At 71.9% G+C, this 223499-nt stretch carries 210 protein-coding genes, 4 tRNA genes, 5 pseudogenes and 1 riboswitch (2 of these 220 running past the window's edge); of the genes and pseudogenes, 85 read left to right on the top strand and 134 right to left on the bottom strand.

Going from position 1 to position 223499, the window contains the following annotated elements; all coding sequences use genetic code 11:
* Positions 1-185 carry the start of a TetR/AcrR family transcriptional regulator gene (locus tag ACNF49_RS13020; RefSeq protein WP_482943791.1) on the bottom strand. 388 nt of this gene lie to the left of the window's left edge, so only the first 185 of its 573 coding nucleotides appear in the window; its start codon is at positions 183-185; the stop codon falls past the left edge of the window.
* A gap of 82 nt (positions 186-267) precedes the next feature.
* Here ACNF49_RS13020 and ACNF49_RS13015 point away from each other — a divergent pair, with 82 nt between their 5' ends.
* Positions 268-1428: an FAD-dependent monooxygenase gene (locus ACNF49_RS13015; RefSeq protein WP_482943790.1), complete on the top strand. Its 1161-nt coding sequence runs from the start codon at positions 268-270 to the stop codon at positions 1426-1428.
* Here ACNF49_RS13015 and ACNF49_RS13010 read toward each other — a convergent pair.
* The 5 genes from ACNF49_RS13010 to ACNF49_RS12990 all read right to left on the bottom strand — a co-directional run bounded on the left by ACNF49_RS13010 (position 1397) and on the right by ACNF49_RS12990 (position 7151).
* Positions 1397-2329, bottom strand: coding sequence for a DMT family transporter (locus tag ACNF49_RS13010; RefSeq protein ID WP_357978652.1), 933 nt, complete (start codon positions 2327-2329; stop codon positions 1397-1399). The two genes, ACNF49_RS13015 and ACNF49_RS13010, sit on opposite strands and share 32 nt — an antisense overlap.
* Before the next feature lie 164 nt (positions 2330-2493).
* Positions 2494-2868: a VOC family protein gene (locus tag ACNF49_RS13005; protein WP_357978654.1), complete on the bottom strand. Its 375-nt coding sequence runs from the start codon at positions 2866-2868 to the stop codon at positions 2494-2496.
* A 53-nt stretch (positions 2869-2921) separates the two neighbouring features.
* Positions 2922-5072: an accessory Sec system translocase SecA2 gene (secA2, locus tag ACNF49_RS13000; protein WP_482943789.1), complete on the bottom strand. Its 2151-nt coding sequence runs from the start codon at positions 5070-5072 to the stop codon at positions 2922-2924.
* Positions 5073-5239: 167 nt separating this feature from the next.
* Entirely contained in the window at positions 5240-6145 is a 906-nt protein-coding gene (locus tag ACNF49_RS12995) for a DMT family transporter (RefSeq protein WP_482943788.1), read from the bottom strand.
* 190 nt (positions 6146-6335) lie between these two features.
* Complete coding sequence (locus ACNF49_RS12990; protein WP_482943787.1) at positions 6336-7151, bottom strand: SAM-dependent methyltransferase; 816 nt, start codon at positions 7149-7151, stop codon at positions 6336-6338.
* 190 nt (positions 7152-7341) lie between these two features.
* Here ACNF49_RS12990 and ACNF49_RS12985 point away from each other — a divergent pair, with 190 nt between their 5' ends.
* On the top strand, positions 7342-7629 hold the full coding sequence (locus tag ACNF49_RS12985; RefSeq protein WP_352352063.1) for a PRC-barrel domain containing protein: 288 nt from the start codon (positions 7342-7344) through the stop codon (positions 7627-7629).
* A 102-nt stretch (positions 7630-7731) separates the two neighbouring features.
* Here ACNF49_RS12985 and ACNF49_RS12980 read toward each other — a convergent pair whose 3' ends face one another.
* Positions 7732-8283: a nucleotidyltransferase gene (locus ACNF49_RS12980; protein WP_357978661.1), complete on the bottom strand. Its 552-nt coding sequence runs from the start codon at positions 8281-8283 to the stop codon at positions 7732-7734.
* A 149-nt stretch (positions 8284-8432) separates the two neighbouring features.
* Between ACNF49_RS12980 and ACNF49_RS12975 the strand changes: the two genes are divergently transcribed.
* Positions 8433-8918 (top strand): DUF1360 domain-containing protein, encoded by a 486-nt coding sequence (locus tag ACNF49_RS12975; RefSeq protein ID WP_357978663.1) that lies wholly within the window; start codon positions 8433-8435, stop codon positions 8916-8918.
* A 38-nt stretch (positions 8919-8956) separates the two neighbouring features.
* Here the strand turns inward: ACNF49_RS12975 and ACNF49_RS12970 are convergent, their stop codons facing one another.
* Positions 8957-9910, bottom strand: a complete 954-nt coding sequence (locus ACNF49_RS12970; RefSeq protein ID WP_357978665.1) for a TIGR03557 family F420-dependent LLM class oxidoreductase — start codon at positions 9908-9910, stop codon at positions 8957-8959.
* A 71-nt stretch (positions 9911-9981) separates the two neighbouring features.
* On the opposite strand from ACNF49_RS12970, the gene ACNF49_RS12965 reads away from it, so the two are divergent.
* Both ACNF49_RS12965 and ACNF49_RS12960 read left to right on the top strand, forming a co-directional pair.
* On the top strand, positions 9982-10131 hold the full coding sequence (locus ACNF49_RS12965; RefSeq protein ID WP_165959640.1) for a GPGG-motif small membrane protein: 150 nt from the start codon (positions 9982-9984) through the stop codon (positions 10129-10131).
* A gap of 136 nt (positions 10132-10267) precedes the next feature.
* Positions 10268-12049 carry a PP2C family protein-serine/threonine phosphatase gene (locus tag ACNF49_RS12960; protein ID WP_357978667.1) on the top strand — a complete coding sequence of 594 codons (1782 nt, stop codon included), beginning with the start codon at positions 10268-10270 and terminating at the stop codon, positions 12047-12049.
* A 16-nt stretch (positions 12050-12065) separates the two neighbouring features.
* Here ACNF49_RS12960 and ACNF49_RS12955 read toward each other — a convergent pair whose 3' ends face one another.
* From ACNF49_RS12955 to ACNF49_RS12945, 3 genes are read right to left on the bottom strand one after another with little or no spacing between them, the layout of a single operon-like run.
* Entirely contained in the window at positions 12066-12806 is a 741-nt protein-coding gene (locus tag ACNF49_RS12955; RefSeq protein WP_357972829.1) for a metallophosphoesterase family protein, read from the bottom strand.
* Positions 12799-13047: a BON domain-containing protein gene (locus tag ACNF49_RS12950; protein WP_357972832.1), complete on the bottom strand. Its 249-nt coding sequence runs from the start codon at positions 13045-13047 to the stop codon at positions 12799-12801. Before ACNF49_RS12950 ends, ACNF49_RS12955 begins: the two co-directional genes overlap by 8 nt.
* Before the next feature lie 45 nt (positions 13048-13092).
* Entirely contained in the window at positions 13093-14100 is a 1008-nt protein-coding gene (locus tag ACNF49_RS12945) for a DNA topoisomerase IB (RefSeq protein WP_357972835.1), read from the bottom strand.
* A gap of 54 nt (positions 14101-14154) precedes the next feature.
* Between ACNF49_RS12945 and ACNF49_RS12940 the strand changes: the two genes are divergently transcribed.
* On the top strand, positions 14155-14421 hold the full coding sequence (locus ACNF49_RS12940) for a hypothetical protein (RefSeq protein ID WP_357972838.1): 267 nt from the start codon (positions 14155-14157) through the stop codon (positions 14419-14421).
* Between the two features lie 8 nt (positions 14422-14429).
* Positions 14430-15434 (top strand): SDR family oxidoreductase, encoded by a 1005-nt coding sequence (locus ACNF49_RS12935; protein WP_498702358.1) that lies wholly within the window; start codon positions 14430-14432, stop codon positions 15432-15434.
* 341 nt (positions 15435-15775) lie between these two features.
* Here ACNF49_RS12935 and ACNF49_RS12930 read toward each other — a convergent pair whose 3' ends face one another.
* The 3 genes from ACNF49_RS12930 to ACNF49_RS12920 all read right to left on the bottom strand — a co-directional run bounded on the left by ACNF49_RS12930 (position 15776) and on the right by ACNF49_RS12920 (position 18654).
* Complete coding sequence (locus tag ACNF49_RS12930) at positions 15776-16291, bottom strand: GNAT family N-acetyltransferase (RefSeq protein ID WP_357972843.1); 516 nt, start codon at positions 16289-16291, stop codon at positions 15776-15778.
* Between the two features lie 168 nt (positions 16292-16459).
* On the bottom strand, positions 16460-18172 hold the full coding sequence (locus ACNF49_RS12925; RefSeq protein WP_482945524.1) for an RNA/DNA-binding domain-containing protein: 1713 nt from the start codon (positions 18170-18172) through the stop codon (positions 16460-16462).
* A 74-nt stretch (positions 18173-18246) separates the two neighbouring features.
* Complete coding sequence (locus tag ACNF49_RS12920) at positions 18247-18654, bottom strand: RidA family protein (RefSeq protein WP_357996670.1); 408 nt, start codon at positions 18652-18654, stop codon at positions 18247-18249.
* A gap of 131 nt (positions 18655-18785) precedes the next feature.
* Here ACNF49_RS12920 and ACNF49_RS12915 point away from each other — a divergent pair, with 131 nt between their 5' ends.
* From ACNF49_RS12915 to ACNF49_RS12905, 3 genes and pseudogenes are all read left to right on the top strand, one after another.
* On the top strand, positions 18786-19166 hold the full coding sequence (locus ACNF49_RS12915; RefSeq protein WP_357972849.1) for a winged helix-turn-helix transcriptional regulator: 381 nt from the start codon (positions 18786-18788) through the stop codon (positions 19164-19166).
* 49 nt (positions 19167-19215) lie between these two features.
* Positions 19216-19452, top strand: a pseudogene (locus ACNF49_RS12910) (hypothetical protein); the annotation flags it as partial.
* On the top strand, positions 19434-21119 hold the full coding sequence (locus ACNF49_RS12905) for a transketolase (protein WP_482945523.1): 1686 nt from the start codon (positions 19434-19436) through the stop codon (positions 21117-21119). The pseudogene ACNF49_RS12910 and the gene ACNF49_RS12905, both read left to right, overlap by 19 nt.
* 5 nt (positions 21120-21124) lie before the next feature.
* On the opposite strand, the gene ACNF49_RS12900 is transcribed toward ACNF49_RS12905, so the two are convergent.
* Positions 21125-21508, bottom strand: coding sequence for a ChaB family protein (locus ACNF49_RS12900; protein ID WP_357972855.1), 384 nt, complete (start codon positions 21506-21508; stop codon positions 21125-21127).
* Positions 21509-21521: 13 nt separating this feature from the next.
* Positions 21522-21803, bottom strand: a complete 282-nt coding sequence (locus ACNF49_RS12895; RefSeq protein WP_352319513.1) for a hypothetical protein — start codon at positions 21801-21803, stop codon at positions 21522-21524.
* Positions 21804-21841: 38 nt separating this feature from the next.
* On the opposite strand from ACNF49_RS12895, the gene ACNF49_RS12890 reads away from it, so the two are divergent.
* The 3 genes from ACNF49_RS12890 (at position 21842) to ACNF49_RS12880 (ending at position 26272) form a co-directional block, all read left to right on the top strand.
* Positions 21842-22351, top strand: a complete 510-nt coding sequence (locus ACNF49_RS12890; protein ID WP_498702357.1) for a shikimate kinase — start codon at positions 21842-21844, stop codon at positions 22349-22351.
* A 12-nt stretch (positions 22352-22363) separates the two neighbouring features.
* Positions 22364-22918, top strand: a complete 555-nt coding sequence (locus ACNF49_RS12885; protein ID WP_482943784.1) for a GNAT family N-acetyltransferase — start codon at positions 22364-22366, stop codon at positions 22916-22918.
* Between the two features lie 96 nt (positions 22919-23014).
* The gene (locus ACNF49_RS12880; RefSeq protein ID WP_482943783.1) at positions 23015-26272 is read left to right on the top strand and encodes a protein kinase domain-containing protein; all 3258 of its coding nucleotides are present in this window, start codon (positions 23015-23017) and stop codon (positions 26270-26272) included.
* Between the two features lie 13 nt (positions 26273-26285).
* On the opposite strand, the gene ACNF49_RS12875 is transcribed toward ACNF49_RS12880, so the two are convergent.
* Positions 26286-28019, bottom strand: coding sequence for a serine/threonine-protein kinase (locus ACNF49_RS12875; protein ID WP_482943782.1), 1734 nt, complete (start codon positions 28017-28019; stop codon positions 26286-26288).
* 82 nt (positions 28020-28101) lie between these two features.
* Here ACNF49_RS12875 and ACNF49_RS12870 point away from each other — a divergent pair, with 82 nt between their 5' ends.
* Both ACNF49_RS12870 and ACNF49_RS12865 read left to right on the top strand, forming a co-directional pair.
* The gene (locus tag ACNF49_RS12870; protein WP_482943781.1) at positions 28102-29232 is read left to right on the top strand and encodes an alpha-hydroxy-acid oxidizing protein; all 1131 of its coding nucleotides are present in this window, start codon (positions 28102-28104) and stop codon (positions 29230-29232) included.
* Positions 29233-29282: 50 nt separating this feature from the next.
* The gene (locus tag ACNF49_RS12865; protein ID WP_482943780.1) at positions 29283-30389 is read left to right on the top strand and encodes a winged helix DNA-binding domain-containing protein; all 1107 of its coding nucleotides are present in this window, start codon (positions 29283-29285) and stop codon (positions 30387-30389) included.
* Here ACNF49_RS12865 and ACNF49_RS12860 read toward each other — a convergent pair.
* Genes ACNF49_RS12860 through ACNF49_RS12850 form a run of 3 tightly spaced genes read right to left on the bottom strand, consistent with a single transcriptional unit; the run spans position 30360 to position 33315 of the window.
* Positions 30360-31181, bottom strand: coding sequence for a carbohydrate ABC transporter permease (locus ACNF49_RS12860; protein WP_482943779.1), 822 nt, complete (start codon positions 31179-31181; stop codon positions 30360-30362). The two genes, ACNF49_RS12865 and ACNF49_RS12860, sit on opposite strands and share 30 nt — an antisense overlap.
* Positions 31178-32068, bottom strand: a complete 891-nt coding sequence (locus tag ACNF49_RS12855) for a carbohydrate ABC transporter permease (RefSeq protein ID WP_357972879.1) — start codon at positions 32066-32068, stop codon at positions 31178-31180. Before ACNF49_RS12855 ends, ACNF49_RS12860 begins: the two co-directional genes overlap by 4 nt.
* Positions 32065-33315: an extracellular solute-binding protein gene (locus tag ACNF49_RS12850; RefSeq protein WP_482943778.1), complete on the bottom strand. Its 1251-nt coding sequence runs from the start codon at positions 33313-33315 to the stop codon at positions 32065-32067. Before ACNF49_RS12850 ends, ACNF49_RS12855 begins: the two co-directional genes overlap by 4 nt.
* 122 nt (positions 33316-33437) lie before the next feature.
* Between ACNF49_RS12850 and ACNF49_RS12845 the strand changes: the two genes are divergently transcribed.
* From ACNF49_RS12845 to ACNF49_RS12835, 3 genes are all read left to right on the top strand, one after another.
* Positions 33438-34193: an IclR family transcriptional regulator gene (locus tag ACNF49_RS12845; RefSeq protein WP_357972885.1), complete on the top strand. Its 756-nt coding sequence runs from the start codon at positions 33438-33440 to the stop codon at positions 34191-34193.
* Positions 34190-35134: a sugar kinase gene (locus ACNF49_RS12840; protein WP_357972888.1), complete on the top strand. Its 945-nt coding sequence runs from the start codon at positions 34190-34192 to the stop codon at positions 35132-35134. The genes ACNF49_RS12845 and ACNF49_RS12840 overlap by 4 nt, the downstream gene beginning before the upstream one ends.
* An 86-nt stretch (positions 35135-35220) precedes the next feature.
* Positions 35221-36885 carry a catalase gene (locus tag ACNF49_RS12835; protein ID WP_357972891.1) on the top strand — a complete coding sequence of 555 codons (1665 nt, stop codon included), beginning with the start codon at positions 35221-35223 and terminating at the stop codon, positions 36883-36885.
* A 7-nt stretch (positions 36886-36892) separates the two neighbouring features.
* Here the strand turns inward: ACNF49_RS12835 and ACNF49_RS12830 are convergent, their stop codons facing one another.
* Genes ACNF49_RS12830 through ACNF49_RS12810 form a run of 5 tightly spaced genes read right to left on the bottom strand, consistent with a single transcriptional unit; the run spans position 36893 to position 43298 of the window.
* Positions 36893-37825: a dihydrodipicolinate synthase family protein gene (locus tag ACNF49_RS12830; RefSeq protein ID WP_357972894.1), complete on the bottom strand. Its 933-nt coding sequence runs from the start codon at positions 37823-37825 to the stop codon at positions 36893-36895.
* Entirely contained in the window at positions 37822-38814 is a 993-nt protein-coding gene (locus ACNF49_RS12825; RefSeq protein WP_482943777.1) for an oligopeptide/dipeptide ABC transporter ATP-binding protein, read from the bottom strand. Before ACNF49_RS12825 ends, ACNF49_RS12830 begins: the two co-directional genes overlap by 4 nt.
* Positions 38807-40738 carry a dipeptide/oligopeptide/nickel ABC transporter permease/ATP-binding protein gene (locus tag ACNF49_RS12820; protein ID WP_482943776.1) on the bottom strand — a complete coding sequence of 644 codons (1932 nt, stop codon included), beginning with the start codon at positions 40736-40738 and terminating at the stop codon, positions 38807-38809. Before ACNF49_RS12820 ends, ACNF49_RS12825 begins: the two co-directional genes overlap by 8 nt.
* Positions 40738-41697 carry an ABC transporter permease gene (locus tag ACNF49_RS12815; protein ID WP_482943775.1) on the bottom strand — a complete coding sequence of 320 codons (960 nt, stop codon included), beginning with the start codon at positions 41695-41697 and terminating at the stop codon, positions 40738-40740. The genes ACNF49_RS12820 and ACNF49_RS12815 overlap by 1 nt, the downstream gene beginning before the upstream one ends.
* A complete protein-coding gene (locus ACNF49_RS12810; RefSeq protein ID WP_357972905.1) occupies positions 41694-43298 on the bottom strand; it encodes an ABC transporter substrate-binding protein in 1605 nt (534 codons plus the stop codon). The genes ACNF49_RS12815 and ACNF49_RS12810 overlap by 4 nt, the downstream gene beginning before the upstream one ends.
* Before the next feature lie 138 nt (positions 43299-43436).
* Here ACNF49_RS12810 and ACNF49_RS12805 point away from each other — a divergent pair, with 138 nt between their 5' ends.
* Complete coding sequence (locus ACNF49_RS12805; RefSeq protein ID WP_357972908.1) at positions 43437-44156, top strand: FadR/GntR family transcriptional regulator; 720 nt, start codon at positions 43437-43439, stop codon at positions 44154-44156.
* On the opposite strand, the gene ACNF49_RS12800 is transcribed toward ACNF49_RS12805, so the two are convergent.
* A complete protein-coding gene (locus tag ACNF49_RS12800; protein WP_357972911.1) occupies positions 44144-44728 on the bottom strand; it encodes an HD domain-containing protein in 585 nt (194 codons plus the stop codon). The genes ACNF49_RS12805 and ACNF49_RS12800 overlap by 13 nt on opposite strands.
* Positions 44729-44759: 31 nt before the next feature.
* Here ACNF49_RS12800 and ACNF49_RS12795 point away from each other — a divergent pair, with 31 nt between their 5' ends.
* Positions 44760-45608 carry a DUF4429 domain-containing protein gene (locus ACNF49_RS12795; protein WP_482943774.1) on the top strand — a complete coding sequence of 283 codons (849 nt, stop codon included), beginning with the start codon at positions 44760-44762 and terminating at the stop codon, positions 45606-45608.
* A gap of 50 nt (positions 45609-45658) precedes the next feature.
* Here ACNF49_RS12795 and ACNF49_RS12790 read toward each other — a convergent pair whose 3' ends face one another.
* On the bottom strand, positions 45659-45919 hold the full coding sequence (locus tag ACNF49_RS12790; protein ID WP_357972917.1) for a hypothetical protein: 261 nt from the start codon (positions 45917-45919) through the stop codon (positions 45659-45661).
* A gap of 220 nt (positions 45920-46139) precedes the next feature.
* On the opposite strand from ACNF49_RS12790, the gene ybiA reads away from it, so the two are divergent.
* Positions 46140-46700, top strand: coding sequence for a riboflavin biosynthesis intermediates N-glycosidase (ybiA, locus tag ACNF49_RS12785; protein WP_482943773.1), 561 nt, complete (start codon positions 46140-46142; stop codon positions 46698-46700).
* On the opposite strand, the gene ACNF49_RS12780 is transcribed toward ybiA, so the two are convergent.
* From ACNF49_RS12780 to ACNF49_RS12760, 5 genes are all read right to left on the bottom strand, one after another.
* Entirely contained in the window at positions 46701-47561 is an 861-nt protein-coding gene (locus tag ACNF49_RS12780) for a helicase-associated domain-containing protein (RefSeq protein WP_482943772.1), read from the bottom strand.
* A gap of 19 nt (positions 47562-47580) precedes the next feature.
* A complete protein-coding gene (locus ACNF49_RS12775) occupies positions 47581-49062 on the bottom strand; it encodes a hypothetical protein (RefSeq protein ID WP_482943771.1) in 1482 nt (493 codons plus the stop codon).
* Positions 49063-49142: 80 nt separating this feature from the next.
* A tRNA-Lys gene (locus ACNF49_RS12770) sits at positions 49143-49219 on the bottom strand.
* A gap of 41 nt (positions 49220-49260) precedes the next feature.
* Positions 49261-50184 (bottom strand): nucleoside hydrolase, encoded by a 924-nt coding sequence (locus ACNF49_RS12765; RefSeq protein WP_357972926.1) that lies wholly within the window; start codon positions 50182-50184, stop codon positions 49261-49263.
* Between the two features lie 322 nt (positions 50185-50506).
* Positions 50507-50899 carry an OsmC family protein gene (locus tag ACNF49_RS12760; RefSeq protein ID WP_352319472.1) on the bottom strand — a complete coding sequence of 131 codons (393 nt, stop codon included), beginning with the start codon at positions 50897-50899 and terminating at the stop codon, positions 50507-50509.
* Positions 50900-50951: 52 nt separating this feature from the next.
* Here ACNF49_RS12760 and ACNF49_RS12755 point away from each other — a divergent pair, with 52 nt between their 5' ends.
* Positions 50952-51659, top strand: coding sequence for a ferredoxin reductase domain-containing protein (locus tag ACNF49_RS12755; protein ID WP_482943770.1), 708 nt, complete (start codon positions 50952-50954; stop codon positions 51657-51659).
* 181 nt (positions 51660-51840) lie between these two features.
* Positions 51841-52482 carry an FAD:protein FMN transferase gene (locus tag ACNF49_RS12750; protein ID WP_482943769.1) on the top strand — a complete coding sequence of 214 codons (642 nt, stop codon included), beginning with the start codon at positions 51841-51843 and terminating at the stop codon, positions 52480-52482.
* Between the two features lie 7 nt (positions 52483-52489).
* Here ACNF49_RS12750 and ACNF49_RS12745 read toward each other — a convergent pair whose 3' ends face one another.
* On the bottom strand, positions 52490-52765 hold the full coding sequence (locus ACNF49_RS12745; RefSeq protein WP_352319467.1) for a hypothetical protein: 276 nt from the start codon (positions 52763-52765) through the stop codon (positions 52490-52492).
* 115 nt (positions 52766-52880) lie between these two features.
* Between ACNF49_RS12745 and ACNF49_RS12740 the strand changes: the two genes are divergently transcribed.
* Complete coding sequence (locus ACNF49_RS12740; protein WP_357972936.1) at positions 52881-53261, top strand: phage holin family protein; 381 nt, start codon at positions 52881-52883, stop codon at positions 53259-53261.
* Positions 53262-53270: 9 nt separating this feature from the next.
* On the top strand, positions 53271-54602 hold the full coding sequence (locus ACNF49_RS12735; protein ID WP_482943768.1) for an aromatic amino acid lyase: 1332 nt from the start codon (positions 53271-53273) through the stop codon (positions 54600-54602).
* Here the strand turns inward: ACNF49_RS12735 and ACNF49_RS12730 are convergent.
* Positions 54544-55527, bottom strand: a complete 984-nt coding sequence (locus ACNF49_RS12730) for a LacI family DNA-binding transcriptional regulator (RefSeq protein WP_352352106.1) — start codon at positions 55525-55527, stop codon at positions 54544-54546. The genes ACNF49_RS12735 and ACNF49_RS12730 overlap by 59 nt on opposite strands.
* Before the next feature lie 239 nt (positions 55528-55766).
* On the opposite strand from ACNF49_RS12730, the gene ACNF49_RS12725 reads away from it, so the two are divergent.
* Positions 55767-56627, top strand: coding sequence for an amidohydrolase family protein (locus ACNF49_RS12725; protein ID WP_482943767.1), 861 nt, complete (start codon positions 55767-55769; stop codon positions 56625-56627).
* A 277-nt stretch (positions 56628-56904) separates the two neighbouring features.
* Entirely contained in the window at positions 56905-57441 is a 537-nt protein-coding gene (locus ACNF49_RS12720) for a cysteine dioxygenase (protein WP_357972945.1), read from the top strand.
* Here ACNF49_RS12720 and ACNF49_RS12715 read toward each other — a convergent pair.
* Together ACNF49_RS12715 and ACNF49_RS12710 are read right to left on the bottom strand one after the other, a co-directional pair.
* A complete protein-coding gene (locus tag ACNF49_RS12715; protein ID WP_357972948.1) occupies positions 57413-58078 on the bottom strand; it encodes a hypothetical protein in 666 nt (221 codons plus the stop codon). The genes ACNF49_RS12720 and ACNF49_RS12715 overlap by 29 nt on opposite strands.
* A gap of 13 nt (positions 58079-58091) precedes the next feature.
* On the bottom strand, positions 58092-59258 hold the full coding sequence (locus ACNF49_RS12710) for a CynX/NimT family MFS transporter (RefSeq protein WP_482943766.1): 1167 nt from the start codon (positions 59256-59258) through the stop codon (positions 58092-58094).
* 75 nt (positions 59259-59333) lie between these two features.
* On the opposite strand from ACNF49_RS12710, the gene ACNF49_RS12705 reads away from it, so the two are divergent.
* The gene (locus ACNF49_RS12705; protein WP_482943765.1) at positions 59334-60317 is read left to right on the top strand and encodes a LacI family DNA-binding transcriptional regulator; all 984 of its coding nucleotides are present in this window, start codon (positions 59334-59336) and stop codon (positions 60315-60317) included.
* Here ACNF49_RS12705 and ACNF49_RS12700 read toward each other — a convergent pair.
* The gene (locus ACNF49_RS12700; protein ID WP_482943764.1) at positions 60280-61602 is read right to left on the bottom strand and encodes an MFS transporter; all 1323 of its coding nucleotides are present in this window, start codon (positions 61600-61602) and stop codon (positions 60280-60282) included. The two genes, ACNF49_RS12705 and ACNF49_RS12700, sit on opposite strands and share 38 nt — an antisense overlap.
* Positions 61603-61661: 59 nt before the next feature.
* On the opposite strand from ACNF49_RS12700, the gene ACNF49_RS12695 reads away from it, so the two are divergent.
* Positions 61662-62648, top strand: a complete 987-nt coding sequence (locus ACNF49_RS12695) for an ArsR/SmtB family transcription factor (RefSeq protein ID WP_482943763.1) — start codon at positions 61662-61664, stop codon at positions 62646-62648.
* A 14-nt stretch (positions 62649-62662) separates the two neighbouring features.
* Here ACNF49_RS12695 and ACNF49_RS12690 read toward each other — a convergent pair whose 3' ends face one another.
* The 7 genes from ACNF49_RS12690 to ACNF49_RS12660 all read right to left on the bottom strand — a co-directional run bounded on the left by ACNF49_RS12690 (position 62663) and on the right by ACNF49_RS12660 (position 71248).
* Positions 62663-63523: a carbohydrate ABC transporter permease gene (locus ACNF49_RS12690; RefSeq protein ID WP_482943762.1), complete on the bottom strand. Its 861-nt coding sequence runs from the start codon at positions 63521-63523 to the stop codon at positions 62663-62665.
* Entirely contained in the window at positions 63520-64401 is an 882-nt protein-coding gene (locus ACNF49_RS12685; RefSeq protein WP_357972963.1) for a carbohydrate ABC transporter permease, read from the bottom strand. Before ACNF49_RS12685 ends, ACNF49_RS12690 begins: the two co-directional genes overlap by 4 nt.
* A gap of 54 nt (positions 64402-64455) precedes the next feature.
* Positions 64456-65748 (bottom strand): ABC transporter substrate-binding protein, encoded by a 1293-nt coding sequence (locus ACNF49_RS12680; protein WP_482943761.1) that lies wholly within the window; start codon positions 65746-65748, stop codon positions 64456-64458.
* A gap of 123 nt (positions 65749-65871) precedes the next feature.
* Positions 65872-66681, bottom strand: a complete 810-nt coding sequence (locus tag ACNF49_RS12675; protein WP_498702348.1) for an AMP-binding protein — start codon at positions 66679-66681, stop codon at positions 65872-65874.
* Between the two features lie 321 nt (positions 66682-67002).
* Positions 67003-69357: an ATP-binding protein gene (locus tag ACNF49_RS12670; protein ID WP_482943759.1), complete on the bottom strand. Its 2355-nt coding sequence runs from the start codon at positions 69355-69357 to the stop codon at positions 67003-67005.
* A gap of 70 nt (positions 69358-69427) precedes the next feature.
* On the bottom strand, positions 69428-70852 hold the full coding sequence (locus ACNF49_RS12665) for a penicillin-binding transpeptidase domain-containing protein (RefSeq protein WP_482943758.1): 1425 nt from the start codon (positions 70850-70852) through the stop codon (positions 69428-69430).
* Positions 70853-70888: 36 nt separating this feature from the next.
* Entirely contained in the window at positions 70889-71248 is a 360-nt protein-coding gene (locus tag ACNF49_RS12660) for a MerR family transcriptional regulator (protein WP_352352118.1), read from the bottom strand.
* Between the two features lie 80 nt (positions 71249-71328).
* Here ACNF49_RS12660 and ACNF49_RS12655 point away from each other — a divergent pair, with 80 nt between their 5' ends.
* Positions 71329-72252 carry an aldo/keto reductase gene (locus ACNF49_RS12655; protein ID WP_482943757.1) on the top strand — a complete coding sequence of 308 codons (924 nt, stop codon included), beginning with the start codon at positions 71329-71331 and terminating at the stop codon, positions 72250-72252.
* A gap of 5 nt (positions 72253-72257) precedes the next feature.
* Here the strand turns inward: ACNF49_RS12655 and ACNF49_RS12650 are convergent, their stop codons facing one another.
* Positions 72258-72896, bottom strand: a complete 639-nt coding sequence (locus ACNF49_RS12650; RefSeq protein WP_357972982.1) for a TetR/AcrR family transcriptional regulator — start codon at positions 72894-72896, stop codon at positions 72258-72260.
* Positions 72897-72984: 88 nt separating this feature from the next.
* On the opposite strand from ACNF49_RS12650, the pseudogene ACNF49_RS12645 reads away from it, so the two are divergent.
* Positions 72985-74297, top strand: a pseudogene (locus tag ACNF49_RS12645) (GH1 family beta-glucosidase).
* Here ACNF49_RS12645 and ACNF49_RS12640 read toward each other — a convergent pair.
* The gene (locus ACNF49_RS12640; RefSeq protein ID WP_357972988.1) at positions 74279-75175 is read right to left on the bottom strand and encodes a coiled-coil domain-containing protein; all 897 of its coding nucleotides are present in this window, start codon (positions 75173-75175) and stop codon (positions 74279-74281) included. The pseudogene ACNF49_RS12645 and the gene ACNF49_RS12640 overlap by 19 nt on opposite strands.
* A gap of 203 nt (positions 75176-75378) precedes the next feature.
* On the opposite strand from ACNF49_RS12640, the gene ACNF49_RS12635 reads away from it, so the two are divergent.
* Positions 75379-78402 carry a M14 family metallopeptidase gene (locus ACNF49_RS12635; RefSeq protein WP_482943756.1) on the top strand — a complete coding sequence of 1008 codons (3024 nt, stop codon included), beginning with the start codon at positions 75379-75381 and terminating at the stop codon, positions 78400-78402.
* 126 nt (positions 78403-78528) lie between these two features.
* A complete protein-coding gene (locus ACNF49_RS12630) occupies positions 78529-79962 on the top strand; it encodes an aldehyde dehydrogenase (RefSeq protein ID WP_482943755.1) in 1434 nt (477 codons plus the stop codon).
* Positions 79963-80182: 220 nt separating this feature from the next.
* Here ACNF49_RS12630 and ACNF49_RS12625 read toward each other — a convergent pair whose 3' ends face one another.
* Genes ACNF49_RS12625 through ACNF49_RS12585 form a run of 9 tightly spaced genes read right to left on the bottom strand, consistent with a single transcriptional unit; the run spans position 80183 to position 89569 of the window.
* Entirely contained in the window at positions 80183-80935 is a 753-nt protein-coding gene (locus ACNF49_RS12625; protein WP_357972997.1) for an alpha/beta hydrolase, read from the bottom strand.
* 10 nt (positions 80936-80945) lie between these two features.
* Positions 80946-83369, bottom strand: a complete 2424-nt coding sequence (locus ACNF49_RS12620) for a LuxR C-terminal-related transcriptional regulator (protein ID WP_357973000.1) — start codon at positions 83367-83369, stop codon at positions 80946-80948.
* A gap of 37 nt (positions 83370-83406) precedes the next feature.
* On the bottom strand, positions 83407-83835 hold the full coding sequence (locus tag ACNF49_RS12615) for an AMP-binding protein (protein WP_357973003.1): 429 nt from the start codon (positions 83833-83835) through the stop codon (positions 83407-83409).
* A 56-nt stretch (positions 83836-83891) separates the two neighbouring features.
* Entirely contained in the window at positions 83892-84113 is a 222-nt protein-coding gene (locus ACNF49_RS12610; protein WP_482943754.1) for a response regulator transcription factor, read from the bottom strand.
* Positions 84080-86305 (bottom strand): ATP-binding protein, encoded by a 2226-nt coding sequence (locus tag ACNF49_RS12605; RefSeq protein WP_498702344.1) that lies wholly within the window; start codon positions 86303-86305, stop codon positions 84080-84082. Before ACNF49_RS12605 ends, ACNF49_RS12610 begins: the two co-directional genes overlap by 34 nt.
* A gap of 52 nt (positions 86306-86357) precedes the next feature.
* Positions 86358-87104: an AMP-binding protein gene (locus tag ACNF49_RS12600; RefSeq protein WP_357973009.1), complete on the bottom strand. Its 747-nt coding sequence runs from the start codon at positions 87102-87104 to the stop codon at positions 86358-86360.
* 55 nt (positions 87105-87159) lie between these two features.
* A complete protein-coding gene (locus ACNF49_RS12595) occupies positions 87160-87954 on the bottom strand; it encodes a hypothetical protein (RefSeq protein WP_357973012.1) in 795 nt (264 codons plus the stop codon).
* Positions 87951-89174, bottom strand: a complete 1224-nt coding sequence (locus ACNF49_RS12590) for an NRAMP family divalent metal transporter (RefSeq protein ID WP_482943752.1) — start codon at positions 89172-89174, stop codon at positions 87951-87953. The genes ACNF49_RS12595 and ACNF49_RS12590 overlap by 4 nt, the downstream gene beginning before the upstream one ends.
* Positions 89171-89569 carry a hypothetical protein gene (locus ACNF49_RS12585; RefSeq protein WP_482943751.1) on the bottom strand — a complete coding sequence of 133 codons (399 nt, stop codon included), beginning with the start codon at positions 89567-89569 and terminating at the stop codon, positions 89171-89173. The genes ACNF49_RS12590 and ACNF49_RS12585 overlap by 4 nt, the downstream gene beginning before the upstream one ends.
* 277 nt (positions 89570-89846) lie before the next feature.
* Here ACNF49_RS12585 and typA point away from each other — a divergent pair, with 277 nt between their 5' ends.
* Both typA and ACNF49_RS12575 read left to right on the top strand, forming a co-directional pair.
* Positions 89847-91697 carry a translational GTPase TypA gene (gene typA, locus ACNF49_RS12580; protein WP_357973020.1) on the top strand — a complete coding sequence of 617 codons (1851 nt, stop codon included), beginning with the start codon at positions 89847-89849 and terminating at the stop codon, positions 91695-91697.
* Positions 91698-91924: 227 nt separating this feature from the next.
* The gene (locus tag ACNF49_RS12575; protein WP_482943750.1) at positions 91925-94435 is read left to right on the top strand and encodes a hypothetical protein; all 2511 of its coding nucleotides are present in this window, start codon (positions 91925-91927) and stop codon (positions 94433-94435) included.
* Between the two features lie 4 nt (positions 94436-94439).
* Here ACNF49_RS12575 and ACNF49_RS12570 read toward each other — a convergent pair whose 3' ends face one another.
* The 3 genes from ACNF49_RS12570 to ACNF49_RS12560 form a co-directional block, all read right to left on the bottom strand.
* Positions 94440-95090, bottom strand: coding sequence for a DUF2461 domain-containing protein (locus ACNF49_RS12570; protein ID WP_482943749.1), 651 nt, complete (start codon positions 95088-95090; stop codon positions 94440-94442).
* Between the two features lie 21 nt (positions 95091-95111).
* A complete protein-coding gene (locus tag ACNF49_RS12565; protein WP_482943748.1) occupies positions 95112-95804 on the bottom strand; it encodes a polysaccharide deacetylase family protein in 693 nt (230 codons plus the stop codon).
* A 112-nt stretch (positions 95805-95916) separates the two neighbouring features.
* Positions 95917-96222: a hypothetical protein gene (locus ACNF49_RS12560; RefSeq protein ID WP_352324847.1), complete on the bottom strand. Its 306-nt coding sequence runs from the start codon at positions 96220-96222 to the stop codon at positions 95917-95919.
* A gap of 172 nt (positions 96223-96394) precedes the next feature.
* Here ACNF49_RS12560 and ACNF49_RS12555 point away from each other — a divergent pair, with 172 nt between their 5' ends.
* Positions 96395-97330 (top strand): anti-sigma factor RsbA family regulatory protein, encoded by a 936-nt coding sequence (locus tag ACNF49_RS12555; protein WP_357973028.1) that lies wholly within the window; start codon positions 96395-96397, stop codon positions 97328-97330.
* Here the strand turns inward: ACNF49_RS12555 and ACNF49_RS12550 are convergent.
* On the bottom strand, positions 97242-97913 hold the full coding sequence (locus ACNF49_RS12550) for a sigma-70 family RNA polymerase sigma factor (protein ID WP_482943747.1): 672 nt from the start codon (positions 97911-97913) through the stop codon (positions 97242-97244). The two genes, ACNF49_RS12555 and ACNF49_RS12550, sit on opposite strands and share 89 nt — an antisense overlap.
* Before the next feature lie 248 nt (positions 97914-98161).
* On the opposite strand from ACNF49_RS12550, the gene ACNF49_RS12545 reads away from it, so the two are divergent.
* Positions 98162-99235, top strand: coding sequence for a PLP-dependent cysteine synthase family protein (locus tag ACNF49_RS12545; RefSeq protein WP_482943746.1), 1074 nt, complete (start codon positions 98162-98164; stop codon positions 99233-99235).
* 10 nt (positions 99236-99245) lie between these two features.
* Here the strand turns inward: ACNF49_RS12545 and ACNF49_RS12540 are convergent, their stop codons facing one another.
* The gene (locus ACNF49_RS12540) at positions 99246-100217 is read right to left on the bottom strand and encodes an ABC transporter substrate-binding protein (protein WP_482943745.1); all 972 of its coding nucleotides are present in this window, start codon (positions 100215-100217) and stop codon (positions 99246-99248) included.
* A 97-nt stretch (positions 100218-100314) separates the two neighbouring features.
* On the opposite strand from ACNF49_RS12540, the gene ACNF49_RS12535 reads away from it, so the two are divergent.
* From ACNF49_RS12535 to ACNF49_RS12525, 3 genes are read left to right on the top strand one after another with little or no spacing between them, the layout of a single operon-like run.
* The gene (locus ACNF49_RS12535) at positions 100315-101343 is read left to right on the top strand and encodes a FecCD family ABC transporter permease (RefSeq protein ID WP_482943744.1); all 1029 of its coding nucleotides are present in this window, start codon (positions 100315-100317) and stop codon (positions 101341-101343) included.
* The gene (locus ACNF49_RS12530) at positions 101340-102383 is read left to right on the top strand and encodes a FecCD family ABC transporter permease (protein ID WP_482943743.1); all 1044 of its coding nucleotides are present in this window, start codon (positions 101340-101342) and stop codon (positions 102381-102383) included. The genes ACNF49_RS12535 and ACNF49_RS12530 overlap by 4 nt, the downstream gene beginning before the upstream one ends.
* Positions 102380-103174 carry an ABC transporter ATP-binding protein gene (locus ACNF49_RS12525; protein ID WP_357973038.1) on the top strand — a complete coding sequence of 265 codons (795 nt, stop codon included), beginning with the start codon at positions 102380-102382 and terminating at the stop codon, positions 103172-103174. The genes ACNF49_RS12530 and ACNF49_RS12525 overlap by 4 nt, the downstream gene beginning before the upstream one ends.
* Positions 103175-103195: 21 nt before the next feature.
* Here the strand turns inward: ACNF49_RS12525 and ACNF49_RS12520 are convergent, their stop codons facing one another.
* The 6 genes and pseudogenes from ACNF49_RS12520 to ACNF49_RS12495 all read right to left on the bottom strand — a co-directional run bounded on the left by ACNF49_RS12520 (position 103196) and on the right by ACNF49_RS12495 (position 111823).
* Positions 103196-104872 (bottom strand): tetratricopeptide repeat protein, encoded by a 1677-nt coding sequence (locus ACNF49_RS12520; RefSeq protein ID WP_482943742.1) that lies wholly within the window; start codon positions 104870-104872, stop codon positions 103196-103198.
* A 253-nt stretch (positions 104873-105125) separates the two neighbouring features.
* Positions 105126-106301, bottom strand: a complete 1176-nt coding sequence (ftsY, locus tag ACNF49_RS12515) for a signal recognition particle-docking protein FtsY (protein WP_357973043.1) — start codon at positions 106299-106301, stop codon at positions 105126-105128.
* A gap of 67 nt (positions 106302-106368) precedes the next feature.
* Complete coding sequence (gene smc / locus ACNF49_RS12510; protein ID WP_482943741.1) at positions 106369-110070, bottom strand: chromosome segregation protein SMC; 3702 nt, start codon at positions 110068-110070, stop codon at positions 106369-106371.
* A gap of 161 nt (positions 110071-110231) precedes the next feature.
* Positions 110232-110426: a hypothetical protein gene (locus ACNF49_RS12505; RefSeq protein ID WP_026214481.1), complete on the bottom strand. Its 195-nt coding sequence runs from the start codon at positions 110424-110426 to the stop codon at positions 110232-110234.
* A 190-nt stretch (positions 110427-110616) separates the two neighbouring features.
* A pseudogene (locus tag ACNF49_RS12500) lies at positions 110617-110924 on the bottom strand (acylphosphatase).
* Positions 110921-111823: a LysR family transcriptional regulator gene (locus tag ACNF49_RS12495; protein WP_357973050.1), complete on the bottom strand. Its 903-nt coding sequence runs from the start codon at positions 111821-111823 to the stop codon at positions 110921-110923. The pseudogene ACNF49_RS12500 and the gene ACNF49_RS12495 overlap by 4 nt, the downstream one beginning before the upstream one ends.
* Positions 111824-111916: 93 nt before the next feature.
* On the opposite strand from ACNF49_RS12495, the gene ACNF49_RS12490 reads away from it, so the two are divergent.
* Entirely contained in the window at positions 111917-113071 is a 1155-nt protein-coding gene (locus tag ACNF49_RS12490; protein ID WP_357973053.1) for an MFS transporter, read from the top strand.
* On the opposite strand, the gene mutM is transcribed toward ACNF49_RS12490, so the two are convergent.
* The 8 genes and pseudogenes from mutM to ACNF49_RS12450 all read right to left on the bottom strand — a co-directional run bounded on the left by mutM (position 113019) and on the right by ACNF49_RS12450 (position 121040).
* A complete protein-coding gene (mutM, locus tag ACNF49_RS12485) occupies positions 113019-113864 on the bottom strand; it encodes a bifunctional DNA-formamidopyrimidine glycosylase/DNA-(apurinic or apyrimidinic site) lyase (RefSeq protein ID WP_357973056.1) in 846 nt (281 codons plus the stop codon). The two genes, ACNF49_RS12490 and mutM, sit on opposite strands and share 53 nt — an antisense overlap.
* A 108-nt stretch (positions 113865-113972) precedes the next feature.
* A complete protein-coding gene (gene rnc / locus ACNF49_RS12480; protein ID WP_482945522.1) occupies positions 113973-114692 on the bottom strand; it encodes a ribonuclease III in 720 nt (239 codons plus the stop codon).
* A 255-nt stretch (positions 114693-114947) separates the two neighbouring features.
* The gene (gene rpmF / locus ACNF49_RS12475) at positions 114948-115127 is read right to left on the bottom strand and encodes a 50S ribosomal protein L32 (protein ID WP_033409409.1); all 180 of its coding nucleotides are present in this window, start codon (positions 115125-115127) and stop codon (positions 114948-114950) included.
* 1 nt (position 115128) lies between these two features.
* Complete coding sequence (locus tag ACNF49_RS12470; protein WP_357973059.1) at positions 115129-115680, bottom strand: YceD family protein; 552 nt, start codon at positions 115678-115680, stop codon at positions 115129-115131.
* A gap of 71 nt (positions 115681-115751) precedes the next feature.
* Positions 115752-116228 (bottom strand): pantetheine-phosphate adenylyltransferase, encoded by a 477-nt coding sequence (gene coaD, locus ACNF49_RS12465; protein ID WP_352324821.1) that lies wholly within the window; start codon positions 116226-116228, stop codon positions 115752-115754.
* Between the two features lie 14 nt (positions 116229-116242).
* A complete protein-coding gene (rsmD, locus tag ACNF49_RS12460; RefSeq protein ID WP_352352150.1) occupies positions 116243-116809 on the bottom strand; it encodes a 16S rRNA (guanine(966)-N(2))-methyltransferase RsmD in 567 nt (188 codons plus the stop codon).
* 395 nt (positions 116810-117204) lie between these two features.
* Positions 117205-119381: pseudogene (gene recG / locus ACNF49_RS12455) on the bottom strand (ATP-dependent DNA helicase RecG).
* Between the two features lie 114 nt (positions 119382-119495).
* On the bottom strand, positions 119496-121040 hold the full coding sequence (locus ACNF49_RS12450) for a DAK2 domain-containing protein (protein WP_357973065.1): 1545 nt from the start codon (positions 121038-121040) through the stop codon (positions 119496-119498).
* 199 nt (positions 121041-121239) lie between these two features.
* Between ACNF49_RS12450 and rpmB the strand changes: the two genes are divergently transcribed.
* Positions 121240-121425 (top strand): 50S ribosomal protein L28, encoded by a 186-nt coding sequence (gene rpmB, locus ACNF49_RS12445; protein WP_043618345.1) that lies wholly within the window; start codon positions 121240-121242, stop codon positions 121423-121425.
* 172 nt (positions 121426-121597) lie between these two features.
* On the opposite strand, the gene thiD is transcribed toward rpmB, so the two are convergent.
* The 3 genes from thiD to ACNF49_RS12430 all read right to left on the bottom strand — a co-directional run bounded on the left by thiD (position 121598) and on the right by ACNF49_RS12430 (position 125262).
* On the bottom strand, positions 121598-122395 hold the full coding sequence (gene thiD / locus ACNF49_RS12440) for a bifunctional hydroxymethylpyrimidine kinase/phosphomethylpyrimidine kinase (protein WP_357973068.1): 798 nt from the start codon (positions 122393-122395) through the stop codon (positions 121598-121600).
* Positions 122396-122425: 30 nt separating this feature from the next.
* Positions 122426-124045 (bottom strand): hypothetical protein, encoded by a 1620-nt coding sequence (locus ACNF49_RS12435; RefSeq protein ID WP_482943740.1) that lies wholly within the window; start codon positions 124043-124045, stop codon positions 122426-122428.
* A gap of 248 nt (positions 124046-124293) precedes the next feature.
* Positions 124294-125262 carry a thiamine-phosphate kinase gene (locus ACNF49_RS12430; protein WP_498702335.1) on the bottom strand — a complete coding sequence of 323 codons (969 nt, stop codon included), beginning with the start codon at positions 125260-125262 and terminating at the stop codon, positions 124294-124296.
* 47 nt (positions 125263-125309) lie between these two features.
* On the opposite strand from ACNF49_RS12430, the gene ACNF49_RS12425 reads away from it, so the two are divergent.
* Complete coding sequence (locus ACNF49_RS12425; RefSeq protein ID WP_125637145.1) at positions 125310-125543, top strand: Lrp/AsnC family transcriptional regulator; 234 nt, start codon at positions 125310-125312, stop codon at positions 125541-125543.
* 21 nt (positions 125544-125564) lie between these two features.
* A complete protein-coding gene (locus tag ACNF49_RS12420; protein ID WP_357973077.1) occupies positions 125565-125999 on the top strand; it encodes a DUF3515 domain-containing protein in 435 nt (144 codons plus the stop codon).
* Here ACNF49_RS12420 and ACNF49_RS12415 read toward each other — a convergent pair.
* The 3 genes from ACNF49_RS12415 to ACNF49_RS12405 all read right to left on the bottom strand — a co-directional run bounded on the left by ACNF49_RS12415 (position 125982) and on the right by ACNF49_RS12405 (position 128864).
* Entirely contained in the window at positions 125982-127076 is a 1095-nt protein-coding gene (locus ACNF49_RS12415) for a D-alanine--D-alanine ligase family protein (RefSeq protein ID WP_357973079.1), read from the bottom strand. The two genes, ACNF49_RS12420 and ACNF49_RS12415, sit on opposite strands and share 18 nt — an antisense overlap.
* Before the next feature lie 62 nt (positions 127077-127138).
* Positions 127139-128149, bottom strand: a complete 1011-nt coding sequence (locus ACNF49_RS12410; protein ID WP_357973082.1) for an NAD(P)H-dependent glycerol-3-phosphate dehydrogenase — start codon at positions 128147-128149, stop codon at positions 127139-127141.
* Positions 128150-128153: 4 nt separating this feature from the next.
* On the bottom strand, positions 128154-128864 hold the full coding sequence (locus ACNF49_RS12405; RefSeq protein WP_482943739.1) for a lysophospholipid acyltransferase family protein: 711 nt from the start codon (positions 128862-128864) through the stop codon (positions 128154-128156).
* An 80-nt stretch (positions 128865-128944) separates the two neighbouring features.
* Here ACNF49_RS12405 and cofC point away from each other — a divergent pair, with 80 nt between their 5' ends.
* Complete coding sequence (gene cofC, locus ACNF49_RS12400; RefSeq protein ID WP_352324832.1) at positions 128945-129580, top strand: 2-phospho-L-lactate guanylyltransferase; 636 nt, start codon at positions 128945-128947, stop codon at positions 129578-129580.
* 53 nt (positions 129581-129633) lie between these two features.
* Entirely contained in the window at positions 129634-129843 is a 210-nt protein-coding gene (locus tag ACNF49_RS12395) for a hypothetical protein (RefSeq protein ID WP_352324833.1), read from the top strand.
* 65 nt (positions 129844-129908) lie between these two features.
* On the opposite strand, the gene ACNF49_RS12390 is transcribed toward ACNF49_RS12395, so the two are convergent.
* The 4 genes from ACNF49_RS12390 to leuC all read right to left on the bottom strand — a co-directional run bounded on the left by ACNF49_RS12390 (position 129909) and on the right by leuC (position 132501).
* Positions 129909-130208 carry an HU family DNA-binding protein gene (locus tag ACNF49_RS12390; RefSeq protein ID WP_352352161.1) on the bottom strand — a complete coding sequence of 100 codons (300 nt, stop codon included), beginning with the start codon at positions 130206-130208 and terminating at the stop codon, positions 129909-129911.
* 99 nt (positions 130209-130307) lie between these two features.
* Positions 130308-130535, bottom strand: a complete 228-nt coding sequence (locus ACNF49_RS12385; protein WP_352352162.1) for an SCO5555 family protein — start codon at positions 130533-130535, stop codon at positions 130308-130310.
* Positions 130514-131101, bottom strand: a complete 588-nt coding sequence (gene leuD / locus ACNF49_RS12380) for a 3-isopropylmalate dehydratase small subunit (RefSeq protein WP_352352163.1) — start codon at positions 131099-131101, stop codon at positions 130514-130516. The genes ACNF49_RS12385 and leuD overlap by 22 nt, the downstream gene beginning before the upstream one ends.
* Before the next feature lie 14 nt (positions 131102-131115).
* Positions 131116-132501: a 3-isopropylmalate dehydratase large subunit gene (gene leuC / locus ACNF49_RS12375; RefSeq protein WP_357973094.1), complete on the bottom strand. Its 1386-nt coding sequence runs from the start codon at positions 132499-132501 to the stop codon at positions 131116-131118.
* 63 nt (positions 132502-132564) lie between these two features.
* Here leuC and ACNF49_RS12370 point away from each other — a divergent pair, with 63 nt between their 5' ends.
* Positions 132565-133281 (top strand): IclR family transcriptional regulator, encoded by a 717-nt coding sequence (locus tag ACNF49_RS12370; RefSeq protein WP_352319070.1) that lies wholly within the window; start codon positions 132565-132567, stop codon positions 133279-133281.
* A gap of 58 nt (positions 133282-133339) precedes the next feature.
* Entirely contained in the window at positions 133340-135052 is a 1713-nt protein-coding gene (locus ACNF49_RS12365) for a hypothetical protein (protein WP_482943738.1), read from the top strand.
* 178 nt (positions 135053-135230) lie between these two features.
* Here ACNF49_RS12365 and ACNF49_RS12360 read toward each other — a convergent pair.
* From ACNF49_RS12360 to ACNF49_RS12340, 5 genes are all read right to left on the bottom strand, one after another.
* Positions 135231-135303 (bottom strand) — tRNA-Glu (locus ACNF49_RS12360).
* 19 nt (positions 135304-135322) lie between these two features.
* Positions 135323-135398: transfer RNA gene (locus ACNF49_RS12355), tRNA-Glu, on the bottom strand.
* Positions 135384-135935 (bottom strand): hypothetical protein, encoded by a 552-nt coding sequence (locus tag ACNF49_RS12350; RefSeq protein ID WP_482943737.1) that lies wholly within the window; start codon positions 135933-135935, stop codon positions 135384-135386. Before ACNF49_RS12350 ends, ACNF49_RS12355 begins: the two co-directional genes overlap by 15 nt.
* Positions 135936-135948: 13 nt before the next feature.
* Complete coding sequence (locus ACNF49_RS12345; RefSeq protein WP_482943736.1) at positions 135949-136557, bottom strand: response regulator; 609 nt, start codon at positions 136555-136557, stop codon at positions 135949-135951.
* On the bottom strand, positions 136554-137765 hold the full coding sequence (locus ACNF49_RS12340) for a sensor histidine kinase (RefSeq protein WP_482943735.1): 1212 nt from the start codon (positions 137763-137765) through the stop codon (positions 136554-136556). Before ACNF49_RS12340 ends, ACNF49_RS12345 begins: the two co-directional genes overlap by 4 nt.
* 114 nt (positions 137766-137879) lie before the next feature.
* Here ACNF49_RS12340 and ACNF49_RS12335 point away from each other — a divergent pair, with 114 nt between their 5' ends.
* Positions 137880-138749, top strand: a complete 870-nt coding sequence (locus ACNF49_RS12335) for an alpha/beta fold hydrolase (protein ID WP_482943734.1) — start codon at positions 137880-137882, stop codon at positions 138747-138749.
* A 59-nt stretch (positions 138750-138808) separates the two neighbouring features.
* Here ACNF49_RS12335 and ACNF49_RS12330 read toward each other — a convergent pair.
* Positions 138809-138880: transfer RNA gene (locus tag ACNF49_RS12330), tRNA-Gln, on the bottom strand.
* A 166-nt stretch (positions 138881-139046) separates the two neighbouring features.
* Between ACNF49_RS12330 and ACNF49_RS12325 the strand changes: the two genes are divergently transcribed.
* The gene (locus ACNF49_RS12325; protein ID WP_357973112.1) at positions 139047-141017 is read left to right on the top strand and encodes a M3 family metallopeptidase; all 1971 of its coding nucleotides are present in this window, start codon (positions 139047-139049) and stop codon (positions 141015-141017) included.
* Positions 141018-141051: 34 nt separating this feature from the next.
* Here the strand turns inward: ACNF49_RS12325 and ACNF49_RS12320 are convergent, their stop codons facing one another.
* Entirely contained in the window at positions 141052-141594 is a 543-nt protein-coding gene (locus ACNF49_RS12320; protein WP_357973115.1) for a PadR family transcriptional regulator, read from the bottom strand.
* Between the two features lie 54 nt (positions 141595-141648).
* Here ACNF49_RS12320 and ACNF49_RS12315 point away from each other — a divergent pair, with 54 nt between their 5' ends.
* Complete coding sequence (locus ACNF49_RS12315; RefSeq protein WP_482943733.1) at positions 141649-142899, top strand: MATE family efflux transporter; 1251 nt, start codon at positions 141649-141651, stop codon at positions 142897-142899.
* On the opposite strand, the gene gltX is transcribed toward ACNF49_RS12315, so the two are convergent.
* Positions 142793-144124, bottom strand: coding sequence for a glutamate--tRNA ligase (gene gltX / locus ACNF49_RS12310; RefSeq protein WP_482945520.1), 1332 nt, complete (start codon positions 144122-144124; stop codon positions 142793-142795). The two genes, ACNF49_RS12315 and gltX, sit on opposite strands and share 107 nt — an antisense overlap.
* 34 nt (positions 144125-144158) lie before the next feature.
* Entirely contained in the window at positions 144159-144935 is a 777-nt protein-coding gene (locus ACNF49_RS12305) for a fumarylacetoacetate hydrolase family protein (protein ID WP_352319059.1), read from the bottom strand.
* Positions 144936-145100: 165 nt separating this feature from the next.
* On the opposite strand from ACNF49_RS12305, the gene ACNF49_RS12300 reads away from it, so the two are divergent.
* Genes ACNF49_RS12300 through ACNF49_RS12270 form a run of 7 tightly spaced genes read left to right on the top strand, consistent with a single transcriptional unit; the run spans position 145101 to position 148047 of the window.
* Positions 145101-145580 (top strand): Asp23/Gls24 family envelope stress response protein, encoded by a 480-nt coding sequence (locus ACNF49_RS12300; RefSeq protein WP_482945519.1) that lies wholly within the window; start codon positions 145101-145103, stop codon positions 145578-145580.
* Positions 145577-145915 (top strand): hypothetical protein, encoded by a 339-nt coding sequence (locus ACNF49_RS12295; RefSeq protein WP_482943732.1) that lies wholly within the window; start codon positions 145577-145579, stop codon positions 145913-145915. The genes ACNF49_RS12300 and ACNF49_RS12295 overlap by 4 nt, the downstream gene beginning before the upstream one ends.
* Positions 145912-146100 carry a hypothetical protein gene (locus ACNF49_RS12290; protein WP_352319054.1) on the top strand — a complete coding sequence of 63 codons (189 nt, stop codon included), beginning with the start codon at positions 145912-145914 and terminating at the stop codon, positions 146098-146100. Before ACNF49_RS12295 ends, ACNF49_RS12290 begins: the two co-directional genes overlap by 4 nt.
* A complete protein-coding gene (locus ACNF49_RS12285) occupies positions 146097-146492 on the top strand; it encodes an Asp23/Gls24 family envelope stress response protein (RefSeq protein ID WP_482943731.1) in 396 nt (131 codons plus the stop codon). The genes ACNF49_RS12290 and ACNF49_RS12285 overlap by 4 nt, the downstream gene beginning before the upstream one ends.
* Positions 146489-147106, top strand: coding sequence for a DUF6286 domain-containing protein (locus tag ACNF49_RS12280; RefSeq protein ID WP_357973134.1), 618 nt, complete (start codon positions 146489-146491; stop codon positions 147104-147106). Before ACNF49_RS12285 ends, ACNF49_RS12280 begins: the two co-directional genes overlap by 4 nt.
* Complete coding sequence (locus ACNF49_RS12275) at positions 147103-147669, top strand: alkaline shock response membrane anchor protein AmaP (RefSeq protein ID WP_357973137.1); 567 nt, start codon at positions 147103-147105, stop codon at positions 147667-147669. The genes ACNF49_RS12280 and ACNF49_RS12275 overlap by 4 nt, the downstream gene beginning before the upstream one ends.
* Before the next feature lie 24 nt (positions 147670-147693).
* The gene (locus tag ACNF49_RS12270; RefSeq protein WP_482943730.1) at positions 147694-148047 is read left to right on the top strand and encodes an antibiotic biosynthesis monooxygenase family protein; all 354 of its coding nucleotides are present in this window, start codon (positions 147694-147696) and stop codon (positions 148045-148047) included.
* Here the strand turns inward: ACNF49_RS12270 and ACNF49_RS12265 are convergent.
* Positions 148044-148640 (bottom strand): HD domain-containing protein, encoded by a 597-nt coding sequence (locus ACNF49_RS12265; RefSeq protein WP_357973144.1) that lies wholly within the window; start codon positions 148638-148640, stop codon positions 148044-148046. The two genes, ACNF49_RS12270 and ACNF49_RS12265, sit on opposite strands and share 4 nt — an antisense overlap.
* Before the next feature lie 139 nt (positions 148641-148779).
* On the opposite strand from ACNF49_RS12265, the gene ACNF49_RS12260 reads away from it, so the two are divergent.
* Entirely contained in the window at positions 148780-150411 is a 1632-nt protein-coding gene (locus tag ACNF49_RS12260; protein WP_482943729.1) for a heparinase II/III family protein, read from the top strand.
* A gap of 5 nt (positions 150412-150416) precedes the next feature.
* Here the strand turns inward: ACNF49_RS12260 and ACNF49_RS12255 are convergent, their stop codons facing one another.
* Positions 150417-151148 (bottom strand): PIG-L family deacetylase, encoded by a 732-nt coding sequence (locus ACNF49_RS12255; protein ID WP_357973150.1) that lies wholly within the window; start codon positions 151146-151148, stop codon positions 150417-150419.
* A gap of 85 nt (positions 151149-151233) precedes the next feature.
* Between ACNF49_RS12255 and ACNF49_RS12250 the strand changes: the two genes are divergently transcribed.
* A complete protein-coding gene (locus ACNF49_RS12250; RefSeq protein ID WP_482943728.1) occupies positions 151234-152091 on the top strand; it encodes a phosphotransferase in 858 nt (285 codons plus the stop codon).
* Here the strand turns inward: ACNF49_RS12250 and ACNF49_RS12245 are convergent.
* Positions 152088-152738, bottom strand: coding sequence for a hypothetical protein (locus ACNF49_RS12245; RefSeq protein ID WP_482943727.1), 651 nt, complete (start codon positions 152736-152738; stop codon positions 152088-152090). The two genes, ACNF49_RS12250 and ACNF49_RS12245, sit on opposite strands and share 4 nt — an antisense overlap.
* A 119-nt stretch (positions 152739-152857) precedes the next feature.
* Here ACNF49_RS12245 and ACNF49_RS12240 point away from each other — a divergent pair, with 119 nt between their 5' ends.
* Together ACNF49_RS12240 and ACNF49_RS12235 are read left to right on the top strand one after the other, a co-directional pair.
* Complete coding sequence (locus tag ACNF49_RS12240; RefSeq protein WP_482943726.1) at positions 152858-153988, top strand: sensor histidine kinase; 1131 nt, start codon at positions 152858-152860, stop codon at positions 153986-153988.
* Positions 153985-154758, top strand: a complete 774-nt coding sequence (locus ACNF49_RS12235) for a response regulator (protein WP_482943725.1) — start codon at positions 153985-153987, stop codon at positions 154756-154758. Before ACNF49_RS12240 ends, ACNF49_RS12235 begins: the two co-directional genes overlap by 4 nt.
* Positions 154759-155135: 377 nt before the next feature.
* Here the strand turns inward: ACNF49_RS12235 and cimA are convergent.
* Together cimA and ACNF49_RS12225 are read right to left on the bottom strand one after the other, a co-directional pair.
* A pseudogene (gene cimA, locus ACNF49_RS12230) lies at positions 155136-156712 on the bottom strand (citramalate synthase).
* A gap of 196 nt (positions 156713-156908) precedes the next feature.
* Positions 156909-157550, bottom strand: coding sequence for a DsbA family protein (locus ACNF49_RS12225; RefSeq protein WP_498702325.1), 642 nt, complete (start codon positions 157548-157550; stop codon positions 156909-156911).
* A 161-nt stretch (positions 157551-157711) separates the two neighbouring features.
* On the opposite strand from ACNF49_RS12225, the gene ACNF49_RS12220 reads away from it, so the two are divergent.
* Together ACNF49_RS12220 and ACNF49_RS12215 are read left to right on the top strand one after the other, a co-directional pair.
* Entirely contained in the window at positions 157712-158359 is a 648-nt protein-coding gene (locus tag ACNF49_RS12220) for an O-methyltransferase (RefSeq protein ID WP_364330460.1), read from the top strand.
* A gap of 71 nt (positions 158360-158430) precedes the next feature.
* Entirely contained in the window at positions 158431-158982 is a 552-nt protein-coding gene (locus ACNF49_RS12215) for a Uma2 family endonuclease (RefSeq protein ID WP_357973173.1), read from the top strand.
* 21 nt (positions 158983-159003) lie between these two features.
* On the opposite strand, the gene ACNF49_RS12210 is transcribed toward ACNF49_RS12215, so the two are convergent.
* Both ACNF49_RS12210 and ACNF49_RS12205 read right to left on the bottom strand, forming a co-directional pair.
* A complete protein-coding gene (locus ACNF49_RS12210; protein WP_357973176.1) occupies positions 159004-160101 on the bottom strand; it encodes a branched-chain amino acid aminotransferase in 1098 nt (365 codons plus the stop codon).
* Positions 160102-160300: 199 nt separating this feature from the next.
* Positions 160301-161347 (bottom strand): 3-isopropylmalate dehydrogenase, encoded by a 1047-nt coding sequence (locus tag ACNF49_RS12205; RefSeq protein WP_482943723.1) that lies wholly within the window; start codon positions 161345-161347, stop codon positions 160301-160303.
* 99 nt (positions 161348-161446) lie between these two features.
* Positions 161447-161606: riboswitch (cyclic di-AMP (ydaO/yuaA leader) on the top strand.
* Between the two features lie 30 nt (positions 161607-161636).
* Between ACNF49_RS12205 and ACNF49_RS12200 the strand changes: the two genes are divergently transcribed.
* The gene (locus ACNF49_RS12200) at positions 161637-162200 is read left to right on the top strand and encodes a C40 family peptidase (protein WP_357973182.1); all 564 of its coding nucleotides are present in this window, start codon (positions 161637-161639) and stop codon (positions 162198-162200) included.
* On the opposite strand, the gene ACNF49_RS12195 is transcribed toward ACNF49_RS12200, so the two are convergent.
* Positions 162184-163176 carry an NAD(P)-dependent alcohol dehydrogenase gene (locus ACNF49_RS12195; protein WP_482943722.1) on the bottom strand — a complete coding sequence of 331 codons (993 nt, stop codon included), beginning with the start codon at positions 163174-163176 and terminating at the stop codon, positions 162184-162186. The two genes, ACNF49_RS12200 and ACNF49_RS12195, sit on opposite strands and share 17 nt — an antisense overlap.
* Before the next feature lie 182 nt (positions 163177-163358).
* Between ACNF49_RS12195 and ACNF49_RS12190 the strand changes: the two genes are divergently transcribed.
* Positions 163359-164003: a DUF2306 domain-containing protein gene (locus tag ACNF49_RS12190; protein WP_482943721.1), complete on the top strand. Its 645-nt coding sequence runs from the start codon at positions 163359-163361 to the stop codon at positions 164001-164003.
* Here the strand turns inward: ACNF49_RS12190 and ACNF49_RS12185 are convergent.
* From ACNF49_RS12185 to ACNF49_RS12175, 3 genes are all read right to left on the bottom strand, one after another.
* Entirely contained in the window at positions 163976-164677 is a 702-nt protein-coding gene (locus tag ACNF49_RS12185; protein ID WP_357973191.1) for a response regulator, read from the bottom strand. The two genes, ACNF49_RS12190 and ACNF49_RS12185, sit on opposite strands and share 28 nt — an antisense overlap.
* A 43-nt stretch (positions 164678-164720) precedes the next feature.
* The gene (locus tag ACNF49_RS12180) at positions 164721-165848 is read right to left on the bottom strand and encodes a sensor histidine kinase (RefSeq protein ID WP_482943720.1); all 1128 of its coding nucleotides are present in this window, start codon (positions 165846-165848) and stop codon (positions 164721-164723) included.
* A 238-nt stretch (positions 165849-166086) separates the two neighbouring features.
* Complete coding sequence (locus ACNF49_RS12175) at positions 166087-167283, bottom strand: ROK family transcriptional regulator (protein WP_482943719.1); 1197 nt, start codon at positions 167281-167283, stop codon at positions 166087-166089.
* 100 nt (positions 167284-167383) lie between these two features.
* Between ACNF49_RS12175 and ACNF49_RS12170 the strand changes: the two genes are divergently transcribed.
* Genes ACNF49_RS12170 through ACNF49_RS12155 form a run of 4 tightly spaced genes read left to right on the top strand, consistent with a single transcriptional unit; the run spans position 167384 to position 171215 of the window.
* Positions 167384-168478 carry a sugar ABC transporter substrate-binding protein gene (locus ACNF49_RS12170; RefSeq protein ID WP_482945517.1) on the top strand — a complete coding sequence of 365 codons (1095 nt, stop codon included), beginning with the start codon at positions 167384-167386 and terminating at the stop codon, positions 168476-168478.
* Entirely contained in the window at positions 168479-169198 is a 720-nt protein-coding gene (locus ACNF49_RS12165) for an ATP-binding cassette domain-containing protein (RefSeq protein ID WP_482943718.1), read from the top strand. It abuts the gene before it with no gap.
* Complete coding sequence (locus tag ACNF49_RS12160) at positions 169195-170358, top strand: sugar ABC transporter permease (RefSeq protein WP_482943717.1); 1164 nt, start codon at positions 169195-169197, stop codon at positions 170356-170358. The genes ACNF49_RS12165 and ACNF49_RS12160 overlap by 4 nt, the downstream gene beginning before the upstream one ends.
* Positions 170355-171215 carry an ROK family protein gene (locus ACNF49_RS12155; RefSeq protein ID WP_482943716.1) on the top strand — a complete coding sequence of 287 codons (861 nt, stop codon included), beginning with the start codon at positions 170355-170357 and terminating at the stop codon, positions 171213-171215. Before ACNF49_RS12160 ends, ACNF49_RS12155 begins: the two co-directional genes overlap by 4 nt.
* An 8-nt stretch (positions 171216-171223) precedes the next feature.
* Here ACNF49_RS12155 and ACNF49_RS12150 read toward each other — a convergent pair whose 3' ends face one another.
* Both ACNF49_RS12150 and serA read right to left on the bottom strand, forming a co-directional pair.
* The gene (locus ACNF49_RS12150) at positions 171224-171352 is read right to left on the bottom strand and encodes a hypothetical protein (protein ID WP_352318996.1); all 129 of its coding nucleotides are present in this window, start codon (positions 171350-171352) and stop codon (positions 171224-171226) included.
* Positions 171353-171704: 352 nt separating this feature from the next.
* Positions 171705-173294: a phosphoglycerate dehydrogenase gene (serA, locus tag ACNF49_RS12145; protein ID WP_357973210.1), complete on the bottom strand. Its 1590-nt coding sequence runs from the start codon at positions 173292-173294 to the stop codon at positions 171705-171707.
* A 297-nt stretch (positions 173295-173591) separates the two neighbouring features.
* Here serA and ACNF49_RS12140 point away from each other — a divergent pair, with 297 nt between their 5' ends.
* Both ACNF49_RS12140 and ACNF49_RS12135 read left to right on the top strand, forming a co-directional pair.
* Positions 173592-174416, top strand: a complete 825-nt coding sequence (locus ACNF49_RS12140; protein ID WP_357973213.1) for a hypothetical protein — start codon at positions 173592-173594, stop codon at positions 174414-174416.
* Positions 174417-174496: 80 nt separating this feature from the next.
* On the top strand, positions 174497-175858 hold the full coding sequence (locus tag ACNF49_RS12135; protein ID WP_357973216.1) for an MFS transporter: 1362 nt from the start codon (positions 174497-174499) through the stop codon (positions 175856-175858).
* Here ACNF49_RS12135 and ACNF49_RS12130 read toward each other — a convergent pair.
* The 3 genes from ACNF49_RS12130 to ACNF49_RS12120 are packed head-to-tail and all read right to left on the bottom strand — an operon-like array spanning position 175818 to position 179555.
* Entirely contained in the window at positions 175818-178370 is a 2553-nt protein-coding gene (locus ACNF49_RS12130) for an ABC transporter permease (protein ID WP_482943715.1), read from the bottom strand. The two genes, ACNF49_RS12135 and ACNF49_RS12130, sit on opposite strands and share 41 nt — an antisense overlap.
* Positions 178367-178984, bottom strand: a complete 618-nt coding sequence (locus tag ACNF49_RS12125; RefSeq protein ID WP_482943714.1) for an ABC transporter ATP-binding protein — start codon at positions 178982-178984, stop codon at positions 178367-178369. The genes ACNF49_RS12130 and ACNF49_RS12125 overlap by 4 nt, the downstream gene beginning before the upstream one ends.
* A 58-nt stretch (positions 178985-179042) precedes the next feature.
* Entirely contained in the window at positions 179043-179555 is a 513-nt protein-coding gene (locus tag ACNF49_RS12120; protein ID WP_352318985.1) for a PadR family transcriptional regulator, read from the bottom strand.
* An 88-nt stretch (positions 179556-179643) separates the two neighbouring features.
* Here ACNF49_RS12120 and ACNF49_RS12115 point away from each other — a divergent pair, with 88 nt between their 5' ends.
* Both ACNF49_RS12115 and dacB read left to right on the top strand, forming a co-directional pair.
* Positions 179644-180195, top strand: a complete 552-nt coding sequence (locus ACNF49_RS12115) for an FHA domain-containing protein (RefSeq protein WP_482943713.1) — start codon at positions 179644-179646, stop codon at positions 180193-180195.
* A 130-nt stretch (positions 180196-180325) separates the two neighbouring features.
* A complete protein-coding gene (dacB, locus tag ACNF49_RS12110) occupies positions 180326-181870 on the top strand; it encodes a D-alanyl-D-alanine carboxypeptidase/D-alanyl-D-alanine endopeptidase (RefSeq protein WP_482943712.1) in 1545 nt (514 codons plus the stop codon).
* Positions 181871-182307: 437 nt separating this feature from the next.
* On the opposite strand, the gene ACNF49_RS12105 is transcribed toward dacB, so the two are convergent.
* Both ACNF49_RS12105 and map read right to left on the bottom strand, forming a co-directional pair.
* Positions 182308-182577: a hypothetical protein gene (locus ACNF49_RS12105; protein ID WP_352318980.1), complete on the bottom strand. Its 270-nt coding sequence runs from the start codon at positions 182575-182577 to the stop codon at positions 182308-182310.
* A 214-nt stretch (positions 182578-182791) separates the two neighbouring features.
* On the bottom strand, positions 182792-183559 hold the full coding sequence (gene map / locus ACNF49_RS12100; RefSeq protein ID WP_482943711.1) for a type I methionyl aminopeptidase: 768 nt from the start codon (positions 183557-183559) through the stop codon (positions 182792-182794).
* A 124-nt stretch (positions 183560-183683) separates the two neighbouring features.
* On the opposite strand from map, the gene ACNF49_RS12095 reads away from it, so the two are divergent.
* Positions 183684-184106, top strand: coding sequence for a YoaK family protein (locus ACNF49_RS12095; protein ID WP_482943710.1), 423 nt, complete (start codon positions 183684-183686; stop codon positions 184104-184106).
* A complete protein-coding gene (locus ACNF49_RS12090; RefSeq protein WP_482943709.1) occupies positions 184094-184510 on the top strand; it encodes a DUF1275 family protein in 417 nt (138 codons plus the stop codon). The genes ACNF49_RS12095 and ACNF49_RS12090 overlap by 13 nt, the downstream gene beginning before the upstream one ends.
* A gap of 123 nt (positions 184511-184633) precedes the next feature.
* Here the strand turns inward: ACNF49_RS12090 and ACNF49_RS12085 are convergent, their stop codons facing one another.
* The 6 genes from ACNF49_RS12085 to ACNF49_RS12060 form a co-directional block, all read right to left on the bottom strand.
* A complete protein-coding gene (locus tag ACNF49_RS12085) occupies positions 184634-185257 on the bottom strand; it encodes a class I SAM-dependent methyltransferase (RefSeq protein WP_482943708.1) in 624 nt (207 codons plus the stop codon).
* A gap of 103 nt (positions 185258-185360) precedes the next feature.
* A complete protein-coding gene (gene ilvC, locus ACNF49_RS12080; protein ID WP_357973514.1) occupies positions 185361-186344 on the bottom strand; it encodes a ketol-acid reductoisomerase in 984 nt (327 codons plus the stop codon).
* Positions 186345-186367: 23 nt separating this feature from the next.
* Positions 186368-186892 (bottom strand): acetolactate synthase small subunit, encoded by a 525-nt coding sequence (gene ilvN, locus ACNF49_RS12075; protein WP_482943707.1) that lies wholly within the window; start codon positions 186890-186892, stop codon positions 186368-186370.
* The gene (locus ACNF49_RS12070; protein WP_357973239.1) at positions 186885-188624 is read right to left on the bottom strand and encodes an acetolactate synthase large subunit; all 1740 of its coding nucleotides are present in this window, start codon (positions 188622-188624) and stop codon (positions 186885-186887) included. The genes ilvN and ACNF49_RS12070 overlap by 8 nt, the downstream gene beginning before the upstream one ends.
* A gap of 207 nt (positions 188625-188831) precedes the next feature.
* Positions 188832-191447, bottom strand: coding sequence for a putative bifunctional diguanylate cyclase/phosphodiesterase (locus tag ACNF49_RS12065; RefSeq protein ID WP_482943706.1), 2616 nt, complete (start codon positions 191445-191447; stop codon positions 188832-188834).
* Between the two features lie 235 nt (positions 191448-191682).
* Positions 191683-192501, bottom strand: coding sequence for a 2-hydroxyacid dehydrogenase (locus ACNF49_RS12060; protein WP_482943705.1), 819 nt, complete (start codon positions 192499-192501; stop codon positions 191683-191685).
* Positions 192502-192626: 125 nt separating this feature from the next.
* On the opposite strand from ACNF49_RS12060, the gene ACNF49_RS12055 reads away from it, so the two are divergent.
* Entirely contained in the window at positions 192627-193718 is a 1092-nt protein-coding gene (locus ACNF49_RS12055; RefSeq protein ID WP_482943704.1) for a PQQ-dependent sugar dehydrogenase, read from the top strand.
* Here ACNF49_RS12055 and ACNF49_RS12050 read toward each other — a convergent pair.
* From ACNF49_RS12050 to ACNF49_RS12040, 3 genes are all read right to left on the bottom strand, one after another.
* Positions 193715-195598 carry a VanW family protein gene (locus ACNF49_RS12050; protein WP_482943703.1) on the bottom strand — a complete coding sequence of 628 codons (1884 nt, stop codon included), beginning with the start codon at positions 195596-195598 and terminating at the stop codon, positions 193715-193717. The genes ACNF49_RS12055 and ACNF49_RS12050 overlap by 4 nt on opposite strands.
* A 200-nt stretch (positions 195599-195798) precedes the next feature.
* Entirely contained in the window at positions 195799-196461 is a 663-nt protein-coding gene (locus ACNF49_RS12045) for a response regulator (RefSeq protein ID WP_482943702.1), read from the bottom strand.
* The gene (locus ACNF49_RS12040) at positions 196458-198023 is read right to left on the bottom strand and encodes an ATP-binding protein (protein WP_482943701.1); all 1566 of its coding nucleotides are present in this window, start codon (positions 198021-198023) and stop codon (positions 196458-196460) included. The genes ACNF49_RS12045 and ACNF49_RS12040 overlap by 4 nt, the downstream gene beginning before the upstream one ends.
* 145 nt (positions 198024-198168) lie before the next feature.
* On the opposite strand from ACNF49_RS12040, the gene ACNF49_RS12035 reads away from it, so the two are divergent.
* Genes ACNF49_RS12035 through ACNF49_RS12025 form a run of 3 tightly spaced genes read left to right on the top strand, consistent with a single transcriptional unit; the run spans position 198169 to position 201162 of the window.
* Complete coding sequence (locus ACNF49_RS12035) at positions 198169-199140, top strand: tripartite tricarboxylate transporter substrate binding protein (RefSeq protein WP_357973258.1); 972 nt, start codon at positions 198169-198171, stop codon at positions 199138-199140.
* Entirely contained in the window at positions 199140-199625 is a 486-nt protein-coding gene (locus ACNF49_RS12030) for a tripartite tricarboxylate transporter TctB family protein (RefSeq protein ID WP_357973260.1), read from the top strand. Before ACNF49_RS12035 ends, ACNF49_RS12030 begins: the two co-directional genes overlap by 1 nt.
* Position 199626: 1 nt before the next feature.
* Positions 199627-201162, top strand: a complete 1536-nt coding sequence (locus ACNF49_RS12025) for a tripartite tricarboxylate transporter permease (protein WP_357996273.1) — start codon at positions 199627-199629, stop codon at positions 201160-201162.
* A 198-nt stretch (positions 201163-201360) separates the two neighbouring features.
* Here the strand turns inward: ACNF49_RS12025 and gatB are convergent, their stop codons facing one another.
* The 8 genes from gatB to ACNF49_RS11985 all read right to left on the bottom strand — a co-directional run bounded on the left by gatB (position 201361) and on the right by ACNF49_RS11985 (position 212244).
* Positions 201361-202848, bottom strand: a complete 1488-nt coding sequence (gatB, locus tag ACNF49_RS12020) for an Asp-tRNA(Asn)/Glu-tRNA(Gln) amidotransferase subunit GatB (protein ID WP_357973517.1) — start codon at positions 202846-202848, stop codon at positions 201361-201363.
* Between the two features lie 2 nt (positions 202849-202850).
* Positions 202851-204341, bottom strand: coding sequence for an Asp-tRNA(Asn)/Glu-tRNA(Gln) amidotransferase subunit GatA (gatA, locus tag ACNF49_RS12015; protein ID WP_357973265.1), 1491 nt, complete (start codon positions 204339-204341; stop codon positions 202851-202853).
* Entirely contained in the window at positions 204338-204637 is a 300-nt protein-coding gene (gene gatC, locus ACNF49_RS12010; RefSeq protein WP_101787882.1) for an Asp-tRNA(Asn)/Glu-tRNA(Gln) amidotransferase subunit GatC, read from the bottom strand. Before gatC ends, gatA begins: the two co-directional genes overlap by 4 nt.
* Before the next feature lie 97 nt (positions 204638-204734).
* Positions 204735-206180 carry an ATP-binding protein gene (locus ACNF49_RS12005; protein ID WP_482943700.1) on the bottom strand — a complete coding sequence of 482 codons (1446 nt, stop codon included), beginning with the start codon at positions 206178-206180 and terminating at the stop codon, positions 204735-204737.
* Positions 206181-206249: 69 nt separating this feature from the next.
* Positions 206250-208322 (bottom strand): putative bifunctional diguanylate cyclase/phosphodiesterase, encoded by a 2073-nt coding sequence (locus tag ACNF49_RS12000; RefSeq protein ID WP_482943699.1) that lies wholly within the window; start codon positions 208320-208322, stop codon positions 206250-206252.
* Positions 208323-208551: 229 nt separating this feature from the next.
* Positions 208552-210744: an NAD-dependent DNA ligase LigA gene (gene ligA, locus ACNF49_RS11995; protein ID WP_357973274.1), complete on the bottom strand. Its 2193-nt coding sequence runs from the start codon at positions 210742-210744 to the stop codon at positions 208552-208554.
* 73 nt (positions 210745-210817) lie between these two features.
* Positions 210818-211237 carry a hypothetical protein gene (locus ACNF49_RS11990; protein WP_357973277.1) on the bottom strand — a complete coding sequence of 140 codons (420 nt, stop codon included), beginning with the start codon at positions 211235-211237 and terminating at the stop codon, positions 210818-210820.
* Positions 211238-211251: 14 nt separating this feature from the next.
* Positions 211252-212244 (bottom strand): methionine synthase, encoded by a 993-nt coding sequence (locus ACNF49_RS11985; protein WP_357973280.1) that lies wholly within the window; start codon positions 212242-212244, stop codon positions 211252-211254.
* A 24-nt stretch (positions 212245-212268) separates the two neighbouring features.
* On the opposite strand from ACNF49_RS11985, the gene ACNF49_RS11980 reads away from it, so the two are divergent.
* Positions 212269-212901: an MBL fold metallo-hydrolase gene (locus tag ACNF49_RS11980; RefSeq protein ID WP_357973283.1), complete on the top strand. Its 633-nt coding sequence runs from the start codon at positions 212269-212271 to the stop codon at positions 212899-212901.
* Here the strand turns inward: ACNF49_RS11980 and mnmA are convergent.
* Entirely contained in the window at positions 212898-213956 is a 1059-nt protein-coding gene (mnmA, locus tag ACNF49_RS11975) for a tRNA 2-thiouridine(34) synthase MnmA (protein ID WP_357973286.1), read from the bottom strand. The genes ACNF49_RS11980 and mnmA overlap by 4 nt on opposite strands.
* Positions 213957-214023: 67 nt before the next feature.
* Here mnmA and ACNF49_RS11970 point away from each other — a divergent pair, with 67 nt between their 5' ends.
* Complete coding sequence (locus tag ACNF49_RS11970) at positions 214024-215076, top strand: DUF695 domain-containing protein (protein ID WP_357973289.1); 1053 nt, start codon at positions 214024-214026, stop codon at positions 215074-215076.
* Here the strand turns inward: ACNF49_RS11970 and ACNF49_RS11965 are convergent.
* Positions 215069-216232 (bottom strand): cysteine desulfurase family protein, encoded by a 1164-nt coding sequence (locus ACNF49_RS11965; protein ID WP_498702312.1) that lies wholly within the window; start codon positions 216230-216232, stop codon positions 215069-215071. The genes ACNF49_RS11970 and ACNF49_RS11965 overlap by 8 nt on opposite strands.
* A gap of 53 nt (positions 216233-216285) precedes the next feature.
* Between ACNF49_RS11965 and ACNF49_RS11960 the strand changes: the two genes are divergently transcribed.
* From ACNF49_RS11960 to ACNF49_RS11950, 3 genes are all read left to right on the top strand, one after another.
* A complete protein-coding gene (locus ACNF49_RS11960) occupies positions 216286-216795 on the top strand; it encodes a TetR/AcrR family transcriptional regulator (protein ID WP_357973295.1) in 510 nt (169 codons plus the stop codon).
* A 1069-nt stretch (positions 216796-217864) separates the two neighbouring features.
* Positions 217865-219052 (top strand): MFS transporter, encoded by a 1188-nt coding sequence (locus ACNF49_RS11955; protein WP_357973298.1) that lies wholly within the window; start codon positions 217865-217867, stop codon positions 219050-219052.
* A gap of 70 nt (positions 219053-219122) precedes the next feature.
* A complete protein-coding gene (locus tag ACNF49_RS11950; RefSeq protein ID WP_482943698.1) occupies positions 219123-219791 on the top strand; it encodes a rhomboid family intramembrane serine protease in 669 nt (222 codons plus the stop codon).
* A 75-nt stretch (positions 219792-219866) separates the two neighbouring features.
* On the opposite strand, the gene ACNF49_RS11945 is transcribed toward ACNF49_RS11950, so the two are convergent.
* From ACNF49_RS11945 to ACNF49_RS11930, 4 genes are all read right to left on the bottom strand, one after another.
* Entirely contained in the window at positions 219867-220820 is a 954-nt protein-coding gene (locus ACNF49_RS11945; RefSeq protein ID WP_357973305.1) for an electron transfer flavoprotein subunit alpha/FixB family protein, read from the bottom strand.
* Between the two features lie 19 nt (positions 220821-220839).
* On the bottom strand, positions 220840-221619 hold the full coding sequence (locus tag ACNF49_RS11940) for an electron transfer flavoprotein subunit beta/FixA family protein (RefSeq protein ID WP_352329623.1): 780 nt from the start codon (positions 221617-221619) through the stop codon (positions 220840-220842).
* Between the two features lie 252 nt (positions 221620-221871).
* On the bottom strand, positions 221872-223092 hold the full coding sequence (locus ACNF49_RS11935) for a serine/threonine-protein kinase (RefSeq protein WP_482943697.1): 1221 nt from the start codon (positions 223090-223092) through the stop codon (positions 221872-221874).
* A 35-nt stretch (positions 223093-223127) separates the two neighbouring features.
* Positions 223128-223499: the 3' portion of a serine/threonine-protein kinase gene (locus ACNF49_RS11930; RefSeq protein ID WP_482943696.1), read on the bottom strand. It continues 1392 nt past the right edge of the window; only the last 372 of its 1764 coding nucleotides appear in the window; its start codon lies beyond the right edge, outside the window; its stop codon occupies positions 223128-223130.

Here is a 223499-nt window from a genome sequence, read left to right as displayed (position 1 = left end):
ATCTCCAGCTCGGTGAGCCGGGACAGGGTCAGCTCCAGCAGGGCGGCCCGGGTGCGGGCCAGGTTGGACGTCGACCCGGGCGGCAGCCCGGCCGCCTCGTCCACGGCGCGGTGGGTGAGGCCGCGCATGCCCCGCTCGGCCAGCAGGGTGATGGCCGTGTCGGCGACGGCGTCCGCTCGTTTCACGGACCGAATACTACAGGGGTAGTGCGAGTGAACTACAGGCGTAGTACGCTGACACTACAGACGTAGTAACCAAGGAGGCGTCATGCCCAAGGCTGTGGTGATCGGTGGCGGAATCGGAGGGCTGGCCTGCGGCGTGGCCCTGCGCCGCAAGGGGTGGGAGGTGAGCGTCCTGGAGCGGGCGGCCGCCGTCGAGCCCGTCGGCTCGGGGCTCGCGGTCGCCGCCAACGCCCTCAAGGCGCTCGACACGCTGGGGCTGGGCGACCGGGTGCGCGAGCTGTCCACGGTGGAGGGGCCGCTCGGCGTGCGGCGGGCGGACGGCCGCTGGCTGACGCGCACCACCACCGACCACGCCGACGCCCGGTACGGGGACTCGGTGGTCGTCATGCTGCGGGCGACCCTCATGGACGTGCTCGCCGACGCCCTGGAACCGGGCGTCCTGCGGCTGGGCACCACCGTGACGGGCGTGGACGCCGAGCGCGGGATCGTGCGCACGGAGGCGGGCGAGATCGAGGCCGACCTCGTCGTGGGCGCCGACGGCATCCGCTCGGCGACCCGGCGGGCGCTGTTCCCCGGCCATCCGGGGCCGGTGTACTCGGGGGTGACGGCGTGGCGGGCGCTCGTCCCGCGGAACGGGCTGGACATCCCCCGGTCGGAGAGCTGGGGCAGGGGGCTGGTGTTCGGCGTCCACCAGCTCACCGACGACCTGGTCTACCTGTACGCCACCGACCTGTCACCCGCCGGCGCCACCCACGGGGACGAGCGGGAGGAGCTGCTGCGCAGGTTCGGTGGCTGGCACGAGCCGATCCCGGCGCTGCTGCGGGCCGCCGACCCCGCCCGGATCATCCGCAACGACGTCCACTACCTGAAGACGCCGCTGCCCGCCCTGCATCGGGGCAAGGCGGCGCTGGTGGGCGACGCGGCCCATCCGATGACCCCGAACCTGGGCCAGGGCGCCTGCCAGGCGCTGGAGGACGCCGTGGTGCTCGCGCACGTGGCGGACGGCGACCTGGCCGCCTACACCGCCGCCCGGCTGGCGCGCACGTCGGGCGTCGTGCGGCAGTCGATGACGATCTGCCGGGTCACCAAGCTGCGCAACCCGCTCGCGGTACGGCTGCGCGACCTCGCGGTGACCCTGGCGGGCCGGCTCAGCCCGGAGCTGATGCTGCGTTCGATGGACGACGTGTTGTCCTGGCGTCCGCCGGTGGAGGCGGTCACTGACCGGACGCGGGCCGCTGACCGGTGACCGCGCCCTCGGACGCCGCCTCGGCGGCCACCGTCGCGGAGGTGAGCACCGGGGGCACGGGAGCGGGGGCCGGGGCCGGCTTGGAGTGGTCGGGGGTGAGGCGGCCGAGGGTGATCGTGCCGCCGATGGTCAGCGCCCCGGCCAGCAGCGCGGGGATCGCCGTGGACGGGCTGGTGGGCAGCGGCTCGCCGAGCAGGATCGCCCCCGCCAGCACCGAGGTGATCGGGTCGATGACCTGGACGCCGGCGTAGGCGATGCCGAAGTAGCCGACCGCGTACGAGCGCTGGAGCAGCACCACCGCGCAGACCAGCAGCACCGGCACGGCCAGCGTGAACCAGTGGATCAGCCGTCCCCAGTCACCCTCCAGCCCGCCGCCGACCACCCGGACGAACGTCGAGACGCTCGCCGTCACCACACCGGCGCCCACCGAGAGCAGCAGCGCCCGCGCGGGCCCGTGGAAGCGCCGCGCGAGCACCTGCGAGACCAGCGCGATCGCCGCGATGACGCCCAGGAAGGCGAGCGCGGCGCCGTTGCTCAGCCGGGGCGTGACGTTGTGCTGCGGCACCAGCAGCATGAGCCAGAGCAGGCCCACGGCGACGGCGATCGAGCCGAGGATCTCCGCCCGGTACGGCCTGCGCCCGTACATGAAGGCGGCCAGCGGCACCGCGAACACCAGGGTGGCCACGCTGATCGGCTGCACGGCCACCAGCGGCGCGAAGCTGAGCGCCACGGCGTGCAGGCACGCCCCGGTGAAACCGATGACGCCGCCGATCCACCAGCGGGGGCGCCGGACCAGCTTGAGCGAGGCGCCCGCGGCCACGGCCTCGTACTGTTGGAGGGCGGCGCCGAGCGCGTATCCCAGCGCTCCGGCCAGCGCGATGAGCAGCCCGATCCAGGTCATCGGCGCCCACGCAGGGGCAGGGGTCCGTGCAGGAGCATTGCTCCAGCTTAAGAGCCAAGCGGAGCACTACCATCATTCTTTAGGCTGATAAATCGCCCAATTGCGGCTGCCACCTGCACGAACTTGTGGCTGATCCTTGAGCCCCCGCGGGGGCGTCGCGGCCCCTACGATTGCTCGGGAACCACGCAGAACAGGTGGCCCTCCGGGTCCTGCAGCACGATCCAGCGCGTCCCCTCGTCGGTGACGCCCGGCTGGAACTCCGGCTTGACCGCCCCGAGCGCGGTGTACTCCTCGACCGCCTTGTCCAGGTCGGGCACGCGGAAGTCGAGATGGAACTTCTTGTCCGCGCTGGGCCAGACGCCCGGCTTGTAACCGGGCACCCGGCCGAAGTAGATGCTCGTGGTGCCGTCGCCGATCGCCGCGTACTCCTCCTCCGAATACTGGATCTCGAAGCCGGTCACCTCGTGGTAGAAGGCCGCCAGCTTCCGGGGGTCGTCGCAGTCGATGGTGAAGGCAATGAGCTTGGCTTTCGTCGTCATGCCTCCATGCTGGCAGGCGTACCTGTCATCTTCTGTCAGGTACGCCCGGCGGGTCAGCCGCGACGCGTGGCGGCGGTCACCCGCTTGAGGATCCGGTCCCATTCCGTGCCGAACGGGTTGTCCTGCACCAGGTACGTCCAGGTGGCCGACGGGCGCTTGAGGTCGGGCTCGGGCGCCTCGAACGACTCCAGCGAGCGGCGTTCGACCTCGGCCTGCAGCGCCTTGTACTCGGCCACGGCCTCCCGCTGGAACTCGTCGACCGGGCTCATCCGGCCCAGCGCGCGCAGGTGGATGCCCTCGCGCAGGTCGTTGAGGAAGGCCAGGTGCTCGGTCCAGCAGGTGTCGATGGCGTGCAGGACGATCTGGCGGGCCGTCTCGTCCCTGGTGTCCTCGGGCAGCTCGGCCCAGCGCCCGGGGTCGGCCTCGGCCAGCGCCTTGGCGGCGGCGTCGCCGTGGAGGACCTTGTCGCGCCATTCGAGGATCAGCTCACGCTGGTGTTCGAGCAGGCGGGTGTAGCGCCAGGTGTTGCGGTGGATCTCCAGGTTGACGCCCTCGGCCACCCGCTGGGCGTGGCCCACGATGTACGCGCCGCGCCGGTGGCGCACCAGGCCGTCGGGGTCGGCGGCGGGCGGCCGCTCGTCGGGGACGAACTGGGTGATCAGGTCGTCGGTCATGCTGACGAAGAAGACCGAGCCGCCCGGGTCGCCCTGGCGGCCGGCCCGGCCGCGGAGCTGGTCGTCGAGGCGGCTGCTGGCGTGGCGGCCGGAGCCGATCACGTAGAGGCCGCCGAGCTCGGCCACGCCCTCGCCGAGCCGGATGTCGGTGCCGCGACCGGCCATCTGGGTGGAGACGGTGATCGCGCCGCGCTCGCCCGCCCTGGCGATGATCGTGGCCTCTTCCGCGTCGTTCTTGGCGTTGAGTACGACCGGCTCCATGCCGCGGCGCTGCAGGAGCTTGGCGAGGTTCTCCGACTCGGCCACGTCGAGGGTGCCGATGAGAATCGGCCGGCCCGTCTCGTGCACCTCCTGGATCTCCTCGACCAGCGCGGCGTCCTTGTCGGGCACGGTCGGGTAGATGCGGTCGGGTTCGTCCTGCCGCACGCACGGCCGGTTGGACGGGATGACCGCGACCTTGAGGCCGTAGAACTCGCCGAGCTGCTCGTTGACCGCGACGGCGGTGCCCGTCATGCCGCAGATCTGCGGGTAGCGGCGGATCAGCCCCTGGACGGTGATCGAGTCGAGGATCTCGCCCTTCTCGCTCGGCGGCAGCGCCTCCTTGGCCTCCACGGCCGCCTGGAGCCCGTCGGGCCAGCGCTGCAGCAGCGCCACCCGGCCGCGCGAGGGGTTGATCAGCTGGACCCTGCCGTCGCGCACGATGTAGTCGACGTCGCGGGCGAGCAGCGCGTGGGCGTGCAGGGCGAGGTTGAGCTCGATGAGGGTGCCGGGCTCGTGCTCGTCGTAGAGCTCGACGCCGAGGATGTTCTCGACGCTGTCGGCGCCCTTGGGGGTGAGGTAGACGTTGCGCGCCTGCTCGTCGATCTCGTAGTGGTAGCCGCGGACGAGCGTGCGCACCAGCGCCGCCATCTCCGGCACCGCGCTGCCGGGGTCGGCCGCGCCGGCCATCACCAGCGGCACCCTGGCCTCGTCGACCAGCACGGAGTCGGCCTCGTCGATCAGCGCCACCTCGGGCGCGGGCACGATGATCTCGGCCGGGTCGGTGCGCAGCCGGTCGCGCAGCACGTCGAACCCGATCTCGCTGACCGGCCCGTACGTGACGTCCTTGGCGTAGGCGGCGCGGCGCTCCTCCGGGGTGGAGTTCTGGTCGATCCAGCCCACGCTGACGCCGAGCGCCTCGTAGAGCGGGCCCATCCACTCGGCGTCGCGCCTGGCCAGGTAGTCGTTGACGGACATCACGTGGACGCGCTTGCCCTGCAACGCGTAGCCGGCGGCGGCCATGGCGCCCGACAGGGTCTTGCCCTCGCCGGTCGCCATCTCGGCCACCTTGCCGTCGAGCAGGGCGAGTGTGCCCAGCAACTGCACGTCGTACGGCCGGAGCCCAAGGGTGCGGTCGGCGGCCTCCCGCACGACGGCGCAGAACTCGGCCAGATCGTCCATGCCAGGCGTCGGCAGCTCCTCGAGCTTCCCGACACGGCCGGCGCGCTCGTCGGCCGCCTTGACGATCTTCAGATAGGGGCTCAGGTTCACGCCGCCTGGACGATCCAGGAGGTTTCTGAATATTCCCTTTATCGAGGCCACAGTTCCTCCAACGCACGTTTCGCCGGCGCCGTTCCGTTATGCCGAAATGAGAGAACGGAGCGACGATACGGCAAGCGTCGCCGTACCGGACCTTAACTCATCACGGGCCCTGGACCTCACATCTCCGTTTCCGCTTTCAGCGCGAGAACGGCGACCGCGGCGAGCAGGAGCGCGCACCCGCCCCAGGCGAGCGGGGTCAGCCGCTCGCCGAACAGCAGGACGCCGATCAGCGCCGCCCCGGCCGCCTCGCCCAGCGAGATGATCGAGACCGTGGTGGCCGGCAACGCGGTGAGCGCGCGGAAGAACAGGCCGTAGGCCAGGGCGGTGGGCACCGCGCCCAGGTAGACCAGCAGCGCCACCGACGACACGCTGAGCTCGGGCAACACGCCCGCCGGCAGGGCGAAGGGCGCCAGGCAGGCCGCCCCGACCGCGAACCCGCCGACCGCGGTGCCCTGCGGGTCGCCTTCCCGGTGGTACCGGGAGAAGAGCGTCACGCCGGCGTACCCGGCGGCCGAGAGCAGGGCGTACCCGATACCGGCCCCGATGCCGGCCCCGATGCCGGCCCCGATGCCGGACGGAGAGTCGGCCCGGACGACGGACTCCCAGGTGAGCAGGACGAGCCCGACCGGCGCGGCGGCCAGCGCGGCACGGGCGACCGGGCCGAGCGGCTCGCGCAGCAGCAGGCGCCCGCCGAGGGCGGTGATGATCGGCGTGGCGCCCATGGTCACGACCGTCGCGACGGCGACGCCGGACCCGGCGATGGCCGCGAAGTACGCGGTCTGGTAGACGGCCATGCCGACCCCGATCGGCAGCACGTGCCAGGTGAGCCGGCGCGGACGCGCCGCGCGGCGGGTGAGCGCGAGCAGGAAGGCGGCGCCGAGCAGGTAGCGCCAGAGCGAGACGCCGACGGGGCCGAGATGGCCCGACTCGAACAGCAGCGCGCCGGCGGCGCCGCCGGTGCCCCAGGCCGTGGCGGCCACGGAGACGTAGACGGCGCCACGGCGGGCGGAGACAGGGGTCATGACAGGAGTTCTCCGGGTGGAGTGGTCGGAATGGGCCCGTATGCGGGCAGCAACCACCCCCGGATCAGTCAGACCCGGAGAATCCTGGAACGCCGCCGCCCGCTAGCGGGCCGGCGGCGGGGAGCAGACGAGGAAACGACGCGGCATGGGCGTCACCCTAGCCGCCGTCCGCCGCGAAAGCAGCCGGGTTTCACGGCTTGCGGGCCACGCCTCCCAGCAGCAGCTCCTCCCAGGGGGCCAGCGGGCCGGGCAGCCGCTCGTCGGGGTGCCATTCGGGGAAGTGCACCACCCCGGGCTCGACCAGCACGAGCCCGTCGAAGTACGCCTCGATCGCCGTGCGGTCGCGGAAGTGGCCGGTGCCCATGGTGGCCTGGAGCAGCGCCTCCAGGGCCTTGGCCTTGGGGTTGCCGGAGGCGAACATGTTGGAGACGGCCAGGTGGCTGCCGGGGGCGAGTTCGGCGACGTACCGCCGGACCAGGCCGTGGGGGTCGTCGGCGTCGGGGAACAGGTGCAGCAGGCCGATGGCCAGCAGGGCGGTGGGCTGGTCGAGGTCGATCAGGCGGCCCAGCTCGGGGTGGCCGAGCACGGCGTCGACGTCGCGGGCGTCGGCGGTGATCGCGGTGGCGTTGGGGTTGCCGCTCATGATGGCGCGGGCGTGCGGCTCGACCATGGGGTCGATGTCCACGTAGACGACCCTGGTACGGGGGTCGGCGAACTGGGCGACCTCGTGCGTGTTCTCGATCGTCGGCAGCCCGGCGCCGAGGTCGATGATCTGCCTGATGCCCGCCTCGCGGACGAGGAAGTCGACGATCCGGCCGATGAAGGCCCGGTTGCACCAGACGAGGTCGACCACCTCGGGCACGGCGTCCTTGAGCCGGCGCGCCACCGAGCGGTCGACGGAGAAGTTCTCCACGCCGCCGAGCAGGCAGTCGTGCACGCGGGCCACGCTGGGACGCGTGACGTCGACGCCCGGAGGGGCCCACTCCTGCGCCTCGCCGACGGTCATCCGGCCCCCTTTCCAGTCCGTGACGCGGATCGTATCCGCCGCCACCGACGCTTTGTTGGGGGTTTACCGGAGTCTGTCCGGGTAGCGGGAGTCTTGCCCGAGAAAAGACGGAAGAAGAGAGGAAGAGAGCCCGATGGAGCTCTGGAACTATCGTCCTGACGTCTATGACCGTGGTCAGAGTCTGGATCTCGTGGGGTACCACGTCCAGGCGACCGACGGGAAGATCGGGTCCGTCGACGAGGCGACGTACGAGGTCGGCGAGAGCTACATCATCGTCGACACCGGTCCCTGGATCTTCGGCAAGAAGGTCATGCTGCCGGCGCAGGTCGTCACGCGCATCGACCCTCAGGAGCGCAACGTGCACGTCGCGCGCACCAAGGCCGAGATCAAGGACGCGCCCGAGTTCGACGAGGGCAGGTACAAGGAGCCCGAGTACCGCACGCGGCTGGGTGACTACTACGGCCGCTACGGCGGGTGACCCTCGCAGTCTGTCCTAGAGGGAGGGCCGCGTCCGTTCAGGGCGCGGCCCTCCGCCCGTTCCGGGCCGCCCCATCAGGGCCACCGGGTCAGGGCCGTCGGGTCAGGGCCACCGGCTCTCGCCGCTGGCCACCACCGGCTCGCTCAGCACGCCCAGCCGCTCCAGCAGCGTCACGAACGTCGTCGCGTACGGCGAGTCCGCCGTCACCGCCACCACCCGCGGCCAGTCCACCTGCTCGCGCAGCGCCCGGACCTGGGCCAGCAGGGACCCGTAGTCGCAGGCGTGCTCCGACAGCGGCAGCAGCCACGAGATGACCAGGTCGGTGGCCTCCAGCACGGGCACGATCACCGCCGACGCCTTCAGCGGCTCGGCCCGGTCCAGCAGCTCCTCGGTGATCTCGTGGTCGGAGACCCGGAAGATCAGATCGACCAGCCGGCCCTCGTCGTACGCCTTGACCAGCCAGTCCTCCGGCGGTTTGGCGGTCTCGAAGCCCAGCCCGCGCAGGGCCTCCAGGGCGGCGGGCACGTCGTGCTCGGTGAGGACGAAGTCCACGTCGTGCAGGGAGGGGGCGGCGCCTCTGGCGTAGGCCGCGCAGCCGCCGGCCAGCGCGAACTTCACCCCGGCGTCCTTCAGCCCGGAGCTCGCGCGCTTCAACGTGTCAAGGATGGCGTCAGTGACCGCATGACCATGGCTGCTCATGGTTCCGGGCTACCCTCACGATCGTCATGTAGACGTTGCGAACAGCCCAAGAGACAGCCCGGGACGGCGCGTAGAGGCAGGGGTTGAGGGTAGCGCCACACCCTATGACCGAGATGCTGGAGAAGACGGAACGGGCCTACGGCAACGGGCATGATCGTCCGCTGGGCGGCTACCTGGGCATCCTCGCCACGTACGGGGCGGGCGTGGCCGGTGCGGCGGCGGCCGCCGTGCTCACCAAGAGGAAGCTGCCCGAACGGGTCGGCGTCCTCGACATCGCGCTCATGGCGGCCTGCACGCACAAGGTCTCCCGGCGCCTGGCCAAGGACCCGGTCATGAGCCCCCTGCGGGCGCCCTTCACCAGGTACGAGGGCCAGGGCGGCCCGTCCGAGGTCCAGGAGGAGCCGCGCGGGCCGATGGGCGAGCTGCTGGCCTGCCCGTTCTGCCTGGCCCAGTGGGCGGCCACCGCGTACGCCGTCGGCCTGGTCTTCGCCCCCAGGGTGACCAGGCTCGTCGGCGCCACGATGACCGCGGTGGCCATCTCCGACTGGCTGCAGCTCGGGTACGCCAAGCTGATGAAGTCGGCCGACTAGCGCACTTTCGGGTACGCAGAGCTGATGAAGTCGGCCGGTCAGCGCACCCTCGGGAGCACCTCGCGCTCGTAGAAGTCGAAGAACGCGTCCTGCTCCGTGCCGATCTGGTTGACGTACACCTCGTCGAACCCCGCGTCCACGTACTCCTTGAGCGCCCGCGCGTGGACCTCGGGGTCGGGGCCGACCGGGCTGCCGCCCACGGCCTCGTCCTCGGTGACCGACTCGGCGAGCTGCTCGAAGTGGCGCGGCAGCGGCAGGATCTGTGACGCCTCCCCCTTGATCCCCTGCGTGGGCCACAGGCGGTGGACGGTCTTGCGCGCGGTGGCCTCGTCGGCGGCGTAGCAGACCTTGAGCCCGCCGAGCGCCGGTTTGCCCGCGCCGCCCGCCTCGCGGAACCGCGTGACCGACTCGGCGTCCGGCGCGGTGGAGATGTAGCCGTCGGCCAGCCGGCCGGCCAGCGTCGTCGACTTCTCCCCGAACCCCGACATCAGGATGGGCACCGGCTCGTCGGGCAGCGTGTAGAGCCGGGCCGTGTCCACGCGGTAGTGGGCGCCCCGGTGGGTCACCAGCTTGCCGGTGAACAGCTCGCGCATCAGCCCGACGGCCTCTTCGAGCATCTCCAGGCGTTCGCTGAGCGGGGGCCAGCGCGACTCGACGACGTGCTCGTTCAGCGCCTCGCCGGTGCCCACGCCCAGCCGGAAACGGCCGCCGGTGAGCGCCCCGGTGGTGGCGGCGGCCTGCGCGACGACGACCGGGTGGGTACGGATGAGGGGGCAGGTGACGGCTGTGGTGATGGGCAGGGAGGTCGCCTCGGCCAGCGCGCCGATCACGGACCAGACGAAGGGCGCCTGGCCCTGCTCGTCCAGCCAGGGGTGGAAGTGGTCGGAGATCCACAGAGCCTCGAAACCGGCGCGTTCGGCGGCTTTTGCCTGACGTACCAGTTCTTTGGGTCCGTGTTCCTCACACGACAAGAAATAGCCGAATGTCGTCATGAATCACCACCTGCCCGTTACGGCGGAGGAAAACATGTTATGGAGTCGCGCGTGGGGGCAGTTGCACTCACATGGCTACTTTGCTTTGGATCATCGCCGTAATCCTCGTCATCTCCGGGATCTACGTGATTCTGGCCCGGCGCGACCTCCTCTGGGGGATCGTGCTCATCGTCCTCGGCTTCCTCGTGGGCCCGGGCGGGGTCAGCATCTTCAATGTGTAGGGCGCACGCCGCCCCGCACTCCGTCCGTGACAACCCGCTGGGCCGAACCTCGAGAACGGCCCAGCGGACCACCTAGTTTTGCCGAAATATCAGCACCACCGGCCCTCAATCCCGATTGATCGGGCATGGGGAGCGAGTGAGCAGATTTCCGCCGTTCAGCCGCTACGAGATGAACGCGGCTTCGGCACGGGTCCGTGAGCAACTTGTTCACGTACGCCGCCACCTGCGTACCCAGGCCATCCTCGACGAGGCCACGGCCCGCCTGGCCACCCGGCTCAACATCCGCCCAGGCGAGGCCGCCGAGCAACTCGCCAGGATGGCCCAGCACAGCGGTCTGGAGCTGATCGAGGTCGCCAAGGGCATCGAACGGCCGTCCGAGCAGGTGCTCGAACGGCCCGAGGTGCCCGAGTGGGTACGCGGGATGCTGGCCGGCGTGCACGCCTCGGCCCTCTTCCTCACCCCCGTCCACGACGACGCGGGCCGTGTCGTGGACTTCCTCGTCCTGGCCGCGAACAAGCACGCCAGGACCCCCGCCGGACGCACGGCCGACGACCTGGCCGGGCGCCGCCTGCTCGCGGTCAGCCCCGGCGTGGCCAGTTCGGGCCTGCTGGACGACTACATCGCCGTGTACGAGTCGGGCGAGTCCCTGCACCACATGCCGCTGGAGTTCGTCGAGGCCATGGACTACCGGCTGTGGCCGGCGACCCTGGCCGTGCGCGCCGCGCGCGTGGACGAGGGCCTGCTGGTGAGCTGGCGCATCCTCGACGACGAGGAGCTGCTGGTCTCGGGCTGGGAACGCGCCCAGCGCCTGGCCGAGCTGGGCTGGGGCGAGTGGAACCTGGCGACCGAGCGCACCCTGTGGACACCGCAGATGTACGAGATGTTCGGCCGTGCCCGCGCCGACGGCCCGATGCCCCTGGAGGAGCTGCCCGGCGTGGTGGTCGCCGAGGACCTCCCGGTCATGGACGAGCAGATCCGCACGCTGCTGGAGTTCCGCGAGTCCGTGGAGAACGAGTTCCGCATCCAGCACCGGCACGGCGTACGCCACCTGTGCGTCTACAGCGAGCCGATCCTCGACGGGGACGGCGTGCCGGTCAAGGTCCGCTGCCTGGTCCAGGACGTCACCAAGAACCGCCGCAGGGAACGCGCGCTGGCCGTGGCGCACGAGCAGGCGACCCAGGAGAAGGAACGGGCCGAGCAGGAGCACCGGATCACCGTCCAGCTCCAGAACACGATCCTGCCGATCCGCCGGGGCCTCATCCAGCTGCCGGGGCTCACCGTCGGCGTGCGGTACCTGCCCAGCGAGGACCTGGCCAGGCTCGGCGGCGACTGGTTCAAGGCCCGGCTGATCACCGACGGCCGCGTGCTGCTGGCCATCGGCGACGCCATGGGCCACGGCCTGACCGCGGCGAGCATCATGCTGCAGATGCGCTCGGGGCTGGCCGGCCTGGCGTACACCGGCGCTCCCGCCGGTCAGCTCGCCACCTGGCTGAACGACCTCATCGTGCACTCCAACGAGGACGTCACCGTCACCGGCACCGCGATCATCGGCCACTTCGACCCCGAGCGGCGCACGTTCGCCTGGACCAACGCCGGGCACCCCGCGCCCGTCCTGATCAGGGACGGGCGCGGGCAGGCCGTCGAGGGGGTCACCGGCACGCTGCTGGGGGCGTTCGACGCGGCCGAGTACGACATGACCGTCACCCAGCTCGAACCCGGCGACACCCTGCTCATGTACACCGACGGCGTCGTGGAGCGGCGCGGTCAGGACCTGGACACCGGCATCGCCGCGCTCCTGCGGGCCTCGCACGCGTGCGTGGGGGACGATCCCGAGCAGATGATCGACTGCCTGCTGCGCCGGCTCGGCGCCGACGACTCCACCGACGACGTGTGCGTCATCGCCGCACGCGTGTTGTGACGCCCTCCTGCGGGGGTCAGTCGTCGTAGTCGTTGCCCGGCTCTTCCAGGCAGTAGACGCCGTACGCCCTGCCGAGGACGGGCAGGGCGACGTTGCGCACCCGGATGCCGCCCGAGGTCGTGCCCTTCTCCGTGCCCTTGTGGGCGTGCCCGTGCAGGATGAGGTCGGCGCCCGCCGTGTCCACCGCCTCGGCCAGCAGGTAGCTGCCGAGGAAGGGGTAGATCTCCAGCGGCTCGCCCTCCAGCGTCTCCTTGATCGGGGAGTAGTGGGACAGCACCACGCGCTGGTCGGCCACGAGCTCCTTCAGCGCGACCTTCCACGCCTCGGCGATGTAGCGCGTGTGGGAGATGAAGTTCTTGATCTCGCGCTCGCCGAACTCGCTGGCGCTCTTGCCGGCGAACCCGCCGCCGAACCCCTTGCCGCCGACCACGCCCAGCTTCCGGTCACCGCACTGGATCACCGCGCCGTCGTCGTCGAGCACGATGACGCCGGCGTCGCGCAGCTCGGCGGCGATCTCGTACTGCAGGTCGGAATGGTAGTCGTGGTTGCCCAGCACCGCCACGGTGGGGATGGGCAGGCCGCGCAGCTCGTCGGCCACGACCCGGCCCTCCTCCAGCGTGCCGTGCCGGGTGAGGTCTCCCGCGACCATGAACACGTCGGCACGTTCCTCGATGCCCTCAAGCCTGCGCCGGTACTGGCCTCTGACGTCCTCGCCCAGGTGGATGTCGCCCACCGCCGCGATTCGCAGGTCAGTCAAGATGCTCATCCTCCCCCGGCGCCGAGACGTCGACCACGCGTATCTCGTTGTGCAGGTGCAGCTGGGGCGCGATCTCCCGCGCCACCTGGCCGAGCCTGTCGCGCTGCTCGGCTCCGCTCACCTGGCCACGCAGGAACAACTGGTCGCCGCGGACGTCGACCCGGATGCCCAGCTCGTGCGTGCGTCCGTCCTCGGCCAGCGCCTGTTGGACGCGGGCCGCGACGTACTGCGGAGCTTCCATCACTTGCCTCCTTCTATTGTCGCCGCATGCCCGGGGATTAACGGCTCAAACGGCGCGAATAAGGTCTATAACGGCCCGTTCCACCGTCCCGTGGGTGGCGAGCTGCCCGTAATCGGCGTCCGCTCCGAGTTCGGTGAGGGCCGCGGCGATCGTCCTGTCCTGGTCGTACGCCTCCACCACCCGCGGGTCCACGTACGACGCCCGCGCCACGGTCGGCGTGTTGCCCAGATACTCGGCCACCTCCCGCATCACCCGGGTGACCGCCCGCTTCCTGGCGGTGCCGTTCCCACGGGCGTGCTTGGAGACCGCCAGTCCCACGGCGGCCAGGACGGTCGCGTGCCAGGTGCGGAAGTCCTTGGCGGTGACCTCGCAGCCGACCAGTTCGCGCAGGTAGTCGTTGATGTCCTCGCTCCTGACGTCGCCCCAGCCGCCTTCCGGGCGGCGGTAGCGGAGCAACTCGCCCTCCGCGCCGAGCGCCTTGAGCGAACGCAGCACCGTGCAGGCGCCGGGATCGGCCACCACGACCTCGCGGGAGATGTCCCCCTTGGCCTGGTAGGCGCAGGTCACGACGCCGTTGCTGCAGGTCACGTGGTCCATGCGCAGGGTGGCCAGGCCGTAGGTGTCGTAGCTCTCGCCGCCGATCCTGAAGAAGCCGACGTCCAGCAGGCGGGCGGCGGCGGCCAGCACCCGGTCCCTGGTCAGGCCGCGGCCCTTGAGGCGGTCGTCCACGGCCTTGCGGAACGCGGGCAGGCGCTCGGCCACCTCCAGCACGTGGTCGAACTTCGCCTTGTCCTGCTGCTCGCGCCACAGGTCGTGGTAGCGGTACTGCCTGCGTCCGGCCGCGTCCACGCCGACAGCCTGGAGGTGGCCGTACGGGGAAGGACAGATCCACACGTCCTTCCACGCCGGGGGGATGACGAGCGACCTGATGCGCTCCAGCGTCGCCCTGTCGCGCACCGGCCGCCCGTCCGGTCCTTCGTAGCTGAACCCGCGCCCGCGACGGCGCCTGACGATCCCCGGCTCACTCTGGTCACTGGGATGTAGCTCGGGCACGCAGGGCGGCTACCCAGCACGTTAGGCAACAAACAGGACGGGCAGGTGAGCGGCATGCCTGAGAACACGGATGACGGTAGATGGCACGAAGAGGGTGACCGGAAGGGCCACCCCATGGTGCCCGCCACACCGCGCGACGTGGTGCACATCAGGGTGGGGTCGTTCATTCTGGTGTTCCTCTTCGCGTTCACGGTGCTGGGGCTCATTGCGGGCGCGCCGGTGATGGCAGGGATCGCGATCGTGTTGTTCATCATCACGATCATCGACATCGCGATGGCGATCCGGCGGCAGAAGGAACGAGACACTGGAGAGGCAGGCTGACAACCGACATGGCATCCCTTCGAGGACGCGTGGTAGTGGTGACGGGCGCGAGCGGCGGGGTCGGCCGGGCGGTGGTGCGCGAGCTGGGCGCTCGCGGCGCGCGCGTGGCCCTGATCGCCCGCGGCACGGCGGGCCTCGGCGCGGCCGCCGTGGACGTGGGAACCGCGGGCGGGGACGCGAAGGTCTACGAGGCGGACGTGGCCGACTACGAGCAGGTGAAGGCGGCGGCGGAGCGCGTCGAGGCGGAGATGGGACCGATCTCGACCTGGATCAACACCGCCTTTTCCTCAGTCTTCGCCAAGTTCACCGATATTTCGCCAGATGAGTACGCTCGTACCACTTCGGTGACGTACCTCGGCTACGTGTGGGGCACCAAGGTCGCCCTCGACCTCATGGGCCCCCGCAACGCCGGGACCATCGTCCAGGTCGGCTCGGCGCTGAGCCATCGCGGCATCCCCCTCCAGTCGGCGTACTGCGGGGCCAAGCACGCCATCAAGGGCTTCACCGAGTCGCTGCGCACCGAGCTCCTGGCCGACCGGAGCGGCATCGACGTCACGCTGGTCCAGCTGCCGGCGGTCAACACCCCTCAGTTCGAGTGGGTCCTGTCCAAGCTGCGGCGGCACCCCCAGCCCGTACCCCCGATCTACCAGCCGGAGGTCGCGGCGCGCGCCATCGTGTACGCCGCCGAGCACCCCGGACGCAAGGAATACTGGGTGGGCGCCAGCACCGCGGCCACCCTCATGGCCCAGCGGGTCGCCCCCGCCCTGGTCGACCGGTACCTGGCCAGGACCGGCGTCCAGTCCCAGCAGACGGACGAGAAGCAGCCGAGCGGGGTGTCGAACCTCTGGGAGCCGGCCGACGAGGACAAGGACTACGGGGCGCACGGCACGTTCGACCAGCGCTCACACGGTCACAGCCCCCAGGTGTGGCTGTCCCAGCACCGGCGCGCGGTGATGCTGGCGGCGGGAGGCGTGGCCGCGGCGGTCACGATGGCCCGCCGGCTCACCCGCTGACCGGGTAACGGGCCTTTTCTCCGGCCCCCACCCGACACCTGGTAACCGGGTGGGCCGCGAGAGCCCACCCGGACGCTCGCTGCTCGCCATGGTCACGCGCCCGGCACCCGGTTACCGGGTGAGCCGCGGGAGCCCACCCCGGACCAGGCGCGCAGCGAAGTGTCCTCTACCGACGTACCGGCCATGCCCCTACCGCCTGACCTGGCAGCGGACCTGCTCATTCCTCAACCAGCCGTCCCAAAAGATCAGCAGCGACTGGACGGGAGCGTCCGCCAAACACTGCGATCTTCAGAGTCGCAGCACTCGGCTCCAAAAGGCCCCGGGGATCAAGGCGGTTCGGCTCAGCGCCCCGGCAAGGCTCGCTCCAGCTCGATCAGAGCCAGCGCGGGCCCCTCGTCGAACTCGTGGTCGTGGGTCCTGCCGGTCTCGGTGAAGCCGTTCTTGGCGTAGAAGCGGCGCGCCTGGGCGGAGTCCCGGAGGGTCCACAGGTGCACGTCGTCGTACCCGGCGTCGTGTGCCGCGTCCAGGACGGCCGTCAGCAGAACGCCGGCGATGCCGCTGCCCCAGACGTCCGGGTGGGCGAAGAAGGTATAGATCTCCGCGGAGCCGGGACGGGAGGTGGATGCCCCGAACCGGGCGAAGGCCCCGGGTCGCTCGTTCAGGCTCGCCAGCAGGATCGGGTCCCCGCCCTCGGCCAGGATCCGGTGCCACTTGCCGCGCCGCTCCTCGATCCCGGCCGCGGCGACCTTCGGCGCGCACAGCGGGCCGTGCGAGACACCCCAGGACAGGGCGTGGATCTCGCCGAGGACGTCCCCGTCACCGGGTTGCGCGGGGTGGACAGTGATCACGTCAGGCATGACCTGAACACTAGTGCCGGCTGCCGTTGCCGACTCGGCCGGGACTGAAGGGTCGATCCCTCACCCCACGGTCAGCCACCGCGCCCCTTCAACGAGTACACGAGAACGCATTCGCAGAAAGTGAGGCATCGACGACATCCGGATGCAGGCCCGTCCGCTTACCCGGCTTCAGGATTTGGACTTCGGAAATCTGGGCCCCGGCCCGTACTTCACGCCCGCTCCCCCTCGCGCGTCACCGACCTTGGAGATGATCTCGCGCTCCCGCAGACTGTTGAGCAGGTCCCGGGCCGCGTAGACATGCAGATCGAAGAGGCGGCGTATCGTCTGGTTGGTGACGAAGCCGTACTCCCGGACGTGCTCGATCACCTTTCGATCCATGTCGTCCACGTCGACATGCCGATACGAAACTGAGCGGGACATGGCTGCGAGCACCTCTGCTCGCAGCCGATAGGTGGGGAACTGCTTGGAGGCGCTTCGCTTGGTGGGCGCGATCAGGCTGTAGTCGTCAAGCATCATGCGCAGCACTTCCTGCGCTTCGACGGGCGCCCGCTGAATGATCTCAGCGAGCTCGAACGCGTCGATGCTTCTGCTGTGCCGCAGGTGCGTCAAGGAGAGCAGGATGTTGATGTCCCTGCTCGCCCTCAGTGGCAGATCACTGATGAACCGCACGAAGGCCGCGTTCCCGATGCCGCCCGCGAGGGTCGCGCGGACCAACGTTCCGTGGTCCTCGAAGAGCGGTGGCTCCTTGCCGATTCTGAGCATCTCGCGGTAGGCGCGGTCCACCCCTTGTCCTGTCCGCTCGGCGAGTTGCAGGACGGACACGGTCTCCGTGAGCAGCCGGTTCCTGGGAGTGGACGGATGGGTGAGGATGTTGGCGGGGGTCACTCCCGACACCAGGCCACCCGGGCTCGTGATGATCATTCGCTCGGGAGAGTGCTCGATGTCGACGGTTCCACCGGTCTCGTACGACCGATGGATGAAGGCGTTGATGACCAGCTCTCGTGCGGCTTCGCTGGGGTAGTCGGTGAGCTGGAGCTGCACGCCACCTGCCAGATTGAGCGGCCACACCTCTCTACGGCTCTCCATGGCGTCGGTCATGGCCTGGATCGCCGCGATCAACGGCCTGGTCCCTCTCGTCCGCCCCGTGGCTTCGCTGCCCGAGGTGGGGCGGAACTGGTAGGAGTAGCCATAACTTGGGATTACTCGCGGAATCAGCTCTTCATCTGCCAGCAGCAGCACTGCCGCATTCGTGACGCTTCCGTTGGGGGCGATCAGGCGGAGCGACTCCAGGAGAGCACGGTCCGCCAGCTCGGCCAGATGATCGCGGCCGCTGGCGATCAGCAGTCGCCGGAGCCTCTCGAACTCCACCGCGCTCAGTTGGCCGATGCTGAGGCTGGAGGCGTCGGCCGACCAGTCGACCTGGCCGCGAGCGATCAAGACCTCGCGCTGCTGGTGCGGAGGGAACGGCAGGCACTCCTTGCCGAGGCGACGGGTGGCGAGGCCCGCGGCGTTGCTGTGCGGCATCGCCCCCTGCGGGACCGTGACCAGAATCAGCCGCGCGCCTTCGACGACCCGCTCTTCCACGAAGGCGGTGATCGGCGGGCTCGTCCGGTCGAAGATCCCCTTCCGGATGCCCTCCACCGTGTAGCTCTCGGGCACACCGCGAAGTGCGTGGACACGGTCGGTCGCCTTGTCGTCGACCCCCAGGACGAGGGTGCCGCCGTGGGCGTTGACGAAGCAGACGAGGGCGTCGGAGATGAGATTGAACGTGGCCTTCAGCGACTCGGCCACCAGCTTGAAGTCAAGCGTCTCCGACTCCAGGGAGTCCGCCTTGACGCCCTCCCCCACCACGGCGAGCGCCGCGTCCACCTCGTCATGCATCACTTCACTGACGATAACTGAGAAGTGGGTTCTCAACGACGTTTCTCAGTTGCCCTCAGTACGTCCCGCGTCCCTTACGCGAGGATCGCGGTGGCTTCGACCTCGACCAGGTGGTCCGGGACGGACAGGGCAGCGACGCCCAGCAGGGTCGCCGGCGGGGTCGCCGTCGTGCCCAGCTTGGCCTTCGCCCGGGAGATCCCGTCCAGAAGGGCGGTCATCTTGTCGGGGGTCCAGTCCACGACGTGGACGGTCAGTTTCGCCACGTCGTCGAAGGAGCCGCCGGCCCCCGCGACGGCGGTGGCGACGTTGAGGTAGCACTGTTCGACCTGTGCGGCGAGGTCGCCCGCGCCGACGGTGGTCCCCTCGGCGTCCCAGGAGACCTGGCCGGCGACGAAGACCAGCCTCGTCCCCGACGCGACCGCCGTCTGGTGGTAGACGTCGATCTCGGGCAGCCCCTCGGGGTTCAGCAGGGTGACGGGCATGGTGGTACGCCTCCTCATAGGGGCGGCCGGGACGCGCACGGCCACCCAAAACTCTCTTGTGGTTACTGAGGAACTGTAGGAGAGTGTCCGCTGACGTGGAAGAACGCACTTTTCAGTGACTGGGGAACCTCATGGTGAGCAAGCAGTTCAAGGGCTCGGACGGCGAGGCGGACCTGAGGCGGGCCGACTCCCTGGCGCGGGAGATCTTCACGGACGTCGCCAACAAGTGGGCGTTCCTGATCATCGAGGCCATCGGCGAGGGCACTCTGCGGTTCGGCGAGCTGCGCGGCCAGGTCGAGGGCATCAGCCACAAGATGCTCACCCAGAACCTGCGCATGCTGGAGCGCAACGGGCTGGTCGAGCGGAAGGTGTATCCGACCGTGCCGCCGCGGGTGGAGTACACCCTCACCGAGCCGGGGCGGGCCCTGCGCGCGACGGTCGACGCGATGTGCGCGTGGACGCAAGCCCACCTCGGCGACATCGAGGCCGCCCGCCGCCGCTTCGACGCATGAGGCCCCACGCCGGGACCGCCCGGGCGAGGGAGGTTTCAACTACCGACAAATGGGGTCAGGTGACGTCAGGCCCGAGTTAAGCGCCGCGCAGGGGGTAGGCGGCGTGAAACTCACGAGGAGGGTCTTGATGCCTGAACGCGATCTCCAGTACTTGACCGAACTGGCCGCGCAGCTGCGCGTCGACTCCGTACGCGCCGCCGCGGCGGCCGGTTCCGGGCACCCCACCTCGTCGATGTCGGCGGCGGACCTGATGGCCGTGCTGTTCGCCTGCCACCTCAGGTACGACTTCGACCGCCCCGACAACCCCGGCAACGACCACCTGATCTTCTCCAAGGGCCACGCCTCCCCCTTCTCTACTCGCTCTACAAGGCGGCGAAGGTCATCGACGACGAGGAGCTGCTGTCGTTCCGGCGCCGGGGAAGCCGCCTGGAGGGGCACCCCACCCCCCGGCTGCCCTGGGTGGACGTCGCGACCGGCTCCCTCGGTCAGGGGCTGCCGGTGGGCGTGGGCGTGGCCATGGCGGGACGGCTGGAACGGCTGCCGTACCGGGTGTGGGTGCTGTGCGGTGACAGCGAGCTGGCCGAGGGGTCCATCTGGGAGGCGGCCGAGCACGCCGGGGCCGAAGGGCTGGCCAACCTGGTCGTGATCGTGGACGTGAACCGGCTGGGGCAGCGCGGCCCGACCCGGCACGGATGGGACACCGGGGCGTACGCGCGCCGGTTCGGCGCCTTCGGCTGGCACACGATCGAGATCGACGGCCACGACCCCGGCCAGATCGACTTCGCGCTGGGGGACGCCTGCAACACCCGCCGGCGTCCCACCGTGATCCTGGCCAAGACCCGCAAGGGCGAGGGGGTCGTCGAGGTCGAGAACCGGGAGGGCGCGCACGGCAAGGCGCTCAAGGATCCCGACAAGGCCATCGACGAGCTGGGCGGGCCGCGCAGCGTCCACGTGGACGTGCACAGGCCGGAGGGTGAGGCCGCGCCGTACCACTTCGACCCGCGACCGGCGACGGTGCCCGAGTTCGAGGTCGGCGCGAAGGCGGCGACCAGGGCGGCGTTCGGCGCGGCGCTGGCGGCGCTCGGCGCGGCCCGCGGCGACGTGGTGGCGCTGGACGGCGAGGTGGCCGACTCGACCAAGACCGAGGAGTTCGGCCAGGCGTTCCCCGAGCGCTTCTTCGAGATGTACATCGCCGAGCAGCAGCTCGTGGCGGCGGCCGTCGGCCTGTCGGTGCGCGGCTGGACCCCGTACGCGGCCACCTTCGCGGCGTTCCTGACCAGGGCGTACGACTTCGTCAGGATGGCCGGCGTGAGCCAGGCGTCGATCCGGCTGGTCGGCTCGCACGCCGGCGTCTCGATCGGCGAGGACGGCCCCTCGCAGATGGGCCTGGAGGACCTGGCCATGATGCGGGCGGTGTACGGCAGCACGGTGCTGTACCCGTGCGACGCCAACCAGGCGGCGGCGCTGACCGTCGAGATGGCGGACGTGTCAGGGGTGTCCTACCTGCGCACCACCCGCGGCGAGACGCCGGTCATCTATCCGCCCGGCGAACGTTTCCCGGTGGGCGGCTCGCGGGTGCTGCGGAGCTCGCCCGACGACCGGGCCACGATCGTGGCGGCCGGGATCACGGTGCACGAGGCGCTGGCGGCGGCCGACGAGCTGACGGCGGCCGGCATCCCGGTCGGCGTGATCGATCTGTACTCGGTCAAGCCGGTGGACGCGGCGGTGCTGGTGGAGGCCGCCACGACGACGGGCAACCTGATCACGGTCGAGGATCACCGGCTGGAGGGCGGTCTCGGCGACGCCGTGCTGGACGCCGTCAGCGAGCTCGGCCCGCGGGTGGTGAAGCTCGCCGTGACCGGGTTGCCCGGGTCGGCGACGCCTGAGGAACAGCTCGCGGACGCCCGCATAGACCGCCACGCGATTGCCGAGGCGGTCAAGCGGTTGTTGTGAAGGAACTAGCGGGCCTTCGCCGTGGCCTTCCTGTTGGCCTTCTTGATGGCGTCCACCAGTTCCTTCTTGGTCATCCTGGATCGGCCGCGCACCCCGAGCCTGGACGCCACGCCCTGCAAGTGCTCCTTGCTGGCGTTGGCGTCCACGCCCTCCTCGGTCCTGCCGGAGCGGTCGGTCGCGCCCTTGTCGGACGGTCCCTTCTGCCCCTTGGGCTCCCAGTGGTCTCCGACCTTCTCGAAGGAGTGCTTGAGCGCGGCGAACGCGGTCATGTGCGCGCGCCGTCCCTCTCCGTACTCCTTCACGGCGGAGTCGTGCGCCTTGATCCACGTGTTCTGTGCCTTCTTCGGCGAACGCTTGATGGTCGACGGCAGCTCGTCAACGGCTGGCATGTCGATTCACCTCCTACAGCGGCGGCTCGTCGTAGTGGCGGCGCTCCTCGTACACCGTGGTCCTGCGGGTCTCCGGCTCCTCGTAGATCTCGTGCCGGTGCACCGGCTCGTCGATCGGGCCGACCGCCCTGCGGGTGACGCTGATCCGGTAGATGCCGAACAGCAGCCCCGCCAGGCCGCCGAGCATGAGGATGACGCCCACGACGTTGATGTCGAGGCCGGCGAGGTCGAACTCGACGGCCCAGGTGAGGATCGCACCGAGCATGATGAGGATGATGCTTCCGGCGATGGTCATCAGATTTACCTCCTTGACACGAAGGAACCTCTATCCACATGTCGAAAAACAAACCAGTCGTGGTGATCGGGCTGATGGGATCGGGTAAGACGACCGCGGGCCGCCTCCTCGCCACAGCGCTGGGAATGCCGTTCACGGACAGCGACCCGTTCCTGGAGAAGGAGCACGGCGGCACGGCGGCGCAGATCGCCGTCCGCGAAGGGGCCGGCGCGCTGCACCGGTACGAGGCCGAGCACGTGCTGGCGGCGCTGGCGGGCGAGCCGAAGGTGATCGCGGCGGCGGCCAGCACCGTGGAGGACCCCCGGGTGCGCGAGGCGTTGCGCGAGGCGTTCGTGGTCTGGGTGGACGCCGCCGACGCCGTCCTGGCCCGGCGCATGAGCTCGGGCGCGCACCGCCCCGAGTTCCGGCCCGCGGAGATGCGGGCCCGGCGCGAGCGCTACTTCCAGCAGGTGGCGGACCTGACGTGTGACGTCGGCGTGCTGACCCCCGAGGACGTGCGCGACGCGGCTCTGCGGAAAATGGGTTTGCCCGCCGATGAGCAGGACTGATACCCAGAGGGGATGTTCGCCGAGAAACCCACTCTGACGGGTGAGCGCGTCAGGTTGCTCCCGGTCGGCCCCGAGCACGTCGAGGGCCTGATCGCGTTGATCAGCGATCCGGAGGTGCAGCGGCTGACGGGCTCGCACGGCGAGGTCGACCACGGGGTGGCCCGCCAGTGGTACGGCACGCGGGGCGAGCACGCCGACCGGCTCGACCTGGCCATCATGGCCGGCGACGAGTACGTCGGCGAGGTCGTCCTCAACGAGCTCGACCGGCACAACCTGTCGTGCAACCTGCGGATCGCGCTGATCGGCGCCCGGGTCTTCGGCAAGGGCTACGGCACCGAGGCGATCGAGCTGGTTCTCGGCCACGCCTTCGCCACCACGCCGCTGCACCGCATCGGCCTCGGCGTCTTCACCTTCAACGAGCGGGCGCGGCACGTCTACAAGAAGATCGGGTTCGTGGAGGAGGGCGTGCAGCGCGACACCCTGCTGTGGGAGGGCGAGTGGCACGACTCCGTGACGATGTCGGTGCTGCGGCCGGAGTGGCAGTCAAGATCCAGAAGCCTGGCATAATGATCATGACGCATGGGTCCCCCGAGGCGCGCGGGGGACCTGTGGTCGTTCCCTCACAACCAACGGCCGGTCCGGCGCATCTAAGCATCAGTGACGATGCGCTTGGTGCCTGGTGACCCCGAGAGGCTGGGCGGCTTCTGGCTGGCCGCCCGGCTCGGCGCGGGCGCGCGCGGGGTGGTCTACGACGCCTACGACGACGAGGGCCGCCGCTACGCGGTGAAGGTGCCCCGGGTCGAGGTCGAGCCGGTCGCGCGGGTGAGCTGCCCGCACCTGGCGGAGGTGGTCGCCTCCGGGGCCGATCACGGCATCCCGTACGTGGTGAGCGAGTTCGTCGACGGGCCCGACCTGCGGCAGGCGGTCGAGCGGCACGGGCCGTACCGGGGCGAGGAGCTGGCGGCCCTGGCGGGCGCGCTGGCCGGGGCGCTCCGCGCGCTGCACGCGGCCGGGCTGACGCACCGCGACCTGCGGCCGGAGAGCGTGCTGCTGGCGGCGGGCGGCCCCAAGGTGATCGACATGGGGGTGGCGGTCGGCGGGTCGCTGGGGGCGACGTGCACGTACCTGGCCCCCGAGATCCTGACCGGCAGCGGCCACGAGACGGCGACGGACGTCTTCTCCTGGGGGGCCGTGGTGCTCTACGCGGCCACGGGCGGCGACCCGTTCTCCGGGCGGAGTCTCGGCGCGGTGCTGCACCGGCTGCTGACCGTCGATCCCGACCTGAGCGCCCTGCCCGACGGGCTGCGCGAGCTGGTCGGGCGGGCACTGGCCAAAGACCCCGCCGCCCGCCCCGCGGCGGACGAGCTGCTGGTCGAGGCCGACCCCGCCGCGTTGCGCCCGCCGGCGGGCGCGTTGCGCCCGCCGGCGGGCGTGGCCGGGCACAGGTCGCTCGGCGAGCTGGCCGAGCGCGTCTACGCCGGGCTCACGCCGCGCCAGCAGGAGGCGGTGCCGGGCCTGCTGCTGCGCCTGATGGACGGCGACGACCCCCACGACGAGGGCGGCGTGCTGGCCCCGCTGATGGACGCCGGGCTGCTCGTACGCCGGAGCGTGCGGGTGCCGCCCACCGAGACCCCGGTCGGCAAGCTCGTGGCCGTGCGCGACGACCGGGTGGCGCCGGCCAGCGCCGCGCTCTACCGGGCCTGGCCGCGTCTGCGCGGCTGGGTGGCCGACGAGCGCGACGGCCTGGCCGTCCACCGGGAGCTGCGCCTGGCGGCCGACCGATGGTCGCGCCACCGGCGCGGGCGCACGTACCTCTACCGGGGCGACCGGCTCGACACGGCGCTCGGCTGGGCCGCGGCCAAGCGCCGCCACCTGCGGCTCAACCAGCTCGAACGCGACTTCATCGGCGCGAGCGTGGCCATGTCCAAGCAGCGCAGGCGGCTGCTGCGGCCCTCGCTGGCGACCCTGGCCGCCGCCCTGGCCGTCGCGGTGTCGATGTCGGCCGTCTCGCTCAACGGCGAACGGGAGCTGCGCGGACACCTCCTTGAGGCCAACGCGCGGGCCGTGGCCGCCCGCGCCGAGGCGCTGCGCTCCTCCGACCCGCGTACGGCGATGCGGCTGAGCGTGGCGGCCTGGCGGATGTCGCCGGTGTTCGAGGCACGGGTGGCGTTGCAGGCGTCGCTGTCGCAGCCGGAGCTGGGCGTGTTCACCGACCCCGCGGCCGACGAGCGGGCCGGCTACCTGCTGCGCGGCGACGAGCTGGTCAGGTGGCGCGACCGCACGCTGACCGTCTGGGACGTCCGCAGCGGCCGGCAGCTGGCCGCGCACGCGCTTCCCGAGGGCAGCGCCGCGCTGAGCGACGACGGCCGGTACGCCGAGGGCACCGGCGGGCAGCCCGTCGAGGTGGCCACCGGCCGGGCCCCCGCGACCGGGACGTACACGATCACCAGCGGCAACCGCACCAGGGTCTACCGGGGCGCCGAGGTGCTGCTCGACGTGCTCGACCACCGGGTGGCGGTGTCGCGCGACGGGAGCCGGGCCGCGGTCTCCGACCTGGACGGGCGGGTCGAGCTCTGGTCGCTGCCGGGCCGGGCCAAGGAGCGGGAGTTCACCGTCCGGCCGCAGACCGGGCCGGACCGGTCGGCTCCGCCCCTGTCGTTCAGCCCCGACGGCCGCACCCTGGCCGTCGCGGGCCGCGACGGCGTGACCCTCCTCACGCCCGGCGCCGAGCCGCCGCGGGAAGCCACCGCGACGACCACCGCCGCGTTCGCGGCGGAGGCGGGCGACGGGGAGATGCCGGCGGACGGCTCCGCCGGCACGCCCGTGTTCAGCCCCGACGGCAGCCTGCTCGCCCTCCCCGGCCGAGACGAGGTGCGCCTGTGGAGCGTGGCCGACCGGCGGCTGGCCGGCGCCTACCGCTTCCGCGGCGACCAGCACGGCGACCTGGCCTTCTCCGCCGACGGCCGCACCCTGCGCTACCTGAGCGGCCTGGGCTCGGTCGTCTCGCTCGACGTCTCCGGGCTCCCGGCCCCCTCCCCCGGCGTCCACACGGCCGCGCTGTCGAGCGACGGCCGGGTGGCGGCCAGAGACGTCGGGAACGCCATCCGGCTCACCGACGTGGTGGCGCGCAAGCCGCTGGCCGAGATCGCCGCCACCGGCGACGTCGCCTTCGACGCGGCGGGCAGGCTGCTGGCCGTGGCGGGCGACCCGGTCACCGTCTGGGAGGCGTCGGGCGGCAGGAGGGTCACCGTCATCGACGCGGGCGGCGACGTGCCGGCCGTGGCCCTGTCCCCCGGCGGCGACACGCTGGCCACCGCGCGCGGCCGGCGGCTGGAGACCTGGGACGTGCGCGCCGGCCGCCGGATCAGGGCCTACGAGGGTGCGGGCGACCTGGCGATGGCCTTCAGCCCCGACGGGTCGACGCTCGCCTCCGGCACGAACCTGCTCGACCTGCGCACCGGCGAGATCACCCCGCTCGCCCCGGCCGCCGCCCGGCCCACCGCGCTCGCCTTCTCCCCCGACGGCCGCACGCTGGCCCTCGGGCTCGGCGGCGGACGCGTCGAGCTGTGGGACGTGGGCGAGCGCGAGCGGGCCGGCTCGATCGAGACCGGCACGGCCCCCGTGCACGACCTGCGCTTCTCCCCCGGCGGCGACCTGCTCGCGATCGACGCCGAACGCACCTCCCTGTGGGACGCCGGCACGCTGCGCGAGGTCGGCCAGGTCGGGTCGGGGGCCGAGGGCCTGGCCTTCAGCCAGGACGGCCGCAGGCTGCGCGGCGTGGCGGCGGACGGCAGCGTCCGCGAGAGCCCGGTGGACCCGGCGCTGACGGCGCAGGAGGTGTGCGCCCGCGCGGGCGGGCCGCTCAGCCAGGACGAGTGGAGCCGGCTGATCCCGGAGAGCGGCTACCAGGGCGGCTGCTGAGGCGGGCGGCCGGTCAGGAGGCGGGGTAGGTCTTGAGCACCCTGCCCTGGGGGTCGGCCACCAGGTAGCCGGTGCGGTAGGCGTCGCCGAGGTAGACGAGCAGCACCTGCTTGGTGCTGGTGAAGACGAAGTTGGGATCGACGATGAGGTAGCGCGTGGTGGGCTTGCGCACGCCGAGGACGCTCTCGGCCTTCTTGAGCAGGCCGGGCAGGGCGTCCCAGTTGTACTTGGCCAGGTCGACGGGCGGGGTGCGGACGGTGGAGCCGGTGCCCTCGCGGGTGGCCTTGCCGTCGCGGTAGGCGTAGCGGTCGTAGACGGCCGGGTCGCCCTTGAGCGGGGCCTCGGCGGAGATGTACGTCGGGTAGACGACCATCCGGACGACCTTGGTGCCGCCCATGACCGGCTTGAGCGCCTTGATCGCGGCGCGGATGCCGTCGGGGGTGAGCAGGTTCTCCGGCTGCGGCTCCGGCTCCTTGCTCGCCTCCGGCTCCTGGGCGTCGGTGGTCTCCACCGGGGTGATCTGCGGCGTGTTCGGCTGGGTCGGTTCCTCGGCCCCGCGCACGCCCGGGAGCAGCGTGTAGACCAGCACGCCGGTCACCGCCAGCGCGCCCACGGAGGCCGTCACGGCGGCGACCGGCGAACGGCGGGCGCGGCGCGACGCCACGGTGCCGGGCTGCGAGAACGACGGCTGCGGCCCCCAGGGGTGCGGTGCCCCGGGCGGCACGGTGGCCCCCTGCCGGGCCCCGGGCGGCACAGTGGCCCCCTGCGGCGGGCCATGGTGGAGCGGACCCGCCTGATGGAGCGGACCCGACGGTGCGGACGGGTGACCGGGGTGGAGCGGTCCCGAGGGTGCGGACGGGTGACCGGGGTGGAGCGGGGCCGGGGCCGGGGCGGGCGGCAGGTAGGCGGGCGGGGCCGAGCCGGGGTCGGCGGCGGCGGCGAGCATGCGGTCGAGGGTCTCGGCGTCGGGACGGCCGGCCGGGTCGCGGCGCAGCAGCGCGCCGAGCACGGGACCGAGCGGCCCGGCCCGCTCCGGCGGCGGCACCTCCTGGTTGAGCACGGCGGCCAGCGTCGCCAGCGTGGTGCTCCGGCGCAGCGGGTGGCGGCCCTCGACGGCCACGTACAACAACATGCCGAGCGACCACAGGTCGGAGGCGGGGTCGCCCTCGTGCCCGTTGATGCGCTCGGGCGCCATGTACTCGGGCGAGCCGATGAACGACCCGGTCGCCGTCAGGCTGGTCGACTCGCGCACGGCGGCGATGCCGAAGTCGGTGAGCACCGAGCGGCCGTCCTCGCGCAGCAGCACGTTGGCGGGCTTGACGTCGCGGTGCTGGATGCCGACGGCGTGCGCGGCGCGCAGCGCGGAGAGCACCTCCCGGCCCAGGCGGGCGGTCTCCCAGGGCGTCATGGGCCCGCGCGCGAGGCGGTCCTGGAGCGAGCCGCCGGTGACCAGCTCCATGACGATCCACGGGTAGCCGTCGCCGCCCGGGTCGACGATGTGGTGGATGGTGGCGACGTGCGGATGGTTCAGCCGGGCCAGCGCGCGGGCCTCGCGCAGCACCCTGGCCCGCAGCGCGCGGGCGGCCTCGGGGTCGTGCTCCTCGAACGAGGGATCGGGCGGCCGGACCTCCTTCAGCGCGACCTCGCGGTGGAGGGCGGTGTCCCAGGCGCGCCACACCAGGCCCATGCCACCGCCGCCGAGCCTCTCGGTCAGCTCGAAGCGGTTGTCGATCACGCGATTGTGCATGGGAAGCAGCGTAGGGCCGGGCCGTGGTCGCCGTCATCAGGGTGGTCGCGGTGGGGATGGACGGGCTGGTTGGATGGGCGCCATGAACGCAGGCGATCACCAGCTCGGCATCTACCTGACGGGCATGCTCGAAGGCCGTACGCCGGAGCTGACCACCGACCTCTCGGCCCTGGAGGGCGCGGCCAGGCGGGTGCTCTCGCCCGAGGCGCTGGGCTACATCGTGCCGAGCGCGGGCAGCGGCTCGACCGCGCGGGCCAACCTGGAGGCGTTCGAGCGGCGCCGGATCGTGCCGAGGATTCTGCGCGGCGTCGCGCGGCAGCGTGACCTGTCGTGCGAGGTGCTGGGCACCCCGATGGCGGCGCCGGTGCTGGTGGCGCCCATGGGGGTGCAGACGCTGGCCCACGAGGAGGGCGAGCTCGCCACCGTGCGGGCCGCGGCCGCGGTCGGCGTCCCGTACGTGCACTCGACGGCCGCCGCCCACGACTTCGAGCAGGTGGCGGCGGCGGGCGGGGACGCGCCGCGCTGGTACCAGCTCTACTACCCGACCGACCGGGACGTGTGCCTGAGCTTCCTGCGCCGGGCCAGGGCGACCGGCCACTCGGTGCTGGTGGTCACGCTGGACACGACGCTGCTCGGCTGGCGTCCGGCCGACCTCGACCGCGGCTACCTGCCGTTCCTGGCCGGCACGGGCATCGCCAACTACCTGAGCGACCCCAACTTCGCCGGGGTCGAGAACCCGGTCGCCCACTGGGCGGGCATGTTCCCCAACCCGGGCCTGAGCTGGGACGACCTGCCGTTCCTGCGCGACCACTGGGACGGCCCGATCGTGCTCAAGGGCATCATGAGCACCGAGGACGCGCGCCTGGCCGCCGAGCACGGCGTCGACGGGATCGTGGTGTCCAACCACGGCGGCCGCCAGGTCGACGGCGCCCTGGCCGCGCTCGACGCGCTGCCCGGCATCGCCGAGGCGGTCGGCGACCGGCTGACGGTGCTGTTCGACTCTGGCGTGCGTACCGGGGCCGACGTGGTCAAGGCGCTCGCGCTGGGCGCGCGGGCCGTGCTGGCCGGCCGTCCCGTGCTGTACGGGCTGGCGCTGGGCGGCCAGGCGGGCGTCGAGCACGTGCTGCGCTGCCTGCTGGGCGAGCTGGACATCACGCTCGCCCTGTCCGGCTACTCCTCCCCGGACGAGCTGGGCCCCGACGCGCTCGCCTGATGGCACATCGAGGTCCGGAAATGACCGCGATTGCCCCTACCTTTGTCCCCATGGATCCCCTCATCTCCCAGCGCGCACTCAACCGGGCCACGCTCGACCGGCAACTGCTGCTGCGCCGCGGCAGCGGGAGCGTGCAGGAGGTCGTCGAGCGGCTCGGCGGCCTCCAGGCGCAGACCCCCCACACCTGGTACGTCGGCCTGTGGAACCGCATCGAGGGGCTCAAGCCCGAGGACGCCTCCGGCCTGCTGGCCGGCCGCGAGCTGGTGCGGATCGCGCTGCAGCGCTCCACCATCCACCTGGTCACCGCCCGCGACTGCCTGGCCATGCGGCCGCTGTTGCAGGTCGTCACCGAGCGCATGACGCGTACGACGTTCGGCCGGCGGCTGGCCGGCGTCGACCTGGACGAGCTGGCCGCGACCGGCCGGGCGCTGCTGGAGGAGCGGGCGATGACCTTCGCCGACCTCGGCCGGGCGCTGGGCGAGCGGTGGCCGGAGCACGACCAGCACGCGCTCGGCCAGGGCGTGCGCTGGCTGCTGCCGCTGGTCCAGGTGCCGCCGCGCGGGCTGTGGGGCAGGAGCGGGCCGGTCGCGCACACCACCGCCGAGTCGTGGCTGGGCCCGGCGGAGGTGCCGCCGATGACGCCCGCCGAGCTGGTCCGGCGCTACCTGGCCGCCTTCGGCCCGGCCTCGGTGCAGGACGCGCAGACGTGGTCGGGCCTGACCAGGCTGGGCGAGGTCGTCGAGTCCATGGACCTGGTCCGCTTCAGGGACGCCGCCGGCCGCACGCTGTACGACCTGCCGGAGGCCGTCCGGCCGGCGGCGGACGTCCCGGCCCCGGTGCGGCTGATGTACGACTTCGACAACCTGTTCCTGTCGCACGCCGACCGCTCGCGGGTGATCAGCGAGCGCGGCGCGGCCGTCATGCAGGGGTCGTTCATGGGCACGAACGTGATCCCCCGGATCATCCTGGTGGACGGCGTCACCGCCGGCGACTGGACGGTGACCAGGGCCAAGGGCGTCTCCACGCTGAACGTGCACCAGTGGACGCCGATCGCCGAGCTGGACGAGGTCGAGCGGGAGGCGCGGCTGCTGCTGGAGTTCCTCGCCCCCGACGACGAGCACGACGTCTCAGTCCTTGACCGCCCCTCCAAGCCCTGACACGAGCCGCCGCTGCACCGCCACGAAGAAGATCAGCACGGGGATCGTCATCAGCGTCGAGGCCGCCATGATCCCGCCCCAGTCGTTCTCGTTGGGCTTGAAGAAGACGAGCAGCGCGGCGGGCAGGGTCTGGTTGTCCTTGGCCGAGATGATGAAGGTGCGCGCGAAGACGAAGTCGTTCCAGGCGGTGATGAAGGAGAACACGCTGGTCGCCACCAGGCCGGGCGCGACCAGCGGGAACAGGATGCGCCACAGCACGGTCGCGTGTCCGGCCCCGTCGATCATCGCCGCCTCCTCCAGCGCCTCCGGCACCCCGGCGACGAACCCGCGCAACATCCAGATCGCGAACGGCAGCGTGAAGGCGAGCTGCACCACCACCAGCGAGGCCAGCGTGTTGAGCAGCCCCAGGTCCCGGACCACGAAGAACAGCGGGATCGTCAGCGCCTCGACCGGCACCATCTGCGCGACCAGGAACATGATCAGCACGGTCGTCCTGAACCGGAAGGCGAACCTGGTCACGGCCACCGCCGCGAGGAAGGCGACCCCGGCCGACAACACGACCACGACGAGCGCCACGATCGCGCTGTTGAGCAGGTAGCGGGCGAAGTTCTCCCCGGTCAGCACGCGGACGAAGTTGTCCAGCGTCGGATGGGACGTCCAGGGCCTGACCTCCAGCGACTGGATCTCCCCGGCGGGCTTGAGCGCCGACAGGACCATCCAGTAGAGCGGGAACGCGGTGAGCAGGGCGACCACCAGCGCGACCGCGTTGGGCAGAAGACGGCGTCGGTTCACAGGCGTTCCCCACTGCGCCGCAGCGCCCGGATGTAGAACAGGGTGATCACGAGCAGGATCAGCGTCATGACGACCGCGACGGCCGAGCCGAGTCCGTACTCGGAGGAGCCGAAGGCGATCTGGTAGGCGTAGACGTTGAGCACGGTGTTCTGCCCGGCCACGCCGCCGCCGTTGGTCATCACGTAGATCTGGGTGAAGAGCTTGAAGTCCCAGATGACCGACTGGATGACCACGATCGTGACCAGCGGCCGCAACATCGGCACGATGATCCGCCAGAAGCCCTGCCAGGCCGAGGCGCCGTCGAGCGCGGCCGCCTCCAGCACCGAGGCGGGGACGGCCCGGATGCCCGCGTACAGGGTGATCATCACGAACGGGAACGAGTGCCACACGACCGTCGCGCCGACCACGCCGAAGGTGACCCACCGGTCGTAGAACCAGTTGAACCCGTCGATCCCGAGCACCTGGTTGACCAGGCCGAGGTCGGCGTCGAACAGGAACATCCACACGGTGGAGCCGGTCATCGCGGGGGCCGCCCACGCGCCGAGCGCCGCCAGCGACAGGGCCGTCCTCGGCAGCGGCCCGGTCCTGGTCAGCAGCACGGCCAGGGCCGCGCCGACCGCCAGCGTCGCGACGACCAGCGCCGCCGCGAACCCCACGGTCTGCGCCAGCACCTCCCAGAACCGCCGGTCGCCGAGCAGCGCGGCGTAGTTGCCGAACCCGACGAACGTGCTCGGCTGCCCGCCGCTGACCTGCGCCTGCCGGTAGTCGAAGACCGACAGCAGGCCCAGCATGTAGACGGGATAGCCGAACATGGGGACCAGCACGGCCGCCGCGGGCAGCAGGTAGAGCCAGGGGCGCCCGCGGCGGACGGTCGTACCTCGGCTCACGAGCGGCCGAAGGCGGTCTTGACGGCCGCGGCCGCCTCGGTGGTGGCCTGCTCGACGGTGGACTGACCGGTCGCGACCTTCTGCAGCATCGTGGGGACGACCTTGCCGTTGTCGATCTTCACCCAGGCGGGGTCGATCGGCACGAACCGGGTGCCCTTGGCCACCGTGTCCAGGAACGGCTTGACGAACGGGTCCTTGGCCGCCAGCTCGTCGCGGGCCGAGGTGAGCGTCGGCAGGTTGCCCATCGCGTCGTACATCTTGGCCTGGTACGCCTTGCCGCCCAGGAGCTTGACGAAGTCCGCGGCCAGGGTGCGGTGACCGGCGTTCTTCAGCACGCCCAGGTTGTTGCCGCCGGCGAAGGCGGGCGCGATCGAGCCCTCGGCCGCGCCGGGCAGCGGGACGACGGCGTACTTGCCGGCCGCCGCGCCGGCGTCCACGGCCGAGCGGTTGAAGTTGCCGAGTATGCCCATCGCGGCCTTGCCGCCGGCGAACAGCTCGACCGTCTTGCCGCCGGTCAGCGAGACGCATGCCTGCGGCGGGCAGACGTCGTCGGTCAGCAGGTCCGTGTACGCCTTGACGCCCTTGCGCGACTGCGGCGAGTCGAGCGAGGTGATGTCGCCGCCGGCGTCCCAGACGAAGGGCAGGGCGCCGAAGGTGTACTCGCCGCCGACGGCTATGCCGTACAGGTCGGGCTTCTTCTTGCGGATCGTGCGGGCGGTCTCGGTCAGGGCGCCGATGGACGTGGGCGGTTTCAGGCCGAGCTCGTCGAAGACGTCGGTGCGGTAGTAGAGGGCACGGATGCCGATGAACCAGGGCAGGCCGTACTGCTTGCCCTGGACGGAGGCCGACTTGACCAGGTCGGGGGTCAGGTCCAGGCCCTTCAGGTCGGCGGTGAGGTCGGCGAATCCGCCGGCGGCGGCGTACTCGGCGAGGTCGGTGTTGCCGTACTCGGCGACGTCCGGGGAGCTGGCCGGGTCGTTGAAGGCGCCCTTGAACTTCTCGTGCCGGGCGGGCGTGGTGGGGATGTAGGTGACCTCGACCTTGACGTCCGCGTGCGCGGCGGTGAACTCCTTGATCGCCTCGTTGACGACCTTGTCCTTGGGGGCCCGGTTGGGCTCGTCGAAGAGCCAGACGCGCAGCGTCCCCCTCCGCTCGTCGCCGCCGCCGGAGGCGGGAGCGGTCGAGGGCGCGCAGGCGGCCAGCGTGAGCAGGGCCGTTCCGGCCGCGGCAAAGTAAAGAAACTTCACTATTACCTCCTGCGCAGACACTAGGAATTCGCCCAGGAGTCGAGAAGACTTGTCAGGAGATGTTGTGCAGTGCACAACAGGGTGCTGCATTTCGCGAAATTTCATCGAATATGGTGACTTGCGTGCCCGAACGCAACCAGTCCGCCTCGCTCCGGCGCGCTCTGGCCGTCCTGGACCACGTACGCGGCCACACCGGCCTGTCGCTCACCCAGCTCGCCGAGGGCGTGGGCCTGTCCAAGAGCACGGTGCTGCGGCTGACCGTCCCGCTCGTGGAGGCCAGGCTGCTCGAACGCGACCGCAGGACCGGGGCGTACCGGCTGGGGCACGGCACCCTCCAGCTCGGGCAGGCGTACCTGGCCACGCTGGACCTGCGCGCGGTCGCCGCCGAGGAGTCGCACCGGCTGATGAGCGAGGTGCGCGAGACCGTGCACCTGGTCGTCTACGACCACCCGCACGTCGTCTACATCGACAAGGTGGAGAACGAGACGAACGTGCGCATGGCCTCGCGCATCGGCAGCCGCGGCCCGGTGCACGCCACGGCGGTCGGCAAGGCGATCCTGGCCTGGCAGCCGGAGGAGGCGCTGGCCGGGCTGGCACTCGACCCGATCACCAAGCACACCATCACCGACGCCGACCGGCTGCGTGCCGAACTGACCCACATCCGGCGGCGCGGCTACGCGGTGGACGACCGCGAGAACGAGCCCGAGGTGCGCTGCGTCGCCGCGCCGATCTTCAACCACAACGACGCCGTCGTCGCCGCCGTCTCGGTCTCCGGGCTCACCTCGCGGATCACCGCCGCGCGGGTGCGGGAGCTCGGGCCGCTGGTGGCCGGGGCGGCGTCGCGGATCTCCAGAAAGCTGGGCAGGCCGACCACATGACCGAACTGGTGACCTTCGGCGAGACCATGGCGCTGTTCGCCGCCCGGCGCACCGGGCCGCTGCGCTTCGCCCGCGACTTCGACCTGGGCCTCGGCGGCGCCGAGTCGAACGTGGCGATCGGCGTGGCCCGGCTCGGCCACCGGGCGACGTGGGCCGGGCGGGTGGGCGACGACGAGTTCGGCGACCTGATCCGGGCCACGCTCACCGGCGAGGGCGTGGACGTGCGCGCGGTCACCGACCCGGACGCCCCCACCGGGCTGATGATCAAGGGCAGGCGCACGGCCGACCTCGTGGACGTGCGGTACTACCGCAAGGACAGCGCCGGGTCCCGGCTGCGGCCGGCCGACCTCGATCCGGCGCTGATCGCCTCGGCCAGGGTGCTGCACGTCTCCGCGATCACCCCGGCGCTGTCGGCGTCGGCCCGGGAGACCGTGGCGCACGCGATCGCCGCGGCGCGGGCGGCCGGCGTGCTCGTCTCGCTGGACGTCAACTACCGCCGGGCCCTGTGGACGGCGCAGGAGGCGGGCGCCTGGCTGCGGGAGACGGTCGGCGGCGTGGACGTGCTGTTCGCGACCGTGCCGGAGGGCCGCCTGGTCGCCGACGTCGACGACCCGGCCGAGCTGGCCAAGGCGCTCGCCTCGCTCGGGCCCTCGTACGTGCTGGTCAAGTCGGGGTCGGCGGGCGCGCTGGAGCTGTCCGGCGGAGTGCTGCGCCGGGCGCGGCCGTACCGGGTGACCGAGGTGGACCCCGTGGGGGCCGGGGACGCGTTCGCGGCCGGGTGGCTGGCCGACTGGCTGGCCGGGGCGGACCCGGAACGGCGGCTGGACACCGCCTGCGCGGCGGGGGCGTTCGCGGTGACCTCGCAGGGCGACTGGGAGAGCCTGCCCCGCCGCTCCGACCTGGGCCTGCTCGGCCGGGGCGCCGACGGCGTGAGCAGGTAGCCGCCCCAGGACGAGGTTTTGCCCGTTTTCGACCCGTTCTTGAGGGCAGCCGGGGAAGATCTCGTCCGGGGAGAGGAAACAGTGCGATGACAGACGTCTCCAGCAAGGGTCCGCAGTCGAACGACGAGCGCGAGGTGCTCACCAACCGACAAGGGCATCCCGTCTACGACAACCAGAACCAGCGGACGGTCGGCCCGCGCGGACCGGCGACGCTGGAGAACTACCAGTTCCTGGAGAAGATCAGTCACTTCGACCGCGAACGCATCCCCGAACGGGTGGTGCACGCCAGGGGCGCGCTGAGCTACGGCTACTTCGAGGCGTACGGCAAGATCGGCGACGAGCCGGTCAGCCGCTACACCAGGGCCAAACTGTTCCAGGAGGCCGGCAAGCGCACCGACGTGGCGCTGCGCTTCTCCACCGTGATCGGCGGCCGCGACTCCGCCGAGACCGCCCGCGACCCGCGCGGCTTCGCGATCAAGTTCTACACCGAGGACGGCAACTGGGACCTGGTGGGCAACAACCTGGCCGTCTTCTTCATCAGGGACGCCATCAAGTTCCCCGACGTCATCCACGCGCTCAAGCCCGACCCGGTGACCTTCCGGCAGGACCCGAACCGCATCTTCGACTTCATGTCCCAGACCCCCGAGTCGATGCACATGCTGGTCAACCTGTTCAGCCCGCGCGGCATCCCCGCCGACTACCGGCACATGCAGGGATTCGGCGTGAACACCTACAAGTGGGTCAACCAGCAGGGCGAGACGTTCCTGGTCAAGTACCACTGGATGCCCAAGCAGGGCGTGCGCAGCATGACCGCGGCGGACGCGGCGGTCGTCCAGGCGGGCGACCTCGGGCACGCCACGAAGGACCTGCACGACGCCATCGAGCGCGGCGACCACCCCGAGTGGGAGCTGCTGGTCCAGCTCATGAGCGACGAAGAGCACCCCGAGCTGGACTTCGACCCGCTCGACGACACCAAGGTGTGGCCGGAGAACGAGTTCCCGGCCAGGCCGGTCGGCCGCCTGGTCCTCAACCGCAACGTCGAGAACCAGTTCGCCGAGAACGAGCAGGCCGCCTTCGGCACCGGCGTCCTGGTGGACGGCCTCGACTTCTCCGACGACAAGATGCTGGTCGGCCGGACGTTCTCCTACAGCGACACCCAGCGCTACCGGGTCGGCCCGAACTACCTGCAACTCCCGGTCAACCAGGCCAGGAATGCGCCCATCAGGACCAACCAGCGCGACGGCCAGATGGCGTACTTCGTCGACACCGGCGGCGAGGACCCGCACATCAACTACGAGCCCTCGCTGCGCGGCGGCCTGCGCGAGGCCGAGTACCCGACCCTGGACGAGGAGGGCCCGGTCATCAACGGCCGGCTCATGCGCAGGCGCATCCCGCGGACCAACGACTACAAGCAGGCCGGCCAGCGCTACCTGCTCATGGAGCAGTGGGAGCGCGACGACCTGGTGCGCAACTTCGTCGACGCGCTCAGCCAGTGCGACCGGCGCATCCAGGAGCGCATGGTCTGGCACTTCCTGCTCGTGGAGGACGACCTGGGCCTGCGCGTCGGCGAGGGCCTGGGCATCACCCCGGACGACGTCGCCCGGCTGGAGCCGCTGGCGAGCCAGGACCTCACCGACGAGGACCGGGAGCGCCTGGTCAAGCTCGGGCGCAACGGACCGCGCGACGTGGAGGGGCTGAAGATGACCCACTGCGTGCCGAACGAGCGGGCCGCCCACGCCGACGGCCTCTGAGCGGCGGCTACAGCAGCCCGGCGGCGGCCAGCAGCTTGCCGACCCGGCCGGTCTCGTCGTCGTTCAGCGGGATCTGCGGCAGCGCGGTGAGCGGGCAGTCGATGACGCCCCGCAGATGCAGGGCGGCCTTGAACGCGCCCAGCCCCGCCGAGCTGCCGCCCATGCGGCCCGCACCGACCCGGACGATCTCGAACAGCCTGACCAGGCGTTCCTGCTCGGCCCTGGCCGCCTCCCAGTCGCCGCGGGTGGCGGCCCGGTACAGCTCGGCGTACCCGTGGGGGTCCACGTTGCCGAGGCCGGGCACCACGCCGTCGGCGCCCATCCACAGCGCGGAGTCCACGGTCACCTCCGACCCGGTGAGCACGCTGAACGGCGCCCGGCGGCCCATGATGACCTGGCGCAGCCCGCCGTCGTCGCCGCTGGAGTCCTTGACCCCGGCGAGCGCGCCCTCGGCGGCCAGGTCGAGCAGCAGGTCCGCGCTCAGCTTGGTGTGCACGCTGACCGGCAGGTCGTAGGCGTAGACCGGCAGGCCGGCGCGGGCGGCGATCGTCCGGAAGTGGGTGCGGATCTCCTCGGGATGGGTGCGCGTGTAGAACGGCGCGGTCGCCACCAGCCCGGACGCCCCCGCCGCCGCCGCGACGCGGGCGTGTTCGAGCACCCGCGGCGTGGTCATGTCGATCACCCCGGCCAGCACCGGCACCTGGCCGCCCACGTGCCCGACGACCGTGTCCAGCACCACCCGCCGCTGCGCGTCGGTCAGGTAGGCCACCTCCGAGGAGGAGCCGAGCACGAACAGCGCGTCCACCCCGCCCGCCAGCAGGTGGTCCACCAGCCGGGTCAGGGAGGCGGCGTCCACCTCGTGGCCGGGGGTGAACGGGGTGCAGACCGGGGGGATCACGCCGGTCACCGTCGCGGACCCGGCGACATCGGGATCTGTCATGAGTGCTCCTGGATCAGCTCTAGGTCGGTGGCTCCGGCCGCCACCGGGTGGTGGCAGTGGAAGAGGTGGTCGTCCCCGGCCCGCGTGGCGGCGGGCATCTCGGCCGCGCACAGGTCGTCGGCCCGCCAGCACCGGGTGCGGAACGGGCAGCCGCTCGGCGGCCTGGTGGCCGACGGCACCGCGCCCACCAGCGGGATCGGGGTGATGGGCGAGATCAGCCCGGGGGTGGCCGAGAACAGCGCCCGCGTGTACGGATGCCTGGCCCGCCCCGGCACCGACCGCGCGGGCGTCTGCTCGACGATCCTGCCCAGGTACATGGTGACCACGCGGTCGCTCATCCGGCGCACGGTCTGGATGTCGTGCGAGATGAACACCATCGCCAGCCCGAGCCGGTCCTTGAGGTCGAGCAGCAGGTTGAGGATCTGGGCGCGGACCGACACGTCCAGGGCGCTGGTGGGCTCGTCGGCGACGACCAGCCGAGGTTCGAGCGCGAGCGCCCTGGCCACGGCCACCCGCTGCCGCTGCCCGCCGGAGAGCTGGCCGGGCAGCGCGCCGGCCACTCCGGCGGGCAGGCCGACCAGGTCCAGCAGCTCGCGCACGCGGGCCTCGCGCTCGCCGGGGGTGCCCCGGCGGTGCACGTCGAGCGGGTCGCGCAGGATCCGGCCGACCGGCAGCCGCCGGTTGAGCGCCGTGGACGGGTCCTGGAAGATCAGTCCGACGCCGCCGCCGACGAGCGTGCGCCGCTCGTCCTGCTTCAGCGTCCACAGGTCGCGGCCGTTCAGGCGCACGGTTCCCGAGGTCGGCCGCTGCAACCCGACCAGCACCTTGGCCAGCGTGGACTTCCCGCAGCCCGACTCCCCCACGATCCCGACGGTCTCGCCGGGCGCGACGGTCAGCGAGGCGGCGGTCAGGGCGTGCACGCGGTCCCGCGCGAACAGCCCTCCCGAGCGGGCCTTGTGCACGACGTGCACGTCGTTCAGCTCAAGCACGTGTCTCACTCCCTGCGAGTTCGACCGCCGGGTGGTGGCAGGCCACCGCGTGCCGCCTGGCCTCTCCGGCCAGCACCGGGGTCTGCGTACGGCACACGCCGGTGGCCATCGGGCACCGGTCGGCGAACCTGCACCCGGCCGGGAAGTCGGCGGGCGCGGGCACCACGCCGGGGATCTGCGTCAGCCGCTCGGCCCCCGACTCCAGCGACAACACCGAGCCGAGCAGCCCCCGCGCGTAGTGGTGGGCGGGCTCGCCGACCAGGGCGGCGGTGGCGCCGGTCTCGACGATCTGGCCGCCGTACATGACGACGACGCGGTCGGTGACGTCGGCGACCAGGGCCAGGTCGTGCGAGACCAGGATCAGCGCGAACCCCAGCTCCTCGCGCAGCCGCAACAGCAGCTCGATGACCTGCGCCTGGACGGTCACGTCGAGCGCGGTCGTCGGCTCGTCGGCGACGATGAGCTTGGGGTCGCGCGAGAGCGCCATCGCGATCAGCACCCGCTGCCGCTGGCCGCCCGACAGCTCGTGCGGGTAGGCGGACAGGGTGCGGCGGGCGTCGAGGCCGACGAGTTCGAGCAGCTCGGCCGGGGTACGCCGGCCGCCCCTGCGGGTGAGCTGCCTGAGCTGGGCCCTGATGGTCATGGCCGGGTTGAGCGAGGACAGCGCGTCCTGGTAGATCATCGCCATCTCGTGGCCGAGCAGGCGGCGGCGGGCCCGGCGCGGCAGCGCCAGCAGCTCCTTCTGGTCGAAGCGCACGTGACCGCCGACCCGGGCCTGGCGCGGTTGCAGGCCCATGACGGTCAGGGCGGTCAGCGACTTGCCGCAGCCGGACTCCCCCACCAGGCCGACGACCTCGCCGGGCCACACCTCGAAGCCGACGCCGTCCACGATGTCCACGCCGGGGTCGAAGCCGATCCTCAGGCGTTCGACGCTGAGGATCGGCTGTCCTTCGGGCAGCGGGCGGGCGCGTCCGGCCAGCCGGCGGGCGGCCTCGGCCAGGCCGGGCAGCTCGACGACCTGGCCGGTGCCGGGGGCGGCCTGCTCGTAGGCGTCTTCCTTCTTGGGGGCGGCCCTGCGTACCGGGGCGGCCCAGGCGTCGGAGATGCCCTCGGACAGGATGTTCAGGGCCAGTACGGTGATCAGGATCAGCAGGCCGGGGAAGACCGTGGCCCACCAGCCGCCGAGCAGCACCAGGTTCTTGCCGTCGGCGATGACGCTGCCCCACGACGGGTTGGGCGGGCGTACGCCGGCGCCGATGAACGACAACGACGCCTCGAACACGATCGCGTCGGCCACCATCACCGTGCAGAACACCAGTACCGGCGCCGCGCAGTTGACCGCGACGTGCCTGAGCACGATGTACGGCGTGCGCGCGCCGATGACGCGCTCGGCCGCCACGTAGTCCTCGCCGTACTGGGCGATCACGTTGGCCCGCACGACCCTGGCCACGGACGGCATGTAGAGGAAGGCCATGGCCATGACCAGCACCGGGATGCTGCCGCCGAACACCGCGACCAGCACGGCGGCCAGCGCGATGCCGGGGAAGGCCATGATCACGTCGAGCACGCGCATGACGGTCTCGTCCACGACCCGGCGCGAGGTGGCCGCGACCGCGCCGACGACCGCCCCGGCGACCAGGGCGAGGCCGGTGGCGCCGAGGCCGATGATCAGCGACCAGCGGGCGCCGTACAGGAGCCTGGACAGGATGTCGCGGTTGGCGCTGTCGAGGCCCATCCAGTGCGCGGCCGACGGGCCGCCGCCGGCGGCCTCCTGGAAGTACGGCGAGTGCGGCGCGATCAGCGGCGCGAACAGGGCGGCCAGCACGACCAGGACGACGACGCCGACCGCCGGCCACGACGCCGCCGGAAGGCGACGGAAGGCGACGCCGGGCCTGGACAGGCGTTCGGTGAGTCCGCTTCTCATCAGGCGGCACTCCTCAGGCGGGGGTTGACCAGCAGGTAGAGGATGTCGACGACCAGGTTGACCACCATGAAGCCGATCGCGATGGTGAGCACGACGCCCTGCACCACGGCCGGGTCGCCGTCGCGCACCGCGTTGATCATGAGCTGGCCCATGCCGGGCAGGCCGTAGATCGTCTCGATGACCACCGTGCCGCCGATCAGGTAGCCGATGCGCAGGCCGAGCACGGTCAGCGGGTTGATGAGCGCGTTGCGCAGCACGTTGCGGCCGACCACGACGATCATCGGCAGGCCGCTGCCGATCGCGGTGCGCACGTAGTCCCGGTCCAGTTCCTCGACCATCGACGTGCGGATGATGCGGGTGAGCTGGGCGGCGATCGGCAGCGACAACGACAGCGCGGGCAGCGTCATCGACTGCAGCCAGCCGGTGAGGGAGTCGGCGGGATTGATGTAGCCGCCGGTCGGGAACAGCCCTTCGCCGACCGCCAGCCACTGGATCATCAGCAGCGCCAGCCAGAACGCCGGGGCCGCCACGCCGACCAGCGACACGACCCGGATCGCCTGGTCGGGCCAGCGGTCGCGGAACAGCGCCGCGGTCACGCCGAACACCAGCGAGAGCACGACCGCCACGGCCAGGCCGAGGAACGTGAGCTGCAGGGTCAGCGGCAGCGCGGTGGTCACCGACTCGACGACCGGCTTCTTGGTGAGCACGCTGGTGCCCATGTCGCCCTGGGCGAGGTCGGCGACGAAGCGCACGTACCGCAACGGCAGCGGGTCCAGCAGGCCGTTCTCCTCCTGGAAGCGGTGGATCTGCTCCGCGGTGGGGTTCGCGCCCTGGAAGTAGGCGTACTCGGGCTTGACGCCCGAGAAGCGCATCACGATGAACACGAACGCGACCACGCCCAGGACCAGCGGGATCAGGATGAGGAGCCGCCGCAGCAGCATCCTGAGTACGAGCGTCATGTCCTCTTGGCCTGCAGCAGGTTGATGCCGGGGTACGGCTGGGCGCGGATGCCGGAGAGCTTCTTCGGGTCCCAGGCGGTCATCAGCTCGTTGTGGACGACGGGGTAGAGCACGGCCTGCTCGGCGACCAGGTCCAGATATTTGTGGATCTGCTCGCTCTTCTTGGCCTTGTCCGTCTCCTTGCCGGCCGCGTCCATCATGGCGAACAGCTTCTCGGCGTCCTTGCTGCCGTCCCAGTGGCTGTACTTCATCCACAGGCCGCCGGGCACGTAGTTGTAGTGCAGGATCAGGTCGGCGTCCATGCCGAACTGGTTGGGGTTCGAGGCCGCCGCGACCACCTGGTAGTCCTGGAACTGGTCCATCTTGGTGAACAGCGCGGCCGTGTCCTGCGGCTCCAGCGTGGTCTTGATCCCGACGGCCTCCCAGGAGGCGGCGATGGTGGGCAGGCAGTCGACGATCCAGCTCACGTTGACGGCCATGAGGTTGACCGTCAGGTTCGTCACGCCCGCCTCCTTCAGCAGCGCCTTGGCCTTGTCGGGGTCGTAGTCGTAGACGACCGAGGCGCGCCGGTGGTCGGGGTGGCCCTCGTTGAGGAAGGAGCTGGAGGCCGTGCCGTGGCCCTTGAGCGCCACGTCGATCATCTTCTGCTTGTCGATGGCGTAGTGCAGCGCCTGGCGGACGCGTACGTCGTCGAAGGGTTTGGCGGCGGTGTTGAACATCAGGAACATGTGGTTCATGCCCTTGCCGCCCTCGACCGTGAGGCCCTGCTGCTTGAGCTGGTCGACGTTGGCGTACGGGATGTTGTCGGCGATCTGCGCCTCGGCCGAGCCGCCGGAGATCTTGGCCACCCGGGCGGAGGCGTCCACGATGGTCAGCCAGTTCATCTTCTTGACGGTGGCCGGGCGGGGGCCGTTGTAGGCGTCGAACGCCTCGAAGGAGGTGTTGGATTTGGGGTTGTGCGCCGCCTGCTTGTACGGCCCGGAGCCGACCGCCATGCCGCTCTTGGCCTTGTCCCACGCGCCCGCCTGGCTGAACACGTGCTTCGGCATGATCTTGGCGATGGTCAGCCGGGGCGCCGCGTCGGGGAAGGGGAACTTCAGGACCAGTTCCACGGTCCGGTCGTCCACCTTCTTCACCTCCTGGAGCCACGGCTTGAAGAAGTTGCCGGTCAGCACGTTGTCGGGGCCGAGGATGCGCTCGAAGGTGAAGACCACGTCGTCGGCGGTGACCGGCTGCCCGTCGTGCCACTTGGCGCCCTCGCGCAGGGCGAACGTCCACGACGTGGCGTTGGCGTCGGCGGGCAGCGCCGTCGCCAGGGCCGGGTACGGCTCCCGGGTGACCGGGTCGGTGTCGAGCAGCCCTTCGTAGACGTGACTGATCCCGGCCATCGCGAACGCCGACGCGGTCTGCGTCGGGTCCCAGCTCTGGTCGTTGCCGTAGCCGATGACGGCGGTGATCAGGTCTTTGTTCGATCCGGCGCCGACCGAGCCGGTCGAGGCCGGGCCTCCGGAACAGGCGGAGAGGGTGGCCGCGATGAACGCCGCCGCACCCGTGGCCCCGCTGTAGCGCAGGAAGTCACGGCGGCTGAACTCAGAGCTCACGGATGCCTCCTGGGGGGAACAGGTAGAACGTAGGACATCCCATGTCCTATCTTGTGCGTAACGTGGACGCTAAACGCCAGAGCGTCTTGAGGTCAACAGAGGATTTCCGGAATGTTACCTACGATGAAAGGAAGCTTCATGGCCGCAGTCCCGCGTCCGGCACGTCCCAGCCGGGCCGTCGAGGCCCAGGAGGGCGTCAAAGACCTGATCGTCAGGCGCGGGCTGGTCGCGGGTGACCCGCTGCCCACGGAGTCGGAGCTCATGGAGGAGCTCCAGGTCAGCCGCAACTCCGTCCGGGAGGCGCTGAAGGCCCTGCAGGCGGTCGGCATCGTGGACATCCGCCACGGCTTCGGCATGTTCGTGGGCCGGATGTCGCTGTCCGGGCTGGTGGACGAGCTGGCCTTCCACAGCCGCATCACCCTCCAGAACGGCCGCAACCACCTGGCGCACCTCATCGAGATCCGCGAGATCCTGGAGAGTGGGCTCGTCCAGCGGCTGATCGACCTCGGCCCGGAGGCCGACCTCGCCCCGGTGGCCGACGTCATGGCCCGCATGGACCACGAGTCGCAGGTCGGCGAGGTCTCCCCCGAGACCGACCGGCTCTTCCACGACCTGCTCTACCGGCCGCTCGGCAACCCGCTGGTCAGCCAGCTCCTCGGCGCGTTCTGGGACGTCTACCACCAGCTCCGCGACCACCTCGGCGCCCCCGACGAGCCGCCCGGCGACGTGGCCAGGCGGCACCGCGACATCTACGCCGCGGTGCTGGCCGGCGACCGGGCCGCCGCGGTGTCGGCCGTGTACGCGCACTTCGACGGCGTGCGCAACCGGCTGGCCCGGCTGGGAGGTCAGTCCGGGTAGCGGGCCACGCGCCTGGCCCACGGCCGCCGCCACTCCTCGTACCACTCGGCGAACCAGGGGTGGGGCGCGGCCAGCGGCACGATGTGGGTGACGGTCTCGTGGTAGTAGCGCTTCTGGAACCGCCAGTGGAGGCGCTGCAACTCCTGCACGTTGCTCACCCGGTCGGCCAGCTTCACCAGCACCGCCTGCGCCGGGGCCTTGGCCAGCGCGGCCAGGTGGTCGGCCTTCGCGCGCCCGGCGGGCCTGGTCACCCAGCGGACGAGCCCGGTCACCTCCGCGCCGAACCGCCGGGCCAGCTCCCGCTCGGTGCACGCGGTGTCCTCCAGCACGTCGTGCAGGACGATCGCGGTCAGCACGTCGGGGTCGCGCACCTGCGCCCCGGCCACCGCCACCTCCAGCGCCTCCAGCAGATGCTCCACGTACGGCCGCCCGGTGGGACGCTGCTGCACGCCGTGCTGCGTCCGGGCGAAACGCACCGCCTCGCGCAACCTCGTGACGGCCTGCGACGGGAGCGCCTCGGCCAGGGGGCCGGCGGCCTGGCCCCACGACATCCAGCTCGTGAAGATCTTCATCGGGCTCCTCTCGACGTCCTAGGCTGAGAATATGACCGAGATCGCCGTTCCCGACGGCTCGTGGACGTTCAACGGAGAGATGCTGCGCATCGTCCCTGGCGGCGACAAGGACGTCCACGAGCTCCGCAAGGTGCTCGGCGAGGTCGCCGTGCCGCTGGAGGCCATCGCGACGTGCGCGTTCGAGCCCGGCCGCAAGGGCGGCCAGCTCCGCCTTCGCCTGCGTTACGGCGCCGACCCCCTGTCCGACCTCGTCGCCGGATCGCTGGCCGCCCCCGCCGACCCGTACCGGCTGGCGGTGCCCAAGGAGCGCGCCGGCGCGGCCCAGTACTTCGCCGACGAGGTCCGCGACACCCTGGAGATCAACCAGACGCCCAGCGGCCCCTGCGAGCACTATCTCCTTCCCGGCCCTGCCATCCCCGTCTCGGCCACGGCGGGCGACGGCACGGCGATCTTCGACGGCGAGCGCGTACGCCTGGAATGGACGGGTTTCGCCAGCTCGGAGAAGGAACGGGCGGGGTCGCAGGAGTTCCCGCTGGCCGAGCTGGTGGGCGTGGAGTGGAAACCGCAGTCCGGCCTCGGCTACGGCACCCTCCGCTTCCGGCTCAAGGGCGACGGGCCCGGCGCGTCCCCGCAGAAGGACCCCCACTGCGTCTCGTGGGGCATCCAGCGCTTCGGCGGCGCGACCGCGCTGGTCGGCGCCGCGGTGCTGGCCCGGCTGCCGCGCGAGCGGCCCGAGGAGCTGGAGCCGCCGGCCGCCGGCGGCGACGCCCACGACGCGGTGCTGCGCCGCCTGGCCGAGCTGGGCGAGCTGCACCGTTCCGGGGTGCTGACCGACGAGGAGTTCGCGGCGGCCAAGCAGGCCATGATCCGCCGGCTCTGACCGGCGGACGGCCCGAAGGACAAGCCTCCGGGCCGCGGCCGGTCAGGCGGCTATCGGGTCAGCACCATCAGCGTGAAGAAGCCGGTGTACTGGCAGAAGTACGACAGGTAGGTGCCGTTCGCCTTGAGCTCCTTGCCCTTGGCGATGCACTTGGCCTCACTGCTGTAGTCGCCGTACTTGATCCAGGTGGAGGCGGCGGCCGAGGCGGCCGAGGTGGTGGCGGAGGCGGCGGGTGCGGTCATCGCGGTGCACGTCGCGGCCAGGGCGACGGCCGCGACGGAGGTGGCGGCGGCGCGGGTGAGCTTGGACATGGACATCCCTTCGGGGTCAGGGGGTCATGGCGGAGAAAACTAGATCATTTCCCGCCGTCATGATCATAATCATCCGCGCGGCGGCCCGCTGACGCCGCCTGGCCGAGCTGCACCGTCCCGGGGTGCTGACCGACGAGGAGTTCGCGGCGGCCAAACAGGCCATGATCCGCCGGCCTTAATCGGCTTGGCTGACGTCCGTCCCCTGTGGGACGGTTGAGCCGTGTCCGACCAGCTTCCCCGTACCGTGGACGAGGCCGTCGAGGCGGAGCGGAACGGCCGCCGGCTGCGCTACCTCTACTTCTGGGGCCACCGCCCGGCCCGCGACGGCGGCCCTGGCCGCGGCTGCCTGTCGCAGTGGTGGCCGGTGACGTTCACCGAGGGCGGCCACACCTTCGCCTCGGCCGAGCACTACATGATGGCCCACAAGGCGTGGCTGTTCGGCGACCACGACAGCGCCGGCCGGATCCTCCTGGCCGCGACCCCGGGCGAGGCCAAGAAGCTCGGCCGCACCGTGCGCGGCTTCGACGAGGCCGTGTGGGCGGCCCACCGGCTCGACATCGTCACCCGGGCCTCCCTCGCCAAGTTCGGGGCGCACCCGGACCTGCGGGAGTTCCTGGTAGGCACCCGCGCGCGCGTGCTGGTCGAGGCCAGCCCGCTGGACCGGGTCTGGGGCATCGGCCTGGCCGCCGACGACGAGCGCGCCGCGTCCGCGGCGACCTGGCGGGGGCTGAACCTGCTCGGTTTCGCCCTGATGGCGGCCCGCGACGAGCTGGACGCCTGATCAGGTCAGCACCTTGGTGATCTTCGCCAGGTCCAGCAGCCGGAACTCGGCGGGCTCGTGGCACCACACGTCGAGGTCGGCGCCGCGCACCTCCGGGCCGCTGACGGTGAGCTCCTCACCGTCGTGGACGATCCGGGCGGTGCCATGGTACTGCAGCTCCATCGCCACCCGTTCGCGGGCCTTGGGGGGCAGGGCGGTGGCGTACCGGGCGAAGACGTCGCGCATGCCGTGGTGGCTCGGCAGCGGCTCGCCGGCGGTGGCGACCAGCCAGGCGGCGGCGCGTTCCGGGCTGAGGACCGCCCGCTCGCGGCCGGACGGACGGGCCGGGGCGCGCCGGGGCGTGCGGCCGGTCACGGTGAGCGAGCCGTCGGCCTCGCGGGCGACCGGCGCGTAGCCGGCCTCCCTGAGCAGGGCCAGGGTCTGCGCCGGGTCGAGCGCGCTGGCCAGGACGGTGGGCGCCAGCAGGCGCGGACGCAGCTTGGCCAGCCTGCGATGCGCGGCCAGCTCGGCCAGCAGGGCCTCGTCGTCGCCGACCACGCAGCAGCCCACGGGGACCACGCCGATCTCGCCGTGCCGCCGCGCGACGTCGTGGACGAGGTACGTCAACGGCTGCGGCAGCGGGCCGGTGGCCACCTCGGCCAGAGCCGCGACGAGGCCGTCGGCGGTGTGGCCGGCGTCCAGGGCACGGCGCACCGAGGACGGGCCGAACCGCCACGAACCGCCGGGCTCGCGGTCGGCGGCCCGGTCGAGCACCTCCGCCAGGGCGGCGGCCGGAGGCCCGGTGACGACGGCGGTCAGGTCGGTCCCGAACAAGGCCGTCTGCCGGGCCCCCGCCAGCAGCCCCTCCGCGGCTTCGTCCACGCCCCCCGGCGCGGCCTTCTCACCGGCGCCTTCCCCGACGGACAGGGCGGGAAGGGTCGCCCGGAGTGCCAGGCCGGGCGGGCTGAGGGCGTCCGCGCCGACCAGTCCGAGCAGCCTCGACTCGGCCAGCACCGCCAGCACGACCTCGCGGCAGCTCTCCCGCTGCACCAGCGGGAGGTGCCAGCTCGCGGCCCGCGCCACCTCCTCCGCGTCCACCACGGACGCCGCGCCCGGAAGAAGGCCGAAGACCACCTCGCGGATGACGCTGGACGGCGTCCCGGTCCCGGCGGGGGCCGGGGAGGCGCGGCTTGCCGTCGTACCGGCGGGTGGGGCTGATCGGCAGCCGCCACCACGCCTCGACCAGCGCGACGTACCGGTCGGCGGGCGAGAGCCGCAACCAGGCGTCGAACCCCTTGGTCGGTGAGACGCCGGTGCGCCGCGTCTCGGTCGCCCGCCGCGTGCGCACCTGCGTGACCGGGTTGGCGCCCAGCAGCCCGGCGGCGTGCGTCAGATCCAGCAGCAGGCGGACCTCGTCCTCGTCGCAGCCGAGCCGGCTCGCCAGGCGGCGCACCTCCTTCACCCCGACGCCACCGCCCTTCAGCTCGGGCAACGGCTCCCCCGCCGCGGCCTGCAGCAGCGCCGCGGCCCGGTCCAGCAGGCGCAGGGCGGCCACGGACGCCTCGTGCGCGACCAGGTCGGCGGCGACCGGCCGCGTCCGGACCGCGGGCGGCCCGGACGGAAGCTCGACCCGGTAGTCGCGTCCGCGCAGCGCGAGCGCGACCTCCATGGGCATGACGTAGGTGCGCTCCCAGTCGACGCTCCAGATCAGGCCGTGGTCGGCGGCCCATTGCACCGGGGTCGCCGCGGGCCGCTGCCGGCGGTGGCCGCGTGCCGGGAACTCGTCGAGCACGCGCCCGGGGCCGCGCTGGAGGAAGTCGTCCAGCAGCTCACGGGTTCCGGCGGGGGCATGGGCGACCTGCCGGGCCAGCCGGTCGGGGTCGGCGAGGGCCGCCGTGATCGACTCGACCAGCACGGCCTTGCGGGCCGTCCCCCTGCCGCCCAGCCGCCGGTGCACGTCGGTCAGCTCGGCCACGGTGACGTGCGTCAGGACCGAGGCCAGGTCGGGACCGAGCCTCAGGGGCGTCGGCAGCACCGCGGGCAACCCGGCGGCCGGGTGCAACGACCCGCCCTCGCCCCGCCGTACGAGCGCGACGCGTTCGAGCCGGTCGATCAGCCCCGGCAGGTCGGCGCCGGCGGCCACCAGCTCGGACAGCGGCCGGCCGCTGCGGGCCGACACCAGGATCGCCTCCACCAGCAGCAGGCAGGGCAGCGGTGTCCGGGACAGCGCCAGGTGCACCGACTCCGGCGCGTCGAGCCGCTCGGCCAGCTCGGCCAGCCGCCGCGGCGGCACGGGCCGCAACACGTCGGGCCGCGCCGCCAGCAGCTCGGCCAGCCGCTCGCGCCCCAGCCCCGCCAGCCATCCCAGAAACGTCTCGTCCACCGCCCGATTGTCGCAAGCCGCGGGGAACGGAGGGGCCCGGAAAGCAGCGAAGCCGCCTGGTGAACCAGGCGGCTTCGGTGTGGTGCGCCGCCAGGGACTCGAACCCCGGACCCGCTGATTAAGAGTCAGCTGCTCTAACCAACTGAGCTAGCGGCGCAACAGGCTTAACTGTATCAGCCGCCGGACGGTGCCCGCACATCAGCCGAGCCGCTGCCCCAGCCGCCCGTACGCCTCCAGCACCAGGTCCCAGAAGCCCTTCACGTCCACGGACGTCGCCACCAGCGCGTTCGCCTGCCGCCCGCGCAGGTCGAAGTCGGTGACGGTCATCCCCCGCGTGTACGTCCCGGCGGTCTCCACGTTCACCACGGCCGGCACGCAGGTGAACAGCGACGGGTCCAGCACGTACGCCACCGCGCAGGCGTCGTGGATGGCCGGGCCGCCCTCGGCCGTCACCACGCCGTAGAACTGCGCGGCGGGCACCAGCAGCTCCGACAGCCGGCCGAGCGGCCGCATGCGGTCGAGCACGTCCGCGGTGACCAGGGCGGACAGGGTCACGTCGAGGCCGAGCTGGCGTACCTGCCAGCCGGCCTCGAAGACGATCGCCGCGGCCTCGGGGTCGGCCAGCATGTTGAACTCGGCCGCCGGGTTGTGGTTCCCGCGGGTGTACGAGCCACCCATGATCACCAGCTCCCGGGCCCACTCCACGACGCGGGGCTCGCGGCGTACGGCGAGCGCGATGTTGGTCAGCGGGCCCACCGCGACCAGCGTGATCTCGCCCGGCGCGGCACGCAGGGCGTCCACGATGAAGTCCACCGCGTGGCCCTCGGACAGGGCGCGCACGGGGGCGGGCAGGACGACGTCGCCGAGACCGGTGTCGCCGTGGACGTGGCCGGCGCGGACCGTGCGGTGCAGCAGGGCGCCCGCGCTGCCGGGTGTGACCGGCACGTCGCCGAGGTCGAGGAACTCCCTGAGCGCCAGCGCGTTCGCGGTGGTCAGCTCCAGGTCGACGTTGCCGCCCACGGTGGTGACGCCCACGATGTCGAGGTCGGGGGAGCCGGCGGCGAGGGCCAGGGCGAGCGCGTCGTCGATGCCGGGGTCGCAGTCGATGAGAACTTTCTTCACACCACAGGACAATACGCATGACCGATGGCAGACGGGACAGCGCCGGGGTCGGCTGCGGGCATGGATCGGGACACGGACCGGGGCACGGGTCCGGGCATGGATCGGGGCCGGGCAGTTCCCCCAAATCTGCCCGGCCCCGATCGGTGGCGGTCCAGGCCGACGTCTTCCCCCAAAAACGTCGGCGGTCCCGCACTCGCGGACCGCGGTCCCCCTCCGCGTCCGCATCGGTGAAGGTCTGTTGTGGCCTCTCGACCTGCTACAACGCTACCGAGACGAATGCAACGGTCGCGTCATAACGGGGTCGAATAAGCGTTTAATCCGACTAGGGAAGCTCCAATCGAACCTCCGTACCGTCCTGCAACGATCTGCTCACCGTGCAGTACTTGTCGTGCACCCGCCCGGCCACCGCCCTGAAGACCTCGTCGGCCTCCTCCGAGGGCAGCTCCACGTCGTAGGTGACCGTCACCGGCCCGAGCTTGTTCGGCTCGACCTTCTCCGACTCCACCGTCATGGCCAGGCGCACCAGCCGGTGCCCGCGCTTGGCCGTGAGCGGCTCGACGGTCACGATGTTGCAGCCGCCCACCGCCGCGAGCAGCAGCTCGACCGGGGTGAACACGCCCTCGTCGTCGCCGCCGCCGATCTTCACCTCGGCGCCGCGGGCGTTCGTGGCCCGGAAACCGCCGTCTTCTGTCCGCTCAACACGCACGTTAGCCATGTTTCAGACCTTACTCAGAAAGCTCTCATGTTCTTTCAGCATCGTCGTAGACATGGCTAGTGAGGTGAATGCGAGTCACGGTCCCATCCTCTTCTGGTGCGGGGTCGCGGTCGCCGAGTTCGGCGCGATCCAGCCCGGGTTCGGCTACCCCTGGCGGCCCACCGCGTACGCCGCCGCGGCGTTGCTCGTCGCGCTCGGCTTCGCCATCGTCAAGGCCGCCGATCTGCTCCGCACCGAACAGGCCAGGCAGCGGCTGCGGCTCGGCGGCTACCTGGCCGGCGCGCTGCTGGTGGCCCACGAGCTGAGCTCCACCGCGTACGTGACGGAACTCAGCCGCGTCGGTTCGCTCCTGCTGTACGCGATGGCGGCGGTCATGGCGGTCCGCAGCCACACGGTCGTCCCCGAGACCAGGGGCAGAGTGCTGATCGCGTCCGGCATGGACCCGGAGACCCTGCGCGCCCAGCTGACCGGCGGCACCGGGACGGACACCGTGGCGGTCTACCGGGCCGAGCGCGCCACCAGCGAGCTGCGCGACCTGGAGGCCAGGTACGGCCTCATCCTCGTCACCGGCGCCGAGCACGACCCGAGGGCCAAGGAGCGCATCAGCGCCTCCGGACTCAGCCGCGAGATCCCCGACATCGCCGAGCGCGAGGTGGTCGTCGAGGGCCCGCGCCCGTTCACCCGGTACGTCGGCGGCGCGTTGTCACGCCTGGCGATCCCGAGGTCACAGGTGCGTTTCAAACTAGGGCAAAAGGTTTAGCCCCACGTTACGGCCGACGTGAGAGCGTGGGCAGCGGACAAGGAGGCCAGGTGACGATTTTCCCCGGAAGCGCCCGTGTCGACACGGTCATGGGCATGCCCGTCAGCGTGGACATCCGCACGGCTCTGCCGGCCCGAGAGCTCACCCCCTGCTCGACGACGCCTTCTCCTGGTTGCGCTGGGTGGCCGACACCTTCAGCCCGGCCAAGGAGGACAGTCAGATCTGGCGCCTGAACCACGGCCTGACCATCAGGCAGATCCCCGAGCTCGTCGAGGTCCTGCACCGCTGCGAGGAGCTGGGCGAGGCGACCGGCGGCTGGTTCGAGCACCGGATCAACGGCGTGATCGACCCCTCCGGCTACATCAAGGGCTGGGCCCTGGAACGCCTGTCGCGGGCGCTGTGCAACGCGGGCGCCGGTGACCACCGCATCAACGCGGGCGGCGACATCAGGGTGCGCGGCTCGGCCGCCCCGGGCAAGCCGTGGCGCGTCGGCATCCGCGACCCGCACACCGACGTCGTCAGGAAGGCGCTGTTCGCCCACGACCTCGGCATCGCCACCTCGGGCGGCGCGGCCGTGGTGGACCCGCGCACCGGGGAGCGCCAGCAGACGCTCGGCTCGGTCACCGTGATCGGCCCCGACCTCGGCGTGGCCGACGCCTACGCCACCGCCATGTACGCCATGGGCCCCACCCTGGCCAGGCGGTTCGCGACCGACCTGGCCGAGGCCGGCGCGTACGACACCATGATCGTGCTCCGGGACGGCCAGGAGGTCAGCACGCCGGGCATCTCGGGCATCGCCGCGGGGGCGCGCCTGGCCGGCTGAGCACGGCTCAGGCGTCGGGATGATCCCGCAGGTATTCCAGGTAGATCGGGCGCAACGCCTCGCCCAGCTCACCCTCGCCCGCCGCGAGCGCGTCGCTGAGCAGCGCGGACACCCGGCTGAGGTCGTTGGCGGTCTCACTCTCGTGACCGCTCGCGGCCTCGGCGGCCGGGATCACCTTCAGCAGGTTCCACAGGAAGCCCAGATCCCCATGGCGTACGGCGTACCGCACCGCTCGGTCGTGCAACTCCGCCGCGGGCAACGAATCAAGACCATTAGCGTCCATCCCGCTCCCTTTCCCGACATGAGTCACAGGTAACCGCCGCCACCACGCGTGATCGACCGGCTTCGCGCCGTCGATGTATCGCGCCGGCGATCGCGAAGTGGGAGGATCAACCAGCGTGAGATTCATCATCAGAACCGTGGCCGCGGCCGCCGCCCTCTGGGTCGCCATCCAGCTCCTCGACGGCATCCGGATCACCGCCCCGGAGAACTCGGCCAAGTACTGGGGTGTGCTGCTCCTCGTGGCCCTGATCTTCGGTGTCGTCAACGCCATCGTGAAGCCGATCGTCAAGGCGCTGGGCTGCGCGGTCATCGTGCTGACCCTCGGGTTGTTCCTCCTCGTCATCAACGCGGGCATGCTGCTGCTGACGAGCTGGATCGCCGGCCAGTTCGACATCCCCTTCCACGTCGACAACTTCTACCCGGCCGCCTTCTGGGGCGCGATCATCATCAGCGTGGTCAGCTGGCTGCTCGGCCTGTTCATCCCCGACAACGACTGACCCCCTCCCATGCAGCTCAACGGCGCCGGCCTGACCTGCGCCCAGGTACACGAAGCCGCCCACGGCCGGGCCCGGGTCACGATCGGTCCCCTCGATCGTGCCCGGGCCTCGTGGGCCACCGCCCAGGGGCTGACCGGCCCCGTCTACGGCCGCAGCACGGGCGTGGGCGCCAACCGGGACGTCCGGCTCGACTCCCCCGGCCTCGGCCTGCTGCGCAGTCACGCCTGCGGAGCGGGTCCCCTGGTGGCGGCCGAACGCGCGCGGGCCATGCTCGTCGTACGGCTCAACCAGCTCATGGCGGGCGGCTCGGGCATCGACCCGGCCGTGCTGCCCGTCCTGGCCGAGGCGGTCGCGGGCGGGTTTACGCCGCCGGTCCGCACGTACGGCGCGATCGGCACCGGCGACCTGACCGCGCTCGCCACCACGGCCCTGTGCCTGCTGGGCGAGGTGCCCTGGCGGCGGGCGGGCGAGGAGACGGCCGGGCCGCGCTTCGCGCTCGCCTCCGGCGACGCGCTGCCCTTCATCAGCTCGGGCGCGGCCACGCTGGCCGACGCCGCGCTGGCCTGCCACCGGCTGGGCGCTCTGCTGGAGGCGGCGGTCGAGGTGGCCGCCCTGTCCTTCACCGCGGTCGACGCCTCCGCCGAGCCGCTGGCCGCCGCCGTCCAGGAGGCCAGGCCGCATCCGGGCCAGTCGCGCGTGGCCGGACGCCTGCGCGGCCTGCTCACCCACGAGCTGGCCACCCGCGTCCAGGACCCGTACGGCTACCGCGCCTTCGCGCAGGTGCACGGCGCGGCCGTGGACGCGTTGGAGCGTGCCACCGCCACCGTCGAGACCGACCTGAACGCCGCCACCGAGAACCCGCTCATCACCGGCACCCTGGCCTGGCACAACGGCAACTTCCACTCGGCTCCGGTGGCCCCGGCCCTCGACGCGCTGCGCGCCGCGCTGGCCCAGACCGCCCAGCTCAGCACCGCCCGCCTGGCCACCCTCATGAACCCGGCCTACACCGGGCAGCTGCCCTTCCTGGCCGACCGGCCGGGCGCCTCCGGCCTGATGATCCTGGAGTACGTGGCCCAGGACGCCCTGGCCGAGCTGCGCCACCTCGCGGCCCCCGTGACGACCGGGACCGCGGTGATCTCGCTGGGCACCGAGGACCACGCCGGTTTCGCCACCCAGGCCGCCCGCCACGCGCTGCGCTGCCTCGAACCGCTGGAGATCGTGCTGGCCTGCGAGCGCGCCGCCGCCGTGCGGGCCCGCAAGGGGGCACGACCCGACGGGCAGCTCACCGACGAGCTGGACGAGGCGCGGGCGGCGCTTGCGCGACCGAGCCACGCTCCCTGAGCGTCGGCTCCTGGACCACGCGGCGGCGGCGGGTGCCGCCGTCGGCCGCGGCCGCGATGAGGCGCACCGCGGCCCTGACGATGCCGTCGATGTCCCAGTCGACGGTGGTCAGGCCGGGGGTGAGCAGCCCCGACATGGGATGGTCGTCGTAGCCCATGACCGACACGTCGCCGGGGATGGACAGGCCCAGCTCCTTGGCCGCGGCGTAGACGCCGTAGGCGATGGAGTCGGCGAAGCAGAAGACCGCACCCGGCCTGGACGTGGAGAGGATCTCGTGGGCCGCCGAGGTGGCCGCCGCCAGGTCGTGGGGGGCCGTGACGACCTCGATGTCGAGCCCCAGCCGGTCGGCCTCGGCCAGGACGTGCACGTCGGCCGGACGGTCGGGGGTGCTGGCCTGGGTGGGCGTGAGCACGGCCACCCGGCGGTGCCCGAGGCCGGCCAGGTGTTCCAGGGCCAGCGTGACGCCCCGGCGGTTGTCGAAGACGACCTCGCCCGCCGTGCCCGCCAGCGAGTCGCCGATCGCGACGACGGGCAGCGACTCGCACAGCTCGGCCCAGAACGGCGCGGCCGGGTCGACCGGCTGCACGATCATGCCGTCGACGCGCTGGTCGCGGAGCTGCTGGGCGAGCACGCGCTCGCGGTCGGGGTCGCCGACCGCGTCGAGGATCAGGGCATAGCGGTCTTTCTCCCGCAGGCCCCTGCTGATGCCGACCGCCAGCGACTGCTGCCACAGGTCTTCGAGCGAGCCGCAGAGCAGGCCGATCATGCCCGTGCGGCCGCTGGCCAGGGCCCTGGCGATGGGGTCGGCCTCGTAGCCGAGCTCGGCGGCGGCGGCGCGCACGCGCTCCATCGTCTCCTCCGAGACCTGCATGCCGCGCAGCGCATAGGAGACGGCCGCCGGAGACAGACCGGTCGCGCGGGCCACTTCCCGAATCGTCGCTCTCTTCCGCGGCATCCCGCCAGCCTATTGCCTGCCACCGACAGAAGCCGGGTTCCCGCACGGGCTCGCGGGCTTTCTTGGCCCGCCCTCGACGTGCGAACCGTTGACAAAAGGGACAGTGAAGCGTTTCACTGAACCGTATCAGTGAAACGGTTCACCTGCTTGATTTCGCAGTACACTTCGTTTACCTGTAATCTCAGTAGGAAATAGAGGGAGGTGTGATCGTGAGCATCGACGTGCACCAGCATCTGTGGACGGACTCGTTCGTCGCCGCGCTGCGCGCTCGCACCGTCCCGCCCCGGCTCGACGGCTGGACGCTGCTGCTCGACGGCGAGCCGCCGTACGAGGTGAACCCGGCCGACCACGAGCACCGGGACACGACGGGGCTCGACCTGGCGCTGGTGTCGATGTCGAGCCCGCTGGGCGTGGAGTTCCTGCCGCCGGAGGAGGCCTGGCCGCTGATCGACGCCTACCACGAGGGCGCGCTCGGGCTGGGCGAGCCGTTCGGGGTGTGGGCGGCGACCTGTCACAGCGAGCCCGATCCGGAGCGGCTGGCCAAGGACCTCGACCGGGGGCCGGCCGGGCTGCAGATCCCGGCCACCGCCGTACCGGACGACCGGCTGCTCGACGTGCTCACCGAGCGGGACCTGCCGCTGTTCGTGCATCCGGGGCCGGCCGCCGTGCCGCCGCCGCCGGGGGCGCCGCCGTGGTGGCCGGCGCTGGTGCCGTACGTGCAGCAGATGCACGCGGCCTGGCACCACTTCCACTTCGTGGTCCGGCCCCGGCATCCTCGGCTGCGAGTGTGCTTCGCGCTGCTGGCCGGGCTCGCGCCGTTGCACTCCGAACGGCTCATCGCCCGTGGCGGCACCGGGCGTGGCCTGGTCGATCCCGGTTTCTACGTGGAGACGTCCTCGTACGGGCCGCGTGCCATCGACGCGATCGTCCGCGAGCTGGGCGTGGACGTCGTCGTCAACGGCTCCGACGCACCGTACGCCACCGCCCCCGACCCCGGCCTCGGCACCGCCGCCCGCCACGCCATCCAATCCACCAACCCCCGCCGCCTCCTGGGCCTCCCCCACCCATGAACCCGCGAGGGAGCGCCGGTGCCTGGAGGAGCGGCGGGAGCGCAGCGACCAGAGCGGGGGAAGGCGCCGGCACACAGGCGACCGAGCCGCCTCACGCAGTGAGGCCATTAAACGCGCGAGGGAGCGCCGGTGCCTGGAGGAGCGGCGGGAGCGCAGCGACCAGAGCGGGGGAAGGCGCCGGCACACAGGCGACCGAGCCGCCTCACGGAGTGAGGCAATCAGATACAGCGCCCGCCTCACGGAGTGAGGCCATTAGATGCAGAAGGGAGACTCGTACGTGAGTGACATCCAGATCCAGGGCGGGGGCGTGTGTGCCGGGCTGCCGGAGCGCACGCTCGACCGGCGCGAGCTGCGCGACCTGGTCGACGAGCTGGCCGCCAACCCGCAGGAGTGGCGTGAGATGGTCGACTTCCCGGCCGACGGCGGGCGGCACTACGCCTCCCTGTACCGGGACGCCTACGTGGACGTCTGGGTGCTGTGCTGGCGTCCCGAGGACGACACGGGCTGGCACGACCACGACATCTCCTCGGGCGCGGTGCACGTCGTGCAGGGGGCGTTGCAGGAGTGCAACCCGCGCATCGGCGGCGAGCACCTGGAGACCGTGGTGCCCGCCGGGCAGTCGTTCTCGTTCGGCCCCGACCACATCCACCGGCTCGGCGGCGCGGAGGGCGAGAGCGTCTCGATCCACGCGTACTCGCCGCCGTTGTGGCGGCTCGGCCAGTACTCCATCGACGACAGCGGCGTCATGCGCCGGGTGTCGGTGAGCTACGCCGACGAGCTGCGTCCTATGGACGAGCCGGTCGCTGTGGCCTGAGCACGCAGCAGCTCCCGCACGCCTCGACGTCGGGCAGGGTGATCCACAGGCAGCACGTCCTGCGGAAGTAGCCGTCGTCGGCGGGCTCGACCAGCCCGTCGACCGGGCTGCCGAGCTCGGCGAGCAGGGCCATGTAGTCGCCCTTGACGATGCAGGTCAGCGGATGGGCGAACGCCTCGGCGGTCGAGCCCCACAACGTGCGCTCGCCGACCTTGGCGAGCGCGCTGATGGCCTTGACCAGCGGCTGCTGCGCCTCGGCCAGCGACTCGCGGATGGGTTCGACGCCGGTGCCCCAGCTCACGCGGCTGGCGGCGATCGTCACGCCGGCGTCGGAGACCTTGAAGTAGGTGTCGGCCAGCCGCATGACGGGGATGCGGCCGTCGAGGGCCCAGCCGAGCGCCATGGGCAGGCTGTGCCAGTAGCCGAAGGTCTTCCAGAACAGCGCCGCGCCGACGTGCCGGGGCGCGTTCCAGCGCGCCGCCGTCTGCCCGACCAGGCCCTCCAACAGCGTGTACGGCTCCCGCAGCAGGTCGGCGGCGGCCGTCCAGCTCTCGTCGGGGTCGATCACGAGCCCTGGCTCGACCCCGATGACACCGCCCCGGCCGTCGGCCAGACGCTGGAGAGCCTCGGTCAGCACGCTCGGATCCCTTCTACAGGTTAGCCTTACCTAAGGTAGCAGGGCGTCCGGCGAACCATCCAGCCACCAGCTGGGCCCCGAGGACCCCCAGGCCGACCGTCAGCGGCACGGTCCAGCCGCCCGAGACCTCCCTCAGGTAGCCGAACAGCAGGGGGCCCAGGGCGGCCACGACGTACCCCACCGACTGGGCCACGGCCGACAGCGCGGTCACGCCGGCCGGATCGGCCGGGCGCAAGGCGATGATCAGCAGCGCCAGCGCGAACGAGGCCCCCTGGCCGATGCCGAGCACGATCATCCACAACCACGGCACGGTGGCCGGGGCCAGCAGCACGCCGAGGTAGCCGAGCACGGTCAGCACGCCGGCGCCCACCACGTACGGCACCTGCGAGGCCCGGCGGCCGGCCAGCACCGGCACCGCGAGCGAGGTCGCGACCTGGACCAGGTTCGTCAGGCTGAGCAGGTAGCCGGCCTGGTCGGCGGGCAGGCCGGCGTCGAGGAAGATGGTCGGCAGCCAGGCCAGCATGACGTAGAAGGTGAGCGACTGCAGGCCCATGAGCGCGGTCACGTACCAGGTGACGCGGCTGCGCAGGACGGCGCCGAACGGTCTCGGGCCGCCCTGCTCGGCGGGCCCGCCCCGGACCGCCTGCGGCAGCCAGAGCAGGGCCGCGAGCACGGCGGGCACGGCGAGCAGCGCCGAGACGCCGCGCCAGTCGAAGCCGGTGGCCCGCTCCAGCGGGATCACCAGGGCCGAGGCCCCGGCCGCGCCGGCCACCACGGCCGCGACGTAGACGCCGGTGAACAGGTTGACGCGGGTGGGGAAGTGCTGCTTGACGATGCCGGGCATGGAGACGTTCATGACGGCGATGGCGGTCGCGGCCAGCGCCGAGCCCAGGTAGAGCATCGGAACGCCGTCGAGCCCGCGCAGGCACTCGCCCGCCGCCACCACGAGCAGGCCGGCCAGCAGTGTTCTGTCCAGGCCGATGCGCCGCGCGAGCAGCGGGGTCAGCGGGCCGAACACGCCCAGGCAGACCACCATGACGGTGGTGATCGCGCCGCCGCCCGACGGCGACAGCCCCAGGTCTTTCATGATCTCGTCGAGGAGCGGTGACAGGCCCGCGATGGCGGGCCTCAGGTTGAGCGCGGCCAGCACGAACCCGGCCACCAGCAAGGCGTGACGCAACGGCATAGGGAACCTACTCTGGCACAGGCGTCTGACAACGTTGTCCGCCCGGGTGGAGTAGGACATGATCCATGCGTGAGACCGACGATGAAGGACGTCGCGTCGGCGGCGGGCGTGGCGCTCAAGACCGTCTCGCGCGTGGTCAACGGCGAGCCCGGCGTCCATCCGGCCACCGCCGAGCGGGTGCGGGCGGCCATCGACCGGCTTGGCTACAGCCGCAACGAGAGCGCCCGGGTCCTGCGCACGGGCATGACCGCCACCATCGGGCTGGTCATCGAAGACGTCGCCGACCCCTTCTACGCCGGTCTCAGCCGGGCCGTCGAGGACGTCGTCATCGACCACGGCTGCCTGCTGCTCAGCGGGTCCTCGGGCGAGGAGCCGGGACGGGAGCGCGAGCTGGTCGAGACGTTCTGCGCACGCAGGGTGGACGGGCTGATCGTCGTCCCGGCCGGCGACGACCACGCCTACCTGCGGGGCGAGCTGGAGGCCGGCACGCCCGTGGTGTTCGCCGACCGGCCGCCCGAGCCGGGGATCGACGTGGACACCGTGCTCGCCGACAACGCGGGCGGGGCCGAGCAGGCCGTCCGGCACCTGCTCACGCACGGGCACCACAGGATCGCCTTCCTGGGGGACGATCCGGCGATCTACACCGCGGCGCGGCGGCTGGCGGGTTACCGGCGGGCGCTCGGCGGGCTGTTCGACCCGCGGCTGGTGGCGATGCGCCCGCCGTCGCTCGACGACGTACGGGCCGACCTGCGGCGCATGCTCGCCCTGGACGCGCCGCCGACCGCGCTGTTCACCGGGAACGGGCGGCTCACGGTGACCGCGTTGCGGGCCCTGGAGGGGCGGCGGCTCGCGCTGGTGGGGTTCGACGACTTCGAGCTGGCCGACCTGCTGCGGCCGGGGGTGAGCGTGGTGGCGCAGGATCCGGCCTGGATGGGCCGGGTGGCCGCCGAGCTGCTGTTCCGCCGCCTGCGCGGTGACGGCGGGCCGCCGGAGCACGTCGAACTGCCCGTGCGTCTCATCCCGCGGGGCTCCGGGGAGCTTCCGGCGACCTGACCGCACCGGGCGCCCCGACCGTGCCGGAGGAACTGACCGCGCCGGAGGAACCGGCGGCACCGGAAGAACCAGAAGAACAGGAAGAACCAGAGGAACCGGAGGGCTTGGAAGGGCGCAGGGGCCCGATCAGGGCCAGGGCGACCAGGACGCCCGCCGCGCCCGCCGCGACGATCGCGGCCCCCGGCCCGATCGTCTCGCCCAGCGCGCCGACCAGCGCCGCCCCGGCCGCCTGCCCCGTCATCAGCCCCGCCGACTGCAGCCCGAACGCCTGCCCGCGCCCCTCCTCGGGCACCGCGTCCACGAACCGCCGCTGCAACCCGAGCTGGTACGACAGCCCCGCGGCAGCGCACGCGGCCAGCACCGCGGCCCACCCCGCGCCCGGCCCGAGCGCGAACCCCAGCCACGGCACCCCGAGCAGCACGGCGAGCGGCGCCGACAGCCGCTCCCGCAGCGGCGGCGCGGCGAACCTGCCCACGCTGAACTCCCCCGCCGCCATCCCGGCCGCCGCCGCGGCGAGCACCATGCCCGCCCGCCCCTCACCGCCCAGGTACGGCACGATCATCGCCTCCGCCCCGGCCAGGCACATCGTCGGCAGCCAGCCGGCCAGCAGCAGGCCGCGCACCCGCCGGTCGGCCAGCAGCGACCGGTTCACCCGCATCGTCTGCCGCACGGCCCCCGTCCCGCCGCTCCCGGCGGCGGCGCGGGCGGGACGGTCGGGCAGGCCGAACCGCAGGACCACCGCGCCCACAGCCGACAGCGCGGCGGTGGCGGCCAGCGCGCCGGGCGCCCCGGCGAAGGCCAGGAACGCGCCGCCGGCCGCGAGCCCGCCGACCTGGGAGGCCGCCGAGGCGATCCCGAGCACCGACCGGCCGAGCACGAACGCGTCCCCCGGCAGGACGTCCGGCAGCGCGGCCGACCTGGCCGCGCCGAACACCGGCGAGAACAGCCCGCTGACCAGCACCAGCGCCAGCATCCCCCACACCGGCAGCCCGGCGTAGGCGAGCAGCAGGCACACCGCCGCCCTGACCAGCTCGCCGGTCACCATCAGCGCCCGGGGCCGCAGCCGGTCGGCCAGCGACAGCAGGAACATGCCGCCCACGATGTACGGCAGCCACCCCGCCATGTACGCCGCCGCCGACAACCCCGGAGAGCCCGTCCGCGCGTACACCAGCACGGACAGGGCCAGCATCTTGATCGATTCCCCGGTGATCAGCAGCGCGAAGCTGCCGAACAGCACCCGGAACTCCTTGACCGCGAACACGTCGCCGTACGTCGCCGCTCTCACACCCCCGATGCTGCTGAACCGGCTCCCGACCAGGCCATGGTTTCGGATATAACCGAAAGATGGCACTGAGGATCCAGGTGACCCCGCAGGACCTGGTGGCCAGCAGGTTCGCGATCTCCCCGCTGATCGAGACCATGCACGCCCACTGGACGCTCGACGGCAGGAACGAGCCGGGCGTGCACCGCCGGTGGGTGGAGCGGTGGCGCGGCCCGTACCTGGACCTGGTGCGACGGCATCCGGCGCTGCGCGCGCTGGCGGCGATCAGCGGCAACAAGGGCGACGCGAACGTCGACTTCATCGCCCCGCCGCCGGCCGGGATGAGCGTGCCGTTCGAGACCGAGCTGGCCTCGATGCGAAGGACCCCGGTCCGCCAGGCGCACGAGGAGATCGCCGGGGTGCTGGCGGGGCTGCCGCCGGTGCCGGGGCCGGTCCGGGACCTGCTGTTCTCGCCCCGGGTGGTGGAGGTGCTGGCCGACGCGTACGAGGCGCTGTGGCGGGAGATCATCTCGCTGGACTGGCAGCGGTTCCACACGATCCTCGAACGCGACGTGATCCAGCGGGCCGGGCGCCTGGCCGCCTACGGCTGGGCCGCCGCCCTCGACGACCTGAGCGACCAGGTGCGCTGGCGTCCGGACGGGCACATCGAGGTGCGCCTGCACACCCGCCACGGCCTCCACGTGCTGGGCGGCGGGGGCCTGCTGTTCGTGCCGACCGCCTTCTCCGGCACGGTCGGCGTGTACCTGGAGGCGGCCTGGCCCAACGCGCTGGTCTACCCGGCCCGCGGCACCGGCGCCGCGGTCGGCGTGCCGGACGGCGACCTGGCGCTGCTGATCGGCCGCACCAGGGCACGCGTCCTCACCGAGCTGGCCGTGCCCGCGACGACCACCCACCTGGCCGCCCTGCTCGGCCAGAGCCTCGGCGCGACCGGCGGGCACCTGGCCGTCCTGCGCAGGACGGGCCTGGTCGTGGGCACCCGCACCGGCCGTTCCGTCCTGTACGCCCGTACGCCGTTGGGCGACGCGCTGGCCGGCCGGTCACCGGCGTAGCGGGCCGTCCCGCGTCAGCCCTTCAGCGCGCCCGCCATCAGGCCGCGCATGAAGAACCGGCCGAGCAGCACGTAGATCAGCATGGTCGGGATCGAGGCCAGGATGGCCGCGGCCATCTGCTGGCTGTAGGGGGTGGCCTGGGCCCCGGCGATGTTGTTGAGCATGACGGTGGTCGGCCAGCTCTGGGGCCCGGTGATGAAGACGGCGAACAGGAAGTCGTTCCACAGGGAGGTGAACTGCCAGATGATCACCACCGCGATCGCGGGCCACGACACCGGCAGCACGACCGACCAGTACGCGCGCAGCATCCCAGCCCCGTCCACCCGCGCGGCCTCGATCAGCTCGTCGGGGATCGTGACGTAGTAGTTGCGGAAGATCAGCGTGCAGATGGGGATGCCGTACACGACGTGCGCGAGCACCAGGCCCGGGATGCCGCCGTAGAAGACGCCCTGCAGCCCGGTCTGCTCGTTCAGCCAGACCATGAGCTTGACCAGCGGGATCATCACGCCCTGGTAGGGGATGAACATGCCGAACAGGAACAGCGTGAACAGCACGTCCGCGCCGGGGAAGCGCCATTTGGACAGCACGTAGCCGTTCATCGACCCGAACGCGCACGACAGCAGCGATCCGGGGACGGCCAGCAGCACGCTGTTCCACAGGCCGGGGGCCAGCTTCTCCCAGGCCACCCGCCACGCCTCGGTGGTCCACGTCTTCGGCAGGTTCCACGCCTGGCCGGGGTCGGCCTCGGTGAGCGGCTTGAAGCTGGTGGCCAGCAGCACGTAGATCGGCACGAGGACGACGACCACCAGGGCGAGCAGCAGGCAGAACCGCACGACCCCGAACCCGGTCCTGCGCCGGGCCGCGACGGCCGTCATGGCCTGCGCTCCTTGCGCACCGACCAGATCAGGTACGGGATCACGAAGACCGCCACGCTGAGCACGATGTACGAGGCGATCGTGGCCCCCTTCGCCGGGTCGTGCGAGTCGTAGACCGCCACCCACATGAACACCGCGGGCACGTCGGTGATGATCTGCTTGCCGGACACCGCCACGATGAGGTCGAAGACCTTGAGCGAGATGTGTCCCAGGATGATCAGCGCCGACAGGGTGACCGGCCTGAGCATGGGCAGCACCACGTGCCGGTAGACGCCCCACTCGCCGGCGCCGTCCACCCGCGCGGCCTCGCGCAGCTCCTCGGGGACGCCGCGGAAGCCCGCCAGGAACAACGCCATGACATATCCGGACATCTGCCAGATTGCTGGGAGCGCCATCGCGGCCATCCCCCAGTCCGGATCCCTGAACCACTGCCACTGCGGCAGCCCGATCGCGTCGAACAGCCGGTTCAGGCCGACCGCCCGCTCGCCCGTCCCGGAGTTCATCAGCCACCGCCACACGATGCCGGTCGCGACGAACGACACGGCCATCGGGAACAGGTAGATCGCCCGGAACGTGCCCTCCCCCCAGATCCCCTTCTCCATGAGGAACGCAAGGAACCAGCCCAGCACCAGCGCCCCCGCCACGAACGCGATCGTGAACACGATCGCGTGGTCGACCGACAGGCGCCAGCGCGCCTGGTCCCAGATGTCGACGAAGTTCTTCAGCCCCACGAACGTGCCCTCGGACACCTCATCGTGCTGGTCCGTCATGGCCAGGCGGAAGTTCCAGCCCAGCATGCCGTACACGAACACGCCGATCGCCACGATCGACGGCGCGACGAGGAGGAGTCCGGGCAGCCAGGTGCGTGCCCGCCTCACAACCGTTTCCCTTCGCGCGGGTACGGCGGGAGCTCCCCGCCGTACCCGCATGCGTCACTGAGCGTTGGCCTTGGCCGCGTCGGCCAGGCCCTGCTGCAGGCCCTTGACGTCCTTGCTGCCGATGAACAGCCCGACCGCCTCGTTGATCGAGGCCAGCCACGGCTGGCTCACCGAGACGCCGTGCTGGATGGAGCCGGCCAGCTTGTTGCCCGACCAGTCCTTCAGCGCGTCGGCCAGGTAGTCGGTGTAGAGCGACTGGTCGGCGTCCTTGCGGGCGGGGATGGAGCCCTTCTTGGGGTTGAAGGCGTCCTGCCCCTCCTTGCTCGCCGCGACCTTCAGCCACGCCACGGCCCCGTCCCGGTTCTTGGCGCCCTTGGGCAGGGTGAAGCTGTCCGACAGCCACATGTAGGTGCCCTCGGTGCCGGGCGCGGGCGCCCAGTCGAAGTCCGTCTTGGACGTCTTGCCGAGGCCGCCCTCCGGCGGGTTGTGGAAGTAGCCGTAGGCCCAGTCGCCCATGATGTTGAACGCCGCCTCGCCGTCGGCCACCTGCTTGGCGGCGGGCTGCCAGTCGTCCTGCGGATCGCCCGCGTACGACATGATCTTGGCGTAGTTCTCCAGCGCCTTCGTCATCTGCGGGCCGCTCCAGTCGGCGCCCGGCTTGAACAGCGCGTTGTAGGCGTCGGTGCCGAGCGAGCCGAGCAGCACGTTCTCCAGCAGGTGGGTGGCGGTCCACTCCGAGCCGACGGAGATCGGGATCTTGCCCTTGGCCTTGACCTTCTCCAGGTCGGCGATGAACTCCTCGATCGTCTTGGGCGCGGCCGCGATGCCGGCGTCCTTGAGCACCTTGGGGTTGAACCACAGGACGTTCGACCGGTGGATGTTGACCGGCACCGAGTAGATCTTGCCCTCGACGCCGATCTGCTCGACGAGCTGGGCGGGGAAGACGTCCTTGAGCTTCAGCTCGTCGTACAGGAACGTCAGGTCCTCCAGGTTGCCCGCCTTGATGTAGCCCTGCAACTCGGCGCCGGCGTGCCCCTGGAACGTGTCGGGCGGCGTGCCGGCCTGCAACTTCGACTGCAACAGCGCCTTGGCCTTGTCACCCGAGCCGCCCGCCACGGCGGCGTCGAAGAACGTGTAGTTCGGGTTCTTGTCCTCGAATATCTTCTTCATCGCCTGGAGGCCGTCGGCCTCACCGGGGCCAGTCCACCAGGAGAAGACCTCCACCTGCTTCTTGCCGCCGCTCGACGAACCCGGCTCAGAAGTCCGGCCGCCGCTGCCTCCGCCGCAGCCCGCCAGGCCCAGAACGCCCGCCATCGTGATCGAGACGGCCGCTAACCACCGTCGCATCGCACACCATTCCCTTCGCGATCCCCCGAAGTTGGTGACCTTTGACAACGTTGTCAACAACGGCTATCAACCCACTTCGCGCGCGCCGACGTCAAGGGCGGAGCAGGTAACAGGTCCGCATACTCAGCCGACGCGCTCCAGCGTGCCGGCCGGCCCGGTGAGCACGGTGACGCCCGCGTCGTAGCCGGATCCGGGCAGGTCACCGCGGCCCGCGGCCACGACCAGCGCGCCCTTGGACACGGCCAGGCCGACCAGGGCGGGCAGGTCGGCGCCGTCGCCGGGCGGCCACGTGCACAGCACGACGTCGGACTCCACCAGGCCGATGGGCACGTCGAGCTCGGCCATCCTGGCCAGCAGGTCGGCGTGCGTGAGCCGGGCGCCGCCGGGCAGCGCCAGCGCGTCCTGGCGCTTGGCGTCGAGGGCGGGCAGCGCGGTGGGCTCCAGCACGAGCAGGCCGCGGAAGTCGATCGTGTCGAGCGCCGGGCCCAGCGAGACCACCTGGCGCACGCGGGAGCCGTCGGCCGCCGCGATCGCCGTCTCCGCCAGGTCGGGGGTGGTGATCAGCATGCGGGCGTCGCACTCGCGCAGCAGCGCCGCCACCTCCTCGGCGCCGAGCCCCGCACCGATCGGCGCGGCCACCCCGCCCGCCGCCAGCACGGTGTGCAGGGCCACCGTCTGGGTGCCGGTCGTGGAGACGTGCACCCCCACCACCTGGTCGCGGCGCGCTCCCTGCGCACCAGCCCGGACGCCGCCCTGGTCACCTCGGTCACCAGGCTGCGGTAGCCGTAGACGTGGCCGCCGCGCAGATCGATGAGCGCCGGCCGCTCGCCCCGCTCGTAGGCCCGGCAGAACACCTCGTGGATCACGGTGCCGGAGGACGAGGCGGACGGCGTCATGCCCGTCAACGTACGGTCGCCCGCGCGCCGGCCGCATCCACCGATCTATGTAGAGCGGTGTGCATTTCCCCAGCCCAGGGCCGAGGTGGGCGGGCCCGAGCCCTGCGCGACTCGAGCCCGCTGTCACGCGCCCTGGAACCGGGCCCCCACCCCTCCGAGAAGGCCCGGCTCCGTCGGGACGCGTGACGTCCCTCGGTCGATCGGCCGCCGCGGCCCCCGGCGCGAGGACGGGAAGCGCGGGGCGCGGTCGATCACACGCAGAACGGTAGGCGCTCGGACGGGGGCGGCACATGCGCTGACATGGCCATTCGACGATGTAAGCGCCGGGCGGCGGCGATGTGTAGAGAACCCGCCGGGATCAGCGTCCGCCGATCACCCATGCGGCAATCTGTGTACGTGTGGAGAAGCCCAGCTTGCCGAGGATGTTGGCGACGTGCCGCGCGGCGGTGGCCGGGCTGATCACCAGTTCGTCGGCGATGGCCCGGTTGCTCAGCCCGCGGGCCACCAGCTCGGCGATCTCGCGTTCCCTGGCCGTCAGCCTGCTGTCCTGGGCGGCGGGGACGACCGGCGCGGCCGGCAGCTCGGGCAACGGGCCGCCGAGCGCGCACGAGACCGCCTGGTCGGCCGTCATCGCCAGGCCCTCGGCCCACAGCAGCGCCACCAGGGCCTCGCCGAGCCGGTCGCGGGCGGGGGCCAGCAGCTCTTCGGTGCGGGCGTCGGGGCGGCGGTCGCGCAGTCCCAGGGAGGCGGCGGCCAGCAGGACCGCGCGCCGGTCGTCGCCCTCGGCCGCGACCAGGCGCGCCCAGGCCGCCAGCCGCCGGGCGATGCTGTCGCGCAGGCCCGCGTCGCGGCTGAGCACCAGCGCCTCGGTGAGCCGGGCGCGCGCCTCGGCCAGGTCGCCCTCGTCCAGCGCGACGCGGCCGAGCCCGGCCAGGCAGCTCACGATCTGCTGCCGGGCGTCGATGTGCCGCAGCAGGCGCAGGCCGGCCTCGTAGTGCCGCCGGGCGCCCAGCCGGTCGCCGGTGCGCCGGGCGATCTGGGCCAGGCCGACGTGCCCGTAGGACTGGCCGAGGTGGTTGTCCAGCCGTTCGCTCAGCGACAGGACCTCCTCGAACGCGCGCCGCGCCTCGTGCAGGCGGCCGGCCCGCAGGCCGAAGTCGGCCCGGGTGCCCTGGGCGAGCGACTCCAGGATCGGGTCGCCGCGCCGCCGCGCCGCCTCCAGGGCCGGGGTCAGGGGCTCCTGGTCGCCGGTCGCCTGGGCCAGCATGATCAGGCCCACGGCCTCGCCGTAGGCGTCCTGGGCGTCGACGCACAGCGCCAGCCCGATCTGTACGCACCGCGCCGCGAGCCCCGTCTCGCCGGCCGCGAGCGCCAGCTCACCGCGCAGGATCATCGCCTGCCCGCGTAAACCCTCGGGCACGTCGGGGGCGTCGAGCGCGAGCAGCCGGTCGAGCCGTTCGGCGATGTCCAGCCGCCGCCCGCTGGCCATGAGCAGGTAGCGCACGTCGGTCAGCAGCTGCAGGGCGGTCTGCGGCGACCCGCTCGCCACGGCCCAGTCGCAGGCCGCGCCCACCTCGGCCTTGAGCCCGTCGAACAGGTTGACGAAGCGCTCGACCACGGGCCACGACGTGCGCGTGCCCGGCGCGAGGACGTCCTTGAACCGGCCGGCCAGCCCGGCGAGCGCGGCCAGATGCGCGCGGCGCAGCGCCGCCTCCTCGCCGGACTCCGCGAGCTGCTCCAGCGCGTATTCGCGGACGGTCTCCAGCAGCCGGTAGCGGGCCTGGCCGGCGACCTCGCCGTCGAGCACGACCAGCGACTTGTCCACCAGGTCGCACAGGCGCGGCAGCACGTCCTCCTCGGGCAGGCCGGTGCCGGCGCACACCGCTTCGGCCAGGTCGAGCGTCCAGCAGGAGCGGAAGGCCGCCACGCGGCGCAGCAGCAGGCGTTCCTGGGGGCTGAGCAGACGGTAGCTCCAGTCGACGGCGGCGCGCAGCGTACGGTGCCTGGCGTGGGCCGTACGGGCGCCGCCCGCCAGCACCCTGAACCGGTCGTCGAGCCGCTCGACGAGTTGCCTGACCGACAACACCCGCACCATGGCGGCGGCCAGCTCGAGCGCCAGCGGCAGCCCGTCGAGCGCCTGGCACAGCTCGATCGCCAGTGGCAGCGTCTCCTCGTTCAGCTCGAAGCCAGGACGCGCGGCGGTGGCCCTGGTCACGAACAGGCGCACGGCCTCGCTCTCCTCGCCGACGAGTGAGAGCGGCGGCACCCGCCAGACCGTCTCGCCCGGCACCCGCAGCGGCTCGCGGCTGGTGGCCAGCACGGTGAGCCGCGGGCAGGCGCCGAGCAGGTCGCGGCAGAGCTCGGCGCACTCGCCGACCACCGGCTCGCAGTTGTCCAGGACGAGCAGCACCCGGCGGCCGCCGATGGTGTCCGCCAGATCCTCGGCGATGCCGAGCGCGGCGCAGACCCGCTCCCGCAGCTCGCCCTTCTCCACGTCGGCCAGCTCGACCAGCCACACGCCGTCGGGGTGCTCGGCGGCGACCCGGGCGGCCAGGCGCAGGGCCAGGCGCGTCTTGCCGATGCCCCCCGCGCCGCACAGCGTCACCACGCGCGAGACGCGGCCGAGGTGGGCCAGCTCATCGAGATCGGACTCCCGGCCCACGAACTGGTTGGGCTCGGCCGGCAGGTTGCGGAAATCGGCGGTTCGCAGCATCACTGTGAGTGTGGCATCAACTACCGTTCGCGCCCAGACTCAAATCGGTGGAGAACTCGGCGGCCCGCGGTCAGGCCAGCGCGGCCTCCAGCACCGTGCGGGCCACCTGCGCCACCGCACCGGCCCGGGGGCCGGGCTGCTCCAGCACCACGCCGACCGCCACCTCCGGGGCGGTCGCCGGGGCGAACGCCGTGGCCAGCGCGTGCTCGCCGCCCGTCGCGGCGATCTTGGCGGCCACCTCGACGCCGGGGACGGCGACGGCCGCCCCCGGCCCGCCCGCGTGCGTCTCCGTGGTCATCATCGCGGCCAGGTAGCGGGCCTGGACGGTCGTCATGGTGGTGCGGTACGGCTGCGGCCCCGCCTGGCCGAGCAGCGAGCCGTCCGGCAGGCTCACCTCCTCCACCAGGTACGGCCGCATCAGCACGCCGTTGTTGGCCACGGCCGCCGACAACATCGCGACCATCAGCGGCGTCGCCCGGTCCTGGTCCCGGCCGACGGCCGACAGGGCGGTCCGCGCCCGGTCCATGCCCTGCGGGTACGTGCTGGGCGCCGCGGCCATCGGCACGCGCAGGTCCCCGTCGCCGAACCCGAACGCCTCGGCCTGGTCCCTGAGGCTGTCCTGGCCGAGCCGCACCCCGATGCCCGCGAACGCGGTCTCGCACGAGGTCTGGAAGGCGCGCAGCAGCGTGGGCCGGGGCCTGCCGCACGGACCGGCGAGCGAGCCGGGCAGCCGCGGGCGGAGGGCGGCCTCCACGGGGGCCGTGGGCGTGTACTCGCCCGAGGCCAGCGCCGCCGCCGTGGTCACCAGCCTGAACGTGGCCCCCGGCGGATAGACCTGGTCCAGCGCCCGGTTCAGCAGGGGCCGGCCGGGGGCGTCGCGCAGCCGGTCGAGGGCGCCGTCGAGCCGGGCGGGGTCGAAGGTGGCCAGCGTGTTGGGGTCGTAGGACGGGTAGCTGGCCAGGGCGAGGATCGCGCCGGTCGCCGGATCGATGGCCACGGCCGCCCCGGGCACGCCGGCGGCCTCCAGGGCGTGGTAGGCGGCCCACTGGGTGCGCTGGCCGATGGTCAGCCGCACGTCGGCGCCGGCCACGTCGCCGTCGCTGACCATCGAGCGCACCTTGACCTTGGCGTCGTCGCCGGACAGGACGCCGTCCTCGGCCTCCTCCACGCCCGTGGAACGGTAGAGGGACATGTAGCCGGTCACGGGGGCGTAGAGCTCGCCGTCGGTGTAGACCCGCTGGAACCGGTACGGGCCGCCGCCGGGCGTCGGGCGGCTCCTGGCCACGGTCGCGCCGTCGTAGGTCAGGATGTCGCCGCGCGGACGGGCGAACCGGGCGATGAGCGAGCGCTCGTTGCGGCGGTCGGCGTTGAGCGCCCGCGCCCCGAACGCCTGGACGACCGTGACGTGGGCCAGCAGGACGAACAGCAGGGCCGCGCAGAGCACGGCCATGCGGCCCAGCGGGACGTCGATCTGCTTCGCCCTGGTTCCCGCCATGGTCCTTGGTCTAACAACCGGACCACCAAGGCAGGGCTACAGGACGCTGCGGTAGTAGGAAATCTTGCGGTGGATGTAGTTCTGGCGCTCGGCCAGGTTGGCGATCTGGGCCTGGACCTGCCGGTCGTGCTCCTCCAGGAGCCTGATGCGGTCGGGGATCGTGTCGTCGCCGCCGCGGACGAGCTCGGCGAAGCGCAGCAGCATGGCGATGGGCATGCCGGTGTCGCGCAGGCAGCGGATCATGCCGAGCCAGCCGACGTCCTCTTCACTGAACCTGCGCTGACCGGCCGCGTTGCGCTCCACGCGCTCCAGCAGGCCGATCTTCTCGTAGTAGCGGAGAGTGTCGAGGCTGAAGCCGGTCTCCTCGACGACCTCGGCGGGGGTGTACACGCTCACGCGTCCCAGTCTTTCACCTGGAGCGCACTCCAGGTCAACGCCTTGACATGGAGTGCGCTCCAGGTCCGAGGGTCTGGCCCATGAACATCGCACTCGGCACCATCCCGTTCGGCACCGGCGTCGGCCTGCGGGAGACCTTCGCCATCCTCGACCGCTTCCAGGACGCCGGCGGCACCATGCTGGACACCGCCAACAACTACCCCTTCTGGAACGAGGGCCGCACCGGCGACGAGAGCGAGGAGGCCATCGGCGCCTGGCTGGCCGCGCGCGGCAACCGGGACCGCGTCTTCATCGGCACCAAGGGCGGGGCCCGGCCGACCGTGCCCGGCGACCGCACCCTCGACTCGGCCGAGGGCCTGTCGGCGGCGGCCGTCGCGCGGGCCGCCGAGGGCAGCCTGCGGAGGCTGCGGACCGACTACGTCGACCTGTACTGGTCGCACATCGAGGACCGTTCGGTGCCGCTGCACGAGACGCTCGGCGCCCTGAACACGCTGGCCGAACAGGGCAAGGTCCGCGCGCTGGGGGCGAGCAACATCGCCGCCTGGCGGCTGGAGCGGGCCAGGAACCTCTCGGGCGCGCACGGCTGGCTGCCGTACGGCCACCTCCAGCTCCGCCACACCTACCTGCGCCCGCGGCCCTTCACCCGGCTCCCGGAGGGCGGCCACACGCTGGCCTCGGACGAGACCCTCGACTACGTCGCCGCCGAGCCGGACGTGACGTTGTGGGCCTACAACACGCTGATGTCGGGGGCCTACACGCGGGCCGACCGGCCCATGCCGGAGGTCTACGACCACCCGGGCACCGCCCGCCGCCTGGCCGCGCTGCGCGAGGTGGCCGTCGAGCTGGGCGCGACGCCCAACCAGGTGGTGCTGGCGTGGCTGATGGCCGACGGTCACGTGCCCGTGGTCGGCGTGTCCACGACGGCCCAGCTCGACGAGGTCGTCGGCGCGGCGGACGTCAAGCTGGACGCCGAGCTGCGCGCCCGGCTGGACGCCGTCGCATAGGGGGGTCAGGGCAGGTGGTCGGCGAGGTAGCGGCGGACGAGCTGCTTGCACTCGGCGATCAGGTCGGCGTCGCCGCCGGGATCGGCCCGGAAGGCGAGCTTGAGCACGGCGTCGGTGGCCTCGACGGCCACCACGAGCGCCCGGTCGAGCCCGGGGCCGGCGGGTGCGTCGAGCAGGGCGAGGGTGAGGGCGCGCAACCGGTCGGCCACGATGACGTTGTTGTCGAGGGCGCTGTCGAGCGTGCGGTTGGTGCCCTCCAGCGGCGGCCCGCCCGGGGTGGGCAGGACCTCGCCGAAGTCGACCACCGCGAACCCGGGGGTGGTGCGCTTCATGTCGACGAACTCGTCGATGGCCAGGTCGACCAGGTCGGTCCAGTGGCCGAGGTCGGCCTCGGCGATGCACTGGGTGACCCGCTGGAGGAACGCCTCCAGGTTGCGCAGCGCGAGGGCGCGCACCAGGCCCTGCTTGTCGTGGAAGAACTGGTAGAAGGTGCCGATGGGGACCTCGGCGCGGCGCGCGACCTCCTTCGTGGTCAACGCCTCGTAGCCCACCTCGTCGAGCAGGAGCGCACACTCGTCGAGCATCCGCTCCACCCGCTCCACGCTCCGGCGCTGGGCGGGACGGCGGCGCAAGGTACTCGTCATGCTCTCCATCCTGGCTTATTACCAGCAGGTACAGACCGGCCACTTTGCCGTCCGTTAACATGAGCCATACTCGCATAAAGGAGCCGAGATGTTCTTATGGGGTACGGCGACCGCCGCCTACCAGATCGAGGGCGCGGTGGCCGAGGACGGCCGGGGCGCGTCCATCTGGGACACCTTCGCCCACGAGCCCGGCCGGACCAGGGACGGCCACACCGGGGACGTGGCCTGCGACCACTACCACCGCTGGCGCGAGGACGTCGCCCTCATGTCCGGCCTCGGCGTGAACGCCTACCGCTTCTCCATCGCCTGGCCGCGGGTGCAGCCGCTCGGCGCCGGCGAGGTCAACCCCGCCGGCCTCGACTTCTACGAACGCCTCACCGACGGCCTGCTGGCGGCCGGCATCCAGCCCGTGCCGACGCTCTTCCACTGGGACCTGCCCCAGGCCCTCCAGGACCGGGGCGGCTGGACGGACCGCGACACGGCCGGCCGCTTCGCCGACTACGCCGCGATCGTCGCCGAGCGCCTGGCCGACCGCATCCCGCTGTGGATCACCCTGAACGAGCCGTTCGTCCACATGGCCTTCGGCCATGCCATGGGCATCCACGCCCCCGGCCAGGCCCTGCTGCTCGACGCCCTCCCCGTCGCCCACCACCAGCTCCTCGGCCACGGCCTGGCGGCCGGGGCCCTGCGCGCGGCGGGCGCGCGGCAGGTGGCCATCACCAACAACTGCACGCCGGTCTGGCCCGCGTCGCAGGAGGAGGCGGACGTCAAGGCCGCCGACGCCTACGACGTCCTGCACAACCGGCTGTTCAACGACCCGGTGCTTCTCGGGAAATATCCAGATCTTTCGGCCTACACAGCCGACCTCGACTTCATCCACGACGGCGACCTGGAGACCATCTCCGCCCCCTGGACGCCCTCGGCATCAACTACTACAACCCCACCCGGATCGCCGCCCCGCCCCCCGGCGAGCTGCTCCCGTTCACCGACACCGGCGTCACCGGGTATCCCACCACCGCGTTCGGCTGGCCGGTCGTCCCCGACGGCCTGCGCGAGCTCCTGACCGGACTCAAGGCCCGGTACGGCAGCGCGCTCCCGCCGATCCACGTCACCGAGAACGGCTGCTCCCAGCCCGACGAGCTCACCCCGCAGGGCACGGTCGAGGACCAGGCCCGCATCGACTACCTGCGCGGCCACATCGACGCCGTCATGGCCGCGCGGGCCGAGGGCGTGGACGTGCGCGGCTACTTCGTGTGGTCGCTGCTGGACAACTTCGAGTGGGCCGAGGGCTACCACCAGCGCTTCGGCCTGGTGCACGTGGACTTCGCCACGGGCCGCCGCACGCCCAAGGCGTCCTACGCGTGGTACAGGGAGCGCGTCGCTCAGAACACCGACACGTGAACGTGGTCGTAGTGGTTGGCGGTCACGCCGCCCCGGTCGGACATGGGGTCCCAGCCTCCGCCTGACCGGATGTCGTAGTAGCGCTGCTTCCAGATGATGTACATGACGCCGATCCGCGAGCCGTTCTTGATGAGCCATTCGGCCAGGGCGTCCCCGCGGTCGGCGTCGGCCCCGGAGGCCATGGTGCCGCCGCGGGACATCATGAAGTCGCAGGCCCGGCCCTTGCCGTGCTCGCCGGGGTCGCCGGGGCGCAGGCAGCCCACGCCGTACTTCATCGGGAAGTTCTGCATGATCTCGGCGCGTACCGTGATCATGCGCTGGGTCAGGCCCTCGGCGCCGCCGGGCTGCTGGAAGCCGTACTTGGCGAGCAGCCGCTCGATCTCGCGCCGCTTGCCCTGAAGGGTCTTGATCTCCTTCTTCAGCTTGTTGATCTTGTCGTTGGCGTTGAGCTTGGCCTCTTTGGACTTCGCGATGAGCTTCTGGATGCTCTGGACGCGCTCGGTCCGCTCGGTGGCCATGTACGACATGTTCGCGGCCTGCCCGAGCGCGGTGGCCGGGTCGACGCTGAGGCCGAACAGCTGCATGCCGTCGAGGGGGCCGTTGACGTACGTCTGGCGCGCGATCTCGGCCACGCCGGCCTGGGCCGCGGCCAGGCGCGCCGCCAGGTCGCCGGAGGTGTCGGTGGCGTTCTTGGCCTGGATCCTGATCTCCTCCAGGCTCTGGATCTGGCCGCGGTAGAGGTCGTTGAGCCGGGACGCCTGCTTGGTGAGTCTGCGCAGCTCATCGATGTTGGGATCGGCCGACGCCGGCTGCGGGGAGGCGAGCCCGAGCAGCCCGGAGAGGACGACGAAGACCGCGGCGAGCCGCCAGATCCTCACACCCGTCCCCTCCTCGCATAGACGGACCGAAACTATAGAAGATGATCTTGATGGCTGTCATCCGAACCAGCCAACTGACGCACCTTTGGCGAGGTACATAGTCCTTTGTCGGAAATAAGGAAGATCTAAAAGATTGGGCCTTGTGGAGGGCTTGATCCCGGTCTGAGATGGCGATCGAACTCGTCTCTGCGAAGGGGCAGATCGTGTCTCGAATCATGACCATCGCCGCGGCCGTGCTTCTCGGCCTGGGCACCTCCCTCGTCCCCCTCACCGCCGAGGCGTCGGTCGATCCGCTGCCGCCCGGCGACCGCATCGACCTCTACCAGGTGGACGGCAAGCCGGGCACCGCCCAGTTCCTGCGGGAGAAGGGCTTCGACGTCGTCCAGCACGAGAACGGCGGCGACAAGGAACACGTCGAGCTGACCGCCGCCCAGGCCGACCTGGCCGGACTGGCCAAGCTCGGCCTGCGGCCCGAGCCCGTGCGCAACCCGCAGGGGCAGAGCAACCTCCAGGCCGCCAAGGCCCAGGCGGCCGGCGGCTACACCGTGTGGCGGTCGTACTCCGAGCAGGGCGGCATCGCCGACCAGCTCAGGGCGATCGCGAACGCCAACAGGGACATCGTCAAGCTGCAGTCCATCGGCAGGACGCTCAAGGGCCAGGACATCCTCGCCGCCAAGGTCTCCACCGGAGCCCGGCTGCTGCCCGACGGCCTCAAGCCCGCCACGCTCTACTCGGCCACCCAGCACGCCCGCGAGTGGATCGCCGCCGAGGTGGACATGCGGCTGCTGAAGTACGTGGTCGCCAACAGGTCGGCGCTGCGGGACCTGCTCAACCGGACCGAGCTGTGGTTCGTGCCGGTGGCCAACCCCGACGGCTACGACTTCACCTTCACCGAGGGCAACCGCCTGTGGCGCAAGAACCTGCGCGACAACGACGGCGACGGGAAGATCGCCAACGGCGACGGCGTGGACCCGAACCGCAACTTCCCCACGAACTTCCGCTACGACGAGGAGGGCTCGTCGAGCATCCCGAGCAGCGAGACCTTCCGCGGGACCGGCCCGGCCAGCGAGCCCGAGACCAGGGCCATGGACGGCCTGCTCAACCGGGTCAGGTTCGAGATGAACCTGAACTACCACTCCTTCGGCCCGCTGCTGCTCTACCCGAGCGGGTTCCAGATCGCCACGAAGACCGCGGACAACCCGATCTACGAGGCCCTGACCGGCGACGACGACGCCCCGGCCGTCCCCGGGTTCGACCCCGACCTCGGCGCGGAGCTCTACACCACGAACGGCGACACCAACGACCACGCCCACGCCCGGTACGGCACCCTGTCCTGGACGCCGGAGCTCGACGAGGGCTGCGACGGCTGCGGGTTCGTCTTCCCCGACGACGAGGCGGCGGTGCAGGCGGAGTTCGCGAAGAACCTGCCGTTCGCGCTCGACGTCGCCAGGTCCGCGGCCGACCCGGTCGAGCCGGTCAGCCACCTGGGCAACAGGACGCCCGACTTCGTGCTCGACCCGTTCGAGTTCAGCTACGGCACCGACCAGGCCGTCCAGGTCACGGCCAAGCGTAAGGTCGGCCCCGTCCTGCTCAACTACCAGGTCAACGGCGGCCGGACGAGGATCGCGCCGACCGGCGAGTGGAAGGGCGGCGAGCGGTACGGCAAGGGCTACGACCGCTACTACCACCGGCTGCGCGGAAAGATCACCGGCACCCGGCCGGGCGACAAGGTCAAGGTCTGGTTCAGCGCGATCGGCAGGAAGAGCGGCGACTTCACCTACACCGTGCAGGACGACATCGGCGGCAAGGTTCTCGTCCTGGCCGCCGAGGACGTCACCGGCCTCAGCCCGGCCCAGGGCGGGACCGAGGCCAAGTACGCCGCCGACTACGTCAAGGCGCTCCAGGACGCCGGATACCCGGCCGACGTCTACGACATGGACAAGATGGGCCGCAAGGCTCCGCACCCGCTCGGCGTGCTCAGCCACTACAAGGCGGTGGTCTGGGAGACCGGCGACGACGTCATCCCCCGCTCCCCCGGGCAGGTCGCCGGCACCACGTCGAAGGGCGGCGTGGACACCGAGCTGGCGGTGCGCGACTACCTGAACGAGGGCGGCAAGCTGCTGCACGCCGGCAAGTACCCCTCGTACGCGGCCAACAACAACGGCGCGTACTACTACGAGCCCGACCAGCCCGGCCACCCCGAGTGCACGGTCCCCGACGACCCGCCGTGCATCCAGGTGTTCAACGACTTCCAGCAGTACTGGCTGGGCGCCTACGTCTTCTTCGACGACGGGGGCACCGACCAGGCGAGCGGGCAGCCGTTCGCGCTGAAGGGCAACGGCGGCAAGTTCGAGGGCTTCGCCGGCACGCTGCAGCCCGGCCACACCAACTCGTTCGTGGCCACCTCGGCCATCCTGCCCCCGGCGCAGTTCCCGCTGTTCGCGAGCTCGGCCCAGGTCAAGTGGGTACGCCCCGGCGGCCCCTTCGACCCGCACACCGGCTCCTGGGACGTCTACAGCGGCATCGCCGACGTCTCCTGGAAGCGGCTGACCACGACCGTGGACCTGACCGGCAAGAGCTCCGGCGACCTGTCGTTCTGGACCTCCTACGACACCGAGGCCGACTGGGACTTCCTGACGGTCGAGGCGCACACCGCGGGCGCCGACGACTGGACCACCCTCCCCGACGCGAACGGCCACACCTCGCAGAGCACCGGCGAGAGCTGCAAGGCGGAGAACAGCGGCGGCTGGCGGGTGATCCACCCGTTCACCCAGCACTACCAGGGCGCGGCCTGCGAGCCGACCGGGTCCTCCGGCGCGTGGCACGCCGCCTCGGGCAACTCCGGCGGCTGGCAGCAGTGGAAGGTGGACCTGACCCCGTACGCGGGCAAGCGGGTCGAGCTGTCGATCTCCTACCTCAGCGACTGGTCCACCCAGGGCGCGGGCGTCTTCCTCGACGACGCCAAGGTCACCCTGGACGGCACGGCGGCCGGTGACACCTCCTTCGAGTCCGACCTCGGCGGCTGGGCCGTGGCCGCGCCGCCGGCCGGCTCGGCCCCCTCGATCAACAACTGGTTCCGCACCGACCAGGTCTTCGAGGAGGGCGGCGGCATCGTCACCGCGGACACCGTCTATCTGGGCTTCGGCGTGGAGAGCCTGAGCGACCAGGCCGCGCGTACGGACCTGGTCAGGCGGTCGATGCGGCACCTGCTGGGCGACCCCCGCTAGCGACGCCCCGAGGGGCGCGGCACACCGCTGCCGCGCCCCTCTTGCGTGCACGGACAGAACATGGTTCGGTCGCCTTGAGGCGTACGCGCAGCAAGCAAGCATTCGGTCAAGCAGGAGGCTCACGACATGCGCCAGCACGACAAGCTGTTCATCGGGGGCGAATGGGTGACCCCGGCGGGCACCGGGACGATCGACGTCATCTCCCCCCACACCGAGGAGGTCGTGGGCCGCGTCCCCGACGGCACCGCCGAGGACATGGAACGCGCGGTGTCCGCCGCCCGCCAGGCGTTCGACCACGGGCCGTGGCCGCGCATGACGTTCGCCGAGCGGGCCGCCGTGATCGAGCGGCTGGCGGCGATCTACAACGAGCGCCAGGGCGAGATGGCCGCCCTGATCACCGAGGAGATGGGCTCGCCGATCACCTTCTCCAACCTCGCGCAGGCGCCGCAGCCGCTCGGCATGCTGCAGTTCTACGCCGGGCTGGGCAAGGAGTTCGCCCAGGAGGAGGAGCGTCCCGGGCTGTTCGGGCCGATCACCGTGCGGCGCGAGCCGGTCGGTGTCGTCGCGGCCGTCGTCCCGTGGAACGTGCCCCAGTTCGTGACCATGACCAAGGTCGCGCCCGCGCTGCTGGCCGGGTGCACGATCGTGCTCAAGCCCGCGCCCGAGACGCCGCTGGACGCGTACCTGCTGGCCGAGTGGGCGGCCGAGGCCGGGATCCCGGCGGGCGTGCTCAACATCGTGCCCGCCGGGCGCGAGGTGAGCGAGCACCTGATCTCCCACCCCGGCGTCGACAAGGTGGCCTTCACCGGCTCCACCGCCGCCGGCCGCCGCATCGCCTCCATCTGCGGCGAGCAGCTCAAGCGGGTCAGCCTGGAGCTCGGCGGCAAGTCCGCCGCGATCATCCTGGACGACGCCGACCTGCAGGCGAGCATGGGCTTCCTGGCCATGGCCACGCTGATGAACAACGGCCAGGCGTGCGTCGCCCAGACCCGCATCCTGGCCTCGCGCAGCCGGTACGACGAGGTCGTGGACGCCGTGGCCAACATGGTCAACTCCCAGCCCGTCGGCGACCCGGCCGACCCGGCGACCGGCATCGGCCCGCTGGTGGCCAAGCGCCAGCAGGAGCGCGTCGAGGGCTACATCAAGATCGGCATGGACGAGGGCGCCAAGGTCGTCGTCGGCGGCCTCGACCGTCCCCGCGACCGCGGCTGGTACGTCGCGCCCACGGTCTTCGCCAACGTCGGCAACGACATGCGCATCGCCCGCGAGGAGATCTTCGGCCCGGTCCTGGCGGTGATCCCGTACGAGGACGAGGCCGACGCCCTGCGCATCGCCAACGACAGCGACTACGGCCTGGCCGGCACGGTCTGGACGGCCGACACCGAGCGCGGCATGAACGTCGCCCGCCAGGTGCGCACCGGGACCTACGGCGTCAACTGCTTCATGCTGGAGTCGAACGCGCCCTTCGGCGGCTTCAAGGCCAGCGGCATCGGCCGCGAGCTCGGCCCCGAGGGCCTGAACGGCTACCTGGAGTACAAGACGATCGCCCGGCTGGGCTAGCGGCGGCGAAGAGGGGCCCCGCGCGCCGCGGGGCCCTCTTGCGTGCCGGGGAAGGCACCCAGCGTGCCCCCGCGACGCTAGGTGCCGGATCCGCCGCCTACAGTCGGCGACTGCCCGGCTACTGAAGTATGTCCCACGGTCACCGCCAAGGCGGTTTCCTTCCCCGAGGACTTTTCTCCCGGCGGATCCTTTCCATCCGTCTTAGGTAGACGGGTATTACTCACGAAAGGTTCGAGGAGATCCATTTACCGATACGCCGGATGAGTTCGGGGCCGGCGGCCGACTCCGCGTGCCCGTAGCCCGGCTCGATCCACAGCTCCTTGGGCTCGCGGGCGCCGTCGTAGAGCTGGTGGGCGTGGTCCAGCGGGAAGAAGGCGTCGGCGTCGCCGTGCACGACCAGCAGCGGCGCGGGCGAGACCAGGGCGGCGGCCTCGTGCGGCGGCATCGGGATCGGGTCCCACTGGCCGCTCGCGATCCTGGTGCGCTTGGCCAGCCGGGCGGCGAACCTGCCGAACGGCTGCTCGATGGCCCAGTGGACCTGGCGCATGGGCTTGGTGCCCCGGTAGTACCAGCGCGCCGGGCCGCTGACCGCCGCCACCGCGTCCACTCCTCGGCGCAGCGCCGCGTGCCGGACGGCCACCGCCGCCCCCATGGAGAAGCCCACGACCGCGACCCGGCGGTAGCCGACCACGCGGGCATGCCGTACGGCGGCCTCGACGTCGAGGATCTCCAGATCGCCCACCGTCGTCTCGCCGCCCGAGCGGCCGTGCCCGCGGAAGTCGAACGCGAGCACGCCGCCGTAGCCGCTGAGCACGTGCGCGATGCGGCGGGCGGTGCGCTCGCGCCAGGATCCGGTGAAGCCGTGCGCCATGACGATCCCGATGTCGCCGGCCGCCGAGGGGGTGTGGGCGGCGTCGATGCGGACACCGTCCTCGGTCCTGAGCATCACCGGGAAATTGGGCGCGAAAGGCATGAATACCAGCTTATTCGTGGTCCGTTTCCAGGCCGTGCTCGGTGGCCCACACCGCGATCTGGGCCCGGGAGGCGAAGCCCAGCTTCTCCATGATGTTGGCGACGTGCCGGGCCACCGTGGCCGGGCTGATCACCAGCTTCATGGCGATGGCCCGATTGCTCAGGCCCCCGGTGAGCAACGCGGCGATCTCCAGCTCCCGGCCGGTCAGCCCGCCCTGCCAGGCCCCCGGCGACGGCCCGGACGGCCCCGCGGGAACGGCCTGGCCGGGATCGAGCACCCGCCTGGCCACCTCGTCGGGCGACTGCCGGGCCCCCTTGGCCCACAGCAGCGACACCCGGCCCTCACCGAGCCCGGCCCTGGCCCGCGTGAGCAGCTCCTGGACCGGGCCGGGGACGCCGTACTGGCCGATGGCCTCGCGCAGCGCGGTCGCGGCGGCGGCGGCCAGCACCGCGCCCTCCAGGTCGCCCTGCTCGGCCGCCAGCGCCGACATGGCCGTCAGCGCCCGCACCACGCCCCTGCGCTGGCCGGTGCGGGTGCTCAGCGCCAGGCTCGCGGCCAGGTGCAGCCGGGCGGCCGGATAGTCGTGCATCCGGGCCGCCACCCGGCCCAGCTTGGCCTGGCAGCGGGCCAGCTCGACCCGGTTGCCCATGTCCTCCAGCAGCGGCAGGGCCGAGGTGTGGCAGGTCATGGCGGCCTCCAGGTCGCCCGCCGCCTCGGCCACCGCGCCCAGGTGGGTCAGCGCCCTGGCCAGCGTCCAGTGGTGGCCGGCCTCCCTGGCCAGGGCCAGCGCCTGCTCGCCGCGCCGGCGGGCCTGGCGGAGCTGGCCGCGGAACAGCGCCAGGTTGAGCTGGGCGATGCGGACCGTGGCCAGGTTGAACAGGTCGTCGTGGGCGGTGGCCGCCGCCTCCAGCTCCTCCAGGTAACGCAGCGCCTTCTCGCTCTGGCCGGTGCGGAAGAACACGGCCAGCGCCACGCTGTAGGTGACGCCCAGCCAGTGGGTGTACGGATGCCTCTTCTGCTCCTCCACCCCCTGCACGACCAGCTCCTCGGCGCGGGCCAGCTCGTCGCAGATCTCCAGCCCGTACGCCAGGCCGCCCTTGGCCACGGCGACCACGTCGGAGGGCACCAGGGACAGGTCGAGGGCGAGCAGCCGCTGGTGCCAGCCGACGGTCTCGCCCAGCTCACCGCGTACGGCCAGGATCGCCAGGGCGGCGCGGGCCAGGCGCAGCCCGAGCACCGGGTCGGCCGACTCCACCGCCCGCTCCACCGCCGCCCGGCAGTCGTCCATCAGCGCCCGGCCCCTGACGAAGTGCGGGACGCGGGCGGACCAGGGCATGCGTGGGTCGAGCGTGCCGGCCTGGTAGCAGTGTTCCATCTCCTCGCAGATCACCCGCAGGTGCCGGTCGCGCAGCCGGGTCAGCTCGCCCGCCTCGGCCAGCCGCTCGGCGGCGTACTGCCTGATGGTCTCCAGCAGCCGGTAGCGCCCGTCGTGGTGGAGCACCAGCGACTTGTTCACCAGGCCGTTGAGCAGGTCGAGCAGCTCGGCCCTGGGCACGATGCCGCCGTCGGCGCACACCCGTTCGGCCACGACCAGGTCGAACAGCCCGGCGAACACCGACAGCCGGCGCAGCAGCACGCGCTCCTTGGGCCGCAGCAGGTCGTGGCTCCACTCGACGGTGGCCAGCAGGGTGCGCTGGCGGGCGGGCGCGGTGCGGTCGCCCCTGGTCAGCAGGGTGAACCGGTCGCCGATGCGGTCGGCGATGCGGCCCGGGCTCATCAGGCTCGTGCGGGCCGCGGCCAGTTCCAGCGCCAGCGGCAGGCCGTCGAGCGCCCGGCACAGGCGGACGACGTCGTCCATGCTGCCGGTCACCGACCGGGCCCCCGCCGCCAGCGCCCGCTCGACGAACAGCAGCACGGACTCGGCGTCGGGATGGTGGTCGTCGGGCAGTTCCAGCGGCGGCACCCGCCAGACCAGCTCGCCGGGGATGCGCAGCGGCTCGCGGCTGGTGAGCAGGAAACGCAGCTGGGGGCAGTCGGCGATCAGGCCGGCGACCAGCTCGGCGCAGCGGTCGACCAGATGCTCGCAGTTGTCGAGCACGATCAGCGCCCTGGCCTCGCGCAGCCGTACGCGCAGGCCGTCGAGCAGTCGCCCCGGGGCCTCGTCGCGGACGCCGAGCACGCCGGCCATCTCGTTGACGATCAGGGCGGGGTCGGCGAGACGGGCCAGCTCGACCAGCCAGACGCCGTCGGCGAAGCCCGGCGCGGCCCTGGCCGCCACCCGCAGCGACAGGCGGGTCTTGCCGATGCCGCCGACGCCGCTCAGCGTGACCACGCGTTCGTCGTGGACCAGCGTGCTCAGCTCGGTCAGGTCGCGCCCGCGGCCGACGAAACGGTTGGGCTCTGCGGGCAGGTTGTGCGGAACTGGCGGAGTCATGTCGGTGCCCAGGGTCAGCGGAGGATCACAGGTGCGCTCAGTCTCCACCTCCGGCCGACCGCGTGCGATCACTTTCCGTGGACTGTCCGCGACTGCGCGGATACGGATGCCGCCCGCCCAGCTCGGCCACGCTCATCACGATCCGCACGCGCGACTCCTCGGCCGCCTCCAGCGCCTCCGGCACGTCGGAGATCATCACCCGCGCGCCGCTGGCCCGGATGCGCTCGCCCAGCCCGGCACGGTCGAGGTCGGCGGGCACCGGCCAGACGACGCCGCCCGCCGCCATCACCGCGTCCGCCGCCACCAGCAGGTCGGGCCCCACGGGCAGGCAGACGAGCACCGTGTCGCCCGCGCGCACCCCTCTGCGCCGCAACTGGGCGGTCGCGATCGCCGACCGCTCGTCCAGTTGCTTCTCGGTGAGCTCCACGCCCGTCCCGGAGTCCACCATGACGATGTGCTCATCCATGGCGTCCACGGTAGGGAGGGGGTCACGTGCCTACATGGGGCGGAATATGCAGATCCCTATGCAGAAGCGCTGGGGTGCTCGGCGGCCCACACCGCGATCTGCGCGCGCGAGGTGTACCCCAGCTTCTCCATGATGTTGGCGATGTGCCGGGCGACCGTGGCCGGGCTGATCACCAGTTCCTCGGCGATGGCCCGGTTGGACAGGCCGCGGGTGAGCAGGCCGGCGATCTCCAGCTCGCGCACGGTCAGCAGCGAGTGCCTGACCGGCTCGGCCGGCACGGGCGGCGGCGCCGCGGGCCGCTCCCCGCCAGCACCTGGCGGGCGGCGGCGTCGGGGCTCATCGCCCGGCCGCGCGACCACAGGGAGGCCGTACGGCCCTCGCCGAGCTTGGCGCGGGCGCGCGAGAGCAGTTCCTCGATCCTGATCGTGGCCGAGTGCTGGCCGATCGACTCGCGCAGCGTGGCCGCGGCGGCGGCGGCCAGCACCGCGCCGTCGAGGTCGCCCTCGTGCTCGGCCAGCACCGACAGGCCGGCCAGGCATCGGGCCACCCCCTGCCGCTGGCCGGTCTGCCGGCTCAGCGCGAGGCTGTCGGCCAGCCGCTCCCTGGCCGCGGCGAACTCGCCCAGCATGGCCGCGACCCGGCCCACCCTGGCCAGGCAGCGCGCCAGCTCCGAGTCGCTGCCCAGCTCGCACAACCACGGGACGGCCAGCTCGTAGCGGGACTTGGCGGTCTCCAGGTCGCCGCGGGCCTCGGCCACCGCGCCGAGCTGGGCGGCCATCCTGGCCATGAGCCAGCGGTGGCCGTGCTCGCGCGCCCGCGCCAGGGCCTCGTCGCCCAGCCGCTGGGCCTCGCGCAGCCGGCCCCTGGTCAGCGCCACCGCCGACAGCCCGGCCAGCCCCGCCGCCTGGTTCCAGGCGTCGCCCGACTCGGTGGCCTCGGCCAGGCCCCGCTCGGCGTGGTGCAGCGCCTCGTCGATGCGGCCCATGCGCAGCAGGACCACGACCACGAGGCTGTGCATGACGCAGCGGGTGAACACGTTCTCCTCGCCCAGGCCCGCCAGACTCTGCGTGGCCACCTCCAGCGACCGGCTGAGCTCGTCGCGGGCCTCCAGCCCGTAGGCGAGGTACGCCTTGCCCTGCGCGATCTGCCCGTCGGGGACGGTTTCGAGGTCGAGCGAGAGCAGCCGCTCGATCCAGCCGACGATCTCGGTCAGATTGCCGGAGATGGGCAGCAGGGCGGTGCTGGCGGCGCACAGGCGCAGGCCGAGCCGCGCGTTGCCGGACTCGGCGGCCCAGTCGAGGGCGGCCCGCTGGTCGTCGAGGAGCTGCTTGCTGGCCGTCAGGCACTCCAGCCGCTCCGGCCAGGGCACGCCCGGCCGGACCATCTCGGTCGTGAAGTGGCGTTCCTGCAGGTCGCACAGGACGGTGAGGTGCCGCTCGCGGACGTCCTCGCGCTCACCGGCCCGGTCCAGCCGCTTCATCGCGTACCGCTTGATCGTCTCCAGCATCCGGTAGCGCCTGCGTTCCTCGTCGCACAGCACGAGGGACTTGTCGACCAGGCCGCCGAGGAGGTCGACGATCTCGTCCCGGGCGATGGGCCGCTCGGCGCAGACCTGCTCGGCCAGGTCGAGGTCGAAGTCGCGGGCGAAGACCGACAGCCTGCACAGCAGCACCTGCTCCTTGGCCGACAGCAGGTCGTAGCTCCAGTCGACGGTGGCCAGCAGCGTGCGCTGCCGCGCCGGGGCCGTACGGCCGCCCGTGGTCAGCAGCGAGAAGCGGTCGTCGAGCCGGTCGGCGATCTGCCCGGGGCTGAGCAGGCTCGTACGGGCCGCCGCCAGCTCCAGGGCCAGCGGCAGCCCGTCGAGCGCCTGGCACAGGCGGACCACGTCGGGCAGGGTGTCGGGGCCGAGCCGGGTGCCGGCGGCGGCGGCCCGGTCCATGAACAGCTGCACCGACTCGGCGTCGGCGTATCCCATCTCGGGCAGGTCGAGCGGCGGCACCCGCCAGATCAGCTCGCTGGCGATGCGCAGCGGCTCCCGGCTGGTGGCCAGGATGCTCAGCCGGGGACAGCAGGCGACCAGCTCGGCGGCCAGCCCGGCGCACCCGTCGACCAGGTGTTCGCAGTTGTCGAGCAGCAGCAGGCAGCGCAGCTCGCGCAGCCGGGCGGTGACGGTGTCGAGCAGCGGGCGCCCGCTCTCCTCGCGCACCCGCAGCACCCGGGCGATCTCCTGGACGATCTGCTCCGGACGGCTGACCCGGGCCAGCTCGACCAGCCACACCCCGCCCGGATAACCGCCCACCAGCCCGGCGGCCACCCGCAGGGCCAGCCGGGTCTTGCCGATGCCGCCGACGCCGCACAACGTGACCACGCGCGTCTCGCCGAACAGCCCGCGCAGGTCGTCGAGGTCGCGTTCGCGGCCCACGAACCGATTGGGCTCTGCTGGAAGATTGTGCCGGGGGGCCTCTGGCATGTGTTCACCCTGCGTCGCCGAAGGATCACACTCTTGCACAGTGTCGCACTTTTCACAGGCCAAGCGAGCTGACGATCGCCCTTTCGTCCACAACGCGCAGAATGGGGTTTCCCAGCAGCCGCCTGGCGACGTCGTACGGCGCCACGACCATGGTGGCCCTGCGCTCGGCGGCCAGCACCCGGCAGCCGATGACGGTCGGCTCGTTGGCGGCGATCACCACGTGGGCGCCGGACATCAGGGCCAGGTCTAGCACCCGCAGCCCCTTGAGCAGGTCGCCGGCCGCGTTGACGACGACGTCGTCCTTGCCGACCACCAGGCGGGCGGCCAGGTTGCGCAGGTCGGCGGCGAGCTCGTCGTGGTCGAGCACCCGGCCGCCGCCCGGCGCCAGCGCCGCGCCCGCCAGCGGGCCGAACTCCACCGGGCTCGCGTTGAGCAGCCCGGCGAACGGCAGCGCGCCCGGCGAGGGGCGGAAGGCGTAGACCCGGTCCGCGGCGGGGCTGCCGGGCTCGCGGGGGCCGCGGGTGATCATCATGCGGACCGGGCCCGAGCCGTCCAGCACGGCGACGCCGCCCGCCCAGGCCACCGCGTGGACCGCCACCACCAGCGAGGCGCCGAGCGGCAGGTCGATGAGGACGCGGTCGCCGTAGGTCAGCCCGTCGCGCCGCAACCCGCCCGCCGCGCGGGTGACCCGCCTGGCGAACTGCGCGTACGACAGCACCTCGCCGGTCCTGACGTCGCTCACCGCCGGCTGGTCGCCCTTGCTCGGTGCCGAGCCCATAACCAGCTCTGTCCACGTCATGACGACAATGTAGGGACCGCGGCGGCTCCTGCCATGCACACAAATGTGCAACCTGCTATGTACGTCCCGGCTCGCGCTCGTACAGCTCGGTGAGGGGGGCGAGCCGGTCGGCGGGCACGTTCAGCCGCAGGACGGCGCCGGGCTCCTCCGCCCAGGAGCCGCCCTCCCAGGCGAGCTGCTCCCAGGCCACCAGCCTGCTGCCCGCGAGCCGGCGCCTGATCAGGGCCTCGACCAGCCAGGGGGCCCGGCCGCCGGGGCCGCGCTCGTACCCGAAGAGCTTGCCGGTGCGGCGGGGCACGACGATGAGGCCGCTGACCCGGAACGCGTTCTGCACGCCCATCAGCAGCGGGCCGTCCTGGCACAGCCGCACGTCGGCGACCCTGCCGACCACCTCGCCGGCCGCGTCGGTCACCGTGCGGCCCTTGAACCAGCTGATCCTCGGGACGGGGCCGGCGGCGTGCACGACCTCTCCCCCGGGCCGGCGCTCGCCGCCGCTGCCGGGGATCCTGGCGATCACGTTCTCGCGCATCCAACGTTCGAGTGCGGGCTCGGCGAGCTCGCCGCTCACCTTGATCGCGCTGCCGATCTCGGTGACCAGGTGCATGGGGATGCGCCGGGGCTGCGGGTGCTCCTCGGGCCTGAACAGCGTGGTCACCGAGCTCATCAGCCAGCCGGGCAGGCCGCCGATGCGGGGGGCCAGCGCGAGCGGCCCGGCGAGGAGGGCCGCCACGTACGGCGGGTCGCCGGCCAGCTCCAGGTCGTCCACCTTGCAGACGGGCTCGCCGTCGTCCGCGCCGACCACCTGCCGGTCGAGCAGGTGCAGGTCGGCGTGGAGCTCCCGGGCCCTCATTGCCCCGCCTTCGTGGCGACCAGCAGCGGGACCGCCGCCACCGCGACCACCGACAACAGGATCATGTACGCGGTGCCGACGGCGTTGGTGAACCGGCTGTTGACCCGGTCTTCCATGTAGTCGGGATCGTTGGCGATCATCAGCACGGGCAGGTACGTCAACGGCAGCGCGGCGGCCGAGAACACCAGCGAGTACTCCGTCACCATGACCGGGTCGACGGTCGTCAGGATGAGCGCCGCGGCCAGCACGACCGCGACCAGCACCACGACGTGGAACCTGGCGGCGTCCCTCGGCCGCGCCCTCTTGCCCCACCGCCAGCCGAAGTACTGGCTGAGCGTGTACCCCGACGACAGCGCGGTCTCCAGCGTCGCGCCGAACGTGGCCGCGAACACCCCGATGATCGCCATCGCCATCCCGATCTTGCCCAGCCCGACGCCCACCGGCAGCACCATCTGCGCCAGCGACTCCACCTCGGCCTGCACCGGCAGGAACACCGCGGCGGCGCAGACCATGATGGTCAGCGACAACATGCCGCCGAGCGGGAAGCCGACGAACACGTTGGCGCGGGCGGTCACCAGGTCTTTGCGCGTCCACCGCTCCTCGACGCCGCCGGAGGAGAAGAAGAACACCTCGTACGGGGTCATCGCGCCGCCCAGCAGCGCGACCGCGTAGTACCAGTAGGTCGCCGCCCCCTCGGCCTGCGGCGGCGAGGCGAGCTGGCTGCCCAGCTCGCCCCAGTCGGGGCCGAGCTGCCACGCCGCCACCCCGAACACCACCAGCGCGAGCCCGGCCAGCCCGAACACCCGTTCCATGGTCTCGAACCTGACCCGCCACATCACCAGCCAGGCGACCAGCGCCACCCCCGGCACCCACAGCAGGTAGTTGACGCCGGTGGCCAGCTCCAGGGCGAGCGACGCGCCGCCGATCTCCGCGGCCAGCGTGAGCAGGTTGATGAAGAACGACGCCCCCAGGTTGAGCAGGCCCGCCCGCGGGCCGAGCCGCTCGCGTACGAGGTCGAAGACCGGCCGGCCGGAGACCGCGGCGATCCTGCCGGACATCTCGGCGAACAGGCAGATGCCCACCACGCCGACCACCACGACCCACGCCAGCGACATCCCGAACCGGGCTCCGACCAGCGAGTTGGCCACGAGGTCGCCGATGTCCACGAAGCCGCCGACGGCGCTGAGGATGCCGAGCGTGACGGCGAAGAGCTTCTTCACCCCAGCGCCTCCAGCTCCCGCACCGCTCGGGCGGGGTCCTTGATCCGGTCCCGGCGTACCTGGATGAGCAGGTCGTCCACCAGGTCCTCGGCCCGCTGGATCCGGTCGAGCACCCGGTCGCGCACCTGGTCGGACTGCTCGGACGGCGGCTGCACCCCGCCGAACTGGTCGCCGACCGCGTCGAGCTCGCCGGCCGCGTCGGTGAGCACGACCTTGAGGTACGGCCTGGTCAGCCGGTGGGAGTTCGCCACGGCCAGGCGGACGATCTGGATGACGGAGGAGACGCTCTTGTCCGACTGCTGGGCCTTGAGCGCGTAGTCGTGGTCGTCCCAGGCGGGGCTCACGCAGCCGGCCGCGGCCACGAGCGGCACGAGGAGCGCCGCCACCTGCCTCATGTGCGGCCTCGCAGCAGGAAATAGGCCAGCAGCCCGAGGAGCAGCGCGAACTGCCCCCACGCGGCGAGCAGCACCAGCCCTTCGTCTCTCACGGTTGCTCATTGCCCCCTGCTCCTGGTCCATGCGGGAGGCCGGGAATCAGACGCGCGGGCCGGGGCGTTCACCCCTACAGCGCCGCAGACGCCTTGTCCCGCTCTTGTCACGAGAGGGGATCAACTAGACTTGGTGGGTCGCGACTTCGCGCGGCCGCCCCCACGACACAGAGCGAGAAGTCATCATGCCTTTGAACAGCCGCGACGACCTGCGGAACATCGCGATCATCGCGCACGTCGACCATGGCAAGACCACACTGGTCGACGCCATGCTCTGGCAGTCCGGGGCCTTCCGCGCGAACCAGGACGTCGACGACCGGGTCATGGACTCCAACGACCTGGAGCGCGAGAAGGGCATCACCATTCTCGCCAAGAACACCGCCGTCCAGCACGGCGGCATGACCCTGAACATCATCGACACCCCCGGCCACGCCGACTTCGGCGGCGAGGTCGAGCGCGGCCTCTCCATGGTCGACGGTGTGGTGCTGCTGGTCGACGCCTCCGAGGGCCCGCTCCCGCAGACCCGGTTCGTGCTGCGCAAGGCCTTCGCCGCCAAGATGCCGGTCATCCTGTGCATCAACAAGGTCGACCGCCCCGACGCCCGCATCAAGGAGGTCGTCGACGAGGTCTACGAGCTCTTCATGGACCTCGACGCCACCGAGGAGCAGATCGACTTCCCGATCGTCTACGCCTCGGCCAAGGCCGGCCGCGCCTCCCTGAACCGTCCCGACGACGGCGGCATGCCCGACTCGGAGGACCTTGAGCCGCTGTTCGACATCATCAAGTCGACGATCCCGGCGCCCACGTACGACCCCAACGCCCCGCTGCAGGCGCACGTCACCAACCTCGACGCCTCCTCCTACCTGGGCCGTATCGCGCTGTGCCGGATCCACCAGGGCATCATGCGCAAGGGCCAGCAGGTCGCCTGGTGCCGTACCGACGGCACGATCCAGAAGGTGAAGATCACCGAGCTGCTGATGACGGAGGCGCTGGAGCGCAAGCCGGCCGAGGAGGCCGGCCCCGGCGACATCATCGCCATCGCGGGCATCCCCGAGATCATGATCGGCGAGACGCTGGCCGACCCCGAGGACCCGCGCCCGCTGCCGCTGATCACGGTCGACGAGCCGGCGATCTCGATGACGATCGGCACCAACACCTCGCCGCTGGTCGGCAAGGTCAAGGGCTCGAAGGTCACCGCCCGCATGGTCAAGGACCGGCTCGAGAAGGAGCTGGTCGGCAACGTGTCGCTGCGCGTGCTGCCCACCGACCGTCCCGACGCCTGGGAGGTGCAGGGCCGCGGTGAGCTGGCGCTGGCCATCCTCGTCGAGCAGATGCGCCGCGAGGGCTACGAGCTGACCGTCGGCAAGCCGCAGGTGGTCACCAAGACCATCGACGGCAAGGTGCACGAGCCGGTCGAGCGCCTGACGGTCGACTGCCCGGAGGAGTACCTCGGCGCGGTCACCCAGCTGCTGGCCGTCCGCAAGGGCCGCATGGAGCACATGACCAACCACGGCACCGGCTGGATCCGCATGGAGTTCGTGGTCCCGGCCCGCGGCCTGATCGGCTTCCGCACCGAGTTCCTGACCGAGACCCGCGGCACCGGCCTGGTCCACCACGTCTTCGACTCCTACGAGCCCTGGTTCGGCGAGCTGCGCACCCGCAACAACGGCTCGCTGGTGGCCGACCGGTCGGGCCCGGTGACCGCGTTCGCCATGCTCAACCTCCAGGAGCGCGGCACGCTGTTCGTCTCGCCGACCACCGAGGTCTACGAGGGCATGATCATCGGTGAGAACTCGCGTTCCGACGACATGGACGTGAACATCACCAAGGAGAAGAAGCTCACGAACATGCGCTCGTCCACGAGCGAGGAGACCGAGAAGGTCATCCCGCCGCGGACGCTCTCGCTGGAGCAGGCGCTGGAGTTCATCCGCGAGGACGAGTGCGTGGAGATCACGCCCGACGCGGTCCGCATCCGCAAGGTCGTGCTCGACGCCGCCACCCGCGGCCGCGCCGCCGCCCGCGCCAAGCGGGTCTGATTCGTTTTTCTCCGCACCACGGCCGCGTGTCACTTTCCCGGTGACACGCGGCTTTCGTGTCAGGGGGGCCTGTCAACGATCGGCCCGAGCACGCGCGATGGAACGTCTCTCCCGTGTCACGGTGTAAAGAAACGTGGTCATGAGACCATCTGTGATAACACCGTGACCCTATGCCATAGAACATTTCGGCATGCCGGAGAATCATCCCAATTGTGGGAAAGCTCCGGATGGCAATTTCATTCGGGCTGGCTCTGGTGTCGTTCGGGGCGATCGTTTGGTGCACCATCGCAGCCAGACCCGTGGCCGGGTCCGACAGGCCCAAGAGCACCGTCGTGACCAATCCGTGGGCGGCCGCCGCCGCCCGCGCCGACCCGGCCGCCGGATGGGCCCGTACGGCCGCCACCGAGGTCTCGGTCACCCGGGCCCGCGCCGCCGACCTCGACGCCGTCCCCGAGGGGCGGATCGATCCCCGGCAGCGGCAGGTCAGGATCACCGTCAGGCACCGGCTGGACATGCGTCCCGACGACCCGCTGGCCGAGGCGCTGCGCCAGGGCGGCGGCTTCCCGGGCACGCTGCCGCAGGTGACCGACTCCGGGTTCGGCGCGCTCAAGGTGGACGGCCAGAGCCTGGCGCCCACCACCCGGCTCGCACCGCTCGTCGTCTCCTCGCCGGGACACGTCGCGGCCGAGTTCACGGTGACGCTGCTGCGCCAGGTCAAGGTCGAGGGGCTGTTGCGGCTCGACTTCACCTCGCCGACCGCGCTCCCGCTGATCGTCGTGGTGCGCGCGGTCACCGTGCTGCCCGGCGAGTGGACCGTGCTGCGCGTCGAGGGCATCCAGCCCGAACGGCAGGAACGCGGGCTGCTGCGGTTCTCCGTCGGCGCCTACCCGGTGAGCCTGACGCTGGCCCCCGGCTCCTACGGCTTCCCCGACGTCGCCGAGGAGGACGACTTCTCCTGGGCCACCGCGCTCGGCGTGCTCACGGCGTGCGCGCTGGCGGTGTTCCTGGTGCGCTCGCTCGGCCGCCGGTGGTGGCAGCGGGTGCCCAACAGGGAGCTGGTCGTCGGCCTGGCCATCGCCGCGCCGGCCCTGCTGATCCCGCTGGTCGCCGCGGAGTGGTCGCCGGTCGGGTACGTGATCCTGTTCGTCGCCGTGCCGGTGATGGCCCTGCGGCACGCCGGACGGGTGCTGCCCACCAGCCCGCCGTGGACCGGCCGCGACCTGCTCACGGTGACCGGGCTCGGCCTGCTGGTCGGGATCGGCATGCTGAGCTGGTCCTGGCTGCACGGCCAGCTCCCCGGACGCGTGCTGCTGACCGGCGCGGCCGTCGCGGCCCTGGCGGCGGCGGGCGCGGCGGTCGGCTTCAGCGTGGACCTCGGGGTCAGGCCGGTGGTCGTCCGCCTGGCCGCGCTGTGGGCCGAGGCCGCGGTCGGGCTGCTGGCGCTGGCCCTGTGGCTGCGGGCGCTGCTGGACGGCGTGTACCCGCCCGACAGCGTCCGGCTGCTGCTGGCGCTGAGCTGGGCGATGATCCCCGTGGCGGCGGTGACCGTGGCGACCAGGCGGTGGAGCCGGGCCGCGGTGGTGGGCGCGGTCGTGGTGAGCCTGCTCGTGCAGGGCTGGCCCACGGAATGGCTGGACGCGGGGTCGTGGAGCCTGGCCGTGCCCCGCGCGGGCGTCCCGATGATCGGGAGCCTGCCGCTGGACCCGCTGGTCCGCGGGGTGCTCGGGCTGCTGCTGCTCGGGTTCGTGATGCTGGTGCTGCGGTTGTGGCGGCTGGGCTGCCGGACGGCGGCCGTGCGCGACCCGGCCGCCGAGTCGACGATGGTCGTCGTGCTGATGGTGCTCTACATCACGCCCGGCGGCAGCACCACGCTGGCCGACATCGACGTGCCGCTGCCGCTGCTGGCGATCACCTCGCTCGTGGCCTGGCTGACCGCGCGCTGGCTGCTGGCCGGGCCGCCCGCGTCCGTCGTGGAGCCGGACACGCAGGAGGAGCACCGGCAGTTCGTCCGCGCGGCCCTGCACAGGCGCCTGCTGCTGCTCGCCGAGCAGGAGCTGTACCGGGCGGGACGGACCAGGCTGGCCGCGGACATGTCGATGGCCGAGTTCGACCAGCGGCGGCAGGCGCTGGAGTCGGCGCTGCGCGAACACGGCCGCCATCCCGAGACCGCCTTCGCCACGGCGGCCGGGTGCACGCCCTGGCACAACGGCGTGTCGGCCTTCACCGTCAGCCTGCTGCTCAGCCTGCCCTTCGCGCTGGTCTACGGCCGGCCGGAGGGCGCGGACCTGACCAGCTTCCTCTTCGACGGCCGCTACCTGCTCACCCTGCCCGCGTTCGGCTTCCTGTTCGGCTACTTCTACCCGTGCGTCAGGGGCACCCAGCCGATGACCAAGGCGCTGCACCTGGCCGTCGCGGCCCTGCTGACCAGCCTGGCCGGCTACCTGTCGACGCTGGTCGAACCGGACATCGGCCCCCTCGACAAGGCACAGGTCGTGGCCATCGTGGTGGGGCAGGTGATGATGGTCTGCGTCGGGCTCGGGCTGTTCTGGGAGTGGCGGATCATGCACCTGGCCGGCGAACCGTGGGCCAGGGTACGCAACCTGCGCAGCGTGCGCAGCCTGGCCGCGCCGACCCTGGCCCTCGCGCTGGCCGTGGGCACGACGGCGGCCAGCTCGGCGGCCGGGCAGACGGTCGACCGCATCCTGAAGGGTGACCAGGTCACCACGAGCCAGCGGTGACCCGTCAGCGGCGCGGCAGCTCGCTGCCCCTGACGTGCGCGCACTGCCAGTCGACCAGCGCCGCGAAGTCGCGCCAGGCCCGCTCGACGCGCCCGCGCACCTCGGCCGTGTGCACCCACGCCTCCGGCTCGTGGCGGACGCCCGCGAACAGGGACCTGTGGCGCAGCAGCTCGATGCGCGGGTGGTCCTCGTCGAAGCCGCGCGGCCTGGTCTTCAGGCGGTCGCCGCCGATCGTGTAGCCGGCGTCGGCGAGCCGGGCCGTGATCGACTCCAGCGGCTTGCCGGTCACGTCCTCGTCCACGGCCGCGCGGTAGCGGGCGACCTGGTCGGCGGCCTGGGTGTAGCGGCCGCCGGCGACGTACAGGCCGGCGGCGCTGATCTCGACGTAGTAGCCGATGCCGGGCATCAGGTCGACGAAGGCGCCCTGATGGGTCTTGTACGGCGTCTTGTCCTTGGAGAAGCGCACGTCACGGTAGGGCCGGAAGAGCTGGGCCGGGCCGAACTCGGCGGCCAGCTCGTCGGTGAGCTCCGTCATGGGCCCGCGCACCGCGTCCTCGTAGAGGTGCTTGTGGCGGGTGAAGTAGTGCTTGGAGTTGTCCGCCTCAAGGCCCTCGTAGAAGATGAACGCCTCGTCGGGGAAGCCGGTGAAAGCCATGGCCCAAGGGTGCCATGCCGCTCACCGTGCGGTGTACGTGCGGCCCGGCGTGGGCGGGCGGCCGTACAGTTCCGAGACCGTCACGAACGTGTAGCCCTTCTTGGCGAGCGTGTCGAGCACCTTCGGCACGGCCTCGACCGTGGTGGGGTGGATGTCGTGCATGAGCACGATCGACCCGGCCTTGGCGGTGTCGGCCCGCCTGACCACGGCGGCGGGCTCGCGGTGCAGCCAGTCGAGGGTGTCGACGTCCCACAGGATCTGGGCCAGGCCCTCGCGGCGGGTCTCGGCGGCGACTGCGTCGTCGGTGCTGCCGTACGGCGGGCGCATGACCCGCATCTTCACCCCGGTCAGCCGGTGGACGAGCTCGTCGGTGTGCCCCAGCTCGTTGCGCACCCCCTCGCGGGACAGGCCGGTCAGCGACGGGTGGGACCAGGAGTGGTTGCCGATCTCGTGGCCCTCGTCCACGATGCGGCGGGTGATCCGGCCGCCGCTGTCGGCGGCCACCATCTCGCCCAGCACGAAGAACGTGGCCCTGACGTGGCGCTGGCGGAACAGGTCGAGCAGCTTGCCGGTGTAGGGCCCTGGACCGTCGTCGAAGGTCAGGGCCACACACTTGATCTTGCCGCAGTCGAACCTGCGGCTGCGCGGCCAGTCGGCCTGCTGCGCGATCAGCCGCTTGGCCAGGACCTCAGGACTGACCTGCGGCCGGATCATGGCGGAATGTCGGCGCGGCACCGGTTGAGCGGCACAGCCCACGAGAACGATCAGGACGAATGGCAAAGCCCAAATGCGCATGTTTTCCCCCGAAACACCGCACGCGGGGGCCTTACGGATAGTCCTGGACCGGTCTCCCCCGTAGTTCCCTGGCCAGGTCGTCCCACCAGAGTGGGATATCCGCGTGCAGCTCCTTGTAGCGGCGCGCCACGCGCATGGCACATCCAACCGGATCCGTACCCAGATGACGACGTTTAACCGGACCTTCCTGCCAACGGTAAAAACCGTCCCTGTAGTGCACGACGAGACCTATCCAGACCGAGATGGTCGCTCCGTCCCCCACCTCGTACGCGCTGGTGACTCCCAGCCCGTGCAGCTCCGCCTGGAGTTTCTCCGCCGCCGCGCGGGCTTCGGTCACACGCCACCCCCTGCCGACGTTTCCGTACACAACAGATGTACCCAGCAACGGGCATCAGCCGTCCAAGACATGGAGTAATCATGAAACTCCGGGGAGTCACGTGCAGGCCGTTCGACGTTATTGGTCGGCTTCCGCCGTTGCGCGGCCGGGCCGCCCTTGTTACGTTTCGGCCGTGCGCCGTGAGCGGGCACAGTCGCTGAAGCACGTCGCGGTACCGTACGACTCCGATCGGGCCTTCCTCGACCTCGTCGTGCCGCGCGTGCGCACCGCGCTGGACGAAGACCGGCGCGTGCTGGTCGTCAATCGTCCCGACCGGCTGGCGTTGTTGTCGGAGGCCCTCGACGGCGACGCGCGGCGCATCGACAGCCGCCCGGCCGGCGCCTGGTACGGCCACCCCCACCGGATGCTGGCCGCCTACCACGAGTACACGCGCGGCCGGCCCACCCTGGTCGTCGGCGAGCCCGTCTGGACCGATCTGAGCGAGCTGCGGATCCAGGACCTCATCCGCTACGACTCGGTCGTCAACGCCGCCCTGGCCGCGGCCCCGTCCGTCATGATGTGCCTGTACGACCTGCGTCACGTCCCCGAACCCGTGCGCGAGCTCACCTCGGTCGTCCATCCCCTGGTGCTGGGGTCGGGCGGCGAGGCCGCCAGCGGCCGGTTCGTGCAGCCCCACGAGCTGGTGCTCGACGGCGACGACGCGCCGTTCCCCGAGCCGGGCCCCGGGGCCTGCCTGGTGCGTTTCACGGCCCGCGAGCTCAAGCGCCTGCGCCAGACCGTCGGCGACTACGCCAGGACGGCCGGCATGGACCGCAACCTCATCTCCTCGCTGGTGCTCAGCGTCTCGGAGATCGCCGCGAACTGCGTCGAGCACGGCGCCGGGTTCGGCACGATCACGATGTGGGTGGAGGAGCGCGACCTCGTCTGCGAGATCGCCGATCCCGGCGGGACGCTCGACGACCCCCTGCCGGGCTACATACCGCCGGAGCCCGAGTCCCCGCGGGGGTACGGGCTCTGGATCAGCCGGCAGCTCTGCGACCGGGTGCAGCTGCGCGACGAAGGCGGCGTGCTACGCGTCCGCCTTCGTCTGTCCCTGGACTCCTCCTAGGCCGCGGCGCGGGGGCGGGAAGGCGCACGGCGCCCTCCTCCCGCGCGTAGTCCTCCAGCATGCCGCGGAGCTGGCGGCGGCCACGGTGCAGGCGGGACATCACGGTGCCGATGGGCGTCCCCATGCGCTCGGCGATCTCCTTGTACGCGAACCCCTCGACGTCGGCCAGGTAGACGGCCACGCGGAAGTCCTCGGGCAGGGAGCGCAGAGCGTTCATCACGACGCTGTCGGGCAGCCGGTCGAGCGCCTCGGTCTCGGCCGAGCGCAGGCCCGTCGAGGTGTGGGACTCGGCGGCGTGCAGCTGCCAGTCCTCGATGTCCTCGGCGGCCGACAGCTTCGGCGAGCGCTGCTTCTTGCGGTAGTCGTTGATGAAGTTGTTGGTGAGGATGCGGTGCAGCCACGCCTTGAGGTTGGTGCCCTCACGGAACTGGTGATAGGACGTGTACGCCTTGGCGACGGTCTCCTGCACCAGGTCCTCGGCGTCGGCGGCGTTACGGGTCAGGCGCATGGCGGAAGCGAACAGCTGCGACGTCACGGGCACGACATCGCGCTCGAACCAGTCCTGACGCTGCTCATCGGTCATAGTGATCAATTCATTCCCCCTTGCGCTATCCCCCGTTCGGCACAAGCCGCCTGACAGCATTCCTCATCCTCGCAACTCCCAGGTAAGGGACGCGTTAGGAGAGTCCGCATAGGTCAGAAGGGGTTTGTAGTCCATCTGCTCGCGGCGTGCGTGGTCACGTCCACGGCCGGACAAGTCTCATTATCATAACACTACCCACCCAATTTCGTAGGAATAGTGGTCAGAGTCACAGGGGATAGCGTATGGACATGGAATCTGTGGACCGTCACGACACGGGGACACGTCGGTGGGTGGCGGAGGCCATCCGCAAGGTGGAGGCCGACGCCAACCGAAGTTGTGACACTCACCTGCACGCCTTTCCGCTTCCCTCGCACTGGGGCGTAAACCTCTATCTGAAAGACGAATCGGTGCACCCGACCGGTTCACTGAAGCACCGGCTCGCCCGGTCCCTGTTCCTGTACGGCCTCGCCAACGGCTGGATCGGCCCGGCCACCACGATCGTGGAGGCGTCCAGCGGCTCGACCGCGGTCAGCGAGGCGTATTTCGCCCGGTTGCTCGGCCTGCCGTTCATCGCTGTCATGCCGGCGTCCACGTCGCCGGAGAAGTGCCACCTCATCGAGTTCTACGGCGGGAAATGTCACCTCGTCGCCGACCCCGGGGCGATCTATGACGAATCTCACCGGCTGGCCGCCGAGACCGGGGGCCACTTCATGGACCAGTTCACCTACGCCGAACGCGCGACCGACTGGCGTGGCAACAACAACATCGCCGAGTCGATCTATTCGCAGATGTCCATGGAGCCGCACCCCGAGCCCGCCTGGATCGTCGTCGGCGCCGGCACCGGCGGCACGTCGTCCACGATCGGCCGCTACATCCGCTACCGCCGCCACCCCACCCGCCTGGCCGTGGTCGACCCGGAGGGCTCGGCGTTCTACCCGGGCTGGGTCTCGGGCGACCCCACGGTGACGGCCTCCGGGTCGCGGATCGAGGGCATCGGGCGTCCCCGGGTGGAGCCGTCGTTCCTGCCCAGCGTGATCGACCGCATGATCGCCGTCCCCGACGCCCGCTCGATCGCCGCCATGCACTGGACCCGCGAGGTCACCGGCCTGGACGTCGGCGGCTCCACGGGGACGAACATGGCGGCGTGCGTCGAGCTCGTCAGGGAGATGCGCGAGGCGGGCGTCCAGGGCAGCGTCGTCACCCTGATCTGCGACCGCGGCGACCGCTACAAGGGCACCTACGACAACCCGGAATGGCTGGCCGGCCAGGGGCTGGACCTCCAGCCCCACCTAACCGACCTGCGGGCGCTGCTGCCGCGCTGAGCGCCTGGGCCTAGGAGGCGGCCTTGGCGGGGTCGACCGAGAAGGTCTTGGCCAGGTCGTCCAGGATGGCGTGGGCGCCCTGGATGCCCACGGCGCTCATCCAGGTCAGGTCGCTGACCTCGTGCTTGTCCCCCTTGAGCCGGCCCCACAGCGGGTTGCCGACGAACTTCTCCTTGGGGCCGTCGCTGGCCGGGTCCGGGTAGGTGGCGACGAAGATGTGGTCGGCGTCGAGGTCGGCGATGCGCTCCGCGCTGATGTCCACGGCGATGGCGTCGTCCTTGGTCGGCTGGCCCTCGGGGCGCGGGAAGCCGACGTCCTTCAGCACCACCCCGGAGTAGGACTTCTCCACGTAGAGCCGGACGGTGGGCTCACCGGCGAAGCGCACGATCGAGACGGTCGGCAGCTTCCCGCCCGCCTTCTCCTTGATCGCGGCCCCGATCGTGCCGGCGCGCTCCTCGAACGCCTTGATCCGGGAGTCGGCCAGGTCCTCCTTGCCCAGGGCGCGGCCCATGAGCCGCAGGTTCTCCTTCCAGATGGCGCCGGTCGTCTCGCTGAAGACGGTCGGCGCGATCTTCGACAGCTTGTCGTACAGGGCCTCGTGCCGGACCTTGGCCGACACGATCAGGTCGGGCTTGAGCGCGGCGATCTTCTCCAGGCTGGGCTGCTCCAGCGTGCCGACCGGGGTCGCCTCCTTGCCGTACTGGCCGACGAGCGGGCCGAGGTAGTCGGGCAGCTTGGTGTCGATCGACCGGTAGGTGGTGTAGCCGATCACGGGGGTCTCCAGCGTGAGCACCGCGTCCACGAAGCTCTGGTCGAGCGCGACGACCCGCTTGGGCTGCCCGGAGATCTTGGTCGAGCCCATCGCGTGCTCGATCGTCCTGGCCGCCGGGTCGGCCGACGGCGTGGCCGCCGGCTCCGTCGAGCCGCACGCGGCCACCCCCGCCACCAGCAGTACACCGGCCAGCACCCGCCACGCTCTCATCGGAACCCTTTCTCGAAGTAAGGCGAACCTAAATTAGGTTAGCCCTGCCTAACCTGGCATACTTCACCACGATCGGGCAAACAAGGGGAGGAAACTGGTGACCGCGCTCGCGCCCCGCCTCCACGGCATCCGGCGCCGGCGGCTCGTCCTCCTGCTCCTCCTCCTCGCCGCCGTCGCGGCGGGGGTGGTGCTGAGCATCACGGTCGGCTCGAAGTCCGTACCGCCGGGCGACGCCTGGCAGGCTCTCACCGCGCCCACGGGCAGCGAGAACGACATCATCATCCGCTCGCTGCGCGTGCCGCGTACCGTGCTCGGGGTGCTGGCCGGGATCGCGCTCGGCGTCTCGGGCGCCCTCATGCAGGGCCACACGCGCAACCCGCTCGCCGACCCCGGCCTGCTGGGCGTCACGCAGGGCGCGGCGTTCGCCATGGTGGCCTCGATCATCCTGCTCGGCGCCTCCAGCCTGCTCGCCTACATCTGGTTCGGCCTGGCGGGCGCGCTGGTGGCCAGCGTGGCGGTGTTCGCGCTCGGCATGACGGGCGGCAGGGGCGGCCCCACCCCGGTCACGCTGGCCCTGGCCGGCACCGCGGTCAGCGCCCTGCTGTACGCCATGACCTCGGCCATCGTGCTCCTCGACGAGCAGGCCATGGACGTCTTCCGCTTCTGGCAGTCCGGCTCCATCGCCGCCAGGGGCCCGGACGTGGTCTGGCAGGTGCTGCCGTTCATCCTCGCCGGCCTGCTGCTCGCCCTGGTCAACGCCCCGGGCCTGAACGCCCTGTCGCTCGGCGAGGACGTCGCCCGCTCGCTCGGCCAGAACATCGCCCTGACCAGGACGGTCGGCGTCGCCTCCGTCACCCTGCTGTCGGGCGCGGCGGTGGCGGCCTGCGGCTCGCTGGCCTTCGTGGGCCTGATCGTGCCGCACCTTGCCCGGCCGCTGTCGGGCACCGACCACCGGTGGCTGTTGCCGTACTCGGGGCTGGTCGGGGCGGCGTTGCTGCTGGTCGCCGACGTGATCGGCCGCGTGGTCGCCCCTCCGGGCGAGCTGGAGGTCGGCGTGGTCCTCGCCCTGATCGGCGCGCCCTTCTTCGTCGCCCTGGTCCGCCGCAGAAGGCCGGTACGGCTATGACCGCGCTCCCCCTGCGCCTCGGCACGCTGTCCTGGCGGCTTCGCCTGCGCGCCGTCGCCGTCGGCGTGACCGGCCTGGCGGTCCTGGTCGTGCTCATGGCGCTGAACATGCGCATCGGCGACCTCCCGATGAGCCTGGCGGAGGTGCTCCAGGGCACCTTCGACGTCAACAGCCCGGCCCACTTCGTCATCATGGAGCTGCGCCTGCCGCGCGCCCTGACCGGCGCCCTGGTCGGCGCCGCGCTCGCGCTGTCCGGCGCGATCATCCAGTCCATCGCCCGCAACCCGCTGGCCAGCCCCGAGATCCTCGGCGTCACGACCGGCGCCTCGGTCACCGTGGTGGCCGGCGTGGTGGCCAGCGGCAGCGTCTACGGCGGCACCAGCGGCCTGCTGGCCGACCTGGGCATCCCCGCGCTCGCCCTGCTCGGCGGCCTGCTCGGCGCGTCCGTCGTCTACGGCCTGGCCTGGCGGCGCGGCCTGGACGGCTACCGCCTGGTCCTGGTCGGCATCGGCGTGGCCGCCGTGTTCACGAACGTGAAGTTCTGGCTGCTGACCGTCGGCGACGTGAACGACACCGGCCGGGCCATGGTCTGGATCAGCGGCTCGCTCAACGGCCGCGGCTGGGAGCACGTCGTGCCCGTGGCGCTCGCGCTGGCGGTGCTCGTCCCGGCCACCCTGCTCGGCACCCGCTCGCTGGACGCGCTGCGCTTCGGCGACGACGTGGTCACCGCCCTCGGCGTACGCGTGAACGCGGCCCGCGCCCTGCTGATCCTGGGTGCCGTGCTGCTGGCCGCGGTGGCCACCGCCTCGGCCGGGCCGATCGCGTTCGTGGCCCTGGCCGCGCCGCAGATCGCGCTCCGGCTGACCCGCTCGGCCCGGCCGCCGCTGCTGTGCTCGGCGGTCACCGGGGCCGTGCTCACCGCGGGCGCCGACCTGATCGCCCGGACCGTCTTCTCCCCGATCGAACTGCCCGTCGGCATCGTCACGGCCGTGCTGGGCGCACCGTACCTGATCCACCTGATCTGGAGGGCACGCAAATGAGGCTGCAGGCCGCGGGCGTCAAGCTCGGCTACGGCGACCGGACCATCGTGGACGGCCTCGACCTGGGCGTCGAGGCGGGCACGGTGACCACCATCATCGGCCCGAACGGCTGCGGCAAGTCCACCCTCCTGCGCGCGCTGGGCCGCCTGCTCAAGCCCCAGGGCGGCCAGGTGCTGCTGGACGGCAAGCGCATCGACGCCATCCCCACCCGCGAGGTGGCCAAGATCCTCGGCGTGCTGCCGCAGGCGCCCTCCGCCCCCGAAGGGCTCACCGTGGCCGACCTGGTCGCCAGGGGCCGGCATCCGCACCAGACGTGGTACCGGCAGTGGTCCTCCGACGACGAGTCAGCCGTCGCCGCGGCGCTGACCATGACCGGCCTGGCCGACCTCGCCGAACGCCCGCTCGACGAGCTGTCGGGCGGCCAGCGGCAGCGGGCGTGGATCTCCATGGCCCTGGCCCAGGGCACCGACCTGCTGCTGCTCGACGAGCCCACCACGTTCCTCGACCTGGCCCACCAGGTGGAGGTGCTGGAGCTCGTCCGGCACCTGCACGAGCAGGCCGGCCGCACGGTCGTCATGGTCCTGCACGACCTCAACCTGGCCGCGCGCTACGCCGACCGGCTGGTGGCCATGCGCGCCGGCCGGGTCGTGGCCGCCGGCGCACCGCACGAGGTGCTGACCGAGGAGCTGCTGCGCGAGGTGTTCGAGCTGGACGCGAAGGTCATCGAGGACCCGGTCGCGGGCACTCCTCTCGTGGTGCCGATCGGACCGCTCGCAGCTCCCCGCGCCTGACGGTACCGGCCGCCCGTCTCCTCACCCCTCGGCCAGCGCCCGCCCGACGTCCGGATCGTCGGGGGCCAGCTCGGCGGCTCTGAGCAGGTCCTGCCTGGCCTCCTTCGCCCGGCCCAGCTCCCGGTGGACCATCGCCCGGTTGAACAGCAGCTCGGCCGTCTCGGTCAGCTTCAGCGCGCGGGTCAGGTCGGACAGCGCGCCGTCGGGGTCGCCGCGCTCGAAGGCGAGCACGGCCCGGTTCCCCCACGCGGCGGCCAGGTCGGGGTCGACCTCCAGCGCGGTGTCGAAGGCCGCGTACGCCTCCGGATAGCGGCCCTGGGCCGTCTCCACCTGGCCGAGCACGCAGAGCAGGTGGGCGTCGCGCGGCCGGAGCGCGAGGCCGCGCTCCACGTCCCGCCTGGCCTGGTCGTACTCGCCGTGGAGGGCGAGCAGGCCGCACCTGTTCACGTACGCGGGGGCGAAGTCGGGGTCGAGCTCCAGCGTGCGGTCGAGGTCGGCGCGGGCGCCGTCCAGGTCGCCGGCCGCGAACCGCAGCTCCGAGCGGTTGTAGTACGCCTCGGGGAAGGGCGGGCTGAGCCGGATGACGGCCTCGTAGTCGGCCAGGGCCTCGGCCGGTCTGCCCAGCTTGTTCAGCAGGTTGCCCCGGTCGAGGTAGTAGTCCGGATAGCCGGGATCGGCGTCGATCGCCGCCGTGTAGTCGGCCAGCGCCTCCTCGTACCGGCCGGCCTGGGCCAGCAGCTGGGCCCTGTTGGCGCGCAGCACGAGCCGGTGGACCGGGTGCTCGTCCGCCAGGTGCTCGTCGGCCAGGGCGATGGCCTGATCGACCAGCCGCAGCGCGGCGCCCGGACGGCCGGCGCGCAGCTCCACCAGGGCCTTGCCGTTGAGGTCGAAGCCGAGGTGGAAGGCGCGTTCGCGGGGGTCGGGCAGCAACGACGTGATCGTGACGGCCTCGTTGATCCACGCCATCGCCTCGCCGGGATCGCGGCGGGCGGGATCGTGGTGGCGTACCAGGATCATCGCGGTGGCGTAGGCGATGGTGGCCCGGTGCTTGGGGTCGGTGCTGAGGCGCCTGGCCCGGTCGTAGAGCTCGCGGGCCTCCTCCTCGCGCTCCACCGCCTCCAGGGCCGCGGCGACGCGCTGCACGAGGGTCCGCCACCCTTCGGGGTCGTCCTCGTACGCCATGCCGCGCAACGCCTCCGTGCCCGACTCGGCCATCGCGTGGTGGAAGCCCTCGTCGCGGTAGCGGTCGAAGTCGGCGCACAGCGGGCCCTCGCCGGGCGACGACGGGCCCTCCTCGACGCGCAGCAGCCCCGGGTCGAGCCGGCGGCGCAACACCTCGACCAGCTCGCGGTCGGTGTGGTCGGCCTCGCCCAGGTTCGACACGACGAGCGTGACCGGCCCCGTGTCGGCCAGCAGCTCGCGGACGAACTCGGCCAGCCCGTTGGCGATCCTGAGGCTGCGCCGCGCCCCCGGGATGAGGATGCGCTGCCCCCTCGGCAGGTCGTCGGCGAGCGAGCGCCTGCGCACCGGCACGAGCGGCCGCAGGCGGGGCGCCGCGACCCGGAGCTCCACGTCATGGGCGGCGACCAGGTCGGGCCGCCGGTCGAGCGCCTCGGGGACCAGAAGGTCGAGCAGCGCGGCGGCCAGCGTGTAGGGCCCGGCTGCCCGGCGGTCGGCGTCCAGGGCGATCGTCCTCACGACCGCCCCCTTCCCAGCGGTCGGCGTTCCCGCGTGGAAACGCCGACCCAGAGACAGGTCAAGCGCAGTGTCGCGGCGAGGCGAGCGTGGAGGGCCTGACAGTCCCGGGACGATGGACGACGATCTTCTTCATGGGCATCCCTTACGTGATCGCGGATAACCCGAACATGTCAGCACAAAGCTAACTAACGACTCAAGACTTTTCTGGTAAGGGCCATTTCGGCATGAATTAGGACACGACCGATAAACGGCGTTAGTCGCCCAGGATTGCGTCCACGAAGACATCCGGGTCGAAAGGCGCCAGATCGTCGGGCCCCTCGCCGAGCCCCACGAGCTTGACCGGCACGCCCAGCTCGCGCTGCACGGAGATCACGATGCCGCCCTTGGCGGTGCCGTCGAGCTTGGTGAGCGCGATGCCGGTGATGTTGACCACCTCGGCGAACACCTGGGCCTGGCGCATGCCGTTCTGGCCGGTGGTGGCGTCGAGGACGAGCAGCACCTCGTCGACCGTGGCCTTCTTCTCGATGACCCGCTTGACCTTGCCCAGCTCGTCCATCAGGCCGGTCTTGGTGTGCAGGCGGCCCGCGGTGTCGACGATGACGACGTCGACCTTGTCCTCGATGCCCTTGGCCGTGGCCTCGAAGGCCACCGACGCCGGGTCGCCGCCCTCCGGCCCGCGCACGGTCTCGGCGCCGACCCGCTCGCCCCACGTCTGGAGCTGGTCGGCCGCCGCCGCGCGGAAGGTGTCGGCGGCGCCGAGCACGACCTTCTTGCCGTCGCCGATGAGCGAGCGGGCGAGCTTGCCGGTGGTGGTGGTCTTGCCCGTGCCGTTGACGCCCACGACCAGGACCACGGCGGGCCGCTCGCCGTGCTTCTGCACGTGCAGGCCGCGGTCGAGGTCGGGGTTGACCTGGGCGAGAAGCTGCTCGCGCAGCAGGCTCTTGACCTCCGCGGGCGTGCGGCTGCCCAGCACCTTGACCTTGGTGCGCAGCTCCTCGACCATCGCGCGGGTCGGGGCGACGCCCACGTCGGCGGTGATCAGGCTCTCCTCGATCTCGTCCCAGACCTCGTCGTCGAGCCGGTCACGGGACAGCAGCTCCAGCAGGCCGCGGCCGAGCGCGCTCTGCGAACGCGCCAGGCGCGAGCGCAGCCGCACCATCCGCCCCGCGGACGGCGGCGGCACCTCGACCTCGGGGGCGATGACCATCGGCTCGGCCGGCTGGACCGGCGGCGGCACCGTGGTGACCGCGCCGTCGGCCTCCTCGACCGGGCCGGCGGGCCGCTTCTCCTCCTCGGGAAGCGGCGGCGCCTCCGGCGGCGGCACGGGCGGCGCCGCCTTGCCACCCGGCCTGAACAGCAGGAAGAGGCCGCCGGCCGCCAGCAGGGCGACGACGGCCACGATCACTATGACGCCGAGGTAACCATCCACAAGATGTCAGTTTTCCAGATCGACCGGCATGGTCATGCCCAAGGCACACGGATGATGACAGGCCGGATCAGGCGGATTCGCGCTCCCGCAGGCGCTGGCTGACCACCTGCGTCACGCCGTCGCCGCGCATCGACACGCCGTAGAGGGCGTCGGCGATCTCCATCGTGCGCTTGTTGTGGGTGATGACGATGAGCTGGGAACTCTGCCGCAACTCCTCGAACAGGGTCAGCAGCCGCTGGGTGTTGGTGTCGTCGAGGGCGGCCTCGACCTCGTCCATCACGTAGAAGGGCGAGGGCCGCGCCTTGAAGATGGAGATCAGGAACGCCACCGCGGTCAGCGAGCGCTCGCCGCCCGACAGCAGGGACAGGCGCTTGACCTTCTTGCCCGGCGGCCTGGCCTCGACCTCGATGCCCGTGGTGAGCATGTCGGTGGGGTCGGTGAGCACGAGCCGCCCGTCGCCGCCGGGGAAGACCCGGGTGAAGATCTGCTCGAACTCGCGGGCGACGTCCTCGTAGGCCGAGGCGAACATCTGCTCCACGCGGTCGTCGACCTCCTTGACCACGGTCAGCAGGTCGCGCCTGGTCTTCTTGAGGTCTTCCAGCTGCGAGGTCAGGAAGGCGTGGCGCTCCTCCAGCGCGGCGAACTCCTCCAGCGCCAGCGGGTTGACCTTGCCGAGCTGGGTCATCTGCCGCTCGGCGGCCCTGGCCCGCTTCTCCTGCTCCTCGCGGACGTACGGGACCGGCGGGTCGCCCGGGACGGGCGCGTCGGGGCCGTACTCGGAGACCAGCGCCTCGACCTCGACGCCGAACTCCTCCATCGCCCGCTCCTGGAGCTGCTCCAGCCGCAGGCGCTGCTCGGTGCGGGCCACCTCGCTCCCGTGGACCCGGTTGACCAGCTTGTCGAGCTCCTGACCCAGCTCACGCACGCGCACGCGGACCTGCTTCAGCTCGGCGTCGACGGCGACGCGGGCGAGGTCGGCGTCGTCGCGCTCGCGGGAGGCGAGCTGGATCGACGAGGCCAGCGCCCCGAGCACCTGCCTGGCGCCCTTGCTGACCGCCTCGGCCAGCAGAGCCTGCCGCCGGCGCCTGGCCCGCTGAGCGGCGGCCTGGGCGCGTTCCTGGCGCTCGCGCTGGGCGGCCCGCAGCAGACCGTCGGCGCGGCCCTCGATGCCCTTGACGCGCTCCTCGGCGGTGCGCACCTGCAGCCGGGTGTCCATCTCGCGCTGCCGGGCCGTCTCGCACGTGGCGGCCAGGTCGTCGCGCAGGTCGGTGGTGGGCTCGGTCTCCAGCTCCTGGGCGTACTCGGCCTCGGCCAGCCGGATCTCCAGCTCGGCCAGCTCCTCCAGCCCCTCGGTACGGGAGTCCTGGGCGGCGGTGACGCTGCGGGCCAGGCGTTCGGCCTCGGCGTGCGCGGCGTGCGCGGCGGCCTCCAGCTGGGCCAGCCGCCTGGCCGCCGCCGCGTTGCGCTGGTCGGCCTCCCGCTGGCGGGCCCTGACCTGGTCGAGGACGCCCTGCGCGGCGCTCACCCCGGCCTGGGCGGCGGTGACCGCGCTCTGGGCCTCGTTGACGTGCGCCTGGGCCGCCTCGACGGCCGTCTGGGCCGCCTGCTCGGCCTCGATCGCCTGGTCGAGCGCCTCGGCCGTCTCCTCCGCCGTGGCCTCGGCCACCCGCAGGTCGTGGACGGCCTCGTCGAGCGCCGCCCGCACCTGCAGGACGGAGGTGCCGCCCGCGGACCCGCCCCCGGCCAGATGGGCCCCGAGGACGTCGCCGCCCTCGGTCACCACGCGCAGCTCGGGACGCCGCCCCACCAGCTCGCGCGCCGCTTCGAGATCGGCGACCACGACGACCCTCGCCAGGACGTGGTCGAGCGCCGGCCTCAGCTCGTCGGGCACGGTGACCAGATCGGCGGCCCACCGCCCGCCGTCCGGCACGGCGGGCCGGGATCGCGCAACCTGGGAGTGATGCGCGGTGTCCGAAACCCCGGTCTCGGCCACCAGCAGCGTGACCTGCCCCGCGTCGGTGCTGCGCAGCAGGCCGAGCGCCTCGACGGCGGTGTCGAGCGTCTTGACGGCGACGGACTCGGCGACCGGGCCGAGCACGGCGGCGACGGCCAGCTCAGCACCCGGCGTGACCTGCATGGAGGCGGCCAGCGGGCCCAGCACCCCGGCCAGGTCGGCGTCGAGCAGCGCGGCGCCGCCGTCGCCCTTGGCCAGGCCCAGCTCCAGGGCGTCGCGGCGGGCCTGCAGCGCGGCCACCGAGCGCTGGGCCTCCTGGTCGGCGGCGCGGGCCGTGGCGACCCCCGCCTTGGCGGCCTGGACGGCGGCCCGCGGCGCGCCGAGCCCGGCCTTGGCCTCGTCGGCGGCCACGCGGGCCTCGTCGGCGGCGGCCCTGGCCTCCTCGACCACGGCCTGCGCGGTGGCCAGCTCCTCGGCCAGCGCCGGATCGGCCGCCGGCTCCTCGGCCCGCTCGGTCTCCAGGTCGGCCAGCGCCTGACGTTCGCGCTCGGCGGCGTCGGCCACGGCCTTCTCCAGCCGGCCGATCTCCTCCTCGGCCGCGCGCGCCCTGCTGCGCACGGAGTCGACCTGGCCGCGCAGCCTGGCCAGGCCCTCGCGGCGGTCGGCGGCGGCACGGGCGGCCATCGCCAGGCGCCGCTCCTCCGCGCCCAGCTCGGCCTCGGCCGCGGCCCGCCGCTCGACGGTCTCCGCCAGCAGCTCCTGGGCGTGTTCGAGCTCGGCCCGCAGGACGTGTTCCTGCTCGCGCGCCTCGCCCGCCTCGCGTTCGAGGTCTTCCGGGTCGCGGCCGCGGCGTTCGATGGCGGCGGCGTCGAGGGCGTGGCGGTGGCGTTCCGCGGCGAGCTGTTCGAGGCCGGTGATGCGCTCGCGCAGGGAGGAGAGCCTGAAGAAGGTCTCCTGGGCGGCGCTCAGCCGGGGCTGGGTCTCGGCCTCGGCGGCCTCCAGGGCGGCCTCGCGCTGCTGGCCCTCGGCCAGCTCGGCCTCGACCTGGTTGCGCCGGGCGGTGACGGCGGCCTCGTCGGCGGCCTCGCGTTCGAGCGTGGCGCGCAGGATGCACAGGTCGTCGGCGAGCAGCCGCAGCCGCGCGTCGCGCAGGTCGGCCTGGATGACGGCGGCCTTGCGGGCGATCTCCGCCTGGCGGCCGAGCGGCTTGAGCTGGCGGCGCAGCTCGGTGGCGAGGTCCTGCACCCGGGTGAGGTTGGCCTGCATGGCGTCGAGCTTGCGCAGCGCCTTTTCCTTGCGCTTGCGGTGTTTGAGCACGCCCGCGGCCTCTTCGATGAAGGCGCGGCGGTCTTCGGGCCCGGCGTGCAGCACGGCGTCGAGCTGGCCCTGGCCGACGATGACGTGCATCTCGCGGCCGATGCCCGAGTCGGACAGCAGCTCCTGGATGTCGAGCAGGCGACAGGTGTCGCCGTTGATGGCGTACTCGCTCTGCCCCGACCGGAACATCAGCCGGCTGATCGTGACCTCGGTGTAGTCGATCGGCAGCGCGCCGTCGGAGTTGTCGATGGTCAGCGTCACCTCGGCCCGGCCCAGGGGCGGCCTGGAGGAGGTGCCGGCGAAGATGACGTCCTCCATCTTGCCGCCGCGCAGCGACTTGGCGCTGTGCTCGCCCATGACCCAGGCCAGGGCGTCGACGACGTTGGACTTGCCCGAGCCGTTGGGACCGACGACGCACGTGATGCCGGGTTCGAGGCGCAGGGCGGTCGCGGAGGCGAAGGACTTGAAGCCGCGCAGGGTGAGGGTCTTCAGGTACAAACGCCGACCCTCCTCCCCGGCCTCGGCTGAACGGGCTTCGGAAAAGCCTACTGGTCTCGGCCGCCCCTCGTGGGCATGTCGATGACCAGCGCTTTTTCACCAGGGAAAATAACAAGGGACGCCTCTTCGAGACGTCCCTGGGTCTTGCGCTCCGATCACTCTCAGGTGAGTGCCGGCTCGCGCTCCTGCAAGCGACTGAGCGCTTCGTCGCGGGTTTGCGCCGCAAGAGCGTCATTCGTGGCCTGAAGTCGGATGAGTTCTGCCTCCAGATCCCGGATACGCTGCTGCAAGCGGCGCATCTCCGAGACCATCCGAGGGTCAGGACCGCCGACGTGGCCGAGTAGAGCCTTCGCCATGGTAAAGGGTCCTCCACGCTGAGTGACCAGACTGGTTCGCGCACTTCTATTCCGCGGGAGGGGTGCGCGTGGTACTTAACAAGAGTCGCACCGGCAGTGTGGGCGGTCAAGTCGATCCAACCGCAACGCCCTACTGATAGGCACTCCCGACATACAACTATACCCTATTTGGGCCGTTTAGCAAAAGCGACTACCGCTCTACAAAACCGCCCAAACTACCTCGGGGTTCACTCCATCGTTCCACTACTCCATCGACCCTTCCCGGCGTGTCACAACCTTTGAGCAGCTCCAACAGCTTGACGCACGCCTCCCGCGGCCCCTCGGCGACGACCTCGACCCGGCCGTCGTCGGTGTTCCGCGCCCAGCCGGTCAGGCCGAGCTCCAACGCCCTCGCGCGCGTCCACCACCGGAAGCCCACCCCTGGACCCTCCCCCGCACCCAGGCGGTTACTCGGACGTTTTCCGAACCTTTGTCGCCATTACTCTTCGTATCCGTCATGCCGCCACCGTCTCATGCCGCCGTACGACTTCCATGGCCAACTCGTTGAAGGCCAGGATCGAGGCCGTACGTCCGGCGCGCAGCCAGGCCAGCCCCAGGATCGACGGAGGCAGGCCGTCGACCGGCACGAACGCGATGTCGGGACGGCGATGGTGGTCGGCGCTCGGCTTGCAGAAGAGCATGCCGCCGCGGTTCAGTGCGACCTGCGTCAGGCCCTCCTGGGTGGTGGCCACCGAGCCGGCCCGCGCGATCGGCCGCCCGGAGGGGGTGAGGGTGGGGGCGATGTGCTCCTGCCAGCGGCGCGGCGCGGGTTCGTCGAGGCCGAACAGCGCCACCGAGGCCAGTTCCTCGGCGTCGACGCCGGCGCGGGCGGCCAGCGGATGGCGTACCGACAGCCCCAGCTCGACCGGGCAGTGGTTCAGCTCGGCGCCGCCCTCGAGATCCGGCTCCTCCAGCGGCAGCAGCGTGAACGTCAGATCCACCCGCCCCTCGCGCAACTTGCTGAACGGGTCGGAGAGCGGCACCTCGACCAGCTCCACCATGCAGCCGGGATACCGCCGCTCGAACGCCGCCACGCTGCCGGTGACGATCTCGGTCGGCGTGGCCAGGAACCCCACCCGCAGCAGGCCCGCCACCTCCCGCGCCGAGGCCGTCGCCCGCGACACGGCCGCCGCCATGCCGTCGTAGGCGGGCCGCAGGTCGGCCAGGAAACGCCGGCCGAGCGGCGTCAGGCGCACCCGCCTGCTGGTGCGGTCGAACAGGCGGCCGCCGATCCGGGTCTCCAGCGAGCCGATGAGCTGGCTCACCCGGCCGGGCGACAGATACAGGCGCTCGGCCGTACGCGCGAAGTGCAGCTCCTCGCTCAGCACGACGAAGCACTCCAGTTCCCTGAACTCCATGCCACTCCCCGGACGCGATCGCTTAGCCTGCCTAAAGCAAGGCTTCGAGCTTCGTCATTGTTCCGCCTGCTGCCGATGACAAGGCTGAACGGCATGACGACTCTTGAGACCTCCACTGTCGCGCGGGCCCGCTGGCTCGCCGTCCTCGCGGTCGCGGTGGGCACCTTCACCATCGTGACCAGCGAGATGTTGCCCGTCGGCCTGCTGACCTCGATCGCCGCCACCTTGGGGGTGTCCGACGGCACGGCCGGGCTGATGATGTCCCTGCCGGGGCTGGTCGCGGCCGTCTCGGCCCCCGTGCTGGCCCTGGCCACCCGGCGGCTGGACCGGCGTGTCCCCTTGCTCAGCCTGATGGCGTTGCTCGCGGTGGCCAACCTGGCGGCGGCGTTCGCGACGAGCTTCCCCGTCATGCTGGGCGCGCGGGTGCTGACCGGGATCAGCATCGGCGGGTTCTGGGCCTTCGCGGCCGGGCTGGGCCTGCGGCTGGTGCCCGAGCGATCGGTGGGCCGGGCCACGTCGGTGATCCTCGGCGGCGTGTCGGTGGCCTCGGTGCTCGGCGTGCCCGCGGGCACGCTCATCGCCTCGGCGGCGGGGTGGCGCACGTCGTTCGCGGTCATGGGCGGGCTGGCGCTGGTGCTGCTCGGGTTGCTGGCCGCCGTGCTGCCGCCGATGCCGGGCGAGGACGCGTCGGGCGGCTCCCGCGCGACGCTGCCGGGGACGCTGCGGGTCGTGCTGGCGGCGACCGTGCTGATCATCACCGGGCACTTCGCCGCCTACACCTACGTCCGGCCGTTCCTGGAGCAGGTCGCGGACGCCGGTCCCGGCCTGGTCAGCGTCGCCCTGCTGGTGTACGGCGCAGCCGGCGTCGTCGGCAACTTCGTCGCGGGCGCCAGGGCGGCCCGCGACCCCAAGCCGGTGCTGATCGTCCTGGCCCTGCTCATCGCCGGGTCCACGGCGGCGCTGGCGCTGGTCGGGCTGCCCCTGGTCATGCTCGTCGTGTGGGGCCTCGGCTACGGCGGCGTGGGCGTGGCGCTGCAGCTGTGGATCATGCGCTCGGGCGGGGGCGAGCTGGGCACCGCGCTGTTCGTGGGGGCGTTCAACGTCTCGATCGCGCTCGGCTCGTTCGTCGGCGGCCGGGTGGTGGACGGCGTGTCGATCTCGTCGGTGATGTGGCTGGGCGCCGCGCTGGCCCTGCTCACCGCGGCTTTCGCTGGCATTTGGGGCAGGAGTACGACGACCGGTTCATGAACGCCTCCCGCCTGATGGGCGTGCCGCAGCGGGAGCACGGCAGGTCGCGGCGGCCGTAGACCTCCAGCGAACGGTCGAAGTAGCCGCTCTCGCCGTTGACGTTGACGTAGAGGCTGTCGAAGGAGGTGCCGCCCTGCTGCAGGGCGGCGCCCATCACCGTGCGCACGCCGGCCAGCAACTCGGCGACCTTCGGACGGGTGAGCGTCTCGGTGGGACGGGCCCAGTGGAGCCGGGCGATCCACAACGCCTCGTCGGCGTAGATGTTGCCGACGCCGCTGATCAGCGACTGGTCCAGCAGCGCCCGTTTGATCTCGGTGCGCCTGGCCCTGAGCCGGCGGGTGAACTCCGCCTCGTCGAACGACGCCTCGAACGGGTCGGGCGCGATGTGCGCGATCGGCGCGGGCACGCCGCCGACGAGCGGGGTCAGCATGACGTGGCCGAACGTGCGCTGATCGACGAAGCGCAGGTCGGGGCCGCCGTCCTCGAATCGGAGGCGGACGCGCAGGTGCTTCTCGGGGGGCGTCTGCGGATCGACGACGAGCAGCTGGCCGCTCATGCCCAGATGGGCCAGGAGGGCCTCCTCGCCGCCCGACAGGGGCAGCCACAGGTATTTGCCGCGGCGCTCGGCCGACAACACCGTACGACCCTTCAGGCGGGCGGTGAACTCGTCGGCCCCGGGGACGTGCCGCCTGATCGCGCGCGGGTGGAGCACCTCCGCCGCGGCGATCTCGCGGCCGACGACCCATTGCGCCAGGCCGCGCCTGACGACCTCGACCTCTGGCAGCTCAGGCACCGTGCACCAACCGTCCTCTCGACTTCCCCGGCCGCAGGGCATGCCGTGGCAGGGGAGGATCCGCAGTCACAACGCCGGACGCGGGCCGGGGCTTCCCGTGCGCCGGGGTCAGTTCGCGGGCTGGCTCTCGCGCTGCTCGCGGCGGGCCCGGATGCGCGTCCAGGCCGCCTCGGCCGCCTGCTGCTCGGCCTCCTTCTTGCTGCGCCCGTTGCCCGAGCCGTAGGACTCGCCGCCCACGCGCACCATGGCCGTGAACGACTTGGCGTGGTCGGGGCCGCTCTCCTCGACGTGGTATTCGGGCACGCCGAGCGCCTCGGAGGCGGTGAGCTCCTGCAGGGACGTCTTCCAGTCGAGCCCCGCGCCCAGCGAGGCCGAGCGCACGATCAGCGGGTCGAACAGCAGATGGACGACCCGGAACGCCTCGTCGAGGCCCTTGTCCACGTAGATCGCGCCGATCAGCGCCTCCAGCGTGTCGGCCAGGATCGAGGACTTGTCGCGCCCGCCGGTGCCCTCCTCGCCCCTGCCGAGCCGCAGGAACCGGCCGAGGCCCAGGTTGCGGGCGACGTCGGCCAGCGCGCGCATGTTGACCACGGCGGCGCGCAGCTTGGCCAGCTGCCCCTCGGGCAGGTCGGGGTGGTTGCGGTAGAGGGTGTCGGTGACCACGAGACCCAGCACCGAGTCGCCGAGGAACTCCAGGCGCTCGTTGGTGGGCAGGCCGCCGTTCTCGTACGCGTAGGAGCGGTGCGTCAGGGCCCGCTCGAGAATGTCGGGGTCGAGGCCGACGACCAGGACCCGCTGCAGCTCTTCCCTGGCGACCTCCACGGCCACCGGCTTAGGACCTGCTCCCACGTGTTTCCTCCTCGGACATCTTCACAAGGCGGCCGCGGAAGATGCCCGAAAACGTGGTGGGCGTCGGGGTAACGTGTAGCCCCGGCGTCCACCACGGCCGCGGGCGAACCGCCGCCGTACGCATCTACAGACGTTAACGCCGACCGAGGCACAATGGCACCCGGTCGGCATCACGTCAACTGCTGACGGTGAAACCCGCCGCGAACATGACGGGCGGGCCTGCTGTCAGTGTGATCAGGCGGACGGCTCGATGACCTGACGACGGTTGTAGGTGCCGCAGGTGGGGCACGCGATGTGCGGCTGCTTGGGCGAACGGCACTGCGGGCAGCTCACCAGGGCGACAGCAGTCGTCTTCCACTGGGAGCGACGGGCGCGGGTGTTGCTCCGCGACATCTTTCGCTTCGGGACGGCCACGTCACTTCTCCTGATCGTTATCGTTCTCGGAAACCAGACCTTGCAACGACGCCCAGCGGGCATCGATCTTCTCGTGCCGGTGATCGGCGCCGGCCTCGGCCAGCTTGATCCCGCACTCCGTGCAGAGCCCCTCGCAGTCCTCGCGGCACACGGGGCTCAGCGGCAGTGCGAGCACCACCGCGTCACGGAACGTCGGCTCGAGGTCGAGCAGCTCACCGTCGAGCAGTGAGTCCTCCTCCGAGGCGTCCTCGTCGGAGTAGAAGAACAGCTCCTGCAGATCGACCTCGATGTCCGAGGTGATCGGGTCAAGGCACCGCGCGCACTCCCCGGCGAGCGGGGCGTGCGCCGTGCCCGAGACGAGCACGCCTTCCATCACTGCTTCGAGCCGGAGGTCCAGCTCGACTTCGGCGTCTTTGGGGACACCGATCATGTCGACGCCGAGGTTAGCCGGTGCCGGAAGGGACAGGGTCATCTGCCGCATCGTGCCCGGTCGCTTCCCCAGATCATGAGTGGAGAGCACCCAAGGGGAGCGGGGGTCGAGGTGCTGAGTCATCTGCTCTCGCTAGGCATGGCGAAGACGCTCGCCGTCGTACAAGGCCGAAATGAAAGGATACCAGGTCGCGGTCAGCCCCTGAGACGCTCGATGAGCAGCTTGTGCACCAGGTCAGGGACCAGGCCGGACACGTCGCCACCATACCGCGCGATCTCCTTGACCCGGCTGGAGGACAGGAAGGAGTACTCGGGGTTGGTGGGCATGAAGAGCGTCTCGACGCCCGAGAGACGGTAGTTGAGCTGGGCCATCTGCAACTCGTAGTCGAAGTCGCTGACGACCCTGATGCCCTTGACGATGGCGGGGATGTCGTTGTGCTTGCAGAAGTCCACCAGCAGGCCGTGGAACTTCTGCACCTTGACGTTGGGGTACTCCTTCGTCACGGTCTGAAGGATCTCGATCCGTTCGTCGACCGTGAACAGGCTGCTCTTCTCGATGTTGATGAGGACCGCCACGACCACCTCGTCGTACAGGCGGGCCGATCGGCCGATGATGTCGAGATGGCCATTGGTGATGGGGTCGAACGACCCCGGGCAGACAACGCGGCGCAAGACGCCTCCCAGGTCTACGGGTTCCCGGCGGCGCGACCGTACCAAACGGATGCTTCGCCGTATCTACGGACCCTCTCCTCAACATAACCTTCCGGCCACATCAAGGACTTTCCCCTCGTTTCCCGCTCGAACGCCACCAGCCCCTCGTCCATCAGCCACCCGTTGTCGCGCAGCAGCTCCAGGACCCGGGTGACCTCGCCGTCACCCAGCGCGTACGGCGGATCGGCGAAGACGATGTCGTACGGCTCCTCCGGCGGCCTGGCCAGGACCCGCTCGACCTTGTCGGCCACCAGCTCGGCGCCTTCGAGGCCGAGGGACTGGATGTTGGCCCTGATCGTCCGGATCGCCTTGGCGTCGGACTCGACGAGCAGCGCGTGGGCCGCGCCCCTGGACAGCGACTCCAGGCCCACGGCGCCGGAACCGGCGTACAGGTCGAGCACGCGGGCCTCGCGCAGGCCGTACAGGGAGTCGAGGGTCAAGAAGATGCCTTCCCTGGCCCTGTCGCTGGTCGGCCTCGTGCCCCGCCCCGGCGGCACGGCCAACCGCCGCCCACCCGCGCTCCCCGCGATGATCCGAGTCATAAGGTCCATTGTTCCGCATGTTCGCCCAGGTCAAGAGTGGACAAGTGTCGGCCTCGACTGCGCAAGGGTGATTCACATCGGCCGGATCGGCCCGCATGATGAGTCTGCGGCCTTCAAGGTGACCCACATGAAGGCCGACCGGCGTGATCGTGAGCCCTTCCGCACGCCGGTTCCCTCGGCACCTGACCCGAGGGTGGGCCCAGCCGGGGACGGCATTCGGGGGAGGCCGTCCCCGCGGCTGGGCCTTTAACTTCTTCTTTTTTTACGGCTTCGCGTGGTCTTCCCACTCGCCTTACTTCGGCTGATGGCCCTCCATGCAACGGCCTCTGACCCTTCACCGGCTCGCCGCCGTCACGCGAGCCTTCGTTGACCGGCTCCGTGGTTCTCCTGGGCCCTCACGTCTTCTCCAAGTACTCCGCCTTCTCGTCCTCCAGGAGGCGGGCTATCTCGGCGCGCAAGCCCTCATGGTGGGCCAGTTCGGGGTCGTCCGACAGGAGCTTTGCGGCTTCGTCCCGCGCTGTTGTGATGACGTCTTCGTCTCTCAGGAGCTGCAGGAGCTTCAGCGAGCTGCGCTTGCCCGACTGCGCCGCCCCCAGGACGTCGCCCTCGCGGCGCTGCTCCAGGTCGACGCGGGACAGCTCGAAGCCGTCGAGCGTGGCGGCCACCGCGTCGAGGCGGGCGCGGGCCGGGGTGCCCTCGGGGAAGTCGGAGACCAGCAGGCACAGGCCGGGCAGGCCGCCCCGGCCCACCCGCCCGCGCAGCTGGTGGAGCTGGGAGACGCCGAAGCGGTCGGCGTCCATGATGATCATGACCGAGGAGTTGGGCACGTCGACGCCCACCTCGATGACGGTGGTCGCGATCAGCACGTCGAGCTCGCCCCTGGTGAAGGCACGCATGATCGCGTCCTTCTCCTCCGGCGGGAGCTTGCCGTGCAGGGTGCCGACCCGGAGGTCCTGGAACGGCCCCTGGGTGAGCAGCTCGGCGACCTCCAGCACGGCCAGCGGCGGACGGCGGTCGTCGTCGCCCCCGCCGCCGCCAGGTCGCCCTCGTCGCCCTCCAGGTCGCCGATCCGCGGGCACACGATGTACGCCTGCCTGCCCAGCCCCACCTCCTCGCGCACCCGCTGCCAGGTGCGTTCGAGATAGTGGGGCTTCTCCGCGGCCGGCACGACGTGCGTGGTGATGGGCGCGCGCCCCGACGGGAGCTGCGACAACGTCGAGACCTCCAGGTCGCCGAAGACCGTCATGGCGACCGTGCGCGGGATCGGGGTCGCGGTCATCACCAGCACGTGCGGACGGCCCCCGCCCGCCTTCTCGCGCAGCGCGTCACGCTGCTCCACGCCGAAGCGGTGTTGCTCGTCGACCACGACCAGCCCCAGGTCGGCGAACTGCACGTGCTCCTGGAGCAGGGCGTGCGTGCCGACCACGATGCCCGCCGTGCCCGAGGCCGCGTCGAGCAGCGCGGCACGCCGCGCCGCCGCGCCCATCGAACCCGTCAGCAGCGTGACCGCCGTGCCGCCGAACATGCCGCCCTGGGCCAGCTCGCCCAGCATGTTCGTGATCGAGCGGTGGTGCTGCTGGGCCAGCACCTCCGTCGGGGCCAGCAGCGCGGCCTGGCCGCCCGCGTCGACCACCTGAAGCATCGCGCGCAGCGCCACCACCGTCTTGCCCGCGCCCACCTCGCCCTGCAGCAGCCGGTGCATCGGGTGCTCCAGCGCCAGGTCGGCCGCGATCTCCTCGCCCACCTGCGCCTGCCCCTCGGTGAGCGAGAACGGCAGCCGCCCGTCGAAGTCGGCCAGCATGCCGTCGGAACGCCTCGGACGCGGCCTGGCCGGCCACGCCGTGGCCGCCTGGCGGCGCTGGAGCAGCACCGCCTGCAGCACGAACGCCTCGTCGAACTTCAGCCGCTTGCGCGCCCGGCCCACCTCGGCGAGGTCTTTCGGCCGGTGGATGGCCACCAGCGCATCGGCGAGCGGCTGGAGGCCGTGCCTGGCCCGCAGCTCGGCGGGCAGCGGGTCGTCGAGCGGGCCCAGCGTGTCGAGCACCACGCCGACCGCCCGGCGGATCGCCCACGGCGTGACGTCCTTGCCCGCCGGGTAGATCGGCACCGGCGCCGACGCGAACTCCTCGGCGCTCGCCTCGCCCTCCTCGAACAGCTCGAACTCGGGGTGCGAGAGCTGCCAGCGCGGCTTGGACCGCGCCCCGAACAGCCCCACCTTGCCGGCGAACATGCCACGCCGCCCCGGCTTGAGCCGCGACTCGGCCACGTGGGAGCCCTTGCCGAAGAACGCCAGGTAGATGCGGTTGCCGTTGCCGTCGACGACCTCGGCCTCCAGCCACGTGCCGCCGCGGTTGCGCATGGGCTTGCGCATCAGCCTGGTCACCTCGCCGACCACGGTGACGTGCTCGTCGACCTCCAGCGCGTCGAGCGAGGTCAGCTCGCCGCGCTCGGCGTAGCGGCGCGGGTAGTGGCGCAGCAGGTCGCCGACCGTCTCCAGGCCGAGCACGCTGTGCAGCAGCTTGGCGGTCTTCGGGTCGAGCGCTTTGGTCAGGGGCTCGTCGAAACGGCTCACGGGATCCAGTTCTACCGCCTGCGGCCGACAGGAATCCCGCACCGGGCCCCGGAGTCGCCCGCGGAGGGGGCTCGCACCGGGCCCCGGAGTCGCCCGCGGAAGGGGGCCGTGCCGCTACTCGACGCCGATCAGCAGCGGGTAGCCGCCCTGCTCGCCGTCGTAGACGACCAGGTCGACGTCCGGCCGCGTGCGCCGCAGGTGGTCCTCCAGCCGGACGGCGAGCCGTTCGGGCAGGTCGGCGCCGGTGACCAGGGTCACCAGCTCGCCGCCGCCGGCCACCATCCTGTCGATGATCAGCCTCGCCACGCGCTCCAGGTCGCCGCCGATCACCGCCACGTCCCCGTCGATCAGGCCCAGCACGTCGCCCGGCCGGCACACGCCCGCGCTGGTGAACGCCTCCCTGTCCGCCACCGCCAGATGTCCGTACCTGGTGTGGCCGGCGGCGTCCGTCATGGCCACCACGTCGTCGTCGAACCGGCGCAGCGGGTCGTGCACGGCCAGCGCCGACAATCCCTGCACGGTCGCCCTGGTCGGCAGGACGCTGACGACCACGCCGTCCTCGCGGGCGATCTCCGCCGCCGCGACGGCGACCGCGAGGACGCCCTCGTCGTTCGGCAGCACGGCCACCTCGGCGCCCGCCTGCCTGATCGCGGCCAGCAGCTCGGGCAGCGCGGGCCGGGTGCCGGGCGCGCGGCGCACCACGACCGCGCCGCTCTCCTCGAACAGCGCCGCGATCCCGTCACCGGCCGCCACCGCCACCACGCCCCTGCCCGCCCTGCCCCGGTGCGTACGCTCGGCCAGGTACGTGATCCTGACCCGGTGCGGACGCCCCGCCCGCAGCCCCGCCTCCACGGCCGCCCCCGCGTCGGCCACGTGCACGTGCACGTTCCACAGGCCCTCGCCGCCCACCACGACCAGCGACTCGCCCATGGCGTCGAGCTCGTCGCGCAGCCCGGCCACCGCCCGCTCGTCGGCGTCCAGCAGGTACATCACCTCGTAGCCGGCGCCCACCTCGGTCATCGGCGTGACCCGCCCGGTCGGCGCCGGCACGTCGTAGTGGTCGCTGTAGGAGTCGGTGAGCACGGCGGCCAGGGTCTCCAGCACGATCGCCGCCCCCGCCCCGCCCGCGTCCACGACCCCGCTGCGGGCCAGCACGTCGAGCTGCCCCGGCGTACGGCGCAACGCGGCCCGCGCCTCCCGCGCCGCCTGCCGCGCCACCTCGCACGCGTCGCCGTCGGCGTCCCGGGCGGCCCTGGCGGCCGACTCCAGCACGGTCAGCACCGTGCCCTCGACCGGCCTGGCCACGGCCTCCCGGGCGAGCGTGGCCGCCCTGCGCAGGCCGGCACGCAGGTCGGAACCGTCCTTGAGCACCTCGGCCAGCCCGCGCAGCGCCTGGCTGACGATGACCCCCGAGTTGCCGTGCGCCCCGACCAGCGCCCCGTAGGCGAGCGTCTGCCACACCACGGCGGCGTCGACGTCGTCGGGCAGGGACTCGACGGCCTCGGCCGCCGACAGCATGGTGAGGTGCAGGTTCGTGCCGGTGTCGCCGTCGGCCACGGGGAACACGTTGAGTGCGTCGATCTCCGGTCTCGCCCGGCCGAGTGCGTCGGCGGCCAGGCGGGCCCAGCGGCGCACCGCGGGCGGGTCGAGGGCCTTCATCTGCGCTCCTTCGACCTCCCCGCATGCGCTACCTTGTTGGAGGAGAATATCCCCGCACCGGTCACCGTCCAGTGCTCTGGTTCGCGCCCAATGGTGTGGATCAGATATTCTCGTCTGGCTGGCCGGTTGTCCCGGCATGCCCTCCGCCCGGAAAGCATCAGCGGACAGGGCTACATCGACTGTTTTAAGGAGCGATACCGTGGCTTCCGTCTGCGATGTCTGCCGCAAGGGGCCGACCTTCGGCAACAACGTGTCCCACTCGCACCGCCGTACCCGTCGTCGTTGGAACCCCAACATCCAGACGGTCCGCGCGGTCGTCGGCGGCACGCCGAAGAAGCTGAACGTGTGCACCTCGTGCATCAAGGCGGGCAAGGTCACCCGCTAGTTCTCGTCTTTCGCGAAGCCCGTCGCTCCTGATTGCTGGAGCGGCGGGCTTTCGTCGTGCCCGCCCCCGCCGGCACCGCCTGGGCGGCGCTGAGGGGACGCTGGGGGCACCGAGCCCGCCGCGGGTCGCCACCGGGCCCGGAGGGTGTGGGTCAGCGCCGGACAAGCAGGGGTCAGCGCCAGCGCCAGGCGTGGTCGACCGGGCCGATGCCGGAGCCCAGGGGGAAGCCGCGGGCGATCGCGCCCGTCACGTACTCCTTGGCCTTCCCCACCGCCGTCGGGACGTCGTCGCCGAGCGCGAGCCGGGAGGCCAGGGCCGAGGCCAGGGTGCAGCCCGTGCCGTGGGTGTGGCGGTTGTCGAGGCGTTCGGCGGCGAAGCGGTGCTCGGTCGTGCCGTCGGTGAGGAGGTCGACAGGGGCGCCGGGCAGATGGCCGCCCTTGATGAGCGCCCAGGACGGGCCCAGCGCGAGCACGGCGTCGGCGGCCCGGCGCAGGTCTCCCTCGTCCTCGACCTTGACGGAGGTGAGCTGCTCCACCTCCCACAGGTTCGGCGTCACGACCGTGGCCACGGGCAGCAGGCGCGTCCTGAGCGTGTCGACGGCCTCGGGGGCGAGCAGCGAGTCGCCGTGCTTGGACACCCCGACGGGATCGACCACCACCGGCGCGTCATAGGCCCCCAGCACCTCGGCCACCGTCTCCACCAGCACCGGCGAGGCCAGCATGCCGGTCTTGACGGCCTGCGCCCCGATGTCGCCCAGCACGGAGTCGAGCTGCGCGCGCACGGCCTCGGGCGGCAGCTCCCAGTAGCCCTGGACGCCCAGCGAGTTCTGGGCCGTGACGGCGGCGATCACGCTCATGCCGTGCACGCCCATCGCCATCATGGTCTTCAGGTCGGCCTGGATGCCCGCGCCGCCTCCCGAGTCGGAGCCCGCGACGGTCAGCACACGTGGAGGGGTCGTCATGAACCCCATCCAACCACTCGACCGGTACCGAACAGGCACTCAGCCGATCGCGCACTCCCCGCCGACCAGCCCGCACGCGCCGGGCTCCTGCGCCTTCCCCGTCGCCGAGTACGTGACGTCCACCGAGCCGCCTGCGGCCAGCGAGCCGGACAGGTCGATGATCAGCAGGTCGCCGTCCTGGGTCCAGGAGCCGCCGTTCACGTCCATGACGCGGCCCTCGACCGGGACGGAGAAGGTGGCGTTCGCCAGCGGGGCCGGCGACTGGTTGGTGACGCGCAGCGTGGCCGAGTACGAGGCGAGCCGCTGCTTGACCGTCTGCCGCACGTTGACCGAGCCGCCGCTGCCTCCGTACCCGGACGTGGAGGTGGTCGCGGGCGCGGGGCTGCTGCCCACCGTGGGGACGACGCCGGTGTCGGAGTTGCCCAGGGGCGTGCCGTCGTCGGTCGGGGCCTCGGAGATCGTCTCCTCGGCCGGCGGCTCCGGCTGCTGCGTCGGCTTGGCCGAGGTCTTCGTCCGCGTCCTGGTGGGCGTGGGGGTGGGGGCCGTGCTGCGGCGCGGGGCGCGGTTGCCGACCGTGGGGGCGGTGGTCGTCGGGGCGTCGGAGGGCGTGCTCGACTCTTCGTCCTCCGTCGGCTCCTCGGCGGGCTCTTCCTCCTCCGTGCCGGGATCGGAGACCGCCGCGGTCGAGGGGCTGGTGCTGGTGTGGACGGCGGCGCAGCTCGTGTCCGCGCACTTGCCGGGGTCACCCGAGGAGCTCATGAGCTTCACCCCGGCGACCGTGCCGCCGAGCACGACGGCCACGGCGGCGACCGACAGCAGCGCCATGCGGCCCCTGCCCTTGCCGCTGCCGCCGCCGGTGGGCGCGTTCAGCCCGTCGTCGTCGCCACCGCCGCCGCCCCTGGACGACTTGCGCCGGCCGCCGCGGCGACGGCCACGGGACTCGTCGGACTCGTCCAGGTCGTCGAGGTCCTGGTCGGAGGACCAGCCCGAACGCAGGAAGCCGGTCTCGGCCTCCGCCCAGGCGGGGGTGTGCGCGGCGGTCGGCTCCCCGGCCACCTTCACGTCACCGGGCTCCGGCGGCCTCCCGTGGAAGGCGGTGTCGGACCCGGCGGGCACGTCGAACCTGGCCGTACCGCCGGACTCCGGCACGTCGAACCTGGCGGTGCCACCGGGTCCCGGCACGTCGAACCTGGCCGTGCCGCCCGGCTCGGGGGCGTCGAAGGGGCCGGTGTTCCTGCCCTGCCTGTCGAACGGGCCGCTGTCAGGACCCTGCGCGTCGAACGGGCCGGTGTTCCGCCGGGGGGCGTCGAAGGGGCCCGTGGTGCGGCCGGAGGCGTCGAAGCTCGGCGGAGGTCCGAAGGCGGACGTGGCGTCGGGCTGGCCGGAGGGGCCGACGGCGTCCCAGTCGGCCGGGCGGGCGAACGCGCCCGTCACCTCGAACGGCCCGGCCCCGTTCGGCTCGGGGTAGGGAGACCCGGAGAACTGGGGGCCGTTCGGCGGCGGAAAGGGGCCGGAGGGCGCGTCGGACGGCGGGAACCCAGGGGCGGCGTCGGCGGGCACGGCGAAGGCCCCCGTGGTCTCGAACGGCTCGGGCTGCCTGCCGCTGCGCTGCGGCGGGCCGTCCTCGCGGCGCGGCATCGGGGCCCACTGCCCTGTCACCTCGACCTGGTCCGGCAACGCCGGCCAGCCCGGCGCCTCGGCCGGCTCGTCGGGACCCCAGAAAGCGCTGCCGTTCCCCCGTTCATCCCCATCGTCGGATCCACCGGTGCCGTGGCGGCCCATGGCTGCCCTTTCTCGCGGTTACAGTGGCCGCCAATCTTCATAACACCTTTACTACGTCCTTGTCACAACAATCCCGCTAGTCCTACCCTAAACCCGGAAAATTTCACTTAAATCGGGACAAGTCATCACCGAAAGTGATCCCAGCCGCCCCGTCCCACCTGGCGGCCGTGCACCAGGACGCCCTCGCCCTCGACCACCCGGCCCACGAGCTGCCACGACGACGGAAGCCGTACGTCAGGAGGGAAGACCGCGGCGAGCGCGTGATCCTCACCACCCGTGAGCACCCATTCCAGCGGATCCTGCCCCAGCTCCTTGGCCGCCGCCGCCACCGGCTCCCCCACGGTGAACGACTCGGGATCGAGCTCGACGCGTACGCCACTGGCCTCGGCCACGTGCCCGAGGTCCTGCACCAGGCCGTCGCTGACGTCGAGCATCGCGCTCGCGCCCAGCTCGGCCGCCCGCGGCCCCTCCTCGTACGGCGGGCAGGGCCGCCGGTGGGCGGCCACCGCCTCCGCCAGCACGCCGGAACCCGCGGCGACCCCGGCGGCCAGCAGCGCCAGCCCCGCGGCGGCGAACCCCAGCCGCCCGGCCACGGCCACCACGTGCCCCGGCCGCGCGCCGGAGCGCGTCACCGGCGCCCGCCCGCGCAGGTCGCCCAGCGCGGTCACCCCGATGACCACCAGGTCGGACCGGGTGACGTCGCCGCCGACCACGCTCGCGCCGACCACCGCGCACTCCTCGCGGAACCCGTCGGTCAGGGCGTCGAGCCAGGCCACCGGCAGGTCGGCGGGGATGCCGAGCCCGACCACGATGGACGTCGGCACGGCCCCCATGGCGGCGATGTCGGCCAGGTTCTGGGCGGCGGCCTTGCGGCCCACGTCGCGCCCGCCGGACCAGTCGAGCCGGAAGTGCCTGCGCTCGACCAGCAGGTCGGTCGAGACGACCACCCGCCCGTCGGGCGCGGCGACCATGGCGGCGTCGTCACCCGGGCCGAGCATGACCCCCTCTCCCTGGGGCAGGCGTCCGGCAATACGATTTACGACACCGAATTCGCCGAGATCTCCGACTGTGATGACGCACCTCCTGACGCACACAGGGTACGGTGGCCCTTCGGCGTGATCCAATCGCCCGGGAGGACGTGATGGTGCAGGCCTACATCCTTATTCAGACCGAGGTCGGCAAGGCCGCCGCCGTTGCCGAGGAGATCTCCGGAATTCCGGGGGTCACCCAGGCGGAAGACGTGACGGGGCCCTACGACGTGATCGTCCGCGCTGAGGCGCGCAACGTCGACGAGCTCGGGAAGCTGGTCGTGGCGCAGATTCAGGCGGTGGAGGGGATCACGCGTACTCTTACGTGTCCGATCGTTCATATCTGACACATTCGAGGTCTGGGTTCCATGCGCGCCGCCGCCGTCCTACTCCTTCTTCTGGCACTCGCCGGCTGCGGCGGCGTGGTACAGGTCGATCCGCCCAAGCCTTCGGGGGAGGCGGCGGCGGCCTGTGACAGGCTCGCGTCCCTGCTGCCCAAGACGCTGGACGGCGCCGAGCGCGGCACGTCGGAGCCGGCCTCGCCGTACGTGGCGGTCTGGGGGGAGGCGTCCATCGCGTTGCGCTGCGGGGTGCCGCGGCCTGCCCGGATGGCGCCGACCGACCAGCTCCAGGAGATCGACGGAGTGGGCTGGTTCGCCGATCCGGACAAGCCCATCCTGTTCACCGCGGTGGCCGCGCCCACGTACGTGGAGGTCACGGTCGGCGGCGACCACGCGGCGTCCGACGTGCTGGCCGAGCTGTCGGGGCCGATCGGGCGGGCCGTGTCAACGCAGTCCGGCTGAGCGCGACAGCGCGAGCTGGATCAGCCGGTCGACCAGCGCCGGGTACGACAGCCCCGAGGCCGCCCAGAGCTGCGGCGCGACCGACAACGAGGTGAACCCGGGCATCGTGTTGATCTCGTTGAAGACCAGCCGGCCGTCGGGCGTGTAGAAGAAGTCGACCCTGGACAGGCCCTCGCAGTCGAGCGCCTCGAAGGCCCGTACGGCCATCGCGCGCAGCTCCTCCGCGGTCTCGGCCGGGATGTCGGCGGGCACGGTGAGCGACATCTGGTCGGGGTAGTACTTGGCCTCGAAGTCGAAGAACTCCTGGCCGCCCTCGACCTTGACCTCGCCCGGGATCGACGCGGCGGCGGGCTCGTCGCCGAGCGACTCCAGCACCGCGCACTCGATCTCGCGGCCCTCGATCGCGGCCTCGATCAGCACCTTGGGGTCGTGCCGCCGGGCGGACTCGACGGCCGCCTCCAGCTCGGCGCGGTCGTGGGCCTTGGAGATGCCCTGCGAGGAGCCGGCCCTGGCGGGCTTGACGAACACCGGGAAGCCGAGCTCCTCGGCCTCCTTCAGCACGACCTCGCGGTTGAGCCGCCAGTCGCGGTCGCGGACGACGACGTAAGGGCCGATCGGCAGCCCGGCGGCGGCCATCACGGTCTTCATGTGGGCCTTGTCCATGCCGACGGCGCTGGCCAGCACGCCGGAGCCGACGTAGCGGACGCCGGCCATCTCCAGCAGGCCCTGGATGGTGCCGTCCTCGGCGAACGGGCCGTGCATGACGGGGAAGACGACGTCGACCGTGCCGAGCTCGACCGGGATGCTCCCGGGGTCGTAGGCCACCAGCCCGGCGCCGCCGCTGGGCAGCGCGAGCGCGGCTCCCGAGGTGTCGACCGCGGGCAGCTCCCCGGCCTCGATGGCGAACCGCTGGTCGGACGCGGCGAGCACCCACCTGCCGTCCTGGGCGATCCCGACCGGGATCACCTCGTACTTACTCCTGTCGATCACATCCAGCACGCTGCCCGCGCCCATGAGGGACACGGCATGCTCAGAATTGCGACCTCCGAAAACGACGGCGACGCGTGGCTTGCTCATGACGTCCGAATCTACCGGGGTGTCCCCCTGACAGCGAGTCGAGCGCGCGGTGGCGTCCGGATTCACAGGCCGTACCGTTCGGGTTTGGGCGAGCGGGACATGAGCAGCATGCCCGCCTCCGACGGCGACATGCCGTCGTGCACGACCCCGACGACCACCTCGGTGATCGGCATCTCGACGTCGTGCTTCCTGGCCAGTTCGAGGACGGACTCGCAGGACTTCACGCCCTCGGCGGTCTGCTTGGTGGCGGCGACGACCTCGGCGAGGGTCATGCCGCGGCCCAGGTTCTCGCCGAAGGTGCGGTTGCGCGACAGCGGCGAGGTGCAGGTGGCCACCAGGTCGCCCATGCCGGCCAGCCCGGCGAAGGTGTGGGGGTCGGCGCCCAGCGCGGCGCCGAGGCGGGAGATCTCGGCCAGGCCCCTGGTGATGAGCATGGCGCTGACGTTGTCGCCCATGCCCATGCCCGCCGAGACGCCCACGGCCAGCGCGATCACGTTCTTCACCGCGCCGCCCAGCTCGACCCCGACCACGTCGGTGTTGGTGTACGGCCGGAACCACGGCGGCAGGTGGCAGGCGGCCTGGAGGCGTTCGGCGACCGACTCGTCGGTGCAGGCGACGACCGTGGCGGCGGGCTGGCGGTGGGCGATCTCCTTGGCCAGGTTGGGCCCGGACACCACCGCGACCCGCTCCTCGGGCACCTCGGCGACCTCGCGGATCACCTCGCTCATGCGCTTGGTCGTGCCCAGCTCGACGCCCTTCATGAGGCTGACCAGGACCGCGTTCGACGGGATGTGCTCGCGCCAGGCGGTCAGGTTGGGCCGCAACATCTGCGAGGGGACGGCCAGCACCACGAAGTCGGCGCCGTCGAGCGCGCGCACGGGGTCGGTGGTGGCGCGCAGCGCCTCGGGCAGCGTCACGCCGGGCAGGTAGTCGGGGTTGGCGTGGTCCTGGTCGATCGCCTCGACCAGCTCCGGCCTGCGCCCCCACAGCGTGACCTCGTTGCCCGCCTCGGCGAGGACCATGGCGAACGTGGTGCCCCACGAGCCCGTGCCGAGAACGGCTGCCTTTGTCATGCCATCACCGCCTGGCGGGATCGTAGGGAGTTTCCGGGGCCTTCTCGCCGCGCAGCTCGGTCAGCTGCTCGGTGATGGCCGCCATGATGTCTTCGGTCGCCTCGCGCAGCACGCCGGCGCGCAGGGGCTGCCCCTCGTACTTGGACAGGTCGACCGGCGGGCCGACGGTGACGTGGAAGGTCTTGCGCGGGAACAGCCTGGGCTTCTTGGCGCCGTACGGCAGCAGCTCGTGGGCGCCCCAGTGGGCGATGGGGATGACCTGCGCGCCGCTCTCCAGCGCCAGCCGGGCGGCGCCGGTCTTGCCCACCATGGGCCACAGCTCGGGATCGCGGGTGCAGGTGCCCTCGGGGTAGAACAGGATGGCCGCGCCGTCACGCAGCCGCTGGGCCGACGAGCTGAGCGACCTGGCCGCCTCGCTGCTGCCCCGCTCGACCGGGATGGCCAGCAGGCCGTTGAGCGCCCGGCCCAGGAAGGGCACCTTGAACAGCGCGGCCTTGGCCAGGATGACCGGCCAGCGCCCGTTGTTGAACAGGAAGTGCGACAGCAGGACGGGATCGCTCCAGGACAGGTGGTTGGCCGCGATGATGATGCCGCCGGTGCGCGGGAGTCGCTCGCCGTTGCGCCAGTCCTTCTTGACCAGGAGCCACGACAGCGGCTTCACCACCGCTACGGCGAATGACTCCCAGAAACGCGAAGGTCGCGTGGGGCGGCTCATGGTCTCCTCCAACCCGTACGGTGTGCGCCCCAAGTCTCCCGGTTGGCCGCGTGGGATGTCGAGGCGAGATGCTTAAGCCTATGAGCAACCGCTGGTCTCTGGTCATTCCGGTGAAGACGCTGGTCGCGGCGAAGACCCGGCTGGCGGCCGCGACGGGCCCCCACCGTACGCGCCTGGCCGTGGCCGTGGCCTGCGACACCGTGGCCGCGGCGCTGGCCTGCCCGGCGGTGGCGCGGGTGATCGTGGTGACCGCCGATCCGGCCGCGGCGGGGCCGCTGGGGGCGCTGGGCGCGCAGGTGGTGCACGACCCCGACCGCGGGCTCAACACCGCGTTGCGCACGGGCGCGGCCCATGCCGTACGCGTCGCGCCCGGTGAGGCGGTGGGCGCGCTCCAGGCCGACCTGCCGGCCCTGCGACCGGCGGAGCTGGCGACGGCGCTGGCCGCGGCGGCCGAGTTCGACCAGTCGTTCGTGCCGGACGCCCAGGAGGTCGGCACGACGTTCTACGGCGTGCTCGCCGGGCGGCCGTTCACGCCGCGGTTCGGCGGCGAGTCGCGGGCCAGGCACCTGGCCGGCGGCGCGAAGGAGCTGTGCGTGCCGGGGATCGACTCGCTCCGCCGGGACGTGGACACCCCCGACGACCTGCGCGCGGCCCTCGCCCTGGGCCTGGGGCGGCACACGGCGGCGGTGGTCGCCGACCTGTGGCCGGGGGCGTGACCCTCCGGGCCGCCTCTCGCCCGCCGGGCGGCGGTCGGCTTAGGCTGGACGGCGTGCAGGCGACGGTACGCAGCTTCGACGAGGTCACCCGTTCCGGCTCGGTCTTCCTCGACGACGGGACGGTGCTGGAGTTCGGCACGCGCGCCTTCGACGCGGGGCCGCTGCTGCTGCTGCGCACGGGGCAGCGGGTGAACCTGGCGACCGACGGCGGGCAGATCACCTACATCACGCTGTCGACGTTCCCGATTCCCGCGCCCGAATGACGACGCGGTCCCGGAAAACAGCGAACGCCCGGGCGTGGGCCGCCCGGGCGTGATGTCCGCTGAGACTATTTCTTCTTGCCGATCTGCTTGCCGCCCTCGTTCACCAGGTCCTTGAATTCAGAGCCGGGACGGAACTTAGGCGCCCAGCTCTCGGCGACCTTGATCTCGGCGCCGGTCGACGGGTTCCTGGCAGTGCGGGCGGGCTTGTTCACCATCTCGAACGCGCCGAAGCCCGTGATGGAGACCTTGTCCCCGCTCGCCACGGCCTTCTGGATGGCCTCGATGACCGCGTTGACGGCCTCGGTGGCCGTCCTTTTGTCGCCCACCCGATCGGTGATGGCGTCGACGAGCTCTCGCTTGTTCATGAAAGTCCTGCTCCCCCAGTGACGGCTCGGGGTTCCAGCTCTCGAGTTCGACGTAGAAACCCCTTACGCGCTCGAAAGTAGGCGGGATCGCGGGGGAACTCAATCACCCTGCGTGTTTTCCCCCTCGCGTGGCGTGTCGAGAGCGCCCAGAAAGGCGTCGAGCCGGGCGGCCGCCCTTTCCGGATCGCGCTTGGCGAGATCGCAGATGGACAGGTAGCGGCGGGCCGCCCGTTCCTTGTCGGCGGCGGGGAGCATGCGGACGCGGCGGTGCGCCTCGCGCAACCGCCGCGCCAGTTCGTCGTCTTCTAGACGGTCGTCGGCAGCCATGGCTGCCGACCATTCTCGTACGCGGCCACGTCGTCGGCGTGACGCAGGGTCAGGCCGATGTCGTCCAGGCCCTCGGTGAGGCGCCAGCGGGTGTAGTCGTCGATCTCGAACGGCACGACCTCATCGGCCCAGCGGACCTGGCGTTCCAGCAGGTCGACGGTCACCTGCAGCTTCGGGTCTGCCTCGACGGCGGCCTGCAGGGCCTCGACCTTCTCGGCGGGCAGCACGACCGGCAGCAGCCCCATCTTGGTGGAGTTGTTGCGGAAGATGTCGCCGAACCGGGCGGCGATCACGGCGCGGAACCCGTACTGCTGCAGGGCCCACACGGCGTGCTCGCGGGAGGAGCCGGTGCCGAAGTCGGGGCCGGAGACCAGGATCGAGCCGCCCTCGTAGGAGGGGTCGTTCAGGACGAACGTCGGGTCCTCGCGCCAGGCGGCGAACAGGCCCTTCTCGAAGCCGGTGCGGCTGACCTGCTTGAGCCAGACGGCCGGGATGATCTGGTCGGTGTCGACGTTGCTGCGGCGCAGCGGCACCGCCGTACCGGTGTGGGTGGTGAAGGCGTCCATCGGTCTGGTTCTCCTTACAGGTCGGCGGGGGCGGTCAGGCGGCCGGTGACCGCGGTCGCGGCGGCGACCTGCGGCGACACCAGGTGGGTGCGGCCGCCCTTGCCCTGGCGGCCCTCGAAGTTGCGGTTGGAGGTGGAGGCGCTGCGCTCGCCGGGCTTGAGCGTGTCGGGGTTCATGCCGAGGCACATCGAGCAGCCGGCCTCGCGCCACTCGGCGCCGGCGGCCTTGAACACCTCGTGCAGGCCCTCCTGCTCGGCCTGGAGCTTGACCAGCATCGACCCGGGCACGATCAGCGTGCGGGTGCGGACCTGGCGGCCGCGCAGGATCTCGGCGGCCGAGCGCAGGTCCTCGATGCGGCCGTTCGTGCACGAGCCGACGAACACGGTGTCGACCTCGATCTCGCGCAGCGGCGTGCCCGCGGTCAGGCCCATGTACTCCAGCGCGCGCTCGGCGGCCGAGCGCTCGACCGGGTCGGCGAAGCTGTCGGGACTCGGCACGGACCCGCCCAGCGGCAGGCCCTGGCCGGGGTTGGTGCCCCACGTGACGTACGGGGTCAGCGTCGAGGCGTCGATCTCCACGACCTTGTCGAACACGGCGTCGTCGTCGGTGCGCAGCGACTTCCAGTACTCGACGGCCTGGTCCCACAGCTCGCCCTCGGGGGCGTGCGGGCGGCCCTTGAGGTAGGCGAACGTGGTCTCGTCCGGGGCGATCACGCCGGCGCGGGCGCCCGCCTCGATGGACATGTTGCAGACGGTCATGCGGCCCTCCATGGAGAGCTTGCGCACGGCCTCGCCGCGGTACTCGACGATGTAGCCCTGGCCGCCACCGGTGCCGATCTTGGCGATGATCGCCAGGATCAGGTCCTTGGCCGTGACGCCGGCGGGCAGCTCGCCCGAGACCTCGATGGCCATCGTCTTCGGCCGGTAGGCGGGCAGCGTCTGGGTGGCCAGCACGTGCTCGACCTCGGAGGTGCCGATGCCGAACGCGATGCCGCCGAAGGCGCCGTGGGTGGAGGTGTGGGAGTCGCCGCACACGATCGTCATGCCCGGCTGGGTCAGGCCGAACTGCGGGCCGATGATGTGCACCACGCCCTGGCCGGCGTCGCCCATCGGGTGCAGCCTGATGCCGAACTCGGCCGCGTTCTTGCGCAGCGTCTCGACCTGGGCCTTGGAGACGGGGTCGGAGATCGGGCCGAGCACGGTCGGGACGTTGTGGTCCTCGGTGGCGATGGTGAGATCGGGCCTTCGCACCTTCCGGCCGGCGAGACGGAGACCGTCGAACGCCTGCGGACTGGTCACCTCGTGAATGAGGTGCAGGTCGATGTAGAGCAGGTCGGGTTCGCCCTCCGCACGGCGGACGACGTGCTGCTCCCAGACCTTCTCGGCCAGTGTGCGGCCCATGATCTCCTCCTTGAGATTGCCTCCGACTTGCTTTCTCATATGTCGAGACGGCAGTATCGGTGTATGGACAACTCTAGCGGAGTCGGAGTACTCGACAAGGCCGTTCTTGTACTCAATGCCCTCGAAGCGGGTCCCGCTTCCCTGGCTCAGCTCGTCCAGGCCACCGGCCTGGCCCGCCCCACGGCCCACCGGCTGGCCGTCGCACTTGAGCACCACCGCATCGTGAGCCGCGACACCCAGGGCAGATTCGTGCTCGGGCCGCGGCTCGCGGAGTTGTCCACGGCGGCCGGCGAGGACCGGCTGCTCGCGGTGGCCTCGCCCGTGCTGATGCAGCTGCGCGACCTGACCGGCGAGAGCGCGCAACTCTACCGGCGCCAGGGCGACGAGCGGGTCTGCGTGGCGGCGGCCGAGCGGGCCAGCGGCCTGCGCGACACCGTCCCGGTGGGCTCGGCGCTGCCGATGACGGCCGGTTCGGCGGCCCAGATCCTGCTGGCCTGGGAGGAGCCCGACCGGCTGCACAGGGGCCTGCGCGGCGCCAAGTTCACCGCCGCCACCCTCGCCTCCGTGCGCCGCCGCGGGTGGGCCCACAGCGTCGGCGAGCGCGAGCAGGGGGTGGCCAGCGTGTCCGCCCCCATAAGGGGCAGCGGAGGCAAGGTGATCGCCTCCGTCTCGGTCTCCGGGCCCATCGAACGGCTCACCCGAGCGCCCGGCCGCCTGCACGCCGTACCCGTCATGGCGGCCGCCGAACGCATCACCGAGGCCATGCGCCGCACGTCATGATCGGCGAAAGCTCGTATTTCGGGGGCCGACTGCCTCGCGGGCGCACTAGCCTGAGTGCGTGACAGATCGCATCGAGGTAGCCGCCACTGAGCTGCGACCCCTGCTCGAAGAGTTCATCATGTGGGCGCGTTCCAACGCGCCCGACAGCGACCCCGAGCTCGTGGGGCCTGCCGCACTCTGGCACCGTCTCGCCTTCTCGCAGGATCTCGGCACGTGGAAGCGTGCCGACCTGCGCAACCTGCTGCTCGACCGCATGCCGAAGGTCGTGGAGGATCCCGACGCCGCCGCCGACGGCATGCTGCCCGCCGTCGACGCGTACCTGACGTTCCTCTCCCAGACCGGCAGGCTCGCCAAGGGCTCCGACTCCCTCGTCGACCTGCGGGCCGAGCTCGACGACGTCGAGGACGAGTTCGTCGAGCTCATGGAGGACCTGCTCGACGACGACGGCGCGGGTGACGACGAGGAGGAGACCGGCGACCTGGGCGACTTCGAGGCGTTCGCCGACGAGCTGGCCGAGCTCGACACCATCAGGTTGCGCCCCGACTCCGAGCTGGCCGCGGCCGCCCGCCAGGCCCCGCTGGTCGCCAAGGCCCGCGACCTGGCGCTGTGGGTCGGCTCCGGCCGCCGCGTCGGCGAGGACACCCTGCTCACCGACGCCGAGGTGGAGGAGGCGCTGGCCGCCGTCGGCCTGCCCATGCCCGAGACCGACGGCCCGGTGGCCGAGGCGGTCCCGCAGCTCTGGAACATCTGGAACCTCGCCGTCGACCTGGAGTTCCTCGAACCGGGCGAGGGCAACACCGTGGCCGTCCAGGACGACACCTCCGAGTGGCCGTTCGACGACGACGAGGACGTCCTCGACGCCTGGATGCTCGGCCTGCACTCGGTCGACTACGGCGACCCCGAGCTCGACGACGACGACCTGACGATGGCGCTGACCGGCCTGACCCGGGGCCTGCTGGTCAGGCTGCTGCTGGCCGGCGGCTCGCGTGAGCGCGACGACCTGGCCCGCGAGCTGGCCGAGGCCGCCGCCGACCTCGACGAGCTGGGCGGCGACGCCTGGGAGGCGGCCGGCGACCCGCTGGCCCCCGCCATCGACTGGCTGACCGGCTACGGCATGATCGAGGTCGAGGGCACGACCGTGCGCCTCACCCCGCTGGGCACCGAGGGCGTCATCCACCTGGTGGACGACGCCGACATCGAGGTCGACGCCCGGCCCGCGATCGAGTCGATGAGCGCCCACGAGCTGCTCGCGCTGAGCGCCGAGCTGCCCGAGGACGAGGCCGACGCCGAGTTCGCGGCCTGGATGCGGCTCAGGGAGCCGGCCAAGGCCGCCGAGGAGCTGCTCGACGCGGCGGCCGAGGACGAGAGCGACGCCCTGATCCGGGTGCAGGCGGCCAGCGTGGTGGGCACGCTGGGCGAGGCCGCCGTCCCGGCCTGGCAGGCGGCGCTCAAGCAGGCGTCCCTGCGGCCGTACGCGGCGACGCACCTGAGCCAGCTCGGGGTCGAGGGGGCGCCCGAGCCCACCCAGGACGACACCCACTGGCTGATCCTCGACATGTGGACGATCTCGGCCGGGCTGGGGCGTTCCGAGTTCGTCAGCAGCCTGCGGGACATCGGCCCCGACATGGTCAACGGGCTCCTCGAGGTGATCTGGAAGATCCCGCACGCGCACGTGGAGGAGCTGCTTGACCTGATCTCCCAGGTCCACCCCGACAAGCAGATCGCCAAGACGGCCCGCCGCGCCCTGTTCAAGGCCCGCTCCTCGGCCTGATCCCATCACGGCCAGGGCCCCGCGCGACCCGCGCGGGGCCCTGTTCCCGTTCACGGGCGGCTTGCAAGGTTCTCGGTCGCGGGCGGCCCGTAGAACGCGGAAGGTTGCCGTTCGCGAGCGGCCCGTAGAACGCGAAAAACGCCCCGGTGCTTGACGCACCGGAGCGTTTGGGTGAACGTAGTCCCGACCGGATTCGAACCGGCGCTACCGCCTTGAGAGGGCGGCGTCCTGGGCCACTAGACGACGGGACCTTCGCACAGCTTGTGATCGTGGTAGTCCCGACCGGATTCGAACCGGCGCTACCGCCTTGAGAGGGCGGCGTCCTAGGCCACTAGACGACGGGACCTTGTCCACAAGCTGGTGTGCCGGGTCTCCCCGGCGACGCAGGTAACTCTACCGCACCCCGCAGACCACAACCAACCCGCTTATCAGCGCATGAGATCGGGCCGGTGGCGGCGGACCCAGTCGCCCATCGGCCCCCGTTCCCACAGCGGGTCGATCTCGCCGAGCGCAGGGCCTGGACGCGTACGCGCACGCCGCCGGGCCGGCCCAGGAGCCGTGGGTCGGCCGGCCGGGTGTCCACCACGCCGATCCCGGTGATGTCGGGCCAGCGCAGCCGCACCCGGAAGCCGCGGGCGTCGGCCAGCTCCACGCCCTCCGGCGAGAAGCGCACCACCGTGCCCGCCACCAGCCGGCGGTGCTTGACGACGAGCACGCCGGTCAGGGCCGCCGTGGCGAGCGCGCCGATCACGACGCCCAGCGCCGAGCTGCCGGTGAGGATGGCTCCGAGCAGCAGGCAGACGGCGAAGAAGAGCACCAGCGGCCCGGCGAACGGGGCGACGAAACGGGCAAGACCGCCCTCGCGCATGCGGAATTCGTCCATGAGGCGAGGGAGGCTACCCGCCGAGCAGCCCGCGGCGGAAGGCCTCGGCCACGGCGGCGGCGCGGTCGCGGACGTCGAGCTTGGCGTAGGCGTGCAGCAGGTGCGTCTTGACGCTGGCCTCGCTGATGAACAGCTCGGCCGCCGCCTGCCGGTTGGTCGCTCCCCCGGCCACCAGCCGCAGCACCTCCAGCTCACGTCTGCTCAGGTCGCCCCGCCTCGGTCTGCGGACGTGGTCGGCCAGCCGTCCGGCCACGGCGGGGGCGAGCACGGTCTCCCCCTCGTACGTGGCCCGCACGGCGCGTGCCAGCTCCTCCGGGTGGGCGTCCTTCAGCAGGTAGCCGGCCGCCCCGGCCTCCAGCGCGGGCAGGACGTCGGTGTCGAACGTCGTGAGCACCAGCACCCGCGGCCCGCTCCCGCTCAGCTCCCTGATCGCGGCCAGGCCGTCCATGCCGGGCATGCGCAGGTCCATGAGGACGACGTCGGGTCGCAGCTCGGCCGCCAGCCGGACGGCCCGGGCGCCGTCGGCCGCCTCGCCCACGATCTCCATGCCGGGCTCGGCGCCCAGGGCGGCGCGCAGGCCGTCCCGGACGATCGGGTGGTCGTCCACGATGAGCAGTCTCACGGTCGTTCGCCTTCCGCGGGTATGACGGGGACGGCCGCGGCCACGGCGCTCCCCCGGCCCGGCTCGGACTCGACCTCCAGCGTGCCACCCACCGCGCGGGCCCGCCGGCGCATGCCCTCCACCCCGAAGCCCTCAGCAGCCTCCTGCGGAACGAAACCGCGCCCGTCGTCACGGATGTCGAGCATGACGACTTCGTCCGTGTACGACAGGGTGAGGGCCGTCCTGGTGGCATCGGCGTGCTTGGCGACGTTGGCCAGTGCCTCCTGGGCGATGCGGAACAGCGTGGCCTCGACGTCGGCGGACAGGGCGACGGGGGTGCCGGTGATCTCGACGGCCAGGCCGACGCCCGCCGTGGCGGCCCACGAGCGGGCCATGCGGCCGAGCGCGTCGGGGAGTCCGGAGTCCTCCAGGGGGCCGGGGCTCAGGGCGCGTACCGTCCGGCGGGTCTCGGCCAGGCTCTGGCGGGCCAGCCGGGCCGCCTGGTCGAGGTGGCGGCGGCGGTCGGCCTCGTCGGTGGCGCGGCCGGCCGCGCCGAGCTTGCCGATCAGGGCCGCGAGGTCCTGGGCGACGGTGTCGTGGATCTCCCCCGCCACGCGCTGCCGCTCGTCGAGCACGCCCGCCCGCCTGGCCTGGTGGAGGAGCCGGGCGTGCAGGTCGGCGTTCTCGTCCATGGCGGTGCGCAGCTCGCCGATCAGGCGGCGGCGCCGGTCGCTCTCGGCGGAGACGTACCAGCCGGCCAGGGCGAGCGGGACGGCGATGCCGCCGGCCACCGTGAACAGCCCGGCGGGCGCGCCGGGACCGGCCTGGGCCACGACGACGACCACGGCGGTGAGCGTCACGCCCGCCATCACCAGGCGGGTCGGCAGCAGCGCGACGGCCAGGGGGTAGCCGAGCGAGGCGAACACGACGAAGGCCGGGTTGCCCGCCACCAGCGCGGCCGCGAGGCCCACGAGCAGCACGTAGTACGGGACGACGAGAACGGCCGGCCGGTGCCGCCGGGAATGCAGCCACGGGACGGCGGCGAGCCACACCGCCGCGACGGCGGCCAGGACGGGCCAGGGCGCGACGATCCAGGGCGCCGCGGCGGCCAGGGCGTTGCCACCCTGCGGCGGGTCGCCCATGACGGCGGCGGCGACCACGGAGATCGCCAGCAGCCCGTAGCCGAGCGCGACGTGGAGCAGACGCTCACGTCCTGGTGCCCGGCTCACGCCTCCAGCCTGGCACGCCGCCCGGGTCAACCGATCGGTGGATGGGCGGACTCAGCCGTACGGACGGCCGTACGGGCGATGCGCAGGACTGCCGGCCCGGGCGAACATCGGCCCATGAGCGATCGAGAGAGCCGATCCCGGCCCGGCCGGGTGACCACGTTCGTGTTCGTCACCGGAGCCGGCGGGGTGGCGCAGGGAGATCCGGAGCTGACGCTGCGCGGGCACCGGACCGTGGGCGTGGAGCTGCCGGGGCACCTGCCCGCCGAGCAGTTCAGCCGCGCCTACCAGGCTCCGCAGGACCTGGCGGCGCTGGCCGCCGCGCCCTCGCCGGTGTCCGGGGTGACCCTGGACGACTACGTCGAGGCCACGGTGGACGTCGTGCGCAGGGTCGCCGCGTACGGCCCGGTGGTCCTGGTGGGCGGGAGCCTCGGCGGAGCGGCGGTCACCAAGGCCGCCGACGAGGTCCCCCACCTGCTCGACCGGCTGGTCTATGACACGGCGTTCTGCTGCACGCGGCTGCGCTCGCCGGCCGAGTACCTGGAGACCCCGGAGGCCGCCACGAGCCTGGGGAAGGGGCTGGTGGCCGGGATGATCGGCGACCCCGCGGCGCTCATGGCGGTGCGGATGAACTGGCGGACGTCCGACCCGGCGTTCCTGGCCGCGGCCAAGGAGGCGTTCATGGCCGAGGCGGCCGACGGCGAGTTCCTGGCGCTGCTCAACACGTTGCTGCCGGACGAGAGCCTGCTGGTCTCCGCCGCGGACGCGCGCGGCAGGACGGACGCCTGGGGGCGGGTGCCGCGGACGTACATCAGGCACGCGCGGGACCGGATGATCCCGCTCGCGCTGCAGGACCGGATGATCAGGGAGGCGGACGCGGCCACCCCGGACAACACGTTCGAGGTGCGCACGGTCGACGCCGGGCACGCGGCCACGGCCGCGGAGTACCGGAGGATCAGCGAGATCCTGGACGGCCTGGCGATCTGACGGGCCGCCGAAACGAAAAAACGGACGTCTCTCAAGGAGACATCCGTTTCGGGAACTTGCTGGGGTACCAGGACTCGAACCTAGACTAACTGAACCAGAATCAGTCGTGCTGCCAATTACACCATACCCCACCGCTGCGAACCCCTTCTCGGAGCGCGCTTGGCGACGTCCGAAAGAATAGCCCAGCTCGGGGGGTAAGACCAAAACGATTGCCGAAGCGGCGTCCGGCCGCCTGCGGCACGGGCTCCGACGTGCCAAGCTGAAGAGGACAAAACACCACGTGGAGGAGCCCAAGCGTTGGCCGAGAACCCGTTCTTCGCCCCTAGTAGCCTGCCGTACCAGCTGCCGCCGTTCGCGGACGTCCGCGAGGAGCACTACCTGCCCGCGTTCGAGCGCGGCATGGCCGAGCACCTGGCCGAGGTCGACGCGATCGCGAACAACACCGAGCCGCCCACCTTCGACAACACGATCGCGGCCCTGGAGCGTTCGGGGCGGATCCTCGACCGCACGGCCACGGTCTTCTTCAGCATGGCCGCGTCCAACTCCAGCGACGGGATCATGGAGATCGAGAAGGAGATCTCCCCGAAGCTGACCGCGCACAATGACGCGATCCGCCTCAACCGGGCGCTGTGGGCGCGGATCAAGCAGGTCGGCACGTCCGACGCCGAGGAGGCGTGGCTGCTGGAGAAGTACCGGGAGGACTTCGTCCGGGCCGGGGCCGACCTGTCGGAGCCGGAGCAGGACCGGCTGCGCGAGCTCAACGGCGAGCTGTCGAAGCTGTCGACCGAGTTCGCGCAGACCCTGCTCAAGGCGTCCACCGAGGAGGCCCTGGTCCTCACGGACCCCAAGGAGCTCGACGGCTTCGACGAGGCCAGGATCGAGTCCCTGCGCAAGGACGACGGCACGTACGTCCTGCCGCTGCTGAACTTCACCAACCAGCCCGGCCTGGCCCAGCTCACCGACCGCGACGTGCGCCGCCGCCTGTACGAGCGGAGCGTCGGCCGCGCCCCCGCCAACTTCGACCGGGCCGCCAGGATGGCCACGCTGCGGGCCGAGCGGGCCGCGCTGCTCGGCTTCCCCGACCACGCCGCCTACTCGGTGGCCGACCAGACGGCCAAGACCGTCGAGGCGGTCGAGGAGATGCTCGGCCAGCTCGTCGGCCCGGCGGTGCGCAACGCCGGCAGGGAGGCCGAGGCGCTGACCGAGCAGGCCGGGTTCGAGATCGAGCCGTGGGACTGGTCGTACTACTCGGAGAAGGTGCGGCTGGCCCGCTACGACTTCGACGCCGACGCCATGCGCCCCTACTTCGAGCTGAACCGGGTCATCAGGGACGGCGTGTTCTTCGCCGCCACCGAGCTCTACGGCATCACCTTCACCGAGCGGCCCGACCTGCGCGGCTACCACCCCGACGTGACCGTCTTCGAGGTGTTCAACGAGGACGGCGGCGCGCTCGGCCTGTTCCTGCTCGACCCCTACGCCAGGGCGAACAAGCGCGGCGGGGCGTGGATGAACAACCTGGTCGACCAGTCGCACCTGTTCGGCGAGCTGCCGGTGGTCATGAACAACCTCAACATCACCAAGCCGGCCTCGGGGCCGACGCTGCTGACGTACGACGAGGTGAACACCGCCTTCCACGAGTTCGGCCACGCGCTGCACGGGCTGTTCTCGCAGGTGCGCTACCCGCGCGTGTCGGGCACCAGCGTGCCGCGCGACTTCGTCGAGTACCCCTCGCAGGTCAACGAGATGTGGGTGACCTGGCCGGAGGTCCTGGCCAACTATGCCAAGCACCACGAGACGGGCGAGCCGATGCCCGCCGAGCTGGTGGAGAAGCTCAACGCGGCCGAGAAGTTCAACCAGGGCTTCGCGACGGTGGAGTACCTGGCGGCCACGCTGCTCGACTGGGCCTGGCACCGGCTGGCGCCCGGCGAGCAGGTGGCCGACGCGCAGGCGTTCGAGCAGCGGGCCCTGGAGGCGGCCGGGATCGACGTGCGGCTGGTGCGCCCGCGTTACCGGACGAACTACTTCGCCCACATCTTCTCGGGCGGCTACAGCGCCGGCTACTACTCCTACATCTGGAGCGAGGTGCTCGACGCCGAGAGCGTGGAGTGGTTCAAGGAGAACGGCGGCCTGACCAGGGCGAACGGCGACCACTTCCGCCGCGAGCTGCTCTCCAGGGGCGGCAGCCTCGACCCGCTGACCGCCTTCCGCAACTTCCGCGGGCGCGAGCCGGGCATCGGGCCGCTGCTGGCCCGCCGCGGCCTCGACTGACCGCCGCTCCCCGCCTCCCCCGCTGAGGCTTCCCCTATGGCTCCGGCAGCTCCTCGATGCGCTGCCGGAGCCATTCCTTCTCCGCCCGGCTCGACGCGCGGGCGATCTCCAGCATCCCGCGCCGGTACGGGTCGGGCTCGTCCTTGATCCGGACGGGCCGGCCGCCCTCGTAGAAGAAGCTCGCCGGGGCCTCCAGGAAGGCCAGCCTGCGCCGCAGCACCCGTGACCGGTCGGCGGGGTCGGGCAGCGCCGACAGGAACGTCAGCAGGGCGAAGAAGCGCGTCTGGTCGCTGACGTCGAGCTCGCTCGGGTCGCGCAGCCGCCGCAGCAGCTCCTCGCGGCCCTTGCCGGTGAGCGTGAGCACCTGCCTGCGGGCCGCCGCCGCGCCCGCCTCCTCGTGCCGCTCGACCAGGCCCTTGCTCTCCAGTCTCGATATGGCGGGGTAGAGGGCGCCGTCGCTGACCGGGCGGAGGTGGCCGGTGAGCGCGGCCAGGCGCGCCTTGAGCTCGTAGCCGTGCATCGGCCGTTCGTTCAGGAACCCCAGGATCGTGAGGGACAGATCCCCGCCGCTTGCCATGTCGTGCATCGTAACGCTATACCTCTAAACGAGGTACAACGAAACGAGGTACGCATGTTCAGGCTGGCTCTCCCCATCTACGTGGAGCTGCTCACGGCCGTGGTGGTGGTGGGGGTGATCGACCTGCTGTGGGTCTCGGGGCTCGGGGAGGGCGCCATCGCGGCCGTCACCGTGGGCACCACGGCCGAATACCTGGCCTACGGCCTGTTCCTGGCCGTCCCGACGGGGGTGACCGTGCTGATCGGGCGGCGTGACGGGCACGCGCCGATCGGGCCCGTGATCAGGACGGGCTGGGTGTTGTGGGCCGCGTTCTCGGTCGCCGTCGCCGTCCCCGGCGTGTTGCTGCGCGAGCCGCTGGCGGCCCTGTTCACCGACGATCCCCGGCTGACGGCCGACTTCTTCCTGGTCTCGCTGGCCGGGCTGCCGGTGTTCTTCGCCCAGACGGTCGTGGACGGCGTCCTCAAGGGGCTGGGCGACACGAAGACCCCCATGCGGAACGCGCTGATCTGCAACGCCCTGGTCGTCGTCCTGGACCCGCTGTTCATCTACGGCCTCGACCTGGGCGTCCAGGGGGCCGCGCTGGCCACCGTGGCGGCGCGGCTGGTCACGCTCGCGGTGGCCCTGACCTCCCTCGTACGGCTCCGCACCGCCGGCGGCGACGGCCTGCTCGCCGGCGAGGTGCTGCGGACCGGCCTGCCCATGTCGGGCGACTTCCTGGCCCGCTCCCTGGTGGGCATGGCGCTGGTGGAGATCGTGGCCGGGTTCGGCACGGCCGAGGTCGCCGGGTACGGCATCGGCCAGAAGATCATGCTGGCCGGGGTCATGGTCTTCTACGCGCTGCGCCAGGCGGCGATGATCCGCACCGCGCGGTCGGAGCCGGTCGGGTCACCGCTGCGGCTCGGGCTGGTGACGGGGGCGGTGGTCGCGGTCGTGCTCAACCTGGTGGCCGCGCCCGCGGCCGGGCTGTTCACCGACGACCCGGCGGTGGCCGTGGGCTTCCTGCGGTGGATGGCGCTCTACCTGGTGCCGTTCGGCGGGCTGATCGCCGTCGGCGGGGTGCTCCAGGCGAGCGGAAGGGGCAGCCGCCTGCTCGCCGCCACGCTGGCGGGCTTCGCGGTGCAGCTGCCCCTCGCCTACCTGCTGAGCTCGTGGCTCGGTGTCACGGGGGTGTGGTTGTCGATGGCCGTCGGGTCGTCGCTCAGCCTCGCAGGCGCGCTAGCGCCGCCCGGATCCGCTCCATGGCGCGCTCGCGCCCGAGCACCTCGATCGACTCGAACAGCGGCAGGCCCACCGTCCGGCCGGTGATCGCCACGCGTACGGGGGCCTGGGTCTTGCCCAGCTTGAGCCCGAGCGGCGCGCCGACCTCCTCCAGGGCCTCCTTGAGCGACTCCGGGTCCCAGGCGACCGTCTGCAGGCGGTCGAGATAGCCGCCGAGGATCTCCACCGGGGAGTTCTTCATCGCCTTGTCCCAGGACGGCTGGTCGAAGACGGGCTCGTCGAGGAAGAGGAAGTCGACGTTCTGCCGGATCTCCGACAGCACGCCGATGCGGGTCTGGGCCAGCGCTGCGACCTTGCTGAACAGCTCGCGGTCCCAGGTGGGGTCGAGGTAGGGCGAGCAGCGCTCCTCGAAGGTCTCCAGCGGCAGGGCCCTGATGTACTCGCCGTTGAAGGCCCGCAGCTTCTTCTCGTCGAAGAAGGCGCTGGCGGAGTTGACGTCCTCCAGCCTGAACAGCGGGACCATCTCCGCCCACGGCATGATCTCGCGGTCCTCGCCGGGGCCCCAGCCGAGCAGCATGAGGTAGTTGACCATGGCCTCGGCGAGGTAGCCCTCGTCGCGGTAGTCCTCCAGGGCCACCTTGTCGCGGCGCTTGGACAGCTTCTTGCGCTGCTCGTTGACGATCACCGGCAGGTGGGCCCAGACCGGCGGGGTCGAGCCGAGCGCCGGCCACAGCAGCACCTGCTTGGCGGCGTTGCCGAGGTGCTCCTCGCCGCGCACGACGTGCGTGATGCCCTGGGTGATGTCGTCGACGGCGTTGGCCAGCACGTAGAGCGGCGAGCCGTCGGTGCGGGCGATCACGAAGTCTTCCTGGGCCTCGTTGGGGAACTCGACGTTGCCCCTGATCAGGTCTTCGACGAGGGTGACGCCCTCGTCGGGGGTGCGGAAGCGCACCGCGCCCTCGGTCAGGCCGCGCTCGCGGCAGAACCCGTCGTAGCCCTTGTGCTCGGAGCCGGTGCGGGCCACCAGCGTCTCGCGGGTGCAGTCGCAGTGGTACGCCTTGCCGTCGGCCAGCAGCTTGGCCACGGCCTCGCGGTGCTGCGGCTCGTACGCCGACTGGAAGTAGGGGCCCTCGAACACCGGGTTGGTGCCGTTGATGCCGATCCAGTCGAGCGCCGAGATGATGCCCTCGGTCCACTCCGGACGGTTGCGCGTGGCGTCGGTGTCCTCCACGCGCAGGACGAAGCGGCCGCCGGACTGTTCGGCGAGTGCCCAGTTGAACAGCGCCGTACGGGCGCCGCCGACGTGGAACATGCCGGTCGGGGACGGGGCGAAACGCACCCGTAGATCAGTCACGGGAGACCACCTTGTTCGTGAGAGTGCCGATGCCTTCGATGCCGACGCTGACCTCGTCGCCGATCTCCAGCGGGCCGATGCCCGCCGGGGTGCCGGTCAGGATGACGTCGCCGGGGATCAGCGTCATGACGGCGCTGACGTAGGCGACCAGCGCCGGGATGTCGTTGATGAGCTGGCTGGTGCGGCCGCTCTGCCGGATCTCGCCGTTGACCGTGGTGGTCAGCGCGAGGTCGCTCGCGTCGAGATCGGTCTGGATCCAGGGACCGAGCGGGCAGAACGTGTCGAAGCTCTTGGCCCGGGTGAACTGCACGTCCTTCTTCTGCAGGTCGCGGGCGGTGACGTCGTTGGCGCAGGTGTAGCCGAAGATGACGTCCTTGACCCGGTCGACGGGCACGTCGCGGCAGAGCCTGCCGATCACCACGGCCAGCTCGCCCTCGTAGTCGACCCGGTCGGACAGCGAGGTCGGGTAGGCGATGGCCTCGCCGTGGCCGATCACCGACGTGGACGGCTTCATGAAGATGAGCGGCTCGTCGGGCACCTCGTTGCCCATCTCGCGGGCGTGCTCGGCGTAGTTCCTGCCGATGGCGACGACCTTGCTCGGCAGCATCGGGGCCAGCAGCTTCACCTGGGACAGCGGGAAGCGCTCGCCGGTGAACTGCACCTGGCCGAAGGGATGGCCGGAGACCGTGGAGACGAACTCCTCTCCAGGGCCGCCTTCGACCACGCCGAACGACACGCCTTCGCCTGTGGAGAACCTCGCTATACGCACCTGACAAGGCTATCGCCGCCGCCGGAGGGGTCCGCCCACCGCCAAAAAAGTCAGGAACTCTCCATAAATGCCCCCAGAGTCCGTTTTGTGGGGCATCGGTGGTGGTTAACCGGATATCTCTGCTTATCAGAGACTTCTAGGGGGTGACGGAACGTGCCGGACACGATGGTCAACCAGACTTCTGCCGTACCGCGGGCCAGAACGCAGGACGGCGGGCCGGCGACCTCGCTGGTCACCGACAAGGGCACGACGAGCATCGACGACGTCGTCGTCGCCAAGATCGCCGGACTGGCCGCACGCGAGGTCTCCGGCGTGCACGCCATGGGCGGCGGCGCCGCCAGGGCGCTCGGCAACGTGCGCGGGATGGTCGGCGGCGAGCGCAGCGTCGCCCAGGGCGTCTCGGTCGAGGTCGGCGAGCGCCAGGCGGCCGTGGACATGGACCTGGTCGCCGAGTACGGCACCGCCATCCCCGACCTGGCCGCGGCCGTGCGCAGGAACGTCATCGCGGCGGTCGAGCGCATGTGCGGCCTGGAGGTGACCGAGGTCAACATCAGGGTCGACGACGTGCACCTGCCCGGCCAGGACCGCGACAGGGATCGCGGCAGGGGCGAGGACGCCGAGCAGCCGGAGCCCCGGGTCCAATGACCGGGCCCGGCGCCACCGCCTACACGCGGGCCGACGCCGACGCCGACGCCAAGGCGGAGGCCGAGACGCTGGCCGAGCTCGTACGGGCCTGCCCGGGGGTGGCGGGGCTCTCCGGCGGCCCGTTCGGGACGGTGGCGACGTACCTGCCCGGGGCGCGGGTCATGGGCGTCTCGGCCGACGGCGACACGGTGGAGATCGCCATCGTGGCGACCCTGGAACGGCCGCTGCCCGAGACCGCCGAGGACGTCCGCCAGGCCGTGTGGGAGCCGGCCGGCGGGCGTCCCGTCAACGTACGCATCGACGACGTGGTGATCGACGTGGTGGAGGAATCATGAGCAACGTCCCTTGGCTGCCGGTCATCGGCATGGCGGTCGGCATCATCCTCGGACTCGCGGGAGCCTTCGGCGGCCTCGGCGCGTTCCTGCTCGTCCTCGTGCTCGGCGCGGTCGGCTTCCTGGTCGGCAAGGTCGCCGAGACCGGCGAGGTCAACCTGTCCGGTCTGACCGCGAGGCGGCGATGACCACTCCCGCTCCCCAGGTCGATCCACAGGGCGCTGTCCGGGTCACGGTGCCCCGGCAGCGGCTCGCGCCGGCGGCCGAGCCCGGGCGGCGGGGCCGTACCGAGATCTCCGAGCGGGTGGTCGCCAAGATCGCCTGCTGCGCGGCGCGGGAAGTGCCCGAGGTGCTCGACGTGCGGCTGGGCGGGGTGCCGTGGACGCACTCGTCCAGCGCCGAGGTGCGCGGCGAGCGGGCCACCCTGAAGCTGGACGTGACCGTCGCCTACCCGGCCCCGCTGCACGCCGTGGCCGCCCGGCTGCGGCAGCACGTGCGCAACCGGGTGGCCATGCAGACCGGCCTGGACGTCACCCGCCTCGACGTGATCATGACCGATCTGGCGGGAGGCCCGGCATGACCCACGACCGCCCGCCCGGGGAGTCCGCGGACACGACAGGAGGCGGCCCGCCGCGGGACAAGGGCGCCGACCGGGCCGCGGTGCGCGCGTTCCGGCCGCAGCGCCGGGTGCCCGCCATCGTGGTCGCCGTCCTGCTCACGCTGCTGGGGTTGCTGGTCGCCGCCGAGACGGTGTCCGCGCTGGTCGGCAGCCCGCTGCGGTGGTTGCCCTACGACCGGATGCTGGCGTGGGCGGCCACGACGCCGTGGTCGGACCCGCTGGTCCTGACCGGGGCCGCGATCGTGGCGCTGGTGGGGCTGGCGCTGCTGGTCACCGCCCTGGTGCCGGGACGGCCGCGGATGGTCCCCGTGCGGACCGGCGACCCCGACCTGATCATCGGCGTGCGTCCCAAGAGCTTCACCAGGGCCCTGGAGCACGCCGCCGAGGAGGTGCCCGGGGTGCGCTCGGCGCACGCCAGCCTGCGCGGCCGCACGGTCGCCGTCACCCCCGCCACGTCCGGCTGGGACGACGAGGGCTTCGGCCGGGCCGTGCGCGAAGCCGTCCTCACCAGGCTCGCCGGGCTGGATCCGGTGGAGCCGTACCGGGTGGCGGTCAACGTCAAGGAGCGCCGATGAACAGGAAGACCGGCCGCGGCAACCGCTGGGGGCTGGCCCTGGTCGGGCTGGTGCTGGCCGTCCTGGGCGGGCTGACGCTGGCCCGCGGGCTGCTGGGGCCGGCCACGCCGATCGTGGACGCGGGCGTCCGGGGGTTCTTCACCCGCAACAGCCCGCCCGTGTGGTGGGCCGTGGCCGCCGTGTCGGTCCTGGTCGCGCTGCTGGCCCTGCGCTGGCTGGTCGCGCAGGGCCGCAGGGACGCCCACACCCGGCTGCGCCTGGAGGCCGGCCCGGACGGCGTCACCGAGATCGCCGCGGGCGGCATGGCCCACGCGGTCGCCGCGGACGTCGAGGCCAGCCCCGCCGTCCTGAACGCCGACGCCGACCTGGTCGGCCCGCGCGGCCACCCCGAGGTACGGCTGCGCGTGGCCGCCGACGAGGCCGCCCCGATGAGCGAGCTGAGCGAGCACCTGTCCCGGGTCACCCTGCCGAACCTGCGGGACGCGCTGGACAGGGATCACGTACCGGCGGTGGCCCGCGTTAGCCTGGAGCCCTCACCTGCGACGCAGCGGGTCGTGCGCTAAGGCTTCGCCGAGAGGGGTCCTCCGTTGTCCATCGTGAAGATCAACGTCCTGACCGTGCCCGCCGAGATGCGGGAGGAGCTGGAGAAGCGGTTCTCCGGCCGGGCCGGGATGGTGGAGTCGGCCGACGGCTTCGAGTGGTTCGAGCTGCTGCGGCCGGTCGAGGGCACCGACCAGTACCTCGTCTACACGCGCTGGCGCAGCGAGGAGGACTTCCAGACCTGGCAGCAGGGCCAGGCGTTCCAGCGCGGCCACGCCCAGGCCGCCGCAGGGCAGGGCCAGGGACACGGCCAGGGACACGGTCACGGGCAGGGCCCGGCGGCGACGGACTCCCGGGTGTGGAGCTTCGACGTCGTTCAGAGCGCCGGGCCCAAGGGCTAGGCGTCGAGGGGGTTGGCGGCGATGCGGTCGGCGATCCCGCCGCGCACGAACCGGCCGGCGTAGCTCGACGGCTTGCGCGCGCCCTGGTCGGCGATGCAGGCGGCGAACTCCTTGGCGATCTCCAGCCGCGGGTAGCGCTCCAGCACCTCGCGCCGCACGCCCTCGGGGATGTCCTCGGTACGCCGGCCGGAGATGTCCATGCCGGTGGAGAGCTCCAGCAGGTGACCCTCCGGGTCCTCCTCCACCGGCACCTCCTCCCACATGTGCCGGATGATCACCTCGGCGGCGCGCAGCCGGCGCTCGGGCGACCAACCGGCTCCCGCGCAGAAGGCCCAGGCCACGTGGCCGCCGGCCTCCTCGTACGGCACCGTCTGACTGTCGAACTCGGCGACCAGGCCGATGTCGTGCAGCATGGACGACACGTAGAGCAGCTCGGCGTCGAAGTCGATCGCCCTGCTCTGGGCGTACGCGGCGGCCCACAGGTACGCGCGCGAGGAGTGGTTGAGCAGCGAGGGTGTCTGGTAGCGGGTGGCCACCTCCAGCGCGCCGCGGCAGGCGGGCGTGTCGGGCAGCACGATGTCGTCGAATCTCACGGCCTCAGCATGACATCCGCGGCGCCGGAGCCACCGGGGGGCATCGGGCCGTTAACGATCCGGTACGCGACTTGACCGGTTGATCGTGATTCCGAAAGCATGTCCCGCCCTCACTTTCTTGTCCGGAAGGAACCCTGGCGTGCGCCGGCTCGCGATACCTCTTGCCCTCACGCTCGCGCTCGGCGGGCTGACGAGCCCGGCCCAGGCCGCCGACAAGGTCACCCGTACCGCGCAGTGCCAGGGGGACTGGCTGCCGGGCACGCCGACGGCCGAGGACGTCATGAAGGGCGAGATCTCGCTGGTGGGGCTGCCGGCGTACAAGCTGGGCAAGGACATCAGCTGGGGGGCGAGCCCGTACCGGAACCGGTCGTGGGAGTTCGTCTTCCAGTCGTTGCGCTGGATGGGCACCCTGGTCGTGGCCTACGAGAACACCGGCGAGCGGCGTTACCTGGATCGTGCCACCGAGATCACCAAGGACTGGGTGGCGAACAACCGGCGCGGGGCCGCCGCCACCAAGCCGTACGTGTGGAAGGACCACCCGGTCTCGCTGCGCACGCAGCCGTTGTTGTGCCTGAGCATGCACGTCAAGGAGAGCTGGCTGAAGGACAGCCTGGCCGACCACGCCAAGCTGCTGTCAGACGCGCGGTTGTACAAGAAGGGCCACAACCACGGCATCGACCAGGACATCGCCCTCATGGGCATCGGCTGCCGGTACGGCCGCTCCGACTGGTCGAACCTGGCCTCCAGGCGGCTCACCGGCACGGTCAAGCTGGACGTCGACTCCCAGGGCGCGCTCATGGAGCAGGCCCCCCGCTACGCCGTCTACGTGTACGGCCGCCTCCAGGTCGCCATCACCAACATGAAGGCGTGCGACCGCAAGGTGCCGGCCGAGATCAGCCGGCGGGCCGAGGCGCTGAAGGACTTCATCGCCCACTCCACGATGCCCAACGGCTACATGGTCCCGATCGGCGACGGCAGCGCCGAGACCGAGCCCAAGATGGAGACCGGCACCCCGAAGCAGAAGGTCAAGGTCTACAAGGCCGGTTACGTCTACGGCCGGACGGCCTGGGGCAAGCCGGGCTCGTCGTACTACTCGATCAGGTTCGGGCCCGGCATGAAGTTCCACGGGCACGAGGACCACCTGGGCGTGACGTACTACGCGCAGGGCCGCGACATCCTCATGGACGGCGGCTTCCACTCCTACGAGAAGAGCGCCTACCGCTACTGGACGCTCTCCCCCGAGGCGCACAACGTGCCGACGGTCGAGGGGGCCCGGTTCCGGCCGCGCACCTCGTCCAGACTGACCAAGACCTCCTACGGCAAGGACCGGCAGGCCTTCCGCCTCACGGACCGGGCCTACGGCGTGAGCCGGACGCGTTCGGTGCTGGTGAACCACGGCCAGGACCTGATGGCGGTGCTCGACACGGCCTCCGGGGGCAAGAAGGTCAGGAACCTGTGGCGGTTCGCGCCCTCGTACAAGGTCGTCTCCAACGGCGGCGGCAAGGTGGTGCTGGCCGACGGCGCCTTCAAGGTGACGCTGATGCAGTTCTCCGCGTGCGAGCGGGTCGGCGGCCAGAAGGTGGAGCGCGGCGGCGAGCTGGGCTGGGTGTCGCCCACCTACCTGGCCAAGGACGCGACCAACGTGGTGGTGTCGCCGGCGGCGAAGTCGCTGCTGACGGTGATCGTGCCGGGCACCGACTCGCCCAAGGTGTCGTGCTCGGGAGGCAAGCTCAAGGTCGAGGGCGAGACCCTCTCCGCGGGCCTGCTCTAGCCGGTCTAGAAGGCGATCCGGCGGTACCACTCGTTGGAGAGCATCTGGGCGCGGGCCCGCTCCGGCAGCCCGGTCAGCATGGTCATCGACGCGCCGCGCTCCACCTCGGACTCGTGGGCGAGCATGGCCGCCCACTTGCGCTCCGACCAGCGCGACACGTCGATCGCGGCCGAGACCTGGTGGTCGGGGACCCCGGGCAGGGCCTGGCCCGGCTCCGGATCGGCGCCGAAGACCGCCCGCCAGTGGGCCGTCACGACCGAGCGCGGGACGGTCGCCAGGTAGAGCGCGTGCGGCCGCCAGGGGTCGCCCGTGCCAGGGTAGAGCTGGTCGTAGCCGGCCGCCTCGACCGCGGCGAGGGTGACCCGGTGCACGTGGACGTGGTCGGGGTGGCCGTAGCCGCCGAAGCCGTCGAAGGTGAGCACGACGTCGGGCCGGACGGCCCTGATGTGCTCGACCAGCAGGCCCACCGCCTCGTCGAACGGCACGTCGAGGAAGCGCGGGCGGCCGGGGGCGGACTCGGGCTTGCCCGCGTCGGCCAGGCCGAGCAGCCGGGGCTTGCCCGCGCCGAGGATGTCGAGGGCCCGTTCCAGTTCCTGCGCCCGCTGGGTGCCCTCGGCCCAGGTGCAGGTGACGACGGCGGTCGTGGCGCCCTCGTCGGCGTATTTGGCGAGGGTGCCGCCGGTCCAGATCGCCTCGTCGTCCGGGTGGGCGTGCACGCCGAGCACACTGAAGCTCATGGGTCACCATCGTATGGAGGCCGGGCACCGGTCGGGACCCGCGTAGGCTCTACGCGGAACACCCGCCCCCGGAAGAGACGAGCCGATGAGCGAGCCCGTACCCCCTGACCTGCTGGAGATCGCCGACGCCCTCGTGCCCGGCGCTCCCCTGGGCAGCGCGCGGCTCGCCCGTGGCGGGATGCACGACGTCGTGCTGCTCCCGGGGGTGGCGGCCGTACGGGTCGGCCGGCGGCCGAGCGTGACCGAGGCGCTGCCCCGGCGGACCGAGGTGCTGCGCGCGATCGCGGCCGCCGGGCTGCCGTTCGCGGTGCCCGAGCCGCTGACGCCGGTGACGACGTTCGGCGAGCGCGCCGCCGTGGCCGTGTCCTGGCTGGACGGCGCCGGTCTCGACGCCGGCCGGGGCGACCCGGCCCTGATCGGCGAGCTGCTCGGCGCCCTGCGCGAGCTGCCCGTCACCCCGGAGCTGCGTGCCCTGCTGCCCGCCCCGCGCTCGTACGCCGGGCCCGCGAGCTGGAGCACGATCCTCGCCGAAGAGGTCATCCCCCGCTTCCCGGCCAGGTGGCAGGAGGAGGGACGCCGGCGCCTCGACGACGCCCTGGCCCTGGAACAGGTCCCCGACACGCTGGTCCACGGCGACCTCGTCGGCGACAACGTCCACTGGGACGCGAACGGCAAGCTGGTCGGCGTCCTCGACTGGGACCGGGCCCACCTGTTCGACCCGGCGATCGACGCGGCCTTCATGGGCTGGCACGGCTGGGAGCACCTGCGCGACGCCGTCGACGCCGGCACCTACCGGCGGGCGGTCACGTGGGAGCGCGCGTTCGGCGTCAACCAGCTCGTCGCCCTCCTCGTGCTCGCCGGCGAGCCCCTGACCCTCGTGGACAGCTTCACCACCCACGTCGTGGCCTGGCTGGACGAGGACGGCGGCCCCGACCGGCCCTAGGCCGCCCGTTCCCGCGGCGCCGGCATGCGGATGATCGACACGCCGACGGTGCCGAACGCGGCCAGCAGGATGACCGGGCCGCCGATCCCGAGCACCAGGTTCCACGCGCTCGCGCCGAACAGCCACACCACGATGCCCACCAGCACGCCCGCCGGGAACCACCAGCCCGCCAGCCCCGCCCGCGCGTACGCGACCGCGACGAGGACCAGGCCCAGGAAGGACCCGATCATCCCGGGCAGCTGCCAGGCGGCGATGAGGGCGGGCTGCGCCGCGTCCTGCATGAGCTTCTCGGCCTGCGCGGCGGGCAGGGCGTCGAAGAGCACGATGTCGAAGAAGTCCGAGATCATCAGCGACGAGAAGTTGATCAGGCCGAGCACCGCGAGCGCGCCCGCGACGGTGGCCAGCGCCCTGCCCTTGCCTCTGACGAGCTGGACCATGCCGATCACCCCTGGCACGAACAGCACCCAGGTGTAGTGCAGGAGCGTCGCGCTGACACCCACGGCGCCCGGGTTGTGCGCGTAGACCAGCGGGTCCTCGACCCCGGGCTCGGACGGGTCGGTGATCATGCCGAGGATCAGGCAGACCGGGGCCAGGACGAGGCTCGCGCCGGCCAGGAAGCGGCGGATGGAGAGTGCGTCGGTTGACATGCCGGGCACGGTAGGCGGCGCTCGCCGGGCCCGTCGTCAAGGCAGGCTTGGACCCGGCGTCCCCCTTTCGGTGGATTCCGCTGCACATTGTGACAATCCGGGCGGGCTACTCTCGCCTCATGCTCCACCGCCGTTCCCCCTCCCCCGTCGACTGGCTCGTGGCGGCGGTCGTGGCCCTGTTCGCGGTCGCGGAGGAGGTCAGCGTGCGCTCGATGGCCTCTCCCCGCTCGTACGTGCCGCTGTGGATCGCCGCCGGGCTGGTCACCGCCGCCGCGGTGCTGTTCAGGACCCGCGCGCCCTTCGCGATCCTGGCCGTCTACTCGGCCGCCAACATCGCGACGTTCGCGCTGGCGCCCGGGTCCCCCGCGGCCTGGCAGTTCTACACCCAGCTCGTGCTGCTGTGCACGCTGCTGGCCGAGGTGCGCCCCGACAGCGCGCGGGCCGTGGCCGGGCTGACGGCGACGGGCGTGTTCGTGGCCGCCATGCTGTCCAGGACCTCCCCTCCGTCCGGATGGGGGGACGTCGCCGTGGCGCTGGTGATGTGCGCCATCGCCGCCGGAGCCGGTCTGGCCGTACGCCGCCACCGCGTGCTGGCCGTGCAGGCGGCCGAGCGCGGCGCGCTGCTGGCCCGCGAGTCGGTGCAGGAGGAACGGGCCCGGATCGCCCGCGAGCTGCACGACATCGTCGCGCACAGCGTCAGTGTGATGACCATGCACACCGGCACCGTCCGGCTGCTCCTGAGCGAGGACCAGGAACCCGAGCGACAGGCGCTCACCACGGTGGAGGCGGCCGGCCGGGAGGCCATGGAGGAGCTGCGGCGCATGCTCGGGCTGCTGCGCGGCACGCAGGCCGGCGACCGGCTCCCGCAGGCCGGCCTCGACCGGCTGGCGGACCTGCTGGAGCAGTTCAGGTCGGCCGGGCTCGACGTCACCCTTGAGGTGTCGGGCGAGCGGGTGCCGCTGTCCGCCGGGCTGGATCTGTCGGCGTACCGGATCGTCCAGGAGGCGCTGACCAACACCCTCAAGCACGCCGGGCCGACGCGGGCGGCGGTGCACGTCTCGTACCTGCCGGCGGAGCTCCGGCTGGAGATCACGGACCAGGGGCCGCGCGGCCCCCGGCCGCCGTCGGGCGGGGGCGGCGGCCACGGCCTGATCGGCATGCGCGAGCGAGCCGCCCTCTTCGAGGGCACGCTGACGGCGGCCCCTCTGCCTGGGGGCGGCTTCACGGTACGCGCGGAGCTCCCCCTGTGACCCCCGCCTCCTCGCCGCGCCCGGACGCCCCCGCCATCCCCACCGCCTCTCCCCTCGACGCCGTCGACGATCTCGCCCTCGACGGGCCCGGTCGCGGGATCGGCGTGGTGATCGCCGACGACCAGGCGATGATCAGGGCCGGGCTGCGCCTGATGATCGGCACCCAGCCGGACCTGTCCGTGCTGGGCGAGGCCGCCGACGGCGAACGGGCCGTGCAGCTGGCCCGCGACCTGCGCCCCGACGTCGTCCTGCTCGACATCGCGATGCCCAGGCTGAACGGCCTGGAGGCCGCCCGCCGCATCCTCGCGGTCCCGGCGCCTCCGCGGGTGATCATGCTGACCACCTACGACACCGACGAGAACCTCGACCTCGCGCTGCACGCCGGGGTCAGCGGGTTCCTGCTCAAGGTGTCGCCGCCCGAGCACCTGTTCGCCGCCATCCGCAGCGCCGCGCGGGGTGACGTCCTGCTCGACCCGGCGGTGACCGGCCGCGTCGTGGCGGCCTACCGGCGTACGGCCCCCGCCCCCTCACCGGCGGCCACGGGGGTGACGGCCCGGGAGGAGGAGGTGCTGCGGCTGGTGGCGCAGGGCCTGTCCAACACCGAGATCGCCGGCACGCTGTCCATCACGGAGGCGACCGTCAGCACCCACATCAACCGCCTGCTGACCAAACTCGCCCTCCGCGACCGCGCCCAGATGGTCCGTCACGCCTACGAATCAGGCCTCGTCCGCCCCGGCGACCCCCCGGACGGCATCCCATCCATCAGATGATCTGATTCCATGTCGGACCGGCTCCCACGGCACCGGGCCGCATGGTCAAGGCGTTCCTGGTGAGAAGCGCGGCCTCCTCGGACGCCGACTTCGAAACCGATGCCGGCACAGCCCGCGAGGCGTTCGACGACGAGCTGAGGGACACGTGGCCCGACGCCTGATCCCGGACACAGGGGTGCTCATCGCAGCCGCGCCTCCAGGTCCGCCCGGGTCACCCCTGGCCCCGCCCCCGGCTGAGGGCCGCCCCTTCCACAGGGCGGCCCTCAGCGGCGAGGGCCGCTCGGAGCAGGCTCCCGAAGACCCCCGGCAAGCAGACGAACAGGCGGGCCGAGGCACGGGGTGCGCCGAAGGCGAAGCCCGCTCCCAGCGCGCCGGGGTCAGCTGCAGTCGCGGCCCGCGCGTAGCAGGCCGTACGTGACCGCCTGCTCCAGCGCCTGCCAGGAGGCGTCGATGATGTTCTCGGCCACCCCCACCGTCGCCCACTCGGCGGTGTCGTCGCTGGAGGTGATGAGGACGCGGGTGACGGCGTCCGTGCCGTGGGTGCCCTCGAGGATGCGGACCTTGTAGTCCACCAGCTCCAGCCTGGCCAGCTCGGGGTAGAGCTGCTCGAGCCCCTGCCGTACGGCCTTGTCCAGGGCGTTCACGGGGCCGTTGCCCTCGCCGGTGGCGACGATGCGCTCGCCCTTGGCGTGCAGCTTGACGGTGGCCTCGCTGACCAGCTCGCCGCCCTTCGTCCGCTCGACGATCACCCGCCACGACTCCACCTCGAAGTGCCGCCGGCGCGCCCCCTGGACGGTGTCGCGCAGCAGCAGCTCGAACGACGCGTCCGCGGCCTCGAAGGTGAACCCCTGCGACTCCAGCTCCTTGACGCGATCGACCAGCGTCTTGGTGTGCTCGGGGGTCAGCTCGTAGCCCAGCTCGCGGCCCTTGAGCTCGACGGAGGCGCGGCCGGCCATGTCGGAGACGAGCATGCGCATGTCGTTGCCCACGGCGGCCGGGTCGATGTGCTGGTAGAGGTTGGGGTCGACCTTGATGGCGCTGGCGTGCAGGCCGGCCTTGTGGGCGAAGGCGGACATCCCGACGTAGGGGGCGTGGGAGTTGGGGGTGACGTTGGTGACCTCGGTGATCGCGTGGGCGATGCGGGTCATGTCCGCCAGCGCCTCCCGCGGCACGAGGTCGAAACCGCGCTTGAGCTGGAGGTTGGCGACGACGGTGAAGAGGTTGGCGTTGCCCGAGCGCTCGCCGTAGCCGTTGGCGCAGCCCTGGACGTGCGTGGCGCCCGCCTTGACCGCGGCGAGGGTGTTGGCGACGGCGCAGCCGGTGTCGTCGTGGCAGTGGATGCCGACGCGGGCCCCGGTCTGGACGGCCGCGTGCACGGTCTCGGCCAGCTCGTCGGGCAGCATGCCGCCGTTCGTGTCGCACAGGGCGATGACGTCGGCCCCGGCTTCGGCCGCGGTCCGCAGCACTTCGAGCGCGTAGGCTGGGTTGGACGTGTAGCCGTCGAAGAAGTGCTCGGCGTCGAGGAAGACTCGCTGTCCCTCCGCACGAAGGTGAGAAACCGTGTCGCGGATCATCGCGAGGTTCTCCTGGAGAGTCGTGCGGAGGGCCAGCTCCACGTGCCGGTCGTGACTCTTGGCGACAAGGGTCACGACCGGCGCGCCGGATTCGCGCAATGCGGCTACCAATGGGTCGTCGGCGGCCTTCACACCGGCCCGGCGGGTCGCGCCGAACGCGGCGAGCTGCGCGTGCTTCAGGTCGAGCTCTGTTCGAGCGCGCCTGAAGAACTCTGTGTCCTTGGGGTTGGCGCCCGGCCAGCCCCCTCGATGAAACCGACGCCCAGGCTGTCCAGCTGCCGTGCGATGGCGAGCTTGTCGACGACGGTGAGGTTGAGTCCTTCCTGCTGCGCGCCGTCGCGCAGGGTCGTGTCGTAGACGTGGAAGCGGTCGTCGGCCATGAAGTCTCTTCTTTCGGATCCGTGTCCTGGAAAACAAAAAGACCCCTCACGGACGTGAGAGGTCTGCGCGCTGGCGGTGTCCCTTTGTCAGCCAGCGCGCCTGCCGATAATGAGCAGACCGTAGAACATGGTGCCTGCCAGTCTGCCACAGGGATTCACCATCTGGCACATCGGTCTCAGGTTGTGGACACGACCTTTACACTTGCACGCCGGCGCCCCCGGTGACGGCACGTTCGAACGCCGCCGGGTCGAACACCTCGTTGCCGAGCTGCTGCCCGTCGAGCAACACGGTGGGCGTGCCCTGGATGCGGATCTTCGCGGTCTCCCCCAGGTGGGTCTTGGCGTACGACTGCGAGGTCACGCACTCGTCCACCGAGGCGCCGACCTTCCTGGCGGCGGCCACCAGCTCCGGCACGGTGAAGCCCGAGGCCGAGCCGTGCGGGGCGGGCTGCATGGCGTAGAGCTCGTCCCTGAAGGCCAGCCAGTTGTCCTCCGGCATGCACCGGGCGGCGGCCGCGGCCCTGATGGAGTTGGAGCGCATCGGCTCGTCCTGGAAGATCGTCACGGCGTGGAAGACGACCTTGAGCCTGCCCTCCCTGGCCAGCTTCTGGATCGTGCCGTCGACCTTGGAGTGCATCTCCTTGCAGATCGGGCAGTCGAAGTCTTCGTACACGTCTAGCACGGGCGCGTCGCTGGACCTGTCGGCCAGCACCATCGAACCGTCGAGCTGCCTGGTCAGGCGTACCGACCCGGCCGTCTCACCCGGCTCCGAGAAGGCCAGCACACCCAGCATCACCAGCGCCGCACACGCGACCGCGACCGCAACCAACCGCTTCATCATCCGCCCACTTCCAGCTCACCGATCGCGCGAACCCTACCAACGACAGACCCCCTCTCCGGACAGCCGGCCGGGGCGGCCCCGGCGCGGCGGCCCGCCGGAGGATCTTCCATGGATACCTGATGACGATGAGAGAACGCTGTGAGGGGAGAATGACCTTCATGAAGGCGAACCTCCTCGACCCCGCGGTGGGCCGGTACATCCTCGACCACTCCACCCCGCCCGACCCTCTGCTCGACGAGCTGGCGCGGGAGACCGCCGAGGCGACGGGCGACGCCGCCAGGATGCAGATCTCCGCCGACCAGGGCCGGTTCCTGACCATGCTGACCCAGCTCGCGGCCCCGGCCGTGGCGGTCGAGGTGGGCACGTTCACCGGCTACTCGTCGGTGTGCATCGCGCGGGGGTTGTCCGGCGGGCGGCTGCACTGCTTCGACGTGAGCGAGGAGTGGACGTCGATCGCCCGGCGCTATTGGGAGCGGGCGGGCGTGGCCGACCGCGTCTCGCTGACGCTCGGGCCCGCGCTGGAGACGCTGGCCGCGTTCGACGAGCCGATCGACCTGGCCTTCCTCGACGCCGACAAGGGCAACTACCCCGGTTACTACGAGTTGCTGGTCGAGCGGCTGCGGCCGGGCGGCCTGCTGCTGGCCGACAACACGCTGCGCAGCGGGCACGTCGCCGATCCGGCGCGCTCGGAGACGACGACGGTGCAGATCCGCGAGTTCAACGACCTGGTGATCGAGGACCCGCGGGTGAGCGTGGTCATGCTGCCGGTCGCCGACGGGATCACGATGATCAGGAAGAACCACTAGATCACGGGACGCCGCTCCCGTTACTCTGAGTGATCCTTTGGAGACCCCCGGGAAAGCATGAGGACGGCGGCATGGTCAGGCCCCTGGAAGAGCGCTACCGCACCGTGCGCGAACTGTTCCCCGAGTTCCGCATCGAGACGGTCCAGGGCCGGATCGTGGTGAACGAGCCGGGCACCTGGCAGCACAACACGATCCTGTCCCGGACGTTGTTCCAGCTCGCCGCCGCGGCGGCGGTCCGGGGCTGGGAGATCTGGCCGAACATCACCGTCTACCTGGGCCCCGGCCACGATCTCTACGTGCCCGACCTGGCCGTGGTCCCGCGCCGGCCGCGGCTGCACGAGGAGCACGCCGTCCACGGCGCCTCGACGATCCTGCTCGTGGACGTCGTCTCGGTGGCCACGACGTACGACGTGCACTTCGTCAAGACGGGCGGTTACGCGCGCGGCGGGGTGCCGCTCTACCTGGTGATCGACCCGTTCCAGCAGCTGGTGACGTTGTTCGGCGGGCCGGGCGGGCGGCGCTACCGCAGCGAGAACGTCGTCTCCCTGGGCGAGCCGGTGTTCCTGCCCGACCCGTGGAACCTCCACGTCGACACCGCGGCCCTGACGGAGGCCGGCGCCTGAACGCCGGCCGTCCGCGCGGCTCTAGCCGACCTTGTGGATCCAGTTGCGGGTGTCGGGACGGGCGCCGTACTGGATGCCGACGAGCTCCTCGCGCACCCGCATCGTCACCGGGCCGGGGGTGCCGTCGGCGATGGTCCAGGAGCGGTCGTCGCCCCTGACCGAGCCCACCGGCGTGACCACGGCGGCGGTGCCGCACGCGAACACCTCGGTCAGCTCGCCGGAGGCGCAGGCGGACTCCCACTCGTCCACCGAGATCAGCCGCTCCTCGGTCTCCAGGCCGAGGTCGCCGGCCATCTCCAGGATCGACTCCCGGGTGATGCCGGGCAGCAGGGTGCCGGTGAGCGCCGGGGTGACGAGCTTGTTGCCGAAGACGAAGAACAGGTTCATCCCGCCCATCTCCTCGACGTACTCGTGCTTGTGGGCGTCGAGCCAGACGACCTGGTCGCAGCCGTTGTCGACGGCCTGGCGCTGGGCGACGAAGGCGGCGGCGTAGTTGCCGCCGCACTTGGCGAAGCCGGTGCCGCCGGGCGCGGCGCGCGTGTACTCGGTGGACAGCCAGACCGAGACCGGCTTGATGCCGCCGCTGAAGTACGAGGCCGCCGGCGAGGCGATCACCATGTACTTGTAGGTCTTCGACGGGTAGTTGACGCCGAGCCCGGCCTGCGTGGCGAACATGAACGGGCGCAGGTAGAGGCTGTGGCCCTCGGTGGTGGGCACCCACTCCTTGTCGGCCGAGACCAGCAGCTCCAGCGACTCCACGAACGCCTCCTCCGGCAGCTCGGGCATGGCCATGCGCTCGGCCGAGCGGTTGAAACGGGCGGCGTTCGCGTACGGACGGAAGGTCGCGATCGAGCCGGAGATCTGCCGGTACGCCTTCAGGCCCTCGAACAGCTCCTGCGCATAGTGGAAGACCGAGGTCGCGGGGTCGAGCGAGAGCGGCCCGTACGGCATGAGCCTGGCGTCGTGCCATCCCTCGCCGTCGGTGTAGTCGATCGAGATCATGTGGTCGGTGAAGACCTGCCCGAACCCGGGGTTCGCCAGTACCTGCTCCCGCTCGGCCGCGGTGCGAGCGTGGTCGGAATGCTGCACGTCGAAGCTGAGCTTCTGAGCGATGGTCATGACGGCGGTCCTTCTCTCTACGAATCTGCGACTTCAAGCTGATTCTGGTAGCTACTGCCCGCGAGCAGTATTCGTACTTCCTAGTGTCTCGCGATTTGGGATAGCAAGAGGCAGTTGGGGGTGGTTCGATCCGGTGAACGCAAAAAAGCGCCTGGCAGTCCTCGTCCGGACCGCCAGGCGCGTGCGGGGCTAGGCGGTCCTAGCCGGCTACTCGCGCGGCGATGTCGTCGCCGATCTCGCTGGTCGTGCGGCCGGCGCGGCCGGTCACCCGCTCGGCGATGTCGGCGGCCACGGCCTGCTCGACCTTGGCGGCCTCGGCGTGCAGGCCGAGGTGGTCGAGGAGCATGCCGACGGACAGGATGGTGGCGGTCGGGTCGGCCTTGCCCTGACCGGCGATGTCGGGCGCGCTGCCGTGCACCGGCTCGAACATGCTCGGCGAGGTGCGCTCGGGGTTGATGTTGCCGCTGGCCGCCAGGCCGATGCCGCCGGCGATCGCGGCGCCGAGGTCGGTGATGATGTCGCCGAACAGGTTGTCGGTGACGATCACGTCGAAGCGCTCGGGCTGGGTGACGAAGAACATCGAGGCCGCGTCGATGTGGCTGTAGTCGGTGGTGACGTCGGGGAACTCGGCGGCCACGCGGTTGACCGTGCGCTGCCAGAGGTCGCCGGCGTAGGTGAGCACGTTCGTCTTGTGGACGAGCGTGAGCTTCTTGCGGGGCCGCGACTGAGCCTTCTGGAAGGCGTAACGCACGACGCGCTCGACGCCGTGGGCGGTGTTCAGCGACTCCTGGGTGGCGATCTCGTGCGGCGTGCCGCGGCGCATGACGCCGCCGGTGCCCGCGTAGAGGCCCTCGGTGCCCTCGCGGACGACGACCATGTCGATGTGCTCGGCCGAGGCGCCGGCCAGCGCGGTCTCGACGCCGGGGAACAGCTTGACCGGCCGCAGGTTGACGTAGTGGTCGAACTCGAACCGGAGCTTGAGCAGCAGGTCGCGCTCCAGGATGCCGGGCGGCACGCTGGGGTCGCCCACGGCGCCGAGCAAGATCGCGTCATAGCCGCGCAGCTCTTCGAGCACCGCGTCGGGCAGTGTCTCGCCCGTACGGTGGTAGCGGGCTGCGCCCAGGTCGTAGTGGGTGGGCTCGATCTTCGTGCCCACGGCCTCCAGGACCTTGAGCCCTTCGGCTACGACCTCGGCGCCGATGCCATCCCCGGGGATGACGGCCAGGCGGATGTTACGCGACTCCATGGGCGGTACCTTACCGGCTCGTCTCGGCTGACGAACACATCATCTCAACAACCGGACAATCCGTTTTGGGGGGATTGCGACCTTTTGACCGTTTCGTTAGAGTCCGACGAGCCTAATCCACGCAGCCGCTGCGTGGAGCCGGGGACCCACCTTTCCCCCCGGGGCGAATCGGCCGCGCCTCCCCCGAGGAGCACCGCCGTAGGGCTACTTCCAGGCCCGAGCCCGTCAGCTAACCCGGTCGGCCACGTGGAAGGACAGTCCCCTGTCTAGCATCGCCATCTTTTTGGCGGTGGCAGCGGGCGCCGCAGGTCTCGCGCCTGCCGCCCCCGCGGCTCCCGCCGCTCCGGCCGCCCCCGCCCCCTCCGTCACCCTCACCGGCCCCCAGGTGAAACAGGTCCAGGAACGGCACGTGCCGAAACCGGCCTGGAAGGTCGCCCTCGAATACGCCATGGACAAGCGCGGCACCCCGTACGTGTGGGGTGGCGCCAGCGAACGGGGCTACGACTGCTCGGGCCTCATGCTCCGGGCCTACGAAGACGCCGGCATCGAGCTCCCCAGAACCGCCGCGGAGCAGTACGGCGCCTTCTCCAGGAAGATCGCCTGGAAGGACCTCGAACCAGGCGACCTGGTGTTCTTCAGCGGCCTGGGCCACGTCGGCATGATCTCCAAGCCCGGCTACATGGTCCACTCCCCCCATACCGGCGACGTGGTGAAGGAGGAACGCCTGTCGCAGTGGCGCAGGCAGGCCTTCGTCGGCGCGGTACGCCCCGACCCCAAGGGCGTCAAGCGCTGGGCCGACTACAAGCAGCTCCAGAAGGCCCCCGCCCCCGCCATGCTCACCGCGACCCTGTGACGACGACCTTCCCCGGGGCGTGCCCCTCCTCCTGGTAGCGGACGGCCGCCGGGAGCTCGCCGAACGGGAAGGTCCTGTCGATGACCGGGGTGACCGCGCCCTGCTCGATCAGCCCGGTCAACGTCAGCAGGTTCGCCCTGTTGCTCCCGCAGCGGACCACGTCCGCCCTGACGATCCGCTGCGGGACGAAGGGCCCCGACGCGAGCGCGGCGAACATGTGGCCGGCCGGCTGCACCCAGCGGCCGGCCGGCCCGCCGACCAGCACGTACGTGCCCTTCCTGGTCAGCACGCGGCGGCAGTCCGCCAGCCGGCGACCGCCCGCCACGTCGAGCAGGAGGTCGAAGCGCCGCCCCGACGCCGCGAAGTCCTCCTTGGTGTGGTCGATGACGTCGTCCGCGCCGAGCGAGCGGACCAGGTCCGCGTTGCGCCCGCTGCACACGCCCGTGACCTGCGCCCCCAGCGCCTTGGCGAGCTGCACGGCGAACGTGCCCACGCCGCCGGACGCGCCGTTGACCAGCACCTTCTGGCCCGGCTGGACGCGTCCCTCGTCGCGCAGCGCGATCAGCGCGGTGTTGGCCGCCATCGGCACCGCCGCCGCCTGCTCGAACGACAGGCCCGCCGGCTTGGGCGCCACCTCGCCCTGCCGCAGGCAGACGTACTCGCCGAAGCCGCCCCCCAGCGACATCGCGTACACCTCGTCGCCGGGACGGAACAGCGTGACGTCCTTGCCGGCCGCCTCCACCTCCCCCGCCACGTCGGCCCCGAGGACGGCGATGCTGGGCCGGCGCAGCCCGACCCCGCCGCCCATGACCCGGGCCAGGTACGGCTCTCCCCGCATGAAGTGCCAGTCGTAGGGCTGCACGGACGTGGCCCGCACCCGGACCAACACCTCGTCGTCGCCCGGCACGGGCCGCTCGACGTCGGTCAGGACGAGCTGGTCGGGCGAGCCGAACGAGCGCAGGACGTACGCCTTCATCGTTTTTCTCCCTCGTGCCGCTGATGTGCCGTCAGTGTGGGCGTGACCTGCACGGACGCTCAACGGTCGAAAGGCGACGGCTCGATGGCCGAAAGTACGACCGCCCTCCCGCCGATGGTGCGAACCGGGACGGGCCGTCCGCGCGATGACCGGGCACGGGCGCGGGCGGCACGCTTTCGGGCATGAGATGGATCGCACCCGCCGGGCTGCTCGCGCTCAGCGTCGTCCCCCTGGTCGCCGGCGCACTCCGGCTGACCGAACTGGCCGCCGGCGCCCCCGTCACGGCGGACAACGCGCGCTTCTTCGCCATGCCCGTGCCGGTGCTGCTGCACATCCCGGCTTCCCTGGTGTTCTGCGTCCTCGGCACGTTCCAGTTCCAGGCCCGGTTCCGGGCCGGGCGGCCGGGGTGGCACCGCGCGGCGGGCCGGGTCCTGGTGGCCTGCGGGCTGGTCGCCGCGTTGTCGGGGTTGTGGCTGACGCTCTTCTCCGACCTTCCCGCCGGCGACGGGCTGCTGCTGGCCGCCTTCCGGCTGCTGTTCGGGACGGCCATGGCCGCCTGCCTCCTGCTCGGCCTGGCCGCGATCCGGCGGCGCGACATGGCCCGGCATCGCGCCTGGATGACCCGCGGGTACGCGATCGGGCTCGGCGCGGGCACGCAGGCGTTCACCCTGGCGTTCGGGCCGGCCGCCTTCGGGCCGCCCGGCGAGCTCGGCCGGGCGCTGCTCGTCGGCGCGGGCTGGGTGATCAACCTGGCGGTGGCCGAGTCGATCCTCCGCAGAGCCCGCAGAGTCCGTCGAGGTCAGGTGCGTACGCGGTCGGTCTCGTAGGCCCACATGGCGATCTCGACGCGGTTGCGCACGCCGAGCTTGGTCATCAGGCTCGCGACGTGGCTCTTGACCGTGCTGAGCGAGATGTGCAGCTCGCGGGCGATCTCGCTGTTGGTCCGGCCGCGGGCCACGGCGCGCAGGATCTCCTCCTCGCGGCCGGTGAGCGCCTCGACCGGCTGCGCGGGCGCCTCCGTACGCCCGGCTCCGGCGAACGCGGCCAGCAGGCGCGCGGTCACGCTCGGGGCGATGAGCGCCTCGCCGCCGGCCGCCGCGGTCACCGCCTGGGCGAGCAGCGCCGGGCCGGCGTCCTTGAGCAGGAAACCCCTGGCCCCGGCGCGCAGGGCGGCGTAGACGTACTCGTCGAGGTCGAACGTGGTGATCACGACCACCGCCATGGGGTCGGCGACGTCGGGCCCGGCCAGCTCGCGGGTGGCCGCGATGCCGTCGAGGCCGGGCATGCGGATGTCGAACAGGCACACGTCGGGGCGCAGGCGGCGGGCCAGCTCGACGGCCCGCCTGCCGTCGCCGGCCTCGCCGACGACCTCGATGCCGGGCTGGGCGTCGAGGATCATCCTGAGGCCGGTGCGGGCGATCTCCTGGTCGTCGGCGACCAGCACCCGGATGGCCGCCGCCCCCTCCGGATCACTCACCGCGGCCTCCCGCCGGTCGCTCACGCCGCCTCCCTCCGGTCACTCACCACGGCCTCCCGCCGGTCGTTCATGCGGTCTCTTTCGGCAGGACGGCGGTGACCGTCCAGCCCCGGTTGGGGTTGGGGCCCGCCTCGCACGTGCCGCCGAGCAGGGCGGCGCGTTCGATCATGCCGATCAGGCCGTAGCCGGGGGCGGCGACCCCGCCGGCGCGGTCGCCGTCGTCGCTCACGGTCAGGTGTACGGCGGCGTCGTCGGCGGTGACCCGGACGGTGATGTGGGTGGCGTGGCGGGCGTGCCGCCGGGCGTTGGTGATCGACTCCTGGGCGATGCGGTAGAGCGCCGCGCCGGCCGAGGGCGGCAGGTCGCCGAGCCCGTCCGCGATCTCCACCTCGACGGCCGGGCCGACGCGTGGGCGTCCGGCGAGCCGCCGCAGGTCGTCGAGGTGGCGGCCCGGGGTCAGCTCCGCCGGCTCGTTCCTGCGCAGCACGCGGACCATGGCCCGCATCTCGGCGAGCGTGCGCGACGCCTCGGCCTCGATCACCCGCAGCGCGTCGGTGGCCGCGCCCGGCTCGGAGGCGGCGGTGGCCAGGCCCGCCTGGGCGCGGATGGCCATGGCCGAGACGTGGTGGGCGACGGTGTCGTGCAGGTCGCGGGCGAGCTGTTCGCGTTCGAGCAGTTTGACCTGGTCGAGCTCGCGCAGCCGCGCGCCGGCCCGGTAGCGGAAGGCGCTGCCCAGCCCGACGGTCGCGACCAGCACGCCGAGCGCCGGGACGACGTCGCCGGGCGCCATGCGGCCGGAGACCAGCGACAGGCCGACCGCGACCAGCCCGGCCGCCATCCCGATCACGGCCTCGCGCCCCGATCCCCACCGGAACAGCGCGTAGAGCACGATCGTGACGAACGCCAGCGTGTACGTCTCCACCGACTCGCCGCCGGTCAGCAGCGGGGCCACGGTGGTGGCGCCGAACACGAGCGCGACCATGAGCAGCGGCCTGGTCCTGCGCCACAGCAACGTGGGGATCAGCGCGACGGTGACGGCCGTCGAGACCACCGGCCACCGGAGGTCGGGCCGTAACACGCCCTCGATCACCGCGGCCGGCACGAGCGCCGCGACCAGCGCCCAGTCGCGCCACACCCGCACCGGCGGGCCGGGAGGACGAGGCTCGCGCCACACGGAACGAAGGAGGCCGGCCACCCCCACATCGTAAGCGCGCCCCACCTCCCCACAGAGCCCCGAACCCGCACCAACCCCCGTCCCCGAAAACTCCGGCACCGGAGGGGGCCGAGCCAGGGGTCCAGCGGGCAGACCCGGCCAACGGAACCGAGGAGCACGTGCCAAGCCAAGGGGCCGGGGGCCGGGGGCCGGGGGCCGGGGGCGGGCGGGGCCGCCTCGGGGACTCAGCGGGTGTGGGCTCTGGGGGCTGTTGGGGTGGTCAGTGTTTGCGGGCGTCGAAGATGAGGTCCCAGGCGCGGGACTTGGCGTGGGCGACCGCGCCCAGCAGCACGCCGCTGTCACCCAGCGCGCTGGCCACCACCCGCGGGCGCAGCGGTCCGAGCTCGGCGATGCGGCGCTCCACGGACGCGCCCAGCAGGTCGAGGTTGCGGCCCACTCCCCCGCTCAGCACGATCACCTCCGGATCGAGCACGGCGGCCACGGCCACCAGCAACCCGCCGATGCGGCGGCCCTCGGCCTCCACCACCGACCTGGCCGCCTCGTTCCCGTCGGCGGCGGCGGCGAAGACCTCCCTGGCCGTCTGCAGCTCCAGCCCCGCCGCCCGAGCGGCGCGCACCACGCCGGGCGCGGAGGTGACCGCCTCGGTGGCCCCGTGCGTGAAGGGGTCGGCGTCCTGCGCGAAGGGGCCGGCGGGCAGGGCGGGGGCGGAAGGTTCCTCGGCGGCCGGGATGTAGGAGACCTCCCCCGCCGCCCCCCGCGCCCCGACGTACAGCTCGCCGTTGATCACGATGCCCATGCCGACGCCGGTGCCGATGGACACCAGGGCGAAGTTGGCCTTGCCCCGGCCGGCCCCGTGGACGTGCTCGCCGACGGCGGCCAGGTTGATGTCGTTCTCGATGACGAGGTCGACGCCCAGGGCGGCGTGCAGCCGGTCGGCCAGGTCAGGCGGTCCGGGCAGGTTGGGGGCGAAGTCGAGGCCGCCGCGCACGGGGTCGTACACGCCGGGCGAGCCCACCACCGCGCAGGTGATCGAGCGCCACTCGACCTCGGCCTGGCGGGCCGCCGCCCTGGCCAGCTCGCCGACCAGCGCGGCCAGCTCGGCCGAGGTGCGGGCCGTGTTGCGGCCGTCGGTACGCCCGGCGAACGTGCCGCGCAGGTCGGCCACGGCCACCCTGATCCAGTCGCGGCCGATGTCGACCCCGGCGACGTGGGTGGAGGCGGCGTTGACGTCGTAGAGCGAGGAGACCGGGCCGGGCCGCCCGGACACCTCCCCCACCAGGTGGACCAGGCCGTCCTCGGCCAGCCCCGCCAGGGCGGCCGAGACCGTGGGCTTGGACAGGCCGGTGCTCTTGGCCAGGTCGGCGCGCGAGGCGGGGCCGTGCTCGTGCAGCTGGTCGAGCAGGCGGCGCTCGTTGAGCACCCGCAGCAGCCGTGGATTCGCCAGGTCGCGTCGCATGTCCGGCCTCCCTCCGAGGTGCACTCTAGCCAACACACCTGATAGTAAACTACCTTTCTTACCAAGCGGGGGCGGGCATCTTCTGAGAGGACGAAGTGTGATGCACCGAGCTTGGCGACTCATCCCCGCGGCGGCGGTCCTGCTGGCCGCCGCCTGCGGGACCAGCACCACCGGCACGACCACCACCACCACTCAGGCCGAGGGGACGTCGAAGGGCGGGACGATCGCCCTGTTCCTCCCCGAATCCAAGACCACCCGGTACGAAGCCTTCGACCGCCCGCTGTTCGAGGCCAAGGTCAAGGCGTTGTGCCCCGACTGCAAGGTGATCTACGGCAACGCCGAGCAGGACGCGGCCAAACAACAACAACAGGTCGAGGCCGCGCTCACCCAGGACGCCGACGTGCTCGTCCTGGACGCCGTGGACGCCAACGCGGTCGCGCCCCTGGTCAACCAGGCCAGACAGAAGAAGGTCCCGGTGGTCGCCTACGACCGGCTGATCTCGGGGATCGACTACGCCTACTACGTCTCGTTCAACAACGTACGGGTGGGCGAGATGCAGGGCCAGGCGCTGCTCGACGCCATGAACGCCAAGGGCACCACGGCCAAGGGCCAGATCGTGATGATCCACGGCTCGCCCACCGACCCCAGCTCGGCCGACTACAAGAAGGGCGCCAAGAGCGTCCTGGACGGCAAGGTCAGGGTCGGCAGGGAGTTCGACACCCCCGACTGGAGCCCCGACAAGGCGCAGCAGCAGATGGAGCAGGCGATCACCGCCATCGGCAGGGACCAGATCGTCGGCGTGCTGTCGGCCAACGACGGCATGGCGGGCGGCGCCATCGCGGCCATGAAGCGCGCCGGCTACAAGGAGCTGCCGCCCATCACCGGGCAGGACGCCGAGCTGGCCGCCGTGCAGCGCATCCTCACCGGCGAGCAGTACATGACCATCTACCTGGACATCAGGAGGGAGGCGGAGAAGGCGGCCGAGCTGGCCGTCGCCCTGACCAGGGGTGAGCAGCCCGCCGCCACCTCCAAGATGAACAACGGCACGGCCGACATCCCGGCCTTCCTCCTCGACCCCATCGCGGTCACCGCCGACAAGATCAAGGACACCATCGTGAAGGACGGGTTCTACCAGGCAGACCAGATCTGCACGGCCGAGGTCAAGGCCGCCTGCGCGAAGGCGGGCATCGAGTAGATGATCGCGGCGACCGGGATCTCCAAACGGTACGGAGCGGTGCGGGCGCTCGACGGGGCAGGGCTGGAGCTGCGTCCCGGCGAGGTCGTGGCGCTCATGGGCGACAACGGCGCGGGCAAGTCGACGCTGGTCAAGACCATCTCCGGCGCGGTTTTGCCGGACGAGGGCGAGATCACGGTGGACGGCGTGCCGGTGCGCGTCGCCACCCCGCACGACGCGCAGGCGCTCGGCATCTCGACCGTCTACCAGGACCTCGCGCTCTGCGAGAACCTCGACGTCGTGGCCAACCTGTTCCTCGGCGCCGAACGCCGCCGCTGGTCGGTGCTGCGCCACCTGAGCATGGAACGCGCGACCCGCGACCTGCTCGCCCAGCTCGACGTGCGCATCGGCGACATCAGGGTGCCGGTGTCGACGTTGTCGGGCGGCCAGCGGCAGTCGGTGGCCATCGCCAGGGCGCTGCTCGGCGAGCCCCGGCTGGTCATCCTGGACGAGCCGACCGCCGCGCTCGGCGTCGAGCAGACGGCCCAGGTGCTGGCGCTGATCCGGCGGTTGCGCGAGCGCGGGCTCGCGGTGCTGGTCATCTCGCACAACCTCGCCGACGTGCACGAGGTGAGCGACCGGGTGGTGGTGCTGCGTCTCGGGCGCAACGCCGGTGAGTTCCGTACGGCCGAGGCCTCCCGCGAGGAGATCGTGGCCGCGATCACAGGAGCGGGCGAATGACGGCGATGCCGATCACGGTGACCGGACGGCTGCGCCACGGAGAGGCCGGCGCCTGGCCGGTGGTCGGCGGCCTGGTGGCGATCACGATCGTGTTCAGCACGCTCAACGAGCGTTTCCTGTCGCCCGAGAACCTCACCAACCTGGCACTCCAGATGGCCGCCACGGGCACGATCGCGCTCGGCGTCATCATGGTGCTGCTGCTCGGCGAGATCGACCTGTCGGCCGGCTCGGTCAGCGGCCTGTGCGCCACGATCATGACGATCGCCCACGTCAAGCAGGGCTGGAACGCCCTGCTCGCCATCCTGCTGGCGCTGGCGGCCGGCGCGGCGATCGGGCTGCTGCACGGGCTCATGCTGACCAAGCTGCGGATGCCGTCGTTCGTGGTCACGCTGGCCGGGCTGATGGGCTGGCTCGGGCTGCTGCTCTACCTGCTGCGGCAGGGCGGGACGATCAACCTGCCGTTCAACGGGTTCATCTCGGGGCTGAGCGACACCTGGCTGCCGGGGTGGCTGTCCTGGGCGCTGGTGGTCGTGCTGGCGGGCGGTCACGCCGGGGTCGCCACGCTGGCCAGGCGGGCGCGGGTGGCCGCCGGGCTGCCCGTGGCGCCGGCGTGGCAGATCCCCGTGACGGCGGGCGGGCTGGCGGTCGTGCTCGGCGCGGCGGTGGCGGTCATGTCGGCCGACCGGGGCGTGCCGCTGCTGCTGGTGCTCTTCGGCGCGCTGGTGGTCCTGCTCGACCTGGTGCTGCGGCACACCGCGTTCGGCCGCCACCTGTACGCCGTCGGCGGCAACGCCGAGGCCGCCAGGCGCGCGGGCATCAACGTGACCAGGATCAGGATCCTGGCGTTCGTGCTGGCCTCGACGCTGGCGGCGGCGGGCGGCGTGCTGGCCGCCAGCCGGCTGTCGGCGGTCAACCAGGGGTCGGGCGGGAGCGACATCCTGCTCATGGCCATCGCCACGGCGGTCATCGGCGGCACGTCCCTGTTCGGCGGACGGGGACGGGCCTACGCCGCGCTGCTCGGGGTGCTGGTCATCCAGTCGATCACCAACGGCATGTTCCTGCTGAGCGTGGACTCCTCCGTCCGGTTCATGGTGACGGCCGGCGTGCTGGCCCTGGCGGTGGCGATCGACTCGCTGGCCCGCAGGGGCGCCGCGCGGTGAGCCGGGTCCTGGGCATCGACGTCGGCGGGACCAAGGTCGCGATCGGGGTCTCGGGCTCGGACGGGCCCGTGGTCGCCGGACGCACCCGGCTGGAGACCGGGCCGGACACGCTCGTCCGGGCCCTCGCCGCCGCCCGCGCCCTGGACGCGCGTCCGGCCGCGGTCGGCTTCTCGACCTGCGGGGTGATCAGGGACGGCGTGGTGCGCCTGGCGCCGAACGTGCCCGGCTGGGAGGGGCTGGAGCTGCCCAGGCTGCTGCGCGAGGAGTTCGGCGCGACACCGGTGGCCATCGACAACGACGTGAACGCGGCGGCGGCTGCCGAGCTGCGGTGGGGCGCGCTGCGCGGCGTCTCCACGGGCGTCTACCTCAACCTCGGCACCGGCCTGGCGGCGGCCCTGGTGGTCGGCGGCCGGGTGGTGCCCGGCGCGCACGGCGCGGCGGGCGAGATCGGCTACCTCCAGGTCACGCCGGGGCAGGCGGCCTTCGCCGACGGGCGGGTGCCGCTGGAGGAACTGGTCTCCGGCGCGGGGCTGGCGGCCAGGGGCGGCGCGCTGCTCGGCCGCGCGACCACGGCGGAGGAGGTGCTCGCCGCGCGTTCCGGACCGCTGGCGGAGCTGGTGGCGCAGGCGCTGTCGGTGCTGACCATGACCGTGGCGAACCTGTGCGTCACCCTCGACCCCGAGGTGCTGGTCGTGGGCGGCGGCATGATGGGCGCGGCCGGGCTGATCGTGCCCAGGCTGGCCGGGGAGGTGCGGCGCGCCGTGCCGTTCCCGCCGGAGATCCGGCCCGGCCGGTTCACGGACGACGCGCCGCTGCTCGGCGCGCTCGCCTCGGCCCACGCCGCGGCGCGGGCCTGAGGACGGCGCTACCGGGCGGAGTTCTGGGGGGCGCCGCCGTTGTCCCTGCGGTCCAGGGCGGTCTGCAGGGCCTCGGCGGCCTCGTTCTCGTTCTCTTCGGTACGGTTCCAGGCGTACATCTCGTACATGTCGCTCATCTCGTTTCGCTGGCGCGTTCCAGAAAAGGGGGCGTCGGACCCCGGTCGCGAATCCGACCGGGCCTGCTCTCGCGGGTCCGGGTCACGGACCGGGCGAAGGGAAGGGACTGACCGGCCGACGGCATCACCACTCACCGCGGCGGGTCGTCGGCCTGCCCTAACAGGCCCCGCCGCGGCAGGTAATGAGTACGAGAACCTGGCGCATTTCCACCAACGGTACCCGGCGGCTGTTTCGCTGTCTCGTTGGATGTCCTACTATCTCGCATTCTGAGACAAGAAAAAGGCCGCCACCCGGAACGGTCCAGGTGACGGCCTTCCCCCGGATCGGGGGCTCAGTCCTCAGGTCGCGAGGTCAGTCCTCCAGGTCGACCGAACGGCCGCTCTCGGCGCCGATCTCGGCCGCGATCTGGTCGATCACGGCGGCCGGGATGGCCGAGTCGACGGTCAGCGCGATGAGCGCCTTGCCGCCCTTGACGTCGCGGGCCACCTGCATCGAGGCGATGTTCACGCCGGCCTCGCCGAGCAGCCGGCCGACCACGCCGACGACGCCGGGACGGTCGGTGTAGGTGAAGAAGGACAGGTGGGCCGTCGGCTCGATCTCCATCTCGTAGCCGTTGACCTCGACGATCTTCGTGATCTGCCGGGGGCCGGACAGCGTGCCGGAGACCGAGATCTGGCGGCCGTCGGCGAGCACGCCGCGTACGGTCACCACGTTGCGCCAGTCGGGGCTCTCGGAGCTGGTCACCAGCTCCACGCTGATGCCCCGCTCCTTGGCCAGCAGCGGCGCGTTGACGTACGTGACCTGCTCCTCGATCACGTCGGCGAACACGCCCTTGAGCGCGGCCAGCTCGATGACCCGCACGTCCTGGGAGGCGATCTCGCCGCGGACCTCGACGTCGAGCTTGGTGGCGACCTCGCCGGCCAGGGCGGTGAACACCCGGCCCAGCTTCTCGGCCAGCGGCAGGCCCGGCTTGACGTCCTCGGCCACCGCGCCGCCCTGGACGTTGACCGCGTCGGGCACGAACTCGCCCGCCAGCGCCAGCTTCACGCTCCGCGCGACCTGCGTGCCGGCCTTCTCCTGAGCCTCGTGGGTGGAGGCGCCGAGGTGCGGCGTGGCGACGACCTGGTCCAGCTCGAACAGGGGGCTGTCGGTGCACGGCTCCTTGGCGAACACGTCGAGGCCGGCGCCCGCGACGCGGCCCTCCTTGATCGCCGAGTAGAGCGCGCCCTCGTCCACGATGCCGCCGCGGGCCACGTTGATGATCCGCACGGACGGCTTGACCTCGTGCAGCTCCTTGTCGCCGATGAGCCCGAGGGTCTCCTTCGACTTCGGCAGGTGCACGGTGATGAAGTCGGCCTGCTTGAGCACCTCTTCGAGGCTGAGCAGCTTGACGCCCATCTGCGCGGCGCGGGCCGGCGGCAGGTAGGGGTCGTAGGCGATCAGCTCGACGCCGAACGGCTGGAGCCGCTGGGCCACGAGCTGGCCGATCTTGCCGAGGCCGAGGATGCCGACGACCTTCTCGTCCAGCTCGACGCCGGTGTACTTGGAGCGCTTCCACTCCCCGTTCTTCAGCGCGGCGTGGGCCTGGGCGGTGTTGCGGGCGCTGGCCAGGATGAGCGCGATGGTCTGCTCGGCGGCGCTGGTGATGTTGGAGGTCGGCGCGTTGACGACCATGACACCGGCCTTGGTGGCGGCCTCGACGTCGACGTTGTCGAGGCCGACGCCGGCGCGGGCGACCACGCGCAGCTTCGGCGCGGCGGCGATGGCCTCGGCGTCGACCTGCGTGGCGGAGCGCACGATCAGGGCGTCCACGTCGGCGAGGGCGGGCAGAAGCTGGGAACGGTCCGCTCCGTCGGTGTGGCGGACCTCGAAATCAGCGCCGAGCACGGCGAGGCCGGCCTCGGACAGCTCCTCTGCGACCAGAACGACGGGCTTGTTCACAGGCGTGGATCCTTAGGGGCATGCGGCGGGCTGGAGGGACACGTCGCTGGGCCCCTCGGATCCCTCAGAGTCTATCCGCGCTTGTGAACGCGTTCACGAGGGACCCACGATTTGAGACGGCCCCGCTCGGCGTCGCGACACCCTGGACGCGGCTCCGGTACCCAGGCGGCAGCAAAGTCATCCACTCTGCACACATCTTTGTCTTGATCGGGGGATTTGTTGGCCATTAGCCTGATAAGCCGTGGCCGACTACCTATGGTTCGTCATATGAGCATCGGGAATCCTGCGCTTGCCGACGTGCTCGCACAGCATGGCACGCCCCATCGCCTGCTGGCGGCCCTCGCCGACGGTGGAGTCCTGGTGGCAGTGCGACCAGATCGATCGGTCGTCCTTGGGACGACCCAGGCGGGTGACCGGGTTCTGCTCGGGTACACCAGCCCTACGACCTACGCCAGGCACCGCGGCAGCCATTCCCTCTCGGTGTGCGACGCCGACACCATCCTGGACATCCAGCGCGTCACCGGCGTGCCGGAGATCGTGATCGACGCCGCGGGCCCCGCAGCCGCGGCCGTGCCCATCGACGATCTCCAGCGCTTCCTCACCGGCACGCGCTCGGGGCCCACGCCCGTGCTGTCGGGGGCGGTGCCCGCCGCCTACGCGACCGGCGCCATGGCCACCGTCTCGCGCGTGCCCTCGCTGGCGCAGGTGGCCCCGCCCGCCCCGCAGGCGCCCGCGCTGCCGTGGGTCCCCGCGCCCCGGCCCCACCTGTCGGGGCCGATGCAGCAGGTGGACCCCGGCTACCGCAGGTGCACGCACCCGATCCTGCCGGCGCTGCGGCAGGCCATCGCGCAACTGCTGGCCGACTTCCCGCTCGTGCACCACGTGTGGATCTCCGAGGCCGGCACCGCGTCCGGGGCGACCGGGATCATGCTGCACGTCAAGGTGCACATGTCGGCCGCCGAGGACGTCGTCCGCGACCTGCACCGCCTGGTACGCGCCCGCCTGCCGCAGTTCGCGGCCAGCGGCGCGCCGATCCTCATGGCCAGGGTCGCCGACGCGCGCAGCGAGCGCCGGATGATCGAGATCGGCGCGCACGTGGTCTGCGCCGACGTGCGCGAGTAGCCGGCGTACGGGAGCGACCCGGTGGGGCCCGGGAAACTGGGCCCTACCGAACAAGCCCTCGCTCGGCTTGAATGGGCCTCATGATCACATCGCCGGTGAGCGCGCCCACGGTCTCCAGGGGCGTGCGCCTCGGCTACGGCGTGGGCTCTTTCTGCACGGCCACGGTCAGCGCCGTGCCCGGCCTGCTCCTGCTCTACTACATGACCAACTTCCTGGCCGTGCCCGCGTGGCTGGCCGGCGTGGTGGTCACCGCGCCCAAGGTCTGGGACCTGATCATCAACCCGCTGGTCGGCCGCTGGTCGGACCGGACCGTCTCGCGGATGGGGCCGCGCCGCCCCTGGTTGCTGGCCGGGTCGCTGACGCTGCCCGTCGCGTTCTTCCTCGTCTTCGCCGGGCCGCCGCTGACCGGGGTGCCGGCCGCCCTGTACGTCGGGCTGTGCTTCATGGCGACGGCGACCGCGTACGCGCTGTACGAGGTGCCGTACAAGGCCATGCCCGGCGAGATGACCCACGACTACCACGAGCGCACCTCGCTGCTGCAGTGGCGAATGATCTTCATCGGCGCGGCCACCGCGATCAGCGGCGTGCTGGCCCCGATGATCGCCACCGGCCAGGGCGAGGAGGGCACGCTCGGCAGCTACCGGCTGATGGGCCTGACGATCGCCCTCATCCTGCTGGCCTCGATGCTCGGCTCGTTCTTCGGCACCGCCCGCGCCCCCATGACCGGGGCGCCGGAGGCCGACCACGGCGGGTGGCGCGAGCAGTTCGCGGCGATCAGGGGGAACCGGGCGTTCCTGTGGCTGACCGTCATGGCCTGCCTGCAGATGCTCGCCGTCAGCATGATGCTGGCCGCGGCGCCGTACTTCGCGTCGTACACGCTGGGGTCGCCGAAGAGCACGCAGACGCTCTTCGCCGCGCTGGTCGGGCCGATGCTGCTGACCATGCCGCTGTGGGTGTGGCTGGCCCGGCGCTTCGACAAGCGCGGCGCGATGATCCTGGCCGCGCTGCTGTTCGGCGGCGGCACCGCGGCGGCCATGGCGACCCCGCTGTTCGGCCCCCTGTACGCCCACCTGACCATCCTGCTCGTCGGCATCGGCATCGCCGGGGTCGAGCTCATGCTGTTCTCGATGCTGGCCGACGTGGTCGCCGCGGACGCCGCCGAGTCGGGCAAGCGGCGGGCCGGCGTGCTGACCGGGCTGTGGACGGCCATCGAGAGCGGCGTCAGCTCGTTCGGCGCGCTGATCTTCGGGATCATCCTGTCGATCGGCGGGTTCGTCGAGTCCGACGCGAGCACGCCCGTCCAGCAGCCGGACAGCGCCGTGACCGCGGTCCTCATCGGGCAGACCGCGGTCCCGGCGCTGATCATCTTCCTGTCCGTGCTGGTGACGCTGCGGTATCGGCTCAGGCCACCCGACGGGCCAGCACCAGGCGCGTCCGGGTGAACAGACCGGCCACCAGGGCCGCGACGAGCGGCAGACCCACCACGACCGCGGCCAGGAACAGCCAGGGGACGTCGATCACCGAACCCTCCATGCCGCCGTTCTGGCCGAACTCGCCTCTCCTTTGCATCGGCCAGGTCAGCGCGAGGCCGCCGACCACACCTCCGACGAGGCCGACCACCGCGCCCAGGCCCGCGATGTAGGCGGCCTGGGCGGCCACCACCAGCCTGCGCACCCGGGGCGCCGCGCCGATCGCCGACAGGTTGTTCAGGTCGGGGCGCATGTCGGCCGCCGCCAGCCCGGTGGCCGCGAACGTGCCCCCGAGCACGAGGATCAGCGCCGCGCCGAGCAACAGCATAAGGACGGAGGCGCGTTCCTCTCCCTCCTCCCGCTCGGAGTAGAGGTACATGTCGCTGTCCAGCTCGCCCCGCAGGTCGGCCTCCATGCGCCGCTCGTCCTGCGACAGGGACGCGACGTAGAGCGACCGCTCGACCGTGCCGATCCCCGCCTTGGCCAGCGCCTGCGGCGGGATCACGGCGCCCGTCTGGAGGGCGTCGGCGCCGCTCGACACCACGGCCGGCACCCGGAAGGTCCGGGAAGTCGAAGTGCCGTTCGAGTCCCAGGGTTCCGAGGTCACCTCGATCATGCCGTCACGCACCGAGTGCGGGCTGAACGCCACGGCCTTGCCCGCCGCCAGCGCGGCGGCCGCCTGCGGGTCCCGGCGTTTCTGGAGGAAGGCGAGCAGGTCGGCCCCACCGATCGGAGTACGGCCGTAGAACCGGTGTAGGCAGGACTCGCAATTCATGGTCACGGTCAGCAGCAGGAGCCCGCCCTTGTTGTTCGTCGCCTCCTGTCCGGTTGCGACCTCCGCCCCGGGGAACCGGGCCCGGACGGCGTCCTTCAGCCGGGCCCACTGCTGGTCGTCCATCCCCGTGGTGCCGCCGACCACCGTGGTGCCCAACGGGAACACCGAGAAGTTGTTCTCCTTCTGGGAGGTGTACGTGCTGCTGGTGGCGATGCCGATCGCGACCGCCCCCATGGTGGCCGCCATGACGGCGGCGGTGGCCGAGGCCGTACGGACGCGGTGACGCGCGGCGTCGCGCACGGACAGGCGCAGCGGCAGCGGCAGCCGGGCGGCGATCCGCGAGGTGGCCTGGACCAGCCACGGCATCAACGCCACCATGCCGAGCACGCACGGCACGAAGGCCGCGGTCATCGTCACCGGGCCCCTGGTCATGGCGTATCCGATCGCGCCCAGCCCGGCCGTCACCAGCACGATCCCGAGCAGGGGGCGCCGGGCGCGCCCGCGGACCTCCGCGGCCCGGCCGGCCAGGACCTGCGCGGTGTTCTGGCGGCTGGCCTGCACCGCCGGCACGATCGCCGCGATCAGCCCGCTGACCAGGCCGAGCGCCGCCACACCGAGTACCGGCAGCCACGGCACGTCGACCGGCCCGTGCGACCAGTCCAGCTCCCTGGCCGCGATCGACTCGACCAGCAGGCCCGGACCGATGCCGAGGACGACCCCGAGCACCGCCGCCGCGCCGCCGAGCACCAGGCCGTCGGCCAGCACGATCACGCGCAGGTGCCGGGCCGACCCACCCTGCGCGGAGATCACCGCCAGCTCCCTGCGCCGCCGCCGCAGCCCCACGGCGAACGCCGGCCCGGCCAGCAGCGCGGTCTCCATGACGACGAGCACGATCACCACGCCGAGCTGGACCAGCTCGCGCGGGTCGTTCCAGATCTGGTGGGAGCCGTCACCCGTGTGGGCGTCGAGCACCGCGCGGGAGGCGACGCCGAGGCCCGCCTTGTTGAGCTGCCGCACCTTCGACCGCGTGACCGGGCCGGAGGTGTCGGCGAGCCAGCCGCTGCTGTTGCCGTCGTTCTGGCGGTTGAGCAGGCCCTCCGGCAGGGCGGCCAGCTCCAGGATGCCGGGCCGGTTGGGGTTCTCGGCGACGCCGACCACCTTCACGGCGCGGTCCGGCCGCCGCACGGTGAGCGTGTCGCCCACCCGGACGCCCAGGTCGGCCATCTTCGGCGAGATCGCCACCTCGCCGGGCGCGGCGGCGTAGCGGCCCTGCTCCAGGGTGCGCATCCCGGCCGTCATGGGGTCGCGCAGATCGACCTCCACGACGTCCGCCTGGTTGAAGCCGTCGGGCAGCCGGACGTTGACCTGGCTCGTCTGGTAGCGCAGCAGGCGGCCGGGGAGCAGCGCGTTGATCTCCGTGGTCGTCCACGGCCGCGGCGAACCGCTGATCTCCGGCTGGTACGCGGAGTCACCGCTGTAGTCCTGCCGGACCGGGGTGCGGAACGGGAAGGTGATCAGGCGGGCGTCGGCCGCCCCTAAGCGCGTGACCGCCCGCTCCTTCGGGGTGAGACTGGTCGTGGCGGCGCCGGTGAGCACCGCCGTGATCACCAGGACGGGCAGGCCGATCATCACCATGATCAGGGCGCTGCGGCCCTTGAAGCGCGACGCGTCCCTGCGGGAGATCCGCAGGGCGGCGAGGAAGGCGCTCATCGGGAGCTCTCCATCCGCATCGCCGACGCCTCCGCGATCAGGCCGTCCCGCAGGTAGACCACCCGGTCCGCCCAGGCCGCGTAGCGCGGCTCGTGGGTGACCAGCAGCACCGCCGCGCCCTCGTCGCAGCGGTTGCGCAGCAGGTGCAGGATCTCGTCGCCGGTGGCCGTGTCGAGCGCGCCGGTCGGCTCGTCGGCCAGCAGCAGCCGCCGCTCGCCGACCAGTGCCCTGGCGATGGCCACGCGCTGGCGCTGGCCGCCGGACAGTTCCTCGGGAAACCGGTCGGCGATCTGGTCGACGCCCACGTCGGCCAGGACGGCCAGCGCCTCCCGGCGGGCCTGGCCGGCGCGGACGCCGTCCAGTTCCCTGGGCAGCATCACGTTCTCGGCGGCCGTCAGGGACGGGATCAGGTTGAGGTCCTGGAAGACGTACCCGACGCTGCCGCGTCGCAGCGCGGCCAGGTCGCGGACCTCGGCCAGGTCGCGGCCCTCGATCCGGACCGTGCCCGTCGTGGGCCGGTCGAGGCCGCCGGCCAGGTTGAGCAGGGTCGACTTCCCCGAGCCCGACGGGCCCATGACCGCGACGAGCTCACCTTGTGCCACCTCCAGGCTCACGCCGCGCAGGGCGTGCACCGGCCGTGCTCGCGGGTCACGTCCCGCAGCTCCACCACAGTCATTGGTTCTTCTCCTTGACAACGGCCTCGCAGTGGTCGAGCCAGCGCTGCTCGGCCTCGGCCTTGAAGATCATCGATTCCAGGACGAGCCGCTGGGCGAGGCCGTCACCGGCGGCCCTCTTGGCCCTGGTCAGGTCCTGGAGCGTACGCATGGTCGCCATCCGCTGGGCCAGGATGACCGCGCCCACGTCCACGTCGGTGGCGGCGACGGCCATCGCGATCTTGATGGCTAGTTCGTCCCGAGGCCGGTCGGAGTGGTCGACGGGGGTGCTGAACCATCGCTCCAGTTCCTCCCGACCGGCCTCGGTGATCGTGTAGACGGCCCTGCCCTGCTCGTCGGCTCCGCCCGGCGCCACCAGGCCGTCACGTTCCAGGCGGGCGAGCGTCGTGTAGACCTGGCCGATGTTGAGCGGCCAGGTCGCCCCCGTCGACGCCTCGAACTCCACCCGGAGCTGGTAGCCGTAGCGCGGTGCGCTGCTCAGCAGGGCGAGCAGTCCGTGTCTGATCGACATGGATACTGAGTATGCATACTGAGTATGTCCATCGCAACTGATCCGCGTATTCTGGACACGGAACGCCGTTCAGGCCGATACTCGGGACATGAGCTCCACCCAACCGCCGTTCCGCGCCTCCGACGGGGAACGCGACCGTGCGATCGACGAGCTCAAGCACCGGGCCGTGGAGGGCCGGATCTCCCACGACACCTTCGTCGGCCGGGTCGACCAGGCGCTGCGGGCGCGCAACCAGCACGAGCTCGACGAACTGGTCGCCGACCTGCCGCGGCGGCCCACGATCAGGCAGCGGCTGACGGACGCGGTCTCGTCGGTGTCGGAGCTCACCACCCGGCTGCAGGCGGCCTGGCGGCGGCCGCGGCTGCCCCGGCTGGCGCTGCCGGACGACGACCGGCTGCGTTACGTCGTGGGCCGGGGGTCGGCCTGCGACCTCGTCCTGGCGGACCTGACGGTGTCGCGCGTGCACGCCGAGCTGCGGCGGGAGGGCGACGGCGGCTGGATGCTGGTCGATCTCGGCTCGCTCAACGGCACCCGGCTCAACGGGTGGCGGCTGGTGGGGCCCGTCCGGGTCAAGTCGGGCGACGAGATCTCCTTCGGCGACTGCGGCTTCCTCGTCGCCTCAGGTCAACCCTCCTCCTGACCCCTCCTCCGCCCCTGCACCCCCGTGCCGGACGCGCCGAGTCGGCTCCAGAAATACGGATATTTGCGGATTACACGGCGACTGCGCTGATTCATGCTCACATGCGATCCCCCAGTCCCTTGGAGACCACATGCGGCGCACCTCAGCCTCCCTCCTCGCGGGCACGCTCGTCGCGGCACTCGCGTGGGCGTCCGGCCCCTCCACACCGGCGGTCGCCCTCGGCCCCTCCCCCGGCGTGGCCGACCTGACCCAGGACATCAACCAGATCCTCGGCGACTCCAGGCTCACGATCGCCAGGGCGGGCGTCGTCGTGAAGAGCGCCGCGAACGGCGAGCAGCTCTACGCCACCGACGCCGGCAAGCTCATGACCCCGGCGTCCAACACCAAGCTGTTCACCTCGGCGGCGGCGGTGGAGACGCTCGGCCTGGACTACCGCTTCCCGACCACCGTGCTGAACGCCGGCCGCAAGGTCGGCTCGGTGCTCACCGGCGACCTCGTGCTACGCGGCACCGGCGACCCGACCATGCTCGCCGAGGACTACGACGCGCTGGCGGCCAAGGTCGCGGCGGCCGGCGTCAAGGTCGTCACGGGCAAGCTGATCGCCGACGACACCTGGTTCGACGGCCAGCGACTCGGCACCGACTGGGCCTGGGACGACGAGACCGCCTACTACGCGGCGCCGATCTCCGCACTGACCGCCTCCCCCGACCGCGACTACGACGCCGGCTCGGTGATCGTCTCGGTCGAGGCGGACGGCGGCCAGGTCAAGGTCTCGACCACCCCGGCGACCGACTACCTGAAGATCGTCAACAAGGCCACCGTGGGCGCCGAGACCGACGTGCTCATCGAGCGGCAGCACGGCACGCGGACGGTCGTGATCACCGGCACGGTCGCCGACCCGTACCAGGAGTGGGTGGCCGTGGACGACCCCACGGCGTACGTGTCCTCGCTGTTCCGCAAGGCGCTGGCCGCGCACGGCGTACGGGTGCTCGGGCCGACGGCGACGGGCGCGGCTCCCGCCGGGGCGGCCGAGCTGGCCAGGCACGACTCGATGCCCCTGAGCGAGCTGCTGGTGCCGTTCCTGAAGCTGAGCAACAACATGCACGCCGAGATCCTCACCAAGGCCATGGGCCGCAAGGCCGCGAACCAGGGCACATGGTCGGCCGGGCTGAAGGTCGCCACGGACTTCGCGAAGGCCAACGGCGCCCAGGTGATCAACATGCGGGACGGCTCGGGGTTGTCGCGCCGCGACGGCTTCTCGCCGGACTCGATCGTCCAGCTGCTGACCGCCGTACGGACCAAGCCGTGGTTCAGCACCTGGTACGAGGCCCTGCCCATCGCCGGCAACGCCGACCGTTTCACCGGCGGCACGCTGCGCAGCCGGATGCGGAACACCCCCGCGGCCAACAACGTGCACGCCAAGACGGGCTCGCTGACCGGCGTGACCTCGCTGTCCGGCTACGTGACCAGCGCCGAGGGCGAGCCGCTGGTCTTCTCGATCATGCTGAACCAGTACCTGTCCGGCTCGCCGAAGGACATCGAGGACAAGATCGCCGTACGGCTCGCCCAGTTCTCGCGGGCGACGGCGACCGACGTCACCGCCCAGCTCAAGGCCGCCGACCAGGGCCCGGCGGGCGACCTGGAGTGCTCGTGGCTGAAGCCGGCCCAGTGCTGACGAACCGATGACGACCTCGGCGGCCCTCCGGACGTCCGGCGGGCCGCCGTTCGCCTGGCTCGACAGGACGGTCATCACGATCTGATCACCTGGAGCTCCAGATATAGTTCGCATTTTCACTACATAGCCGACATGGGCGCGCCAGAATGCGGATTCAACGCCGTGGCGAACCCCCTGATCCCCGGGAGCGCCGGGCCGTCGCCGGCCCCACCCCCAAGCCGGTCGTCCCACCACATGCCCGGCACGCTCCCCTCCCGGCGGGCCCGCGCCGCACGTCCCCCCGCACACCGGACCGCGGCCGGGCCCGCCCCCTCTCCGACAGAAGGCGGCCCGCCCCTTCGAGGCGCCCTTTCTCGGCATGCAAGAGGGCACGACTAAGGGGCCTGCCCTTGTGGACAGGCCCCTTAGTCGCGCAGTTCAGCCGCTGAGGAATTACTTCAGCTGACGGCGCACTTCGTGTCTTTGCTCTTGATGCCGAGGATCTGGCTCAGGATGTCGCCGGTCTCGAGGACGAGCACGCCGCTGGTGCTGTTGTCGACCTCGCCACGGGCGAAGATGTTCTCGTCACCACAGACGAAGAGAACCCGGCCCGGGTCCTCGTCGGAGTGAGGGACGAAGGCCATGTGAGGGGTCGCCGCTAGAGCGGAGCCGCCGACCATGACCATCCCGCCGACGAGCCCGGCCAGGATGAGCCCTTGTCTGAACATATCGATTCTCCTTGATACCTATCGACTACTCTCCGTAGCTATCGGGAGGAGATTTGCCCTAGGCCCTCTTTCAACAAACGCCGGTATTTCTGTCTTTACCAGCGAAAATACGCCGCATGGGGGAAGGGGTGACACAGCTCGCCCTTCTTGACCGATCGGTGTACGCGGCAGAGGAATATCCGGCCCCGCCATGACCTGCCGCTGACGGCGGGCGTCAGGGAAGGGTGAGAACCACCGGGCCGTCGGTGGTGATGGCCACCGTGTGCTCGACGTGGGCACTCCTGCTGCCGTCCGCCGAGCACACCGACCACCCGTCCTCGGCCATGAGGTACTCGTCGTCGCCGCCCGCCATCAGGCTCGGCTCGATGGCGATCACCAGTCCGGGGCGCAGTCGCAGGCCGCGTCCGGGGCGGGCCTCGTTGGGCACGAACGGCGACTCGTGCATGGCCCGGCCGATGCCGTGGCCGCCGAAGTCGTTCTGCATGCCGTAGCCGGCGCCGCGGCCGACCAGCGACATCGCGTGCCCGATGTCGCCCATCCAGCCGCCCGGCACGGCGGCCGCGATGCCCGCCGCCAGCGTCTCCTCGGCCACCTGGATGAGCTTGAGGTCCTCGGCCCGCGCATGCCCGACGACGAAGGTGACCGCGCCGTCGGCGTGCCAGCCGTCGACGTGCGCGCCGAAGTCCACGCTCAGCACGTCGCCCTCACGCAGCCGGTACGGCGTGGGCAACCCGTGCAACATGACCCCGTTCACCGACGTGCACACCACCCCCGGGTACGGCATGGCCCCGAACGACGGGTGGTAGCCGAGGAACGACGACCGCGCCCCGGCCTCGTGCATGACCTCGCGGGCCACGTCGTCGAGCTGCAGCAGCGACACCCCGACGGCGGCCCGCTCCCGGACGGCGGCGTGCACGGCGGCCACGACGCGGCCCGCCTCCCGCATGGCGTCGATCTCCCCGGCGGTCTTGAGCGTGATCACAGCGGCCTCCCAGCCCTCGGCGCGATAACTATACCGGTATTATTATCACGCTTCCCGAGGGCTTGCAGCGACCTCACCACCCGCTTGACTAATCACCCAGAGTAATCGTTATAGTGCTCAGAGTATGCGTTTCGGACGGTTCTCCATGCTCGCTCTGGCGCTCGCGGCAGGGGCCGTCGACGCGCTGAGCTTTCTCGCGCTCGGACAGGTGTTCACCGCGAACATGACCGGCAACGTCGTCCTGCTCGGCCTGGCGCTCGGCACCGGCGACACCTCGCACGTCATCCGCTCGGGGCTCGCCCTGACCACGTTCTGCCTGGGCCTGGCCATCGGCTTCACCCTGCTGGGCCGCGCCGCCCCCGCCGGACGCGCTCCCCGCCCCCGCGGACCGCCACACCACCCGCCCGCGCGCCGACGCAGGCGCGGGACTGGGAACCGGCGGAGGGGGCGGACCGGGAACCCGCGAAAGTGCGGGCCCGGGAGCCTGCGGAGGGGCCAGTGGAGGTGCCGGTCGGGACGCCGGTGGGGGTGCCCGTGCGTCCGCTAGTGGTGCTGCTCGCGGAGTTGGTGCTGCTGGTGGTGGTGGCGGCCGGATGGGCGGCGCGCGCGCTGCCGCATCCGGCGCTGATCGCCGCCTCGGGAACCGCGATGGGCCTGCAGAGCGCGGTCACGCGCTGGGCGGGCGGCCCCGGCCTGTCCACGACCTACGTCACGGGCACGCTGACCAGCCTGGCGGGCCAGGCGGTCGGCACGCGCTCGGGGGTGCTGCGCCCTTTGGGCGTGGTGCTCTGCGTGGCCTCGGGCGCCGTCGTCGCGGCCTCGGCGCTGCGCGTGCACGCCGCCGTCACCCCGTTCATCGCCCCGGCCACGGTCGCGGCGGCCACCGCCGCCTGGGTCCTCACCACGACCCACCGCGCGAGACCGCGCCCACACGCCCGGTCGGCCCTGTAACGAGAAGGCGGAGGGCCAGCGCTGCACCCCAGAGGCGGCACACTCCGCGGCAGGTCAGCCCGGAAGCCCCGAAGCGACAGGCTTACGACAGGTCAGCCCCGAGGCGGCGCGTCTTGCGGCAGGTCAGCCTGGTATCTCCGAGGTGGCAGGTTTGCGGTAGGTCAGCAGGTAGCGCCAGAAGAGCAGCCTGCGCAGGGAGAAGCCGGGCAGCAGGGACGCCGCTTCCCGCCGTACCTCCGCCAGGGACATGTCCGCCGGCCGCACCGGCGCGGGCACCGTCCCGGCACGCGGGCCGCCCGCCCGCTCTCCCGCCGCCACCGCCACCCGTGCCGCCGCGTTCACCGGTACGGCGGCCAGGCTCCACACGAAGTCGGCGGCCGTCCGCTCCGCGTAGCACCCGAGGACGGCCAGCACCCCGCCGGGCGCCAGCGCGTCCCGGAAGGCGGCCACAGTCTCGAACGGCATGTGGTGCAAGCTGGCCAGGCAGGAGATGTAGTCGTAGCGCCCCGCGGGCAGCTCCATGCGCGTGACGTCGGCGCACAGAAACCGGACCCCGCTCACCGGCGACGACGAGGCGGCCTCGATCACCTCGGGCGCCGGGTCGACCGCGTCGACCTCGATCCCGCGGCCCGCCAGCCGCCGCGCGAACCGCCCGGTGCCACAGCCGACGTCGAGCGCCGTCCGGGCTCCCCTGGGCACGAGCCGGGCCATCGCCGGGTGGTAGTGATCGTTGTGATCGAAAGGCATCCCGGCATCATGCCACCGCCTCGCCGGCGAACCCCCACAAACGGGAGAAATGCATCGCCCGCCCACTGACCGTGCAGCAGGCGGGCGACGTACGGCGGAAAGGTCAGGCCTTCAGCCAGCTCATCATCGGACGCAGCTTCGCGCCCGTCTTCTCGATCGGGTTCTCGGCCAGCTCCTCGCGGTGACGCGTGAACTCCTTCTGGCCGCCGTCGAACTCCTCGACGAGCTGCCGGGCGAAGGTGCCGTCCTGGATCTCACCGAGGATGCGGCGCATCTCCTGACGGGTCTCGTCGGTGATGACGCGCGGGCCGCGGGTGTAGCCGCCGTACTCGGCGGTGTCGGAGACCGACCAGTACATCTTGGAGATGCCGCCCTCGTACATGAGGTCGACGATGAGCTTCATCTCGTGGAGGCACTCGAAGTAGGCGACCTCGGGCTGGTAGCCGGCCTCGATGAGGGTCTCGAAGCCCGCCTTGATCAGCTCGGAGACGCCGCCGCACAGCACGGCCTGCTCGCCGAACAGGTCGGTCTCGGTCTCCTCGGTGAAGGTGGTGCGCAGCGCGCCGGCGCGGGTGCCGCCGATGCCCTTGGCGTACGACAGCGCCAGGTCGAGGGCCTTGCCGGAGGCGTCCTTCTCGACGGCGACGAGACACGGGACGCCGCGGCCGGCCTCGAACTGGCGGCGGACCAGGTGGCCCGGGCCCTTCGGGGCGACCATGCAGACGTCGACGCCCTCGGGCGCCTCGATGAGGCCGTAGCGGATGTTGAGGCCGTGGCCGAAGAAGAGCGCGTCGCCCTCGACGAGGTTGGGGGCGACGTGCTCGGCGTACAGGTGGCGCTGGATGTGGTCCGGCGCGAGGATCATGGTGAGGTTGGCCTCCTCCACCGCCTCGGCCGGGGTGACGACCCGCAGCCCGTCGTTCTCCGCCTTCTCGCGGCTCTTGGAGCCCTCGGGGAGGCCGACGCGCACGTCGACGCCGGAGTCACGCAGGGAGAGCGCGTGGGCGTGGCCCTGGCTGCCGTACCCCAGCACGGCCACGTGACGCCCCTGGATGATCGACAGGTCGGCCTGGTCGTCGTAGTAGATCTCGGTCACTTGAATAAAACCTTTCAGGCGGTACGGTCCAGTGCCCTGAGGGACCGGTCTGTGATGGAACGGGCGCCGCGGCCGATGGCCACCATGCCCGACTGGACGAGCTCTTTGATCCCGAACGGCTCAAGGACCTTGACGAACGCCTCGAGCTTGTCGGGAGTGCCGGTGACCTCTATGGTCACCGCGTCGGCCGCGACGTCCACGCAGCGGGCACGGAAGAGGTTGACGAGTTCGAGGACGTGCGACCGGTTCTCGGCGTCCGCCTTGACCTTGATCAGCATGAGTTCGCGCTGGACCGACTGTGACTGGTCCAATTCGACGATCTTCAGGACGTTGACCAGCTTGTTGAGCTGCTTGGTGACCTGTTCAAGGGGCAGCTCCTCCACGCTCACCACGATCGTGATGCGCGAGATGTCGTCGTGCTCGGTGGGCCCGACGGCGAGCGAGTCGATGTTGAACCCCCGCCTGCTGAACAGCGCGGAGACCCGAGCGAGAACACCCGGCTTGTTCTCGACAAGCACGGACAGCGTGTGTCTACTCATCCTCGTTCTCCCACTTCGGCGCCATGTCACGGGCGATCTTGATGTCGTCGTTGCTGGTGCCGGCCGCGACCATGGGCCAGACCATGGCGTCCTGGTGGACGACGAAGTCGATCACGACCGGCACGTCGTTGATCTCCATGGCCTTCCTGATGGTCGCGTCGACGTCCTCGGCGCGCTCGCACCTCAGGCCCACACAACCATAGGCCTCCGCCAGCTTGACGAAGTCGGGGATGCGACGCGCGGTCTGCAGGTTGGTGTTGGAGTACCGCTCCTCGTAGAAGAGCGTCTGCCACTGGCGGACCATGCCGAGGTTGCCGTTGTTGATGACGGCGATCTTGACCGGCACGCCCTCCAGGGCGCAGGTGGCCAGCTCCTGGTTGGTCATCTGGAAGCAGCCGTCGCCGTCGATGGCCCACACCGTGGCCTCCGGCCGGCCCATCTTCGCGCCCATGGCGGCCGGGACGGCGAAGCCCATCGTGCCGAGGCCGCCGGAGTTGATGAACGTCCCGGGGTTCTCGTAGTCGATGAACTGCGCGGCCCACATCTGGTGCTGGCCGACCCCGGACACGTAGTAGGCGTCGGGCCCGGCGATGGCGCTCAGCCGCTCCATCACGTACTGGGGGGCCAGCGTGCCGTCCTCGAAGGTCTCGTAGCCCAGCGGGTAGGTCTCCTTGTAGCCGTTCAGGACGGTCCACCAGTCGGTGTAGTCGCCCTTCTGGCCGGAGGCCTGGATCGCGCCGACGAGGTCGCTGATGACCTCCTTGCAGTCGCCCACGATGGGCACGTCGGCGTGCCGGTTCTTGGAGATCTCGGCGGGGTCGATGTCGGCGTGCACGATCTTGGCCTGCGGCGCGAACGAGGCCAGGTTGCCGGTCACCCGGTCGTCGAAGCGCACGCCCAGCCCGATGATCAGATCGGATCTCTGCAGCGCGCCCACGGCCGAGACGCTACCGTGCATGCCCGGCATGCCCATGTGCTGGGGGTGGCTGTCCGGGAACGTGCCACGGGCCATCAGGGTGGTGACGACCGGGATGCCGGTCAGCTCGGCGAGCTGCAGCAGCTCGGCCGACGCGCCGGCCTTGTGCACGCCGCCGCCGACGTACAGGACCGGCCGCTGGGACTCGGCGATCAGCTTGGCGGCCTCGCGGATCTGCTTGGAGTGCGGCCTGGTGACCGGGCGGTAGCCCGGCAGCTGCATGACCGGCGGCCAGCTGAACGTGGTCTGGGCCTGCAACGCGTCCTTGGAGATGTCCACCAGCACCGGCCCCGGACGGCCGGTCGAGGCGATGTGGAAGGCCTCCATGATCGTGCGCGGGATGTCCGCGGGATCGGTGATCAGGAAGTTGTGCTTCGTGATCGGCATGGTGATGCCGGAGATGTCGGCTTCCTGGAACGCGTCCGTGCCGATCATCGGCGCGGCGACCTGGCCGGTGATCGCCACGATCGGCACCGAGTCCATGAAGGCGTCGGCGATCGGCGTCACCAGGTTGGTGGCCCCGGGGCCGCTGGTCGCCATGCACACGCCCACCTTGCCGGTGGCCTGCGCGTAACCCTCGGCCGCGTGGCCGGCGCCCTGCTCGTGCCGTACAAGCACGTGCCGGACCTTGGTCGAGTCGTAAAGGGGATCGTAGGCGGGCAGAATCGCGCCGCCCGGGATCCCGAACACGGTGTCGACTCCCACGTGCTCCAGCGCCCTCACCAGGGCCTGTGCACCTGTCATCCGTTCGGTCATCGGCTCGTTCCTTGCGTGGCTACTCACTTAAGGACATAAAAAATGCCCCTTCCCACCGGTGGGGGTGGGACTGGGGCGGCGCGCAGGTCGGAGTGCTTCGCTATCGGCCTGCGCGCCGGCGAAGTACTACGAGAATCTCACTGCGAAGCATGGCTTACACCATAGCCGCTCAGAACGCCCCGATGTCAACTTGGCGGGACGCGAGTCTCAAACCGTGAGACTCGTACGCATGAGACTGTCCACTCCGCGGGCCGCCATGGGACGCGCCACCAGGAATCCCTGCCCTCTGGTGCAGCCCATCTCGCGCAGCAGCTCCAGCTGCTCGGGGCGTTCGATGCCCTCGGCCACCACGGTGAGCCCGAGGTCGTGACCGAGCCGCACGATCGTACGGGTGAGCAGGGTGAGCGTGTCGTCCCTGCCCAGGCCCGACACGAACGACGGGTCGATCTTGATCATGTCGACCGGGAGCTGCCTGAGGAAGGCCAGCGAGGCGTAGCCGGTGCCGAAGTCGTCGATCGCCAGCCGCACGCCCAGCGCGCGCAGCTCCGACAGCCGCCTGATGGTCTCCTCGGCGTCCTCGACGAGCATCTCCTCGATCACCTCGAGGGTGAGCGCGGAGGCGGGCAGGCCGCTCTCGGCCAGCGCCTGCTCGACGGTCTCGACGAAGCGGGGGGCGGTGATCTGCCGGGCCGACAGGTTGAGCGACAGGCCGATGTCCCAGGACGAGGCCCGCCAGGACGCCACCTCGCGGCACGCCTCGCGCAGGATCCACTCGCTCAGCGGCACGATCAGCCCGGTGTCCTCGGCCGGGCCGAGGAACTGCTCGGGCGGCACGAACACCGAGCCGCGCCACCACCGCACCAGCGCCTCGACCGCGGTCACCCGGGAGGTGGCCAGGTCGACCACGGGCTGGTACTCGATGGCGAACTGCTGCTCGATGAGCGCCCGCTGCAGGTCGGCGGCCAGCTCCAGGCGGCGCACCACGTCGGCGTGCATCTGCGCGGCGAACACCTCGACCCGCCGCCCGCCCAGCTCCTTGGAACGCGCCATCGCCACATCGGCGTTGCGCATGAGGTCGCCGGCGGGCAGGCCGTCCTCGGTGAAGGCCACGCCCACGCTCGCGGTCAGCGCCACGTCGCGGTCGGCCACCCGGAACGGCTCCTGGGAGACCGCGCGTACCAGGCGCTCGGCCATGTCCACGGCCATCTGCGCGTCGCCGCCGGTCTCCACGAGCACGGCGAACTCGTCGCCGCCCCACCGGGCCAGCGTGTCGTCGGCGCGAACGGCCCCGCGCAGCCGGCGGGCGGCCTGGCCGAGCAGGTAGTCGCCGCTGGCGTGCCCCACCGAGTCGTTGACGGAGGTGAACCCGTCGAGGTCGAGGAAGATCACCGCGACGTTGCCGGACGTGCGCCCGGACAGCACCTCGCGGGTGCGCTCCTCGAAGTAGGCGCGGTTGGGCAGCCCGGTGACGCCGTCGTGGAAGGTCAGGTGGGCGACCTGGTTGCGCAGGGCCTCCTCGTCGCTGACGTCGCGGGTGGTGACGAGCATGAGGTCGTCGCCGCCGATGTGGCGGGTGGCGACGGACTCGGTGGGCCGCCAGGTGCCGTCGGCGGCGCGCACCCGGCAGGCGATCATGCAGGCGCCCGGCGCGGCGCCCTCCTCGTCGGTGGTCATGGCGCGCATCGCGGCCTGGATGCCCGGGACGTCCTCGGGGTGGATGTAGTCGAAGATCGAGCCGCCGACCAGCTCCTCGGGCGGGTAGCCGTACGTGACCTCGACACCGGCGCCGATCTCGTGGACGACGCCCTCGTAGTCGCACAGCAGCACCACGTCGCCGGTGCTCTCGGCCAGCTCCCTGAGCTGCCGCTCGCCCAGCGAGACCAGGCCGCGCAGCCGGATGGACGCCGCCGAGAGCACGAACAGGCGGACGAGCAGGAGCAGCACCACGGAGACCGCGACCACCACGACGCCGGTGACCGGCTGCGCGGCCCGGGATCCCGCCAGGTGGGCGAGTAGCGTGCAGGCGGCCACGGCGACGAGCGCGAGCGGCATCATCGCGACCACGTTGCGCACGACGGGACCGCCGACCGGCCGCGCCCGCGGCCCCCAGGGCACCGCGGCCAGCAGCAGCAGCGCGACGGGCACGAGCATGACGGTCCACATGGGCGGCGGGTCGCCGGCCAGGCGGGCCATGGCGGCCGACAGGCCGCCGACGGTCATGGTGGCCAGCACGCCCACCCCGGCCAGGCCGAGCAGCCAGGAGCCCGCCCGGCTGGTGAGCACCGAGGGGATCACCCCGCAGGTGACCAGCAACGCGATCATCGGCGGCACCATGGCGAACGTGAACGTGGGCGCATCGCCCGCGTCCTCGTAGTAGTGGCGCAGCGCCACCACCCAGCCGACGAGGAAGAGCGAGGCCGCGCACAGGTACGCGTCCGTGAGATGCCGTAACACGACCTTGGCCGGGAACCTGCGGTCGGCGGCGATCAGCGCGCCGCCCGCGATGATCACGGTGCCGAGCAGGACGAACAGATCGGCGAAGCTGACGACGAAGCTGGTGGCCACCGCGCGCAGCGCCACGCCGGCGAGCCACACGACGGCGCCGCCGCCCATCCAGCGCGCGGCCATCGCCATCGAGCGGTGTTCGGCCGACCTGACCGAGGCCACCAGCAGCGAGGCGGCGGCGACCAGGGCCGCCACGCCTCCCGCCACGGCACCGGTCAGCACGGCCGGCCCGCCCGAGAGGAGCGCGGCGGTGAACGCCACCACTCCGGCCGCCCCTGCGGCGGCCAGCGGCGCCCGTGGATCACGCCAGCGGATCACAGTCGTTGCCCATCCTGTCTTGAACCCTGCACCAGTGACCGCCGAAGCCCGGCGCTCACATCGCCAGTGTGTGCGGTCGCGGATGCGCGGGTGGTGACAACGCCGATGTCGTCACCGATCTGATAACCACACAGACCAATTTCCGCCAAGAGTTCCTTGACAGCGAGTCAGGAACTCCCTGCAGACGCCACCGTACGCACGAAAGGTCACGGACCAGCCACGTTCCGGGATCCTCTCAATACGAGTCGGTAATGACGTTGATCAACTCTTCACCTGCGCGGTAGCGCCCGAGCTGCTCGCGGATCAGCCGGAGCGTGCGCCGTACGGAGGCGGGGGTGCTGCCCGCGATGTGCGGCGTGATCAGCACGCCCGGAGCGCTCCAAAGGGGGTGGCCCTCCGGCAGCGGCTCGGGCGCGGTGACGTCGAGCGCGGCGCGTAGCCTACCGGTTTTGAGCTCGGCGATCAGGGCTTCGGTGTCGACCACGCCACCCCTGGCCGCGTTGACCAGGACGGCGCCGTCCTTCATGCGGGCCAGGAAGGCGGCGTCGACCATGCCGGCGGTGTCGGGCGTGGCGGGCACGAGCAGGACCACGACGTCGGCCGACGGCAGCAGCGCGGGCAGCTCCTCCATGGCGTGCACGCCCTCGCGCGCGCTCCTGGCCACCCGGACGACCTCGACCTCGAAGCCGCTCAGCCGCCGCTCGACCGCCGCGCCGATGGACCCGTGGCCGACGATGAGCACGGTGGAGTCGGCCAGCACGCCGGTGTGGTGGTAGGTCCACTCGCCGCGGCGCTGGGCGTCGGTGAATCCGGGGAACTCCCTGAGCACCGCGATCATCGCGCCGACCGCCCACTCGGCGGTGCCGGCGTCGTGCACGCCGCGGGCGTTGCACAGCACCGCCCCCTCGGGCAGGTGCGGCCGGTACGGCTCCACCCCCGCGGTGACGGTCTGCACCAGCCGCAACGAGCGCATCCGCGCCAGCGTCCCCGGCACGTCGGGCACCACGACCAGCGGCGGGATCCAGACCTCGACGTCCTCGATGCCGTCCGGCATGGCCGAACCATCGTAAACAGTGCATTCGACGCCTGGCATGTCAGACAGGACATCCGCCGCCGCTTCGGACGGAACCCAGATCTTCATGCCGAGAACCTTACGACCCGCGGGGAAGTATGGAACACATGAGGAAGCTCTGGACGATCGTGCTCCTGGCCGCGCTAGCCGCCTGCTCGGCCGGCGGCGAGGCGCCGACGGCGGCGGCGGACCCGGCGGTCCCGGACCCGGCGGTCTCGGCCCCGACGGCCTCGATCCCGGCGGCCAGGGCGCCCCGCGCTCCCGAGGACGTGGCGACCGGCCTGGCCGTGCCGTGGGCGATCGCGTTCCTGCCCGGCGGGGACGCCCTGGTCACCGAGCGGGACACGGCCAGGCTGCTGCGCGTCACCCCCGCGGGCGCGGTCACCGAGGTCGCCCGGATCGGCGACGCGCGGCCCGGCGGCGAGGGCGGCCTGCTGGGCGTGGCGGTCAAGGACCGGCAGGTCTTCCTGTACTACACCGCCGAGCAGGACAACCGGATCGTCCGCTACCGGCTCGGCGACGACGGCCTCGGCGACGAGCGGCTCCTCGTGGAGGGCATCCCCAAGGGCGGCATCCACAACGGCGGCCGGCTCGCCTTCGGCCCCGACGGCTACCTGTACGCCACCACCGGTGAGACCGGCGACCGCGGCCTTGCCCAGCGGCGCGACTCGCTCGGCGGCAAGATCCTGCGCATGACCGTGGACGGCGCCCCCGCCCCCGGCAACCCGTTCGGCACGCTCGTCTACAGCTACGGCCACCGCAACGTCCAGGGCCTGGCCTGGGACGCCGCGGGCCGCCTGTACGCCTCCGAGTTCGGCGCCGACACCTACGACGAGATCAACCTGGTCCGGCCGGGCGCCAACTACGGCTGGCCGGAGGTCGAGGGCAAGGGCAAGGACGCCCGGTTCGTCAACCCCATCCTCACCTGGCCCACCGGCGAGGCGTCGCCGTCCGGCATGGCGTACGCGGACGGCGCGCTGTGGGTGGGCACGCTGCGCGGCCAGCGGCTGTGGCAGGTGCCGCTGGCCCCGGACGGCTCGCCGGGCACGCCCGTGGCCCGCTTCACCGGCCGCTACGGCAGGCTGCGCGCGGTCACCGCGGCGCCCGGCGGCGGCCTGTGGGTGAGCACCAGCAACAAGGACGGCCGCGGCTCACCGCGTGCGGGTGACGACCGGATCCTGTCGGTCGCCACGTCCTAGCCGGCCGCGCCGCAGGTGAGCGCGGTCTGCGGCCGGTACTTGGTGACCAGCTTCTTGTCCTTCTTCACGATCTCGCCGTCCTTGTGGAACACGCGGGTGACGTCGATCGTGAAGCCCTGCTGGCCGGTGGCGGCCACGCAGCCCGGCTCGTCGCTGGTCGCCCGGCCGAACGGCTTGAAGTCGCGCCGCTCGGACTCGACCGCCTCGACCTTGTCGTACCGCTTGGTGCTCCACAGGGTGACGCTGACCGTCGTGGCGGTGGTGGCGGTCTTGATCAGCACGCCGTACTCGGAGTCGTTGCGCCACTTGAGGTCGCGGTCGGGGTAGAGCAGCGCCACGTCGCGCCCGGCCGGGTAGGAGGGCGCGTAGTAGTCCATGGGCTCGTGCTCGACCAGGTCGAAGCCGCCGAGGAAGGCCGCGTTGTACAGGGTGGTGGCGAACTGGGAGACGCCGCCGCCGACGATGTCGACCATCCGGCCGCCGACGATCTGGCCGGCCCGGACGTAGCCGTCCTCGACCGTGCGCTCGCCGGTCGCCTCGTTGAGCGAGAACGTCTCGCCCGGCTTGACCAGCCTGCCGTCGAGCTGCTGGGCCATGCGCCGGATGTTGGTGACGCGCGGCGGGCAGCAGTCGAAGGTCGTGCTGAACGTGCCGACGTTCTCCTTGATGCCGAGGCCGCGGAGCTGGCTCGTGGTGACCTCCGGGGTGACCACGCCCAGCTTGACCTCCACGGTCCGGGGGCCGGCGGAGGCGAGCAGCTTCTCGACGTCGCGGGCCAGCAGCTTGGCGTTCACGCCCCTGCCCTTGCGCGCGGGCACCAGCACCGGCTTGTCGCCGACGATCTGGTACGTCGCGTCGCGCGGCTGCTGGGTGGCGTCCACGAGGCTGTTCTCCACCGGCGCGAGCGCGGCCTCCGCGTCGAACTCGGGGACGAGCGCACCGTCACCGTCCGGCACGTAGGTCAGATGGGCGGCGATCATGGCCGGGGTGAGCTGGGCCTGCTTGCCGGCGAGGGTCAGCGTGACGGGCGCGGAGACGGCCTTCCTGGCCGCGGCCAGGGCCGACTCGACGTTCTCGGTCGAGGTGGCGGGCTTGGCCGGGCGCATGGACAGCACCACCGCGCCGCCGCCGCGCAGGAACGCCTCGCCGATCCGGCGCACGGCGTCGTCCCGGTCGAGGAGCACGCCGTCCTCGGGCATGCGGGCCTTGGGCTCCAGCCCCGAGAAGGTCACCCTGCCCTCGCGGGCCTGCTTGTCCACGCCTTCGGCCAGGCCCTCGACGGTCCTGGTGAGCTGGGAGGAGTCGATGGTGATCTTGGGCGGGACGTCGGTCGTGCCGGTCAGGCCGCGCCAGACCTCGACGGGGCCGGGGAAGCCGCTGGGGGCCTGCCCGATGGTGCCGACCACGTCGAGCTCGAGTCCGGCCTCGTCGGGCTGGACGGTGTCCTTCTTGCCGTTGATGTTCACCGTGACCGGCCGGCTGAGCCTGGGGCCCAGCTCGGTGCGCAGCTTGTCGGCCGCCTGGGTGACGGTCAGGCCGCCGATCTCCACGCCGCCCACCCGGGTGCCGCGCAGCACGGCCCCCGACATCATCACGGCCGGCACCACGTACGCCAGCGTGGCCAGGACGAGCACCAGCACCAGCACCCCGGGCAGCAGACGGCGCCGGCGGGCGGGCTCAGGCTCGAAGGCGGGCGGCCGGTCGCCGCCGCCCCCGAACACGGGGGCGGGCGCGGCGGGGTCCTTGTCCTTCATCGGCCACGGCTGCGCGGGCGGCGCCTTCGGTGGCAGCGCACCGCCGGTCTGACCGCCGGGCGCGCTCGGTCCTGGGGCCGGCCGGGGCTCCTGCTGGTCCTGCGGGCCGAAGATGTCACGGGACACGCCCGGAGGTAATCCTTCGATCCGCGGCTTCTTGGAGACACCCGACGTGGGCATCGGCACCGAGGCGAACGGGTCGGTCGGTGATTCGATCGGTCCGGCGTTTCGCACGCCTCAATCTCCTCCCGGTCCGCAGCCAAGTCTCAGGCAACAGTAAGGCACGAGTGTCCGACTATGTCACCAGAAACGAATACGGAAGTGTGTCAACCTAGCCACCGGTAGCGATGTTCCGGCCGTCCCGCGGTGCCGTACCTGGGGTGGAGCTCGGCCCGGCCCGACGCGCACAGGTGCTCCAGATACCGCCGCGCGCTCACCCTCGACAGGCCCGTGAGCTCGGCCGTCTCGGCCGCCGACAGGTCGCGCCCGGCCGCGCGCAGCGCCTGCGCCACCAGCGCGCAGGTGGCCGGCGACAGGCCCTTGGGCACCGGGACGGGCTGCTTGGGCGCGCCGAACAGCCGGTCCACGTCGTCCTGGCGGGCCTGGGGGCCGATGGCGGTGAGCCTCCTGCGGGTGTCGGCGTACTGGCGCAGGCGTTCGGTGAGCGCGGCCGCGGTGAACGGCTTGATCAGGTAGTTGACCGCGCCGCCGCGCATGGCCTCCCTGACCGTGGCGACGTCGCGGGCCGCGCTGATCATCAGGACGTCCACGTCGTCGATGGCCTTGAGCACCTCCAGGCCGGACATGTCGGGCAGGTAGATGTCGAGCAGGACCAGGTCGGGCCGGAGCTCGGCCACGGCGGCGAGCGCGTCGGCCCCGGTGTGCGCCACGGCGACGACCTCGAAGCCGGGCACGCGCGCGACGTACCCGCCGTGGATGCGGGCGACCATGAAGTCGTCGTCCACCACCAGGACCCGTACGTCGTTCACGCGCGGGCCTCGGCGGGCAGCAGGGCGGTGAAGACGGCGCCGCCGGCGTTGCGCACCCGGACCCAGCCGCCCCGGCGCAGGCACGCCTGCCGGGTCAGGGCCAGGCCCAGGCCGCGCGGCCCCGACAGGGCGGCCTTCGTCGTGAACCCCTCCCTGAAGACCTCCTCCACCAGCTCGGGGGTGATGCCGGGGCCCGAGTCGCCGACGCGGACGTGCAGGCCATCGGCGTCGGCCACGACCGAGACCTCGACCGTGCCGCCCGCGCCGTCGAGCGCGTCGATCGCGTTGGCGACCAGGTTGCCGACCACGAGGACGGCGTCCTGCGGGTCGCCGAGCGCGCCCTCCGGCACGGCGGAGTCCTCGGCCAGCACCAGCCGCGCCCCGCGCTCGGCCGCCTCGGCCGACTTGGCCAGCAGCAGCGCGGCCAGCGTGGGGTCCTGGACGCGTTCGCGCAGGCCGGTGGCGTACGCGCCGGAGGTGGTGCGGGTGATGAAGCCGATCGCGGCCTCGTGCTCGCCGAGCTCCAGCAGGCCGACGACGGTGTGCATGCGGTTGGCGAACTCGTGGGCCTGGGCGCGCAGGGCCTCGGTCGCGCTGCTGGTGTCGTCCAGCTCGCGGGCCAGGCGGACCAGCTCGGTGCGGTCGCGCAGGGTGACGACCCAGCCGCGGTGCCGGCCGCGTACCGCGACCGGGGTCCTGTTGAGCACCAGCACCCGCTCGCCGTGCAGCACCACGCGGTCCTCGCCCGGGTCGGCGCCGGTCAGCACGTCGCGCATGCGCTCGGAGACCGGCATGCTGGTCACGTCGGCCCCGAGGTCGCCGAGCAGGTCGCGGGCCGCGTCGTTGACCAGCGTGACCCGCCCGGCCAGGTCGAGGGCGAGCACGCCCTCCTTCACGCCGTGCAGCACCCCCTCGCGCTGCTCCAGCAGCGCGGCGATCTCGCGCGGCTCCAGCCCGAACGTCTGCCTGCGTACCCGGGCGGTGATCAGCGCGGCCAGCGCCAGACCGGCCAGCAGCACGGCCAGCGCGGTCCAGATCAGCGGCGGCAGCGCGCCGCCGAGCTGGCCGGTGACCGTGGTCTGCAGCACGCCGACCGACACCAGGCCGATGACGTTGCCGTATTCGTCGCGGATGGGAGTCTTGCCCCTGACCGTGGTGCCGATCGTGCCCGTCTCGGTGCCGACCCAGCTCCGGCCCGTACGCAGGACCGCGGTGCCGTCGGTGGACAGCCGCTTGCCGATCAGGGCGGCGTTGGGATGGGCGTAACGCTTCTGCTCGGCGTTGGCGATGGCCACGTAGTCGGCTCCGGTCTCGTGCTGGACGCTGAGCGCCAGCGGCTGCAGCACCGACTCCGGGTTCTCCAGCCGGAAGGCGTCGCGCACCTGCGGAAGGGCGGCCACCGACTGGGCGATGGCCAGGGCGCGCTGCTGGTGCAGCGCGTCGAGCTGCTCCCTCGTGTGCCCCGCCCACACGCCTGCCGTGCCTCCGACGGCGAGCAGCACGATCACCATCTGGAGCACGAACAGCTGGGTGCCGAGGGGGGCGTCGGTAACCCTGCGCACGCCCACATGGAAACAAAGCCAGGTCACGGCCAGGTCGCGACCAATACGACCACTATGACGGCAACCGCCCAAAGCCTCGACCGGGCAGGGAACGGGCATCACCATCGCAGCCCTACGACTGTGCGAATCCCCCCTTGGAGTGATCATGCGCTTGCGCGTATTCGCCGCCGCCCTGGCGGCACTCTCCGTCGCCGCCCTGTCCGGCTGCGGCGAAACCGGCGCCTCCGGCGGCGACGGATCCCTGCGGATCATGGCCCCCGCGGCGGCCGGCGGCGGCTGGGACCAGACCGCCCGTACGGCCGAGCAGGCCCTCAAGACGGCCGACCCCAAGCGCAAGGTCGAGGTCTACAACGTGCCGGGCGCGGGCGGCACGATCGGCCTGGCCCAGCTCGCCGGCGAGAAGGGCAACGGCAACCTGCTGATGACCATGGGCCTGGTCATGGTGGGCGCGATCGAGCAGAACAAGTCGAAGGTCACCCTGGCCGAGACCACCCCCATCGCCAAGCTGACCGAGGAGTACGAGATCGTCGTGGTCCCGGCCGACTCCCCGTTCAAGACGCTGGCCGACATGGTCGCCGCGTGGAAGGCCGACCCGGCGAAGGTCTCCGTCGCGGGCGGCTCGGCGGGCGGCACCGACCACATCGTGGCCGGGCTGATGGCCAAGGCCGCGGGCGTGGACCCCAAGCAGGTCAACTACATCGCCCACTCCGGCGGCGGCGAGGCGCTCAACGCGCTGCTGGGCAGCAAGGTCAGCGCGGGCATCTCGGGCGTCGGCGAGTTCGCCGAGCACGTCAAGTCCGGCAAGCTGCGGGCGCTGGCCGTCAGCAGCGGCTCGCGCGTGGCCGGCCTGGACGCGCCGACGCTGAAGGAGGGCGGCCTGGACGTCGAGCTGGCCAACTGGCGCGGCTTCGTCGCCCCCGGCGGCCTGGACGACGCCGCCAAGAAGTCCCTCACCGACCTGGTCACCAAGATGCACGACTCCCAGCCCTGGAAGGACGCCGTCGCCAAGAACGGCTGGATCGACTCCTTCCAGACCGGGCAGCAGTTCGCCGACTACCTGAAGTCCGAGGAGACCAAGGTCAAGGGCATCATCGCCGAAATGGGGCTCGTGTCCTGATGGCTCGCTGGTGGCGGCCCGAACTCGGGCTGGCGGTCGTGGTGCTCGGGCTGGGCGTGTTCGTGATGGTCGGCACGCTCGACGTCTCGGCCGCGGCCTCCCAGCTCGGCCTCGGGCCGCGCTTCTTCCCCATGCTGGTCGGCGGGGCCATGGTGCTGATCGGCCTGTTCTACGTGATCGACGTGCTGCGCGGCGGCGCCGGCGACCCCGAGGAGAGCGAGGACGTGGACGCGGACGCGCCCACCGACTGGCGCAGCGTCGGGCTGGTCAGCGGCGTCTTCCTGGCCTTCGCCGCGCTCCTCGACGTGCTCGGCTGGGTCATCGGCGCGAGCCTGCTGTTCTTCGGCCTGTCGGTCGTGCTCGGGGCCGAGCACAAGGTGCGGGCCGCCGTGGTGGCCGTGGTCCTCGGCGTGACGACGTACCTGCTGTTCGTCAAGGGCCTCGGCGTCTCGCTGCCGGCCGGCCCGCTCGGCGGGGTGATCTGAGATGGGCTCGTTCCAGCTCCTCATGGACGGCTTCGCCGCCGCGCTCACCCCCGTCAACCTCCTGTACGCCCTGGTCGGCGTCACCCTCGGCACCCTGGTCGGCGTGCTGCCCGGCATCGGGCCCGCGATGACCGTGGCGCTGCTGCTGCCGATCACCTTCACCGTGCCGCCGGCCAGCGCGTTCATCATGTTCGCCGGCATCTACTACGGCGGCATGTACGGCGGCTCGACCACCTCCATCCTGCTCAACACGCCCGGCGAGTCGTCCTCCATGATCACCGCCCTGGAGGGCAACAAGATGGCCAGGCGCGGGCGGGCGGCGCAGGCCCTGGCGACGGCGGCCGTCGGGTCGTTCGTGGCCGGCACGATCGCCACCGCGCTGCTGGTGGTGGCCGCGCCCGCCGTGGTGAGCTTCGCGATCTCGTTCGGCCCCGAGGACTACTTCGCGCTGGCGATCCTGGCCTTCACCGCCGTGTCGTCGGTGTTGTCGCGTTCGGTCGTGCGCGGGCTGGCCTCCCTGGGGCTGGGGCTGGTGATCGGGCTGATCGGCATCGACCAGCAGACCGGTCAGGCGCGGCTCACGCTCGGCGTCCCGCAGCTGCTCGACGGCATCGACGTGGTGATCGTCGCGGTCGGCCTGTTCGCGGTCGGCGAGGCCCTGTACGTGGCCTCCCGGCTGCGGCACGCCGCGCCCGAGGTGGTGCCCGTGGGCCGGGCGTGGATGGGCCGCGCCGACTGGCGGCGCTCCTGGCTCCCCTGGCTGCGCGGGACCGCGCTCGGGTTCCCGTTCGGCGCGCTGCCCGGCGGGGGCGCGGAGATCCCCACGTTCCTGTCGTACGCGGCCGAGAAACGCCTGGCCAAGGGCGTTGCCAAGGAGGAGTACGGCAAGGGCGCCATCGAGGGCGTCGCGGGCCCGGAGGCGGCCAACAACGCCTCGGCCGCCGGGACCCTGGTCCCGCTGCTCACGCTGGGCCTGCCCACGTCGGCCACGGCCGCCATCCTGCTGGCCGCCTTCCAGCAGTACGGCCTGCAGCCCGGCCCCCAGCTCTTCGACCACAACCCGGCGCTGGTGTGGGCGATGATCGCCTCGCTGTTCGTCGGCAACACGATGCTGCTGGTGCTGAACCTGCCGCTGGCTCCCCTGTGGGCACGCGTCCTGCGCATCCCCCGGCCGTACCTGTACGCCGGGATCGTGCTGTTCGCCGCGCTCGGCGTCTACGCCGTGAACGGCACCGTCGTGGACCTGTTCGTCCTGTACGTCCTCGGCCTGCTCGGGTTCTCCATGCGCCGCTTCGGCCTGCCCGTCGCGCCCGCGGTGATCGGCATGATCCTCGGGCCGATGGCCGAGATCCAGCTCCGCCGCGCGCTCGCCATCGGCGCGGGCGACGTCAGCGTGCTGGTACGCAGCCCGATCGCCGCCGTGCTCCTCGCCCTCGCCCTGCTCGCGCTGCTCACGCCGTTGTTGCGGCGGCTGATGGGGCGGCTGATGGCACGCCGCGGCGTCGATGCGGTCACACCCGTGTCACGCGAGGACTGACCGGCCCGCCCACCGGGAACGTCGCCCGGTGGTTCTTGGGACCCGCCTTCCGGCGGCGGAACGCGCGGAAGGCACGGCGCCCGCGAGCGCGCCCCCTCGGTGGCCCCGTCGATATGTCCGGATCGGCGGGACCACCAGGGGCCCCGCCGATGTGCGCGCATCCGCGGGACCACCGCAGGCCCCGCGGATGGGCCGTGCCTACTCCGAGACGCCCAGCTTCTCCAGGATGAGCTGCCGGGCGCGGGCCGCGTCGGCCTTGCCGCGGCTGGCCTTCATCACGCCACCCACCAGCGCACCGGCGGCGGCGATCTTCCCGGACCGCACCTTCTCGACCGCGTCCGCGTTGCCGGCCAGCACCTGGTCGATGATCGCCGACAGCTCGCCCTCGTCGTTGACGATCTGCAGGCCGCGCGCCTCGACCACCTCGTCGGGCGTGCCCTCACCGGCCAGCACGCCTTCGAGCACCTCCCGGGCGAGCTTGTCGTTGAGCGCGCCCGAGGCCACCAGCTCGGTGACCCTGGCGATCTGGGCCGGCGTGATGGGCAGCTCGGCCAGCGCCACGCCGCTCTCGTTGGCGCGCCGCGCCAGCTCGCCCATCCACCACTTGCGCGCGTCGGCCGCCGGGGCGCCGGCCGCGACCGTGGCCTCGACCAGGTCGATCGCGTCGGCGTTGTGCATGGCCTGCATGTCGAGGTCGGACAGACCCCACTCGGCCTGCAGCCGCTTGCGCTTGACCGACGGCAGCTCGGGCAGCGCCGCCTTCAGCTCGGCCACCCACGCCGGGTCGGGCTCGATCGGCACCAGGTCGGGCTCCGGGAAGTACCGGTAGTCCTGGGCCTCCTCCTTGGACCGGCCGGACGTGGTGGTGCCGGTGTCCTCGTGGAAGTGCCGCGTCTCCTGGATGATCTTGCCGCCCTCGGCGAGGACCCCCGCCTGGCGCTCGATCTCGCTGCGCACCGCCCGCTCGACGCTGCGCAGCGAGTTGACGTTCTTGGTCTCGGTGCGGGTGCCCCACTCCGACGACCCGCGCGGCATGAGCGAGACGTTGACGTCGCAGCGCAGCGAGCCCTCCTCCATGCGCACGTCGGACACGCCGAGCGAGCGCATGATCTCGCGCAGCTCGGTGACGTACGCCTTGGCCACCTCCGGCGCGAGCCGGTCGGTGCCCGGGATGGGCTTGGTGACGATCTCCACCAGCGGGATGCCCGCGCGGTTGTAGTCGACGATCGAGTAGTCGGCCCCGTGGATGCGGCCGGTCGCGCCGCCCACGTGGGTGGACTTGCCGGTGTCCTCCTCCAGGTGCACCCGCTCGATCTCGATGCGCACGGTCTCGCCGTTGACCTCGACGTCGACGTAGCCGTCGAAGCAGAGCGGCTCGTCGTACTGGGAGATCTGGTAGTTCTTCGGCATGTCCGGATAGAAGTAGTTCTTCCGGGCGAAGCGGCACCATTCGGCGATCGAGCAGTTCAGCGCCAGGCCGATGCGGATCGTCGACTCGATGGCCATGGCGTTGGCCACGGGCAGCGAGCCGGGCAGCGCCAGGCAGGTCGGGCAGACCTGGGTGTTGGCCGGGGCGCCGAAGGCGGTCTTGCAGCCGCAGAACATCTTCGACTTGGTGCCGAGCTCGACGTGCGTCTCCAGCCCGAGCACCGGCTCGAACCTGTCGAGCGCTTCGTCATAGACCATGGTCATAGCGACGGGGCCTCCTTCAGCAGCGGGCCGCCCCAGCGGCTCTCCAGGGCCTTCTCGACGGCGGCGCCGACGCGGTAACAACGGTCGTCGGCCAGAACCGGGGCCATGATCTGCAGGCCGACCGGCAGGTTGTCCTCGTCGGCCAGGCCGCACGGCACCGAGATGGCCGCGTTGCCCGCGAGGTTGGACGGGATGGTGCACAGGTCGGCGAGGTACATCGCCATCGGGTCGTCGGTGCGCTCGCCCAGCCGGAACGCCGTGGTCGGCGTGGTCGGCGAGACCAGCACGTCGACCTGCTCGTAGGCCGCCTGGAACTCCCGCGAGATGACCGTGCGCACCTTCTGCGCCTGGCCGTAGTAGGCGTCGTAGTAGCCGCTGGACAGCGCGTACGTGCCCAGCATGATACGCCGCTTGACCTCGGGGCCGAACCCGGCCGCCCTGGTCAGCGCCATGACCTCCTCGGCGCTGCGGGTGCCGTCGTCGCCGACGCGCAGGCCGTAACGCATGGCGTCGAAGCGGGCCAGGTTGGACGAGCACTCCGACGGCGCGATCAGGTAGTACGCCGGCAGCGCGGTCGTGAACGACGGGCAGGACACCTCGACGACCGTGGCGCCCAGCGACTCCAGCAGCTTGACGACCTCGTGGTAGCGGGCCAGCACGCCCGGCTGGTAGCCCTCGCCGGCGAACTCCTTCACCACGCCGATGCGCATGCCGGACACGTCGGGGTTCCTGGCCGCCTCGACGACGCTCGGTACCGGCGCGTCGACCGACGTGGAGTCCATCGGGTCGTGCCCGGAGAACGCCTCCTGCAGCAGCGCCGCGTCGAGCACGTTCCGCGCGAACGGCCCCGGCGTGTCGAGCGAGCTCGCGAACGCGATCAGCCCGTACCGGGACGAACCGCCATAGGTGGGCTTCATGCCCACGATGCCGGTGACGGCGGCGGGCTGCCGGATCGAGCCACCGGTGTCGGTGCCCGTGGACAGCGGCGCCTCGTACGCGGCGACGGCCGCGCTGGACCCGCCGGACGAGCCGCCCGGGATCCTGTCCAGGTCCCACGGGTTGCGGGTCGGGTGGTAGGCGGAGTTCTCCGTGGAGGAGCCCATGGCGAACTCGTCGAGGTTCGTCTTGCCGAGGATGACCAGCCCGGCCGCGCGCAGGCGCGCGGTCACGGTCGCGTCGTACGGCGGCCGCCACCCTTCGAGGATCTTGGACCCGGCCGTGGTCGGCATGTCGCGGGTGGCGAAGATGTCCTTGTGCGCGACCGGCACCCCGGCCAGCGGCCCGAGCTTCTCGCCCGCACGCAGCCGGGCGTCGACCGCCCGCGCCTGCTCAAGGGTCGTCTCCCGGTCGACGTGCAGGAACGCCTGGACCTTGGGCTCCACCTCGGCCATGCGGTCGAGATGCGCCTCGGCCACCTCGGCGGCCGACACCTCACCCGCGGCGATCATCGCGCCCAGTTCGGCGGCGGTCTTGCGGATCAGACTCATGCCTCCTCCCCGAGGATGCGCGGCACACGGAAGCGGTCGTCCTCGACGGCGGGAGCGCCGGAAAGGGCTTGCTCGGGCGTCAGGGACTGTCGCACCTCGTCGGCGCGGAAGACATTGGTCAGCGGAAGCGCGTGCGACGAAGGCGGCACGTCCTCGGCGGCGACCTCGGCCACCTTCGCGACCGACTCGATGATGGCATCGAGCTGGGTGGCGTAGTGGTCGAGCTCGTCGTCGGTGAGCGCCAGCCTGGACAACCGGGCCAGGTGGGCGACCTCGTCGCGGGTTATGGCGGACATGAGTCGTTGAACCCGTTTCGTGGATGGAGTTTGGGACACTGCCATCCTAGGGGGCTTGACGCCGCAGGCCCGAACCCTTAACCCGGCGGAAACACACTCATCCGTAGAGCTGGTCCAGGCCGATCGCCAGCACGTCGCTCTCCTGGGCCAGCGCGGCCTCGAATCCCGCCCCGCTGTAGCAGACCAGCTTGGCGTCCCGCACGTCGTACCCCTTGGCGTCGAGCAGGTCCCGCGCCCTCCTGAGCCGGGCGACGTGCCGGGGGCCCATGACCTTGCCCCACTTCGCCTCGCCCAGCGACAACACCCGCTTGCGCTCGCCGCGCATCGCCGGCGCGAAGACCGCGACGTCGATCTGGATCTGCTCGTGCCGTACGGGGTCGACGACGGTTCCCGCGCCGATCTCGCCGGGCGAGTCTCCCAGGACATCGGGTTCCAGCAGGTGGAACTGACGGCACATCTCCTCGAAGTGCGGGCCGAGCACCTGGTCGCTGAAGCCGGCCCGGCCGTCCTGCCACACGGACTCGGCCCGGCCGCTCTCCAGCGGCCCCCACTGCGGTCGCATCACGACCTCGTAGAAGTGGATGAGCGGCTCGCACACGCGGTAGACCGACCGCGAGGAGCGGAAGACGTCCACCTCCCTGCGAAGCAGGTTGCTGTCCTCCAGCACGTTGAGGTGATGGCCGATGTCGGACGCCTTGCGCCCCACATAACTCGCGATGCCGCCCCGGGTGCCGTTCCCGGTGGCCACGGCCGCCAGCACGGACTTGTACATGGCGGTGTCCCGCACCTCCGCCTCCTCTTCGAGGAGATGGCGGGCCTGCTTGAAGAGCGGGGTCAAGGGCGAGAGCACCGTGCGCCGCACCCAGGCGTCGAAGTCCTCCAGGCCGTCCGGCCTGTCGTCGTTGGCCAGGGGCAGGTACGCGGGGGTCCCGCCGGCGATCGCGTGCACCTTCACGGCCAGCTGCGGATCGGTGATCCCCCAGTACTGGGCGGCGAGGCGGTAGTCGAACGGCCGGACCGCGAGTTCCATGGAAGCCCGCCCCCTCAACGGCGCGTTGCCTGCCAGCAGCCGGCCCATCACGGACATCGCCGAGCCGCACAACAGCAGGGACGCCGGCACTTCGTCGAAGACCGCCCGGTCGATGGCCTGCTGGATGATCGAGGGCAGGGCCGGCGACGCCTTGCTGAGGTAGGGGAACTCGTCGATCACCATGAGAGCGCGGCGCTCGGCGCTGACGGCGAAGAGCTGGCCGATCGCCTCGTCCCAGGTCGTGAAACGGAACGGCGCCGAAGCCCCCACGTACCGGGCCAGGGCGGCGGCGAAGAGGTTCAGCGACTCCGTCGGGGTGCCCTCTGTCGCGCCGAAATAGAAGCCGCCCGTCTTGCGCGCGAGCGACTCGACCAGGAACGTCTTGCCCTGGCGGCGCCTGCCGCTGACGACGCCGAGCCGGGGCCGCGGCCGGGGACCGGAACGCTCGACGAAGGCGGTCAGAGCCTCCCACTCGAAGTCGCGCGCGAAGATCCGTTCAGGCTTCGGGATCAAGACGCCCCCAGAGACATCGAAGTGTACTTCGACGAAGTGTGCTTCGACGAAGTCGACTCCTGTAATCGTTCAGGCCGTCTGGGTGACCTCGGACTGGTAGCCGAACTCGATCGCCGGCGCCGGCTCGCAGCGGCCCCTGAGCCAGGCGGTGGCTTCGGCGGCCGGCATGGGCTGGCAGAACAGCCAGCCCTGGCCCAGGTCGCAGCCCATCTCGGCCAGCCGCAGGGCGACGTCGTCGGACTCCACGCCCTCGGCCACCGAGCGCAGGCCGAGCGAGCGGACCAGGTCGACGATCGAGCGGACGATGCGGTCGTCGTCCTCGGACTCGGCGATGCGGCGGACGAACGAGGCGTCGATCTTGACCTCGGAGACCGCCAGGCGCTGGAGCCTGATCAGCGAGGAGTAGCCGGTGCCGAAGTCGTCGAGGGACAGCGGGACGCCGAGCGTGGCCAGCGCCTTGATGGTCTCCTGGGTGTAGGCCTGGTCGCCGGTCAGGATGCGCTCGGTGACCTCCAGCTGGATCGCGGCGGGCGGCAGGCCGTACCGGGTCAGGCCGACCTCCAGCTGCTCGGGCAGCGCCGCGTCGAGCAGGTCGCGGGCCGAGATGTTGACCGAGATCTGCACCTGCAGGCCGGTGTGCCACCAGCGGGCGGCCTGCTCGAGCGCGGCCTCGATGACGTATTCAGTGAGCTGGCGCATCAGGTACGTCTGCTCGGCCAGCGGGACGAAGTCCGACGGCGGGATCGGCCCGTGCACCGGATGGCACCAGCGCAGCAGGGCCTCCACCCCGGTCACCGCGCCGCCGGCCAGGCTGACCTTGGGCTGGTAGTGCAGTTGCAGCTCGCTGTTGTCGATGGCGCGACGCAGGTCGCCCAGCAGGTTGAGCCGTTCGGGCGAGTTCCGGTCTTTGTCGGGCTGGTAGAGCTCTACCCCGGTACGCCCTTCCTTGGCCAGGTACATGGCCACGTCGGCGCGTTGCAGCAGCAGCTCGAAGTCGGGGGCGTGGTCGGGGAAGAGCGCGATGCCGACCGAGCCGTCGAGGTCGAAGCTCATGCCCTCCAGGCGCACGGGCTCGGTCAGGGCGGCCCGCAGCCTGGCGGCCACCTCCCTGGCGGCGTTGGCGTCTCTGATCGAGGGCAGCAGCACGGCGAACTCGTCGCCGCCGAGCCTGGCCACCACGTCACCCGGACGGACGGAGTGGGTGAGCCGGTGGGCCACCATCTGCAGCAGGCGGTCGCCCACCGGATGGCCCATCGTGTCGTTGACCTCCTTGAACCGGTCGAGGTCGAGGAGGAACAGCCCGACCCGCTCGTCGTGGCGGGACTCGGCCAGCGCCTCCTCCGTGCTGACGATGAGCATCTTGCGGTTGGGCAGGCCGGTCAGCTCGTCGTGCATGGCCTGGTGGTCGCGGCGCATGGACAGCGTGGCGGTGAAGTAGACGGCGGCGAGGGGGGCGACGAAGAGCGGCACGAGGCCGGGGGAATGGTCCATCACCACGACGACCAGCGGCGCGAGGCCCAGCAGCGCGGTGTAGACGAGCCCCTGCGGCCCGGCGGTGACCCGCAGCACGCGGACGATCGAGCGCCGCTCGTGCAGGGCGACCGCCCCGGACACGAGCGCGGCCCTGGTGGCGAAGTAGGCCACGCCGGCCAGCGCGATCGCCGGCAGGTCGGCCCCGGTGGGCGTCCACGGCACGGCCGGGCCCGGCACGACGCCGAACAGCCCGAGCACCACGGCCGCGGCGGTGAGCGCGAGGGTGGACTGGGCGACGTTGAACATGACCCGGTGCCACGCCTTGCGCGTCACGACGCCGTTCATGGCGATGGCGACGGCCTGCATGAGCACGGCCGTGGACAGCCCGAAGTGCAGCAGCACCGCGAAGGTGAACATGGTCGACGGGTAGGTGCCGCCGACCGCGGTCGCCGAGGACACCATGACGGGCCGCAGCTCGCCCAGCATCACCAGCACCGCCAGCACCCAGAACAGCGGGGTGCGGGCGAGCTCCGCCAGCGCGGCCGGATCCAGCCTGAGCAGGGCCACGATCAGCGCGGTGAAGCCGATCACGGTGATGCCCGCGAGGAACGCCCAGAGCGGCGTGCCGACGCGTGGACCGGTGTCACGGGTGTCGGTTGGGTCAGTCATCGGTAACAGAACCCCCATTAGGTCACTATGGGAGGGTACGACCTTCACCCCACTTCGCGAAACCAAGCGCGTACGTTCCGTCACTTCTCCTTTCCGACATATACCCAAAAACCACTATGGGTAGCGCGGCCATCGACAGTCCGTACACAACTCTGATCCCCAGCCCGCCGGGCGCCCATCCGCGAGGCCACCGAACACCAGCCCCGCCGCAAGGGCGAGCCGGGCTCCGCTACCCCTCCTCGACGACCGCCACGCGCGCCGCGGCCTCCGGGCCCTCCTTCAGAAGCAGCTCGAACCCCTGCTCGTCGAGGATCGGCACCTTCAGGCTGACCGCCTTGTCGTACTTCGACCCGGCGTTCTCCCCCGCCACCAGGAACGACGTCTTCTTCGACACCGAACTGGCCACCTTTCCGCCCCGGCCGGTCAGCGCCTCGGACGCGGTGTCGCGGGTGTACGCCTCCAGCGTCCCGGTGACCACGAACGTCAGCCCCTCCAGGATCTGGGGCTCGGTCTTCTCCGGAGCGGGGCCGTCGTCCATCCGCACCCCGGCCCGCCGCCACCGCTCGACGATCTCCCGGTGCCAGTCGACCTCGAACCACTCCCGGATCGTCGCCGCCACCCGCGGCCCGATGCCCTTGACCGAGGCCAGCTCCTCCTCCGAGGCGTTCATGATGGCGTCGATCGACCGCATGGAGTCGGCGAGGTCGCGGGCCGTCGGCGGCCCGACGTGCCGGATCGACAGCGCGACCAGCACCTGCGCGAGCGGCGCCGACTTGGCGCGGGCGAGCTCGTCGACCAGCGTGCGGGCGGCCTGGCTGGGCCCGCCGTCGAGGTTGGCGAACAGGGAGACGACCTTCTGCTCGCCGGTCTCGGGGTCGAGCTTGGGCAGGCCGGTGTCCTGGTCGCGGACGACCGACCGGATCGGCATGAGCTGCTCGATCGTCAGGTCGAACAGGTCGGCCTCGGTGCGCAGGACGGGCTCCTGCGGCGGCACCGGCTGGGTGAGCGCGGTCGCCGCCACGTAACCCAGCCCGTCGATGTCGAGCGCGCGCCGGCCGGCCGCGAAGTAGAGGCGCTCGCGGATCTGCGCGGGGCAGCTGCGGGCGTTGGGGCAGCGCAGGTCGGCGTCGCCCTCCTTCTCGTAGGCCAGCTCGGTGCCGCACTCCGGGCAGTGGGTCGGCATGACGAACTCCCGCTCGGAGCCGTCGCGCAACGCCGTGACCGCGCCGACGATCTCGGGGATGACGTCGCCCGCCTTGCGCAGCACCACGGTGTCGCCGACGAGCACGCCCTTCTTGATCACCGTGGCCGCGTTGTGCAGGGTGGCCCGCTCGACGGTCGAGCCCGCGACCACGATGGGCTCCATCACCGCGTACGGCGTGACCCGGCCGGTGCGGCCCACCCCCACCTGGATGTCGAGCAGCTTGGTGTTGACCTCCTCCGGCGGGTATTTGAAGGCGATGGCCCAGCGCGGGGCCCGGGAGGTGGACCCCAGCTCCCGCTGCGTGCGGAAGTCGTCGACCTTGACCACGACCCCGTCGATCTCGTACGCCGGATCGTGCCGGTGCACCCGGTAGTGCTCGATGAACTCGTCGACCTCGGTGAGGCCGGGCACCACCTGGAACAGGTCGCTGACCGGCAGCCCGAACTCCCGCAGCCGCTCGTAGACCTCCGACTGGGCGCGCGGCACGGCCGAGCCCTCCCAGACGCCGATGCCGTGCACGAGCATGCGCAGCGGGCGCTGGGCGGTGACGCGCGCGTCCTTCTGCCGCAGCGTGCCCGCCGCCGAGTTGCGCGGATTGGCGAACGGCGGCTTGCCCTGCTCCACGAGCTGCTCGTTGAGCTGCCTGAAGCCCTCGACCGGGATGTAGACCTCGCCGCGCACCTCGACCAGGCTCGGGACGCCCTCGCCCTTGAGCCGGTGGGGCACCCCCTTGATCGTGCGCACGTTGGCCGTGACGTCGTCGCCGACCCGGCCGTCGCCCCGGGTCGCGCCGCGCTCCAGCTTGCCGTCGCGGTAGACCAACGCGATGGCCAGCCCGTCGATCTTCAGCTCGCACAGGTAGGGCCCCGGGTCGCGCTCGGCCAGCCGCTCGACGCGGGCCATCCAGGCGGCCATGTCGGCCTGGTTGAAGGCGTTGTCGAGGCTCTCCATGCGGTTGAGGTGGCTGACCTTGGTGAAGTCGCCCGAGACCGGCGCGCCCACCTTCTGGGTGGGCGAGTCGGGCGTCTGCAGCTCCGGATGGGCCTGCTCCAGCGTGAGCAGCTCGCCGAACCACTCGTCGAACTGCGCGTCGCTGACCGTCGGCTGGTCGAGCACGTAGTAGCGCCAGCGCGCGTCCTCGACCAGCTCGCTCAGCTCCGCATGCCGCTTGAGCGCGGCCACGGGCACGCCCCCGACCTCGGTGTCACGCTCGCTCACGCTGGGTCTCCTTCCACGTCAGACACGCTGAGCAAACGCTACCGCCGGGCCCCGACAGGAACGACTCCGCCGGTCATCCGCCCTGGGCCCAGACGCCTTCCCAGACCGAGCAGTTACCGGTGATCTTCCTTGCCGTGCCCCGGCAGACCCTGCCCTCGATGGAGAGCATGTAGCCGGTCTTGAGCGAGAACTCCAGCGGCTTGGTGCCCGAGCAGTTGCGGTACGTCTTGTGCCCGTCGCCGCCGCCGTCCTTGACCCAGCGCAGCTGCAACCACGAGCACCCGGAACGGCCGGGGAAGTCGTACAGCCTGCCGCTGACCACGAACCCCGGCCGGTCGAGCAGGACCTTGCCCTTGGCCTTCCCGGCCCGGTCGGCGGAGTAGATCGACCCCCAGCTCCAGATCTCGGGGTTGGCCGAGGCCCCGGCGGGGACGGCGATCGAGGCGGACGCGATCAGCATGGCGGCACCGACGGCCAGAGCGCGAACAATCATGGCAAGGACGCTACTCAGCCGCCTTGCATCCCGCTTGCCGGATCGTCCTTGAGCACCTGGGCGGCCTTCCTGCACGCCGCCAGGGCCGCGCGCGCGTAGCGGGGCGAGGCTCCGGCGAGGCCGCAGGCGGGCGTCAGCGTGACCTTGGCGGCCAGCCCGTCGGGGGCGAACCCGAGCCGCCGCCACAGCTCCACCGCGGGCCTGGCGACCACCCCGGTGTCCGGCAGCGCGACATCCCTGCCCGGCACGACGCCGAGCAGCAGGCCCGCACCGGCCTCGAAGAGCTCGCCGAGCTGGTCGTCGTCCCTGCGGCGCAGCAGCGACGCGTCGACCGACACCGCGCGCGCCCCGGCCCGCCGCAGCAGCGCATAAGGCACCCCGGGCGCGCAGCAGTGGACCACCGCGTCGGGGAACAGCCGCAGCGACTCCTCCACCCGCCACTCCTCGACCGCCGCCAGCCGCCCGAACCCGGACGCGGTCGGGACCGTGCCCGCCAGCACGCCCGGCAGCCCAGGCTCGTCGAGCTGCAGCACGATCTCGGTGACCCCCGGCAACCGCCGCCGTACCTCGGCGCAGTGGTCGGCGACCCCCTGGGCCAGCGACGCGACCAGGTCGCGCACGGCGCCCGCGTCGGAGAGCATCTTGTCGCCGTACTTCAGCTCAAGGGACCCGGCCAGCGTCCACGGCCCGCACACCTGCAGCTTGAGCGGCCCGGAGTAGTCGTGCGCGACCTCCTCCAGCCCGTCGAGGTCGCGGCGCAGGTGGTCGACGGCCCGCTGATGGTCGCGGCCGGGCCGGTCGGCCAGCCGCCACCCGGACGGCTGCACCTCGACCGGCAGGTCGATCAGCAGCCCGGCCGTCCTGCCGACCATGTCGGCGCCGACCCCGCGGGCCGGCAGCTCCGGCAGGTACGGCAGGCCGGGCAACTCGCCGAACACGACACGGATCGCCTCAAGATGATCCTCACCCGGATGTGACCCGACCCCGGTGGCTTCCCACGTAGACATGGGCACAAGCGTAGGCTCTGCCGAATGGAGCTCACCAAACTCACGCACGCCTGCGTACGCCTTGAGAAGAACGGCAAGGTCCTGGTCATCGACCCGGGCACCTTCTCGCAGGAGCCGGTGCTCGACGGGGTCGACGCGGTTCTGATCACCCATCAGCACTTCGACCACTTCGACATCGAGAAGCTGAAGGCCGCCCCCGCCGGGGTCGAGGTCTGGACGTGCGAGGGCGTCGCGGCCGCGCTGACCGACGTGCCGGTCAAGGTCCAGGTGGTCCGGCACGGCGATTCCTTCGACGCGGCCGGTTTCCGGGTGAAGGCGTTCGGCGAGTGGCACAGCAAGAACCACCCCGACGCGCCCGTCGTGCAGAATGTCGGTTTCATGCTCGACGACGAGGTGTTCTACCCCGGCGACGCGCTCACCTTGCCCGGTGTCGAGGTGCCCACCCTCCTCGCGCCGACCAACGCCCCCTGGATGAAGCTCAGCGAGATGGTCGAGTACCTGCGCACGGTCCGCCCGGCCCGCGCGTTCTCCACGCACGACGGCCTGCTCAACGACATCGGCCTGTCGCTGGTGGACAACTACCTGGAGCTGGAGTCGGAGAAGCAGGGCGCCGACATGCGCCGGCTCAGGGTCGGCGAGTCGGTGACGCTGCCTTAGGCGGCCGAGACGATGGTGGCCGAGCCGATGACCGTGTCGCCGGAGTAGAGCACGGCCGCCTGGCCCGCCGCGACGCCGGTGGCCGGGCGGTCGAGGTCGATGCGCAGGCCACCCGCCTCCTCCTCGAAGCGGCAGCCGTAGACCTCGCCGTGGGCCCTGAGCTGCACGGTCAGGTCGTCGAGGCGGGACGGGCCATTCCAGACCGGGCGGACGCAGGAGATCGAGGTGACCTCCAGCGCCGAGCGCGGGCCGACCGTGACCGTGTTGGAGACCGGCTCGATCGACAACACGTAGCGCGGCCTGCCGTCGGCGGCCGGACGGTCGATGTGCAGGCCCTTGCGCTGGCCGACCGTGAAGCCGTGGGCGCCCTGGTGGGTGCCCACCACCGCGCCCTCCTGGTCGACGATCGGGCCCTCCTCGGCGCCGAGCCGGCCGGCCAGGAAGCCGCGGGTGTCGCCGTCGGCGATGAAGCAGATGTCGTGGCTGTCGGGCTTGTCGGCGACGGTCAGGCCGCGCCGCGCGGCCTCCTCGCGCACCTCGGCCTTGGTGGAGCCGCCGAGCGGGAAGATCGCGTGGCTGAGCTGCTCACGGGTGAGCACCCCCAGCACGTACGACTGGTCCTTGCCCTGGTCGACGCTCCTGGACAGCACGCCGTCGGACAGCTTGGCGTGGTGGCCGGTCGCGACGGCGTCGAAGCCGAGGGCGAGCGCCCGGTCGAGCACCGCCTCGAACTTGATCTTCTCGTTGCACCGCAGGCACGGGTTGGGTGTGCGGCCCGCGGCGTATTCGGCCACGAAGTCCTCCACCACGTCGCGCTGGAACCTCTCGGCCATGTCCCAGATGTAGAACGGGATGCCGATCACGTCCGCGGCCCGCCGCGCGTCGCGGGAGTCCTCGATCGTGCAGCAGCCCCGCGCACCCGTGCGGTGGGATTGAGGGTTGGCCGACAGGGCCAGATGCACACCAGTGACGTCGTGACCGGCCTCGGCTATCCGGGCGGCGGCCACGGCGGAATCGACGCCGCCCGACATGGCGGCAAGCACACGCAGTCCCATGACCGTTCCAGCGTACTGTCCGGCGGGGAGTGCGCGGCCATCGGCTCCGTCTGGAAGGATTCAGCGCATGCGACTGTTCGGGCGCAAGGACGAAGAAGAAGAGGCCGGCCGGCCCGGCGACGGCGTGGCCGCGTTCTGGGCGTGGTGGCAGGAGGCCAGGCCGCGGCTCGACTCGCTGGTGGCGGCGGGCACGGCCGACGGCATCGAGGAGCTGGTAGCGCCCGCCGTGGCCGCGATCGACCCCGGCCTGGTCTGGGAGGTGGCGCCCGGCAGGAACGCCGCGCACGCCCTGGTGGTGACCGCGGCCGGCGACGCCGAGCTGCGCTCGCTCGCCCACCGCTGGGCCAGGGCCGCGCCGCCGGCCGACCTGTTGTGGGAGTTCCATCCGTCCCGGCAGGCCAACCCGCAGGCGCTGGAGCTGACGCTCGACGTGGGCGGGTTCGAGTTCGCGCTCGACAAGCTGGTCTTCGGGCTGCGCGTGCCGCGCAACCAGCCGCGCGTCGACGTGGCCGCCCACCACCCGATCTTCAGCGAGCTCGACGAGGAGACCCGCCTGGAGGCGACGCTGCTCGCCCTCGACTGGCTGCTGGGCGAGGACGACGTCGCCAGATGGGTGGGCGAGATCACGCCCGCCACGTTCCAGCCGATCGACGCGGTCGCCGCCGTCCACCTGCCCGCCGTGGTCGCCGACCTGGCCTCGGGCTACCAGGGCGAGGAGTGGCTGCTGCTGGAGGGCCAGACCGGCGAGGGCGCGTCGCTGGTGGCCACCGCGCGCTTCCCGCTGCGACCCGTCGACCACCCGCTGCTCGACCAGCACATCGAGATCACGCTCCCGTACGCCCACCGCGACGCCGACGGCCTGCCCGTCGGCGATTCGCTGAAGGCGTTGCGCGACTTCGAGGAGCGCCTGGCCGCCCGCCTGCTCAAACTTCGCGACGACGCCCTGCTGGCCGCGCACCTGAGCGCCGCCGGCCACCGGGTCATCCACGTCTACGCCGACCCGGCCTCCGACGCGGCGATCCACGCCAAGGAGCTGATCGTGAGCTGGGAGGAGGGCGAGCCGCGGGTCGACGTGGGCAGTGACCCCGCCTGGGCCGCGGTCTCCCCCTTCCTCAGCTGAGCCCGGCCCTGCGGGCCCGTTCGACGGCCGCGGGCAGCACCTCGATCAGGCGGTCGACGTCGGCGCCTGACGAGGTGTGGCCCAGGGTGAACCTGAGCGAGCCGCGCGCGGCCGCCGCGTCGGCGCCCATCGCGAGCAGCACGTGCGAGGGCTGCGCCACGCCCGCCGAGCAGGCCGAGCCGGTCGAGCACTCCACGCCCTTGGCGTCGAGCAGCATGAGCAGCGCGTCGCCCTCGCAGCCGGGGAAGGAGAAGTGGGCGTTGCCGGGCAGCCGGCCGGTCGGGTCGCCGTTGAGCACGACGTCGGGGACGGCCTGGCGGACGCGCTGGATGAGCTCGTCGCGCAGCGCCGTCAGGCGGCGGCCCAGGGCCTCCTGCTCCTTCACGGCGGTCCGCACGGCGGCGGCCAGACCCGCGATGGCGGGCGCGTCGAGCGTGCCGGAGCGCACGTCGCGCTCCTGACCTCCGCCGTGCTGCACCGACACCGGGGTCAGCCCCCTGGTCAGCAGCAGCGCGCCCACGCCCATCGGGCCGCCGACCTTGTGGCCGGTCAGCGTGAGCGCGTCGGCGCCGGACTCGGCGAACGACACCGGGAGCTGGCCGATCGCCTGCACCGCGTCGGTGTGGAACGGGACGCCGTGGTCGTGGGCGACGGCCGCCAGCACGTGGACCGGCTGGACCGTGCCCACCTCGTTGTTGGCCCACATGACGCTGATCATGGCGACGTCGTCGGGATCGCGCTCGATGGCGGCGCGCAGCGTGTCGGGATGGACCCGGCCGTATTCGTCGACGTCGAGCAGCTCGACCTCGGCGCCCTGGCTCTCGGCCAGCCACGCGGCCGGGTCGAGCGCGGCGTGGTGCTCGACGGAGCTGAGCAGGATGCGCCGCCGGGGCCTGCGCGCCCAGTAGAGGCCCTTGATCGCGAGGTTGTCGGCCTCGGTGCCGCCCGAGGTGAACACGACCTCGCTCGGCCGGGCCCCCAGGGCGTCGGCGATGCTCTCGCGGGACTCCTCGACGACCCTGCGCACCTGACGGCCCGCGGCGTGCAGCGAGGAGGCGTTGCCGACGCGTTTGAGTTGCTCCGTCATGGCCTCGATCGCTTCGGGCAGCATGGGCGTGGTCGCCGCATGATCAAGATAGGCCGACGGTCGTGTCACCAGATCAGGGTATCTCGTTTGCCACTGTACCGTCCGGACGGTACAGTTGAGGCATGCGAAGGGACGAGCTGTTGGACGCGGCGGAAGACCTCCTGTGCGACCAGGGGTCGGCCGCGCTGACGCTGTCCGCCGTGGCCGACCGGGCCGGGGTGAGCAAGGGCGGCCTTCTTTACCACTTCGGCACCAAAGAGGCCCTGATCAAGGGCATGGTCGAACGACTGATCGAAGAGTTCGACGACCTGATGACCGCGCAGCCCGACGGCACGTACACCGAGCGCTACCTCGGCGCCACGCTGATCGCCGTGCGCTCGGGGCGGCTCCGAAGATGGGCCGTCGTGACGGGCGCGTCGGGGAACCTCTTCCTGCTCGCGCCGCTGCGGGAGGCGATGTCGCGATGGCACCGGGAGGGGTTGAGCGACGAGCCCGACCCGCTGGCCGCGCAGATCGTGCGGCTGGCGTGCGAGGGGTTGTGGGACGTGGCCAGCCATGACCCGCAGCTCAACTCGGAGGCGGACCTGCGTGCCCTCGAAGCCCGGCTGAGAGCGCTGCTCAAACCCGGCTGAACCGGCTGCTTCCGGTGTGTCGGGAGTCACCGTGGTCCCGGGAATGCGCCTGGGTCACTTCTGGTTCAGCTGTCGGAGCTTCGATCACGGAGCTTTCCGCAGTTCTCTGCGGCTTTCTGTGGCTTCTGTGGTGGACCGGAACGGATGGGAGGGGCCTCGCGATGACGATCCCGTGCTCCCACGACCCCTGTCCCGTGGCCTTCGCCCGCTCTTCCTCCAGACCGAGCGCCTCGGCGGCGCCCGTCGTCCCCGTCAGACCGGCCCGTACGGGCTGGGCGGGCCGGACGCGCAGGCCCCCGTCAGGCAGACGGTAGGCCGGAGGGCGCGGCGGTCGGGCGAGTGGCGGGACAGATCTGGTCCGGCCGTCAGCCCGACAGGGCCGACAGTCCGGCCATGACGCGGGCCACGATCGAGAGCCCGGGTCGCTCACCGAGCACCACGAGCTGACCCCGACCGGCACCAGCCGGCCACCCGCTCCCCGACACCACCCACCCGCGCCCTCAGCCGCGCCTCAGCGCACCCAAGGGCCCCGGACCGACCGACCGCCTCAACCCACCCAACGGCCGAGGCCGGTCGCCCGACCTGGGCCTGCCAACGCCCGCACGGCCCCCGCTCGCCCTCCAAGCAGACCCGTCGACAAGCCAAGTCGCTCGGCTCCGTGGGGGCCGGGCGGCCGAGCCAGCCCTACGGGTGCTCAGGTGCAGGTCGGCCGGGCACTAGCGACGTAGGACCAGCCGGACGCTGGGGTGAGCCGGGCCGCAGGCCCGGCTGGCCGGTCCGGAGGACCTCAGGCACAGGAACCGTCGGGCCGACCGAGCACTCGGTGAGCCGGATCGGCGGCGAACTGACCAAAGGCACGAAGGCCGGGCCGGCGAACCGGCCGCGCATTCGGGCGGGCCGGGCCAGAGGCTCGGGGCCGGGCCGAAGGCTTGGGGCCGGGGCGGTCGGTCCGGGTCTGGTCGGTGGTTTTTTGTCCCTTCGAGTGTTCATCCCCCCAGATTTTCTGGGCGCCCCCGCAAGGGGGTGCCTGATTTGTGGCGAAACAACGAGTTTGTGAGAGGTGTGCCATATGACCCGCGACCTGAGGACGGCCCGCTACGGGGCGATCCTCACCTTCGTCCTCGGCGGCCTGATGGTGGGCACGATGACCGTGCGCATCCCCGCCCTGACCGACAAACTCGGCCTGTCCGAGTCCACGGTCGGCGCGGTGCTCCTCGCATGGGGCCTCGGGGCCCTCGTGACCATGCAGTCCATGCGACGGATCATGGCCCGCGCGGGCAGCAGGGCGGTTCTGCGGATCGGCGCCCCACTCACCGCGATCGGCCTGCTGGCCGTCGCCTTCGCCCCGAACCTGCCCCTCCTCGTCGTGGCCGCCACGTTCTTCGGCATGGCCTTCGGCACCGTGGACGTCGCCATGAACGCCCAGGGCTCCACCGTCGAGCAGGCGTACGGCCGTCCGCTGATGAACGGCATGCACGCCGGCTGGTGCGTGGGCGCCATCTCGGCGGGCGCCCTGGGCAGCCTGTCGATCGCCGCCGGCCTGTCGTTCACCGCCAACCTGGCGCTGGTCGCCCTGGTCTCGCTGCCGGTCGCGGTGCTGCTCGGCCGTACGTACCTGCCGGAGGCCCCGGTGACGGAGGCGGCGCGCACGGCCCGGCACCGCATGCCGGCGATCGTCTACCTGCTCGGCGCGATCATGTTCTTCGCCTTCATGGTCGAGGGCATGGTCGCCGACTGGAACGGCCTGTACATGCGCAACGAGCTCGGCGCGCCCGAGGCGCTGGCCGCGCTCGGCTACCCGGTGTTCGAGGCCGGCATGCTGCTGGCCAGGCTCACCGGTGACCGGCTGCGCTCCCGGTTCGGGGTGCGCGGCATGCTGGGCGTGTCCGGCGTGGCCACGGCCGGGTTCTTCACGGTCGTGCTGATGGCTCCGGCGGCGCTGGTGGCGGTGCTGGCGATGTTCTTCGTCGGGCTCGGCGTGGCGACGATCGCGCCGCTGACGCTGTCCCTGGCGGGCACCGCGACCGACGCCCCCGGACCGGCCATCGCCCAGGCGGGTGCCATGGGCTACGCGGGCCTGCTGCTCGGCCCGGTGGCGATCGGCTTCCTGTCGGACGCCACCTCGCTGCGCGGCGCGCTCGGCATCGCGGTCGTCCTGGGCGTGCTGATCGCCGTGGCGTCGCGGTTCCTGCCCAGGCGGGAGGCGCCGGTGTTCGGAGCCGTTCCGGTGCGGGAGCCGGTGAAGGTCGCCGCGTAGGACATTTGTCATGCCAAGCCTCGTACATCCATCCATGTCCGATTCATGGAGGGCGTGCGAGGCTTAGGCGGTGTTCAAGCCATATGCCACTGGCGTCGTCCTCGTCGGCACGGCGATTCCGAGCCTCCTGCAGTTCGCCGTCCCGGGGCTGGAGGCCGGGTGGATGCGGGATCCGGCGGCGATCTCCGGCGGCGAATGGTGGCGGCTGGGGACGGCGCTGCTCGTCCAGGACGGCGGCGCGTTCGGCACCCTGTTCAACCTGGCGTTCCTCGCGGTGCTCGGCTATGTCGCCGAGCGCGCGCTCGGCCCCGGGCGCTGGCTCCTGTTCTACGCCTCGGGCGCGGTCGCGGGCGAGGCCGCCGGTTACCTCATGCACGACCCCGGCGCCGGCAACTCGGTCGCCCTCTGCGGCCTGGCCGGCGGCCTCGCCGTGGCCGCCTCCGGTGCCCTGGAACGCTCGCTGGGCGCGTTCTACGCGGTCGTCTCGGGCGCCTGGACGTTGTCGGCGTTCGGCACGGCCGGCGTGGTGCTCATGGTCGTCCTGGCCGGGGCCGGCTTCCAGCTCGTGATGCACCGCGACCGCGTTCCCGCCCCGCTGTTCCCGGCGGTCGCCGCGGCGGCCGCCGTCGTCCTGTGCGCCCTGCCGGACCTGCACGGCTTCGCGCTGCTGGCCGGCGTCCTCGCGGGATGGGCACTGAAGGCGGCCGGCGCCCGGACCGCGCCCGCCACCTCCGCCTGAGACGGCGAAGCGGCGCCGCACGTCGTGCGGCGCCGCTTCCGTCGGGGCGCTACCCGCGCCCGCCGATCTCTGACGCTACTTGCGCTTGCCGACCTCTTCGGTGAGCTGCGGGACGACCTGGTGCAGGTCGCCCACGACCCCGTAGTCGGCGAGCTCGAAGATCGGCGCCTCGGGGTCCTTGTTGATCGCGATGATGGTCTTCGCGGTCTGCATGCCGGCCCGGTGCTGGATGGCGCCGGAGATCCCGGCCGCGATGTAGAGCTGCGGCGAGACCGTCTTGCCCGTCTGGCCCACCTGGAACTGGTGGGGGTACCAGCCGGCGTCCGTGGCGGCACGCGAGGCGCCGACGGCCGCGCCCAGCGCGTCGGCCAGGCCCTCGATGACGGAGAAGTTCTCGGCGGAGCCCACGCCCCGGCCGCCGGAGACCACGATCGCGGCCTCGGTCAGCTCGGGCCTGGCGCCCTTCTCCTGCTTGACGCGCTCGACGATGCGGGCGGCCTTGGCCGCCTCGCTCAGCGCGACCGACACCTCCTCGACGGCGCCGGCGCCCGCGGCGGCCTGCGGGGCCGTCGAGTTCGGGCGTACGGCGACGATCGGGGTGCCCCTGCGCACCTTGGAGTGCACGTTGACGCCGCCACCGAAGATCGACTGGTCGGCCACGAAGCCCTCGGACAGGCCCACGGCGTCGGTGATGACGCCGGAGTCGGTCTTGACGGCCAGGCGACCGGCGACCTCCTTGCCCTCGGCCGTGGCGGCCACGAGCACCGCGGCGGGCGACTTCTCGGCGACGAGCTGCGCCAGCAGCTCGGCCTTGGGCGCCACCACGTGGTCGACGATGTCGGCGGACCCGGCGTTGTAGATCGTCTCGGCGCCGTACTCGGCCAGCTTGGCCTTGGCGGCGTCGCCGAGGCCGGGGCCGGCCCAGACGGCGGCGGGCGTGCCGAGCGAGCGGGCCAGGGTCAGCAGTTCGAGCGTGACCTTCTTGACCTCGCCGTCGACCTGCTCCACGAGAACGAGAATCTCCGACATATCAGTAAAACCCCCGTTCTCAGATGAACTTCTTGGAGGCGAGGAAGTCGGCGGCCTTCGAGCCTCCGTCGCCCTCGTCCTTGACGATCGTGCCGGCGGCGCGCGGCGGCGCGGCGGCGAAGTCGACCACCTCGGACCAGGCGGCGCCCAGGCCGACCTGGGCGGCGTCGATCTCGGCGTCGGCGATGGCCAGCGTCTCGACCGGCTTCTTCTTGGCCGCCATGATGCCCTTGAAGGACGGGTAACGCGGCTCGTTGATCTTCTCGACCACGGACACGACGGCCGGCAGCGAGGCCTGGACCTTGTCGAAGCCGTAGTCGGTGATGCGCTGGACGCTGATCGAGGAACCCTCGATCTCGACCTTGTTGGCCAGGGTGAGCTGGGCCGTGCCCAGGCGCTCGGCCAGCATCGCGGCCAGCACGCCGGTGCGGGCGTCGGTCGACTCCGAGCCCAGGACGACCAGGTCGAACCCGATCTTCTTGAGCACCTGGGCCATCGCGTACGAGGTGGACAGCGCGTCGGAGCCGTGCAGCGCGTCGTCGCTCAGATGGACCGCCTTGTCGGCGCCCATCGCCAGGGCCTTGCGGATGGTCTCGGTGGCCTTGCCCGGGCCCATGGTGAGCACGGTGACCTCGCCACCGTGCGCCTCCTTGAGCTTCAGCGCCTCCTCGACCGCGTACTCGTCAAGCTCGTTGACCACGCCGTCGACGGCGTCACGATCGAGCGTGTTGTCATCGGACCGCAGCTTGCGCTCGGTCGCCGTATCGGGGACCTGCTTCACGCAGACGACGATGTTCATGGCCGGTGGCCGACCTCCCGTGTTAGCGTGCGCCCACCGCGTCGCTGCGATAGGCGCCGAATGCAATGCTGACCAGACTGCCAGGTTCCCGACGGGCTCCTGACACGGGGTGGGTCAGAGTCGTGCCCTGGCTCCCGCGGTCATGTTACCCATGGGTAGCTTACGCGCAAACTGGCGGTTCCCGCGTGAAGCCCTACCCTTCCCACCATACCGAACTTTATTCGGTACGTTCCGACCGCCCCCGGAGGGAAATCAGGCGGACAACAGGAACACGATGCCCACCACCAGGGCCGTACCCGCGAACAGGGCCAGTGTGAACGTGCTGAACACCGCGGCGAGCCCGAAGCACAACCCCACCGCCCCCGCCACGCTCACCAGATCGGCCACCATCCGGCTCCGCCGGTACGGCCCGCGCGAGAGCAGCGCCACCCCCGCGTCGCTCACCACCGCCAGCACGTAGGCGGCCAGCAGGAACAGCGCCACCTCGGGCAGCGGTTCGCGAGCGGCCGCCGCCAGCAGCGACACGAACAGGCCCGAGCCGATCAGCCACCGCCTGCGCACCTTCTCCCGGTGCCGCGCCCTGGACTCCTCCACCGACCTGCGACGGCCGTCGCCCGGCCGCCACTCTCTCGTGCTGATGTCGTCGGCCGGCCGGGGACGCGCCGCCGGGGCCGAGGGACGGGGGCCGGTCTGCCGTACGTGCGGGACGGGGGCGACGCCCAGCCGGGCGCAGATCTGCGCGGCCGTGGGCCGCGCGGCGGGGTCGGTGGCCAGGCACTCGCGTAACAGCGGCGCCAGCCAGTCCGGCACGCCCTCCAGGTCGGGCGGATGGTGCACGACCCGGTAGGCCACCGCCGAGGCCGGCCCCTGCCCGTACGGCTGCCGCCCGGTCGCGGCGTAGGCGAGCGTCGCGCCGAAGGAGAACACGTCGGCCTCGACGCCCGCGCTCCCGCCTTCGAGAAGCTCCGGAGCCAGGTAGCCGGGCGTGCCGACCACCGCGCCCGACGCGGTGACCGACAACGAGTCGAGCGCGCTGGCGATGCCGAAGTCGATGACGACCGGGCCGTCCTCGCTCATCATCACGTTGGCCGGCTTGAGGTCGCGGTGGACCACCCCGGACTCGTGCATGGCCAGCAGCGCGTCGGCCAGCCCCGAGGCCAGGGGACCGAGCTCGGCCACGGGCACGGGCACGGCGCTGAGCGGGCGGCCCTGGACGTAGCGGGTCACCAGGTAGGGTCTGGGGCCCTCCAGCGAGGCGTCGAGCACCTCGGCGACGTGCGGCCCGCCGACCCGGCGCATCGTCTCGACCTCGCGGTCGAGCCTGCCCAGCGCGAGGGCGTCGGCCGCGACGTGCGGATGCAGCACCTTGACCGCGACCGTGCGCCCCTGGGTGTCGAGCGCCAGGTGGACCTCGCCGAAGCCGCCCGCGCCGAGCCTGGAGAGAAGCTCATAAGGGCCGAGGCGCTCGCTCATACCTCATCTCTCCCCCGTCGGGCCGAGGGGGACACTCACGACCACGGAGTCAGGAAGCCCAACCCCAGCCCGTCGAGCAGACTTTCGATCAGGCCGGTGATCAGCCCGATCGTGCTCTGCCTGGCGTCGCTCGCCAGGTCGTCGATCACGCTCTGGGGGGCCCGCCAGGGCGTCCAGACCGGGTCCTGGCCGAGCGCGAACATCACCGCGAACAGCGCGGCCGTGCCCACCGCGACGACCGCGACCAGCGCGGCGCCGGGGCTGCGCAGCACGCCGGTGAGCGTACGGGTCACGGCCTTGCGCGGCGCGCCGCCGCCCGGGAGCACGAACAGGCCCCCGGCGAACGCGCCGGCCGCGTAGGCGGCGGCCTGGTTCGTGCCCATGCCGCCGGCCCAGTGGAGCGCGCC

The organism is Actinomadura sp. ATCC 39365, from assembly GCF_054392275.1.
Note: the sequence above shows the minus strand (reverse complement) of the source record. Positions and strands in the feature narration are given on the sequence as shown.

What these genes read in the sequence shown, in the direction of transcription:
- ACNF49_RS11985 (WP_357973280.1), bottom strand. Translation starts at nt 212,244, where the DNA reads ATGTCTACGTGGGAAGCCACCGGGGTCGGGTCACATCCGGGTGAGGAT.
- ACNF49_RS12800 (WP_357972911.1), bottom strand. Translation starts at nt 44,728, where the DNA reads ATGAAGATCTTCACGAGCTGGATGTCGTGGGGCCAGGCCGCCGGCCCC.
- ACNF49_RS11955 (WP_357973298.1), top strand. Translation starts at nt 217,865, where the DNA reads ATGACCCGCGACCTGAGGACGGCCCGCTACGGGGCGATCCTCACCTTC.
- ACNF49_RS12350 (WP_482943737.1), bottom strand. Translation starts at nt 135,935, where the DNA reads ATGGACGAATTCCGCATGCGCGAGGGCGGTCTTGCCCGTTTCGTCGCC.
- ACNF49_RS12490 (WP_357973053.1), top strand. Translation starts at nt 111,917, where the DNA reads ATGACGACTCTTGAGACCTCCACTGTCGCGCGGGCCCGCTGGCTCGCC.
- ACNF49_RS12875 (WP_482943782.1), bottom strand. Translation starts at nt 28,019, where the DNA reads ATGCACAATCGCGTGATCGACAACCGCTTCGAGCTGACCGAGAGGCTC.
- ACNF49_RS12290 (WP_352319054.1), top strand. Translation starts at nt 145,912, where the DNA reads ATGAGCAACGTCCCTTGGCTGCCGGTCATCGGCATGGCGGTCGGCATC.
- ACNF49_RS12495 (WP_357973050.1), bottom strand. Translation starts at nt 111,823, where the DNA reads ATGGAGTTCAGGGAACTGGAGTGCTTCGTCGTGCTGAGCGAGGAGCTG.
- ACNF49_RS12285 (WP_482943731.1), top strand. Translation starts at nt 146,097, where the DNA reads ATGACCACTCCCGCTCCCCAGGTCGATCCACAGGGCGCTGTCCGGGTC.
- ACNF49_RS12450 (WP_357973065.1), bottom strand. Translation starts at nt 121,040, where the DNA reads ATGAAGGCCCTCGACCCGCCCGCGGTGCGCCGCTGGGCCCGCCTGGCC.
- ACNF49_RS12575 (WP_482943750.1), top strand. Translation starts at nt 91,925, where the DNA reads ATGGCAATTTCATTCGGGCTGGCTCTGGTGTCGTTCGGGGCGATCGTT.
- ACNF49_RS12595 (WP_357973012.1), bottom strand. Translation starts at nt 87,954, where the DNA reads ATGAGGGCCCGGGAGCTCCACGCCGACCTGCACCTGCTCGACCGGCAG.
- ACNF49_RS12625 (WP_357972997.1), bottom strand. Translation starts at nt 80,935, where the DNA reads ATGCCTTTCGCGCCCAATTTCCCGGTGATGCTCAGGACCGAGGACGGT.
- gltX (WP_482945520.1), bottom strand. Translation starts at nt 144,124, where the DNA reads ATGTTCCACGTCGGCGGCGCCCGTACGGCGCTGTTCAACTGGGCACTC.
- ACNF49_RS12000 (WP_482943699.1), bottom strand. Translation starts at nt 208,322, where the DNA reads ATGACTGACCCAACCGACACCCGTGACACCGGTCCACGCGTCGGCACG.
- ACNF49_RS12735 (WP_482943768.1), top strand. Translation starts at nt 53,271, where the DNA reads ATGCAGCTCAACGGCGCCGGCCTGACCTGCGCCCAGGTACACGAAGCC.
- cofC (WP_352324832.1), top strand. Translation starts at nt 128,945, where the DNA reads ATGAGCAACCGCTGGTCTCTGGTCATTCCGGTGAAGACGCTGGTCGCG.
- ACNF49_RS12085 (WP_482943708.1), bottom strand. Translation starts at nt 185,257, where the DNA reads ATGCCTTTCGATCACAACGATCACTACCACCCGGCGATGGCCCGGCTC.
- ACNF49_RS12935 (WP_498702358.1), top strand. Translation starts at nt 14,430, where the DNA reads ATGGCATCCCTTCGAGGACGCGTGGTAGTGGTGACGGGCGCGAGCGGC.
- ACNF49_RS12585 (WP_482943751.1), bottom strand. Translation starts at nt 89,569, where the DNA reads ATGAGGCAGGTGGCGGCGCTCCTCGTGCCGCTCGTGGCCGCGGCCGGC.
- ACNF49_RS12665 (WP_482943758.1), bottom strand. Translation starts at nt 70,852, where the DNA reads ATGGCGGGAACCAGGGCGAAGCAGATCGACGTCCCGCTGGGCCGCATG.
- leuD (WP_352352163.1), bottom strand. Translation starts at nt 131,101, where the DNA reads ATGGACGCCTTCACCACCCACACCGGTACGGCGGTGCCGCTGCGCCGC.
- ACNF49_RS12925 (WP_482945524.1), bottom strand. Translation starts at nt 18,172, where the DNA reads ATGCATGACGAGGTGGACGCGGCGCTCGCCGTGGTGGGGGAGGGCGTC.
- ACNF49_RS12995 (WP_482943788.1), bottom strand. Translation starts at nt 6,145, where the DNA reads ATGACCCCTGTCTCCGCCCGCCGTGGCGCCGTCTACGTCTCCGTGGCC.
- ACNF49_RS12835 (WP_357972891.1), top strand. Translation starts at nt 35,221, where the DNA reads ATGACAGACGTCTCCAGCAAGGGTCCGCAGTCGAACGACGAGCGCGAG.
- ACNF49_RS12250 (WP_482943728.1), top strand. Translation starts at nt 151,234, where the DNA reads ATGAGCGAGCCCGTACCCCCTGACCTGCTGGAGATCGCCGACGCCCTC.
- ACNF49_RS12525 (WP_357973038.1), top strand. Translation starts at nt 102,380, where the DNA reads ATGAGGCTGCAGGCCGCGGGCGTCAAGCTCGGCTACGGCGACCGGACC.
- gatA (WP_357973265.1), bottom strand. Translation starts at nt 204,341, where the DNA reads ATGAGTCTGATCCGCAAGACCGCCGCCGAACTGGGCGCGATGATCGCC.
- ACNF49_RS12680 (WP_482943761.1), bottom strand. Translation starts at nt 65,748, where the DNA reads ATGCGACGGTGGTTAGCGGCCGTCTCGATCACGATGGCGGGCGTTCTG.
- ACNF49_RS12880 (WP_482943783.1), top strand. Translation starts at nt 23,015, where the DNA reads ATGCGCTTGGTGCCTGGTGACCCCGAGAGGCTGGGCGGCTTCTGGCTG.
- ACNF49_RS12055 (WP_482943704.1), top strand. Translation starts at nt 192,627, where the DNA reads ATGAGGAAGCTCTGGACGATCGTGCTCCTGGCCGCGCTAGCCGCCTGC.
- ACNF49_RS12615 (WP_357973003.1), bottom strand. Translation starts at nt 83,835, where the DNA reads ATGGATGAGCACATCGTCATGGTGGACTCCGGGACGGGCGTGGAGCTC.
- typA (WP_357973020.1), top strand. Translation starts at nt 89,847, where the DNA reads ATGCCTTTGAACAGCCGCGACGACCTGCGGAACATCGCGATCATCGCG.
- ACNF49_RS12390 (WP_352352161.1), bottom strand. Translation starts at nt 130,208, where the DNA reads ATGAACAAGCGAGAGCTCGTCGACGCCATCACCGATCGGGTGGGCGAC.
- ACNF49_RS12670 (WP_482943759.1), bottom strand. Translation starts at nt 69,357, where the DNA reads ATGCTGCGAACCGCCGATTTCCGCAACCTGCCGGCCGAGCCCAACCAG.
- ACNF49_RS12335 (WP_482943734.1), top strand. Translation starts at nt 137,880, where the DNA reads ATGAGCGATCGAGAGAGCCGATCCCGGCCCGGCCGGGTGACCACGTTC.
- ACNF49_RS12470 (WP_357973059.1), bottom strand. Translation starts at nt 115,680, where the DNA reads ATGACTCAGCACCTCGACCCCCGCTCCCCTTGGGTGCTCTCCACTCAT.
- ACNF49_RS12385 (WP_352352162.1), bottom strand. Translation starts at nt 130,535, where the DNA reads ATGGCTGCCGACGACCGTCTAGAAGACGACGAACTGGCGCGGCGGTTG.
- ACNF49_RS12420 (WP_357973077.1), top strand. Translation starts at nt 125,565, where the DNA reads ATGCGCGCCGCCGCCGTCCTACTCCTTCTTCTGGCACTCGCCGGCTGC.
- ACNF49_RS12565 (WP_482943748.1), bottom strand. Translation starts at nt 95,804, where the DNA reads ATGATCCGGCCGCAGGTCAGTCCTGAGGTCCTGGCCAAGCGGCTGATC.
- ACNF49_RS12165 (WP_482943718.1), top strand. Translation starts at nt 168,479, where the DNA reads ATGATCGCGGCGACCGGGATCTCCAAACGGTACGGAGCGGTGCGGGCG.
- ACNF49_RS12915 (WP_357972849.1), top strand. Translation starts at nt 18,786, where the DNA reads ATGGTGAGCAAGCAGTTCAAGGGCTCGGACGGCGAGGCGGACCTGAGG.
- ACNF49_RS12225 (WP_498702325.1), bottom strand. Translation starts at nt 157,550, where the DNA reads ATGAAGCGGTTGGTTGCGGTCGCGGTCGCGTGTGCGGCGCTGGTGATG.
- ACNF49_RS12815 (WP_482943775.1), bottom strand. Translation starts at nt 41,697, where the DNA reads ATGACGCTCGTACTCAGGATGCTGCTGCGGCGGCTCCTCATCCTGATC.
- ACNF49_RS12130 (WP_482943715.1), bottom strand. Translation starts at nt 178,370, where the DNA reads ATGAGCGCCTTCCTCGCCGCCCTGCGGATCTCCCGCAGGGACGCGTCG.
- ACNF49_RS12870 (WP_482943781.1), top strand. Translation starts at nt 28,102, where the DNA reads ATGAACGCAGGCGATCACCAGCTCGGCATCTACCTGACGGGCATGCTC.
- ACNF49_RS12990 (WP_482943787.1), bottom strand. Translation starts at nt 7,151, where the DNA reads ATGACCGTCGGCGAGGCGCAGGAGTGGGCCCCTCCGGGCGTCGACGTC.
- ACNF49_RS12405 (WP_482943739.1), bottom strand. Translation starts at nt 128,864, where the DNA reads ATGAGCCGCCCCACGCGACCTTCGCGTTTCTGGGAGTCATTCGCCGTA.
- ACNF49_RS12745 (WP_352319467.1), bottom strand. Translation starts at nt 52,765, where the DNA reads ATGGACGCTAATGGTCTTGATTCGTTGCCCGCGGCGGAGTTGCACGAC.
- gatC (WP_101787882.1), bottom strand. Translation starts at nt 204,637, where the DNA reads ATGTCCGCCATAACCCGCGACGAGGTCGCCCACCTGGCCCGGTTGTCC.
- ilvN (WP_482943707.1), bottom strand. Translation starts at nt 186,892, where the DNA reads ATGAGTAGACACACGCTGTCCGTGCTTGTCGAGAACAAGCCGGGTGTT.
- ACNF49_RS12095 (WP_482943710.1), top strand. Translation starts at nt 183,684, where the DNA reads ATGCGTTTCGGACGGTTCTCCATGCTCGCTCTGGCGCTCGCGGCAGGG.
- ACNF49_RS13015 (WP_482943790.1), top strand. Translation starts at nt 268, where the DNA reads ATGCCCAAGGCTGTGGTGATCGGTGGCGGAATCGGAGGGCTGGCCTGC.
- ACNF49_RS12170 (WP_482945517.1), top strand. Translation starts at nt 167,384, where the DNA reads ATGCACCGAGCTTGGCGACTCATCCCCGCGGCGGCGGTCCTGCTGGCC.
- ACNF49_RS11980 (WP_357973283.1), top strand. Translation starts at nt 212,269, where the DNA reads ATGGAGCTCACCAAACTCACGCACGCCTGCGTACGCCTTGAGAAGAAC.
- ACNF49_RS12690 (WP_482943762.1), bottom strand. Translation starts at nt 63,523, where the DNA reads ATGACGGCCGTCGCGGCCCGGCGCAGGACCGGGTTCGGGGTCGTGCGG.
- ACNF49_RS12760 (WP_352319472.1), bottom strand. Translation starts at nt 50,899, where the DNA reads ATGGCTAACGTGCGTGTTGAGCGGACAGAAGACGGCGGTTTCCGGGCC.
- ACNF49_RS12245 (WP_482943727.1), bottom strand. Translation starts at nt 152,738, where the DNA reads ATGTCAACCGACGCACTCTCCATCCGCCGCTTCCTGGCCGGCGCGAGC.
- ACNF49_RS12890 (WP_498702357.1), top strand. Translation starts at nt 21,842, where the DNA reads ATGTCGAAAAACAAACCAGTCGTGGTGATCGGGCTGATGGGATCGGGT.
- ACNF49_RS12820 (WP_482943776.1), bottom strand. Translation starts at nt 40,738, where the DNA reads ATGAGAAGCGGACTCACCGAACGCCTGTCCAGGCCCGGCGTCGCCTTC.
- ACNF49_RS12030 (WP_357973260.1), top strand. Translation starts at nt 199,140, where the DNA reads ATGGCTCGCTGGTGGCGGCCCGAACTCGGGCTGGCGGTCGTGGTGCTC.
- ACNF49_RS12035 (WP_357973258.1), top strand. Translation starts at nt 198,169, where the DNA reads ATGCGCTTGCGCGTATTCGCCGCCGCCCTGGCGGCACTCTCCGTCGCC.
- ACNF49_RS12965 (WP_165959640.1), top strand. Translation starts at nt 9,982, where the DNA reads ATGGCTACTTTGCTTTGGATCATCGCCGTAATCCTCGTCATCTCCGGG.
- ACNF49_RS12675 (WP_498702348.1), bottom strand. Translation starts at nt 66,681, where the DNA reads ATGCGGCCGGCGCGCGGGCGACCGTACGTTGACGGGCATGACGCCGTC.
- ACNF49_RS12655 (WP_482943757.1), top strand. Translation starts at nt 71,329, where the DNA reads ATGAACATCGCACTCGGCACCATCCCGTTCGGCACCGGCGTCGGCCTG.
- ACNF49_RS12410 (WP_357973082.1), bottom strand. Translation starts at nt 128,149, where the DNA reads ATGACAAAGGCAGCCGTTCTCGGCACGGGCTCGTGGGGCACCACGTTC.
- ACNF49_RS12370 (WP_352319070.1), top strand. Translation starts at nt 132,565, where the DNA reads ATGGACAACTCTAGCGGAGTCGGAGTACTCGACAAGGCCGTTCTTGTA.
- ACNF49_RS12755 (WP_482943770.1), top strand. Translation starts at nt 50,952, where the DNA reads ATGGCTAGTGAGGTGAATGCGAGTCACGGTCCCATCCTCTTCTGGTGC.
- ACNF49_RS12070 (WP_357973239.1), bottom strand. Translation starts at nt 188,624, where the DNA reads ATGACCGAACGGATGACAGGTGCACAGGCCCTGGTGAGGGCGCTGGAG.
- ACNF49_RS12105 (WP_352318980.1), bottom strand. Translation starts at nt 182,577, where the DNA reads ATGTTCAGACAAGGGCTCATCCTGGCCGGGCTCGTCGGCGGGATGGTC.
- ACNF49_RS12505 (WP_026214481.1), bottom strand. Translation starts at nt 110,426, where the DNA reads ATGGCGAAGGCTCTACTCGGCCACGTCGGCGGTCCTGACCCTCGGATG.
- ACNF49_RS12060 (WP_482943705.1), bottom strand. Translation starts at nt 192,501, where the DNA reads ATGCCGGACGGCATCGAGGACGTCGAGGTCTGGATCCCGCCGCTGGTC.
- ACNF49_RS12220 (WP_364330460.1), top strand. Translation starts at nt 157,712, where the DNA reads ATGAAGGCGAACCTCCTCGACCCCGCGGTGGGCCGGTACATCCTCGAC.
- ACNF49_RS12415 (WP_357973079.1), bottom strand. Translation starts at nt 127,076, where the DNA reads ATGAGCAAGCCACGCGTCGCCGTCGTTTTCGGAGGTCGCAATTCTGAG.
- ACNF49_RS12120 (WP_352318985.1), bottom strand. Translation starts at nt 179,555, where the DNA reads ATGTCGATCAGACACGGACTGCTCGCCCTGCTGAGCAGCGCACCGCGC.
- ACNF49_RS12885 (WP_482943784.1), top strand. Translation starts at nt 22,364, where the DNA reads ATGTTCGCCGAGAAACCCACTCTGACGGGTGAGCGCGTCAGGTTGCTC.
- ACNF49_RS12940 (WP_357972838.1), top strand. Translation starts at nt 14,155, where the DNA reads ATGCCTGAGAACACGGATGACGGTAGATGGCACGAAGAGGGTGACCGG.
- ACNF49_RS12550 (WP_482943747.1), bottom strand. Translation starts at nt 97,913, where the DNA reads ATGACCGATGAGCAGCGTCAGGACTGGTTCGAGCGCGATGTCGTGCCC.
- ACNF49_RS12150 (WP_352318996.1), bottom strand. Translation starts at nt 171,352, where the DNA reads ATGAGCGACATGTACGAGATGTACGCCTGGAACCGTACCGAAGAGAAC.
- ACNF49_RS12900 (WP_357972855.1), bottom strand. Translation starts at nt 21,508, where the DNA reads ATGCCAGCCGTTGACGAGCTGCCGTCGACCATCAAGCGTTCGCCGAAG.
- ACNF49_RS12530 (WP_482943743.1), top strand. Translation starts at nt 101,340, where the DNA reads ATGACCGCGCTCCCCCTGCGCCTCGGCACGCTGTCCTGGCGGCTTCGC.
- thiD (WP_357973068.1), bottom strand. Translation starts at nt 122,395, where the DNA reads ATGGGGTTCATGACGACCCCTCCACGTGTGCTGACCGTCGCGGGCTCC.
- ACNF49_RS12840 (WP_357972888.1), top strand. Translation starts at nt 34,190, where the DNA reads ATGACCGAACTGGTGACCTTCGGCGAGACCATGGCGCTGTTCGCCGCC.
- ACNF49_RS12160 (WP_482943717.1), top strand. Translation starts at nt 169,195, where the DNA reads ATGACGGCGATGCCGATCACGGTGACCGGACGGCTGCGCCACGGAGAG.
- ACNF49_RS12540 (WP_482943745.1), bottom strand. Translation starts at nt 100,217, where the DNA reads ATGAGAGCGTGGCGGGTGCTGGCCGGTGTACTGCTGGTGGCGGGGGTG.
- ACNF49_RS12865 (WP_482943780.1), top strand. Translation starts at nt 29,283, where the DNA reads ATGGATCCCCTCATCTCCCAGCGCGCACTCAACCGGGCCACGCTCGAC.
- ACNF49_RS12600 (WP_357973009.1), bottom strand. Translation starts at nt 87,104, where the DNA reads ATGACGTGGACAGAGCTGGTTATGGGCTCGGCACCGAGCAAGGGCGAC.
- ACNF49_RS11960 (WP_357973295.1), top strand. Translation starts at nt 216,286, where the DNA reads ATGCGAAGGGACGAGCTGTTGGACGCGGCGGAAGACCTCCTGTGCGAC.
- ACNF49_RS12210 (WP_357973176.1), bottom strand. Translation starts at nt 160,101, where the DNA reads ATGACCATCGCTCAGAAGCTCAGCTTCGACGTGCAGCATTCCGACCAC.
- ACNF49_RS11970 (WP_357973289.1), top strand. Translation starts at nt 214,024, where the DNA reads ATGCGACTGTTCGGGCGCAAGGACGAAGAAGAAGAGGCCGGCCGGCCC.
- ACNF49_RS12830 (WP_357972894.1), bottom strand. Translation starts at nt 37,825, where the DNA reads ATGACAGATCCCGATGTCGCCGGGTCCGCGACGGTGACCGGCGTGATC.
- ACNF49_RS11945 (WP_357973305.1), bottom strand. Translation starts at nt 220,820, where the DNA reads ATGTCGGAGATTCTCGTTCTCGTGGAGCAGGTCGACGGCGAGGTCAAG.
- ACNF49_RS12630 (WP_482943755.1), top strand. Translation starts at nt 78,529, where the DNA reads ATGCGCCAGCACGACAAGCTGTTCATCGGGGGCGAATGGGTGACCCCG.
- ACNF49_RS12975 (WP_357978663.1), top strand. Translation starts at nt 8,433, where the DNA reads ATGACCGAGATGCTGGAGAAGACGGAACGGGCCTACGGCAACGGGCAT.
- ACNF49_RS12545 (WP_482943746.1), top strand. Translation starts at nt 98,162, where the DNA reads ATGGAATCTGTGGACCGTCACGACACGGGGACACGTCGGTGGGTGGCG.
- dacB (WP_482943712.1), top strand. Translation starts at nt 180,326, where the DNA reads ATGCGGCGCACCTCAGCCTCCCTCCTCGCGGGCACGCTCGTCGCGGCA.
- ACNF49_RS12025 (WP_357996273.1), top strand. Translation starts at nt 199,627, where the DNA reads ATGGGCTCGTTCCAGCTCCTCATGGACGGCTTCGCCGCCGCGCTCACC.
- ACNF49_RS13005 (WP_357978654.1), bottom strand. Translation starts at nt 2,868, where the DNA reads ATGACGACGAAAGCCAAGCTCATTGCCTTCACCATCGACTGCGACGAC.
- ACNF49_RS12295 (WP_482943732.1), top strand. Translation starts at nt 145,577, where the DNA reads ATGACCGGGCCCGGCGCCACCGCCTACACGCGGGCCGACGCCGACGCC.
- ACNF49_RS12315 (WP_482943733.1), top strand. Translation starts at nt 141,649, where the DNA reads ATGTTCAGGCTGGCTCTCCCCATCTACGTGGAGCTGCTCACGGCCGTG.
- ACNF49_RS11935 (WP_482943697.1), bottom strand. Translation starts at nt 223,092, where the DNA reads ATGAGCGAGCGCCTCGGCCCTTATGAGCTTCTCTCCAGGCTCGGCGCG.
- ACNF49_RS12795 (WP_482943774.1), top strand. Translation starts at nt 44,760, where the DNA reads ATGACCGAGATCGCCGTTCCCGACGGCTCGTGGACGTTCAACGGAGAG.
- ACNF49_RS12970 (WP_357978665.1), bottom strand. Translation starts at nt 9,910, where the DNA reads ATGACGACATTCGGCTATTTCTTGTCGTGTGAGGAACACGGACCCAAA.
- ACNF49_RS12895 (WP_352319513.1), bottom strand. Translation starts at nt 21,803, where the DNA reads ATGACCATCGCCGGAAGCATCATCCTCATCATGCTCGGTGCGATCCTC.
- ACNF49_RS11940 (WP_352329623.1), bottom strand. Translation starts at nt 221,619, where the DNA reads ATGAACATCGTCGTCTGCGTGAAGCAGGTCCCCGATACGGCGACCGAG.
- ACNF49_RS12275 (WP_357973137.1), top strand. Translation starts at nt 147,103, where the DNA reads ATGAACAGGAAGACCGGCCGCGGCAACCGCTGGGGGCTGGCCCTGGTC.
- ACNF49_RS12215 (WP_357973173.1), top strand. Translation starts at nt 158,431, where the DNA reads ATGGTCAGGCCCCTGGAAGAGCGCTACCGCACCGTGCGCGAACTGTTC.
- ACNF49_RS12790 (WP_357972917.1), bottom strand. Translation starts at nt 45,919, where the DNA reads ATGTCCAAGCTCACCCGCGCCGCCGCCACCTCCGTCGCGGCCGTCGCC.
- ACNF49_RS12205 (WP_482943723.1), bottom strand. Translation starts at nt 161,347, where the DNA reads ATGGAGTCGCGTAACATCCGCCTGGCCGTCATCCCCGGGGATGGCATC.
- ACNF49_RS12175 (WP_482943719.1), bottom strand. Translation starts at nt 167,283, where the DNA reads ATGCGACGCGACCTGGCGAATCCACGGCTGCTGCGGGTGCTCAACGAG.
- gatB (WP_357973517.1), bottom strand. Translation starts at nt 202,848, where the DNA reads ATGGTCTATGACGAAGCGCTCGACAGGTTCGAGCCGGTGCTCGGGCTG.
- ACNF49_RS12650 (WP_357972982.1), bottom strand. Translation starts at nt 72,896, where the DNA reads ATGACGAGTACCTTGCGCCGCCGTCCCGCCCAGCGCCGGAGCGTGGAG.
- ACNF49_RS12240 (WP_482943726.1), top strand. Translation starts at nt 152,858, where the DNA reads ATGCTCCACCGCCGTTCCCCCTCCCCCGTCGACTGGCTCGTGGCGGCG.
- ACNF49_RS12805 (WP_357972908.1), top strand. Translation starts at nt 43,437, where the DNA reads ATGGCCGCAGTCCCGCGTCCGGCACGTCCCAGCCGGGCCGTCGAGGCC.
- ACNF49_RS12115 (WP_482943713.1), top strand. Translation starts at nt 179,644, where the DNA reads ATGAGCTCCACCCAACCGCCGTTCCGCGCCTCCGACGGGGAACGCGAC.
- ACNF49_RS12280 (WP_357973134.1), top strand. Translation starts at nt 146,489, where the DNA reads ATGACCCACGACCGCCCGCCCGGGGAGTCCGCGGACACGACAGGAGGC.
- ACNF49_RS12190 (WP_482943721.1), top strand. Translation starts at nt 163,359, where the DNA reads ATGAGATGGATCGCACCCGCCGGGCTGCTCGCGCTCAGCGTCGTCCCC.
- ACNF49_RS12320 (WP_357973115.1), bottom strand. Translation starts at nt 141,594, where the DNA reads ATGGCAAGCGGCGGGGATCTGTCCCTCACGATCCTGGGGTTCCTGAAC.
- ACNF49_RS11990 (WP_357973277.1), bottom strand. Translation starts at nt 211,237, where the DNA reads ATGATTGTTCGCGCTCTGGCCGTCGGTGCCGCCATGCTGATCGCGTCC.
- ACNF49_RS12620 (WP_357973000.1), bottom strand. Translation starts at nt 83,369, where the DNA reads ATGACTCCGCCAGTTCCGCACAACCTGCCCGCAGAGCCCAACCGTTTC.
- ACNF49_RS12195 (WP_482943722.1), bottom strand. Translation starts at nt 163,176, where the DNA reads ATGAAGGCGTACGTCCTGCGCTCGTTCGGCTCGCCCGACCAGCTCGTC.
- mnmA (WP_357973286.1), bottom strand. Translation starts at nt 213,956, where the DNA reads ATGGGACTGCGTGTGCTTGCCGCCATGTCGGGCGGCGTCGATTCCGCC.
- ACNF49_RS12135 (WP_357973216.1), top strand. Translation starts at nt 174,497, where the DNA reads ATGATCACATCGCCGGTGAGCGCGCCCACGGTCTCCAGGGGCGTGCGC.
- ACNF49_RS12425 (WP_125637145.1), top strand. Translation starts at nt 125,310, where the DNA reads ATGGTGCAGGCCTACATCCTTATTCAGACCGAGGTCGGCAAGGCCGCC.
- ACNF49_RS12570 (WP_482943749.1), bottom strand. Translation starts at nt 95,090, where the DNA reads ATGGCTTTCACCGGCTTCCCCGACGAGGCGTTCATCTTCTACGAGGGC.
- ACNF49_RS12930 (WP_357972843.1), bottom strand. Translation starts at nt 16,291, where the DNA reads ATGCCTGACGTGATCACTGTCCACCCCGCGCAACCCGGTGACGGGGAC.
- ACNF49_RS12255 (WP_357973150.1), bottom strand. Translation starts at nt 151,148, where the DNA reads ATGAGCTTCAGTGTGCTCGGCGTGCACGCCCACCCGGACGACGAGGCG.
- ACNF49_RS13010 (WP_357978652.1), bottom strand. Translation starts at nt 2,329, where the DNA reads ATGACCTGGATCGGGCTGCTCATCGCGCTGGCCGGAGCGCTGGGATAC.
- ACNF49_RS12300 (WP_482945519.1), top strand. Translation starts at nt 145,101, where the DNA reads ATGGTCAACCAGACTTCTGCCGTACCGCGGGCCAGAACGCAGGACGGC.
- ACNF49_RS12920 (WP_357996670.1), bottom strand. Translation starts at nt 18,654, where the DNA reads ATGCCCGTCACCCTGCTGAACCCCGAGGGGCTGCCCGAGATCGACGTC.
- rsmD (WP_352352150.1), bottom strand. Translation starts at nt 116,809, where the DNA reads ATGACTCGGATCATCGCGGGGAGCGCGGGTGGGCGGCGGTTGGCCGTG.
- ACNF49_RS12950 (WP_357972832.1), bottom strand. Translation starts at nt 13,047, where the DNA reads ATGGAAGCTCCGCAGTACGTCGCGGCCCGCGTCCAACAGGCGCTGGCC.
- leuC (WP_357973094.1), bottom strand. Translation starts at nt 132,501, where the DNA reads ATGGGCCGCACACTGGCCGAGAAGGTCTGGGAGCAGCACGTCGTCCGC.
- ACNF49_RS12605 (WP_498702344.1), bottom strand. Translation starts at nt 86,305, where the DNA reads ATGCCAGAGGCCCCCCGGCACAATCTTCCAGCAGAGCCCAATCGGTTC.
- ACNF49_RS12695 (WP_482943763.1), top strand. Translation starts at nt 61,662, where the DNA reads ATGGCACTGAGGATCCAGGTGACCCCGCAGGACCTGGTGGCCAGCAGG.